The 221,443-nt window shown below is 70.0% G+C and carries 213 protein-coding genes, 4 tRNA genes, 1 other RNA gene and 1 pseudogene (1 of these 219 cut by a window edge); 88 read left to right on the top strand and 131 right to left on the bottom strand.

The genetic code is table 11. The annotated features are described in order from the left end of the window. Positions 1-51 carry the 3' portion of a phasin family protein gene (locus tag HNQ70_RS12015; RefSeq protein WP_183967779.1) on the top strand. Its footprint begins 498 nt before the window's first position, so only the last 51 of its 549 coding nucleotides appear in the window; the start codon falls outside the window, past its left edge; the stop codon is at positions 49-51. Positions 52-181: 130 nt separating this feature from the next. Here HNQ70_RS12015 and HNQ70_RS12010 read toward each other — a convergent pair whose 3' ends face one another. Continuing rightward, on the bottom strand, positions 182-970 hold the full coding sequence (locus HNQ70_RS12010; protein WP_183967777.1) for a competence/damage-inducible protein A: 789 nt from the start codon (positions 968-970) through the stop codon (positions 182-184). Positions 971-973: 3 nt separating this feature from the next. Between HNQ70_RS12010 and HNQ70_RS12005 the strand changes: the two genes are divergently transcribed. After that, a complete protein-coding gene (locus HNQ70_RS12005; RefSeq protein ID WP_246434915.1) occupies positions 974-1,609 on the top strand; it encodes a metallophosphoesterase family protein in 636 nt (211 codons plus the stop codon). 15 nt (positions 1,610-1,624) lie between these two features. Here the strand turns inward: HNQ70_RS12005 and HNQ70_RS12000 are convergent, their stop codons facing one another. The 5 genes from HNQ70_RS12000 to hrpA all read right to left on the bottom strand — a co-directional run bounded on the left by HNQ70_RS12000 (position 1,625) and on the right by hrpA (position 9,300). Further along, positions 1,625-1,954: a GYD domain-containing protein gene (locus HNQ70_RS12000; RefSeq protein WP_183967775.1), complete on the bottom strand. Its 330-nt coding sequence runs from the start codon at positions 1,952-1,954 to the stop codon at positions 1,625-1,627. Positions 1,955-2,131: 177 nt separating this feature from the next. Further along, positions 2,132-3,085, bottom strand: a complete 954-nt coding sequence (locus HNQ70_RS11995; protein ID WP_183967773.1) for a sterol desaturase family protein — start codon at positions 3,083-3,085, stop codon at positions 2,132-2,134. Further along, positions 3,085-3,900: a polysaccharide deacetylase family protein gene (locus HNQ70_RS11990; RefSeq protein ID WP_425504365.1), complete on the bottom strand. Its 816-nt coding sequence runs from the start codon at positions 3,898-3,900 to the stop codon at positions 3,085-3,087. Before HNQ70_RS11990 ends, HNQ70_RS11995 begins: the two co-directional genes overlap by 1 nt. Before the next feature lie 130 nt (positions 3,901-4,030). Further along, entirely contained in the window at positions 4,031-5,086 is a 1,056-nt protein-coding gene (locus tag HNQ70_RS11985) for a YVTN family beta-propeller repeat protein (protein ID WP_183967771.1), read from the bottom strand. 116 nt (positions 5,087-5,202) lie between these two features. After that, positions 5,203-9,300 (bottom strand): ATP-dependent RNA helicase HrpA, encoded by a 4,098-nt coding sequence (hrpA, locus tag HNQ70_RS11980; protein ID WP_183967769.1) that lies wholly within the window; start codon positions 9,298-9,300, stop codon positions 5,203-5,205. 20 nt (positions 9,301-9,320) lie between these two features. Here hrpA and argA point away from each other — a divergent pair, with 20 nt between their 5' ends. Together argA and HNQ70_RS11970 are read left to right on the top strand one after the other, a co-directional pair. Then, positions 9,321-10,652 carry an amino-acid N-acetyltransferase gene (gene argA / locus HNQ70_RS11975; protein ID WP_183967761.1) on the top strand — a complete coding sequence of 444 codons (1,332 nt, stop codon included), beginning with the start codon at positions 9,321-9,323 and terminating at the stop codon, positions 10,650-10,652. A gap of 24 nt (positions 10,653-10,676) precedes the next feature. Further along, positions 10,677-10,949 (top strand): oxidative damage protection protein, encoded by a 273-nt coding sequence (locus HNQ70_RS11970; RefSeq protein WP_183967759.1) that lies wholly within the window; start codon positions 10,677-10,679, stop codon positions 10,947-10,949. 18 nt (positions 10,950-10,967) lie between these two features. Here the strand turns inward: HNQ70_RS11970 and rpiA are convergent, their stop codons facing one another. Next, a complete protein-coding gene (gene rpiA / locus HNQ70_RS11965; RefSeq protein WP_183967756.1) occupies positions 10,968-11,648 on the bottom strand; it encodes a ribose-5-phosphate isomerase RpiA in 681 nt (226 codons plus the stop codon). A gap of 120 nt (positions 11,649-11,768) precedes the next feature. On the opposite strand from rpiA, the gene HNQ70_RS11960 reads away from it, so the two are divergent. Further along, a complete protein-coding gene (locus HNQ70_RS11960; protein WP_183967754.1) occupies positions 11,769-12,068 on the top strand; it encodes a YkvA family protein in 300 nt (99 codons plus the stop codon). A 238-nt stretch (positions 12,069-12,306) separates the two neighbouring features. Continuing rightward, positions 12,307-12,825 (top strand): DUF4124 domain-containing protein, encoded by a 519-nt coding sequence (locus HNQ70_RS11955; protein WP_183967752.1) that lies wholly within the window; start codon positions 12,307-12,309, stop codon positions 12,823-12,825. A gap of 108 nt (positions 12,826-12,933) precedes the next feature. Here HNQ70_RS11955 and HNQ70_RS11950 read toward each other — a convergent pair. From HNQ70_RS11950 to HNQ70_RS11920, 7 genes are all read right to left on the bottom strand, one after another. After that, positions 12,934-13,009, bottom strand: a tRNA-His gene (locus HNQ70_RS11950). Positions 13,010-13,073: 64 nt separating this feature from the next. After that, positions 13,074-13,150, bottom strand: a tRNA-Arg gene (locus HNQ70_RS11945). A gap of 53 nt (positions 13,151-13,203) precedes the next feature. Continuing rightward, positions 13,204-13,280, bottom strand: a tRNA-Pro gene (locus tag HNQ70_RS11940). Between the two features lie 99 nt (positions 13,281-13,379). Beyond that, positions 13,380-14,708 (bottom strand): phosphoglucosamine mutase, encoded by a 1,329-nt coding sequence (gene glmM / locus HNQ70_RS11935; RefSeq protein WP_183967750.1) that lies wholly within the window; start codon positions 14,706-14,708, stop codon positions 13,380-13,382. A gap of 1 nt (position 14,709) precedes the next feature. Continuing rightward, positions 14,710-15,537 carry a dihydropteroate synthase gene (gene folP / locus HNQ70_RS11930; RefSeq protein ID WP_183968024.1) on the bottom strand — a complete coding sequence of 276 codons (828 nt, stop codon included), beginning with the start codon at positions 15,535-15,537 and terminating at the stop codon, positions 14,710-14,712. An 85-nt stretch (positions 15,538-15,622) separates the two neighbouring features. Continuing rightward, the gene (ftsH, locus tag HNQ70_RS11925) at positions 15,623-17,524 is read right to left on the bottom strand and encodes an ATP-dependent zinc metalloprotease FtsH (protein WP_183967748.1); all 1,902 of its coding nucleotides are present in this window, start codon (positions 17,522-17,524) and stop codon (positions 15,623-15,625) included. A 101-nt stretch (positions 17,525-17,625) separates the two neighbouring features. After that, positions 17,626-18,267: an RlmE family RNA methyltransferase gene (locus tag HNQ70_RS11920; RefSeq protein WP_183968022.1), complete on the bottom strand. Its 642-nt coding sequence runs from the start codon at positions 18,265-18,267 to the stop codon at positions 17,626-17,628. 66 nt (positions 18,268-18,333) lie between these two features. On the opposite strand from HNQ70_RS11920, the gene HNQ70_RS11915 reads away from it, so the two are divergent. Next, positions 18,334-18,969: a YhbY family RNA-binding protein gene (locus HNQ70_RS11915; RefSeq protein WP_183967746.1), complete on the top strand. Its 636-nt coding sequence runs from the start codon at positions 18,334-18,336 to the stop codon at positions 18,967-18,969. A 49-nt stretch (positions 18,970-19,018) separates the two neighbouring features. On the opposite strand, the gene greA is transcribed toward HNQ70_RS11915, so the two are convergent. The 7 genes from greA to ffs all read right to left on the bottom strand — a co-directional run bounded on the left by greA (position 19,019) and on the right by ffs (position 27,086). Beyond that, positions 19,019-19,495 (bottom strand): transcription elongation factor GreA, encoded by a 477-nt coding sequence (gene greA, locus HNQ70_RS11910; protein ID WP_183967744.1) that lies wholly within the window; start codon positions 19,493-19,495, stop codon positions 19,019-19,021. Positions 19,496-19,611: 116 nt separating this feature from the next. Next, positions 19,612-22,839 (bottom strand): carbamoyl-phosphate synthase large subunit, encoded by a 3,228-nt coding sequence (gene carB, locus HNQ70_RS11905; RefSeq protein ID WP_183967742.1) that lies wholly within the window; start codon positions 22,837-22,839, stop codon positions 19,612-19,614. Further along, on the bottom strand, positions 22,832-23,986 hold the full coding sequence (gene carA, locus HNQ70_RS11900) for a glutamine-hydrolyzing carbamoyl-phosphate synthase small subunit (RefSeq protein WP_183967733.1): 1,155 nt from the start codon (positions 23,984-23,986) through the stop codon (positions 22,832-22,834). The genes carB and carA overlap by 8 nt, the downstream gene beginning before the upstream one ends. Before the next feature lie 228 nt (positions 23,987-24,214). Then, the gene (gene recR, locus HNQ70_RS11895; protein WP_183967723.1) at positions 24,215-24,817 is read right to left on the bottom strand and encodes a recombination mediator RecR; all 603 of its coding nucleotides are present in this window, start codon (positions 24,815-24,817) and stop codon (positions 24,215-24,217) included. A gap of 25 nt (positions 24,818-24,842) precedes the next feature. After that, positions 24,843-25,169, bottom strand: a complete 327-nt coding sequence (locus HNQ70_RS11890; protein ID WP_183967721.1) for a YbaB/EbfC family nucleoid-associated protein — start codon at positions 25,167-25,169, stop codon at positions 24,843-24,845. 103 nt (positions 25,170-25,272) lie between these two features. Beyond that, complete coding sequence (gene dnaX, locus HNQ70_RS11885; RefSeq protein ID WP_425504358.1) at positions 25,273-26,904, bottom strand: DNA polymerase III subunit gamma/tau; 1,632 nt, start codon at positions 26,902-26,904, stop codon at positions 25,273-25,275. A gap of 83 nt (positions 26,905-26,987) precedes the next feature. Continuing rightward, an RNA gene (ffs, locus tag HNQ70_RS11880) (signal recognition particle sRNA small type) lies at positions 26,988-27,086 on the bottom strand. A gap of 76 nt (positions 27,087-27,162) precedes the next feature. Between ffs and trxA the strand changes: the two genes are divergently transcribed. From trxA to HNQ70_RS11855, 5 genes are all read left to right on the top strand, one after another. Further along, complete coding sequence (gene trxA, locus HNQ70_RS11875) at positions 27,163-27,483, top strand: thioredoxin TrxA (RefSeq protein WP_183967717.1); 321 nt, start codon at positions 27,163-27,165, stop codon at positions 27,481-27,483. Between the two features lie 261 nt (positions 27,484-27,744). Further along, the gene (rho, locus tag HNQ70_RS11870) at positions 27,745-29,007 is read left to right on the top strand and encodes a transcription termination factor Rho (protein ID WP_183967715.1); all 1,263 of its coding nucleotides are present in this window, start codon (positions 27,745-27,747) and stop codon (positions 29,005-29,007) included. A gap of 106 nt (positions 29,008-29,113) precedes the next feature. Further along, positions 29,114-29,371 carry a type B 50S ribosomal protein L31 gene (locus tag HNQ70_RS11865; RefSeq protein WP_183967713.1) on the top strand — a complete coding sequence of 86 codons (258 nt, stop codon included), beginning with the start codon at positions 29,114-29,116 and terminating at the stop codon, positions 29,369-29,371. Between the two features lie 158 nt (positions 29,372-29,529). Then, positions 29,530-31,230: an ArnT family glycosyltransferase gene (locus tag HNQ70_RS11860; protein WP_183967706.1), complete on the top strand. Its 1,701-nt coding sequence runs from the start codon at positions 29,530-29,532 to the stop codon at positions 31,228-31,230. Between the two features lie 22 nt (positions 31,231-31,252). Further along, positions 31,253-32,623, top strand: coding sequence for an MATE family efflux transporter (locus tag HNQ70_RS11855; RefSeq protein ID WP_183967704.1), 1,371 nt, complete (start codon positions 31,253-31,255; stop codon positions 32,621-32,623). A 20-nt stretch (positions 32,624-32,643) separates the two neighbouring features. On the opposite strand, the gene orn is transcribed toward HNQ70_RS11855, so the two are convergent. After that, positions 32,644-33,237: an oligoribonuclease gene (orn, locus tag HNQ70_RS11850; RefSeq protein ID WP_183967701.1), complete on the bottom strand. Its 594-nt coding sequence runs from the start codon at positions 33,235-33,237 to the stop codon at positions 32,644-32,646. Between the two features lie 33 nt (positions 33,238-33,270). On the opposite strand from orn, the gene HNQ70_RS11845 reads away from it, so the two are divergent. Genes HNQ70_RS11845 through rsgA form a run of 3 tightly spaced genes read left to right on the top strand, consistent with a single transcriptional unit; the run spans position 33,271 to position 35,821 of the window. After that, positions 33,271-34,524, top strand: coding sequence for a M48 family metallopeptidase (locus HNQ70_RS11845; RefSeq protein WP_183967699.1), 1,254 nt, complete (start codon positions 33,271-33,273; stop codon positions 34,522-34,524). A 19-nt stretch (positions 34,525-34,543) separates the two neighbouring features. After that, positions 34,544-34,897 (top strand): 4a-hydroxytetrahydrobiopterin dehydratase, encoded by a 354-nt coding sequence (locus HNQ70_RS11840; RefSeq protein WP_343060758.1) that lies wholly within the window; start codon positions 34,544-34,546, stop codon positions 34,895-34,897. Between the two features lie 12 nt (positions 34,898-34,909). Beyond that, on the top strand, positions 34,910-35,821 hold the full coding sequence (gene rsgA / locus HNQ70_RS11835) for a ribosome small subunit-dependent GTPase A (RefSeq protein WP_343060756.1): 912 nt from the start codon (positions 34,910-34,912) through the stop codon (positions 35,819-35,821). Between the two features lie 57 nt (positions 35,822-35,878). Here rsgA and HNQ70_RS11830 read toward each other — a convergent pair whose 3' ends face one another. From HNQ70_RS11830 to HNQ70_RS11795, 8 genes are all read right to left on the bottom strand, one after another. After that, a complete protein-coding gene (locus tag HNQ70_RS11830) occupies positions 35,879-36,817 on the bottom strand; it encodes a CobD/CbiB family protein (RefSeq protein WP_183967695.1) in 939 nt (312 codons plus the stop codon). A 10-nt stretch (positions 36,818-36,827) separates the two neighbouring features. After that, positions 36,828-37,541 (bottom strand): CoA pyrophosphatase, encoded by a 714-nt coding sequence (locus tag HNQ70_RS11825; RefSeq protein WP_343060755.1) that lies wholly within the window; start codon positions 37,539-37,541, stop codon positions 36,828-36,830. 140 nt (positions 37,542-37,681) lie between these two features. After that, the gene (gene rplS, locus HNQ70_RS11820) at positions 37,682-38,053 is read right to left on the bottom strand and encodes a 50S ribosomal protein L19 (RefSeq protein WP_183967694.1); all 372 of its coding nucleotides are present in this window, start codon (positions 38,051-38,053) and stop codon (positions 37,682-37,684) included. 251 nt (positions 38,054-38,304) lie between these two features. Continuing rightward, positions 38,305-39,075 (bottom strand): tRNA (guanosine(37)-N1)-methyltransferase TrmD, encoded by a 771-nt coding sequence (trmD, locus tag HNQ70_RS11815; protein WP_183967692.1) that lies wholly within the window; start codon positions 39,073-39,075, stop codon positions 38,305-38,307. Positions 39,076-39,146: 71 nt separating this feature from the next. After that, complete coding sequence (gene rimM / locus HNQ70_RS11810; RefSeq protein WP_183967690.1) at positions 39,147-39,668, bottom strand: ribosome maturation factor RimM; 522 nt, start codon at positions 39,666-39,668, stop codon at positions 39,147-39,149. 37 nt (positions 39,669-39,705) lie between these two features. Further along, on the bottom strand, positions 39,706-39,966 hold the full coding sequence (gene rpsP / locus HNQ70_RS11805) for a 30S ribosomal protein S16 (protein ID WP_183967688.1): 261 nt from the start codon (positions 39,964-39,966) through the stop codon (positions 39,706-39,708). A gap of 87 nt (positions 39,967-40,053) precedes the next feature. Further along, positions 40,054-40,650 carry a DUF4124 domain-containing protein gene (locus HNQ70_RS11800; RefSeq protein ID WP_183967686.1) on the bottom strand — a complete coding sequence of 199 codons (597 nt, stop codon included), beginning with the start codon at positions 40,648-40,650 and terminating at the stop codon, positions 40,054-40,056. A gap of 2 nt (positions 40,651-40,652) precedes the next feature. Continuing rightward, entirely contained in the window at positions 40,653-41,846 is a 1,194-nt protein-coding gene (locus HNQ70_RS11795) for a PA0069 family radical SAM protein (RefSeq protein WP_183967685.1), read from the bottom strand. Positions 41,847-42,653: 807 nt separating this feature from the next. Between HNQ70_RS11795 and HNQ70_RS11790 the strand changes: the two genes are divergently transcribed. Then, positions 42,654-42,806 (top strand): hypothetical protein, encoded by a 153-nt coding sequence (locus HNQ70_RS11790; RefSeq protein WP_183967683.1) that lies wholly within the window; start codon positions 42,654-42,656, stop codon positions 42,804-42,806. 100 nt (positions 42,807-42,906) lie between these two features. On the opposite strand, the gene HNQ70_RS11785 is transcribed toward HNQ70_RS11790, so the two are convergent. The 4 genes from HNQ70_RS11785 to HNQ70_RS11770 all read right to left on the bottom strand — a co-directional run bounded on the left by HNQ70_RS11785 (position 42,907) and on the right by HNQ70_RS11770 (position 47,138). Beyond that, on the bottom strand, positions 42,907-43,302 hold the full coding sequence (locus tag HNQ70_RS11785) for a hypothetical protein (protein WP_183967681.1): 396 nt from the start codon (positions 43,300-43,302) through the stop codon (positions 42,907-42,909). Between the two features lie 181 nt (positions 43,303-43,483). Next, entirely contained in the window at positions 43,484-45,295 is a 1,812-nt protein-coding gene (locus tag HNQ70_RS11780) for an acyl-CoA dehydrogenase (protein ID WP_183967679.1), read from the bottom strand. A 160-nt stretch (positions 45,296-45,455) separates the two neighbouring features. After that, the gene (locus HNQ70_RS11775; protein ID WP_183967677.1) at positions 45,456-46,388 is read right to left on the bottom strand and encodes an electron transfer flavoprotein subunit alpha/FixB family protein; all 933 of its coding nucleotides are present in this window, start codon (positions 46,386-46,388) and stop codon (positions 45,456-45,458) included. Continuing rightward, positions 46,389-47,138: an electron transfer flavoprotein subunit beta/FixA family protein gene (locus HNQ70_RS11770; protein WP_183967675.1), complete on the bottom strand. Its 750-nt coding sequence runs from the start codon at positions 47,136-47,138 to the stop codon at positions 46,389-46,391. Positions 47,139-47,188: 50 nt separating this feature from the next. Between HNQ70_RS11770 and HNQ70_RS11765 the strand changes: the two genes are divergently transcribed. Continuing rightward, positions 47,189-47,833, top strand: a complete 645-nt coding sequence (locus HNQ70_RS11765) for a MarR family winged helix-turn-helix transcriptional regulator (RefSeq protein ID WP_183967673.1) — start codon at positions 47,189-47,191, stop codon at positions 47,831-47,833. Positions 47,834-47,874: 41 nt separating this feature from the next. Beyond that, on the top strand, positions 47,875-49,095 hold the full coding sequence (locus HNQ70_RS11760) for an alkane 1-monooxygenase (protein ID WP_183967671.1): 1,221 nt from the start codon (positions 47,875-47,877) through the stop codon (positions 49,093-49,095). On the opposite strand, the gene HNQ70_RS11755 is transcribed toward HNQ70_RS11760, so the two are convergent. Then, positions 49,067-49,861 (bottom strand): enoyl-CoA hydratase, encoded by a 795-nt coding sequence (locus HNQ70_RS11755; protein WP_183967669.1) that lies wholly within the window; start codon positions 49,859-49,861, stop codon positions 49,067-49,069. The genes HNQ70_RS11760 and HNQ70_RS11755 overlap by 29 nt on opposite strands. Before the next feature lie 278 nt (positions 49,862-50,139). On the opposite strand from HNQ70_RS11755, the gene HNQ70_RS11750 reads away from it, so the two are divergent. The 5 genes from HNQ70_RS11750 to HNQ70_RS11730 all read left to right on the top strand — a co-directional run bounded on the left by HNQ70_RS11750 (position 50,140) and on the right by HNQ70_RS11730 (position 56,185). Further along, positions 50,140-51,063 (top strand): AAA family ATPase, encoded by a 924-nt coding sequence (locus tag HNQ70_RS11750; RefSeq protein ID WP_183967667.1) that lies wholly within the window; start codon positions 50,140-50,142, stop codon positions 51,061-51,063. Positions 51,064-51,070: 7 nt separating this feature from the next. After that, positions 51,071-52,033, top strand: a complete 963-nt coding sequence (locus HNQ70_RS20530; protein ID WP_221302770.1) for a DUF58 domain-containing protein — start codon at positions 51,071-51,073, stop codon at positions 52,031-52,033. Position 52,034: 1 nt separating this feature from the next. Next, complete coding sequence (locus tag HNQ70_RS11740; RefSeq protein WP_183967665.1) at positions 52,035-54,068, top strand: transglutaminaseTgpA domain-containing protein; 2,034 nt, start codon at positions 52,035-52,037, stop codon at positions 54,066-54,068. Positions 54,069-54,142: 74 nt separating this feature from the next. Next, complete coding sequence (gene mltB, locus HNQ70_RS11735; protein ID WP_183967663.1) at positions 54,143-55,165, top strand: lytic murein transglycosylase B; 1,023 nt, start codon at positions 54,143-54,145, stop codon at positions 55,163-55,165. A 42-nt stretch (positions 55,166-55,207) separates the two neighbouring features. Further along, positions 55,208-56,185 carry a DUF808 domain-containing protein gene (locus HNQ70_RS11730; RefSeq protein WP_183967661.1) on the top strand — a complete coding sequence of 326 codons (978 nt, stop codon included), beginning with the start codon at positions 55,208-55,210 and terminating at the stop codon, positions 56,183-56,185. 49 nt (positions 56,186-56,234) lie between these two features. On the opposite strand, the gene HNQ70_RS11725 is transcribed toward HNQ70_RS11730, so the two are convergent. The 5 genes from HNQ70_RS11725 to HNQ70_RS11705 all read right to left on the bottom strand — a co-directional run bounded on the left by HNQ70_RS11725 (position 56,235) and on the right by HNQ70_RS11705 (position 61,641). Continuing rightward, the gene (locus HNQ70_RS11725; RefSeq protein ID WP_183967659.1) at positions 56,235-57,140 is read right to left on the bottom strand and encodes an EamA family transporter; all 906 of its coding nucleotides are present in this window, start codon (positions 57,138-57,140) and stop codon (positions 56,235-56,237) included. A 34-nt stretch (positions 57,141-57,174) separates the two neighbouring features. After that, on the bottom strand, positions 57,175-58,086 hold the full coding sequence (cysM, locus tag HNQ70_RS11720; protein WP_221302769.1) for a cysteine synthase CysM: 912 nt from the start codon (positions 58,084-58,086) through the stop codon (positions 57,175-57,177). A gap of 6 nt (positions 58,087-58,092) precedes the next feature. Continuing rightward, a complete protein-coding gene (locus HNQ70_RS11715; protein WP_183967657.1) occupies positions 58,093-59,037 on the bottom strand; it encodes a LysR substrate-binding domain-containing protein in 945 nt (314 codons plus the stop codon). Positions 59,038-59,102: 65 nt separating this feature from the next. After that, positions 59,103-61,238: an ATP-dependent DNA helicase RecG gene (gene recG, locus HNQ70_RS11710; protein ID WP_183967655.1), complete on the bottom strand. Its 2,136-nt coding sequence runs from the start codon at positions 61,236-61,238 to the stop codon at positions 59,103-59,105. Positions 61,239-61,257: 19 nt separating this feature from the next. Beyond that, entirely contained in the window at positions 61,258-61,641 is a 384-nt protein-coding gene (locus HNQ70_RS11705; RefSeq protein WP_183967653.1) for a RidA family protein, read from the bottom strand. 186 nt (positions 61,642-61,827) lie between these two features. Between HNQ70_RS11705 and uvrA the strand changes: the two genes are divergently transcribed. Together uvrA and HNQ70_RS11695 are read left to right on the top strand one after the other, a co-directional pair. Beyond that, complete coding sequence (uvrA, locus tag HNQ70_RS11700) at positions 61,828-67,923, top strand: excinuclease ABC subunit UvrA (protein WP_183967651.1); 6,096 nt, start codon at positions 61,828-61,830, stop codon at positions 67,921-67,923. After that, positions 67,920-69,980: an ABC-F family ATP-binding cassette domain-containing protein gene (locus HNQ70_RS11695; RefSeq protein WP_183967649.1), complete on the top strand. Its 2,061-nt coding sequence runs from the start codon at positions 67,920-67,922 to the stop codon at positions 69,978-69,980. Before uvrA ends, HNQ70_RS11695 begins: the two co-directional genes overlap by 4 nt. Positions 69,981-70,029: 49 nt before the next feature. Here the strand turns inward: HNQ70_RS11695 and HNQ70_RS11690 are convergent, their stop codons facing one another. The 3 genes and pseudogenes from HNQ70_RS11690 to dbpA form a co-directional block, all read right to left on the bottom strand. Next, positions 70,030-70,902, bottom strand: coding sequence for an alpha/beta fold hydrolase (locus tag HNQ70_RS11690; RefSeq protein ID WP_183967642.1), 873 nt, complete (start codon positions 70,900-70,902; stop codon positions 70,030-70,032). A gap of 120 nt (positions 70,903-71,022) precedes the next feature. Then, positions 71,023-71,274 (bottom strand): annotated as a pseudogene (locus HNQ70_RS11685) (RNA-binding S4 domain-containing protein); the annotation flags it as partial. 284 nt (positions 71,275-71,558) lie between these two features. Beyond that, positions 71,559-72,965, bottom strand: a complete 1,407-nt coding sequence (dbpA, locus tag HNQ70_RS11680; RefSeq protein ID WP_183967640.1) for an ATP-dependent RNA helicase DbpA — start codon at positions 72,963-72,965, stop codon at positions 71,559-71,561. A 53-nt stretch (positions 72,966-73,018) separates the two neighbouring features. Between dbpA and HNQ70_RS11675 the strand changes: the two genes are divergently transcribed. Beyond that, entirely contained in the window at positions 73,019-73,291 is a 273-nt protein-coding gene (locus tag HNQ70_RS11675; protein ID WP_183967638.1) for a VF530 family protein, read from the top strand. Between the two features lie 113 nt (positions 73,292-73,404). Here the strand turns inward: HNQ70_RS11675 and HNQ70_RS11670 are convergent, their stop codons facing one another. From HNQ70_RS11670 to HNQ70_RS11650, 5 genes are all read right to left on the bottom strand, one after another. Then, positions 73,405-74,064: an Npun_F0296 family exosortase-dependent surface protein gene (locus HNQ70_RS11670; protein WP_183967636.1), complete on the bottom strand. Its 660-nt coding sequence runs from the start codon at positions 74,062-74,064 to the stop codon at positions 73,405-73,407. A 265-nt stretch (positions 74,065-74,329) separates the two neighbouring features. Then, positions 74,330-75,070: a DUF4197 domain-containing protein gene (locus HNQ70_RS11665; RefSeq protein WP_183967634.1), complete on the bottom strand. Its 741-nt coding sequence runs from the start codon at positions 75,068-75,070 to the stop codon at positions 74,330-74,332. Positions 75,071-75,172: 102 nt separating this feature from the next. Beyond that, positions 75,173-77,599 carry a DUF6351 family protein gene (locus HNQ70_RS11660; protein ID WP_183967632.1) on the bottom strand — a complete coding sequence of 809 codons (2,427 nt, stop codon included), beginning with the start codon at positions 77,597-77,599 and terminating at the stop codon, positions 75,173-75,175. A gap of 305 nt (positions 77,600-77,904) precedes the next feature. Then, the gene (locus tag HNQ70_RS11655; protein WP_183967630.1) at positions 77,905-78,984 is read right to left on the bottom strand and encodes a hypothetical protein; all 1,080 of its coding nucleotides are present in this window, start codon (positions 78,982-78,984) and stop codon (positions 77,905-77,907) included. Next, the gene (locus HNQ70_RS11650) at positions 78,981-79,715 is read right to left on the bottom strand and encodes a 2OG-Fe dioxygenase family protein (protein WP_183967629.1); all 735 of its coding nucleotides are present in this window, start codon (positions 79,713-79,715) and stop codon (positions 78,981-78,983) included. The genes HNQ70_RS11655 and HNQ70_RS11650 overlap by 4 nt, the downstream gene beginning before the upstream one ends. 148 nt (positions 79,716-79,863) lie before the next feature. On the opposite strand from HNQ70_RS11650, the gene panB reads away from it, so the two are divergent. The 4 genes from panB to HNQ70_RS11630 all read left to right on the top strand — a co-directional run bounded on the left by panB (position 79,864) and on the right by HNQ70_RS11630 (position 83,860). After that, on the top strand, positions 79,864-80,670 hold the full coding sequence (panB, locus tag HNQ70_RS11645) for a 3-methyl-2-oxobutanoate hydroxymethyltransferase (RefSeq protein WP_183967627.1): 807 nt from the start codon (positions 79,864-79,866) through the stop codon (positions 80,668-80,670). 8 nt (positions 80,671-80,678) lie between these two features. Then, on the top strand, positions 80,679-81,548 hold the full coding sequence (gene panC / locus HNQ70_RS11640) for a pantoate--beta-alanine ligase (protein ID WP_183967625.1): 870 nt from the start codon (positions 80,679-80,681) through the stop codon (positions 81,546-81,548). Between the two features lie 186 nt (positions 81,549-81,734). After that, a complete protein-coding gene (locus HNQ70_RS11635) occupies positions 81,735-83,450 on the top strand; it encodes an N-acyl-D-amino-acid deacylase family protein (RefSeq protein ID WP_183967623.1) in 1,716 nt (571 codons plus the stop codon). Further along, positions 83,447-83,860, top strand: a complete 414-nt coding sequence (locus HNQ70_RS11630) for a Mut7-C RNAse domain-containing protein (RefSeq protein ID WP_183967621.1) — start codon at positions 83,447-83,449, stop codon at positions 83,858-83,860. Before HNQ70_RS11635 ends, HNQ70_RS11630 begins: the two co-directional genes overlap by 4 nt. Positions 83,861-83,938: 78 nt before the next feature. Here HNQ70_RS11630 and HNQ70_RS11625 read toward each other — a convergent pair whose 3' ends face one another. The 4 genes from HNQ70_RS11625 to HNQ70_RS11610 are packed head-to-tail and all read right to left on the bottom strand — an operon-like array spanning position 83,939 to position 87,125. Continuing rightward, positions 83,939-85,522 carry an ABC transporter substrate-binding protein gene (locus HNQ70_RS11625; protein WP_183967619.1) on the bottom strand — a complete coding sequence of 528 codons (1,584 nt, stop codon included), beginning with the start codon at positions 85,520-85,522 and terminating at the stop codon, positions 83,939-83,941. A gap of 31 nt (positions 85,523-85,553) precedes the next feature. After that, entirely contained in the window at positions 85,554-85,967 is a 414-nt protein-coding gene (locus HNQ70_RS11620; protein WP_183967617.1) for a DUF6691 family protein, read from the bottom strand. After that, positions 85,967-86,449 carry a YeeE/YedE family protein gene (locus HNQ70_RS11615; RefSeq protein ID WP_484573261.1) on the bottom strand — a complete coding sequence of 161 codons (483 nt, stop codon included), beginning with the start codon at positions 86,447-86,449 and terminating at the stop codon, positions 85,967-85,969. The genes HNQ70_RS11620 and HNQ70_RS11615 overlap by 1 nt, the downstream gene beginning before the upstream one ends. 1 nt (position 86,450) lies before the next feature. Beyond that, the gene (locus tag HNQ70_RS11610; RefSeq protein ID WP_183967615.1) at positions 86,451-87,125 is read right to left on the bottom strand and encodes a histidine phosphatase family protein; all 675 of its coding nucleotides are present in this window, start codon (positions 87,123-87,125) and stop codon (positions 86,451-86,453) included. Positions 87,126-87,254: 129 nt separating this feature from the next. Here HNQ70_RS11610 and argE point away from each other — a divergent pair, with 129 nt between their 5' ends. The 14 genes from argE (at position 87,255) to HNQ70_RS11535 (ending at position 100,837) form a co-directional block, all read left to right on the top strand. Beyond that, positions 87,255-88,427, top strand: coding sequence for an acetylornithine deacetylase (argE, locus tag HNQ70_RS11605; protein ID WP_183967613.1), 1,173 nt, complete (start codon positions 87,255-87,257; stop codon positions 88,425-88,427). Between the two features lie 15 nt (positions 88,428-88,442). Further along, a complete protein-coding gene (locus HNQ70_RS11600; protein WP_183967611.1) occupies positions 88,443-89,231 on the top strand; it encodes an ABC transporter ATP-binding protein in 789 nt (262 codons plus the stop codon). Then, the gene (locus HNQ70_RS11595; protein ID WP_183967609.1) at positions 89,228-91,588 is read left to right on the top strand and encodes an FtsX-like permease family protein; all 2,361 of its coding nucleotides are present in this window, start codon (positions 89,228-89,230) and stop codon (positions 91,586-91,588) included. The genes HNQ70_RS11600 and HNQ70_RS11595 overlap by 4 nt, the downstream gene beginning before the upstream one ends. Before the next feature lie 7 nt (positions 91,589-91,595). Beyond that, positions 91,596-92,801: an efflux RND transporter periplasmic adaptor subunit gene (locus HNQ70_RS11590; protein WP_183967607.1), complete on the top strand. Its 1,206-nt coding sequence runs from the start codon at positions 91,596-91,598 to the stop codon at positions 92,799-92,801. 58 nt (positions 92,802-92,859) lie between these two features. Continuing rightward, a complete protein-coding gene (ccmI, locus tag HNQ70_RS19965; protein WP_221302768.1) occupies positions 92,860-94,182 on the top strand; it encodes a c-type cytochrome biogenesis protein CcmI in 1,323 nt (440 codons plus the stop codon). Continuing rightward, positions 94,179-94,883, top strand: coding sequence for a heme ABC exporter ATP-binding protein CcmA (ccmA, locus tag HNQ70_RS11575; RefSeq protein ID WP_183967603.1), 705 nt, complete (start codon positions 94,179-94,181; stop codon positions 94,881-94,883). Before ccmI ends, ccmA begins: the two co-directional genes overlap by 4 nt. Continuing rightward, on the top strand, positions 94,880-95,668 hold the full coding sequence (ccmB, locus tag HNQ70_RS11570; protein ID WP_281381614.1) for a heme exporter protein CcmB: 789 nt from the start codon (positions 94,880-94,882) through the stop codon (positions 95,666-95,668). The genes ccmA and ccmB overlap by 4 nt, the downstream gene beginning before the upstream one ends. Further along, positions 95,665-96,414 carry a heme ABC transporter permease CcmC gene (gene ccmC, locus HNQ70_RS11565; RefSeq protein ID WP_183967601.1) on the top strand — a complete coding sequence of 250 codons (750 nt, stop codon included), beginning with the start codon at positions 95,665-95,667 and terminating at the stop codon, positions 96,412-96,414. Before ccmB ends, ccmC begins: the two co-directional genes overlap by 4 nt. Further along, positions 96,411-96,569, top strand: a complete 159-nt coding sequence (gene ccmD, locus HNQ70_RS11560; RefSeq protein WP_183967594.1) for a heme exporter protein CcmD — start codon at positions 96,411-96,413, stop codon at positions 96,567-96,569. Before ccmC ends, ccmD begins: the two co-directional genes overlap by 4 nt. Next, positions 96,566-97,045, top strand: a complete 480-nt coding sequence (ccmE, locus tag HNQ70_RS11555) for a cytochrome c maturation protein CcmE (protein WP_183967592.1) — start codon at positions 96,566-96,568, stop codon at positions 97,043-97,045. Before ccmD ends, ccmE begins: the two co-directional genes overlap by 4 nt. Before the next feature lie 9 nt (positions 97,046-97,054). Further along, positions 97,055-99,031 carry a heme lyase CcmF/NrfE family subunit gene (locus HNQ70_RS11550; RefSeq protein ID WP_183967590.1) on the top strand — a complete coding sequence of 659 codons (1,977 nt, stop codon included), beginning with the start codon at positions 97,055-97,057 and terminating at the stop codon, positions 99,029-99,031. A gap of 69 nt (positions 99,032-99,100) precedes the next feature. Then, complete coding sequence (locus HNQ70_RS11545; RefSeq protein ID WP_183967588.1) at positions 99,101-99,637, top strand: DsbE family thiol:disulfide interchange protein; 537 nt, start codon at positions 99,101-99,103, stop codon at positions 99,635-99,637. Then, positions 99,634-100,230, top strand: a complete 597-nt coding sequence (locus tag HNQ70_RS11540) for a cytochrome c-type biogenesis protein (protein WP_183967586.1) — start codon at positions 99,634-99,636, stop codon at positions 100,228-100,230. The genes HNQ70_RS11545 and HNQ70_RS11540 overlap by 4 nt, the downstream gene beginning before the upstream one ends. 229 nt (positions 100,231-100,459) lie before the next feature. Beyond that, positions 100,460-100,837: a hypothetical protein gene (locus tag HNQ70_RS11535; protein ID WP_183967584.1), complete on the top strand. Its 378-nt coding sequence runs from the start codon at positions 100,460-100,462 to the stop codon at positions 100,835-100,837. 154 nt (positions 100,838-100,991) lie between these two features. On the opposite strand, the gene HNQ70_RS11530 is transcribed toward HNQ70_RS11535, so the two are convergent. Continuing rightward, positions 100,992-101,207 (bottom strand): cold-shock protein, encoded by a 216-nt coding sequence (locus HNQ70_RS11530; protein ID WP_183967583.1) that lies wholly within the window; start codon positions 101,205-101,207, stop codon positions 100,992-100,994. Between the two features lie 272 nt (positions 101,208-101,479). Here HNQ70_RS11530 and fusA point away from each other — a divergent pair, with 272 nt between their 5' ends. From fusA to bfr, 4 genes are all read left to right on the top strand, one after another. After that, positions 101,480-103,534, top strand: a complete 2,055-nt coding sequence (gene fusA / locus HNQ70_RS11525) for an elongation factor G (protein WP_183967580.1) — start codon at positions 101,480-101,482, stop codon at positions 103,532-103,534. Positions 103,535-103,715: 181 nt separating this feature from the next. Continuing rightward, positions 103,716-104,903: a serine hydrolase domain-containing protein gene (locus HNQ70_RS11520; RefSeq protein ID WP_183967578.1), complete on the top strand. Its 1,188-nt coding sequence runs from the start codon at positions 103,716-103,718 to the stop codon at positions 104,901-104,903. Positions 104,904-105,061: 158 nt separating this feature from the next. Next, positions 105,062-105,322 carry a (2Fe-2S)-binding protein gene (locus HNQ70_RS11515; protein ID WP_183967577.1) on the top strand — a complete coding sequence of 87 codons (261 nt, stop codon included), beginning with the start codon at positions 105,062-105,064 and terminating at the stop codon, positions 105,320-105,322. A gap of 117 nt (positions 105,323-105,439) precedes the next feature. Continuing rightward, the gene (gene bfr / locus HNQ70_RS11510) at positions 105,440-105,919 is read left to right on the top strand and encodes a bacterioferritin (protein WP_183967575.1); all 480 of its coding nucleotides are present in this window, start codon (positions 105,440-105,442) and stop codon (positions 105,917-105,919) included. 131 nt (positions 105,920-106,050) lie between these two features. Here the strand turns inward: bfr and ygiD are convergent, their stop codons facing one another. Then, positions 106,051-106,860 (bottom strand): 4,5-DOPA-extradiol-dioxygenase, encoded by an 810-nt coding sequence (ygiD, locus tag HNQ70_RS11505; RefSeq protein ID WP_246434912.1) that lies wholly within the window; start codon positions 106,858-106,860, stop codon positions 106,051-106,053. A 59-nt stretch (positions 106,861-106,919) separates the two neighbouring features. Further along, positions 106,920-107,345, bottom strand: coding sequence for a DoxX family protein (locus HNQ70_RS11500; RefSeq protein ID WP_183967573.1), 426 nt, complete (start codon positions 107,343-107,345; stop codon positions 106,920-106,922). Positions 107,346-107,449: 104 nt separating this feature from the next. On the opposite strand from HNQ70_RS11500, the gene HNQ70_RS11495 reads away from it, so the two are divergent. After that, positions 107,450-108,343, top strand: coding sequence for a LysR family transcriptional regulator (locus HNQ70_RS11495; protein WP_246434911.1), 894 nt, complete (start codon positions 107,450-107,452; stop codon positions 108,341-108,343). A gap of 72 nt (positions 108,344-108,415) precedes the next feature. Here the strand turns inward: HNQ70_RS11495 and HNQ70_RS11490 are convergent, their stop codons facing one another. The 10 genes from HNQ70_RS11490 to arsC form a co-directional block, all read right to left on the bottom strand. Next, complete coding sequence (locus HNQ70_RS11490) at positions 108,416-109,585, bottom strand: ABC transporter substrate-binding protein (RefSeq protein ID WP_183967571.1); 1,170 nt, start codon at positions 109,583-109,585, stop codon at positions 108,416-108,418. A gap of 163 nt (positions 109,586-109,748) precedes the next feature. Next, positions 109,749-110,957 (bottom strand): ABC transporter permease, encoded by a 1,209-nt coding sequence (locus HNQ70_RS11485; protein ID WP_183967569.1) that lies wholly within the window; start codon positions 110,955-110,957, stop codon positions 109,749-109,751. Continuing rightward, positions 110,957-111,709, bottom strand: coding sequence for an ABC transporter ATP-binding protein (locus HNQ70_RS11480; protein ID WP_183967567.1), 753 nt, complete (start codon positions 111,707-111,709; stop codon positions 110,957-110,959). The genes HNQ70_RS11485 and HNQ70_RS11480 overlap by 1 nt, the downstream gene beginning before the upstream one ends. Continuing rightward, the gene (locus HNQ70_RS11475; protein ID WP_183967565.1) at positions 111,706-113,139 is read right to left on the bottom strand and encodes an efflux RND transporter periplasmic adaptor subunit; all 1,434 of its coding nucleotides are present in this window, start codon (positions 113,137-113,139) and stop codon (positions 111,706-111,708) included. The genes HNQ70_RS11480 and HNQ70_RS11475 overlap by 4 nt, the downstream gene beginning before the upstream one ends. 10 nt (positions 113,140-113,149) lie before the next feature. Beyond that, a complete protein-coding gene (locus tag HNQ70_RS11470) occupies positions 113,150-114,562 on the bottom strand; it encodes an efflux transporter outer membrane subunit (protein WP_183967563.1) in 1,413 nt (470 codons plus the stop codon). A gap of 268 nt (positions 114,563-114,830) precedes the next feature. Further along, on the bottom strand, positions 114,831-116,036 hold the full coding sequence (locus HNQ70_RS11465; protein ID WP_183967561.1) for an ABC transporter substrate-binding protein: 1,206 nt from the start codon (positions 116,034-116,036) through the stop codon (positions 114,831-114,833). A gap of 210 nt (positions 116,037-116,246) precedes the next feature. Continuing rightward, positions 116,247-116,900: a GTP cyclohydrolase II gene (gene ribA / locus HNQ70_RS11460; RefSeq protein WP_183967559.1), complete on the bottom strand. Its 654-nt coding sequence runs from the start codon at positions 116,898-116,900 to the stop codon at positions 116,247-116,249. A 141-nt stretch (positions 116,901-117,041) separates the two neighbouring features. Next, entirely contained in the window at positions 117,042-117,443 is a 402-nt protein-coding gene (locus HNQ70_RS11455) for a DUF2784 family protein (protein ID WP_183967557.1), read from the bottom strand. Positions 117,444-117,457: 14 nt separating this feature from the next. Then, entirely contained in the window at positions 117,458-120,799 is a 3,342-nt protein-coding gene (mscK, locus tag HNQ70_RS11450; RefSeq protein WP_183967555.1) for a mechanosensitive channel MscK, read from the bottom strand. Positions 120,800-120,809: 10 nt separating this feature from the next. Further along, on the bottom strand, positions 120,810-121,235 hold the full coding sequence (arsC, locus tag HNQ70_RS11445) for an arsenate reductase (glutaredoxin) (RefSeq protein WP_183967553.1): 426 nt from the start codon (positions 121,233-121,235) through the stop codon (positions 120,810-120,812). 83 nt (positions 121,236-121,318) lie between these two features. On the opposite strand from arsC, the gene HNQ70_RS11440 reads away from it, so the two are divergent. The 11 genes from HNQ70_RS11440 to cobA all read left to right on the top strand — a co-directional run bounded on the left by HNQ70_RS11440 (position 121,319) and on the right by cobA (position 136,458). Continuing rightward, the gene (locus HNQ70_RS11440; RefSeq protein ID WP_183967552.1) at positions 121,319-122,122 is read left to right on the top strand and encodes a DUF3750 domain-containing protein; all 804 of its coding nucleotides are present in this window, start codon (positions 121,319-121,321) and stop codon (positions 122,120-122,122) included. A gap of 101 nt (positions 122,123-122,223) precedes the next feature. Continuing rightward, complete coding sequence (locus HNQ70_RS11435) at positions 122,224-124,098, top strand: pyruvate kinase (RefSeq protein WP_183967550.1); 1,875 nt, start codon at positions 122,224-122,226, stop codon at positions 124,096-124,098. 76 nt (positions 124,099-124,174) lie between these two features. Beyond that, positions 124,175-125,458 (top strand): nitrate- and nitrite sensing domain-containing protein, encoded by a 1,284-nt coding sequence (locus HNQ70_RS11430; RefSeq protein WP_183967548.1) that lies wholly within the window; start codon positions 124,175-124,177, stop codon positions 125,456-125,458. 365 nt (positions 125,459-125,823) lie between these two features. Continuing rightward, on the top strand, positions 125,824-127,128 hold the full coding sequence (locus tag HNQ70_RS11425; RefSeq protein ID WP_183967546.1) for a CmpA/NrtA family ABC transporter substrate-binding protein: 1,305 nt from the start codon (positions 125,824-125,826) through the stop codon (positions 127,126-127,128). 36 nt (positions 127,129-127,164) lie between these two features. Continuing rightward, positions 127,165-128,031, top strand: coding sequence for a nitrate ABC transporter permease (gene ntrB, locus HNQ70_RS11420; protein ID WP_183967544.1), 867 nt, complete (start codon positions 127,165-127,167; stop codon positions 128,029-128,031). 19 nt (positions 128,032-128,050) lie between these two features. After that, positions 128,051-128,896: an ABC transporter ATP-binding protein gene (locus HNQ70_RS11415; RefSeq protein WP_183967543.1), complete on the top strand. Its 846-nt coding sequence runs from the start codon at positions 128,051-128,053 to the stop codon at positions 128,894-128,896. Between the two features lie 77 nt (positions 128,897-128,973). Further along, positions 128,974-131,418, top strand: a complete 2,445-nt coding sequence (gene nirB, locus HNQ70_RS11410; protein WP_183967541.1) for a nitrite reductase large subunit NirB — start codon at positions 128,974-128,976, stop codon at positions 131,416-131,418. Between the two features lie 32 nt (positions 131,419-131,450). Next, positions 131,451-131,837, top strand: a complete 387-nt coding sequence (gene nirD, locus HNQ70_RS11405; protein ID WP_183967539.1) for a nitrite reductase small subunit NirD — start codon at positions 131,451-131,453, stop codon at positions 131,835-131,837. Continuing rightward, entirely contained in the window at positions 131,834-134,635 is a 2,802-nt protein-coding gene (locus HNQ70_RS11400) for a nitrate reductase (RefSeq protein WP_183967537.1), read from the top strand. The genes nirD and HNQ70_RS11400 overlap by 4 nt, the downstream gene beginning before the upstream one ends. A 33-nt stretch (positions 134,636-134,668) precedes the next feature. Further along, on the top strand, positions 134,669-135,637 hold the full coding sequence (gene ybiB, locus HNQ70_RS11395) for a DNA-binding protein YbiB (protein ID WP_183967535.1): 969 nt from the start codon (positions 134,669-134,671) through the stop codon (positions 135,635-135,637). Then, the gene (gene cobA / locus HNQ70_RS11390) at positions 135,634-136,458 is read left to right on the top strand and encodes a uroporphyrinogen-III C-methyltransferase (RefSeq protein ID WP_183967533.1); all 825 of its coding nucleotides are present in this window, start codon (positions 135,634-135,636) and stop codon (positions 136,456-136,458) included. Before ybiB ends, cobA begins: the two co-directional genes overlap by 4 nt. On the opposite strand, the gene paeA is transcribed toward cobA, so the two are convergent. Both paeA and HNQ70_RS11380 read right to left on the bottom strand, forming a co-directional pair. Then, the gene (gene paeA / locus HNQ70_RS11385) at positions 136,389-137,732 is read right to left on the bottom strand and encodes a polyamine export protein PaeA (RefSeq protein ID WP_183967531.1); all 1,344 of its coding nucleotides are present in this window, start codon (positions 137,730-137,732) and stop codon (positions 136,389-136,391) included. The genes cobA and paeA overlap by 70 nt on opposite strands. Before the next feature lie 28 nt (positions 137,733-137,760). Then, positions 137,761-138,867, bottom strand: a complete 1,107-nt coding sequence (locus tag HNQ70_RS11380; RefSeq protein WP_183967529.1) for an SDR family oxidoreductase — start codon at positions 138,865-138,867, stop codon at positions 137,761-137,763. Between the two features lie 111 nt (positions 138,868-138,978). Here HNQ70_RS11380 and HNQ70_RS11375 point away from each other — a divergent pair, with 111 nt between their 5' ends. Continuing rightward, complete coding sequence (locus HNQ70_RS11375) at positions 138,979-139,338, top strand: cupin domain-containing protein (RefSeq protein ID WP_183967527.1); 360 nt, start codon at positions 138,979-138,981, stop codon at positions 139,336-139,338. Between the two features lie 46 nt (positions 139,339-139,384). Here HNQ70_RS11375 and HNQ70_RS11370 read toward each other — a convergent pair whose 3' ends face one another. Next, positions 139,385-139,957 carry an NADPH-dependent FMN reductase gene (locus HNQ70_RS11370; RefSeq protein WP_183967525.1) on the bottom strand — a complete coding sequence of 191 codons (573 nt, stop codon included), beginning with the start codon at positions 139,955-139,957 and terminating at the stop codon, positions 139,385-139,387. A 158-nt stretch (positions 139,958-140,115) separates the two neighbouring features. On the opposite strand from HNQ70_RS11370, the gene HNQ70_RS11365 reads away from it, so the two are divergent. The 4 genes from HNQ70_RS11365 (at position 140,116) to HNQ70_RS11350 (ending at position 143,627) form a co-directional block, all read left to right on the top strand. Next, positions 140,116-140,781 (top strand): response regulator, encoded by a 666-nt coding sequence (locus HNQ70_RS11365; protein ID WP_183967523.1) that lies wholly within the window; start codon positions 140,116-140,118, stop codon positions 140,779-140,781. Beyond that, positions 140,781-142,154, top strand: coding sequence for a sensor histidine kinase (locus HNQ70_RS11360; protein ID WP_183967521.1), 1,374 nt, complete (start codon positions 140,781-140,783; stop codon positions 142,152-142,154). The genes HNQ70_RS11365 and HNQ70_RS11360 overlap by 1 nt, the downstream gene beginning before the upstream one ends. 75 nt (positions 142,155-142,229) lie before the next feature. After that, a complete protein-coding gene (locus HNQ70_RS11355; protein WP_183967519.1) occupies positions 142,230-142,733 on the top strand; it encodes a hypothetical protein in 504 nt (167 codons plus the stop codon). 117 nt (positions 142,734-142,850) lie between these two features. Continuing rightward, a complete protein-coding gene (locus tag HNQ70_RS11350; protein WP_183967517.1) occupies positions 142,851-143,627 on the top strand; it encodes an SDR family NAD(P)-dependent oxidoreductase in 777 nt (258 codons plus the stop codon). Positions 143,628-143,651: 24 nt separating this feature from the next. Here HNQ70_RS11350 and HNQ70_RS11345 read toward each other — a convergent pair whose 3' ends face one another. From HNQ70_RS11345 to HNQ70_RS11270, 16 genes are all read right to left on the bottom strand, one after another. Beyond that, entirely contained in the window at positions 143,652-144,119 is a 468-nt protein-coding gene (locus tag HNQ70_RS11345; RefSeq protein ID WP_183967515.1) for a hypothetical protein, read from the bottom strand. A gap of 34 nt (positions 144,120-144,153) precedes the next feature. Further along, positions 144,154-144,453 carry a hypothetical protein gene (locus HNQ70_RS11340; RefSeq protein WP_221302767.1) on the bottom strand — a complete coding sequence of 100 codons (300 nt, stop codon included), beginning with the start codon at positions 144,451-144,453 and terminating at the stop codon, positions 144,154-144,156. A gap of 76 nt (positions 144,454-144,529) precedes the next feature. Further along, complete coding sequence (locus tag HNQ70_RS11335) at positions 144,530-145,165, bottom strand: TMEM175 family protein (protein WP_183967511.1); 636 nt, start codon at positions 145,163-145,165, stop codon at positions 144,530-144,532. A gap of 181 nt (positions 145,166-145,346) precedes the next feature. Then, positions 145,347-145,787 carry a cupin domain-containing protein gene (locus tag HNQ70_RS11330; RefSeq protein ID WP_183967509.1) on the bottom strand — a complete coding sequence of 147 codons (441 nt, stop codon included), beginning with the start codon at positions 145,785-145,787 and terminating at the stop codon, positions 145,347-145,349. 112 nt (positions 145,788-145,899) lie between these two features. Beyond that, positions 145,900-146,433 carry a flavin reductase family protein gene (locus tag HNQ70_RS11325; RefSeq protein ID WP_183967507.1) on the bottom strand — a complete coding sequence of 178 codons (534 nt, stop codon included), beginning with the start codon at positions 146,431-146,433 and terminating at the stop codon, positions 145,900-145,902. A gap of 164 nt (positions 146,434-146,597) precedes the next feature. Continuing rightward, positions 146,598-146,804 carry a hypothetical protein gene (locus HNQ70_RS11320; protein WP_183967505.1) on the bottom strand — a complete coding sequence of 69 codons (207 nt, stop codon included), beginning with the start codon at positions 146,802-146,804 and terminating at the stop codon, positions 146,598-146,600. Positions 146,805-146,829: 25 nt separating this feature from the next. Continuing rightward, positions 146,830-147,264 (bottom strand): EamA family transporter, encoded by a 435-nt coding sequence (locus HNQ70_RS11315; protein WP_183967503.1) that lies wholly within the window; start codon positions 147,262-147,264, stop codon positions 146,830-146,832. A gap of 27 nt (positions 147,265-147,291) precedes the next feature. Next, a complete protein-coding gene (locus HNQ70_RS11310) occupies positions 147,292-147,729 on the bottom strand; it encodes a cupin domain-containing protein (RefSeq protein WP_183967502.1) in 438 nt (145 codons plus the stop codon). Next, positions 147,716-148,051, bottom strand: a complete 336-nt coding sequence (locus HNQ70_RS11305) for a hypothetical protein (RefSeq protein WP_183967500.1) — start codon at positions 148,049-148,051, stop codon at positions 147,716-147,718. Before HNQ70_RS11305 ends, HNQ70_RS11310 begins: the two co-directional genes overlap by 14 nt. Next, a complete protein-coding gene (locus HNQ70_RS11300; RefSeq protein ID WP_183967498.1) occupies positions 148,051-148,626 on the bottom strand; it encodes a class I SAM-dependent methyltransferase in 576 nt (191 codons plus the stop codon). The genes HNQ70_RS11305 and HNQ70_RS11300 overlap by 1 nt, the downstream gene beginning before the upstream one ends. 244 nt (positions 148,627-148,870) lie before the next feature. Further along, positions 148,871-149,479: a carboxymuconolactone decarboxylase family protein gene (locus HNQ70_RS11295; protein WP_246434910.1), complete on the bottom strand. Its 609-nt coding sequence runs from the start codon at positions 149,477-149,479 to the stop codon at positions 148,871-148,873. Positions 149,480-149,522: 43 nt separating this feature from the next. Continuing rightward, positions 149,523-149,948 (bottom strand): DUF6174 domain-containing protein, encoded by a 426-nt coding sequence (locus HNQ70_RS11290; protein WP_183967496.1) that lies wholly within the window; start codon positions 149,946-149,948, stop codon positions 149,523-149,525. Continuing rightward, positions 149,945-150,454: a DUF6622 family protein gene (locus tag HNQ70_RS11285; protein WP_183967494.1), complete on the bottom strand. Its 510-nt coding sequence runs from the start codon at positions 150,452-150,454 to the stop codon at positions 149,945-149,947. The genes HNQ70_RS11290 and HNQ70_RS11285 overlap by 4 nt, the downstream gene beginning before the upstream one ends. A gap of 93 nt (positions 150,455-150,547) precedes the next feature. After that, the gene (locus HNQ70_RS11280; protein ID WP_246434909.1) at positions 150,548-151,372 is read right to left on the bottom strand and encodes an alpha/beta hydrolase; all 825 of its coding nucleotides are present in this window, start codon (positions 151,370-151,372) and stop codon (positions 150,548-150,550) included. Positions 151,373-151,402: 30 nt separating this feature from the next. Further along, positions 151,403-151,909: a hypothetical protein gene (locus HNQ70_RS11275; RefSeq protein ID WP_183967492.1), complete on the bottom strand. Its 507-nt coding sequence runs from the start codon at positions 151,907-151,909 to the stop codon at positions 151,403-151,405. 132 nt (positions 151,910-152,041) lie between these two features. Next, positions 152,042-153,973 (bottom strand): YhgE/Pip domain-containing protein, encoded by a 1,932-nt coding sequence (locus HNQ70_RS11270; RefSeq protein WP_221302766.1) that lies wholly within the window; start codon positions 153,971-153,973, stop codon positions 152,042-152,044. A gap of 71 nt (positions 153,974-154,044) precedes the next feature. Between HNQ70_RS11270 and HNQ70_RS19960 the strand changes: the two genes are divergently transcribed. Together HNQ70_RS19960 and HNQ70_RS11265 are read left to right on the top strand one after the other, a co-directional pair. Further along, positions 154,045-154,290: a hypothetical protein gene (locus HNQ70_RS19960; protein ID WP_221302765.1), complete on the top strand. Its 246-nt coding sequence runs from the start codon at positions 154,045-154,047 to the stop codon at positions 154,288-154,290. A 270-nt stretch (positions 154,291-154,560) separates the two neighbouring features. Beyond that, entirely contained in the window at positions 154,561-155,553 is a 993-nt protein-coding gene (locus HNQ70_RS11265; protein ID WP_183967488.1) for an NF038122 family metalloprotease, read from the top strand. A 93-nt stretch (positions 155,554-155,646) separates the two neighbouring features. On the opposite strand, the gene HNQ70_RS11260 is transcribed toward HNQ70_RS11265, so the two are convergent. The 3 genes from HNQ70_RS11260 to HNQ70_RS20645 form a co-directional block, all read right to left on the bottom strand. Then, positions 155,647-155,988 carry a type II toxin-antitoxin system RelE/ParE family toxin gene (locus tag HNQ70_RS11260; protein WP_183967486.1) on the bottom strand — a complete coding sequence of 114 codons (342 nt, stop codon included), beginning with the start codon at positions 155,986-155,988 and terminating at the stop codon, positions 155,647-155,649. Next, positions 155,988-156,263, bottom strand: coding sequence for a type II toxin-antitoxin system prevent-host-death family antitoxin (locus HNQ70_RS11255; protein ID WP_183967484.1), 276 nt, complete (start codon positions 156,261-156,263; stop codon positions 155,988-155,990). Before HNQ70_RS11255 ends, HNQ70_RS11260 begins: the two co-directional genes overlap by 1 nt. A 129-nt stretch (positions 156,264-156,392) precedes the next feature. Continuing rightward, on the bottom strand, positions 156,393-156,533 hold the full coding sequence (locus HNQ70_RS20645; protein ID WP_246434908.1) for a type II toxin-antitoxin system RelE/ParE family toxin: 141 nt from the start codon (positions 156,531-156,533) through the stop codon (positions 156,393-156,395). Positions 156,534-156,725: 192 nt separating this feature from the next. Here HNQ70_RS20645 and HNQ70_RS20215 point away from each other — a divergent pair, with 192 nt between their 5' ends. From HNQ70_RS20215 to HNQ70_RS11240, 3 genes are read left to right on the top strand one after another with little or no spacing between them, the layout of a single operon-like run. Next, the gene (locus HNQ70_RS20215; RefSeq protein WP_343060747.1) at positions 156,726-157,619 is read left to right on the top strand and encodes a recombinase family protein; all 894 of its coding nucleotides are present in this window, start codon (positions 156,726-156,728) and stop codon (positions 157,617-157,619) included. Next, complete coding sequence (locus tag HNQ70_RS20210; RefSeq protein ID WP_246434907.1) at positions 157,616-157,927, top strand: hypothetical protein; 312 nt, start codon at positions 157,616-157,618, stop codon at positions 157,925-157,927. Before HNQ70_RS20215 ends, HNQ70_RS20210 begins: the two co-directional genes overlap by 4 nt. Beyond that, positions 157,924-158,376, top strand: a complete 453-nt coding sequence (locus HNQ70_RS11240) for a hypothetical protein (RefSeq protein ID WP_183967481.1) — start codon at positions 157,924-157,926, stop codon at positions 158,374-158,376. Before HNQ70_RS20210 ends, HNQ70_RS11240 begins: the two co-directional genes overlap by 4 nt. A gap of 2 nt (positions 158,377-158,378) precedes the next feature. On the opposite strand, the gene HNQ70_RS11235 is transcribed toward HNQ70_RS11240, so the two are convergent. The 9 genes from HNQ70_RS11235 to HNQ70_RS11195 form a co-directional block, all read right to left on the bottom strand. Next, positions 158,379-158,699, bottom strand: coding sequence for a helix-turn-helix domain-containing transcriptional regulator (locus HNQ70_RS11235; RefSeq protein WP_183967479.1), 321 nt, complete (start codon positions 158,697-158,699; stop codon positions 158,379-158,381). Positions 158,700-158,701: 2 nt separating this feature from the next. After that, positions 158,702-159,040, bottom strand: a complete 339-nt coding sequence (locus HNQ70_RS11230; protein WP_183967477.1) for a type II toxin-antitoxin system RelE/ParE family toxin — start codon at positions 159,038-159,040, stop codon at positions 158,702-158,704. Between the two features lie 409 nt (positions 159,041-159,449). Next, positions 159,450-159,734, bottom strand: coding sequence for a type II toxin-antitoxin system RelE/ParE family toxin (locus HNQ70_RS11225; RefSeq protein ID WP_183967474.1), 285 nt, complete (start codon positions 159,732-159,734; stop codon positions 159,450-159,452). Beyond that, positions 159,731-160,024 (bottom strand): antitoxin of toxin-antitoxin stability system, encoded by a 294-nt coding sequence (locus tag HNQ70_RS11220; RefSeq protein ID WP_183967472.1) that lies wholly within the window; start codon positions 160,022-160,024, stop codon positions 159,731-159,733. The genes HNQ70_RS11225 and HNQ70_RS11220 overlap by 4 nt, the downstream gene beginning before the upstream one ends. 220 nt (positions 160,025-160,244) lie before the next feature. Beyond that, on the bottom strand, positions 160,245-161,438 hold the full coding sequence (locus HNQ70_RS11215) for a DUF3322 domain-containing protein (RefSeq protein WP_183967470.1): 1,194 nt from the start codon (positions 161,436-161,438) through the stop codon (positions 160,245-160,247). After that, a complete protein-coding gene (locus tag HNQ70_RS11210) occupies positions 161,435-164,833 on the bottom strand; it encodes an ATP-binding protein (protein ID WP_183967997.1) in 3,399 nt (1,132 codons plus the stop codon). Before HNQ70_RS11210 ends, HNQ70_RS11215 begins: the two co-directional genes overlap by 4 nt. A gap of 7 nt (positions 164,834-164,840) precedes the next feature. Then, positions 164,841-165,545 (bottom strand): DUF4194 domain-containing protein, encoded by a 705-nt coding sequence (locus tag HNQ70_RS11205; RefSeq protein WP_183967468.1) that lies wholly within the window; start codon positions 165,543-165,545, stop codon positions 164,841-164,843. 39 nt (positions 165,546-165,584) lie between these two features. Beyond that, complete coding sequence (locus HNQ70_RS11200) at positions 165,585-167,066, bottom strand: DUF3375 domain-containing protein (protein ID WP_183967466.1); 1,482 nt, start codon at positions 167,064-167,066, stop codon at positions 165,585-165,587. A 9-nt stretch (positions 167,067-167,075) separates the two neighbouring features. Further along, positions 167,076-167,243, bottom strand: coding sequence for a hypothetical protein (locus HNQ70_RS11195; protein WP_183967465.1), 168 nt, complete (start codon positions 167,241-167,243; stop codon positions 167,076-167,078). Positions 167,244-167,543: 300 nt separating this feature from the next. Between HNQ70_RS11195 and HNQ70_RS11190 the strand changes: the two genes are divergently transcribed. Then, entirely contained in the window at positions 167,544-167,975 is a 432-nt protein-coding gene (locus tag HNQ70_RS11190; RefSeq protein ID WP_183967463.1) for a hypothetical protein, read from the top strand. A 15-nt stretch (positions 167,976-167,990) separates the two neighbouring features. Here HNQ70_RS11190 and HNQ70_RS11185 read toward each other — a convergent pair whose 3' ends face one another. Together HNQ70_RS11185 and HNQ70_RS11180 are read right to left on the bottom strand one after the other, a co-directional pair. Continuing rightward, positions 167,991-168,311, bottom strand: coding sequence for a helix-turn-helix domain-containing transcriptional regulator (locus tag HNQ70_RS11185; protein WP_183967461.1), 321 nt, complete (start codon positions 168,309-168,311; stop codon positions 167,991-167,993). Between the two features lies 1 nt (position 168,312). Next, positions 168,313-168,495, bottom strand: a complete 183-nt coding sequence (locus tag HNQ70_RS11180) for a hypothetical protein (RefSeq protein ID WP_183967459.1) — start codon at positions 168,493-168,495, stop codon at positions 168,313-168,315. A 944-nt stretch (positions 168,496-169,439) separates the two neighbouring features. Here HNQ70_RS11180 and HNQ70_RS11175 point away from each other — a divergent pair. Beyond that, positions 169,440-170,243: a PEP-CTERM sorting domain-containing protein gene (locus HNQ70_RS11175; protein WP_183967457.1), complete on the top strand. Its 804-nt coding sequence runs from the start codon at positions 169,440-169,442 to the stop codon at positions 170,241-170,243. A gap of 11 nt (positions 170,244-170,254) precedes the next feature. On the opposite strand, the gene HNQ70_RS11170 is transcribed toward HNQ70_RS11175, so the two are convergent. The 11 genes from HNQ70_RS11170 to lptF form a co-directional block, all read right to left on the bottom strand. Next, positions 170,255-170,830: a hypothetical protein gene (locus tag HNQ70_RS11170; RefSeq protein ID WP_183967455.1), complete on the bottom strand. Its 576-nt coding sequence runs from the start codon at positions 170,828-170,830 to the stop codon at positions 170,255-170,257. 117 nt (positions 170,831-170,947) lie between these two features. Further along, positions 170,948-171,265, bottom strand: coding sequence for a TubC N-terminal docking domain-related protein (locus tag HNQ70_RS11165; protein ID WP_183967453.1), 318 nt, complete (start codon positions 171,263-171,265; stop codon positions 170,948-170,950). Then, positions 171,265-173,259, bottom strand: a complete 1,995-nt coding sequence (locus HNQ70_RS11160; protein ID WP_183967451.1) for an ATP-binding protein — start codon at positions 173,257-173,259, stop codon at positions 171,265-171,267. The genes HNQ70_RS11165 and HNQ70_RS11160 overlap by 1 nt, the downstream gene beginning before the upstream one ends. 244 nt (positions 173,260-173,503) lie before the next feature. Then, positions 173,504-173,722, bottom strand: coding sequence for a helix-turn-helix transcriptional regulator (locus tag HNQ70_RS11155; RefSeq protein WP_183967449.1), 219 nt, complete (start codon positions 173,720-173,722; stop codon positions 173,504-173,506). A gap of 101 nt (positions 173,723-173,823) precedes the next feature. Then, positions 173,824-174,513 (bottom strand): hypothetical protein, encoded by a 690-nt coding sequence (locus HNQ70_RS11150; protein WP_183967447.1) that lies wholly within the window; start codon positions 174,511-174,513, stop codon positions 173,824-173,826. Positions 174,514-174,630: 117 nt separating this feature from the next. Then, positions 174,631-175,845 carry a tyrosine-type recombinase/integrase gene (locus HNQ70_RS11145; RefSeq protein ID WP_183967445.1) on the bottom strand — a complete coding sequence of 405 codons (1,215 nt, stop codon included), beginning with the start codon at positions 175,843-175,845 and terminating at the stop codon, positions 174,631-174,633. 190 nt (positions 175,846-176,035) lie between these two features. Continuing rightward, positions 176,036-176,111: transfer RNA gene (locus HNQ70_RS11140), tRNA-Ala, on the bottom strand. Between the two features lie 53 nt (positions 176,112-176,164). Next, positions 176,165-177,088: a CysB family HTH-type transcriptional regulator gene (locus HNQ70_RS11135; protein ID WP_183967443.1), complete on the bottom strand. Its 924-nt coding sequence runs from the start codon at positions 177,086-177,088 to the stop codon at positions 176,165-176,167. Continuing rightward, positions 177,085-178,662 carry an ArnT family glycosyltransferase gene (locus HNQ70_RS11130; protein WP_183967441.1) on the bottom strand — a complete coding sequence of 526 codons (1,578 nt, stop codon included), beginning with the start codon at positions 178,660-178,662 and terminating at the stop codon, positions 177,085-177,087. Before HNQ70_RS11130 ends, HNQ70_RS11135 begins: the two co-directional genes overlap by 4 nt. Before the next feature lie 254 nt (positions 178,663-178,916). After that, entirely contained in the window at positions 178,917-180,050 is a 1,134-nt protein-coding gene (lptG, locus tag HNQ70_RS11125; RefSeq protein WP_183967439.1) for an LPS export ABC transporter permease LptG, read from the bottom strand. Continuing rightward, positions 180,047-181,144, bottom strand: coding sequence for an LPS export ABC transporter permease LptF (lptF, locus tag HNQ70_RS11120; protein ID WP_183967437.1), 1,098 nt, complete (start codon positions 181,142-181,144; stop codon positions 180,047-180,049). The genes lptG and lptF overlap by 4 nt, the downstream gene beginning before the upstream one ends. Before the next feature lie 122 nt (positions 181,145-181,266). On the opposite strand from lptF, the gene HNQ70_RS11115 reads away from it, so the two are divergent. The 6 genes from HNQ70_RS11115 to HNQ70_RS11090 all read left to right on the top strand — a co-directional run bounded on the left by HNQ70_RS11115 (position 181,267) and on the right by HNQ70_RS11090 (position 188,800). Then, positions 181,267-182,754: a leucyl aminopeptidase gene (locus tag HNQ70_RS11115; protein ID WP_183967435.1), complete on the top strand. Its 1,488-nt coding sequence runs from the start codon at positions 181,267-181,269 to the stop codon at positions 182,752-182,754. Continuing rightward, complete coding sequence (locus HNQ70_RS11110; protein ID WP_183967433.1) at positions 182,751-183,170, top strand: DNA polymerase III subunit chi; 420 nt, start codon at positions 182,751-182,753, stop codon at positions 183,168-183,170. Before HNQ70_RS11115 ends, HNQ70_RS11110 begins: the two co-directional genes overlap by 4 nt. A gap of 43 nt (positions 183,171-183,213) precedes the next feature. After that, entirely contained in the window at positions 183,214-183,612 is a 399-nt protein-coding gene (locus tag HNQ70_RS11105; protein WP_183967431.1) for a hypothetical protein, read from the top strand. A gap of 37 nt (positions 183,613-183,649) precedes the next feature. Next, complete coding sequence (locus tag HNQ70_RS11100; protein ID WP_183967429.1) at positions 183,650-186,631, top strand: valine--tRNA ligase; 2,982 nt, start codon at positions 183,650-183,652, stop codon at positions 186,629-186,631. A gap of 180 nt (positions 186,632-186,811) precedes the next feature. Further along, a complete protein-coding gene (locus HNQ70_RS11095; RefSeq protein ID WP_183967421.1) occupies positions 186,812-187,315 on the top strand; it encodes a macro domain-containing protein in 504 nt (167 codons plus the stop codon). Between the two features lie 144 nt (positions 187,316-187,459). Further along, positions 187,460-188,800, top strand: coding sequence for an alpha/beta hydrolase family protein (locus HNQ70_RS11090; RefSeq protein WP_183967419.1), 1,341 nt, complete (start codon positions 187,460-187,462; stop codon positions 188,798-188,800). An 84-nt stretch (positions 188,801-188,884) separates the two neighbouring features. Here HNQ70_RS11090 and HNQ70_RS11085 read toward each other — a convergent pair whose 3' ends face one another. The 4 genes from HNQ70_RS11085 to alaS all read right to left on the bottom strand — a co-directional run bounded on the left by HNQ70_RS11085 (position 188,885) and on the right by alaS (position 193,858). Further along, complete coding sequence (locus tag HNQ70_RS11085) at positions 188,885-189,127, bottom strand: sulfurtransferase TusA family protein (RefSeq protein ID WP_183967417.1); 243 nt, start codon at positions 189,125-189,127, stop codon at positions 188,885-188,887. A 170-nt stretch (positions 189,128-189,297) separates the two neighbouring features. Further along, entirely contained in the window at positions 189,298-189,849 is a 552-nt protein-coding gene (locus HNQ70_RS11080) for an NUDIX domain-containing protein (RefSeq protein WP_183967415.1), read from the bottom strand. A 147-nt stretch (positions 189,850-189,996) separates the two neighbouring features. After that, positions 189,997-191,226, bottom strand: coding sequence for an MFS transporter (locus HNQ70_RS11075; protein ID WP_183967413.1), 1,230 nt, complete (start codon positions 191,224-191,226; stop codon positions 189,997-189,999). A 13-nt stretch (positions 191,227-191,239) separates the two neighbouring features. Then, positions 191,240-193,858: an alanine--tRNA ligase gene (alaS, locus tag HNQ70_RS11070; protein ID WP_183967411.1), complete on the bottom strand. Its 2,619-nt coding sequence runs from the start codon at positions 193,856-193,858 to the stop codon at positions 191,240-191,242. A gap of 148 nt (positions 193,859-194,006) precedes the next feature. Here alaS and HNQ70_RS11065 point away from each other — a divergent pair, with 148 nt between their 5' ends. From HNQ70_RS11065 to HNQ70_RS11030, 8 genes are all read left to right on the top strand, one after another. Next, positions 194,007-195,065, top strand: coding sequence for a Bug family tripartite tricarboxylate transporter substrate binding protein (locus HNQ70_RS11065; protein WP_183967409.1), 1,059 nt, complete (start codon positions 194,007-194,009; stop codon positions 195,063-195,065). Positions 195,066-195,154: 89 nt separating this feature from the next. Next, on the top strand, positions 195,155-195,616 hold the full coding sequence (locus HNQ70_RS11060; protein ID WP_183967407.1) for a tripartite tricarboxylate transporter TctB family protein: 462 nt from the start codon (positions 195,155-195,157) through the stop codon (positions 195,614-195,616). A gap of 13 nt (positions 195,617-195,629) precedes the next feature. Continuing rightward, on the top strand, positions 195,630-197,144 hold the full coding sequence (locus HNQ70_RS11055; protein ID WP_183967405.1) for a tripartite tricarboxylate transporter permease: 1,515 nt from the start codon (positions 195,630-195,632) through the stop codon (positions 197,142-197,144). A gap of 112 nt (positions 197,145-197,256) precedes the next feature. Continuing rightward, positions 197,257-197,967, top strand: coding sequence for a haloacid dehalogenase type II (locus HNQ70_RS11050; protein WP_183967403.1), 711 nt, complete (start codon positions 197,257-197,259; stop codon positions 197,965-197,967). A gap of 75 nt (positions 197,968-198,042) precedes the next feature. Beyond that, positions 198,043-198,948: an NAD(P)-dependent oxidoreductase gene (locus HNQ70_RS11045; protein ID WP_183967395.1), complete on the top strand. Its 906-nt coding sequence runs from the start codon at positions 198,043-198,045 to the stop codon at positions 198,946-198,948. Between the two features lie 27 nt (positions 198,949-198,975). Then, positions 198,976-199,479, top strand: a complete 504-nt coding sequence (locus tag HNQ70_RS11040; RefSeq protein WP_343060741.1) for a DUF1499 domain-containing protein — start codon at positions 198,976-198,978, stop codon at positions 199,477-199,479. Next, entirely contained in the window at positions 199,476-199,829 is a 354-nt protein-coding gene (locus tag HNQ70_RS11035; protein ID WP_183967391.1) for an FKBP-type peptidyl-prolyl cis-trans isomerase, read from the top strand. Before HNQ70_RS11040 ends, HNQ70_RS11035 begins: the two co-directional genes overlap by 4 nt. A gap of 58 nt (positions 199,830-199,887) precedes the next feature. Further along, complete coding sequence (locus HNQ70_RS11030) at positions 199,888-201,669, top strand: glutamine--tRNA ligase/YqeY domain fusion protein (protein WP_183967389.1); 1,782 nt, start codon at positions 199,888-199,890, stop codon at positions 201,667-201,669. 71 nt (positions 201,670-201,740) lie between these two features. On the opposite strand, the gene HNQ70_RS11025 is transcribed toward HNQ70_RS11030, so the two are convergent. The 11 genes from HNQ70_RS11025 to HNQ70_RS10975 form a co-directional block, all read right to left on the bottom strand. Next, positions 201,741-202,403: an MBL fold metallo-hydrolase gene (locus HNQ70_RS11025; RefSeq protein WP_183967387.1), complete on the bottom strand. Its 663-nt coding sequence runs from the start codon at positions 202,401-202,403 to the stop codon at positions 201,741-201,743. Positions 202,404-202,409: 6 nt separating this feature from the next. Next, complete coding sequence (locus HNQ70_RS11020) at positions 202,410-203,225, bottom strand: DUF3108 domain-containing protein (RefSeq protein ID WP_183967385.1); 816 nt, start codon at positions 203,223-203,225, stop codon at positions 202,410-202,412. Beyond that, complete coding sequence (locus HNQ70_RS11015) at positions 203,225-203,716, bottom strand: TPM domain-containing protein (RefSeq protein ID WP_183967383.1); 492 nt, start codon at positions 203,714-203,716, stop codon at positions 203,225-203,227. The genes HNQ70_RS11020 and HNQ70_RS11015 overlap by 1 nt, the downstream gene beginning before the upstream one ends. A gap of 11 nt (positions 203,717-203,727) precedes the next feature. After that, positions 203,728-204,732: a TPM domain-containing protein gene (locus HNQ70_RS11010; protein ID WP_343060739.1), complete on the bottom strand. Its 1,005-nt coding sequence runs from the start codon at positions 204,730-204,732 to the stop codon at positions 203,728-203,730. Between the two features lie 85 nt (positions 204,733-204,817). Next, a complete protein-coding gene (locus HNQ70_RS11005) occupies positions 204,818-206,230 on the bottom strand; it encodes a glycosyltransferase family 4 protein (protein WP_183967378.1) in 1,413 nt (470 codons plus the stop codon). Positions 206,231-206,250: 20 nt separating this feature from the next. Further along, a complete protein-coding gene (locus HNQ70_RS11000) occupies positions 206,251-207,873 on the bottom strand; it encodes a hypothetical protein (protein WP_183967376.1) in 1,623 nt (540 codons plus the stop codon). Positions 207,874-207,926: 53 nt separating this feature from the next. Continuing rightward, positions 207,927-209,837, bottom strand: coding sequence for an ATP-binding protein (locus HNQ70_RS10995; RefSeq protein ID WP_183967374.1), 1,911 nt, complete (start codon positions 209,835-209,837; stop codon positions 207,927-207,929). Position 209,838: 1 nt separating this feature from the next. After that, positions 209,839-210,720 carry a DUF1932 domain-containing protein gene (locus tag HNQ70_RS10990; RefSeq protein WP_183967372.1) on the bottom strand — a complete coding sequence of 294 codons (882 nt, stop codon included), beginning with the start codon at positions 210,718-210,720 and terminating at the stop codon, positions 209,839-209,841. Between the two features lie 58 nt (positions 210,721-210,778). Continuing rightward, the gene (locus HNQ70_RS10985) at positions 210,779-211,384 is read right to left on the bottom strand and encodes a LemA family protein (RefSeq protein ID WP_183967370.1); all 606 of its coding nucleotides are present in this window, start codon (positions 211,382-211,384) and stop codon (positions 210,779-210,781) included. A gap of 63 nt (positions 211,385-211,447) precedes the next feature. Further along, positions 211,448-211,999: a peptide-methionine (S)-S-oxide reductase MsrA gene (gene msrA / locus HNQ70_RS10980; RefSeq protein ID WP_183967368.1), complete on the bottom strand. Its 552-nt coding sequence runs from the start codon at positions 211,997-211,999 to the stop codon at positions 211,448-211,450. 52 nt (positions 212,000-212,051) lie between these two features. Continuing rightward, positions 212,052-212,951 (bottom strand): LysR substrate-binding domain-containing protein, encoded by a 900-nt coding sequence (locus HNQ70_RS10975; protein WP_183967366.1) that lies wholly within the window; start codon positions 212,949-212,951, stop codon positions 212,052-212,054. Positions 212,952-213,102: 151 nt separating this feature from the next. Here HNQ70_RS10975 and HNQ70_RS10970 point away from each other — a divergent pair, with 151 nt between their 5' ends. Next, positions 213,103-214,317, top strand: a complete 1,215-nt coding sequence (locus tag HNQ70_RS10970; RefSeq protein WP_183967364.1) for an acyl-CoA dehydrogenase — start codon at positions 213,103-213,105, stop codon at positions 214,315-214,317. A 16-nt stretch (positions 214,318-214,333) separates the two neighbouring features. Here the strand turns inward: HNQ70_RS10970 and HNQ70_RS10965 are convergent, their stop codons facing one another. Then, positions 214,334-214,792 (bottom strand): MaoC family dehydratase, encoded by a 459-nt coding sequence (locus tag HNQ70_RS10965; RefSeq protein ID WP_183967362.1) that lies wholly within the window; start codon positions 214,790-214,792, stop codon positions 214,334-214,336. Positions 214,793-214,820: 28 nt separating this feature from the next. Further along, positions 214,821-215,471, bottom strand: a complete 651-nt coding sequence (gene upp, locus HNQ70_RS10960) for a uracil phosphoribosyltransferase (protein WP_183967995.1) — start codon at positions 215,469-215,471, stop codon at positions 214,821-214,823. A gap of 185 nt (positions 215,472-215,656) precedes the next feature. On the opposite strand from upp, the gene HNQ70_RS10955 reads away from it, so the two are divergent. Continuing rightward, complete coding sequence (locus HNQ70_RS10955) at positions 215,657-216,715, top strand: Bug family tripartite tricarboxylate transporter substrate binding protein (protein ID WP_183967360.1); 1,059 nt, start codon at positions 215,657-215,659, stop codon at positions 216,713-216,715. Positions 216,716-216,730: 15 nt separating this feature from the next. Here the strand turns inward: HNQ70_RS10955 and HNQ70_RS10950 are convergent, their stop codons facing one another. The 5 genes from HNQ70_RS10950 to HNQ70_RS10930 all read right to left on the bottom strand — a co-directional run bounded on the left by HNQ70_RS10950 (position 216,731) and on the right by HNQ70_RS10930 (position 221,432). Continuing rightward, positions 216,731-217,528, bottom strand: a complete 798-nt coding sequence (locus HNQ70_RS10950; RefSeq protein ID WP_183967358.1) for a shikimate kinase — start codon at positions 217,526-217,528, stop codon at positions 216,731-216,733. A 129-nt stretch (positions 217,529-217,657) separates the two neighbouring features. After that, a complete protein-coding gene (locus HNQ70_RS10945) occupies positions 217,658-218,638 on the bottom strand; it encodes an L-threonylcarbamoyladenylate synthase (RefSeq protein WP_183967993.1) in 981 nt (326 codons plus the stop codon). A gap of 94 nt (positions 218,639-218,732) precedes the next feature. Next, positions 218,733-219,908, bottom strand: coding sequence for a 5-(carboxyamino)imidazole ribonucleotide synthase (locus HNQ70_RS10940; protein ID WP_425504364.1), 1,176 nt, complete (start codon positions 219,906-219,908; stop codon positions 218,733-218,735). Between the two features lie 104 nt (positions 219,909-220,012). Then, positions 220,013-220,510 carry a 5-(carboxyamino)imidazole ribonucleotide mutase gene (gene purE / locus HNQ70_RS10935; protein ID WP_183967354.1) on the bottom strand — a complete coding sequence of 166 codons (498 nt, stop codon included), beginning with the start codon at positions 220,508-220,510 and terminating at the stop codon, positions 220,013-220,015. Between the two features lie 13 nt (positions 220,511-220,523). After that, entirely contained in the window at positions 220,524-221,432 is a 909-nt protein-coding gene (locus tag HNQ70_RS10930; RefSeq protein ID WP_183967352.1) for a phosphoribosylaminoimidazolesuccinocarboxamide synthase, read from the bottom strand. Positions 221,433-221,443 lie beyond the last annotated feature (11 nt).

Below are 221,443 nucleotides of genomic sequence, written 5' to 3'. Positions count from 1 at the left end.
ACCAAGTCCGTTTCCGTGGCTCGTCCGGCTGCCCCCAAGAAGGCTGCCTGACCGCCTTCGAGGCTGATCGGGCGCCGCCTGGCGCCTCCTCGTCCTCGATGCGGTGCGCTTGGGCCCGGTTCGCAAGAACCGGGCCTTTTGTCGTCTGGCGCCGCAGCGGCGGCGCGGGATCGCCCCCCGCTCAGATGGGCCGCACTTCCCCGCCGAGCGCACGCGCGCCGGCCTCGAGCCGCGCCCAGGCTCCCTCGAGCAGCGCGAGCGGCCCCTTGACGCCAAGCTCGATGTGCCGCGCCACGCCCTTGCCGCCGACGGTCGGCAGGCTGAACACCCGGATGCCGGGGAACTCCTGCTCCACCGCCTCCATCAGCGGCGTCGCCGACGCCTCCGCCACGCCGAACAGCAGCAGCGAACGCTCGCCGCGCGGCTCCAGGTGGTGCAGGTGCGCGAAACGGCCATCCAGAACCGATTCGATCATCGGCCAGGCCATCACCGGGAAGCCGGGCACGAAGAAGTGGTTCCGGATCGAAAATCCCGGAATCCGGTTGTACGGATTCGGGAGGATCTCGCTGCCGGCCGGGAACTCGCCCATCCGCAGGCGCAGCCGGTTCTCCGGCAGGTCCATGTCCGCGCTCGCACCATTCTCGCGCGCGGTCTGCGCGACCCGCTCCGAGATCAGCCGAGCCGCCTCGGGATGCAGCGCCAGCGGCAGGTCGAGCGCCATCCCCGCCGCCTGGCGGGTGTGGTCGTCGGGCGTGGCGCCGATCCCGCCGCAGCAGAACACGGCGGCGGCGTCGCTGGCGAAGCTGTCCGCGAGGGCGGCGGCGATCCTCGCGCGGTCGTCGCCCAGATAGCGCGCCCAGGCGAGTTGCAGCCCGCGCGCCGACAGCAGCTCGACGACCTTGGGAAAGTGCGCGTCCCTGCGCTTTCCCGAGAGGATCTCGTCGCCTATGATGATCAGCCCGAAGTTCATCGAATGCATCCGTTCGACCGTGACGACGCGAGTTTAGCCGGCGCGGCCCGGACCGTTCCAACCGACATGCGGATCGCGGCGATTAGCGACATCCTCGGAAACCTTCCGGCGCTCGAGGCGGTGCTTGCCGACATCGCAGGCCGCGGCGCAGATCTCATGGTGCAGCTGGGCGACGCCATTTCCGGCCCGCTCTGGCCGCTGACGCTGGAGGCCGCGCCGGGCGTGCTGCTGTTCCACGCCACGCCGGACGACGACGACACCTACCTGCTCGAGGATCCGTCCACCGGCTACGCGCAGCTGCGCGCGCCGCAGGCGATCCTCGCAGCGCTCGACGGCATCGACGCCCGGCTGGTGTTGTGCGGCCATACCCACGTGCGGCGCGTGCTGGCGCTGCCCGACGGGCGCACGGTGGTGAACGCAGGCAGCGTCGGCCTGCCCGCCTACACCGACATGACGGGCGGCTTCCAGCGGCACGAGAACGGCAGCCCGCACGCGCGCTATGCGCTGGTCGACCTGCTGCTCGGCCGGGTAGGTGCCGCGATCGTGGCGGTCGCGTTCGACCTGGACGCGGTGAGTCGGCAGGCCTCGCGCAACGGCCGGGAAGATTGGGCCACGTGGTTGGCGTCGGGCCGGGCGTGACGCCCGGCCCCGGCCTCACTTGCCGGGCGGACGGAACTTCGCCGCGACGGCAGCGCCGGCCTTCATTGCCTCGAACTGCTGCTGCATGCTCAGCAATTCGATCGACTGGACGTCGGTGAACCCGCCGCTGGCGAGCACCACCATCGCGGCAGTGGCGCCGCCCACCGCCTCGCCTTCGCCGATCACGATGATCTCGTAGGTCGTCGCCGAGTACCAGATGTGCTGCAGCTTCATGCCCGACGCCTCGAACAGCGTCCTGGCGATCGCCTCCCGGTTCTCGGGTTTGGCGATCATTCCCCTGTACCCCTCCGGGCTGTAGCGCGCGCGGGTCAGATAGAGAGCCATGCCTTTCCTCCTCTTGCCGGGTTGGGGCGGCCCGGCGGGCGCGAGGGTCGGGCGATGCGATCGCGCGGCAAACGAGCCCGAAGGGCCGTCATCGTCCGGAACGCAAGGTCCGCCCCGGACCGATCAGCATGATCCAGGGCCGCCCGGCGCGCAAGGGGAAACGCGCGCGGGCCGGGGTCAGGCGCGATGCGCGAGGCGCCGCAGCGCAAGCCACTGCTGCGCCCAGAACCCGCGGCCATAGTCCCTGCCCCGGAGCTGGTCGCCGATGCCGGTGGGAACGAAGCCGGGCCGGAAGTCGGCGGTTCGGAAGATCACGTCCCACACCGGGAATAGCACCGCGAAGTTGCAGCCCCGCGCCGGCCCCTCGTGCCCATAGCCGATCGAATGGTGCAGTCGGTGGAAGCTCGGGCTCACCAGCAGCCGTTCCGCCGGTCCGCCCCAACGCCAGCGCAGATTGCCGTGATGCACGCTCTGAATCACGCGCGACGCTACGGTGAGCGCGATGAACTGCCCGGGCGGCACCCCCACCACGACGGCAAGCGCCGCGAGCACTGCGTCGCGCAGCAAGTCGTCGATCAGGTGGTTGCGGTTGTCGGACCAGAAGGTCATCTGCCGCTGGCTGTGATGCACGGCGTGCAGGGCCCACCACCAGGCGAAGCGGTGCTGGCCGCGGTGCATCCAGTAATCGACGAAGTCGAGCAGCACCAGATAGACCATGAAGCTCACCACGGGCAGGTCGGTGACTCCAGGCCACCACTCGTCGACGCTCAGCCGCGAGAAACCGTCCAGGCGCAGCGCCGCCTCCAGCGCGTCGAAGGCCGGCACGAGCAGTGCGAATGCGACCAGCGGAAAGGCGCCCAGGCGGTGCAGCAGCGTGTAGAGCACGTCGGTGCGCACCGCGGCGCGGTCGACGAGCGGCTCGGCGCTCCAGCGCCGTTCGCACCAGCCCAGCACCACCGCCATCACGGCCACCTCCACCGCTCCGATCACCACCCACTCGAGCGCGTCGTAGGCCTGGTCGCCGTAGTTGATCAGGCCGGCCGCGAACAGCAGGGGCTGCACGAGGGTCTCGTACAGCCAGCCCTGCGCAATGCCGACGAAGTCGCCGAACCAGTCGAACCAGCCGGACATCACGGCCTCCCGCGAACCGCGGGCGTCGCCAGCGTAGCGAAGCAAAGGCCCTGCCGCTTCAGCCCCGCGATCAGCGGGTCGAGCATCGGCGCGAAGGGCTCGCGGCGCGACCAGATGCCCAGGTGCGCCATCAGTACGTCACCGTCGCGCACGCGCGAAAGCGCCTGCTCCAGCAGGCGCTCGTTCGGGTGCGTCTCGGAAGGCAGCTCGTCGCCCAGGAAGCCCGCTGGCGCCCAGTGGACATGGGTGAAGCCGCATCCGCGCGCCGCCTGCATCGCGGCCGCCGGCGCCCGCCCGCCCGGCGCCCGCCACAGCGGATCGAGCCCCCGGCCGGCGATCTCGCGAAACCGCGCGTCCACGCGCCGCAGTTCGCTGCAGAGCGCGGCGCCGTCCCAGCGCAGCGTGCGACCGGCATTGGCCCCGAACTGCGGCCGCGCGAGAAAGACCGGCGCGGCGGCGCGACTGGCCGCCGGCGCCTCGCGGAAGTAGACATGGTCGTAGGTATGGCTGCCGAAGGCGTGTCCTTCCGCAGCCCGCGCCCGCCAGTAGGCCGACCAGCCGTCATCGAGGGCGAAATCGCCGCGAGGCGTGCGTTCGTTCGCGAGGAAGAAGGTGGCCTTCACCTGGTGCCTGCGCAGGATGGCGGCGATCGCCTCCGCCTGGCTCATGTTGCCGGTGTCCAGCGTCAGGTGGACCGTCCCCTTGCAGCCTGCGCCCGAATCGGCGGCCGAAGGCGCTCCCTGAGAGGCTGCCGCGGCAGCCTTGACGGTCTCCGCTCCGGCCCCGAGGGTTGCAGCCGGGGACACCAGCGTCAGGGACACCGCGGCCGTGGCAGCGGCGAAGTGTCTTCCGCAGCGCAGGCGCGCTCGCGTCGCACGGCGCGCCGGGGCAGCGCCCTGTCGCGAAGGCCGTCCGGCATGGGCAGGCATCATGCGGCTGCGCGCCCTACAGCAGCGGGGCCCGGTTATGGAAGTAGATGCCGTGCGGCGATCGCCCCACCGGGATCCGCTGCACCACCTTGCGCTGGGCGATGTCGACCACGCAGACCTGCTTGGCGAAGCGCGAGGTGACCCACAGGTGGCGGCCATCGGCGGTGATTTCCATGTCGTCCGGGCCGCCGGGCACCGCGATGGTGTCGACGACCTTCATCGTAGTCATGTCGATGCGCGAGATCGTGTTCTCCACCCGGTTGGACACGAACACGTGCCTGCGGTCGCCCTGGCCCCGAAAATTGTGCGCGCCGCGGCCGGTGCGGATGCATTCGAGCAGCTTCTGCGCGCGCCAGTCCACCACCGCGACGCAGTCCTCGCCCATGATCCCCACCATCAGGAAACGGTCGTCGGGGGTGACGATGATCCCCGCCGGCAGCTTGCCGACGCGCATCTGCCAGACGACCTGCTGGCGCCCCAGGTCGATCGCGGCGATGCTCTCGCTCTCCTGCAGCGTCACGAACGCGAAGCGGCTGTCGGCCGAGAACCAGACGTGACTGGGCGCCTTGGGCAGCGGCAGCCGCGCGGCGACGCTCAGCGCCTTGCCGTCGTAGCGGTAGATGTCGACCCGGTCGAGCCGCAGCGCGTTGACGACGAACCACTTGTTGTCCGGCGAAAACCCGATCTGGTAAGGGTCCTCAATGCCGCGCTGGCGCGACTGCACCTGCCCGGTGACCGGGTCGAGCAAGTGCAGGTCGTCGCTCATCGCATTGGCAATGATCAGCGACTTGCCGTCGGGCGTCGGATAGAGGTGATGCGGCTCCTTGCCCACGTCGACGCGGCCGACCTCGGCGAAGGTCTTCTGGTCGATCAGCGAGACGCTGGCGTCACGCGAGTTCAGCACGACCGCGATCTGCGCCGCCGCCGGCACGCAAGCCGCAGCACAGGCCAGGGCCAGCAGCAGGCGGCCGGCCCGGCGCGCTGCGCCGACGCCCTGCGCGAGCGGCCCTCGGCGGCAGCCGTGGGCGACCTGGTCGGCGCAGACCGGCGCGGCGGACGCGAGGATGGACATGCTTGAACTCCAGACAATCTGCGCGGGCGGACCTGGATGGTACGCGAACGGCGCCAGGCAGCAGCGCCTGCGTTGCGTGAACACCAGCGGCGCCGCAGGCGCGGGTCCGGAACGGATCAACCCTGCGCGACGATCGCCTCCCAGGCCTTGTGGAGGCGCTTGACCGACACCGGCATCGGCGTGCGCAGCTCCTGTGCGAACAGCGACACCCGCAACTCCTCGAGCAGCCAGCGGAACTCCTCCAGCCTGGGGTCGGCCTGGCCCCGGCGATGCGCGAGCATCCGCCGGTGATTCGCCACCAGCGGTGCGAGCTCGACGAGCTTCTGCGCATCGCGGGCGGGATCTGCACGCAGCTTGTCCACCCGCAGCGAGATCGCCTTCAGGTAGCGCGGCAGGTGCGCGAGCCGGTCCGCCGGCGTCGCGGTGATGAAGCGCCTGGGCATCAGCGCCGCGAGCTGCTGCTCGATGTCGGACGCCGCCTGCGCGAAGCCCTTGGCCTGCGCGAGCTTTCGCATCGCCGCCTGATGCTCCTGCAGCACCGACAGCACCAGGCGGGCCAGCTCCTGGCCGATCAGGTTCAGGCGCGGGCGCGCCTCGGCGACGCGCGCCGCGAACTGCTCCGCATCGGACGGCAACGGCGCCATCAGGCAGGCGCGATCGAGCACTGCGGCGACCAGTTCCGCGCGCAGTTCGTCCGAGCCGCCGAAGGTCGCATGGAGCAGCGACAGCTTCTGCGCCTCCGGAAGACTGCGCTCGAAGAAGCGCAGCGGCTCGCGCAGCGCGATCGCGAACAGGCGACGCAGCCCGGCGCGGTGCTCCAGCGCGGCGACCTCGGGCTCGTCGAAGACCTGCAGCTCGGCGGCCTCGCCTGTGTCCACCAGCGCGGGATAGCCGATCAGGCGCTCGCGGCCGCGCGACAGCTCCATGATCTCCGGCAGCGCGCCCAAGGTCCAGGCGGTGAAGCGTTCGCCGGCCTGCCGCGCCAGCCCGGCGCCTGCGTCAGCGGTTCCGCCTGATGGGAACGCGTGGGCATCGCGTCGCGGCCGGCCACCGTCGCCGGCGGGGGTCGCCGCATCGCCCTCACCGCCCTCACCGGCCTTGCCGGCCTTGTTCCTCGCCTGCGGAGCGCCTGCGCCTGCGCCTGCGCCTGCGCCTGCGTCTGCGCCTGCACCGGCCCGCCCCGTCCCGCGCCCAGCCCCACGCCCCGCTGCCGAAGCCGCGCCGGAATGCGCCGGGCCGTCCGGCTGCGCGCCGCCGCCCTCCTGGCCTTCGGGCGCAGCGAGGCTGTCGGCAACACGCCGGAGCGCCTGCTGAAAACTCGTCTGCGCACGCGCGCCGTGCTGGGCGCGCAGCGCGGCCAGGTTGCGCGAGATGCCCATCACCGCGCCATGCTCGTCGACCAGCCGGAAGTTCGCAAACAGATGCGCCGGCACCGTCTCGAGCTTGAAGTCGGACGCCTGGGCGCGCACCTGGAGCGTCTCGCGCAGGTCCTCGAGCAGAGCGTCGACCAGCGGCCGAGCGGTTCCTTCCTCAAGGCGGGGCATCCAGCGGGTGACGAAGCCCTCGGCATGCTCCGGCAGCGGCACCACGTGCCGGCGCAGTTTCTGCGGCAGCGACTTCAGCAGCGCCGCGACCTTGTCCTTCAGCATGCCGGGCACCAGCCATTCGCAGCGCACCGCATCGACCTGGTTCAGCGCGTGGATCGGCACGGTCAGTGTCAGGCCGTCGTCGCCGGCGCCCGGATCGAAGCGGTAGGCCGCATCGAACTGAACCCCGCGCATCGACAGGCGCCGCGGGAAGGCGTCGCTCGACACGCCAGTCGCGTCCTTGCGCAGCAGCTCGTCGCGCGAGAGCTTCAGCAGGCCTGCGTCGGAGCGCACCGCTTCGCGGTACCAGGCCTCGAGCATCGCCCCCGAATACACGTCGGCGGGCACACGCGCATCGAACCAGTCATGCAGCCAGTGCTCGTCGACCAGCAGGTCGGGCCGGCGGATCTGCTGCTCCATCCGGCGGATCTCGGCGACCAGCCTGCGGTTGTGCTGGAAGAAGGGAAGCTGCGATTCCCATTCGCCGGCGACCAGCGCCTCGCGGATCAGCAGTTCGCGCGCGAGCTTCGGGTCGCGGGGCCCGTAGTGCACGCGGCGCTGCGCGTAGACGGTCAGCCCGTAGAGCACGCCGCGCTCCATCGCCACCGCCTGTCCGGCCTTCTTCTCCCAGTGCGGCTCGCTGTACGAAACCTTGATCAGGTGCCTGGCCGCCTTCTCGATCCAGTCGGGTTCGATGCGCGCGACGGTGCGCGCGTAGAGCCTGCCGGTGTCGACCAGTTCGGCGGCCATCAGCCAGCGGGGCGCCTTCCTGGCCAGCGCCGAACCCGGATGGATGTGGAAACGCGTCTGATGCGTGCCCTGGTAGCCGGACTCCTCGCCCGGGTTGAAGCCGAGGTTGCCCAGCATCCCGGTGAGCAGCGCGCCGTGCAGCTGCTCGTGGGTTGCCGGTGTGGCGTTCGGCTTCCAGTGCATTCCGGCCACGGCCTCGGACAGCTGGGAGTGCACGTCCGCCCACTCGCGCAGCTTGCGCGGCGACAGGAACTCGCGCTCGAGCCGCTGCTGCAGCTGGCGGTTGGTCCCCTTGTCGGCCTGCGCCTGCTGCCAGTAGTCCCACAGCTTCACCCAGCCGGTGAAGTCCGAGCGCTCGTCGGCGAAGCGCTTGTGCTGCTGGTCGGCGGCCTGCTGCGCGTCCATCGGGCGCTCGCGCGGATCCTGCACCGACAGGCCGGCGGCGATCACCAGCATCTCGCGCAGGCACTGCCCGTCGCGGGCGGCCAGCAGCATGCGGCCGATGTGCGGGTCGACCGGCAGGCGCGCCAGCTGGCGGCCCACCTCGGTGAGCCGGTTGCGCTCGTCGACCGCGTTGATCTCGTGCAGCAGCGCGTAGCCGTCGGCGATCGCATTGCGCGGCGGCGGGTCCAGGAAGGGGAAGGCTTCGATGTCGGCCAGCCGCAGCGCCTTCATCTGCAGGATCACGCCCGCCAGCGAGGAGCGCAGGATCTCCGGGTCGGTGAACCGGGGCCGGCCGGCGTAGTCCTGCTCCGAATAGAGGCGGATGCAGATGCCGTTCATCACGCGGCCGCAGCGGCCCGCGCGCTGGTTGGCCGCCGCCTGCGAAACCGGCTCGATCTGCAGCTGCTCGACCTTGCTGCGGTACCGATAGCGCTTGACCCGCGCGGTGCCGGTGTCGACCACGTAGCGGATCCCGGGCACCGTCAGCGAGGTCTCGGCGACGTTGGTGGCGAGCACGATGCGCCGCCCGTTCGACTTCGAGAACACCCGCTGCTGGTCGGCCGCCGACAGCCGCGAGAACAGCGGCAGCACCTCGACCGGACCGCGCGCGAGCGACGCCCCGCCCCGCCCCGCCTGCGCGCGGGCATGGGCGCGGCGCAGGTGGTCGGCGACGTCGCGGATCTCGCGCTCGCCCGGCAGGAAGACCAGCGCGTCGCCCGGCTGCTCGCGCCAGAGCTCGTCGATCGCCTCCTCGATGCGCGACGGCAGGTCGGTCTCGTCGTCGTCGTCGCGCTGCTCCTCGTCGAAACTGCGGTAACGCATCTCCACCGGATAGAGCCGTCCGGACACCTCCACCACGGGAGCCGGCTGGCCATCACGGCGGAAATGCGCCGCGAAGCGGTCGGCGTCGATCGTCGCCGAAGTGATCACCAGCTTGAGATCGTCGCGGCGCGGCCCCTCGACGAGCTGCTTCAGGTAGCCGAGCAGGAAGTCGATGTTCAGGCTGCGCTCGTGGGCCTCGTCGACGATGATGCTGTCGTACTGACGCAGTTGCGGGTCGTGCAGGGTCTCGGCGAGCAGGATGCCGTCGGTCATCAGCTTGATCGACGCGCCGGCAGTGAACCTCTCGTTGAAGCGGATCTTGTAGCCGACGTTCACGCCCAGCGGCGTGCCGATCTCCTCGGCGATCCGGCGGGCCACCGAAGTGGCCGCCAGCCGGCGGGGCTGGGTATGGCCGATCAGCCCCGCGACGCCGCGGCCGGCCAGCCCGGCCAGGATCTTCGGCAGCTGGGTGGTCTTGCCCGAACCTGTCTCGCCGCAGACGATGACCACCGGATGCTCGCGCACCGCGCGCGCGATCTCTTCGCGCCGCGCGCTGACCGGGAGCGACTCTGGAAACGACAGCGGGGGCAGGGGTCGCGGTGGATGCGGCACTGCGAAATTATAATGATGCGATGGATACCTTCCCCGCGCTCCCGGCCCCGGAGCAGTTCGTCACCTGGCTGCGCGCGGTCGCGCCCTACATCCACGCCTTCCGGGGCAAGACCTTCGTGGTCGCATTTCCCGGCGAGCTCGTGATGGCGGGCAGACTCAACGCCCTGGTCCAGGACCTTGGCCTGCTGCATGCGATGGGCATGCGCATCGTGGTCGTGCACGGTTCGCGGCCCCAGATCAACGAGCAGCTGCGCCTGCGCGGCGTGCCGGAGCGCTACGAGAACGGCCTGCGCATCACCGACCCGGTGGCGCTCGAGTGCGCGAAGGAAGCGTCCGGCGAGATACGCCTCGACATCGAGGCGGCGTTCTCGCAGGGAATGCCCAACACTCCGATGGCCCACTCCGCGATCCGCGTGGTGTCGGGCAACCTCGTCAGCGCCCGCCCGGTGGGAATCGTCGACGGCGTCGACTACGAGCACACCGGCCTGGTGCGCAAGGTCGACACGCAGACGATCCAGTTCGCGCTCAACGGCGGGGCGATCGCGCTGCTGTCCAACCTTGGCTTCTCCGCCACTGGCGAAACCTTCAACCTCGGCATGGAAGACGTCGCCGCGAGCGCAGCCGTCGCGCTGGACGCGGAGAAGCTGATCTTCGTCACCGAGACCCCGGGGATCCTCGACGAGGACGGCGAGGTCATCAGCGAGGTCTCCGAGGACAGCGCGGAGCACCTGCTGTCCTCGCCCGGACGCCTGCCCACCGACGGCGCTCTCTACCTCCGCGCGGCGCTGCGCGCCTGCCAGGGCGGCGTGGCGCGCGCGCACATCATCCCCTTCGACATGGACGGCAGCGTGCTGCTGGAGCTGTTCCAGCACAGCGGCGTGGGCACCATGGTTGTCGAGGAGACCCTGGAGGAGCTGCGCGAGGCCGGGCCCGACGACGTGGGCGGCATCCTGGCGCTGATCCGGCCGCTCGAGGAGGACGGCACGCTGGTGCGCCGCGACCGCGCGCTGATCGAGCGCGAAGTCGAGAATTTCACGGTGCTCGAGCGCGACGGCGTCCTGTTCGGCTGCGCAGCGCTGTATGCCTACCCCGAGGACGGCATCGGCGAGATGGCCTGCCTCGCGGTGAATCCGCACAGCCAGGGCAAGGGCGACGGCGAACGCGTGCTCACCCGCATCGAGAAGCGCGCCCGTGCCGCGGGCCTCAAGCGGCTGTTCGTGCTAACCACCCGCACGATGCACTGGTTCCTCAAGCGGGGCTTCGTGGTCGCCGACGTCGATGCGCTGCCGCAGGAAAAGCGCAACCTCTACAACTGGCAGCGCCGCTCGGTGGTGCTGCTCAAGAACCTCTGAGAACCCTTCTTCCCTGGAGACCCAATGGCGCGCACCGTGTTTTGCGTGAAGCTGCAGCGCGAGGCCGAAGGCCTCGATTTCCCGCCCTACCCCGGCGACCTGGGCAAGCGGCTGTACGAGAACGCCTCGAAGGAGGCCTGGCAGGGCTGGCTCAAGCACCAGACCATGCTGGTCAACGAGAACCGCCTCAACCTCTCCGACCCGCGCGCGCGCAAGTACCTGGCGGCGCAGATGGAGGGGTACTTCTTCGGCGAGGGCGCCGACCGGGTGGCGGGATACGTTCCGCCCGCCGACTGAGCGGGGGCGGCCGGGCCTTCAGGCGCCCGCGGGAAGGCGCTGCTCCACGCCGCCCGGGGTCGCCACCAGCGCCACGTCGGCGCCCTTGCGGGCGAACAGCCCCACCGTCACCACGCCCGGCCACTGGTTGATCTCCGCCTCCATCGAAGCGGCGTCGGCAATGCGCAGCCCCGCAACGTCGAGAATCAGCTGCCCGTTGTCGGTCACCACCCCGTCGCGAACCTTCGGCTGGCCGCCGAGGGCGCGCAGCCGGGCCGCGACGAGCTCGCGCGCCATCGGAATCACCTCGACCGGCAGCGGATAGCGGCCGAGAACGTCGACGCATTTCGACTCATCGACGATGCAGACGAAGCGGCGGCAGGCCGCCGCAACGATCTTCTCGCGCGTCAGCGCGGCGCCGCCGCCCTTGATCATCTGCAGCGCCGGATTGATTTCATCGGCGCCATCGACGTAGACCGGGATCTCGCGGCCGGACGCGAGGACCTCGTTCAGGTCGAGCACCTCGATGCCCTGCGCCCGCAGTCGCTGACTGCTCGCCTCGGAGCTGGAGACGGCGCCGGCGACCCGGTCGCGCACGCGGCCGAGTTCCTCGATGAAGAGGTTGACGGTGGAACCGCTGCCCACGCCGACGAGGGCCCCGGACGTGAGGTGGTCGATGGCCGCCCGGGCGACGGCGCGTTTGAGTTCGTTCTGGTCCATGGCGGAATTCTAGCGGAGCGCCCGCCCGGGGGTTGACGTGGGCGGGCAGGACCCCAATCTTGGTCATGGGGCAAGCCCGTCCGAACGGGGACGCGCATCCCGTTGCAAAGGACCTGCCCGATGTGGAAACGACTGTCGATGCTGTGGGCGCTGGTCCGTGGCGACGCTCGGACGCTGTGGTTCGCAGTGCGCCATCCTGGCGCGCCGCGCTGGCTGAAAGCGGGGGTGGTGCTGCTGGCGCTGTATCTCGTCTCGCCGATCGACCTCATCCCGGATCTCGCCGTGCCCTTCATCGGCCTGATCGACGACCTGGTGCTGATCCCCCTGGCGATCCGCTGGATGCTGCGCCGCCTGCCGGAACAGGTGCGCAGGGATGCGCAGCAGCGGGCGACCTCTTCCAGGCCGGCGCGGGCGCGCTGACGCGACAAGGCGACAACGCCCGGAGGAATCCCTGGCCGCGGGACGCGCTCCCGATCTGCCTTCTGTCGGGCACGGCTGGCCATATGGGCGTGCTCACCGGAGCGCGCGAGATCGCCCCAGTGCACTATTGCCAGGCGATCGACCATCGCCAGGCGAGTCACAGCCGCCCTCACCAACGGGATCTTCGGCGCAAGCCGCTGGACTGCGGCGCTCGCCTGAACACAGGAGGAGCAACGAGATGTGCATCACCGCTACCGCACGCGCCACCGCGCCGCTCCGGCGCTCCCTTGGCGCCTGCCTGTTCGGGCTCGTCCTGGCCCCGATAGCGAACTCCGCCTGGGCGCAGATCTACCAGTGCACGGAGGACGGCCGGATGCGCTACCAGGATCGCCCGTGCGTCGCAGCCCCGCACGCGGCGCCCCGATACCGTTCGCCCTCCCCTGCATCGCCCGCGAATGCCGAGGCGGTCGCGTCGACCCCGCCCATGGAGCAGGCCGCGCAAGAAGCGGAGGAAGCGCGCGCCAGGCTGCGCGCGCTCGATCGCACCCAGCGGATGCGCGAACAGATCCACGAGATTCAGCGCGAGCGCGCGCAGCGAGATCATGAACTTCGGATGCGGGACCTGCGGGCCGACTTCCGCGAACAGCACGAGCAGCGAATGGCCACGTTGAAGGCCATCGAAGCGCGTGAGCGCGCCCGCGAGGAAGCCGAGGCGGCCCGACCCAGAACGTCGGGGCGGTACTTGCCGCACAAGTGAGACGTGGCAACCCGCGCCGAGCAGGCATGTTGCAGAGATATGCAACACCCAGCTGCACGGAGGTGTGCAGCCAAGACGCAGAACGCGCCGCTGAATGCTTGAATTCTTTGGGGTGGCTGACGGGACTCGAACCCGCGACAACCGGAATCACAATCCGGGACTCTACCAGCTGAGCTACAGCCACCACCGTTCACGCCGCGCGAACGCGACGCGATGAAACTTGACCCCCGGCAACCACGTGCGTAGCGTGGCCTGCCCGACAGGACTCGAACCTGTGACCCTCAGCTTAGAAGGCTGATGCTCTATCCAACTGAGCTACGGGCAGCGATTCAATCGGGCCGGACAACGTTGCGCCCTGGTAGTGCGCTGCCGAAAGACTGGTCGGGGCGAGAGGATTCGAACCTCCGACATCTTGCTCCCAAAGCAAGCACTCTACCAGGCTGAGCTACGCCCCGGAGGACGTGAAGTATATCGCAAGCGCGCCGCAATCCAAAACCGGCAACCCCGGCGATGTTCGGGGACCACACCCGGGCGAAACCCCGCGCCGGGAATGCTCACGAAACGGCCTGGGCGAGACGGTTCGCAACCCGGTGTGCAAGGCCAGCATCGCGCGCCTCGACCATCACCCGCAGCAGCGGTTCGGTGCCGGACGGCCGGATCAGGATGCGGCCGTGTTCGCCGAGCTCTGCCTGCGCAGCGAGCTGCTCGCGCTGCAGTGCGGGATTGCGCTCCCAGTCGAAGCCCTTCGCGATCGTCACGTTCACCAGCGTCTGCGGAAACATCACCAGGTCCTCGGTGAGTTCGGGCAGGCTTCGGCCGCTGCGCCGGATGGCCGACAGCACCTGCAGCGCGCTGATGGTGCCGTCGCCGGTGCTATGGTTGTCCAGGCACAGCAGATGGCCCGAGCTCTCGCCACCATAGAGCCAGCCGCGCGCACGCATGCGCTCCAGCACGTAGCGGTCGCCCACCTTGGCGCGCTCGAAACCGATGCCGAGCCGCGCGAACGCCTGCTCCAGCGCCAGGTTGGACATCAGCGTACCGACCGCCCCCGCCACCGGGCCGCGCGACAGCCGCTCCCGCACGATGACGTAGAGCAGCTGGTCGCCGTTGTACTCGCGACCTTCGGCATCGACCATCATGAGCCGGTCGGCATCGCCGTCGACCGCGATGCCGAGGTCGGCGCGATGCTCGAGCACCGCGGCGCGAAGCGCCTCGAGGTGAGTGGCTCCCACGCCGTCGTTGATGTTCGTCCCGTTCGGGCTGGCGCCGATGGTGACGACCTCGGCGCCGAGCTCATGGAAGACGTGCGGCGCGGTGTGGTAGGCAGCGCCGTGCGCGCAATCGACCACCATCTTCATGCCGCGCAGGTCGAGGGAGGCCGGGAACGAGCTCTTGCAGAACTCGATGTATCGGCCAGCGGCATCGTCGATGCGGCGCGCCTTGCCCAGCAGGTCCGAGCGGACGCAGCCGATCGGCGCCTCCAGCGCCGCCTCGATACGCTCCTCGAGGGCGTCGGGCAGCTTGTTGCCGTCGCCGGAGAAGAACTTGATCCCGTTGTCGTCAAAGGGATTGTGCGACGCGCTGATCACCACGCCGGCGGTGAGCCTCAGCGCCCGGGTCAGGTAGGCGACCCCTGGCGTCGGCAGCGGCCCCGACAGCAGGACATCGACCCCCGCCGCCGAAAAGCCCGCCTCCAGAGCAGCTTCGAGCATGTAGCCCGAGATGCGCGTGTCCTTGCCGATCAGCACGGTCGGCCGGCCGCTCTCGCGCCCCGCCAGCACGCGGCCGGCCGCATAGCCAAGCCTCAGCACGAAGTCCGGCGTGATCGGCGCCTCGCCGACCCTGCCCCGCACACCATCGGTTCCGAAGTATCTGCGTCCCATCTCAACCCTCGATCGCCTGCCAGACCGCAAGCGCGTCCTTCGTTTCAGCAACGTCGTGAACCCTCACGATCGCCGCCCCCCGGTGAACCGACGCCAGCGCCGCAGCCACGCTGCCCGCCATGCGTTCGCCGACTCCCCGCCCTGTGATCTGGCCGACCATTGATTTGCGCGACACGCCCAGCAGCAGCGGAAGACCGAGGCCGGCCAGCCCGGACAGCCCGCGCAGCAGGCTCAGGTTGTGCTCGAGGTTCTTGCCGAAGCCGATTCCCGGATCGAGCACGATCCGCTCCCGGGCGACGCCACAGGCAAGCAGCGCCGACACCCGGTCCCGGAGGAAGGCGGCGACCTCCGCCACGACGTCGCGATAGACGGGCGCCTGCTGCATCGTCGACGGCTCGCCCAGCATGTGCATGACGCACAGCCCGGCAGTGCCGCCCGCGACCGCCTCCAGCGCACCGGGGGCACGGAAACCGGCCACGTCGTTGATCATGTCCGCGCCCGCGCTCAACACCCCGCGCATCACTGCCGCATGGCGCGTGTCCACCGACAGGGGCCGGCCGCAGCCGCGCAGCGCCTCGAGCACCGGCAGAACCCGGCCGAGCTCCTCGGCCTCGGACACCGCAGCCGAGCCTGGCCGGGTCGACTCGCCGCCGATGTCCAGCAGGTCGGCGCCCTCATCCAGCAGACGGCGCGCATGGCGGATCGCAGCATCGGCCGCCAGGTAGCGGCCGCCGTCGGAGAAGGAGTCCGGCGTCGTGTTGACGATGCCCATCACCAGCGGACGCGAGAGCTGGAGCTCGAATCGGCCGCAGCGCAGCGTCTGGGGCATTCCGGCCGGGAGGGTCATGCGAGGGTGGAGGGCAGAACGGCAAGCGGCGGGAAGACCCGCCGCTTGCCGTGGAACGAAGCGCGCCTCAGGCTGCAGGCGCAGCGGGGGCGTTCGGCACCACGCCGGTGGGCGCCGAGGCGCTGCCGCCTCCGCCACCGCCCGCATTGCCGCCCGAGGGTTCCTTGGGCGGACGCGGGTCGCGTCCAGCGCAGATGTCGTCGATCTGGTCGCTGTCGAGGGTCTCCCACTCGAGGAGCGCCTTCGCCATCACCTCGACCTTCTCCCGGTTGCCCTCGAGAATCGTTCGCGCAACGGCGTACTGCTCGTCGATGATGCGCCGAATCTCGCTGTCGACCTTGCGCATGGTTTCTTCGGAGACATGGGTGGTCTTGGTGATCGAACGCCCGAGGAACACCTCGCCTTCGTTCTCGGCGTAGACCATCGGACCCATCACGTCGCTCATGCCGTAGCGCGTGACCATGTCGCGCGCGATGGCGGTGGCCCGCTCGAAATCGTTGGAGGCGCCGGTGGTCATCTGGTTCATGAACACCTCCTCCGCGATGCGGCCGCCGAACAGCACTGCGATGGTGTTCAGCATGCGGTCGCGATCCATGCTGTAGCGGTCCTCGACGGGCAGCTGCATGGTGACGCCAAGCGCCCGCCCGCGCGGGATGACGGTGACCTTGTGGACCGGGTCGGTCTTGGGCAGCATCTTCGCGACGATGACGTGGCCAGACTCGTGGAACGCGGTGTTGCGGCGCTCGTCCTCGGGCATCACGATGGAGCGGCGTTCTGCGCCCATGATGATCTTGTCCTTGGCGCGCTCGAAGTCGACCATCTCGACGAGCCGCGCGGCGCGGCGGGCGGCGAACAGCGCAGCCTCGTTGACGAGGTTGGCCAGGTCGGCACCCGAGAAGCCGGGCGTGCCGCGCGCGATGATCTCGGCGCGCACGTCCGCGCCGATCGGGACCTTGCGCATGTGCACGTTGAGGATCTGCTCGCGGCCACGGATGTCCGGCAGCGGCACCACGACCTGACGGTCGAAGCGCCCCGGGCGCAGCAGCGCGGGGTCGAGGACGTCGGGCCGGTTGGTGGCGGCAATCACGATGACGCCCTGGCCAGTCTCGAAACCGTCCATCTCGACCAGCAGCTGGTTCAGCGTCTGCTCGCGCTCGTCGTTGCCGCCGCCCAGGCCGGCGCCGCGCTGGCGGCCCACCGCGTCGATCTCGTCGATGAACAGGATGCAGGGCGCGTGCTTCTTCGCGTTCTCGAACATGTCGCGGACACGCGCGGCGCCCACGCCGACGAACATCTCGACGAAGTCGGAGCCCGAGATGGAGAAGAAGGGAACCTTGGCCTCGCCGGCGATGGCGCGAGCGAGCAGCGTCTTGCCTGTGCCCGGCGACCCGACCATCAGCACGCCGCGCGGGATGCGCCCGCCCAGCTTCTGGAAGCGCGAGGGATCGCGCAGGAAATCGACGAGCTCCTGCACCTCCTCCTTGGCCTCGTCGCAGCCGGCGACGTCAGCGAAGGTGATGGTGTTGTTGGACTCGTCGAGCAGGCGGGCGCGAGACTTGCCGAAGGAGAACGCGCCGCCGCGCCCTCCCCCCTGCATCTGGCGCATGAAGAACACCCACACCCCGATGAGCAGCAGCATGGGGAACCAGGACACGAAGATGTTGAGCAGCAGCGACTGCTCCTCCTCGGGCTTGGCGTTGACCTGGACGCCGTACTTCATCAGATCGCCGACCATCCAGGGGTCGCTCGGCGAGTAGACGATGTAGGCGCGATTGTCCTTGGCGCGGACCCGCAGCGTTCGACCGTCGATGGTGACGCCTTCGACGCGGCCGTCCCTGGCTTCCGCCATGAACTGGGAATACGGCATGTCGGCGCCGCGCACCTGGCGGGTGTCGAACTGCTTGAAGACGGTGAACAGGACCAGTGCGATGACCAGCCAGACCGCCGCCTTCGAGAAAACGTTGTTCACAGATTCCGCTCCTTTTGCAGCTCTTCGATTCTACGCAGATTGGGGCGCAAGTGCCAGCCGCAAGCCTGACATAAGTCGTTGATCCGTATGGACCTTACAGATCACTTCTCCTTCAGGCCCCGGCCAAGCAGATAGGTTTCGGCCGACTTGTCGCGCGAGGCCTTCGGCTTGCGCGGCGAAACGGTGACGAAATGCCTCTTGAAGAGGGCCACCAACTGACTGTAGCCGCTGCCGTGGAAGCACTTGACCAGCAGGGCCCCGTCCGGCTTCAGGTGATGGACCGCGAAGTCGACCGCGAGCTCGATCAGGTCGGCCATCCGGGCCGAGTCTGCCGCCGCGACTCCGGACAGATTGGGCGCCATGTCCGAAACGACCAGGTCGACGGGGCGGTCGCCGACGAGGCGTTCAAGTGCCTCGAGCACCTCCGCTTCGCGGAAATCGCCCTGGAGAAACTCGACATTGGCGACCGGCTCCATCGGCAGCAGATCCAGCGCCACGATCCGTCCGTCGATGCCGCCACCCGGAACCGCGAGCCGCTCGCGCAGCACCTGGCTCCAGGCTCCCGGCACGGAACCGAGGTCCACGATGGTGTCGCCGCGGCGGATCAGCCGGTCCTGCTCGTCGATCTCGATCAGCTTGAAGGCGGCCCGGGATCGGTAGCCATGCTGCTGTGCCTGCTTCACGTAGGGATCGGTGAGGTGCTGCGCCAGCCACGCCTTGTTCAGCTTCTTCTTCTTGGCCATCGGGTTACCGTGGGAGGAGCAATCGCGGATTATCGCCCGCGGCGGCTCTTGCTGTAGCATGCGCGCATGCAATCGACCGAATCCCCCGAACTCGCGCCCGTCCTCACGCCCACCGAGCGCAAGGAACTCAGGGCCCGCGCCCACCACCTGGACCCGGTGATCCTGATCGGTGAGGCGGGCCTCACCGAGGCGGTGCTCATGGAAGCCCGCCGGGCCATCGAGGTTCACGAGCTGATCAAGATCCGGGTGTTTGGCGACGATCGCGAATTGCGCCAGTCGATAATGACGCAGTTGTGCGAGTCGCTCGCCTGCGCCCCGGTCCAGATGATCGGCAAGCTGCTGGTGGTGTACCGGCCCAAGCCCGCCGAGGCCCAGTCCCGGCCGCGCGGCCCGCACGTCCCCAAGAAGGCGGCCGCCATCGGCAAGACGTCGGCGCCGTCGCGCGGCTCGCGCAGGCCGGCCGCGGTGAAACCCGCCGCCGAAGCCACGCCCCGCGCCAAGGTCTGGGGCATCGAAGCCACCGGCCGGCCCACTACCCACGCCTCTCGCGAGGACCCGCGCGGCAGCCGCGCAGGGCGCCCCTTGGCGAACCGCGGCGGCGGCCTGTCCGCTCCGCGCGGGCCTGCCTCCCGCGGCGGCAGGGGCCCCGGAGCCCAGGGCCCTTCGCGCACGCAGGGCAAGTCGGGCGGACGCAAGCGCTGACCGCAGCGGCGGTGCCCGCCAGCCAGGCACCGCCGCTGCGTCCGGAGTCTCACTCGTAGCGGACGTCGAGCACTTCGTACTCGCGGACACCGCCAGGCGCCTGCACCTCGGCCACATCGCCGCTGTACTTGCCGATCAGTGCACGCGCGATCGGGCTCGACACCGAGATGCGCCCTGCCTTGATGTCCGCCTCGTCCTCGCCGACGATCTGGTAGACCACTTTAGTACCCGCCTCGAGCTCCTCGAGTTCGACCGTCGCGCCGAACACCACGCGGCCGTCGGCCTCGAGGCTGCGCGGATCGATGATCTGGGCATTGGCGAGCTTCGATTCGAGTTCGGCGATCCGTCCTTCGACGAAGCCCTGCCGCTCGCGCGCGGCGTCGTATTCGGCGTTCTCTGACAGGTCGCCCTGGGCGCGCGCCTCGGCGATCGCAGTGATCACCGCGGGGCGCTCGACCGACTTCAGCCGCTGGAGCTCGTCCTTGAGAAGCTGCGCTCCGCGCACCGTGAGAGGGGTGGTGGCCATCGGTTGACTCCGGTTCTCGTGGGTCCGCCCCGTCAGCGCGGGGTTGGACCGGGTTCAAAGAGATCGGCCGCGCCGCCCCTCGCGGGAGCGGCGCGGCCGGCTTGATCGCCCGACGATCAGGCGGTCAGGGCGCCATGCAGTTCCTGCAGGCTGTAGACCTCGAAGCCGCGCAACGCGCGCAGGCCTTCAACCGCGGCCCGGGCGCCCGCCATCGTGGTGTAGTAGGTGACGCGCTGGGCGAGCGCGGTGGTGCGGATCGAGCGCGAATCGGTGATTGCGCCGCGCCGCTCCTCGACGGTGTTGATGACGAGCGCGATCTCGCCGTTCTTGAGCATGTCGACCACGTGGGGCCGGCCTTCCTGGACCTTGTTGACCGCCGAGACCGGGATGCCCTGCGCAGCGATCGCCGCGGCGGTGCCCTTGGTGGCCACCAGCTTGAAGCCGATCTCGTGCAGCGCCCTGGCGAGCGTCACCACGGCCGGCTTGTCGGCGTTCTTCACTGAGATGAAGACAGTGCCGGACTCGGGCAGCCGCACGCCGGCGGCGAGCTGCGACTTCACGAAGGCCTCGCCGAAGGTGTAGCCCACGCCCATCACCTCGCCAGTGGACTTCATCTCGGGCCCGAGGATGGTGTCGACGCCGGGGAACTTCACGAAGGGGAACACCGCCTCCTTCACCGAGAAGTACTTCGGCACGACTTCGGCGCCAATGCCCTGCTGCGCCAGCGTGCGGCCGGCCATGCAGCGCGCCGCGATCTTCGCCAGCTGCAGGCCGGTCGCCTTGGACACGAAGGGCACGGTCCGCGAGGCGCGCGGATTCACCTCCAGGACGTAGACCCGGTCCGCGCCGGATTCGCCGCCCTGCTGGATCGCGAACTGCACGTTCATCAGGCCGACGACCTTCAGCGCACGCGCCATCAGTTCGGTCTGGCGCTCGATTTCCTGGACCAGCGCCGGCGACAGCGAGTAAGGCGGCAGCGAACAGGCCGAGTCGCCGGAGTGCACGCCGGCCTGCTCGATGTGCTCCATGACGCCGCCGATGAACACGCGCTCGCCGTCGCACAGGCAGTCGACGTCCACCTCGATGGCGTCGTTCAGGAAGCGGTCGAGCAGCACCGGGCTGTCGTTGCTCACCTTGACGGCCTCGCGCATGTAGCGCTCCAGGTCCTTCTGCTCGTGCACGATCTCCATCGCGCGCCCGCCCAGCACATAGCTCGGCCGCACCACCAGCGGATAGCCGATCTCCTGGGCCAGCGCGATGGCGTCGGCCTCGGTGCGCGCGGTGCGGTTGGGCGGCTGCAGCAGGCCCAGCTTCACCAGCAGCTTCTGGAAGCGCTCGCGGTCCTCGGCGATGTCGATGCTCTCGGGCGAGGTGCCGATGATCGGCACGCCGTTGGCCTCGAGCGCCTTGGCCAGCTTCAGCGGCGTCTGGCCGCCGTATTGGACGATGACGCCGACCGGCTTCTCCAGGTCGACGATCTCGAGCACGTCCTCGAGCGTGAGCGGCTCGAAGTAGAGGCGGTCGCTGGTGTCGTAGTCGGTGGACACCGTCTCGGGGTTGCAGTTGACCATGATGGTCTCGTAGCCATCCTCGCGCAGGGCGAAGGCGGCGTGGACGCAGCAGTAGTCGAACTCGATGCCCTGGCCGATCCGGTTGGGGCCCCCGCCGAGCACGATGATCTTCTTCCGGTCGCTGGGCGCGGCCTCGCACTCGTCCTCGTAGGTGGAGTACAGGTAGGCCGTGGAGGTGGCGAACTCGGCCGCGCAGGTGTCGACCCGCTTGTAGACGGGGCGCACGCCAAGCTCGCGGCGCAGCTTGCGGACCTCGTTCTCGGTGGTGTCGAGCAGCCAGGCCAGCCGGCGATCGGAGAAGCCCTTGCGCTTGAGGAACAGCAGCGTGTCGCGATCGAGGTCGCCGATCGTGCGCTTCTCGAGCTCCAGCTCGAGCTTGACGATCTCCTCGATCTGCGCGAGGAACCAGGGGTCGATGTGGGTGAGCTCATGCACCTCGTCGATGCTGAAGCCCTGCGCGAACGCGTCACCCACGTACCAGATCCGCTCGGGGCCGGGCTCGCCGAGTTCCTCCTCGATGGTTTCGCGGTCGGTGGTCTTCTCGTTCATGCCGTCGACGCCGACCTCGAGCCCGCGCAGCGCCTTCTGGAAGGACTCCTGGAAGGTGCGCCCGATGGCCATCACCTCGCCCACCGATTTCATCTGCGTGGTGAGGTGCGAATCGGCCTGCGGGAACTTCTCGAACGCAAAGCGCGGGATCTTGGTGACGACGTAGTCGATCGTCGGCTCGAAGGACGCAGGCGTGGCGCCGCCGGTGATGTCGTTGCGCAATTCGTCCAGCGTGTAGCCGACCGCGAGCTTGGCGGCGATCTTCGCGATCGGGAAACCGGTCGCCTTCGAGGCCAGCGCCGAGGAACGGGACACGCGCGGGTTCATCTCGATCACGATCATCCGGCCGTCGGCCGGATTGATCGCGAACTGCACGTTGGAGCCGCCGGTGTCGACGCCGATCTCGCGCAGGATGGCGATCGAGGCGCTGCGCAGCAGCTGGTATTCCTTGTCGGTGAGCGTCTGCGCCGGCGCGACGGTGATCGAGTCGCCGGTGTGGATGCCCATGGGGTCGAGGTTCTCGATCGAGCAGACGATGATGCAGTTGTCCGCGCGGTCGCGGACAACCTCCATCTCGAACTCCTTCCAGCCGATCAGGCTCTCCTCGATCAGCAGCTCGTTGGTCGGCGAGGCCTCGAGCCCGCGCTTGCAGATGGTCTCGAATTCCTCGCCGTTGTAGGCGATTCCGCCACCGGTGCCGCCCAGCGTGAAGCTGGGCCGGATGATGGCCGGGAAACCGAGGGTGCGCTGCACCGCCCAGGCCTCCTCGATCGAGTGGGCGATGCCGGAGCGGGCGGAACCCAGCCCGATCTTCGTCATCGCCTCCTTGAACTTGGAGCGGTCCTCGGCCTTGTCGATCGCCTCGGGCGAGGCGCCGATCAGCTCGACGCCGTACTTCTCGAGCACGCCGTGACGGTGCAGGTCGAGCGCGCAGTTCAGCGCGGTCTGGCCGCCCATCGTCGGCAGGATGGCGTCCGGACGCTCCTTGGCGATGATGGCCTCGACCACCTGCCAGGTGATCGGCTCGACGTAGGTGACGTCGGCCGTCTCCGGGTCGGTCATGATGGTCGCCGGGTTGCTGTTGACCAGCACGACCCGGAAGCCCTCCTCGCGAAGGGCCTTGCAGGCCTGCGCTCCGGAGTAGTCGAACTCGCAGGCCTGGCCGATGACGATCGGGCCGGCGCCGATGATGAGGATGCTCTGGATGTCGGTACGCTTAGGCATTCTTGTGGTTCTCCATCAGCGCGACAAAACGGTCGAACAGATAGCCGATGTCGTGCGGGCCGGGGCTCGCTTCAGGGTGACCCTGGAAGGAGAACGCCGGACGGTCGGTGCGCGCCATTCCCTGGAGCGAACCGTCGAACAGCGAAACGTGGGTGACGCGCATGGTGGACGGCAGCGTCTGGGCGTCCACCGCGAAGCCGTGGTTCTGGCTGGTGATCAGCACCTGCCCGGAGTCCAGGTCCTTGACCGGATGGTTGGCGCCGTGATGGCCGAACTTCATCTTCATGGTCCGGGCGCCGGAGGCCAGGCCGAGGATCTGGTGGCCCAGGCAGATGCCGAAAGTGGGAATGCCGCGCTCGACGAGTTCACGCGTGGCCTCGACAGCGTAGTCGCAGGGCTCGGGATCTCCGGGGCCGTTGGACAGGAAGATTCCGTCCGGATTCAGCGCGAGCGCGTCGGCCGCGCTCGCCTGCGCCGGCAGCACGGTGACCTCGCAGCCGCGGCCCGCAAGCAGGCGCAGGATGTTGCGCTTCACGCCGAAGTCGAAGGCAGCGACCTTGAACCGGGCGGGCGGCATCGTCGGATGACCCTCGCCAAGCCTCCAGGTGCCCTCGGTCCAGGGGTATGCGGCAGCAGTGCTTACCACCTTGGCCAGGTCCAGGCCGGCAAGGCCGGGGAAGCCGCGCGCGGCGGCCACTGCCGCCTGCTCGTCGAGCTGCTGCCCGGGCGCGGCGCCCGCGACAAGACAGCCGCCCTGGGCGCCCTTCTCGCGCAGGATGCGGGTGAGGCGGCGCGTATCGATCCCCGCGATGCCGGGCACGCCCTGGCGCCGCAGGTAATCGGAGAGCGTGCCTTCGCTGCGGAAGTTGGAGACACGCAGCGGCAGGTCGCGGATCACCAGGCCGGCCGCCTGGATGCGCCCTGATTCCTCATCCTCGGCGTTGACGCCGGTGTTGCCGATGTGCGGATAGGTGAGGGTGACGATCTGCCGGCAGTAGCTGGGATCCGTGAGGATCTCCTGGTAGCCGGTCATCGAGGTGTTGAACACCACCTCGCCGACGGACTGCGTGGCGGCGCCGATCGAATGGCCTCGGAAGACGGTGCCGTCGGCGAGCGCCAGCAGTGCGGGGGGCAATTGGGGCAGCAAGGAAAGACTCCTGTTCAGCCTTGCCCGCGCGCTGCCGCCCGCTCGTCGCGGACGAGTCGGCGATGCCACTCAGGGAGAGTCGGGGGGATCGGCGCTGGGCTGGCCGGAAGCGGTTTAACCGACGAATTTTAGCACGGAGCGCCGACCCGCTGCGGCCCGAATGCATGCCGCAGCGCAACGCAATCGCACGGCACGCGCCCTCCATCGCCTGACGGAGGACACGGCTGCTCAGTCGTCGACGATGCGGCGGTCGCGCAGCGCGTGGGCGATGGTGCCGGGATCGACGTACTCGAGCTCGCTGCCCACCGGCACTCCACGGGCCAGCCGCGTCACGCGCAGGCCTCGGGCACGCAGCAGCTCGCCGATGTAGTGGGCGGTCGCCTCGCCTTCCTGGGTGAAGTTGGTCGCCAGGATCACCTCGCGCACCTGACCGTCGGTGGCGCGCGCCAGCAGGCGATCGAGATGGATCTCCTTGGGGCCGACGCCATCGAGCGGGGACAGCCTGCCCATCAGGACGAAGTAGAGCCCGCCGTAGGACAGCGTCTGCTCGACCATCAGCTGGTCGGAAGGGGTCTCGACCACGCACAGCAGCCCTGCGTCGCGGCGCGGCGACGCGCAGGTCTCGCAGACCTCGGCTTCGGAGAAGGTGTTGCAGCGCACGCAATGGCGGATCCGCGCCACCGCGTCGTCCAGGGCGCGGGCGATCAGGCGCGCGCCCTCGCGGTCATGCTGCAGCAGGTAGTAGGCGAAGCGCTGGGCCGACTTCGGCCCGACGCCCGGCAGGCGCTTCAGGGCGGCGGTCAGCTGCTCGAGGGCGGCGGGAGCCTTCAACGCGCGGCCCGTCCCGGCGCCATGATCAGAACGGCATCTTGAAGCCGGGCGGCAACGGCAGCCCGGCGGTGAGGCTGCCCATCTTCTCCTGCGAGGTCTGCTCGGCCTTGCGCAGGGCGTCGTTGGTGGCCGCCACCAGCAGGTCCTCGAGCATGTCCTTGTCGTCCGCCAGCAGGGAGGGATCGATGCTGAAGCGCTTGACCTCGTTGCGGCAGGTCACCACGACCTTGACGAGACCGGCGCCGGCCTGGCCTTCCACTTCCACGTCCGCCAACTGCTCCTGCATGCGGCGCATGTTGTCCTGCATCTGCTGGGCCTGCTTCATCAGGCCGGCGAGTTGTCCCTTCATCATTGCGGGTGCTCCTTGTGGCTCGTTCGATGGGTTGCGATGGGTTGCGATGGGTTGCGATGTTGTGCGACGGGTGGCGCCGGCTGCGAGGGCGGCTGCGCCCGGCTCAGCCTTCGTTGGGGCGCACCGACCCGGGAACGATCCGGCCGCCGAAATCCGTGATCAGCGTCTGCACGAAGGGATCTGACTCCATCGCCTCCTGGGCCTGCTGGAGCCGCTCGCTGCGCTGCTGCGACGCGACTGCCGCCGCGGTCTGTCCGGCCACCGTGCCTACCTCGGCCGACAGCCGCACCGGCGCACCGAAATGCGCAGCGAGCGCATCCCTGACCCTGGCGACGGTGCCGGGTTCGGCGAGCGGCCGGATGGGGACGCGCACCCGGAACGACAGTCCGTCGGCCTCGATCAGCTCGCTCTGCTGCATGAACTGCTGCGTGAAGCCCCCGACCTGCAGCGCAGCCGCGAGCGCCGGCCAGTCGCCATCGAAGGCCCGGGCAGCCGCACGCGGCGCCTGCTCAGTGCTCTGGGACGCCCGCTGCGGGGCGGCGGGCTGCTGCGGGGCGGCGGGCTGCTGCGGGGCGGCGGCTTGCTGCGGCGCTGCCTGCTGCGCGACGCCCGGCTGTGACACTCGGCCAGCCGGCGGACGAAGCGCGGCCTGCCGCGCCGACGGCGGAGTCTCGCCAGGCCGGAACGCCAGCAGCCGCAGCAGCGTCATGGTGAAGCCGGTGTGCTCGTCGGGCGCCAGCGGGAGGTCGCGCGCGCCATGGATCGCAATCTGGTACCAGACCTGCAGGTCTTCGGCAGGGATCTCGCGTGCACGCCGCTGGAGCGCGTCCGGGTCGTCCTCGTCGCCGAGGACGCCGACCTGCGCAAGCGCGATCCGCTGCAGGAGCGCGGCAAGGTCGGCCAGCGTGCGGCCGAAGGGCGCATTGCCCGCCAGCATCGAATCGGCAACCGCGACCAGCCCGGGGCCGTCGCCCGCCACCAGCGCCTCCAGCAGCTGCTCGAGATGCCTGCGATCGACCACACCGAGCATCTCGCGCACGGCCGCCTCGTCGACGTTGCCCGCGGAGAAGGCGATCGCCTGGTCGAGCAGCGACAGCGCATCGCGCATGCTGCCGGCAGCGGCCCGTCCGATCAGGGCCAGGGCGGGGGGCTCGGCCGGAATGCCCTCGGCCTGCAGAACGCGCACAAGATGCCCTGCGATCGCCGCGGGCGGCATGTTCTTCAGGTTGAACTGCAGGCAGCGCGACAGCACCGTCACTGGCACCTTCTGCGGGTCGGTGGTCGCCAGGATGAAGACGACGTGCGGCGGCGGCTCTTCGAGGGTCTTGAGCATCGCATTGAACGCATGCGTGCTCAGCATGTGCACCTCGTCGATCACGTAGACCTTGTAGCGTCCCGAAACCGGCGAGTAGACGGCGTTCTCGAGCAACTGCACCATCTCTTCGACGCCGCGGTTGGAGGCGGCGTCGAGCTCGAGATAGTCGGGGAAGCGCCCCTCGTCGATCTCGGTGCAGGCCCGGCAGCGGCCGCATGGATGCGCGCCCTGCCCTGCCTCGCAGTTCAGCGACTTGGCCAGGATGCGCGCGATCGTCGTCTTGCCGACGCCGCGCGTGCCGGTGAACAGGTAGGCGTGATGCAGGCGGCCTGTTTCCAGCGCGTGCGACAGGGCACGCACGACATGCTCCTGGCCGACCAGCGACTCGAAGTCGCGCGGACGCCACTTGCGTGCCAGCACCTGATGACTCATGAGAACGGCCGGCTGGTGACCGGATCAGAGAGAGAGGGGTGCATGGGAAGGGGCGCGCCTGCGAAAGACGGGTGGGCGAGCCGGAACCCCGGCACTCACGGCGATTGGCTGTGGCTGCTTCCTTCCGGATCTGACCAGGTTCACCATGCCGCAATGCGGGGAGGCCCGCCCGGAAGTGATTCTATCAGCCGCGGGCCCGGCGCCGGCCTGTGGTATTTTTTGGTACGCAGAAAGGGATCGCAGACCATGTCAATCAAACACGTTTCGGACGCCTCCTTCGACCAGGACGTCCTCAAGGCCGAAGCACCTGTGCTCGTCGACTACTGGGCCGAGTGGTGCGGGCCGTGCAAAATGATCGCCCCGATCCTCGAAGAGGTCGCGCGCGACTACGAGGGCCGACTGCAGATCGCCAAGGTCAACGTCGACGAGAATAACGCCACGGCCAGCAAGTACGGAATCCGCGGCATTCCCACGCTGATGCTCTTCAAGAACGGCGCGCAGGTCGCCACCAAGGTCGGCGCTTTGTCGAAATCGCAGCTCACGCTCTTTCTGGACAGTCATCTCTGATTCGTTGTAATCTCGCGGCTCGCGCAAGCGTGCCGCCGCTCGCGGCGCCCAACATCTGCCGGGCGCCGCGTCGTCTCTGTGGGCGATTCCCCGCCCGAAGTCCCACGACCCGCTGACATCCGGCCACACGCCGGCTGGCACGCGCAGCGCCCGCCCGCTTTCCGTCCCGTCGCAGACCGAATTCCAGTCGATCTCCACGATCTTCCACACCCCACGTCCGTTTCCGGATGCTTTCCACTTCCCCGCGGGGAGTCTGAATCGATGCACCTTTCCGAACTGAAGGCGCTGCACGTCTCGCAGCTGATCGAAATGGCAACGGGTCTCGACATCGAGGGCCCGCAGCGGATGCGCAAGCAGGAGCTGATGTTCGCCATCCTGAAGCGCAAGGCCAAGACCGGCGAAACCATCTTCGGCGACGGAGTGCTCGAGGTCCTGCCTGACGGCTTCGGCTTCCTTCGCTCGCCCGAGACCTCGTACCTGGCCAGCACCGACGACATCTACATCTCGCCGTCGCAGATCCGCCGCTTCAACCTGCACACCGGCGACACCATCGAAGGCGAGGTGCGCACGCCGAAGGAAGGCGAGCGCTACTTCGCGCTGGTGAAGGTCGACAAGATCAACGGCGAGCCGCCCGAGGCGAGCAAGAACAAGATCCTGTTCGAGAACCTCACGCCGCTGCACCCCGACCGGGTGATGACCCTCGAGCGCAACATCGAGGCGAAAGAGAACATCACCGGGCGGATCATCGACATGATCGCGCCGATCGGCGCCGGCCAGCGCGGCCTGATCGTTGCGCCGCCGAAGGCCGGCAAGACGGTGCTGATGCAGCACATCGCGCACGCCATCACCACGAACCACCCCGAAGTCACGCTGATCGTGCTGCTGATCGACGAGCGCCCCGAGGAGGTCACCGAGATGAGCCGGTCGGTGCGCGGCGAGGTGGTTGCGTCCACCTTCGACGAGCCCGCCACCCGCCACGTGCAGGTCGCCGAAATGGTCATCGAGAAGGCGAAGCGGCTGGTCGAACACAAGCGCGACGTGGTCATCCTGCTCGACTCGATCACCCGCCTGGCGCGCGCCTACAACACCGTGGTGCCGGCCTCCGGCAAGGTGCTGACCGGGGGCGTCGACGCCAACGCGCTGCAGCGTCCCAAGCGCTTCTTCGGCGCGGCGCGCAACATCGAGGAAGGCGGCTCGCTGACCATCATCGCCACCGCGCTGATCGACACCGGCAGCCGGATGGACGAGGTGATCTACGAGGAGTTCAAGGGCACCGGCAACATGGAGCTGCACCTGGACCGCCGGATGATGGAGAAGCGGGTCTACCCCGCCATCAACATCTCGCGCTCGGGCACGCGCCGCGAGGAGCTGCTGATCAAGCCGGAAGCCCTGCAGAAGATCTGGATCCTGCGCAAGCTGCTGCACGACATGGACGAAATCGCTGCGATGGAGTTCCTGCTCGACAAGATGCGGCAGACGAAGAGCAACCAGGACTTCTTCGACATGATGAAGCGGGGCGGATGATTTCGCCTTATAATCCAAGGCTTGGCTGAGAATTCAGCACCTGACAAACCGTGCCGGATTCGCGCGCCCTGGGGGCGGCGGTCGTCACACACCAGAGGGAACCACGATGAAAGAAGGCATCCACCCGAGCTACCGCGAAGTCGTCTTCCAGGACATGGCCAGCGGTTTCAAGTTCATCACGCGCTCCACCGTGGTCACCCGTGAAAAGATCAAGATGGACGACGGCAACGAGTACCCGCTCATGAAGCTGGACGTGACCTCGGAATCCCATCCGTTCTACACGGGTGCGCAGCAGCGCATCAACGAGACCGGCCGGGTCGAGAAGTTCCGCCAGAAGTTCGCGCGCGCCGGCAAGGCCGGCTGAGCGGCGTGGTGGCCGGCCCTGCCGGCCACCGGGCAGGGGCCCCGGGCCCCGGCGGGGCCTGACGCCCCGCCGACACGACACGAGGCAGCCGCAGGCTGCCTTTGTTTTTTCCGGACACGGGCGACGCAGCCCTGCGGATATTGTTTATCGTCGGCACGATGCGCCCGTTCCTGGTCACCGAACTGCAAGCTGGCAAGCTCCCCAGGTGGGGGCTGCTGCTGCTGTGCGCGCTCTACATCCTGCCGGGCTTCGTCGGGCGGGACCCCTGGCGCCATGCGGACGCCGCGGGCTTCGGGGTGGCGCTGTCGATGGCGCGCGGCTCGGCCGCGGACTGGCTGATCCCGAACATCGCGGGCGAGCCGACGCCGGGCGCGGGTCCGCTTCCCTTCTGGTTTGGCGCCGCCGCAGCCCGCGTGCTGCCGCTGAGCGAGCACGCAGCGACGGTGGTCGCCGCCATGCTCGGGCTGGTGCTGCTGTTCGTGGCCACCTGGTATGCGATCTACGCGCTGGCGCGGCGTCCCGGCGTGCTGCCGGCGGACCCGCTGGGCGCGGCGGCCTCGCGGATCGACTTCGGGCGGGCGATTGCCGACTCGGGGCTGCTGGTGCTGCTGGCCACCATCGGCGTCATCGCGCGCGTCCATGAAACCACCGCCGATGCTGCCCAGCTGGTGCTCTGCGGGCTGTTCATGCTCGGCGCGGCGCGCGCGCTGGAGCGGCCGCTGTCGGGCGGCCTGCTGGCCGGCGCCGCGATCGGCGCATCGGTGATGACGAAAGGACTGCTGCCGGCCGCAGTGCTGCTGCTGACTGCGCTGGCGCTGCCGCTGGCCTCCCGTCCGTACCGGCTCGTGGCGGGCCGGTGGCTCGCCACGGTGCTGCCGGCCGGGATCCTCATCGGCCTGCTCTGGCCGCTCGCGCTGCTCGCGTCCGGCGAGGCGGGGCGACTGCACCTGGCCGCCTGGCTGGCCTGGAACCAGGCGCAGCTGGCCAGCCCTGACATCGACGACGCGCTCTACCTGCTGCGCACCCTGCCCTGGTACTTCTGGCCGAGCTGGCCGGTCGCGCTGTGGGCGGCGCTGCGCTGGCGCGGCCGGCTCGGAGAGCCGGCGATCGCATTGCCGCTGGTCAACCTGGGCGCGATCGCCCTGATGTCGCTGGCCGGATCGGCAGCCCAGGGAAGCCAGCTGCTGCCCGCCGCGCTGCCGCTGGCGATGCTCGCCGCGCTCGGACTGCCGACGTTGCGGCGCAACGTGGTGAGCCTGGTCGACTGGTTCGCGGTGATGACCTACAGCCTGATCGGTCTCGTCGTCTGGGCCTACTGGGTCGCATTCGTGGTCGGCTATCCGCCGCGGATGGCCTACCGCGCCGCGCGGATTGCACCGGGCTTCGAGCCCGACTGGATCCTGCTCGACGTTGCGGCGGGCCTGCTGGCCAGCCTCGCCTGGATCGCCCTGGTGCGCTGGCGGGTGGCGCGTCATCCGCCGATGATCTGGCGCGCAGTGGTGCTTTCTTCCGGCGGCCTGGTGCTCGCCTGGTTCCTGCTGATGACCCTGTGGCTGCCGGCGTTCAACGAGCGCAACACCTACCGGGAGGTGGCCCAGCGCGCAGCGCAGGCGCTGCCCGACGGCTACCGATGTGTTGGCACCCGCGCCCTGGGGTCGGCGCAGCGCGCCACGCTGTTCTACTTCGGCCGGTTGAAGTTCGGTCCGCCGGATGGCGACTGCGACTGGCTGCTGGTGCAGGACACCGGGCCGCTGGCGCGGACCACGCCGGAGCCCGTGCCGGGATGGACGCTGCACTGGGAGGGCGGCCGCCTGCGCGACCGCGACGAGCGGCTGCGCCTCTACCGCCGCGCCGACTGAGCATCCTGTGCCGCGGAGCCCCATGCGCAAGGACATCCTGCGGCTTGCCTGGCCGGTGTTCATCGGCCAGCTCGCGGTGATGCTGAATGGCGTCATCGACACCGTGATGGTCGGACGGCTGTCGGCAAACGACATGGCGGCGATCGGGGTGGGCGTCAGCATCTACATCACGGTCTACATCGGCCTGATGGGAACCCTGCTCGGGCTCTCCCCGATCGTTGCCCAGCACTACGGGGCGGGCCGGCACGGCGAGATCGGCGCCTCCTTCCAGCAGGCGCTCTGGCTGGCGGTGGCGCTGTCGCTGCTGGGCTGCGTGGCGCTCGCCTGGACCGACCCCTGGCTGGCGCTCGCCGCGCCGCCGCCCGAGGTGGCGGAACTGGTGCGCGGCTATCTGCTGGCCGTGGCGGCGGGACTGCCGCCAGCGCTCTTCTTCCGCGCCTTCTATGCGCTGAACACAGCGATCTCCCGACCGCAGGTGGTGATGTACATCAACCTGGTCGGGGTTGCGCTGAAGATCCCGCTCAACGCGCTCTTCATGTACGGCTGGGAGGACGCCGGGCTCCCGGCGATGGGCGGCGCAGGATGCGGCGTGGCCACCGCCGTCATCGCCTGGCTTTCGGCGGTCCTGGCCGGCCTGTGGCTGGCGCTGGACCAGGCCTACGCGCGCTTCGCGCTGCTGCAGCGCAGCCGGCCCGACCGCCGCCGCATGGGCGAGCTGCTGCGGCTGGGGGTGCCGATCGGCGCGGCGTACACGGTGGAGATCACCTCATTCACCTTCATGGCGCTGTTCCTGGCCCGCCTGGGCGCCACCACTTCAGCGAGCCACCAGGTGGCGGCCAACCTGACCGGGATCTGCTACATGGGCGGCCTTGGCCTGGCAAGCGCCACCAGCACCCTGGTCGCCCAGTCGATCGGAGCGGGCGACCCGGAGCGCGCCAGGCGCTACGCGCTGACCGGGCTGCGTCTTGCGGTGTGGCTTGCGCTGGTGACCGCGGCGGTGCTGCTCGCAGGGCGGCTGCCGATCGCGCATGCCTACACCAGCGACCTTGAGGTGGTGCGCGCCAGCCTGCCGCTGATCGCCGCGGTGGCTGTCTTCCACTTCTTCGACAGCATGCAGACCCAGTTCGGCTTCATCCTGCGGGCCTACAAGATCGCCACGCTGCCGATGGTGGTGTACGTGCTCGCGATGTGGGCCGTCGGACTGGGCGGCGGCTGGTGGCTGACCTTTGGGACCCAGCCTGGCGATCTGGCGGGCGCCCTGAACGGCGAACGCACCGGCGCCCTGGGCTTCTGGGTGGCCGGCACGGTGGGGCTCGCGGCCGCCACCGTGGGCCTGGGCCTGCTGACGGCGCGCCGCTGGCGGCACGAGGCCGGTGCGCCGCTGGCCGCGTGAGGCTGGTGCGCCGGCCGGCCTCAGCCTGCCGGCGAAGGCGGCGCAGCCTGGCCGATGAAGTGCTCGCGGTAGTGGCGCAACTCGTCGATCGACTCACGAATGTCCGCCAGCGCAGTGTGTGCGCTGCGCTTGGCGAAGGCGCGCGCCACTTCCGGCCGCCAGCGCTTGCACAGCTCCTTCAGCGTGCTGACGTCGAGGTTGCGGTAGTGGAAATAGGCCTCGAGCTGCGGCATGTAGCGCACCATGAAGCGACGATCCTGGCAGATCGAGTTCCCGCACATCGGCGACTTGCCCGGCGGCACCAGCGGGCGCAGGAAATCGATGATCGCGGCCTGCGCGTCGGCCTCGTTCAGCAGCGAGGCGCGCACCCGCTCGGTGAGGCCGGACTTGCCGTGGGTCGAGCGGTTCCACTGGTCCATGCCGTCGAGGACCGCGTCCGGCTGGTGCACCGCGAACGCCTCACTCTCGGCGATCAGGTTCAGTTCGCCGTCGGTGACCGCGACCGCGACCTCGATGATGCGATCGGTCTCGGGGTTGAGACCGCTCATTTCCATGTCGACCCAGATCAGCCAGGTCTCGTTGGGGCCCTGTGGGGGCATTGATGGCTGTGACATAATTTTTCTCCGACCCGGATTCTGGCACAGCAGTTGACTCCCCTTTCCTTCAGTACCCTGTTCGTGGCCGCACTGGCCGTCTCGCTCGCACTCAGGTACTGGCTGGCCGGTCGCCAGGTGCGCCACGTGGCGCGCCACCGCGGCGCGGTGCCCGAAGCCTTCGCGCAGCGCGTGCCGCTGCATGCGCACCAGCGGGCCGCCGACTACACGGTGGCGCGGGTGCGCCTCGGCCTGCTCGAGGCCGCCTTCGGCAGCGCGGTGCTGGTCGGGTTCACGCTGCTCGGCGGCCTGCAATGGCTGCAGAACGCATGGCTCGCACTGCTCCCGGACGCTCCGCTGCTGCGCCAGGTGCTGCTGGTGGGCTCGGTGGTGCTGGTCGGCGGGCTGTTCGATCTGCCGATGGACTGGTACCGCCAGTTCCGGCTGGAGCAGCGCTTCGGCTTCAACCGGATGAGCCTGCGGCTCTGGACCGCCGATCTGCTGCGCGGCGCCGCGATCGGCGCAGCCCTCGGACTGCCGCTTGCCGCGGCTGCGCTGTGGCTGATGCGCAGCGCCGGCCAGTCCTGGTGGCTCTGGGTCTGGGCGCTCTGGATCGCTTTCAGCCTCCTGGTGATGTGGCTGTACCCGTCGGTGATCGCGCCGCTGTTCAACCGCTTCGAGCCGCTTCCGCCCGGGCCTGTGCGCACCCGGGTCGAAGCCCTGCTCACGCGTTGCGGCTTCGCGCCGCGCGGCCTGTTCGTGATGGACGGCAGCCGCCGCTCGGCGCATGGCAACGCGTACTTCACGGGCTTCGGCCGCGCGCGGCGCATCGTCTTCTTCGACACCCTGCTTTCACGGCTCGACGAGGACGAGATCGAGGCGGTGCTGGCGCACGAGCTCGGCCACTTCCGCCTGAAGCACATCCGCAAGCGCATCCTGCTGGGCATGGCAACCAGCCTGGCCGGACTCTGGCTGCTGGGCCTGCTCGCCCGCCAGCCCTGGTTCTACCAGGGCCTGGGCGTGGGCGCGCCGGTCGACTTCGAGGCCCTTGCCCTGCTGCTCTTCTTCCTCGCGCTGCCGGTCTTCGCCTTCCCGCTGCAGCCGCTGTTCAGCCTGCTCTCGCGCCGGCACGAGTTCGAAGCCGACGCCTTCGCAGCCCGCAACGCCCGTGCCACTGCGCTCGCCAGCGCCCTGGTGAAGCTCTACGAGGACAATGCGGCCACGCTGACGCCCGACCCGCTGCATTCGGCCTTCCATGACTCGCACCCGCCGGCCGCTCAGCGGATCGGCCGGCTGCTCGCCGCATGAACGCACCGAGGCTGGGTCGGTGAGCGACGCCGCACCCCTGACCCACGCGCAACTGCTGGCCTGGCGCTGCCGCCCGCTGGGCAGCGCATCGGCGCTCGCCCCGGCGCAGGCAGCCGCGCTGCTCGCGCAGCTGCCAGGCTGGCGGCTGGAGTCCGGCAAGCTGGCGTGCGAGTACCGCTTCACCTCCTACCGGGCAGCCATCGACTTCGTCAACGCGGTCGCCGCGCTCGCCGAAGCGCAGGACCATCACCCCGAGCTCCTGGTCGGCCATGATCGCTGCGTGGTGCGCTGGAGCACGCACTCTGCGAACGGGCTGACCATGAACGATTTCGCCTGCGCCGCGATGACCGACGCCGCCTTTTCCAGAACCTAGGACTGAATCCCCGTGCCCAACGCAACCATCGTCGCGAGCTACGGCCGTCACTTCGCGGTTCGCACCGACGAGGACGGCACCACCCTCAGCGCGGTCACCCGCGGCAAACGCGGCAGCCTCGCCACCGGCGACCGGGTGCGCATCGGCCTGCTGGGCTCCGGCCAGGCGGTGATCGACTCGGCCGCGCCGCGCCGCAACGAATTCAAGCGCAGCGACGCCTTCCGCACCAAGCTGATCGCGGCCAACGTCGACCAGGCCGGCATTGTGATCGCGGCCGATCCGCCCTTTTCGGAGGAACTGCTGCTGCGCGTGCTGCTCGCCGCGGAGGCCGGGGACGTGCCGATCGCGCTGCTGGTCAACAAGCGCGACCTCGTGGCCGCGCGCGCCGCGATCGAACCGCGGATCGCAGCGTATCGAGCGCTCGGCTACACCGTGCTCGACTGCGCCGCCGGCAGCGCACCCGACGAGACGCGAGCCACGCTGCTGCCCTGGCTGCGGGGACGTACCACGCTGCTGCTGGGCGAGTCCGGCATGGGCAAGTCGACGCTGGTGAACTGCCTGGTGCCCGATGCGCAGCTGCGCACGCAGGCGATTTCGCAGGCGCTCGCAGCCGGGCGCCACACGACGACCTTCACCCGACTCTTCAGGCTGCCCGGCGACGAAGGCTGCATCATCGACTCGCCTGGCTTCCAGAACTTCGGCCTGGACCACCTGTCGGAATCGCAGCGGGTGCATGCCATGCCTGAATTCAGACCGCTGCTGGGCAGGTGCCGCTTCCACAACTGCAGTCATGGCGACGAGCCGGGCTGTGCGATCCGGGGCGCGGTCGAGGCCGGCGAGATCGACGTCATCCGCTACCGGCTGTTCCTGCGCGTCGCCGCCGAAAGCCGCGCGCAGGCACGCCGGCTGCCCGGCAGAGGCTGATCGCGCAGTTTGGCGCGCGACCCGGCGCCCGACCTGACGCACCGCTCAGCGCACCGCTCAGCGCCCGAGCCAGCTCGCCAGTGTCAGCATCGCGAACAGCGCGATCCATAAGACCACCGAGCGCCAGACCATGCCGACCGCGCTGCGCAGCCCGTCGCTGCCCGGTTCCGCGCCCTGAAGCTCGAAGCCCTGCTCGCCCTCGGATGCCCAGCGCGCCTCCACCCCTGGATCGGCCAGGCGCAGGCCGAGCGCACCGCCGCCGGCAGCCAGCAGGAGCGAACGGCCGTCGTCCGCGCCGCCAGTGGCGACCGCACCGCGCCATGCGTACACCGCGTCCTCGAAATTGCCGACGATCGCGAAGCCGGTGGCCGAGAAGCGCAGCGGCAGCCAGTCGATCACTCGGAACGCGCCCTGCGCGAATTCCCCGTAGCGCTCGCCGGGCCGATGCCACCTGCGGGCGAGCAGCTCGGCCAGGCGGAACAGCACCGGACCGATGGCGCCGGGCAACACGATGTACCAGAACAGCGGACCGAACACATGCCGGTGCGCCGCGATCAGCGCGTTGGAGATCGCCAGCCTGCAGATCTCGGAAACCGGTGCATCGCCGACCTCGAACCCGGGGTCCTCGCGACGCAACCAGTCCTGCAGCGTTGTACGGGCGGCCGGAATGTCGCCCGAGGCCAGCGCCAGCTGGATCTCGCTGAACGGATGGCTGAACTGGCGGAAACCGACGGTCAGGTAGAGCACCGCGACGTGCAGGCAGAAGAGCGCGAGCGGATGGATGCCGCCGAGCAGGTGCTCCACGCCCCAGAGCACTGCGACCGCGCCCCCGACGACGAGCAGCCATCCGGCAGCGCCATGACGCCGCTCGCCCGCGTTCGTGCCGCCCATCACGGAATCTGCGAGCCATACGAAGCCACGGTGCACGGCATTGCCTGCCGGCAGCGGCCTGCCCTGCTCGATCAGCAGGGCGAAGATGAGTGCGAGGAAACCCATTCGGCCCCCGTCAGGCGCTCAGCAGGCGATAGAGGTTGCGAAGCATCGCGGCAGTGGCCCCCCAGATGAAGAAATCACGGTCCCGGCGGGGATCATGCCACGGCATTGAATAGAAGGACCGGTCGACGACGCCCTGCAGCACGATGCGGCGCTGCTCGTGATGGCGCGGATCCATCAGGTATCCGATTGGCACTTCGAAGGCCTCGGCCACCTCGAAGCTGTCGAGCTGCAGCTCGAAGCCCGGCTCGACGATCCCGACGACCGGCGTCACCCGGTAGCCAGAGCCGGTCAGGTAGTCGGGCAGGCGGGCCACGATCTCCACCCGCTCGCGCGGCAGGCCGACTTCCTCGCGAGCCTCGCGCAGCGCGGTGTCCACCGCGTCGAAGTCCTCGGGGTCGCAGCCGCCGCCGGGGAACGCCACCTGCCCGGCGTGGCCACGGAGGTGCGCAGAGCGCTCGGTCAGCAGGATGGTGGCGCCGCCGGGATGCGCGACGATCGGCACCAGCACAGCAGCGGGCCGCGGCACAGCGAAGGCGCGCCATGGCGGATCGCCGGAGAACTCCGGGGTCCAGGCGGGCGGGTTGGTCAGGCGCTCGCGTAGCGCCTGGACGAGAAGTCGCTCCGCGGCTACTGCGGGCAGGTCATGGTCGCGACGCACCAGCGGCGAGCGCCGCGGATCGAAGTCGGGGATGAGATTGGCAAGACTGCCTGGCGAAGCGCTCACGGCACCTCCGCTGGCCTAGCGCGCGCCTGGCGCGCCTGGCGTTGGTTCGCAAGCGCGAACTGCCGCGAACCCGCGGGGCGGGCAGCGCCCTGCCCCGCGTCCTGCAATGCCCGGCCGTGGCCGGGCACGACCGCCTGCGGTCACGCAGCCGTCTTGCGCGCCGGCAGCTTTTCCTTGATGCGCGCGGACTTGCCCGAGCGGTCGCGGAGGTAGTAGAGCTTGGCGCGACGGACGTCGCCACGACGCTTGACCTCGATCGAGTCGATCAGCGGCGAATAGGTCTGGAAGGTGCGCTCGACGCCCTCGCCCGAGGAGATCTTGCGAACGATGAAGTTGGAGTTCAGCCCGCGGTTGCGCTTGGCGATGACCACGCCCTCGTAGGCCTGCAGACGCTTGCGCGTGCCTTCGACGACCCGGACGCTGACGATCACGGTGTCGCCCGGCGCGAAACTGGGGATGGTCTTGCCCAGGCGGACAATTTCTTCCTGCTCGAGTTGCTCGATGAGATTCATTGATTGCTCCTTGCCATCGTGCACCGGGCTTCGTAGCCGGACAGGCCGCGCAAGGCGAGGGAACTCGCCAGGCGAACGCAGCCGCCGAATCGATCTGGTGAGGCGCGCATGCCACCGCGTCCCGCCTTGCGTGCGCCCCTGCCGCCCGGACTGCGCCCGGTTGCCGCGTGAGGCACCTGTTGTTCCCCGGTCAGAGGATGGGATCTGCCGGTCCACGGCGAATGCCGCGGCACTTCGGACAGCCTTCGATTCTAACGCAGATCGCGAATTTCCGCATCCGCCTCCAGGGCGGCGAGGAAGCGCTCGTCTACGGCGTCCAGCCCTCCCGCCAGGCGCAGGGACGCGAGGAGCTCCGGGCGCCGCGCGCGGGTGACCGCCAGCGCCTGTTCGCGCCGCCAGCGCGCGATCCGCGCGTGGTGCCCGGACAGCAGCACCTCGGGCACCGGGCGTCCCTCGAAGAGTTCGGGGCGCGTGTAATGCGGGCAGTCCAGCAACCCGGTCGCGAAGGAATCTTCCTGTGCGGAACGCGCATCGTTGAGCGCGCCCGGCAGCAGCCTCACGACCGCATCCATCAGCATCATCGCGGGCAGTTCGCCGCCGGAAACGACGAAGTCCCCCACCGCAATCTCCTCGTCGACGTGCAGGTCGATGAAGCGCTGGTCCACCGCCTCGTAGCGGCTCGCGAGCAGGGTGACCGCGGGCAGCGCAGCAAGCTCCGTCACCCTCGCGTGGGTGAGCGGCCTGCCGCGCGGCGACAGATGCAGCACCGGGCCTCGTGTGCGATCGCCGCGGTCTGCCTCGATCGCCCCCAGCGCGGCTGCGAGCGGATCTCCCATCATCACCATGCCCGGCCCGCCACCGTAGGGACGGTCGTCAATGGTGCGGTAGGCATCCCGGGCGAAATCTCTCGGGTTCCAGCAGCGCAGCGACCAGAGGCCCCGCTGGAGCGCACGCGAAGTGATGCCCTGCGCGGTCAGGGCGTCGAACATCGCGGGGAACAGGGAGATGACGTCGAAGCGCATCGGTGGGAGTGACTGCGGGGAACGTCGGGCGCGAACGGAGCTCCCGCGCGCCCAGGGCCCATCGCAACTGCTCAGTAGTCAGGCTGCCAGTCGACGACGATGCGCCGGCCGGCCAGATCCACCTCGTCGACATAGAGGTCGACGAAGGGAATCATGCGCTGCTCGCCGCCCTCGGCCGCGAGCACCAGAATGGGATGGGCGCCGTGATCGACGACCGCCTCCACCTGCCCTAGGTCGACACCCTCACGGTTAAGCACCCTGCAGCCGATCAGGTCGACCCAGTAGACCTCGTCCGCGCCGGCAGACGGGAAATCTGCGCGGCTCGCGCGGATCTCCAGTCCCTTGAGCGCCAGGGCCTGATCCCGATCGGAGCAGTCGGTCGGCTTGCACGCCAGCACCGCGCCATGCTGGCGCGCGCTCTGGATGGCCACGCTGCGACCATCCGGCAGCCACCAGCGACGGCACGCATGCAGGACAGATTCCTGCGGAGCGTTGTACGACTCGACCTTGACCCAGCCCCGGGTTCCATACGCATCGACCACGCGGCCGACAGCGATCAGGTCGTCGGGGGCGGTTTCGTCCGGCTCGGGCATCGGCGATTCGCCTTGGGCGAGCCTTGCGGCTCGAGCCTCAGGCGGCAGTGGCCTGAGCCTTGGCGAAATCGCGAACCAGACGCTCGACGGTCGGAGACAGGCTGGCGCCGTTCTCTTTCCAGTAGTTCACGCGGTCGAGCTTGATGTTGACGCCGACGTCCTTGCCCGAGGCAACCGGGTTGTAGAAGCCGATGCGCTCGATGAAGCGACCGTCGCGACGGTCCTGCTTGTTGGCGGCAACGATGTTGTAGAAGGGGCGCTTCTTTGCGCCACCGCGGGTAAGACGGATCACGACCATGTTGACCTCGGTGTTGGTTCGAATTCGAAAAACCCGTAATTATAGCCCGCCGCAGGCAATGGAACAAACGCCTCGCTGCGGGCGGGGTCAGCGCCCGGTGGCGAAGCCGCTTCCGATGAACGCAGCGGGCACCTGCGCGGCGGCGCCGGGCGAGGACGGATACGTCGCGGGGAAGCCACCGGCCGGCATGTGGACCGGCACGGCCCAGTCCGGCGCCCGGAGATTGCGAGGCACGATGAGGACAATCGGGGCTGAACCGGCTGCAGCCTGAGCCTCGCTGCGGGCACGCGACTCCGCCAGTTCGCGATCCTTCTGGCGCGCGGAGAAGGCTTCGGCCTGGGCACGCCAGTAGGCCTGCCGGCGTCGCGCGGTCTCGATCGCCTGCGGGTCCGACGAGGGAGCGAAGCTGCGGGCCAGGACGCTCTTCGCCCCGGGCTCCGGCTGGTCGCCGAACACGACACGTCCGTCCGGACCGACCGAGCGGTACACGCGGGACGCCGAAACCTGGACGGCAAGCCCCCGTCCGTCCGGGGCAAGGGCTCCCGGCGCCGGCTGGGAGGCGCGAAGCGCCGGCGTACTTTCGGACCCGGCGCGAGCCGGCACGGCAATCGCGAGCACGGCCGTGGCCGCAAGAAGTACGAAGGTCGGCGACAGGCGCGGAGCCTGGAAGGCGATTCGGGTCATGGTCACTCCCCGGGAGCGGCGCGGTCCGGCGGCGACATGCCTGCCGGATCGGAAGGGAACAGGGCGAACTGTCCATCTGCGCGAGGCGCGACGAACAGGTCGGTGCGCAACTGCAATCTATCACGGCTGAAACCGAGCTTGCGGGCGGCGAGCTGGAAGCGCAGGCCGAGGAGATCCGCCCAGTGGCCCTCCCCCTTCATGCGCTTGTGGAAGCGGGCGTCGTTGAGCCGCGCCCGTCCGGACGGGTCGCGCATGTCGGCAAGACGGCCGAGGATGCGCTGCGCGCGCTCAGGGTAGACCGCCCGAAGCCAATCCGTGAACACCTGCCTGACCTCGCCCGGGAGGCGGAGCACCGTGTAGAACGCGTGGCTTGCGCCCGCCTCCCGGGCTGCGCCGAGGATGCGCTCGAGCTCGGGCTCGTTGAGAAAAGGGACGACGGGCGATACGGAGACCCCTACCGGAACGCCCGCCTCGGACAGCCGTCGGATGGTTTCCAGCCGGCGCCACGGCGCCGCTGCGCGTGGCTCCCAACGGCGGGCCAGCACGGGATCCAGAGTGGTGACGGACACGTAGACCGCCGCGAGCCCCCTGCGCGCCATCGGGGCGAGCAGGTCGAGATCGCGCTCCACCAGCGAGGACTTGGTGACCAGGGCGACGGGATGGGCGCACTCGGCGAGCACCTCGAGCACTGCGCGGGTGATGCGCCATTCCCGCTCGATGGGCTGGTAGGCATCGGTGGCCGTGCCCAGGTTCAGGGCCTCGCACCGGTACGACGGGGCAGCGAGCTCGGCACGCAGGCATTGCGCCGCGTTGACCTTTGCGACCAGGCGGGTTTCGAAGTCGAGCCCCGGCGACAGGCCGAGATGCGCGTGGTTTGGACGTGCATAGCAGTACACGCAGCCATGCTCGCAGCCCCGGTAGGGGTTCAGCGACAGCGTGAAGGGTATGTCCGGAGAGGTGTTGCGCGAGATCACGCTGCGGGCCTGCTCGGTATCGACGCGGGTGTCGCGCGCAGGAGGGTCGCCCTCCGGGCCGAACCAGCCGTCGTCGGTGGCCTCGCGGACGTAGCGATCGAAGCGCGCCTGCGGATTGCCGACCGCGCCGCGCCCCCTGACCGGCGCTGCGGGACGGCGCGGGGCGCCCGCCTCGCCTTCCTCGGCCGGAGGCGGGGTGAAGGGGTCTCGATCTGTATGCATGAACAGTATTCTGATCCGCCTGCGCGGATGCCGCAATCGGCCCGGCGCATCGGCCTGCCGGCCTATCCGACCCGCTTCGCAATGGCCCGCCGCGCGCCCTGCCGGGCGTAGGCCGGTGCGGTCACCATCCGGTCACCGTCCGGCCCCGGCCGACGGTACCATCGGCGCATGCAGAAAAACGCCGCAGGTGCCCCGGGCAAGAGTCGGGTCCGCAGGCTCCTCCTCACCGCACTCGCCGCAGTGGCGGTGGCGATCGCCGGCGCAGCCGCCATCTACGCCATCCATCGCACGATGCCCGTCACCGGTTACGGCGAAACGGTCGCCTCCGGCACGCCGAACCGCGCCGACAGCAGCGCGTCGTCCCTACCGTCGCAGCCGGCGCAGCCGTCGCAGCCGTCGCAGCCGGCCCAGCCGCCCGCTGCGGCGCGCAGCAGCGCGTCCGCAGAACGCGCCGCGAGTCCCGACCAACCCGCTCCCGCCCCGGTCACCGCGGAGGCGGCAAAGGCCGCGTCGGGGCGGCCCGCTGAGCCGCCGGTGTCGCTGCGCCCGCCGTCCGTTCAGCAGGCGCCGGAAGCGCCGGCCGGGGGGCCGGCCACCGAGCCGGCAGTGACACCGCGCAGCTCCGCCAAGCGGCCCGCCGATGCGCCGGCTTCAGCGGGCGCAGCTCCGACTCGTCCTGCGCCAGCGGCGCGAGCGCCGGATGCACGGACCCAGGGCGGGCGGGCGGGCGCGGAGGTATCTTCCCGGAACGGCGAGCGGGCAGCGCCCCAGGACACACCCGGCGTCGCCCCACCCCGGGCCAGGCCGATGCGCCTGGCCGAGACGCAGCAGGCCGGCTGCTCGGACGAAGGCGCGATCTCCCGGCTCATCTGCAACGAGCGGGTGAGACTGCGCTTCTGCAGGGAGCGCTGGAACGCCCACCCGGATTGCATGGTCGAGTCCCCGCGCAACGATCCCTGAGACCGGCGAAGGGCAGTCCGAGGCGTCAGTGAGACCGGCGAAGGGCAGTCCGAGGCGTCAGTGAGACCGGCTCGGGCCGGCAGGGCTCCCGCGACCGCCTTCAGCGGGCTGCGACCCGGGCCGCAGCGATGCCGATTTCGAGGGTCCGGCCGCTGCTGCGCTGGGCGATCTGCAGTATGGCGCCAGGGTGATCGCCGGTCAGTTCGGCCAGCGGCGCGCTTGCGACGCCCAGCGCGTCGGTGCGCAACGTGCTGCGCAGGCGCACCGCACCGTCCGGATCGAGCGACTGCACGCTGATCGCTTCGTCGGCCTGCGCCTTGACGACGAGGCGCGCGCCGCTCGCCGCGGGAGCGGCCAGCGTGCCGCCGGCACGGGCGAGCACCGAACTGGAGCCGCCGTCGTAGATCACCGCTTTGAAGACGCCTTCGGCGCTGGCGACGGGAAGCTGGAACGCCAGCGCGGCAGCGGAAGCGAGCACGAGGGAGCGGATCTTCATCGGTGTCATCCTGGCGGACTGGCTGCCCGACCTTCGGGCAGCGCTGATCCGGCATCAGACCGCATCCCGCCGCGGCGGCCCATCAAATACCCAAAGCCGCATAAACAAATCGGGGCCCGAAGGCCCCGATCGGAACGAGCCAGGGCCCGAAGACCCCGATCTCGAGCACGGCGAAGCGGCGTCAGAACTGGTCCTGTTCCAGCGCCAGCACGCCGGCCGCGCCGGCGCAGATGCTGTGCGCGATGCCCGGCGCGCCGCTCAGGATGTGGTCCCCGAAGAAACGCGCGGTGGCGAGCTTGGCCTTCAGAAAGGCGGCGTCGCCCTCGCCGGCCGCGAGCATCCGCTGCGCCGCGAGCGCGGCGCGCGCCATCTGCCAGCCGGAGAGCACGATGCCGGCCAGCTTCAGGTAGGGCACGCTGCCGGCGTAGACCGCGCGCACGTCCGCCTTGGCGTTCGACGCGATGAACTCCACGGCCCGCTCGAGCGCGTCCGCACCCTGGGCGAGCGTCGCGCGGATCGCGGCCAGGTCGGCCGAGCCGGTTCCGGCCGCCGCCAGGGCCTGCACGGTCTCGCGCACGCTGGCCACCACGGACTTCGCGAACGCGCCGCCGTCGCGCGTGGTCTTGCGGCCGACCAGGTCGTTCGCCTGGATGGCCGTGGTGCCTTCGTAGATCGGCAGGATGCGCGCGTCGCGGTAGTGCTGCGCGGCGCCGGTCTCCTCGATGAAGCCCATGCCGCCATGCACCTGCACGCCCAGCGAGGCCACCTCCACCGACATCTCGGTGGACCAGCCCTTCACGATCGGCACCAGGAATTCGTAGAAGGCCATGTTCTGCCTGCGCACTTCCGCATCCGCATGGTGATGTCCCGCGTCGCTCGCAGCCGCTCCCACGTAGGCGAGCGCACGCGCGCCCTCGGTCAGTGCGCGCATCGTCATCAGCATGCGCCGAACGTCCGGGTGATGGATGATGGTGACGGGTCCCTTCGAGCCTGCGACGTCCCGGCTCTGGACGCGTTCCTTGGCGAAGGCCGCCGCCCGCTGGTAGGCGCGCTCGGCGACCGCGACCCCCTGCATGCCCACCGCGAAGCGCGCGGAGTTCATCATCACGAACATATACTCGAGGCCGCGATTCTCTTCGCCGACCAGGTAGCCGATCGCGCCTTCGCCCACCTCGCCCTTGCCGTCGCCGAAGATGAGCACCGCGGTGGGGCTCGCCTTGATGCCCAGCTTGTGCTCGATCGAGGAGCACCAGACGTCGTTGCGCTTGCCCAGGCTGCCGTCCTCGTTCACCAGGAACTTCGGCACGATGAACAGCGAGATCCCCTTGACGCCCTCGGGCGCTTCGGGCGTGCGGGCCAGCACCAGATGGACGATGTTCTCGGCCATGTCGTGCTCGCCATAGGTGATGAAGATCTTCTGGCCGGAGATCCGGTAGGAGCCGTCGCCCTGGGGCACGGCCTTGGCGCGCACCAGCGCCAGATCCGAGCCTGCCTGCGGCTCGGTCAGGTTCATCGTGCCGGTCCACTTGCCCGACACCATGTTCGGGATGTAGCGCGTGCACTGGTCCTGGGAGCCCGCGGTGAGCAGCGCCTCGATGGCGCCGTCCGTCAGCAGCGGACAGAGCGCGAAGGACATGTTCGCTGAGTTCAGCATCTCGATGCAGGGCGTCGCCACCAGCTTGGGCAGCCCCTGGCCGCCGAACTCCACCGGGTGCTTCACGCCCTGCCAGCCGCCGGCGCCGAACGCGTGGAAGGCCTCCTTGAAGCCCCTGGTGGTGGTGACCACCCCATTGGCGAGGCTCGACGGGGCGACGTCGCCATCCCAGTTGAGCGGCGCGAGCACGTCCTGGACGAAGCTGGCGTTCTCCTGGAGCACCGCCTCGACGGTTTCGTCGGTTGCCTCCTCGCAGCCGGGCAGCCTCGAGACATCCTCGAGGCCGGCCAGTTCCCTGACCACGAACATCATGTCCTTCACCGGTGCGACGTAGCTCATCTGGGTGCTCCTGCGCGTGCTGCTCGTTGTTCGATGCGTAGTTTCGATGCAAAGACGCGCGACGGGTTTCCCCGCCGCGCGCCAGTACTGCCCTGCCGTCAGCCCGGCACGGCGCCCTTGGGGGCGCCGCAGTCCGGAGTGAGCAGTCGATCTTGCCGGATCAGCCCAGCGCGCTCACCAGCTCGGGCACCGCCTGGAACAGGTCGGCGACCAGGCCGTAGTCGGCCACGCCGAAGATCGGCGCTTCCGCGTCCTTGTTGATCGCGACGATGACCTTGCTGTCCTTCATGCCGGCCAGGTGCTGGATGGCGCCCGAGATGCCGACCGCCACGTACAGTTGCGGCGCGACGATCTTGCCGGTCTGGCCGACCTGCCAGTCGTTGGGCGCGTAGCCCGCGTCCACGGCGGCGCGCGAGGCGCCCAGCGCGGCGCCGAGCTTGTCGGCGAGGGGGTCGAGGATCTTGAAGTTCTCGGCGCTGCCCATGCCGCGGCCGCCGGAGACGACAATCTTGGCGCCGGCGAGCTCGGGGCGGTCGCTCTTGGCGACTTCGCGGCTGACGAACTGCGACTTGCCGGAGTCGGCGACCGCAGCGACGTTCTCGATCGTGGCCGAGCCGCCGGTGGCCGCGGCGGCGTCGAAGCCCGTGGTGCGCACCGTGATCACCTTGACCGCATCGGTGCTCTGCACCGTCGCCATCGCATTGCCCGCGTAGATGGGCCGCACGAAGGTATCGGCGCTCTCGACGCTGGTGATCTCGGAGATCTGCGCAACGTCCAGGCGGGCAGCGACGCGCGGCGCCACGTTCTTGCCGAACGCGGTGGCCGGCGCGACGATGTGCGAGAAGCCCTGCGCGACCGCCAGCACCTGCTCGGCGACGTTCTCGGCCAGATGATCGCCCAGGTGGGCGGCATCGGCGACCAGGACCTTGGTGACGCCCGCAACAGCGGCGGCAGCCTGGGCGGCGCCGGCGCAATTGTGGCCGGCCACCAGCACGGTGACCTCGCCGCCGGCTTTCGCCGCGGCGGCGACCGTGTTCAGCGTGCTTCCCCGCAGGGATGCATTGTCGTGTTCAGCAATGACCAGTGCTGCCATTTAGATCACCTTCGCTTCGTTCTTGAGCTTGTCGACGAGGGCCGCGACGTCGGCGACCTTGATGCCTGCCTTGCGCCCTGCGGGCTCGACCACCTTCAGCGTCTTCAGGCGCGGGGCGACGTCGACGCCCAGGTCGGCCGGCTTGACGGTCTCGAGCGGCTTCTTCTTGGCCTTCATGATGTTGGGCAGCGTGACATAACGCGGCTCGTTCAGGCGCAGGTCGGTGGTGACCACCGCCGGCAGCGACAGAACGATGGTCTCGAGACCGCCGTCCACCTCGCGGGTGACCGTCGCCTTGCCGTCGGCCACTTCCACCTTCGAGGCGAAGGTGGCCTGGCCGGTACCTGCCAGCGCCGCCAGCATCTGGCCGGTCTGGTTGGCGTCGTCATCGATCGCCTGCTTGCCGAGGATGGCGAGGCCGGGCTGCTCCTTGTCCATCAGGGCCTTGAGCAGCTTGGCGACCGCCAGCGGCTGCAGTTCGGCGTCGGTCTCGACGAGGATGGCGCGGTCCGCGCCGATCGCCAGCGCGGTGCGCAGGGTTTCCTGGCACGCGGCCACGCCGCAGCTCACCGCCACGACCTCGGTTGCCACGCCCTTCTCTCTCAGGCGCACGGCCTCCTCGACTGCGATCTCGTCGAAGGGGTTCATCGACATCTTCACGTTCGCGATGTCCACGCCACTGCCGTCGCTCTTGACGCGCACCTTGACGTTGTAGTCCACCACGCGCTTCACGGGTACAAGAATCTTCATCGCCGCTCTCGCCGCCTTCGTTGGAGGAAAAACCTCGATTATAGGGATGGATGGCGCCCGAACCGAATTGTGACGCTCCAGCCGGCGGAACGATCCGCGCTGCCGAGGGCTTCGTCGGCCCGGCGCGGAACGCCCATTGTCGTCAACCCCAGTTGACGTCGGCAGAATACGCCGCCACAATCCGCGTGTCAACCTTTGTTGACGAGACGGATGAAATGAACCCCGCGCGATCCCACGACTACGAAGCAGGTCCGGCCAGGCCGGACGAAGAACGAGGTCCGGCCACGGCGAACCTCAAGCAGCTGCTGCTCGCACGCAACGACTGGTTCGCGCGCGAGATCATGAACAGTGTTCGCCTCAGCAGCGACTTCGCGTTCCTCACGCCTGCGCAGAGCCGGCTGCTGGCGCTGATGGCCGGCAAGCCGATGAGCATGGCCGAACTGGCGCGCCGCCTGGCCATCTCGCGGCAGGCGGTGCACAAGACCGTGGCCGAGCTCGCCCGCCGCGGCATCCTCGAACTGCGCGACGACCCCGAACGGGGCAACTCGAAGCTGGTGTTCTACACGGAGGCCGGACGCGAGCTCAACCGCGCGGGGGCGCGCATGATCGAGCGGGTGGAGGAACGGATCGCCGGGCAGATCGGCAGGAAAGGGCTCGCACAGCTCAAGCAGCTGCTATCTTCCGACTGGGACTGAGGCCAGCTCCGACGGGCCCTCCCTCACGCAGCGAGGCCGCCATGCCCGCCACCTATTTCCGCGACGATCCCGCCCTCGGCCGCATCGAGTACCGCGACCGGCGCCGCTGGCTCTGGCTGGGCTCGGTGGTCAACCCGGTGATCGGCTTCACGGGCATCGGTCTGCACCTGGCCACCGGGAACGAAGCCTTCCTGCTGACGCCGCTGGCGATCGCCTACCTGCTGGGGCCCTTGCTCGACTGGTGGCTCGGCGAGGACGAGAACAACCCGCCCGAAGCGATCGTGCCCCAGCTGGAGGCGGACCCCTATTACCGGGTGCTGACCTGGCTTGCGGTGCCGCTGCACTACGTGGCGCTGGTCGGCGCCGCCTGGTGGGTGGGCACGCAGGCGCTGTCCTGGTGGGCTTACCTGGCCGTGGCGTACGCCGCAGGGCTGGGCTCCGGGCTGGGCATCAATACTGGGCACGAGCTGGGACACAAGAACACGCGGCTCGAACAGTGGCTGGCGAAGCTGGTACTGGCGGTGCCCGCGTACGGCCACTTCTGCGTCGAACACAACCGCGGGCACCACCGGCACGTCGCCACGCCCGAAGACCCAGCCAGCGCGCGCATGGGCGAGAGCATCTACCGCTTCGCGCTGCGCGAAGTGCCCGGCGCGATGCGCCGCGCATGGGCGCTGGAGCGCGCGCGGCTGGCGCGCGCCGGCCGGTCCGTCTGGCACGCGGACAACGCGATCCTGCAGTCGGGGGCGATCACCGGCGCGCTGCAGGGCGGCCTGCTGGCCGCCTTCGGCTGGAAGCTGCTGCCCTTCCTGGTCATCCACAACCTGGTGGCCTGGTGGCAGCTGACCAGCGCCAACTACGTCGAGCACTACGGACTGCTGCGCCGCCGGCTGCCCGACGGCAGGTACGAGCGCCCGCAGCCGCATCACTCGTGGAACGCCAACCACACCTACACCAACCTGATGCTGTTCCAGCTCGAGCGCCACTCCGACCACCACGCGAACCCGTCGCGCCGCTACCAGTGCCTGCGCAACTTCCCCGACCTGCCCCGGCTGCCCAGCGGCTACCAGGGCATGTTCCCGATCGCCTACCTGCCGTGGCTCTGGTATCGGGTGATGGACCCGCGGCTGATGGCCCTCGAGCAGGTGGCGGGGGACCTGGAGCGGGTGAACGTCGACCCGCGCCGGCGCGAGGCGCTGTACCGCCGGTACGGGCGCCCGCCCCGGCCGCCGGCTACCAGTTCGGCTTGCGCTTCTCGATGAAGGCCTGCACGCCCTCGAGCGTCGGCTCTTCCATCATGTTGCACGCCATCGTCTGCCCCGCGAGCTGATAGGCGGCCTCGACGCCCATCTCCAGCTGGCGGTAGAACAGGTCCTTGCCGGCTGCGATCGCCACCGGCGGCTTGGCCGCGATCAGCTGCGCCAGCCGCGCGATCTCCGCGTCCAGCTCGGCGGCCGGAACTGCGCGATTGACCAGTCCCTTCTCGGCAGCGGTGCGCGCATCGATGAACTCGCCGGTGACCAGCATCTCGAAGGCGGTCTTGCGGGGCACGTTGCGCGACAGCGGCACCGACGGGGTCGAGCAGAACAGGCCAAGGTTCACGCCGGAGACCGCGAATTTCGCCTCGTCGGCAGCCACGGCCAGGTCGCACATCGCGACGAGCTGGCAGCCTGCCGCGGTGGCGATGCCATGGACCCGGGCGATCACCGGCTGCGGCATCCGCTGGATCGTCAGCATCATCTTCGCGCACTGCGCGAACAGCGTCTGGTAGTACTCCTGCGAGGGGTCGGCGCGCATCTCGCGCAGGTCGTGACCCGCGCAGAAGGCCTTGCCAGCCGCGGCGAGGATCACCACGCGGGCCGAATCGTCAGCGGCCACCTGGTCGAGCTCCGCCTGGAGCGCGGCCATCAGCCCCTCCGAAAGTGCGTTGAACTGGGCGGGACGGTTGAGGGTCAGCGTGACGACCGGGCCCTCGCGGCTGACCTGGACGAGCGGTGCGTCGGCGGCGGTGTTCGGAACGGCGGACATGTCGGCCTCCTGGAGAAGGTTCGGACGGACCGGGGCAGGCCCCGGCGGCGGGCCCGGTCGATCGTAGCAGTTTCGGGAGGGCCGGCGGCGCGTCGATGCGCTGCGCCGGCGCGCACCTCGCACCGGTGACCTTGAGCCGCGGTCTGCGCGCCAGCCGTCCCCTTTCGCCACGCGCTGAGCGCCGGCCGTCGGCCCCGCCGCTGCCAGGGAGCGCCGTCCGCGGGGCCTCGCGTACACTCGGCGCGACCCCGCAGCTACCTGCCTCTGGCCCTGCCCGAATGCTCGAGAACATCCAGTCGGTCGCCGCCCAGGTCGGCCAGATCGTCGTCGGCAAGCAGCCGCAGATACGCCTCTCGCTCGCCTGCCTGCTCGCCCGCGGACACCTGCTGATCGAGGACCTGCCCGGCGTCGGCAAGACCACGCTGGCGCACGCGCTGTCGATTTCCCTCGGTCTACAGTTCAAGCGGGTGCAGTTCACCAACGACCTGCTGCCGGCCGACATCGTCGGCGTCAGCGTCTTCGACCGGGACAACGCGAAGTTCGTGTTCCACCCCGGCCCGGTCTTCACCCAGGTCCTACTCTCCGACGAGATCAACCGCGCCTCCCCAAAGACCCAGAGCGCGCTGCTCGAGGCGATGGAGGAGCGGCAGGTGTCGATCGACGGCACGCCCCACCCGCTGCCCGATCCGTTCTTCGTCATCGCCACCCAGAACCCGCAGGACCAGATCGGCACCTTTCCCCTGCCCGAGTCGCAGCTGGACCGCTTCCTGATGTGCATCGAACTGGGCTACCCGGACCCCAAGTCCGAGCGCGCGCTGCTCGAGGGAAAGGACCGCAGGGCGCTGCTCGACGCGCTCAAGCCGCGGATGGACATCGACGAGCTGCGCCACCTCCAGCGGCAGGTCCGGGAGGTGCGCTGCGCGCCGGCGCTGCTGGATTACGTGCAGAACCTGCTCACCTTCAGCCGCCGCTCGCCCGCGCTGGCCGAGGGCCTGTCGCCGCGCGCAGGCCTCGGCCTGTTGCAGGCGGCGCGCGCCTGGGCGATGCTCGACGGCCGCAACCACGTGCTGCCAGACGACGTGCAGGCGGTGCTGCAGGCCGTGGCCGGGCACCGGCTGCGTCCTGCGAAGGGCGGCGCCGTCTCCCATCGCGGGCGCGCGGAGCTGGTCTCCGGCGTGCTCAGGTCGGTGGCGGTGCCCTGAGGCGGCCGTGGGCGCCCTCCCCTTCGAGCGCCTTGCCCGCTGGATCGAGGCACGCAGGCGCCCCGCTCAGGGCGAGCTGACGCTCGCGCGGCGCAACGTTTACGTGCTGCCGAGCCGGGCCGGAATGCTCTATGCGCTGGTCCTGCTCACGATGCTGGTCGCCTCGATCAATTACGCGCTGCAGCTGGGCTTCATGCTCACCTTCCTGCTCGCCGCGGTCGCCATCGTGGCCCTGCTGCATGCCTACGCCAACCTGACGGCGCTGGTGCTGCGGCCCGGCCGCGCCGAACCGGTGTTCGCCGGACAGCCGGCCGAGTTCAGCCTGCAGCTGTCGAACCCGGGCCGCGGCGACCGCCAGGCGATCCGGCTGCGGGTGCCCGGCATGGCCGGCCATGAGGTGGCCGACGTCGGGCCTGGGTCCGAGCAGACGGTGCGCATCGCGCTGCCGACCGAGCGCCGGGGCTGGCTGGCAGTGCCGAAGATCACGGTGTGGACCACCTATCCGCTGGGCCTCTGGCGTGCCTGGGCATGGTGGCAGCCGGCAATGCGCGCGCTGGTCTACCCGACGCCTGAAACGCCTGCCGCGCCCTTGCCGGAGGCCTTCGAGCTGGCCGGCGACGCCCAGGGCGTCGGCGGCGCCGAGGACGACGTCGCTGCGGTGCGCCCCTACCGGCCCGGCGATTCCCCGCGCCGGATCGCCTGGAAAGCGATGGCGCGCACCGCGTCCGACGAGTTGCTGACCAAGGAGTTCGACGGCGGGGAGCGCGGCGACCTGGTGCTCGACTGGCACCGCCTGCCGGCGCACCTCGACGTGGAGGCGCGCGTGTCGCGGCTGACCCGCTGGGTGATGGACGCCGACGCCGCCGGTGCGCGCTGGGCACTGCTGCTGCCGGGCGCGCGGCTGGACTCCGATGCCGGCCCCGAGCATCGCGAGCGCTGCCTAGAGGCGCTCGCCACGCTGGAGGCCTGAGGTGCGAGCGACGACCGGCGGCGGATTGAAGCTCTCGCTGCGCGCACTGGGCGGCATGCTGGGCGAACAATGGGAACGGGACCGCCGCGAAACGCTGTTCCTGATGGGCGCGATCCTGCTGGCGGTGCTGCCGCAGCTACCGCACCTGCCGTGGTGGACCTCGGCCGGCTTCGGCATCCTGTTCCTGTGGCGCTTCGGCCTGGTGATGTCCGGGCGCTGGCTGCCGCGCGACTCGGTCCGCTGGGTGGCCTCGATCGCCTGCGGGGCCGCGGTGTTCGCCCACTACGGCACGCTGCTGGGGCGCGAACCCGGAGTGGCGCTGCTGGTGCTGTTCCTGGGCCTGAAGCTGATGGAGATGCGCGCGCGCCGCGACCTGTTCGTGGTGATCTTCCTCTGCTTCTTCCTGCTGCTGACCTCGTTCTTCCATTCGCAGTCGATGCTGACCGCAGCGCTGGCCGGCGTGGCGGTGCTGGCGCTGCTCACCGCGATGCTGACGATGCAGTTCGGAACTCGCGAGCAGCCGGTGGCGCGCCGCTTCCGGACCGCGGGCACGATCCTGCTGCAGGCGGCGCCGATCGCGATCCTCTTCTTCGTGCTGTTCCCGCGGGTGCAGGGACCGTTGTGGGGGCTGCCGGACGACGCACACACCGGCGGCACCGGGCTGTCCGAGTCGATGAGTCCCGGCCAGATCTCCAGCCTCAGCCGCTCGGACGCGCTGGCCTTCCGGGTGCTGTTCGACGGCGACGCCCCGGCGCCCGCGCAGATGTACTGGCGCGGCCCGGTGTTCGGCGAGTTCGATGGCCGGACCTGGAAGCCGCTGGCGCGGCCGTCGGCGCCGATGCCGCTGGCCAGCGTGCAGGGGGATCCGGTCTCGACGCTGCGCTACACGGTGACGCAGGAAGCGAGCAACCGGCCCTGGCTGTTCGCGCTGGAGGCGCCGGTGCGCGTGGAAGGACTGCCCAGCGGCGACGCGCTGCTGATGCCGGACATGCTGCTGATGGCGCGCTCGCCGGTCACGCAGCGCCTGCGCTATCGGCTCGAAAGCCAGACCGACTACCGGTTCGGGCTGAACGAAACGCCCGAGAGCCTGGCCAGCTGGCTGCGCCTGCCCGAGAGGTCAAACCCCAGGACGACTGAGCTCGCGCAGCGCTGGCTGGCCGAGACGCCGGAAGGCACGGGCCGAGCCCAGGCGCTGGTCCAGCGGGTACTGGCGATGTTTGGCGCAGCGCCCTTCCGATACACGCTGCAGCCGCCGCTGCTGGAGCGCGACCCGGTCGACGGTTTCCTGTTCGGCACGCAGGCCGGTTTCTGCGAACACTATGCAAGCGCGTTCGTCGTCCTGATGCGCGCGATGCAGGTGCCGGCCCGCGTGGTCACCGGCTACCAGGGCGGCGAGCGCAATCCGGTCGACGGCTACTGGATCGTTCGCCAGGCGGATGCTCATGCCTGGACCGAGGTCTGGCTCGAAGGCCGCGGCTGGGTCCGGGTCGATCCCACTGCGGCGATCGCCCCGGACCGGATCGAGCTCGGCAGCCGCGCGCTGCGCCCGGCCGGCGAACTCGCCGGGCTGGACCTGCCGCTGCTCGACAGCCTGAGGTTCAACTTCGAAGCGCTGGGCAACGCCTGGAGCCAGTGGGTGCTTTCCTACGACCGGGCGCGCCAGCAGCGCCTGCTGGCCAGCCTCGGGCTCGGGCTCGACTGGCAGTCGCTGATCGGCCTGCTCGCCGCGGGCCTCGCGGTGCTGATCGGCGGAGTTGCGCTGCTCACCCTGCACCCGCGCGCGGCCCGCGATCCGGTCGAACGGGCCTACGCCGAGTTCTGCCAGCGGCTGGCCGCGGCTGGCATCCTGCGCGAGCCCCACGAAACCTCGCACCGGCTGCTCGAGCGCGCCGAGGATGTGCTGGAGCCAGGGGAGGCAGAGCGGGCCCGCTCGATCGTCGACCTCTACAACCTGCTGCGCTACGGGGCCGAGGCGCCAGCACGGGGCGAACGCGTGCGACACTTGCGCACCCTCGTGCATGCGTTCAAGCCTTGACTCTCCCGCTCCCGACTCCCGCTTCCCGTCCTTCCCTTCCACGCCGGCCGTCCGCGGACCGCCGGCGCAGCTGGATGCCGCTGCTGCTCGCCGTGCTGCTCGTGATCGCCACGGTCCCCGCCGAAGCGAAGCGCCCGCCGGCTGAACCCGCAAGACCTCCCGCCGCCGAGGCTCCACATTACGGCGACCGGCCGGAGGCCGCCGAGTTCGTCGACGCCATGGTGGAGCGCCATGGCTTCGAGCGCCCGGCGCTGGAGCGCGTGTTCCGCGACGCTCGCCGCAACGCGACGGTGCTGCGCCTGATCGCGCCCGCGCCCAGCGGCTTCAAGCGCTCCTGGAAGGCCTACCGCGCGCGCTTCCTCGACCCGCTGCGGGTGCGCGAAGGCGTCGCCTTCTGGCGCACCCACGAGGCCGCGCTCGAGCGGGCCCGGGCCACCTGGCAGGTTCCGCCCGAGATCGTGGTCGCGATCATCGGCGTCGAGACCATCTACGGCCGCGTGACCGGCGACTTCCGGGTGCTCGACGCGCTGTCCACGCTGGCCTTCGACTACCCGCGCCGCGCCGATTACTTCCGCAGCGAGCTCGAACAGTTCCTGCTCCATGCGCGCGAGGACGGCGCCGACGTCACCTCGGTGCGCGGCTCCTTCGCCGGTGCGATCGGCCTGCCGCAGTTCATGCCCGGCAGCATCCGGCGCTATGCCACCGACTTCGACGGCGACGGCAAGATCGACCTGCGCGCCAGCCCGGTCGACGCGATCGGCAGCGTCGCCCGCTTCCTGGCCGAACACGGCTGGCGCGGCGGCGAGCCGACCCACTACCCGGCGCGCTTCGCGCCCGGGACCGACCCGGCGCCGCTGATCGAAGCCGGCATCGAGCCGCGCTTCACCGCGGCCGAACTCGCCGAGCGCGGCGTGGGAAGCCCTGCGGAGATTCCTGCCGACGCGCTGCTGGCGCTGATCGACCTCCCCAACGCGGACGCCGACCCCGACTACCACCTCGGCGCGCGCAACTTCTACGTGATCACCCGCTACAACCGCTCGAGCTTCTATGCGATGGCGGTGATCGAGCTCGCCGAGGTCCTCGCCAGCGCCCGCTGAGGCCGCAGCGGCGCAGGCAGGCACACCAAGGGACGCACCGAAATGGCCGGAAGCAGCCTGCTGCTCCTCATCGACGACATCGCCGCGCTGCTCGACGACGTCGCGATCATGACCAAGATCTCCGCGAAGCAGGCGGCCGGCGCGCTCGACGACGTCGCTGCCCTGACCAAGGTCGCGACGAGGAAGACCGCGGGCGTGCTGGGCGACGACCTCGCGCTCAACGCGCAGCAGGTCTCCGGCGTGAAGGCCGACCGGGAGCTCCCGGTCGTCGGGGCGGTCTTCAAGGGATCGATGCGCAACAAGCTGATCCTGGTGCCGGCGGCGCTGGCGATCAGCGCCTTCGCGCCCTGGGCGGTGACGCCGCTGCTGATGGCGGGCGGCCTGTTCCTCTGCTACGAGGGCTTCGAGAAGATCTGGCACCACATCGGCCCCGCGCCGGATGCGGCCGAGGAACACGGCCGCCGCATCAAGGCGGTGCTCGACCCCGACGTGGACCTGGTCGCCTTCGAGAAGGAGAAGATCGGCGGCGCGGTGCGCACCGACTTCATCCTGTCGGCCGAGATCATCGCGATCACACTGGGCGCGGTCGCCGGCGCCGATTTCGGCACCCGGGTCGCGGTGCTGTCGGGCATTGCGCTGATCATGACCATCGGCGTCTATGGTCTGGTGGCCGGCATCGTCAAGCTCGACGACGCCGGGCTCCACCTCAGCCAGCGCCCCGGAACCGGCGCCTGGGCCCGCTTCCAGCGCAGCCTCGGGCACGGCATCCTCGCGGCCGCGCCCTGGCTGATGAAGGGGCTGTCGATCGCCGGCACTGCTGCGATGTTCCTGGTGGGCGGCGGCATCCTGGTGCACGGCATCCCCTGGCTGCACCACTGGGTCGAAGGCCTGGCCGGTCTCGGCGGAGTGGTCGGCACCCTGGCCCAGACCGGCGTGAACGCCGCGGTCGGCATCGTGGCCGGCGGGCTCACGGTGGCGGTGGTGAGCCTGGTGCGCCGGCTGTCCGGGCGCAGTCACTGAGCCCGCCCGGCCGCAGGCGCGGCCCTGCGGAGACCGCGGCCCGCTGTGATCAGTCCTCGACCGGATCCACCGCCCGCCGGCTGCGCACCAGCATCACGATTCCGCTCGCGACGATCAGCCCGATGCCGGCGAGCGCGATCCCGTCCGGAAAGGTGCCGAAGACCAGCAGGCCAAGGAACAGCGACACCACCAGGTGCAGGTAGCTGAACGGCGCCAGCAGCGTGGCCGGCGCCGACTCCAGCGCCCGCACCAGCGTGAAGTGGCCCAGCGCACCGATCGCGCCGGTGGCCACCAGCAGCCCCAGGTCGATCAGGTTGCGCGGCGTGGCCCAGTGGAAGGGCACCATCAGGCTCAGCGCCCCGGTCGCCACCAGCGCGCCCAGCAGCAGCGTCGCATTGCCGTCATCGACCCCGGCCAGGCGCCGCGTCAGCAGCTGGTAGCCGGCGTAGCAGAACGCGCTCGCCAGCGGCCACAGCGCGCTCCAGGCGAACACCGAACTGCCCGGCCGCACGATCAGCAGCACGCCGCAGAAGCTCGCGGCCAGCGCCCATGCGGTGCCGGCCGGCGCCTTCTCGCCCAGCAGCAGCACTGCGAATACCGTCACCAGGATCGGGCCGATCGACGAAATGGCAGTGGCCTCGGCCAGCGGGATGCCCGCCAGCCCGGTGAAGAAGGTCAGTGACGCAACTCCGAGCAGCGCGCCGCGCAGCACCTGCATCCCGGGGCGCCGGGTGACCAGGATCCGCGGACCCATCCGCGGCCAGAACACCACGAGCATCAGCAGCACCTGCACCAGGTAACGCGCCCAGGTGATCATCGGCACCGGATAGGACTGCGACAGCCATTTGACGATCGCCTCCATGGTCGCGAACGAGCACACCGTGGCGACCATCAGCAGGATGCCGCGCGCCGGATGCGCGGCGGGCGCGGCCACGGCGGCCGGCAGCGCGCTCACCCGGGCCCCGGACGCGAGCCGTCGGCGGCGGGGCTCACCCGGGAAAGACGCCGGTGGACAGGTAGCGGTCGCCGCGGTCGCAGACCACGAAGACGATCGTTGCGTTCTCCACCTCGCGCGCGATGCGCAGCGCGATGCAGCAGGCGCCAGCGGCCGAGATGCCGCCGAAGATTCCCTCCTCGGCGGCGAGCCGGCGGGCCATCTCCTCCGCATCCGATTGAGTGACCTCCTCGATGCGGTCGACCAGCGCATGGCTGTAGATCTTCGGCATGTAGGCCTCGGGCCACTTGCGGATGCCGGGGATCGACGACCCGTCGGTGGGCTGCGCGCCCACGATGACCACGCCGGGATTGCGCTCCTTCAGGTAACGCGACACCCCGGTGATGGTGCCTGTGGTGCCCATCGCCGAGACGAAATGCGTGACCCGGCCGCCGGTGTCGTCCCAGATCTCCGGACCAGTGGATTCGTAGTGCGCCGCCCAGTTGTCGTCGTTGGCGAACTGGTCGAGCACCCTGCCCCTGCCTTCGGCCTGCATGCGGTCGGCGAGGTCGCGCGCGCCCTCCATGCCCTCGGCCTTCGAGACCAGGATCAGCTCGGCGCCATAGGCCTTCATCGACTGCCGGCGTTCCACCGAGAGGTTGTCCGGCATGATCAGCACCATCCGGTAGCCGCGGATGGCGGCGGCCATCGCCAGCGCGATTCCGGTGTTGCCGGAAGTGGCTTCGATCAGCGTGTCGCCCGGACGGATGTCGCCGCGCGCCTCGGCGCGCGCGATCATCGCCAGCGCGGGCCGGTCCTTGACCGAACCCGCCGGGTTGTTGCCCTCGAGCTTGGCGAGCAGGACGTTGCCCCGGCGCGCGTTGTCCTGCTCTTCGATGCGCTGCAGCCGCACCAGCGGCGTGCGGCCGATCGTCTGGTCGACGGTCATGTACTGGATCGGGTTCATTCGTGCTCAGTGTGATTGAGGCTTCGCGTCCCGCAGCAGCGTCACGCCGTGCAGGCCCGCGGACAGGATGCCGTGGCGCAGGGCTTCGATCGCCGGCAGCCGCGGAAAGCTCTTGCGCCAGACCAGCGAGACGCGACGCTGGGGCGCGGGCGGCTCGAAGGGAACGTAGGACAGCAGGCCCTCGTCGACATGCTCCGGCCGGGCCATCATCGGCATCACCGTGACGCCGATGCCCGAAGCCACCATGTGACGGATGGTCTCGAGCGACGAGCCCTCGAAGGTCTTCTGGATGCCGCCGCTGGCCTGCGAAAACCGCGACAGCTCGGGACAGACCTCCAGCACCTGGTCGCGGAAACAGTGTCCAGTGCCGAGCAGCAGCATGGTCTCCGACTTCAGCTCGGTGGCGCCGATCGCCTCCCGCCTGGCCCAGGGATGCCCGCGCGGCACCGCGATCACGAAGCTCTCGTCGTAGACGGCCTGCGTCATCAGGCCCTGGTCGGGGAAGGGGTCGGCGAGGATGGCCACGTCGAGGTCGCCCTGGCGCAGCGACTCCAGCAGCTTGATCGTGAAGCTCTCCTGCAGGATCAGCGGCATCCCGGACGCGTCCGCGATCATCTGCCTGACCAGGTTGGGCAGCAGGTAGGGACCGATCGTGTAGATGACGCCGACCCGCAGCGGGCCGGACAGCGGGTCCTTTCCCTGGCGCGCGATCTCGCGGATGGTGTTGGTCTGCTCCAGGACCCGCTGGGCCTGCTCGACGATCTGCTGCCCGGTGGGGGTGACCGAGACCTCGGTGCTGCCGCGCTCGAAGAGCTGCACGCCGAGCTCCTCCTCGAGCTTCCTGATCGCAACCGACAGCGTGGGCTGGCTGACGAAGCAGGCCTCGGCCGCCCGCCCGAAATGGCGCTCGCGCGCCACCGCCACGATGTACTTCAGTTCGGTCAGGGTCATGGCGAGCGATGATAGCAAGCCGGGTCCGGGCCTTCAGGCCTTCGGGCGTCGGAGCGTCCAGACCTTCAGGCTTTCAGGAACTCCTCCCGGCCGCCCAGCCAGCGGTCGAGATGCGCATCCACCGTCGCCTGGTCTCCTTCGAGCATGCGCGCGGCGCATTCGCGCGCAGCCGCCGCCAGGTCGGCATCCCGCTCCAGGTCGGCGAAGCGCAGCAGCGCCACTCCCGACTGCCGCGCGCCAAGGAACTCGCCGGGCCCGCGCAGTTCGAGGTCGCGCCTGGCGATCTCGAAGCCGTCGCTGGTCTCGTGCATGGTCTTCAGGCGCGCGCGCGCGGTGGGCGACAGCGGCCCCCGGTACATCAGCACGCAGACGCTGTCGGCAGTGCCCCGGCCCACGCGGCCGCGCAGCTGGTGCAGTTGCGCCAGGCCGAAGCGCTCGGCGTGCTCGACCACCATCAGCGAGGCGTTCGGCACGTCGACGCCGACCTCGATCACCGTGGTGGCGACCAGCACCTGCAGCTCGCCGCGCGAGAATCCGTCCATCACCGCCTGCTTCTCGGCGGCCGCGAGCCGGCCATGCACCAGCCCGACGGGAATCGGCGCGAGCGCCTCCTGCAGCAGCGCATGCGTGTCGATCGCGGTCTGCAGCTCGAGCGCCTCGCGCTGCTTCAGCGCGGACGCCGCCCTCCTTCGGCCGTTGCCGGAGGCGGCAGCTGCCGCCTCGCGCGCTTTGCCAGCTTCGTCCCCGGCAGCGGTGCCGCGCGTGGCCACGGACTCGTCCTCCGCGGCCTCCTCAATCAGCGGGCAGACCCAGTAGACCTGCCGGCCCGCGGCCGCCGCGGCCCGCACCCGCTCGATGAGCTCGTCACGGCGCGCGTCGGATACCAGCCGGGTGAGCACCGGCCGCCGGCCCGGCGGCAGTTCGTCGATCACCGACACGTCGAGATCCGCGTAATAGGTCATCGCCAATGTGCGCGGGATCGGCGTCGCGCTCATCATCAGCTGATGCGGAAGCGCCTCGCCCTTGCCGCGCAGCGCGAGCCGCTGCGCGACGCCGAAACGATGCTGCTCGTCGACGATCGCCAGGCCCAGCCGCGGGAACACGACCGAATCCTCGATCAGCGCGTGGGTCCCCACCAGCAGGTCGACCTCGCCGGCCGCAACCCGCTCGCGCACCTCGCGCTTGCGCGACTCCTTGAGCGACCCGGACAGCCAGGCGATGCGCGCGCCGATCGCTGCCATCCATGGCCCGAGCTTGCGGAAATGCTGCTCGGCGAGGATCTCGGTCGGCGCCATCAGCGCCGCCTGGCAGCCGCTGCCGATCGCCTGCGCCGCCGCCAGCGCGGCGATCACGGTCTTGCCGCTGCCCACGTCGCCCTGGACCAGGCGGTTCATCGGCTGGACCGCGGACAGGTCGGCCGCCACCTCGCGCCAGGCGCGCGCCTGCGCGCCGGTGAGTCGGAAGGGCAGCGCGGCGAGCAGCCGCCCAACCAGGCCGGCATCGCGCAGCGGCTCGGCGCGCCGGTCGGCGCGCGCCGCACGGGCGCGCCGCAGCGAGAGCTGCTGCGCGAGCAGCTCGTCGAAGACGATGCGCCGCCAGGCCGGCGCGCTGCGGTCCTCCAGCGCGCCCAGGTCGGCGGCCGCCGGCGGCTCGTGCAGGAAACGCAGCGCCGCCATCGGCGCCGGCAGGTGCAGCGCTTCCAGGCAGGCGCTCGGCACGGTCTCGGCCCAATGGTGGATGCGCAGCGCCTGCAGCACCGCCCTGCGCAGCGACGCCTGCCCGATGCCCGCGGCGCTCGGATAGACCGGTGTGAGCCGCGTGGGCAGCGGCGCGCCCTCCTCGACCAGCCGATAGCGCGGGTGCACCATCTCCAGTCCCAGCAGTCCGCCGCGCACCTCGCCGCTGGCGCGCACCCTGCGGCCCCGCGCCAGCTGCGCCACCTGCGAGCCGTAGAAGTTCAGGAAACGCAGCCCGATGGCGCCGCTGTCGTCGCGCAGTTCCACCTGCAGCGAGCGCCGCCCGCGCCCGACCACCTCGCTGCGGCTGATCACCCCCTCCACCTGAGCCGACTGGCCCGGCAGCAGCGACGCGATCGGCACCAGCCGCGTCTCGTCCTCGTAGCGCAGCGGCAGGTGCAGCAGCAGGTCCTGCTCGCGACGGATCCCGAGGCGCGCCAGTCGGGACAGGAAATCGGCGGCCACGCCGGATCCGCGCCGAAGCTCAGCCCTTCACCAGCACTGCCTCGACCTCGAACTGCGCGTCGCGCGGCAGGCTGGACACGCCCACGGTGGAGCGGGCCGGGAAGGGCCTGGCGAAGTACTCCTGCATGATCTCGTTGACCCGGGGGAAGTTCGCCAGGTCGGTGAGGAACAGCGTCAGCTTCACGCAGTCGTCGAGCGAAGCGCCGGCCGCCTCGGCCACCGCGCGCAGGTTGCGCAGCGCCCGGTGCACCTGCGCGTCGAAGCCGCCCTCCACCAGCTGGCCAGTGCCCGGGTCGAGGCCGATCTGGCCGGACAGGTAGACCGTGCCGCCGGCGTCGATCGCCTGCGAATAGGGACCGATCGCCGCGGGTGCGGACGGGCTGGAAACCACTTGCTTGGCCATCGGGAAGGTCCTCGGTGAATGTGGCGGCCAATGTTAGCGGATCGCTGCCGGCGCGCCCGGACCGGCGCCCCGGCAGGCCCCGCGCCGCGGCCGGCCGCGCAGCCCTTCCAGGCGCGTGGCCGCCCCTCGGCGCAATCCCCCCGCCTGCTAGACTCCCGCCTCCCCCCTCGTCGCGACACGCCCCCCATGCCGGCCCAGGATCCCGACGCCCGCCGCCCCGCGATCCGCATCCGGGGCGCGCGCCAGAACAACCTGCAGAAACTCGACCTCGACCTCCCGACCAACGAACTGATCGTGGTCACCGGGGTATCGGGCTCCGGCAAGTCCTCGCTGGTCTTCGACACCCTGTACGCCGAGGGCCAGCGCCGCTACGTCGAGACCTTCTCCGCCTACGCCAGGCAGTTCCTGGACCGGATGGACAAGCCGCAGGTGGACCGCATCGAGGGCGTGCCGCCGGCCATCGCGATCGACCAGACCAACCCGGTGCGCACCTCGCGCTCGACGGTCGGCACGATGACCGAGCTCAACGACCACCTGAAGCTTCTGTTCGCGCGCGCCGCCACGCTGCACTGCCGCTGCTGCGCGCGCCCGGTGCGCCGCGACACGGTGGCCGGCGTGCGCGCGGCGATCGCCGCCCGGGCCGCGGCGGCCGGCGATCCGCGACTGGTGCTGAGCTTCCCGGTGCCGGTGCCCGTCAACTTCGGCGAGCAGGAGGTGCGCGCGCACCTCGAGGCCCAGGGCTACACGAAGGTGCAGGCGGTCGAGTCGCCGGGGCCGGTGGCCGACTCGGCCCCGGCCGCGAAGACCGGCCGATCCAGTGCGAAGGCGAAGGCCGGCAAGGAGGCCGGGACGAAGCTGCTCCACGTCGTCCAGGACCGCTTCCGGGTGACGTCGGTCGAGGACGGCCGGATCTCCGAGGCGGTGGAGCATGCGCTGGCACGGGGCCATGGCCGCATGTCGGTGCACGTCCTCGACGACGAGGGCGAGGAAGCCGCCCGCTGGCGCTTCAGCACGGAGCTGCATTGCGCCGACTGCGACATCGCCTACTCCGACCCGCTGCCCAGCCTGTTCTCGTTCAACTCGCCGCTGGGCGCCTGCGAAACCTGCCGCGGCTTTGGCCGGGTGATCGGCATCGACCTCGGCCTGGTGATTCCGGACCAGGCGCGCACCCTGGCGGACGGCGCGGTCAAGCCCTGGCAGACCGAAAGCTTCAAGGACTGCCAGCGCGAGATGACGAAGTACGCGCCGGCCGTCGGCGTCCCACTGGGCGTTCCGTGGCGTGCGCTGAGCGACGCGCAGCGGCGCTGGGTGATCGAGGGCGGCGACGACTGGACCGGCAAGTGGCAGACCCAGTGGTACGGCATCCGCCGCTTCTTCGACTGGCTGGAGTCGAAGGCCTACAAGATGCACATCCGGGTGCTGCTCTCCAAGTACCGCTCGTACACGCCCTGCACCGCCTGCCAGGGCGCGCGGCTCAAGCCGGACGCGCTGCTCTGGCGGGTCGGCTCGCGCGCGGAAGCCGATGCAGCGCTGGCGGCGTCGGCACAGGGCGAGGGGCACTACAAGCGCTACATGCCGGCCGGCGTCACCTGGAGCGAGCCGCAGCTGCAGGACACCGCGGGCCTGTCGATCCACGACCTGATGCTGCTGCCGATCGACCGGGTGGCGGCCTTCTTCGAGTCGCTGCGCCTGCCGCCTCCGCTCGACGAAGCCACCGACCTGCTGCTCACCGAGGCGCGCGCGCGGCTGCGCTACCTGCAGCAGGTGGGACTGGGCTACCTGACGCTCGACCGCCAGTCGCGCACGCTGTCCGGCGGCGAAGTCCAGCGCATCAATCTCACCACCGCGCTGGGGACCTCGCTGGTCAACACCCTGTTCGTGCTCGACGAACCCTCGATCGGCCTGCATCCGCGTGACATGAACCGCGTCATCGAGGTGATGCGACGGCTGCGCGACGCCGGCAACTCGCTGGTCGTCGTCGAGCACGACCCGCAGGTGATGTTCGCCGCGGACCGGATGATCGACATCGGCCCCGGCCCCGGCGAACGCGGCGGCCGCATCGTCTACAACGGCGACCCCCGCGGGCTGCGCGATTCCGACACCCTCACCGGCGAGTACCTGTCGGGCCGGCGCAAGGTGGACACCGAGCATCCGCAGCCAGTGGGTCCGTCGACGAAGAAGCTGGTGCTGGAGGGCGCGCGCGAACACAACCTGCGCGACGTCGACGTCGAGATCCCGCTCGAGCGGCTGGTGTGCCTGACCGGGGTGTCCGGCAGCGGCAAGTCGACGCTGATGCAGAACGTGCTGCTGCCCGCGCTGCTCAAGGCGCGCGGCAAGGCGTCCGAGTCGCCCGGCGCGCACGACCGGCTGCTCGGCGACGACTGGATCGGCGAGGTGGTCTTCGTCGACCAGACGCCGATCGGCAAGACCGCGCGCAGCAACCCGGCGAGCTACGTCGGCGCCTTCGACGCGATCCGCAAGCGCTTCGCCGCCGCCGAGCTGTCGAAGGAGCGCGGCTACACCGCCGGCACCTTCAGCTTCAACGCGGGCGACGGCCGCTGCCCCACCTGCGGCGGCAACGGCTTCGAGCACGTCGAGATGCAGTTCCTGTCGGACGTCTACCTGCGCTGCGCCGACTGTGACGGCAAGCGCTTCCGCGCCGAGGTGCTGGAGGTGACGATCGACGGACGCGACGGGCGCGCCCGCTCGGTGGCCGACGTGCTCGAGCTCACCGTGCACGAGGCGCTCTCGGTGTTCGCCGGCGAGCGCGAGCTGCGCGCCAAGCTGCAGCCGCTGGCCGACGTCGGCCTGGACTACCTGCGCCTGGGCCAGCCGGTGCCGACGCTCTCCGGCGGCGAGGCGCAGCGGCTCAAGCTCGCAGGCTTCCTGGGCGAAGCCGCCAGCCAGGGCCTGACCGCGACCGGGTCGCCGGGCCATGCCTTCGCGAAGGCGGGCCGGCGCGGCACGCTGTTCATGTTCGACGAGCCGACCACCGGCCTGCACTTCGACGACGTCGCCAGGCTGCTGCGGGCCTTCCGCAAGCTGCTGGCGGCCGGTCACTCGCTGCTGGTGATCGAGCACAACCTCGACGTGATCCGGGCCAGCGACTGGCTGATCGACCTGGGCCCGGAAGGCGGCGACGGCGGCGGCCGGGTGGTCGCCACTGGCACCCCGAAGCAGCTGGCCGAGGCGGCGGACACGCACACCGGCCGCGCGCTGGCCGACTATGCGCTGGCGCTGGCCGGCGGCGGCGAGGCTGCGGCGCCCCGCGCGGATGTCACCACGCTGCACGCCGCCGAACCGCCGGGCCGGCCGCTGCAGAACGTGCTGCGCGAGCGCGCGCGCGACGCGATCTTCGTGCACCACGCCCGCGAGCACAACCTGAAGAACGTCGACGTCGAGATCCCGCGCGACCGGTTCACGGTGATCACCGGGGTGTCGGGCTCGGGCAAGTCGACCCTCGCCTTCGACGTGGTGTTCGGCGAGGGCCAGCGCCGCTACCTGGAATCGCTGAACGCGTATGCGCGGCAGTTCGTCCAGCCCTCGTCGCGGCCGGACGTCGACGGAGTGTTCGGCATCCCGCCGACGGTGGCGATCGAGCAGCGAACCAGCCGCGGCGGGCGCAAGAGCACGGTGGCCACGCTCACCGAGATCTACCACTTCCTGCGCCTGCTCTACGTGAAGCTCGGCAGGCAGCATTGCCCGGACTGCGGCGTGCCGATCGAGCCGCAGAGCTTCGATGCGATCGCGGCGCGCATCCTGCGCGACTACCGCGGCCGGCACATCGGCCTGCTCGCGCCGCTGGTGGTGGCCCGCAAGGGCGTCTATACCGACCTCGCCAAATGGGCCGCGGCGAAGGGCCACGGCCACCTGCGGGTCGACGGCAGCTTCCTGCCGACCGCGGGCTTTCCCCGGCTGGACCGCTATGCCGAGCATGACATCGAGCTGCCGGTGACTGACCTCATCGTCGACCCCGCCAACGAGGCCGGCCTGCGCGAGGCGCTGCGCCGGGCGCTGGAGCTCGGCAAGGGAATCGTGATGATCGCCTCGCCGCTCGACGGGCTGCGCGTGGCGAGCGACGCCGCCGACCACTCCGCCTACGTGGCCGCGGCCGAAGCGCTGGAGACGCGGCTCTTCTCGACGAAGCGCGCCTGCTCCTCCTGCGGCACGAGCTTTCCCGAGCCCGATCCGCGGATGTTCTCCTTCAACTCGAAGATGGGCTGGTGCGCGCATTGCCTGGGCACCGGGGTGAAGCTGCCCTACCTGCCGGAGATCGACCCGCGGCGGCGCCCCGACGAGGACTCCAGCGCCGAGGCGATCGGCGCGATGGCGGAGAAGCTCGCCGACCAGCAGGCAGCGCAGGCCGCGAGCGCCGCAGCCGACGACGGCGAGGCCGCCGCGCCCGCCCAGGAGCCCTGCCCCGGGTGCGCCGGCCAGCGCCTGAACCGCACTGCCCTGGCGGTGAAGCTGCTGGACCTGTCGATCGCCGAGCTGACCGCGATGCCGGTGGGCGACTGCGGCCGCTGGCTGGCGCAGGTCGGCTTCGCCGGACGCGAGCAGGAAATCGCGCGCGACGTGCTCGCCGAGATCCGCGGCCGGCTGTCCTTCCTGTCCGATGTCGGCCTGGGCTACCTCGCGCTCGACCGCGCCGCACCGACGCTGTCGGGCGGCGAGGCGCAGCGCATCCGCCTGGCCGCGCAGCTCGGCTCCAACCTGCAGGGAGTCTGTTACGTGCTCGACGAGCCGACCATCGGCCTGCACCCGCACGACAACAACATCCTGCTCGACACGCTGGAGGCGCTGCGCGACAAGGGCAACACGCTGCTGGTGGTGGAGCATGACGAGGACACCATCCGCCGCGCGGACCATGTGATCGACATGGGCCCGGGCGCCGGCAGGCTCGGCGGATGGGTGATCGCGACCGGCCGGCACGACGAACTCGCCGCGCACCCGGAGAGCGTCACCGGGCGCTTCCTCGCCAACCCGCTGGCGCACCCGCTGTCGCCGCCGCGGCCGATGGCGCCGGATCGCACCGGCCCGGACGATGCCGGCCTGCCCGCGGGCACCGGCACCGAGCCCGCGACCTCGCCCGGCCAGGACGCGAACTGGCTGCGGCTGCGCGCCGCCCACCTGCACAACCTGCGCCACGTCGACGCCCGCATTCCGCTCAAGCGGCTCACCGTCGTCACCGGCGTGTCCGGTTCCGGCAAGTCGACGCTGGCGCGCGACGTGCTGCTCGCCAACGTCTCGGCGCTGGTGCAGGCGCGCAACCGGCGCGGCCCCCAGCCCCGCCTGTCGGGCGTCGAGGGCATCGAGGGCTGGCAGGGGATCACCCGCGTGCTCGAGGTCGACCAGACGCCGATCGGCAAGACGCCGCGCTCCTGCCCCGCCACCTACGTCGGCTTCTGGGATCCGATCCGACGGCTGTTCGCCGACACCGGCGAGGCCCGCATCCGCGGTTGGGGCCCCGGCAGGTTCAGCTTCAACACGGCCGGCGGCCGCTGCGAGGCCTGCGACGGCCAGGGGCAGCAGACAATCGAGATGAGCTTCCTGCCGGACGTGAAGGTGCTCTGCGAGGTCTGCGGCGGCCGGCGCTTCAACCGGGAGACCCTCGACGTTCAGCTGCGCGGCCGCAGCATCGGCGACGTGCTCGCGATGGACATCGACGAGGCGCTGGAGTTCTTCGCGGCGCACCCGTCGATCGAGCATCCGCTGAAGCTGCTGCAGGACGTGGGCCTCGGCTACCTGACGCTGGGCCAGCCGAGCCCGACGCTGTCCGGCGGCGAGGCGCAGCGGATCAAGCTGGTCACCGAACTCGCCAAGGTGCGGATGCGCGGCGAGGGAGGCGAGGACGATCCGCGCCTGGCCCGCGCCCGCGCCAAGGCGGTCGCCGCCGGCAGGACGCTGCCGCCGGGCCCGCACACGCTGTACGTGCTGGACGAGCCCACCGTCGGGCTGCACATGGCCGACGTCGAGAAGCTGATCCGCGTGTTCCACCGCCTGGTCGACGCCGGCAACACCCTGGTCGTGGTCGAGCACAGCCTGGACATCTGGGCCGAAGCCGACTGGATCGTCGACCTGGGTCCCGAAGGCGGCGCAGGCGGCGGACGCATCGTCGCTGCGGCGCCGCCGCTGGCCCTGGCTGCGCGCGGCGACACCCACACCGCGCGGGCCCTGGCCGGCTTCCTCGGCCGTGTTCCCGCCCAGCCCCTCCACGCCCAGCCCCTCCACGCCCAACCTTTCCCCGCGGCGCCTGGCGCCCGCACCCTCACTTCCCGATGATCCAGCTCAAGAACCTCACCCTGCGCCGCGGCGCCAAAGTCGTGCTCGATGGCGCCTCCGCCACCGTCAACCCCGGCGAGAAAGTCGGACTGGTCGGCCGCAACGGCGCCGGCAAGTCCAGCCTGTTCGCGCTGCTCGCCGGAACCCTTCACGAGGATGGCGGCGACTTCTCCATCCCGCCGACCTGGCGGATGGCCCAGGTGGCCCAGGAGATGCCGGAGACCGACCAGGGCGCCACCGCCTTCGTGCTGGACGGCGACGTCACGCTGGCAGCCGCCCGCCGCGAGGTGGAAGCGGCGGAAGACTCCAACGATGGCGAACGCATGGCCCATGCCTACATGGCAATGCAGGACGCAGGCGCCAACGACGCGCCGGCGCGCGCTCAGGCGCTGCTGCTGGGCCTGGGCTTCGCAGTCGACGAGCTCGACCGGCCGGTGGACAGCTTCTCCGGCGGCTGGCGGATGCGCCTGCAGCTTGCGCGCGCCCTGATGTGCCCGAGCGAGCTGCTGCTGCTCGACGAGCCCACCAACCACCTTGACCTCGACGCGCTGGTCTGGCTGGAGAGCTGGCTCAAGCGCTACGAAGGCACGATGCTGGTGATCAGCCACGACCGCGAGTTCCTCGACGCGATCACCGGTGTCACCCTGCACATCGAGCGCGGCAAGCTCACCCGCTACGGCGGCAACTACAGCCGCTTCGAGGAGATGCGCGCCGAGCAGATGGCGCTGCAGGATGCGAGCTACTCGCGCCAGCAGGAGAAGATCGCCCACCTGCAGAAGTTCATCGACCGCTTCAAGGCCAAGGCGAGCAAGGCGAAGCAGGCGCAGAGCCGGGTCAAGGCGCTCGAGCGCATGGAGAAGATCGGCCCGGTGCTGGCCGAGGCGGATTTCACCTTCGAGTTCATCGAGCCGGCAAATCTCCCCAATCCCATGCTGTCGCTGACCGGCGTCGCGGTCGGCTACCCGGGCGCCGACGGCGCGGAGCCCACCGTGATCGTGCGCGGCATCGACCGCTCGGTGCTCGCCGGCCAGCGCATCGGCATCCTCGGCGCCAACGGCCAGGGCAAGTCCACCCTGGTCAAGACCATCGCCCGCGAGCTCGCAGCGATCGAAGGCACGATCACCGAGGGCAAGGGCCTGAACATCGGCTACTTCGCCCAGCAGGAGCTGGACGTGCTGCGGCCGCAGGACACGCCGCTGGAGCACATGATCCGGCTCGCAAGGGAGATCGCGCCGCAGGCCAGGGAACAGGAGCTGCGCACCTTCCTGGGCAGCTTCAACTTCACCGGCGACATGGTGCGACAGACCGTGGGCAGCATGAGCGGCGGCGAGAAGGCCCGGCTGGTGCTGTGCATGATCGTCTGGCAGCGCCCCAACCTGCTGCTGCTGGACGAGCCCACCAACCACCTGGACCTGGCCACGCGCGAGGCCCTGTCGGTGGCGCTCAACGAATTCGAAGGCACGGTGATGCTGGTCAGCCACGACCGCGCGCTGCTGCGCACCGTCTGCGACGAGTTCTGGCTGGTTTCGCGCGGCGGCGTCGAGCCCTTCGACGGCGATCTGGACGACTACCAGCGCTACCTGCTCGAGGAGGCCAAGCGTGTGCGCGAGGCGGCGCAGTCGGGGCGTGGCTCGCAGTCGGCGCGTGCCCAGCAGTCGGCGCGTGGCCCGCAGGAAGAACCGCCCCCAAGTGCGGGGCAAGCTGCGGAGAAAACTGCGGGACAAGCCGGGGGGCAAGCCGCAGGGCAAGCTCCAGGGAAAGCCGTCGCGCAGGCCCCGGCGCTCAGCGCAGCGGAACAGCGCCGCCTGGACGCCCGCAACCGCCAGGAGCAGGCTGCCAGGATGCGCCCGATCAAGCGCGAGATCGACACGCTGGACAAGTGGATGAGCGAACTTCAGGCCGGCATCGCCGCGCTGGCCGCCCAGCTGGCCGGGTCGATGCCGCCGTCGGAGATCGCCGAGGCCGGCCGGCGCCTGAAGGCGCTGGAGGCGGAGCTGGCCGACGCGGAGAACCGCTGGCTGACGCTCAACGAGAAGCTCGAGGCACTGCAGGCCTGAGCGCACGCGGCTGCGGCGCCCCTGGCCACCGCCGGAGCGCGCCGCGGCTTCAGCGGCCGCGCATGAAGGCCTCGATCACCGCGGCCAGCCGCTCGGGCTGGTCGTGGTGGATGTTGTGTCCGGAATCGTCGACGTGCTCGACCTGAAGATCGGCGTAGGCGCTGGCGCGATCCTGGAATTCCTGCGGGTTCGACGCCAGCCGCGCCCACAGCCCGGACTGCGCGCCGTCGACCCAGAGCACCGAGGCCTGGGTCTGGCGCCAGCAGTCGAGCACGTCCGGCTGGGAGAGGGGCAGCGGATTGATGCGCTTGAGCGCGGGATCAGCTCGGCGCACCACGGTGCCGTCCTCGGCCTCCTTGCCCCAGTGCCGCACCAGGAAGCGCGCCCGCTCGTCGGTGAGCCGCGGATTCTCCGACTGCATCCGCAGCGCGAACTCGTCGTAGCTCTCGTAGGGCCGCTGCGAGGTGTCGTCGTCGAGCTGCGCCAGCCACTTCGCCAGCCGCCGCGGCGCGGGGTCCTGGCGGCCTCCCGGCGGGCCGAAGCCATCGACGTTGACGAAGCGGCCGACGCCGTCCGGGCGCACGCCCGCATACAGCGCAGCGATGTGCGCCCCCATGCTGTGGCCGACCACGCGCGCCGGCTGCTCCGGCGAGAAATGCTGGAGCAGCGCATGCAGGTCGCCGACATAGTCGGGGAACCAGTAGGAGTCGGCGCCGGTCCAGCCCGACAGGCCGTTGCCCCGCCAGTCGGGCGCGACCACCTCCCAGTCGTGCTCGAAGGAATCGACGGTGAACTGCCAGGACGCGGACACGTCCTGCGAGCCGTGCAGCAGGAACAGCCGCGGCGCGCCGGCGGGCCCCCAGATGCGGCAGTGGTAGTCGACGCCGCGGATGGGCAGGAAGACGGAACGGCTTTCTTTCACGGGGCGACCTCGGCTGAAGGGGTGCGCCGAGGATAGCAACGGCACCGGGCAGCTGTCGCGCCGGCGTTTCACCCTGCGGACCGGCCCGTCCGGGGGCGGTCCGCCTGCCCAGGCCCGGCGTCAGGCCGCCTGGCCGGGGGCCGTGCCGCCCTTGGGGTGACCGCCCGGCGCGCCGATCCGGATCCACGTGCCGTCCGCCTCCACCACCTGCCCCGCCCTCAGCTTGCAGCCGCGGCGCAGTTCCACCGCGCCGTCGACCCGCACCGTGCCGCTTATGATCGCCTGCTTGGCGGCGCCGCCGCTTTCGGCCAGCCCGGTGGCCTTGAGCAGCGCGTCGAGCGCGATGTGCTCGCCGCGAAGCTCGAACTCGACCCGCGCCGGCGCGCCCTGCGCCGCATCCTTGAACCGGCTGGCAGGCGCTGCTCCCCTGGGCCCGTCCTTCGCTCGGCGCGCGGGAGCGACGCCCGGCGCCCCCGCCTTCGCCCCGCTCTCGGGCGCCGCGCCCTTGGCGGCACCCTGCGATCGGCTCGCAGGCACTGCGCCCGTCGTCCGATCCCTCGATCCGCTCGCAGGTGCCGCACCCGCCGGCCGCTGCTTCGCCCGGCTCGCCGGCGCCGCGCCCTTCACGCCCTGCCTCGCTCCATCCCTCGGCCGGTTCACAGGCGCCTCGCTTTCACGGTCTTCCCCTTGACCTTCGCCGCGTTCAGGCCGTTCGCGGCCTCGCGGGCGATCTCACGATCGACGGCGACGTAGGTGGAGAATTCGTTGACGTCGATCCTGCCGACCTGGTCGCCGCGCAGCCCGACGTCCTTGGTCAGTGCGCCGAGCACGTCGCCGCGGCGGATCTTGTCCTTGCGCCCGCCCAGAATCTGCACGGTGGCCATCGGCGGCCGCAGCGGCTCGGGGTCGTCCGACGAGGTCAGCTCGGACAGCGGACTCCACTCGAACTCTTCGCCCAGCATCTTCTCGATGCGGCCGACGCGGTCCATCTCGTTCAGGCTGGCGAGGCTGAAGGCCAAGCCGGCCTCATCAGCGCGGCCGGTGCGGCCGACGCGGTGCACGTGCAGCTCGGGCTCCGGGGTCACGTCGACGTTGATGACGGCCTCCAGGCCGGTGATGTCCAGGCCGCGGGCGGCCACGTCGGTGGCGACCAGCACGCTGCAGCTGCGGTTGGCGAACTGCACCAGCACCTGGTCGCGGTCGCGCTGCTCGAGCTCGCCGTGCAGCTCCAGCGCGACGAGGCCCTTGGCCTGCAGCAGCGCCGCCAGCTCCCGGCAACGCTGCTTGGTGTTGCAGAAGGCCAGCGTGCTCACCGGCCGGAAGTGCTCGAGCAGCCGCGCCACCGCCTCCAGGCGCTCGTCCTCGCCGACCTCGTAGAAGCGTTGGCGGATCTTGCCGGCGGAATGCCGCTCGGCCAGCTTCACCTCCTGCGCATCGCGCATGAAGCGCCTGGCCATCTTCGTCACGCCGTCCGGATAGGTGGCGGAGAAGAGCAGCGTCTGGCGCTCGGCAGGGCAGCGCTTGACCACGGCGGCGATGTCGTCGGCGAAGCCCATGTCGAGCATGCGATCGGCTTCGTCCAGCACCAGGGTGTTCAAGCCGTCCAGCACCAGCGTTTCGCGCGACAGGTGATCCAGGATGCGGCCGGGCGTGCCAACCACCACGTGCGCGCCGTGGGCCAGGCTGGCCGCCTGCGGGCGCAGCGTGGTGCCGCCGCACAGCGTGAGCACCTTCACGTTGTCTTCGGCGCGCGCCAGGCGGCGGATCTCCTGGGCCACCTGCTCGGCGAGCTCGCGCGTGGGGCAGAGCACCAGCGCCTGCACCGCGAAACTGCGGGGGTCGAGCTTGGCGAGCAGCGGCAGCGCGAAGGCGGCGGTCTTGCCGCTGCCTGTCTTGGCCTGCGCGATGAGGTCCCGGCCGGCCAGCGCCAGCGGCAGGCTGGCCGCCTGGATGGGCGTCATGCGCTCGTAACCCAGGCGCTGGAGGTTGGCCAGGACGGCGGGTGCGAGGGGCAGGCCGGAAAACTCGGGGCCTGCGGCGACGGGGGTCTGGGATTCGGTCATCCCGGATTGTCTCAGACCCGGGCGATCGCTGCCGAGCGCCTTAGAATTCGAGAATGACCGACCTCCCTACCCCGGCCGGGCAGGCGCGCAACCCGCTGCACGGCATCACCCTCGCAGCCCTGCTCGATCAGCTCGTCGCGCGCCATGGCTGGGCCGGCCTGGCCGAGCGCATTCCGATCCGCTGCTTCACGCACGAACCGAGCTTCGCGTCGAGCCTGAAGTTCCTGCGCAGAACCCCGTGGGCGCGGGAGAAGGTCGAGAGCCTTTACCTGTTCATGCTGCGCGAAGACCGCCGCAACGGGCCGGACAGCCCGCCCCAGGGCTGACCCTGGAGGCGCGGTGGAAGCGGCCGCGAAGACGCACAAACGCAAGGGGCGCCCGGAGGGCGCCCCGCAAGGCCCTCGCATCGCCGGAGGGCGATGCGCGGCAATGACGATGCTCAGGCGATGCGACGGCGGCGCATTGCGCCGAGACCTGCCATGCCCAAGCCAAGCAGTGCGACCGTGCCCGGCAGCGGAACCTGGCCGGGCGGCGTGGCGATCGCGAACGAGTGATTGTCGGTTTCAAACGCGTTCGAGCTGCTGGAGAACACGACCCGATTGAACTGCACGGCGTCGGTCGTGTAGTAGTTGATGTAGGCGGCCTGAGCCTGGTTGCCGGTGGTTCCGGTGCCAGGGAACGCAACCGCATTGATGGCCGTTCCGGTGAACGAATCGACCTCGTTGTCGTTCAGGAAGAAAGACACCGTGTTGTAGGTGTCGAGCGAGCCGGCGTAGAAGCCGAAATAGTTGGCCTGAGCGTTGAGCGCCACCTGCACGTTGTTTCCGGCCGACGGACCGACGGTCAGGTAGTAAGAGGTATCGCCGGCCGGCGTGGCATATTGCCCAGCCACCGAGCTCTGGACGATGCTGCCCGCCGCGAGCGTGTAGGTGGCGCCGCACGAGTTGGCTGCGGTGCCGTCGTTGAAATCGATGGTGCAGTTGCCGACCGACGACGTAAATCCGTTGGTGGGGGTTCCATCGTTTCCGCCAACCGTGATGACGCCGGCCTGGGCCCCTGCGGACGCAACGAACAGCGCTGCGATCAAAGTTTTTTTCATTTTCTCTCCGGATCTGGTGAATTGCAGAGCTCGAACTCGGAGCAACCGAAAGCACGTTTCATGCCATAATTCCAACCAACTGATTTATAAGCTATTTTTTTATTGTGATTTCAGTATCGTAAGAACCACCGACATCGAATCGCTCATCTGAGGTCCGAGCAAGGCCGGAATCCGCCCGCGGACGGCGCGACCATCACCCTGAAGCGGCCAAAGACCACTCCGGTCGACCAGGGCGGAGGATGGACCCCGGCGCGCGGCCGGAGCCTTACCTGCCGAACACGCTCTTCAGCAGCTCCGTGCTGCGCGCCAGCGGGTTGGTACGGATCTTCTTCTCCTCCTCGCCCACCATCAGGAACAGGCCATCGAGCGCCTTCTCGGTCACGTAGTGGTCGAGATCGAGCGACTGGCTGCCCGCCAGCGGCACCTTCTCGTAGCGCGAGATCATGTCCTTGTAGGCGCGGGTGGCGCCGACCTCGTCGACCTTCGTCGAGACCACCGGCCTGAAGGCTGCGTACAGCTTGTCGTGGGTCTTGCGGCGGAAGAACTCGGTGGCGGCGGTGTCGCCTCCGGCCAGGATGCCGCGCACGTCCTCGAGCGTCATGTCGCGGATCGCGTCGCCGAAGAAGCGCGCGGCCTGCGGCGCCGCGGCCTCGGCGGCCCGGTTCATGCTCAGCACGAAGGCATCGACCTGCTTCTGGTAGCCGGCCATGCGCGCCAGCTCGGCGACCTTCTGGATACCCGAAGGCATCAGGATCTTCACCGCCTGGTTTGCGAAGTAGCCGTCAGTCCTGGACAGGCCCTGCACCGCGCGCTCGGTGCCCACCGCGAGGGCCTCCTTGATTCCCGAGGCATCGGTGCGGGCGTCGCCGCTGCCGACGGCGGCGCCGGATGCCGAAGGTCTGGGCAGGGACTCGACCCGCTTGAGCACGTCATCGAGCTTGGGCAGCTGGGCGGCCGCAGCCCCGGCGATCAGGATTCCGACGGAAAAGGCGGTCAGGCGTTTCATGGCGGGCTGCGCTCCGGTAGGGGTTCGGCTGAAAGCCTAGCACCGACGAGAGGCAGCCGCGCCCGGCGGGCCGGGCACTGGCGTCCGGCCCGCCGCGAAGCGCTACGGCCGTGCCCGGTCAGGCTGCCGATAGTCGCAGACACCCTCGGGGAAGATCTGCTTCAGCTGCGCGACTTCCGCTGCGCCGGGCACCCACGGGGCGTAGGTGCCGTCTGCCAGGGCATCGTCCACCGGCTTCTTCGTGCAGTCGTAGATCGAGCCCTCGATCGGCGCGCCGGCCACGATTCGCGAGGTGGTGTACAGCGGGAAGGCCTGCGTGCAGGCGCCCGGCGCGCCAGCGTCGAGGATGCCGCTCCAGACACCGGGGCCAGACTGCATCAGCTGCCCGAAGCGGTCGTAGCAGGCGTCAACCGCCCTGGGCGGCTTGTTGGCCGCGATTCCCGCCTTCGGATTGGCGCGGATGTTGGCGAGCCACTGATCCATCACCGCCAGCGCCTCGAGCGACTGGCTCGCCTTCGGCGTGTTGGGAATGGTGTCGGTGAACCAGATCACGAGGTTGTCGCTGTTGCCGGCGCGATTGAGGACGCGCTTGCGCACCGCGAAGCTCTGGTGGCTGTTGTGCATGTCCAGCTCGCGCTCCATGTACTGGCGGTGGTCGATTGCCGGCACGTCGAGCTTCCCGTCGAAGACATGGCCGCTGGCATAGGCGGCGCGCATCGCGATCGGATCGCCCTTGGTGCGCGGCATCGGCATCCCCGCCCCGGCGCTGGCGTTCATGTTCTTGCTGCTCCAGGGGTCGAAGTAACCGGGGATGGTCTGCGCCTTCTGGATCTCGGCGGCTCCGGTGCCGAAGAACGGGAAGGTCTCCTGCGCCATCTGGCTGGGGTGCTTCCAGCCGCCGATCGTCCAGTTCAGGCGCAGGAACTCCGCGGGCGTGATGCTGCCCGCCTTCAGCGACGCGAGGCCGTACTGCACCCCGACGTTGTCCCAGGTGGGCCGCGCCGCGCCGGTGGCGTCGACGCCGTAGACGTTGCGCAGGTCGTCGTAGTGGGTCCAGCGGATCGCGGCGATGTCGGAGAGCGGCTCGTAGTTCTGCTGGTTGGGCGCCTGGCCATACCAGGGATTCATCGCCAGCGGGGTCAGGCCGCGCCAGGCCGGAATGCACTCGGTGGTGCCAGGGGCGGTGCTGTAGCCGAGCGCGGTCTTGAGCGGCGCCAGCGCGTCATTGACCTTCGCGAAGCCCTCCTCGGCGTTCATGCCCACCAGCAGCGAGCGGTTCTTGGTGGTCCGCCACTTCGGGTTTGCGCGGTCGGTGGCGTCCATGTAGTACTCGAGCAGTTCGCAGTCGCCGACGTGGATGGTCTGGGTGACCATGTCGGGATAGCTCTGCACCGGCAGCAGTCCGTCGAGCACGCCGGGGTTGTTCTGCGCGATCAGGTACTGCTGGATCGCGCCGCCCGAGCCGCCGAGACCGATTGTGTAGAGCGGCGCGCCGTAGCGTTCGACGAAACGCTCCTTGGTCATCATCGCCGTCTCGCCGGCGAGGTTCATGTTGTAGTGGGTGCCGGTGTTGTTGCCGCTGCTGTGGACGATCGCGTAGCCCTGCTTGAGGATGTCCGGGTTCATCGATCCGCCATGCACCGTGCCCTGGCTGTGACCGACCGCCACGCCGCCCTGGAACCAGTAGAGCAGCTTGCGGTTCCACAGACCGAGGTCGGGCGCCGCCGGGTTCTCGCCCGCGGGCGCCAGCATCGCGAAGCTGTAGAGGAAGCGGTTGATCGAGCCCACCTCGCGCCGCACGATGAAGTCCACCGTGCGCCCGTCGGCGAGCGTGACGGTGCTCATGTCGGCCGGGCGCGGGCCCTCCGGCAGGGCCTTCCAGGCGTTGCCGGTGCTGCGGTACTGGTAGCTGACGACGGTTTCGACCGAGCAGTCCCGGCTGTAGCCGAGCAGCTTGCCGTCGGCATCGGTGACCCGGTAGCCGGGCTGGCTGACGCTGTCGACCAGCAGCCGCAGGGCGGGGGCCGGCGCCAGGTTCTGCACGGCGGTGCACACGAAGGGATGCTGCTGCGGACCGCTGAACATCGGCCCGGTGATCGGCCAGTTGGTCAGCACCAGCGTGTCGCGCTCGCCGCTGGAGCGGTGCCGCACCTCGAGCCGGTTCTCGCCAACGGCCAGGCCGCTGATCACGCCTTCGAGACGATCGTCCTTCGACTGCAGAACGGTCTGCACCCTGGCGCCGTTCAGCCAGAGCTCGAGCTTGTCGTGCAGCCCCTTTGCCGCGCGCACCTCGATCCGCGCATCGCCGCCGGAAACCCATTGCGGCGCACTGGAGAGCACGCTCAGCTTCACCGTCCGAGCGGGACCGCTCAGCCCCGGGGTGTCGGCAGCCGCGCGCCGCTGCTGCGCAGCGCTCGCAGCGGCCTGGTCGGCGCCGTCGCCGCTTCCTCCGCAGGCCGCCAGCGCCATGCTGCCCAGCACCACGGTCCATCCCGCGGCGCGTCCGAATCGATTCACGATCGTGCCCATCCCTTGGTCTCCCCCCGGCCTGACGGCCTTCTTATTCGTATGGGATCGACGCTGCGAATGCGGTCCGCGCACCTGCGCAACCGCAGAGGCTTCGTCGAGCGTCGGCATCTCGCGCAGGTCGCAGGCTCGGAAGAGCCGGCTCGTCGCGGGCCGAACGCCGGGAGCAGCAAGGGACATGCCTGCGGAAAATGTTCCTTGAATTTCAAGCAGTTGCGGATCCGTCGATGCCAACGACGAGGCGAAGTGGAAACTATTCCGACAGCGGCATGACGGCAGCGGGCGCGCGGTGCGCCCGCCCCCGGCGCTCAGAACGTCTGTTTGCGCCTGGGCCGGATGCGCCAGACGAAGGCCGGATCGCCGTGGTCCATCCGCTCCAGCACCTCCAGGCACAGGAAACGGTCATGCACCATCAGCGCGCCCTGCCAGAGCCCGTTCCAGGCGTCGAAGACCGAGGGATGCAGGGGCGCCAGCCCGCGCATCAGCCGCCAGCCGGCCTGCCTGACCAGCACCGCATCGCCTTCACGGGACCAGCCGCAGGCGTCGCCCTGCCCGGCCGCCATGCCCGACATGTAGCGCGCGAACCCTTCGGCGCCCCCGGGCTGGACGCCGAGCAGCGCCGCGGTCTCCTGGTAGTACTGCATCGCCACCAGCTGGCCGGCGACGCCGCCCAGGTGGGCGCTGTCGGCAGGGCCGAACAGCTCGACCATTCGCGGCAGCGTGGAGCGCACGTAGTCCATCGCGTAGTTGCGGCTGGCCTTCGCGAGGCGCTCCGGCGTCCACTCGGAGGCGTCCAGCGCGGGCGCGGCGGCGGGATCGAAGGGCGGCGGCTCCTCGCCGGGCGCGAAGCGCAGGCGCTCCTCGGGTTCGAGGGCGCGCTCATGCTCGAGGAAGTAACCGGCCAGCCCGTACTGGCCATCGGTGGTCTGCGCGGTGCAGACGAAGCCCAGCCGCGAGTTGCCCAGGCTCGGACCGTTGTGCGCATACCAGCCGCGCAACATGCCGCGCGACACCTCGGTGGGCACGCCGGCGATCGCGGTGCCTTCGTAGACCCAGCGCGGCGGAACGAAGCGCACCCAGGCCTTGCGGTCGGACTCGCGCATGAACTCCACCTGCACGCCGCCGACGCGGTTGGCCAGGTAGTGATAGCCGGCCGCGGCCACCGCGTCCGGCAGCCCTGCCAGGCCGAGCTTGCGCAGGCCGGGCAGGAACTTCTCATGATGCTGGTGGCGGAACACGCGGTAGATCAGTTCGCCGGCGTCCTGCCGGCCGCGGCGCGTCGCCACCGTGAGGATCAGGCCTGTGAAGTAGCGGTGGTAGAGCGCGGCGGCCGCGCGCAACGCGGCGGAGTCCGAGGCATCCGATGCACGTTCGGCAGCGGCATTCATGGCGACAGGAACCCCGCTCGCCGGTAGGTGAGCACCAGCGTGTCGCGCCGCGGGTCGGCGCCGTCCGGCTGGATCGGCGTGGTTTCGTGGATCACCTTCAGGTCGTCGAGCAGCACCGCGCTCCAGGGCTCGTCCATCACGAAGCGGATGCCGCGCGGGCTGTCGGCCTCGAACACGCGGGTTTCGCCGCCGCGCACCGCGTGCCGCTCGACAAGAATCACCACGACGAAGTCGACGCCATCGCGATGCGCGCCCTCCGGGGTGGGCCGGCCCACCCCGTCGGTGGTGTCGATGCGAAACTGATGCGCCTCGATGAACCAGCGGCCGGCGGGCGCGACCGTCTCGAACAGTTCGCCGAGTTTGCGCAGCAGCCGGGCCCACGCCGGATCGGCGCACAGTTGCGGCTCGATCGGCTCGAACATCCGCTCGATTCCGCCGTGCAGCGCGTTGTAGTCGACCGGTTGCCAGTGCGCACGATGCGGCGCCTGCTCGACGCGCGCCGTTGCCACCTCGTGCACGAAGCAGCCGTGCCGGCGGCTGCGGTAGCGGCCACCGTCGCGCAGCCAGGCATCCGGCGGCAGCCGGTCCCACGACGGACGCCAGCGCTCCACGTCGGCAAGCTGGAGGCCGCCGAGCGACAGCAGTTGCGCCGCCTCCAGCCGCACGAAACCCTGCAGGCCGAGGCTGCGGGCGGGGGCCTCCCCGGTGAGGGTCCAGGCGGGATCGTTCATCAGTTCGAGGGATTGCGGCGACGCCCGAGGGCAATCCGCAATTCTAGGCGCGCGCCGCCGCGCCAGGCGCCCGCCGCTGCCGTGACGCGCTCGAGGAAACGCGGAACGGAATGGGTACAATCGACCAACTCCATTTGTGCGGCGCGCCATGACCGAACGTAAACCCGTGACCCTGCACCGCCTGCGCGAAATGCATGCGCGCGGCGAGAAGATCGCGATGCTCACCGCGTACGACGCATCCTTCGGGCGGCTGTGCGACGAGGCCGGCGTCGACACCATCCTGGTGGGCGATTCGCTCGGCAACGTGATCCAGGGGCAGCCGGGAACCATGCCCGTGTCCCTCGAGGACATGGCCTATCACGTGGCTGCGGTGGCGCGCGGCAACCGCAACTGCTGGCTCATCGGCGACCTGCCCTTCGGCAGTTATCACGAGTCGCGCGAGCAGGCGCTGCGCAGCTCGGTGAAGCTGGTGCAGGCGGGCGCGCAGATGATCAAGCTCGAGGGCGGCGGCTGGACCGCCGACACCGTGCGCTTCATCGTCGAGCGCGGCATCGCGGTGTGCGCGCACATCGGCTTCACGCCCCAGACCGTGCATGCGCTCGGCGGCTACCGGGTGCAGGGCCGCGAGGAGGACGCCGCGCAGACCATGCTTCGGCACGCCACCGAGCTCGCCGAGGCCGGCGCGGCGATGCTGGTGATGGAGATGGTGCCCACGGCGGTGGCCACGCGCATCACCCAGGCGCTGCCGATCCCCACGATCGGCATCGGCGCGGGTCCGGGCACCTCCGGCCAGGTGCTGGTGCTGCACGACATGCTCGGCATCACCCGGGGCCGGCTGCCGAAGTTCGTGCGCGACTTCATGGACGGCGCCCCGTCGGTCGGCGCTGCGCTGCGCGCCTACGTCGACGAAGTGAAGGGGGGGACCTTCCCCGATCCCGCGACCCACGGATACTGAGCAGCGCGATGCGGATCGAGGACAGCCTGGAGGGCCTGCGCGGCGCGCTCGCCGGCGCGGGCAGCGTCGGCTTCGTGCCCACGATGGGCAACCTGCACGCGGGTCATCTCGCGCTGGTGCGCGAAGCCCGGCGCCTGGTGGGCCCTGAAGGCACGGTGGTGGCGAGCGTCTTCGTCAACCGCCTGCAGTTCGGCCCCAACGAGGATTTCGACAAGTACCCGCGCACCTTCGAGCGCGATGCGGCGCTGCTGCGCGAGACCGGCTGCGACCTGCTGTTCGCCCCGGACGAAACGGTGATGTACCCGGAGCCGCAGGCCTTCCACGTGGTGCCCGATCCGGCGCTGGCCTCCACGCTCGAAGGGGCCGTGCGCCCAGGCCACTTCGACGGCGTGTGCACCGTGGTGATGAAGCTGTTCGCGATGGTGCAGCCCGAGATCGGGGTATTCGGGCGCAAGGACTACCAGCAGCTGATGCTTATCCGCGGCATGGCCCGCCAGTTCGCGCTGCCGGTGCGCATCGTCGGCCACGACACCGTGCGCGAGGCCGACGGGCTGGCGCTCTCCTCGCGCAACGGCTACCTGACGGCCAGCGAGCGCAGCGAGGCGCCGAGCCTGAACCGCGTGCTGCGCGGGACGGTCGATGCAGTGCGCGCAGCGCGCGCCGATGGCTCGCTCACCCACGAAGCGCTGGAGCGCATCGAGGCAGCCGCCTGCAACGAGCTCGCCGCGCGCGGCTGGAAGCCCGACTACATCACGCTGCGCCGCCAGCGTGACCTGCACGTACCCACCAACGCCGAACTCCTCGGCGACGAGCCGCTGGTCGTGCTGGGTGCAGCCCGGCTGGGCACCCCCCGGCTGCTGGACAACGTCGAGGTCTGACCACCCTTGCAGGCATCGATCGCGCCGCTGCGATCGATGCCGGACCGGGCTCCTCGCCCTGCCGTTCCAATCGGCGCGCCCTGCACGGCGCGCGTCTTGCCCCTGCCTGTTGCCGCGGCCTACCATGGCCGCTTCCGCCGACCGACGCCGACCAGAGCGCCGCGGCCAGCACCAGGAGCAACGTACATGCATGATCTCGTGATCCGTGGCGGCACCGTCATCGACGGCACCGGCGCACCCCGCCGCCAGGCAGACGTCGCGATCGACAGCGGCAGGATCGCCGCGGTGGGCGATGTTCCCGCACGCGGACGCAGGGAGATCGACGCGCGCGGCCTGCTGGTCACGCCGGGCTTCGTCGACATCCACACCCACTACGACGGACAGGCCACCTGGGACCAGGACCTCACTCCCTCGTGCTGGCATGGCGTCACCACCGCCATCTTCGGCAACTGCGGCGTCGGCTTCGCGCCGGTCAAGGCCGGCACCACCGACTTCCTGATCAACCTGATGGAAGGGGTCGAGGACATCCCGGGCACCGTGCTCGACGAGGGCGTGAGCTTCGACTGGGAGTCCTTCCCCGACTACCTCGACACGCTGGCGCGCCAGCCGCGCACGATGGATGTCGGCGCCCAGGTCCCGCATTCCGCGCTGCGCTTCTACGTGATGGGCGAGCGCGGCGCCTCGCACACGGAGACCCCCACCGCCCAGGAGATGGAGCGGATGGGCGAACTGCTGGAGGAGGCGCTGCGCGCGGGCGCGTTCGGCTTCACCACTTCGCGCACCACCAAGCACCGCGCGCGCGACGGCCGCCTGGTGCCCACGCTGACCGCCGACGAGCCCGAGCTCTTCGCGCTGGCCCAGGCGATGCGGCGCGCGGGATCCGGCGTGCTCGAGGTGAACTCCGACTGGGGCCCGGGCGAGTTCGAGATCCTGCGCGCAGCCGCCGAAGTGGCGGGCCGGCCGCTGTCCTGCCTGCTGCTCGAGTACAGCAGCGATCCGGACCGGTGGCGGCAGGTGATGGCCGGCATCCATGCCGCGCGTGCCGCCGGCGTCGACGCATCGGCGCAGGTCGCCGGCCGGCCGGTCGGCGTGATCATGAGCCTGGAGACCTCGATCAATCCCTTCGGCGCGCACCCCTCGTGGAGCGAGCTCGAGCCGCTTTCGCCGGCGCAGCGGGTGCGCCGGCTGCGCGAGGACGCGGCCCTGCGCGCCCGGCTGCTGGCCGAGGAGTCCGGCAATCGCCGGATGCAGGGAATGCTGGAGAAGTCCTACCTGATCGGCGACCGCCCCGACTACGAACCCGATCCGCGGCACTGCCTGGCCGAGCTCGCGCGCGCCGACGGCGTGAGCCTCTGGGAGATGGCGATGGAGCTGCTGCTGGCCGACGATGGCCGCGGGCTGCTGATGCATCCCTTCGAGAACTATGCGCACGGCAACCTGGAGGCGGTGCGCGAGATGCTCGCCGACGAGGCGAGCGTGATCAGCGGCAGCGACGCCGGCGCCCACGTCAGCACCATCTGCGACGCCAGCGCCCCGACCACGCTGCTCACGATCTGGGGACGCGACCGCAGCCGTGGAGCACAGTTGCCGCTGGAGTTCCTGGTGCGCAAGCAGACCCTGGGAAATGCGCTCTCCTACGGCCTGACCGACCGTGGCGCACTGGCGCCCGGAATGCGCGCCGACATCAACGTGATCGACTTCGAGAAGCTGCGGGTGCGCAAGCCTGAAATCGTCTATGACCTGCCGGCCGGCGGGCGCCGGCTGATCCAGCGCGCCGACGGTTACCGGCACACCTTCGTCGCCGGCGTGGAGACGCTGCGCGACGACGAGCTGACCGGCGAGCGCCCCGGCCGCCTGCTGCGGGCGGGTCGCCTGACGGAGGCCGTGCCGGCCGGCGGGTGAGCAGAGCGACCTTCCGCTTCCACGGCGAGCTGGACGCCCTGCTCGCCGCCTGGCGCAGGGGGCAGCCGCAAGGGGCCGCCTGCGCCGAACACGCCAGCCTGAAACATGCGATCGAGTCGCTCGGCGTGCCGCACACGGAGATCGGCCGCGTGCGGGTCGACGGCCGCGAGGCCACGCTCGACGACGCGGTGACAGACGGCAGCATCGTCGACGTGCTGCCGGCCGCGCCCGGAGCGGACGGTCCGCTGCGCTTCCTCGCCGACGCGCACCTCGGGGCGCTCGCCCGCCGGCTGCGGCTGCTGGGCCAGCAGGAGTTCAGGCGCTGCGCCGGCTGCGGCCGCGTCTACTGGCCGGGTTCCCATTGGCGGCGCCTGTCGGCCCTTGTTGCGGCCTTCCGCGCCGGCGCCTGACCGCGGCCGAAGCCCCCGGGACGGGCTGCGCGCCTGCAAGGGGTCAGCGGCGAATCAGCTGTGCACCATGCCGGTTGCTCAGCGCTTGCTCACCCACTGCCACTCGAACCAGTTGTCCGGACGGTGCACCACCTCGACCCCCTTGCGCGCCGCCCAGGGAATGACCTGGCGGTGCAGCGGGATGTGATGGACGCGCGCGTTGTGCTCGCGCACCGCCGCGCGGATCAGCTGCTCGCGCTTCGCCGGATCCGGCTCGCGGCTGGAGGCGGCGGCGAGCCGGTCGAGCTCGTCGTTGGCGACCTGGCCCCAGTTGTAGTCGCCCACTCCGCCCGCGCCGCGCTTGCGGTAGATCGGAGTCAGCGTGGTCTCCGCGTCGGTGATCGATCCGCCCCATCCGAGCATGTACATCGAGGTGTCGAGCTTCTCCATCTTCGCGAAGTACTGGGCGCGCGGCATCGCATTGACCCGGACCTTCAGGTTCAGCCGGGCCCACATCCCGGCCAGCGCCTGGCAGATCTCCTCGTCGTTGATGTAGCGGTTGTTGGGGCAGTCCAGCGTCACCTCGAAGCCCTGCGCCCAGCCGGCCGCGGCCAGCAGACGCTTCGCTTCGGGCAGGTCGAAGGGCAGGCGGCGCTCCAGCTCCGGATCCTCGAAGACGCCCAGCGGCGAGGGCATCACCGCCCCGGTGGGCAGGGACTGGCCGCGCATCAGCTTCGCACGCATCGCCTCGATGTCCACCGCCTGGTACAGCGCGCGCCGAACCCGCTCGTCCTTGAAGGGATTGCGGCCCTTCACGTTCGAGTAGAGCAGTTCATCGCGGCCCTGGTCCATGCCGATGAAGACGATCCGGTTCTCCTGCCCGTCGATCACCTTCACCTCCGGATGGCGGCGCAGGCGCGGCAGGTCCTGCGGCGCGGGATCCTGGACGAAATCGACCTCGCCGGAGATCAGCGCCGCGGTGCGCGTGGCGTCGGAGCGGATCGGCGTGTAGATCACCTCCTGGAGGTTGCCCTCGAAGCGTCCCCACCAGTTGGGATTGCGCCGGTAGGCGGTGCGAACGTCCGGCTCGCGCGCGACCAGCTGCCAGGGGCCGGTGCCATTGGCGTGGCGCGCGGTGTGGCGTTCCTCGCGGTTGGCGAAGTCCAGCGGGCGCGTCGCGTCATGCTTCTCGCACCAGGCGCGGCTCATGATCTGCAGCGTGCCCAGGTGCTCGAGGAAGATCGGGTTGACTGCCGGCAGATCGAACTCCACCGTGTGCGCATCCACCTTGCGCGGCGTGCCGACCGCGTTCGCGTAGACACGGATCGTCGAGGTGGGCGCCTTGGCCCGCTGCACCGAGAAGACCACGTCGTCCGCGGTGAAGACAGTGCCGTCGTGGAAGCGCACGCCATGGCGCAGCTTCACCCGCCAGCGGGTCGGCGACACGCGCTCCCAGGCGGTGGCCAGGCCCGCCACCAGGCGCAGCTTGCGATCACGCTGCACCAGGGTCTCGTAGACCTGGCCGTTCATCGCATTGGTGAGCAGCTCGTTCTGCGAGTGGGGGTCCATGGTCTGCGGATCGCCCTGCGAGGCCCAGCGCAGGGTCTGCGCGCAGGCCAGCGCGGGCAGCGCCAGCGCGGCGACCAGCGCCGCCGCGCGCAGCCAACGGTCGAGAATCGGCATCACCTGTCTCCTTGCGGCGCGAGGGCCGGCTTCAACGGCGGCTCTGCAGCCAGCCATGCGCCCAGGCGCCGGCGAACATGCCCGCGAGGGCGATCAGCAGCGGCCAGTTGCCCGCGCCCAGGCCGGCGATCGCCGGGCCCGGACAGACGCCCGACAGCCCCCAGCCGATGCCGAAGATCGCCGCACCGCCCAGCGTGCTGGCGTCGAGGGCGGAGGCGTGCTTCCCGAAGGCCGGCTCGAACAGCGGCCTGCGCATCAGCCGCGGCGCAAGCTGGTAGGCGAGCGCGGTGACGACCACCGCGCTGCCGAGCACCAGCAGCAGGCCGAAGTCCTGGAAGCGCAGGAAGGACAGCACCACCTCGGGACGGATCATCGTCGACCAGGTGAGTCCGAATCCGAAGACGATTCCGCCCACGAGGACCGCAAGCAGCGAGGCGGGCTTCATCACGCGCCTCCCAGGGCGGACACCAGGTTGGCGGTGATCATCGCGGTGGCCAGGAAGATCAGCACCGCCAGCAGCGAGGGCAGCTGCAGCGAGCCCATTCCGCAGATGCCGTGCCCGGAGGTGCAGCCGTTGGCCAGGCGCGCGCCGAAGCCGCCGATGAAGCCGCCCAGCGCGAGCTGCCACCAGGACACCCCGGTGACCACCGGCACGCCGCCGCCGACGGTGAGCATCGCGAGCAGCGCGCCCAGCACCAGGCCCACCGCCATCACGAGCCGCCATTGCCGGCTGCCGGTGAAGCGCTCCTGCGCGAAGAACGGAAGCCGCGAGAACCAGGACCAGCTGGAGCTGAAGACGGTGCTCATGCCGGCGACCAGGCCGGTGGCGACGAAGATGCCGGCCACCGCAACGCCCAGCAGCAGGCCGCCGCCGAGGTAGTGCGCAGAGCCGTTGGGGAAGAGCTGCTCGATCATGGAGGCCTCCACGTCAGGCGTAGGTGATCGCGTGCCGGCGGTCCGGGAACTCCAGGTGCGGCACGTTGTTGAAGCTTGCCACCCGCAGCGAATCGCCCACCGACACCAGCTCGCAGAAACCGGTGTTGCGGAACTGCAGGTTGAACTCGATGGCGGTGCTCGACGGCGCGCCCGTGATCTCGCCCAGCAGCCGCCCGATGGCGCCGCCCGAGCTCACCACCAGCGCCACGTCGTTGCGCTCGAGGCCGCTGGCGGCCGCACCGAGGGCGCTGCGCATCCGCCCGCCGAACTGGTCCCAGGTCTCCGGCATGTCCGGCAGCCTGCCCTCCGCCCAGGCCTGCATCGCGGCCCGGAAGATGCGCCAGTAGCCCTTGAAGTCGGAGCGCTGCTGCGCGACCGGATCGGCGCCGCCGGTGTAGGCGGCATACAGCGCCTCGCCGCGGTACTCGTTCAGGCCGTCGTGGGTGACCAGCCCGGACGCATCATGGCCCATGGTCGACAGCAGCTCGCGCGCGGTGTCCTGCTGGCGCACCAGCGATCCGGCGTAGATGTTGCGGAACTGCAGCCCGCGCGCCTTGAAGTATTCGCCGAGCCAGCGCGACTGCTGGCGGCCGAGGTCGGAGAGGCGGTCGTAGTCGTCGGTGCCGAAGGAGGCCTGCGCGTGGCGCACGAGAAGGATCAGGGGCATGGCGGGAGTCGGGGTCCTGCTGGATGGAAACGCCGCGGGAACGCCGTGCCGGCGCGCGCCGGCGGGGCCGGTTTTCGAGGACACCGAACATACCAGACGGTGCGCCGGACCATCGGCTAAACTGGAATGATGCGCCTGCCCGATACCATCGAGACGCTGCGCCGGCTGGTCGCCTTCGACACGGTCAGCAGCAACAGCAACGTCGAACTCATCGACTGGGTCGCCAATCGGCTCGATGACCTGGGCGTCCGCGTCTTCGTCCAGCATGGCCCTGAACCTGGCAAGGCGAACCTGTTCGCCACCGTCGGCCCGGCCGACCTCCCCGGCCTGATGCTCTCCGGACATTCCGACGTGGTGCCGGTGACGGGACAGGACTGGAGCTCCGATCCCTTCGTGCTCACCGAGCGTGACGGCAGGCTGCACGGCCGCGGCAGCGCGGACATGAAGGGCTTCATCGCCTGCTGCCTGGAGACGCTGCCGCGGCTGGCCGCCGCCGGCCTGCGCACTCCGGTTCACCTCGCGCTTTCCTACGACGAGGAGACCGACATGGGCGGGATGCGCCAGCTGGCCGCCCATCTCGCCGCAGCGCCGGTCCGGCCGGCCGCCTGCATCATCGGCGAGCCGACGATGATGCAGGTGGTGGTCGCCAACAAGGGCGCCGCCATCTACCGCTGCCGGATCCGCGGCTTCTCGGTGCACTCCTCTCTGCGCGACCGCGGCGTGTCTGCGGTTGAGATCGGCGCCGAGGTGGTGGCGTTCATCAGCGCCCTGCAGCGCCGGCTGTCCGCCGGCCTGCGCCACGACGGCTTCGAGTTCCCGCACACCAGCGTGCACGCGGGAATGATCCGCGGCGGCACGGCGCACAACATCACCGCCAGGGACTGCGAGGTCCTCTTCGAGGTGCGCGCCCTGCCCGGGGTGTCCGCCGGCTCGGTCGTCGACCAGATCCGGGAGCACTGCGAACGGGTGCTGCTGCCGGCGATGCGCGCGGTGTCCCCCGAATGCGGCATCGCGATCGACGAGGTGGTCGACGCCCCGGCGCTCGACGAGCGCGGCAACATGCACCTCGCGCGCTCGATCATGCCGCTGTGCGGCTGCACGGCGCCGCACCGGGTGAGCTTCGGCACCGAGGCGGGCATCCTGCAGGGAGTGGGCGTGCAGACCGTGGTCTGCGGTCCCGGCGACATCCAGGTCGCCCATCAGCCCGACGAATACGTCGAGATCGCGCAGCTCGGGCACTGCCTCGATTTCCTCGACCGCCTCGCGGGCAGGCTGCAGCGCGGCGACCTTTCCCTGGGCTGAGCCGCCGCCCCGCGCATGACGGCCGACGGGCCGCTCAGCGGCGGCAACACGGAGCACGAGCCCGGCGGCGCAGCGGCGCCGGCCCCCGCCGAAGCGCCCCGCGAGATCGTCTTCCGGGCCCGCGGCCTGCGCAAGGTCTACCGCACCGGGCAGGTCGAGATCGAGGCGCTGCGCGGCGTCGACCTGGAAGTCTCCTCCGGCGAATTCGTGGTGCTGCTCGGCGCCTCGGGCAGCGGCAAATCGACGCTGCTGAACATCCTCGGCGGGCTCGACGTCCCCACTTCGGGCGAGCTGAACTGGCGCGACCACGACCTGGCGCGCGCCGACGAGCGCGAGCTCACGCGCTTCCGGCGCGAGCACGTCGGCTTTGTCTTCCAGTTCTACAACCTGATCGCCAGCCTGACCGCGCGCGAGAACGTGGCGCTGGTCACCGACCTGGCGCAGGCGCCGATGCGCCCCGAGGTGGCGCTCGAGCTGGTCGGGCTCGGGGCGCGCATGGATCACTTCCCTGCCCAGCTCTCGGGCGGCGAGCAGCAGCGGGTCGCGATCGCCCGCGCGATCGCCAAGCGCCCCGACGTGCTGCTGTGCGACGAGCCGACCGGGGCGCTCGACTACCCCACCGGCAAGGTGGTGCTCGATGTGATCGCCCGCATCAACCTTGAGCTGGGCACCACGGCGATCGTGATCACCCACAACGCTGCGATCGCCGGCATGGCGGACCGGGTGCTGCGGCTCGCCGACGGCCGGCTGGTGTCCGACGAGCGCAATGCCAGCAGGCTGAACGCGTCGGAACTCTCCTGGTGAAGGCGCTGCACCGCAAGCTGCTGCGCGACCTGTGGGCGCTGCGCATGCAGGCGCTGACCATCGCGCTGGTGGTGGCCTCCGGGATCGCCGGCTTCGTCGGCTCGCTGTCCACCCACGATTCTCTGCTCGAAGCGCGTGACCGCTACTACGCGTCCGCGCGCTTCGCGGACGTGTTCTCCCAGGCCCGCCGCGCACCGGACGCGCTCGCGCTTCGGCTCGCCGAGCTCCCCGGCGCGGCCGAGGTGCAGACCCGGCTGGTGTTCGACACCCAGATCGCGCTGGAGGGCGTGCGCCAGCCGCTGGCTGCCCGGATCGTCGGCGCCGACCCGTTCGCCCTCGAGGAAGGGATCAACCGCGTCACCCTGCGCTCCGGGCGCTGGCCGGCCCGCGGTTCCAGCGAAGTGCTGGTCAACCAGGCCTTCGCCAGCGCGCGCAAGCTGGGCCCGGGCAGCACGGTGCGCGCGCTGCTCAACGGCCGGATGCAGACGCTGCAGGTGGTGGGCGTGGGGCTGTCGCCCGAGTACATCTACGCGACCACCGACGCGCTGCTCTCGGACGACCGTTCCTTCGGGATCTTCTGGATGGACCGCGAGCGCCTGGCGGCGGCCTTCGACATGGACGGCGCCTTCAACAGCGTGGCCATCAAGCTGCGGCCCGGAGCATCCGCCGGCGCCGCCATCGAGGACCTAGACCGGCTGCTCGCGCCCTACGGTTCGCGCGGCGCCTATCCTCGCCGCGAGCAGGCCTCCGACAAGGTGCTGGCCGGCGAGATCGCGCAGCAGCGCGCCTTCGGCGTGTTCCTGCCGACGGTCTTCCTGGCGGTGGCGGTGTTCATCCTCAACGTGGTGCTGGGCCGGCAGGTGGCCACCCAGCGCGACCAGATCGCGGCGCTCAAGGCGCTGGGCTACGAGGACCGCAGCATCGTCGCCCACTACCTGTCGATCTCGGCGGCGATCGTCGGCGCCGGCATCGCGGCCGGCGTGGCGCTGGGCGACTGGCTGGGCCGCTACATGACCGGCATGTACACCGGGTTCTTCCACTTCCCAGAGTTCTACTACCAGCGCGCCGGGTGGATCGTCCTGCTGGCGGCGGCCGCCTGCCTGGCCGCTGCCGCTGCCGGCTCCTGGCACGCGGTACGCGGCGTGATCTCGCTGCGCGCGGCCGAGGCGATGCGCCCACCCTCGCCGCCGGCGTTCCGCCCGCTGCTGCTCGAGCGCATGGGCCTGGGCAGGCTCACAAGTCCGGCTGGGCGGATGATCCTGCGCTCGGTCGAGCGGCGCCCCTTCCGCGCGCTGCTCACCGTGCTCGGCATCGCCAGCGCCGTGGCCATCCTGATCGCCGGCACCTGGTGGAAGGACGCGATCGACCACCTGCTCGAGGTGCAGTTCAGTGCGGCGCAGCCCGGCGACGTCTACCTCGGCTTCACCGAGCTTCGAGGGCCGGGCGCAGGCCATGAGCTCGCGCGGCTGCCAGGTGTGCTGCGCGCCGAGGCGAGCCGCAGCATCCCGGTGCGCCTGCACGCGGGTCATCGCAGCTACCGCACCGCGGTGCAGGGGCTTGCGCCCGACGCGCAGCTGCGCCGGCTGGTCGACGAGCACCTGCGGGTGGCGCCGCTCGCCGCCGGCGGCGCACTGCTCACCGAGCGGCTGGCCGGGGTGCTCGAGCTGCGCCCGGGCGACACGGTGCGCGTCGAGTTCCTCGACGGCGAACGCCGCGAGCGCGAGCTGACGGTGACCGGCGTGGTGGGCGAGCTGATGGGAATGGGCGTCTACATGGACCTCGAGACGCTGGCCGCGCTGGCAGGCGACGGCCCGCTGGTGAACTCCGGCGCGCTGCGCACCGACGGCGGCGACCTGGGACCGCTCTACGACCGGCTCAAGGAAATGCCGGGGATCGCCGGCGTGTTCGTGAAGTCGGCGCTGATCCGCTACACGCGCGAGACCAGCGCGGCGAACATCCTGTTCTTCACCGGAGTGCTCACGGTGTTCGCCGCGGCGATCGCGGTCGGGGTGGTCTACAACAGCGCGCGGATCGCGCTGGCCGAGCGCGCATGGGAGCTCGCCACGCTGCGGGTGCTCGGGTTCACGCAGCGCGAGGTGGCGGTGCTGCTGCTGGCCGAGCTGGGAATCGAGCTGCTGCTCGGCATCCCCCTGGGCTTCGTCGGCGGCTACCATCTGTCGATGGCGCTGGTCTCGGCCACCAGCGCCGAGCACTTCACGATCCCGCTGGTGATCCTGCCATCGACCTATGCCTACGCGGGCCTGACGACGCTCGCCGCCGGCGCGGTCAGTGCCTGGATCGTGCAGCGCCGGCTGTCCCGGCTCGACCTGGTCGGCGTGCTCAAGACAAGGGAATGAGACACAGATGAAACGCAGCACCGTCGTGCTGGCCGTCGGCGCCCTTGCGGTCGCCGCGCTCGCTGCCTGGTCCTTCAGGCCGCGTCCAGTCCCGGTGGAGACCAGGGTGGTGGGACTCGCGCACTTCGAGGCCACCGTGGACGAGGAGGGCCGCACCCGTGTGCGCGACCGCTTCACCGTCTCGGCGCCGGCCGCCGGCCGGCTCGAGCGCATCGTGCTGCAGGCCGGGGACGCCGTGGAGGCCGGCGAACTGCTCGCAGTGATCCGGCCTGCCCCGCCGGCGCTGCAGGACTCGCGCGCCCTGGCCCAGTTGCGCGAGCGGGTGGGCGCGGCGCAGGCGCTGGTCCTGCGCGCCGAGGCCAACGCAGCGCGCGCGCAGGCGGCGCTGGCCCAGGCGCGCGTCGACGCCGGCCGCGCCGGCGAGCTCGCGCAGCGCGGCTTCGCCTCGCCCAGCACTGCCGAGGCGGCCCGGCTGGCCCTGGCGCAGCGCGAGCAGGAGCTGAGCGCGGCCCGCTTCGAGCAGCGCGCTGCCGGGCACGAGCTGGCCGTGGCGCAGGCGGCGCTCGCGCAGATCGAAGGGCCCGGCCAGGGCAGGCGCTCCTCGGCGATCGAGATCCGGGCCCCGGTTGCAGGAAGGATCCTGAAGGTGGCCCAGGAGAGCGAGGCAGTGGTCGCGGTCGGTACGCCGCTGCTCGACCTCGGCGATCCGGCCTCGCTGGAGGCCGTGGTGGAGGTGCTGTCGCAGGACGCGACCCGGATCGCGCCCGGAATGCCGGTGCGCATGCAGGCGGCGGCAGGCGGCGCCGAACTCGCCGGACGCGTGCGCCTGATCGAACCGAGCGCGCGCACCAAGGTGTCGGCGCTCGGCGTGGAGGAGCAGCGGGTCGATGTCGTCGTCGACCTGGATCGCGTCCCGGCGTCCGTTGGCGACGGCTACCGGGTGGACGCGCGCATCGTCGTGCTGGCCGAGGATTCGGTGCCGGTGGTTCCGGTCGGCGCGCTGTACCGCGACGGCGAAGGCTGGTCGGTGTTCCTGCTCGACGGTGACAGGGCGCAGCGGCGCGAGGTGCGGATCGCCGCACGCAACCAGCGGGTGGCCCGGGTGACGGAGGGGCTTGCTCCCGGCGACACGGTGATCGTCTATCCGCCTGACTCGGTGCGCGACGGCGTGCGCGCGCGCGCGGGACTGAGGCGGCCGGGGCGTCCGTTGTGAGACAATCCGGCCCGTTTCATCCCTCCGCGGCCCCTGAGCCCTCCTCCGGCACTTTCCGATGCTGTCATTCTGGGTCCTGCTCGGCGTGCTCACCTGCGCCGCCACCGCCCTCGTCGTCTGGCCCCTGCTGAAACGCCGTCCTGCCGCCCCGGCCCAGGACGAGGACACGCGACGCCTGGAGGTCTACCGCGACCGGCGCCGCGAGCTCGAGCGCGACCGTGACGCAGGCCGGCTGAGCGCCGATGAAGCCAGGAACGCCATCGACGAACTGATCGCGGAGGCGGCCGCACAGTTCCCGGAGGCCGGTGCCGATCTGCGCGCCGGCCCGGCGCGCCGGCGCGGCCCGGTGCTGCCCTGGGCAGTGCTCTCGGCGATCGCGGTGCCGCTGGTGGCCGTGCTGGTCTACGCGACGGTCGGTTCGCCGGCAATCGTCGGCGTCGACCCGGAGTCCTTGCGCGGCGAACTGACGCCGGCTGCGATCGCCAAGGCGGTCGCCGAAATCGAGGAGCAGGTTCGGCGCAACCCCCAGGACGGCGAGGCCTGGGCCATGCTCGCCGAGGCGCGGCGCCTGCAGGACAAGCCCGCAGAAGCGGCCGAGGCCTACGCCCGGGCCATCGAGAACAATCCCCCGCATGCGCGGCTGCTCGCCGACTATGCCGAGACGCTGGTGCTGCTCGCCAATGGCGACTTCTCCGGCCGGCCGGTCGAGCTGCTGGCACAGGCGCTGCGCATCGATCCCAACGACGGCAAGGCGGTGGCGCTGATGGGCGCCGCCCAGTATCGGCTGGGCAACCTCGCCGGGGCGCTCGACCACCTGCGCCGGCTCGAGCGCAGCATGGAGCCGGGCAGCGACGAGGCGGCACGGCTGTCCGAAGCCATCGTGCGCATCGAGGCCGAGCTCGCCACCCGCGGACCGGCCGCGCCAGCGCCGGCGCCGCAGGCCGCTGCCCCCGCTGCCCCCGCTGCCCCCGCTGCCCCCGCTGCCCCCGCTGCCCCCGCTACAGGCGGCGGCACGCCGGGGCGTGCTGCGGCAGCCGGCCAGGGCATCGCCGGCACCGTCACGATCGACGACGCGCTGCGCGCATCGATTCCCGCAGGCGCGGTGCTGTTCATCGTCGCCAGGGACCCGGACGGTCCGCGCACGCCGCTGGCGGTGGTGCGCGCGCCTGCGAGCGGCTGGCCGGTCCGCTTCAGCCTCGGCGATGGCGACGCGATGGACCCGTCCCGGCCGCTTTCGGCGGCCGCGAAACTGGTCATCGAAGCACGCATCAGCGCCTCGGGCAACGCGATGCGCGCCAGCGGCGACCCGATCGGCGCCAGCGCGCCGGTGTCGGCTGGCGCCGGTGAGGTCACGGTCCGGATCGACCGCCGGGTGCCATGACGCAGACTGCGCTCGAGGCGATCGACCTCGGCTGCACGCTGGGCAACCGCCGGCTCTTCGCCGGACTGGATTTCTCGCTGGACGCCGGCCGCTGGCTGATGCTCACCGGCGCGAACGGCTCGGGCAAATCGACCCTGCTGCGCATCGTCGCGGGGCTGGCAATGCCCTCGCAAGGCAAGGTCCGATGGCAGGGCCGCACTCGGCGCGCCGGCGACCCCGGCTGGAACGCCGCCTTCGTCTACCAGGGGCACGCGCCCGGCTGGAAGGACCAGCTCACCGCCCGCGAAAACCTCGAGACGCAGGCCTGGCTGGACCTGGCCGTCCGGCGCGACGCGCCGAACGCCGTCGACGCGGCGATCGCGGAGGTGGGACTGCAGCGGCAGCGCAACCTGCCCTTCGCGCGGCTCTCGGCGGGCCAGCGGCGCCGGCTCGGCCTGGCGCGGCTGGCGCTCGCCCCGCGGCCGCTGTGGCTGCTCGACGAACCCACCACCGCGCTGGACACCGAGGGCCAGGCACTGTTCGCCGGCCTGCTCGACCGTCATCTCGCCCGCGGCGGCTGCGCCGTCGTGGCCACCCATCTCGACTTCCCGACCTCGTCGCCGTCGGCGCCGCTGCGCCTCGGGGAGGCCGCGCCGGCACGCCAAGCCGGTGAGTCTGGCGTGACCGCGGCAGTGACCGGACAGGCGGGAGGCGCGCGATGAGCGCCACGAGCCGCCCCCGGGGAGGTGCTGCGCCGGCCGACGCGGCGCAGGTCGGCGCCATGGACGCCGGCTCCGCGCCGGCCGGCGCTGCCCCCGTTACCCGCGACCCCGTCGATGCCCTTTCGGCGATCGCCTGGGCCTGCCGCCGCGACCTGGTACTCGCAATGCGCTCCCGTTCGGAGCTGGCGCTGGTACTGGTCTTCTTCGTGCTGGTGATCTCGCTCTTTCCGCTCGGCGTGAGCCCGGATCCGACGCTGCTCGCGCGCATCGCCCCGGGCATCGCCTGGGTCGCCGCGCTGCTCGCCTCGCTGCTATCGCTGTCGCGGCTGTTCGCGGCGGACCACGCCGACGGCAGCCTGGAGCAGCTGGTGCTCGCGCCGGCCGCGCTGCCGGCGCTGGTGGCCGGAAAGGTTCTCGCCCACTGGCTGACCAACGGCCTGCCGCTGGTGCTGCTCGCGCCGCTGGCCGGAATCCAGTTCGGCATGCAGCCGGAGGCGATCGTCGCGCTCACGGCCGGCCTGGCACTGGGCACGCCGACGCTCTCCTGGCTCGGCGCGATCGGCGCCGCGCTCACCCTGGGCACCCGCGCGGGCAGCGCGCTGCTGGCGCTGCTGGTGCTGCCGCTGGCCGTGCCCATCCTCATTTTCGGCTCCGGCGCTGCCGAGTCGGTCAACTCGGGGCTGGGCGCCGGCGCGCACCTGTCCCTGCTGGGCGCCGGCCTGCTCGCCTCCTCGGTGCTGGGCCCGTTTGCCACTGCGGTGGCGGTTAGAATCGCTTACGAATGACCATGGCAGGAATTTCCTGGTTCAAGTACTCCTCACCGGCCAGCTTCTATCCGCTGGCCGGTCGCCTCATCCCCTGGTTCGGGGCGGCCGCGGCCATCCTGGCGGCGATCGGCCTGTACATCGGCTTCTTCGTCGCGCCCACCGACTACCAGCAGGGCGAGGCCTATCGGATCATCTTCATCCACGTGCCCTCGGCGTGGATTGCGATGTTCGCCTACCTCGTGATGGCGGGCTGGTGCGCCGCCTCGCTGATCTGGAACACGCGGATGTCGGCGATGATGGCGCAGGCGATCGCGCCCACCGGCGCGATGTTCGCGTTCATCTCGCTCTGGACCGGCGCCTTCTGGGGCCGGCCCACCTGGGGCGCCTACTGGGTCTGGGACGCGCGGCTGACCTCCACGCTGATCCTGCTGTTCCTTTACCTGGGCTACATGGCGCTGCGCGCCTCGATCGACGACGAGCGCCGGGCCGATCGCGCAAGCGCGCTGCTGGCGCTGGTCGGGGTGGTGAACGTGCCGATCATCTACTTCTCGGTGCGCTGGTGGAACACCCTGCACCAGGGCGCGACGGTGTCGATGTCCGCGGCCCCGAAGATGGCGCAGACCATGCTGGCCGCGATGCTGATCATGTCCTTCGCCGCCTGGTTCTATACGATCGCGGTCGCGCTGCACCGCGCGCGCAGCATCGTGCTCGAGCGCGAGGCACACACCGACTGGGTGCGCGCGTTGATGGAGGGGCGGCGATGAGCGAATGGCTCGCCATGGGCGGGTACGGCTTCTACGTCTGGAGCTCCTACGGCGCGCTCGCTCTGGCGATCGCCGTCGAGCTCTGGCTGCTGCGCCGCCGGCGCGCGCAGGCGCGCGCGCTGGTGCGCCAATCGATCGAGGAGGAATCCGCTTGAAACCGCGTCATCGACGACTGATCTGGATCCTGGCCGGGCTCGCCGCGCTCGGCCTGGCCGTGGCGCTGGTGCTCAACGCCTTCCAGAGCAACCTGGTGTTCTTCTTCACCCCCACGCAGATCGCCAACGGCGAGGCGCCGCAGGGCCGCTCCTTCCGGATCGGCGGGCTGGTCGAGGAGGGCAGCGTGCGCCGCGAAGGCGACGGCACCACGGTGGCCTTCCGGGTCACCGACAACGCCAGGACGGTGGACGTGACCTACCGCGGCATCCTGCCGGACCTCTTCAAGGAGGGCCGCGGCATCGTCGCGCAGGGCACGGTGCAGGCCGACGGCAGCTTCAAGGCGAGCGAGGTGCTGGCCAAGCACGACGAGAACTACATGCCCCCCGAGGCGGCCGAGGCGCTCAAGCGTGCCGGCCATCCGGTGGGCGCCCCCGCGCAGTTCGTGGACAAGGCGTCGAAGTCGCTGGCGCAGTGAGGTGATCGCATGACCGTCGAACTTGGCCATTTCGCGCTGGTGCTGGCGCTGCCGCTGTCGCTGCTGCTGGGGGTGCTGCCGCTGATCGGCGCCTGGCGCCGCGATGCGCGGCTGATGGCGGTCGCGCCGACCGCGTCGATCGGCATCTTCGCGCTGGTGCTGCTGTCGTTCGGCTGCCTGATCGCCGCCTTCGTCCAGAACGACTTCACGGTCGAGCTGGTCGCCAAGCACTCCAACCTCGCCCTGCCCTTCTGGTACCGGGTGGCGGCGAGCTGGGGCTCGCACGAGGGCTCGATCCTGCTGTGGGTGCTGACACTGTCCGGCTGGACCGCAGCCGTGGCGATGTTCTCCTCGCAGCTGCCCGACTCGCTGCGCGCGCGCGTGCTCGGAGTCATGGGCCTGGTCGGCTTCGGCTTCCTGCTGTTCGTGCTGTTCACCTCCAACCCCTTTGTGCGCCTGGTGCCCGCGGCGGGCGACGGCCGCGACCTGAACCCACTGCTCCAGGATCCGGGCATGGTGTTCCACCCGCCGCTGCTCTACATGGGTTACGTGGGCTTCGCAGTCGCCTTCGCCTTCGCGGTGGCCGGCCTGCTCGAGGGCCGCTTCGACGCGGCCTGGGCGCGCTGGGCGCGGCCCTGGACCACTGCGGCCTGGGCCTTCCTCACGCTGGGCATCGCGCTGGGCTCCTTCTGGGCCTACTACGAGCTCGGCTGGGGCGGCTGGTGGTTCTGGGACCCCGTCGAGAACGCTTCCTTCATGCCCTGGCTCGCCGGCACTGCGCTGATCCACTCGCTGGCCGTCACCGAGAAACGCGGCGCCTTCCGCAGCTGGACCGTGCTGCTGGCCATCCTGGTCTTCAGCCTGAGCCTGCTCGGCACCTTCCTCGTGCGCTCCGGCGTGCTCACCTCGGTGCATGCCTTCGCCACCGATCCGACGCGCGGCGTGTTCATCCTGGCCTTCCTCGCGGTGGTGGTCGGCGGCTCGCTCACGCTCTTCGCCTGGCGCGCGCCGCGCATCGGCATCGGTCCGGGCTTCGGCGCGGTCTCGCGCGAGTCGGCACTGCTCGCCAACAACGTGCTGTTGATCGTTGCCACCGCTGCCGTCCTGCTGGGCACCCTGTATCCGCTGGTGCTCGACACCCTGGAACTGGGCAAGATCTCGGTCGGCCCGCCCTATTTCGAGGCGGTATTCGTGCCGCTGATGGCGCCGGCGCTGTTCCTGATGGGAATCGCTCCGATCGCCCGCTGGCGCCAGGCCGAGCTTCCGCCGATGCTCGACCGGATGAAATGGGCCTTCGCGCTGTCGGTGATCGCCGCGCTGCTCGCGCCACTCACCGTCGACGGCTTCCGTCCGATGACCAGCCTCGGCCTGCTTTTCTCCTTCTGGATCATGTCCAGCGCCACCGTCATGGTGCTCCACGCCCTGCGCGGCGCCGACGGGCGGGTCTCGCTGTCGCGCGCCAGGCTGCTGCCGCGCAGCGTCTGGGGGATGCACCTGGCGCACGTCGGCGTGGCCGCCTTCGTGCTGGGCGTCACCCTGGTCAACAGCTACGAGACCGAGCTCGACGTCCGGGTCGAGGTCGGCCAGACCGTGGAGCTCGGCGACTACAAGGTTCGCTTCGATTCGCTCGACGAGATCACGGGCCCCAACTACGACTCGATCCGCGGCCACTTCTCGATCACCCGCGACGGCAGGGCGATCGCGCTGCTGCATCCCGAGAAGCGGGTCTACCGGGCCACGCGGATGCCGATGACCGAGGCGGCGATCGACCGCAGCCTCACCCGCGACCTCTACCTGTCGATGGGCGAGGCGCTGTCGCCGACCGCCTGGGCGGTCAGGATCCATCTCAAGCCCTTCGTCAACTGGATCTGGATCGGCTGCCTGATGATGGGCGGCGGCGGCGCACTGGCAGCCACCGACCGCCGCTACCGGCGCGCCCGGCGCAGTGAGGCCGCCGAAGCGGCCCGCAGCGCCGCCTCCGCCTGACCCGCCAGTGCTCCGCGGCCGTCCCCCCTCCCCACTGCTGCGCGGCCCTGCCTGCCGCGCCGAGCCTTCATGCGCGCACTCAAGTTCCTGATCCCCCTGCTGGTCTTCCTGGGCATCGGCTGGTTCCTGCTGCGCGGCCTGGATCGCGACCCGCGCGAGATCCCCTCGCCGCTGGTCGGCAAGCCGGTGCCCCAGGTCTCGCTGCCGGTGCTCGGCAACGGCGCCGCCGGGCCCTGGACGCCGGGTGCGATGAAGGGCCAGGTCTGGCTGCTGAACGTCTGGGGCTCCTGGTGCGCCGGATGCCGGGTGGAGCACCCGCTGCTCAACGACATCGCCTCGCGCAAGCTGGTGCCGATCGTCGGCATGGCCTGGAAGGACCGCCCGCAGGACTCGAAGGACTGGCTGGCGCGCCTCGGCGATCCCTACGTCCTGACGGTGATGGACCGCGACGGCAAGGCTGCGATCGACTGGGGTGTCTACGGCGCTCCGGAAACCTTCGTGATCGACAAGGAGGGGATCGTGCGCGACAAGTTCATCGGCGCGCTGACGCCAGAGGCGCTGTCGACACGGATCCTGCCGCTGGTCGAGCGGCTGCAGGCGCAATGAGCGCGCGCACAGCCTTCGCTGCCGCCCTGTTTGGCGGCGCGCTGCTCGGCGCCGGATTGCTGGCCGGCGCAGCGGCGCGCGCGCAGTCGCCTGCCGCGCCTGCCTCCGCCTCAGCGACTGTGTCCACCCCCGCGCCCGCTGCGCAGACGCCAGGGGCGCCTGCCGCAGCCGCCGCTGCGCAGTCGACCGGCACGCCCGCCTCGATCCGCGAGCAGCTCTCCCGCGAGGAGGAGCTGCGGCTGCGCAAGCTCGAAGGCGAGCTGCGCTGCCTGGTCTGCCAGAACCAGACCCTTGCAGACTCCGATGCGGACCTGGCCGTGGACCTACGCCGGCAGGTCGAGTCGCTGGTCGCCGAGGGCCGCTCCGACCAGCAGATCAAGGACTACCTGGTCGAGCGCTACGGGGATTTCGTCCTCTACCGGCCGCCGGTGCAGCGCAACACTCTGGCCTTGTGGATCGGGCCCTTCGCGCTGCTGGGGGTGGGCTTCGCCGCCTGGGTCCTGGTGCAGCGGCGCAGCCGCCGCAATGCGCCGAAGGCGCCGGCTGCCGCCGGCGCGGAACACGAGCGCGCGCGCAGGCTGCTCGACGACTGAACATCCCGATGGTGTCCGCGCGCGCCCGGGCTGCCGCGCCCGGCCTGCGGCCGCCGGCGGCCGGCATGCGTCCCTGGCGATGAGGTAACAGCGGTAACGCTTTGTAAGCCAGCGGGCGCTTCGGGCCCGACCCCGGCTAGCATCGAAGCATGAGGTCGTGGATCCAGGGCGCAGCGCTCCTCCGGGGTGCCGCGCTGGTTTCGCGACCGGAACCATGCGGAGGTGTCGAATGAAAAAGATCCTGGCTTCGGCCGTCCTGGCCGGCGCAAGCCTGCTCGCCAGCGGTGCCGCCTCGGCCCGCGATGTGGCCTGGTCGGTCACCATGGGCTCACACGGCGGCGGCGCAGTCGCGATCGGCGTGCCGATGGTCGTCATGCCGCCCGCGGTCATGTATGCGCCCCCGCCCGCGGTCATGTACGCCCCGCCGCCCGCGGTCGTCTACGCGCCCCCGCCCAGGATGCATTACCACGCGCCCAGGGTGGTCGCCCACCCGGTGGCGCTCCCCTATTACGGCCAGCCCTGGCATGCGGTGGCGCCGGTCCAGCGCCACAGGCCCAAGGGCCACTGGAAGCACCGCGGCCACCGCGAGCACCACTACCACCGGTGAGACTGATCGGGCGCTGATCGGGCGCCGATCAGGCGATAGTGCGCCCGTGCCGCGCGCACAAATAAAAACCGCAGCCTCTCGGCTGCGGTTCTTTCGGCTTGCCTCGCTTGCGCGGGCTAGCGCCGGGCCGCCAGTGGCGGCCCTCCGTCCCGTATTACAGGGGGCGGATGGCAGCGGCCTGCAGGCCCTTCGGGCCACGCTTGACCTCGAACTGCACGCGCTGCGCTTCGGCCAGGGTCTTGAAGCCCGAGCCCTGGATTTCCGAGAAGTGCGCGAAAAGATCCTCGCCACCGCCGTCCGGGCTGATGAAGCCGAAGCCCTTGGACTCGTTGAACCATTTGACGATGCCGGTTTGGGTAGTGCCGCTCATTGCTACGTTTCCTGAAATTAATTGATTGATGGGATCGAATCCTGTATTGGGAATCGAACCCGGGGGTGCAAACGGACAAGAAACGTAGCTGGGGAACAACCTAGGCGCGCCTCGAAAAGGACGGCGCTTGGGAACCGCTAGATACACTGCTTGAATCGACTGCAAAACGGAGTATACGCCCATTTCTCGGCGCGCGGCAAGTTTTCTTCTGCGGCTGACAAGGGCGCCGTGCGGGTGTCCAATGACGGCGTGGTCACCGGGGAGACGAAACCATGTCCGAAGCCTCGCCAAGCGCAATCCGCAACCTCGTCCTGGTGGGGCAAGCCGGGGCCGGGAAGACCTCGCTGGCGGAGGCGCTCCTCGCCGCGGCCGGCGCGCTGCCGGCCCCGGGAAGCGTAGAGAAGGGCAACACGGTCTGCGACCACGACCCGCTCGAGCGCGAGCTCGGCCATTCGGTGCAGACCGCCCTGGTCAATTTCGAATGGGCGGGTCATCGGCTGTACCTGGCCGACACCCCTGGCCTGCCGGATTTTGCGGGGCAGTCGATCGCCGCCCTGGCGGCGGCCGACACCGCGCTGGTGGTGATCGACGCGCGCACCGGGGTGCGTGCGATGACCGAACGCATGATGCGCGCGGCGGGCGAGCGCGGCATGTGCCGGATGATCGTGGTCAACGGCATCGACGCAGAGCGCGCCGACCTCGCCGGCGTGGTGGGGGAGATACGGGAACGCTTCGGCAGCCAATGCATGTTCCTCGACCTGCCAGCGCACCACGGACGCGACGTGGTGGAACTCCTGTCGCACGAGGACGGCGAGTCCGACCTGGACTCCGTCGCCGGCGCGCACCGTGCGCTGATCGACCGCCTGGTCGAGGACGACGAGACCCTGCTGGCGCGCTACCTGGACGAGGGAGCCGATCCAACTGAAGAGGAGCTGCACGCACCGTTCGAGAAGGCGCTGCGCGACGGCCGCCTGATCCCGGTCATGTTCACTTCGGCCCGCACCGGCGCGGGCGTTGCCGAACTGCTGCACATCGTCACGACGCTCGCCCCCTCGCCGCTGGAAGCCAATCCGCCGCAGTTCTTCCGGGGCGACCCCGGCGCGCCGGACGCGCAGTCTTTCGCCGCCCGTCCCGATCCGGGCGCGCATGCGGTCGCGCACGTGTTCCGGGTCTCGATCGATCCGTACATGGGCCGGGTCGGCGCCTTCCGCGTGTTCCAGGGCACGGTGCGCAAGGACATGCAGCTGTTCGTCGGCGACGCCCGCCGGCCGATCCGGGTAGCGCATCTGTACCGGGTCCACGGCAAGGAACTGATCGAAGCGCCCAGCCTGCAGCCCGGCGAGATCGGCGCGATCGCCCGCGTCGACGAACTCCACTTCGACGCCGTGCTGCACGACTCGCACGACGAAGACCACATCCACCTGAAGGCCAGCGTGCTGCCGGCGCCGATGCACGGGCTGGCGCTGTCGCCACGGCGGCAGGGGGACGAGCAGAAGCTCTCGGAAGCGCTGGCCAGGCTGGCCGCCGAGGATCCCTCGATGAGCCTGGAGCGCGACGACCGCAGCCATGCCTGGGTGATCCGCGGCGTGGGCGAGGTTCACCTGCAGGCCAAGCTCGACCGGCTGGCGCGCGGCTACCGGCTGGAGGTGGACACCCGCCCGCCGCGCGTGCCCTACCGCGAAACCATCACCGCTCAGGCCGAGGGGCATCACCGCCATCGCAAGCAGTCGGGCGGCGCCGGACAGTTCGGCGAAGTGATGCTGAGGGTGGAGCCGCTCGAGCGCGGCGCGGGCTTCGAGTTCGTCGACCAGGTCAAGGGCGGCGCAATCCCGGGCGTGTTCATGCCCGCGGTGGAGAAGGGAGTGCGGCAGGCGCTCGCCGAGGGAGTGATCGCAGGCTCCCCGGTGATCGACCTGCGGGTCGTCGTGCACGACGGCAAGACTCATCCGGTCGACGGCAAGGAGGTCGCCTTCATCACTGCCGGCCGCAAGGCGGCGATCGACGCGATCCGCCTGGCCGCGCCGGTGGTGCTCGAGCCGATCGTCGCGGTGGAGGTCGTGGCGCCGGAGGCTTCGATCGGCGAGATCACGGGCGACATCTCGGCGCGGCGCGGCCACGTCACCGGCACGTCGATGCGGGCGGACGGCACCGCGACGGTGTCCGCGCTGGTACCGCTCGGCGAGCTCGCCGACTACGCTTCGCGGCTCAAGGCGATGACCGGCGGGGCCGGCGCCTACGACCATGTCTTCGCGCACTACGCCCCGGCGCCGCCGGCGCTGCAGCGGCGGCTGGTCGAGGCGCACGGGACGAGCCCGGACGACGACTGAACGGCGGGCCGCACGCGCTCGCCCTGACGATCGCCGCGCTGCTGCGCGCGCGCTCGGCCGGGAGACGACCGGACGCCGGCCGGTCCGCGCTCGCCGCCGTTCCGATCCCTGCGGCCCTGCTCCCTCCCGGCGGCGGGGCAGCCGATATGCTGGCGGACCGAATTCCACCCTGGATCACACCATGCCCGCCTCCCCGTCGCTGCCCGTCGCCGACCCCTACGAACTGGGCCTGGCGCCTGCCCAGCTCACGCGCCTGTCGGACGCCTTCCGGGCGGAAATCGAACTCGGGCGGCTGCCCGGCGCAGTGATGCTCGTCGGCCGGCGCGGCCGGATCGGATGGTTCGAGGCCCTGGGCATGGCAGACCCCGTCCGCGGCATCCCGATGGCGCACGACGCCCTCTTCCGGATCTACTCGATGACCAAGCCGATCGTCTCGCTGGCAGTGATGATGCTGGTCGAGGAGGGCCGGCTGCTGCTCGACGACCCGGTCAGCCGGCACCTGCCGGAGTACGCGGCACAGAAGGTTGCGGTGCAGCGCGACGGCGGCATGGAACTGGTTCCGGTGGCACGCGACGCCACTGTCCAGGACCTGCTCCGGCACACCTCCGGGCTGGCCTACGAGTTCACCGGCGACTCGCCGGTGCAGCGCCGCTACGCCGAGCTCAGGGTGGGCTCGCTGTCGAAGACCAACGCGGAGTTCAGCGAGCAGCTGGCGTCGCTGCCGCTGATGCACCAGCCGGGCGCCCGCTGGGAGTACAGCCGCTCCACCGACACCCTAGGGCGCCTGGTGGAGGTCGTCTCGGGCAAGACCCTGGGCGAGTTCCTGGCCGAGCGGATCCTTGAGCCGCTCGGCATGGTGGACACCGGTTTCCACGTCCCGCAGGAAAAGCAGCATCGCCTTGCCGACGCCTTCCCCGTCGACCCGGACAGCGGCGCGCCGGTCCGCCTGGTGAAGGTGACCGAGCCGCCGCGCTTCGAATCCGGCGGCGGCGGACTGGTGTCGACCGCGATCGACTACGCGCGCTTCCTGCAGATGCTGCAGAACGGCGGCAGCCTTGACGGCGTGCGCCTGATCGGGCGCAAGACGCTCGAGTGGATGACCGCCGACCACCTCGGCGCGATCCCGAGCCAGTCGACCCTGCTGCCGCCCGGTCATGGCTTCGGCCTGGGCTTCGCGGTGCGCCTGCAGGCGGGCATCGACGCCACCCCGGGCAGCGTCGGGCAGTACTTCTGGAGCGGGCTGGCAGGCACCACCTTCTGGGTGGACCCGCGCGAGGAACTCTACGCGCTGCTGCTGGTGCAGGCGCCGAACCAGCGCGAGTACTGCCGCACGCTGTTCCGCAGCCTGGTGTACGCGGCACTGGCGTGACTGCGGCGGCACTGGCGTGACTGCGGCGGCACTGGCGTGACTGCGGCGGCTCTGGCGCGACACAGCTCGGCCGGGGCGCTTCCGACCGGCCGGGGCACGGCTGACCGGCCGGCGCGAACCGCGGAAGGCCACGCGCACGACAGGGCCGATATATGCGAATGCGAACGCTTCGCGTTTATAATTCGCGCCATCCCACCCGACATGGCCCGACGATGATCATCTGCATGTGCAAGGCGCTCAACGAGCGTCAGCTCCGCGAAACCATCGAGTCCGGAGCGACCTGCTTCGACACCCTGCAGATGGAGACCGGCGTGTCGACCTGCTGCGGCGCCTGCACCGATTCGGTCCACGCGCTGCTGGCCGGCCACGCTGGCGGCGCAGGCCTGGCAGCCACCGAGCTGCGCCGGGTCGGCGCCTGAGCACGCGGTCGGCGGCCCGGGCCGCGCCCGCATCGCCCCGGCAATACCCCTGCGCGACGGGGCCCGCGTCCCCTGCAGTGCTAACCTCGGCCCTTGGTCACCGAAGGAGCGCACACCATGAAGGGTGACGCAGAAGTCATTGCCTGCCTGAACGCACAGCTGAAGAACGAGCTGAGCGCGATCAACCAGTACTTCCTGCATTCGCGGATGTACGGCCACTGGGGCCTGCACCGGCTGGCGAAGAAGGAGTACGAAGAGTCGATCGGCGAGATGAAGCACGCCGACCGCCTGGTCGACCGCATCCTGATGCTCGACGGGCTGCCGAACCTGCAGGATCTGCACAAGCTGCTGATCGGCGAGGACACCGCCGAGATCCTGTCCTGCGACCTGAAGCTGGAACAGGTCTCGCGTGAAACGGTCCGTGACGGCATCGCCAGGTGCGAGGCGCTGCGCGACTACGTGTCGCGGGCGCTGCTGCAGGACATCCTGGACGACACCGAGGAGCACATCGACTGGCTCGAAACCCAGCTCGAGCTGATCGGGCGCGTGGGCCTGCAGAACTATCAGCAGTCGATGATGGGCGACGGCGAGGCGTGAAGCCGCGCGACGGCGAGGCCTCACGCCTCGCCGGGACCTGACGCCGCACCACGGCACCGAGGGGCCTGCCGGCGCATCGACCGGCGCATCGACCGGCGCACGCCGGCCCCTGCGCCGGCCGCCCTGGCGCGTCAGCCGATGCGCACACCCAGCATCGAAATGGCGCCGTGCTGATCCCCCTCGGCAGGGAAGGAAACCGGCTCGCCGGTCAGACGCTGCGCCGCGACGTAGAGCAGCGGCAGGTAGTGCTCCGGCGTAGGCACCGACATCAGCGCGTCGCGCCCCTGCGCGGCGTAATCCGCCAGCGCATCGGCGTCCCCCGCCCGCAGCCGGGCGCGGACCCACTCCTCGAAGCGCGCGGCCCAGTCGAAGGGCGGACGGTCCGGATCGCTCCAGTCCATCGCGCGCAGGTTGTGCACCACGTTGCCGCTGCCGGCGATCAGCACGCCCTCGTCGCGCAGCGGCGCCAGCCTGCGCGCCAGCTCCAGGTGCCAGCCGGCGGGCCGCTCCAGGTCCAGCGACAGCTGCACCACCGGCACGTCCGCCTGCGGCCAGGCGTGGCGCAGCACCGACCAGGCGCCATGATCCAGCCCCCATTCCAGGTCCGCCGCCACCGGCTGCGGCGCGAGCAGTTCGCCCACCCGCTGTGCGAGCCAGGGCGCGCCCGGCGCCGGGTAGCCGATCGCATGGAGTTCCGGCGGAAAGCCGCCGAAATCATGGATGGTGCGCGGCTGCGTCATTGCGGTCACTGCGGTGCCGCGGGTGGTCCAGTGGGCGGACACCATCAGCACCGCACGCGGCCGGCCGGCGCCAGCGTCGATGGACTCGCCGATCGCACGCCACGCGCGGGTCCAGGCGTTGTCGCCCACGGTCACCATCGGGCTGCCGTGGCCGAAGAAGATCGCCGGCATGCGGCCGGCGCGCTCGGATGCGTTGGTCATCGTGTTCTCCTGTTTCGCGGCACGGTCGCTGCCGCGAACCGCGCCGCGCGGCGACCGGGTCAGTTCCAGCGGCCGTTCGCGCCGCCCAGCGAATGGCGCCCCGCCCCGAGCAGCGCAATCGCCAGTGCGCCGAACAGGAACAGAGCCTGCGTCTCCAGCGCCCATGCGCCCGTCTTGGTAATGGCGCCGAGTTCGTGCATGTGCACCAGGCCGATGGCGAACAGCATGTTCACCATCACGACCAGCGCCGCGGCGCGCGTCCACAGGCCCACGACCAGCAGCGCCGGCGCCAGCAGCTCGCCCACATAGACGCCGTAGGCCAGCACCGCGGGCAGGCCGGCCTTGCCCAGCATCCCCTCGATCCAGCCAAGGTCTCCGCCCAGCTTCGCGATGCCGTGCATGGCGATCAGCACGCCGATCGACAGCCGCAGCACCAGTCTGCCCAGATCTCCGCTCGAGCCGACGGCGCTCTTTCCATTGCTCATCACATCCCCCAGTTTTGTGTAGTTGACGACAGTAATTCTGATCGAGTCTCATGATCGAATAAAGACAGACAATCGAACAGGACTATTTCCTCTCAGGAAACAATATGGACCGATTGACCGGAATGAAGGTGTTCTGCGCGGTGGTGGAGGCCGAGAGCTTCACCGGCGCAGCCGCCCGCCTCGAAATGGCCCGCTCCATGGTGACCAAGCATGTCGGGGCGCTGGAGGAGCACCTGGGCGCGCGCCTGCTCAACCGCACCACCCGGCGCGTCAGCCGCACCGAAGCCGGCCACGCCTACTACGAGCGCTGCCGGGAGCTGCTCGCCGAGCTCGAAGAGATGGACGCAGCGGTCCATCGGCTGGACGAGCGCCCGCGCGGGCTGCTGAAGGTGAGCGCGCCGGTGTCCTTCGGTGTGCGGCACCTCGCCCCGGCAGTGGCCGGCTTCATGGCGCTGCACCCGGAGCTTCGCATCGACCTGCAGGTCAACGATCGGGTGGTCGATCTGCTGGAGGAGGGCTTCGACCTGGCGATCCGCATCGGCCGGCTCGCGGATTCCAGCCTGGTGGCCAGGCCGCTGGCCACGACGCGCATGCTGCTGTGCGCGAGCCCGGCCTACCTGGAGCGGCACGGCGCTCCTGCGGCGCCGGCCGACCTGGCGCAGCACCGATGCCTGGCCTACAGCCTGCAGAGCACGCGGCACGAGTGGCAGCTCACCGCGCCCGACGGCAGCACGACCGAAGTTCGCGTCCCCTGGACGCTGCGCGCCAACAACGGCGACGTGCTGCGCGAGGCGGCGCTGCAGGACCAGGGAATCATCCTGCAGCCGCACTTCCTGCTCGGCGATGCCCTGCTGGCGGGCAGCCTCGTCGAGGTGCTGCCCGGCTGGCAGCTCGGCACGCTGACGGTCAGCGCCGTCTACCCGCACCGGCGCCACCTGAGCGCCAAGGTGCGCGGCTTCGTCGAGCACCTGGCGGCCTGCCTGCCGCAGACACTATGAAAAAAAGCCGGCTGTCGCCAGCCGGCTTTCCTGCTGCGCGGACGACCGGAGCCGTCCGCCGTGGCCGAGGGCTTACTCGCCGACCGGCTCACCCACCAGGGCCCAGCTCTTGCCGTCGAAGCGCATCAGCTGGATCTTGCGGAACAGGTTGTAGTTGTCTTTCGACATGTTCATCGTGATGCCGGGCAGCAGCATCGGCGCCTTGAAGTCCTTCAGGCTGGTCATCTGCTTCAGGATGTTCTCGCGGCTCATGTCGGTGCCGGCAGCCTTGAGCACGTGGGCCAGCGCCGAGGCGCTCGCGTAGACCGACGCGTTGCTCGAGTTGTTGATGTCACCGTCCGGGTAGTACTTCTTCATCCAGGCCAGCCACTCCTTGTAGTCGGCATCGTTGTGCCAGCGGCTGTCGGAGGGATCCTTGATGATGCTGGCGGTGAGCACGCCGACCACCTTGTCCAGGCCCACGATCGACAGCGTCGGATGCACCTGCGCCGAGACGTGGCTCAGATAGACCAGCGGCTTCCAGCCGATCTCGTCCATCTTGCGCAGCGACTGGCTGACCTGCTTGGAGTAGGCCGCGAGCAGCACCACATCGACGCCGGCGCCCTTGAGCGCGAGGATCTGCGAATCGACCGTCGGGTCGGTCTGCTCGTAGGTGATCTCGGAGACGACGGCCTTGCCGGCGGTGGCCTTCAGCCCGCGCAGGTAGTCCTTGCCGTAGTCGTCGTTCTGGTAAAGGATGCCGATCTTCGCTTTCGGGTTGGCGGCCAGGATCTGCTTGCCGTAGACCTTCGCCTCGAACTCGTAGTTCATCAGCGCGGAGGTGCTGTACGGGAACTCCTTCGGCTGCTGGAAGTTGTTCGAACCGGACTGCACGAACAGCTGGGGCACCTTCTTCGTGTTCAGGTACTTGCGCACCGACGAAGCGGTGGCGGTGCCGACCTGGTTGACGATCGCATGCACCTCGTCCTGCTCGACCATCCGGCGCACCTGCTCGACGGTCTTGGGCGGCGCCAGCGAGTCGTCGAGGCTGATGACCTTGACCTTGCGGCCGTTGATGCCGCCCTCGTCGTTGACCTTGGCAAAGTAGGCCGCCGTGCCCTTGCCGACCATGCCGTAGAAGGAGGCCGGGCCGCTGTAGGGCACCGTGTTGCCGATGCGGATTTCTTCCGCGGCCGAAGCCAGGGTCGCCGCCGAGGCGACTGCCACTGCCAGGGCGATGCGGGTGAACTGGGCGAACTTCATCGTGAGGAGACTCCTGATGCTTTGTTATGAGGCACAGCGGGGCGGCGCAGGGCCATCCGGCCGCAGGGACAGAAGGTTACCTGCGAAGTGAGAAATCGGCGCCGCGCCCGGTCCGGAAACCGGGCACAGGCCCGCGGGCCGCCCCGGCGGGCGGCGCCCGCGGTCACTCGTGCCGCAGCGCCTCGATCGGGTCGAGCCGGGCGGCCCGGCGCGCCGGAAAGTAGCCGAACACCACGCCGATCACCGCCGAGAAGACGAAGGACAGCAGGTTGATCGACGGGTCGAACAGGAAGGGCACCTGCATCAGGTTCGCCAGCGAGACCGTTGCCACCGTGGCCAGCAGGATGCCCGCCAGCCCGCCGAAGGCCGCCAGCACCACCGCCTCGATCAGGAACTGCAGCAGCACTTCCCGCTCGAGCGCGCCGATCGCCAGACGGATGCCCACCTCGCGGGTGCGCTCGGTGACGCTCACCAGCATGATGTTCATGATGCCGATGCCGCCGACCAGCAGGCTCACCGCGGCCACCGCGCCCAGCAGCATCGTCATCACCTGCGTGGTGCCGGACATCGCGTCGGCGATCTGGCGGGTGTCGAGCACGTTGAAGTTGTCGTCCTCGTTGCTGCCCAGCTTGCGCCGCTCGCGCAGCAGCAGCCGCAGGCTCTCCTTGACGCCCTCCACGTTCGTGCCCTCGTTCATCGACACCAGCAAGGTGTTGATCCGAGTGCTGCCGGTGACGCGGCGCTGGACGGTGCGCAGCGGCAGGATCACCAGGTCGTCCTGGTCGCCGCCCATCGCCGCCTGGCCCTTGGAGGCCAGCAGCCCAACCACCCGGCAGGAAAACTGCTTGACGCGCACCTGCTCGCCCAATGGGTCGGCCGTGCCGAACAGTTCTCGGCGCACGGTGGCGCCGATCACGCAGACCGCGCTGCCGGCGCGTTCCTCCGCCTCCTCGAAGCCGCGGCCGGCGGCGAAGCGCCAGTTGTTGGTCTCGAAGTACGCGTTGGAGGTGCCGGTGACGACCGTGGTCCAGTTGCGCGCGCCGCGCACCACGGTGACGCCGCTGCGCACCTCGGGCGCCACCGCGCGCACGCCGCCGATCTGGGTTGCGATCGCGTCGACATCGGATTCGAGGAAGCTCGGTGCACCGGTGCCGCCGCTGCCCGGCCCCAGCCGCTGGCCGGGCCGAACCTGCAGCAGGTTGCTGCCCAGGCTCGAGATCTGGTCCCGCACCGCCTGCGTCGCCCCGTTGCCCAGCGTCACCATGGTGATCACCGCGCTCACGCCGATCACGATGCCCAGGATGGTGAGGAAGGAGCGCAGCAGGTTGCGGCGGATCTCGCGCAACGCGAGCAGAAGCGAATTCCAGAACATCAGGCGGCCTCCCCTGCCGAAGCGCCGGCCGGCGCATCGTTGCGGACGTCGCTGGCGATGCGCCCGTCGACGAAGCGCACGATGCGCTTGGCGTACGCCGCCATTTCGGCCTCGTGGGTCACCATCAGCACCGTGAGGCCGCGCTCGCGGTTGAGCCCCTGGATCAGCTCCATGATCTCGCGGCTGCGGTGGGTGTCCAGGTTGCCGGTGGGCTCGTCGGCCAGCAGCACCTGGGGATTGGTGACGATGGCGCGCGCGATCGCCACCCGCTGCTGCTGGCCGCCGGACAGCTCGGCCGGCGTGTGATGCTCGCGCCCGCCCAGCCCGACCGACTCCAGCGTGGCGCTGGCCGCCGCATGGCGCGCCTGGACGCTCTCGCCGCGGTAGAGCAGCGGCAGCTCCACGTTCTCCTGGGCCGAGGTGCGCGCCAGCAGGTTGAAGCCCTGGAACACGAAGCCCAGGTAGAGCCTGCGCAGCAGCGCACGCTGGTCGCGGCTCAGCTTCTCGACCGCGACGCCGCGGAACAGGTACTGGCCGGCGCTCGGCGTGTCCAGGCAGCCGATCACGTTCATCACCGTGGACTTGCCCGAGCCGCTGGGGCCCATGATCGCGACGAACTCGCCGGCCTCGACGTCGAGGTCGACGCCGTCGAGGGCGCGCACCTGCGCCTGCCCCTCGCCGTATACCCGCGTGATGCCGCGCAGGCGGATCAGCGGCGTCGCGGCATCCTGCGCGGCCCGTGCTTCGCTCATCCCGCGCGCCCCACGGTCTGCTCGGTGATCACGCGATCGCCTTCGGAGAGCCCGCCGGCACTCACCTCGGTGAAGCGGCCGTCGGTGACGCCCGGCGAAATCGGCACCGCCACCGGCGCGCCGTCGCGCAGCACCCAGACCTGCCGGGCTGCCGTGACCGCGGCGCCGCCGCGACGCGCGGTGCGGCGGGGAAACTGCGGTACCAGCTTGTTCACGAAGCTGCCCGAGCCGCCCTGGGCGCTCGCGCCGCCGCCGGCTGGCGCGCCGCTGGCGGCCGGCGACCCGCCGCCCGATGCGCCGCCCGATGCGCCGCCCGGTGCGCCGCCGGACCCGTTGGCGGCGCTCGGCGCGGTCTCGCCAGCGTTCTCCATTCCGGCCGGCGTGAAGCGCAGCGCCGCATTCGGCACCAGCAGCACCCCGGTGCGGCGGGTGGACACGATGCTCGCGGTGGCGGTCATGCCGGGTCGCAGCGACAGGTCGTCGTTGCCCACCTCGAGGTCGGCAACGTAGGAGACCACGTTGTCCTTGATGGTCGAGCCGAAGCCCACGCGGACGATCCTGGCCGGATAGTTCCGGCCGGGCCAGGCGCTGACCGTGAATTCGGCGGACTGCCCTTCCTTCACCTGCCCGACGTCGGCCTCGTCGACGTTGACCTGCAGCTTCATCTTGGTGAGGTCCTCGGCGATGTTGAACAGCGTCACCGCCTGCAGCGACGCTGCGACCGCGTTGCCGGGGTCCACCGTGCGGGTCAGGATCACACCGTCGATCGGCGAGCGGATCGAGGCCTTGCGCAGGTTGGTCTCGTCGACGCTCAGCGCGGCCTTAGCGTCCGACACCGAGGCAGCGGCGACCCGCGCATCGGCAAGGGCACGCTCCTGCACGGCCCGTGCCGCATCCAGCTCCGCCTTCGAGGGCACCTTGCCTCCCGACAGCCGGGCCACCTCCTCCATCCTCGCGAGGCTCGCACGTGCCTCCTTGACCGTCGCCGCGGCCTGGGCGACGCGCGCCTCGGCCGACAGCACCGAGGCCCGCGACCGGCGGATCTGGTCGGAGAGCTTCGCAGTGTCCAGTTCCGCCAGCACCTGCCCCTTGGTGACCCGGTCGTTGATGTCGACGTGGACCCGCGCGACCGTGCCGGACATCTCGCTGCCGACGTTGACCGCGCGGGTCGGCGCCAGCGTGCCGTTGGCGACGACCGTCACCGTCAGATCGCCGCGCGCCGCCGGCTGGCTCACGTAGACCGGCCGGCCTGCCTCCGCCCGGCGGCCCTGCCAGTACTGCCAGCCGAAGATCGCGGCGACCAGCAGCGCCAGGCCGATCCAGAGTGCCGGACTGCGCCACCAGGAGCGCACCGACCCTGCGCCCAGCAGCTTCTCGACGTTGCCGACAGACTGCCCCGCGGGCGACGCCCCTTCGTTCGCTTTCGTCATTGCCTCGTTCTCACTGTTGCGCGGCGGTCCAGCCGCCGCCAAGCGCCTTGTACAGGCGCACCATCGAGGTCGCCGCCTCGGCTTCGCCGGAGACCAGGCTGTCCTCCGCGGACAGCACGGTGCGCGCGGAATCCAGCACCGCCTGGAAGTCGATCAGCCCGGATGCATAGCGCTGGCGGGCCAGCAGCGCAGCGTTGCGCGCTGCCTCGGCCGCCGCGGCCAGCGCTGTCTGCCGCTCGCGGGCGCTGCGCACCGCCAGCAGCGCGTTCTCCACCTCCTCGAGCGCGGCCAGCACAGTGGCTTCGTAGGACGCCAGCGCCTGCGCCTGCACGGCGCTGCGGATCTCCACCTGCCTGCGCAGGCGGCCGCCGTCGAAGACGGTCGCCGCCAGGCTGGCCGCGATCGAACGCACCGTGGCGCCGCCCGCGGTGAGCCCGCCGAGCGTCAGCGCCTCCAGCCCGATCGAACCGCCCAGGCTCAGGCCCGGGTAGCGGGCGGCCTCCGCCTGCCCGACCCGTGCCGTCTCGGCCGCCAGCGCCCGCTCGGCCGCATGAACGTCCGGACGCTGCGCCAGCACCTCGGCCGGGATCGACAGCGCCGCAGCGACCGGCGCCGCCGGGATCGGCGCCACGGCGGAGAGCCGATCGTCGAGCGCGGCCGGCTGCTGGCCGGTGAGCACCGAAAGCCGGTGCCTCGCCTGCCCGAGAGCGGAGCGCAGCGCCGGCAGCTGGGCGCGGACCTGCTCGACGCCGGCCCGCGCCTGCTCGACGTCCAGCGAGCCGACCAGGCCTGCCTGCGCCCGCCAGTCGGTGAGTTGCAGGGTTTCCTCCTGGCTGGCGAGGTTGCGCGCGGCCACGTCCAGGCGGGCCTGCAGCAGCCGCACCTCGAGGTAGGCGAGCGCAGCCTCGGCCGCCAGCGACACCTGCACCGAGCCCAGGCTGGCGGCGCTGGCCTGCAGGTCCGCGTCGGCGGCCTCCAGCGCCCGTCGCAAGCCGCCGAAGAGGTCGATCTCCCAGCTCGCATCCACGCCAAGCGAGTAGCTGGCGGTCGAGTCGCCGCCGCGCGCCGCGGACTCGCGCGTGCCGGCACGGGCCGATGCCGAAGGCAGGAAGCCCGCCTGCGCGATGCCGCGCTGCGCGCGGGCCTGCTCGAGGCGCGCGGCCGCGACGCGCAGGTCGGGACTGCGGGCCAGCGTCTCGTCCACCAGCGCATCGAGCAGGGGATCGCGGAACAGGCTCCACCAGGCGCGCAGGCCGGAGGGGTGGACGGCGGCGGCAGCCGCGACTCCCGCGCCGCCTGCCACAGCGGACGCCCCCGGCACTGCGGGCGAGACTGCCCCGCCCTGCGCCCAGGCGGCCGGCAGTTCTGGCCGGGGCGGCACGTAGTTCGGGCCGACTGCCGCGCAGCCTGCCATCAGCATCATCAGGACGGGTGCGAATCCCCGCAGCCTGCGCAGGCCATCGGGCGCCGGAGCGCGCAGGAGGAAGAGGGGCCGCCCCGCGGCGCCGCGATCGGCGCGAAAAGCGGCGGGTCTGGAAGTGATCTGGTGCATCCCCCGAGTATCGCCGATCGACAATGACGAACCGGGGGGCGCCGTGTAAAACCCCGGCGCAATGAGTAAGCGGACGTAAACGCCGCGGGAGCGGTCGCCGCCGGCGGCCCGCAGCCGTCGGCGACCTGTTATCAGGAACTCATTTGGCGGTGATCGGCTCGCCGAAGGGCACCCACTTCGTGCCGTCGAAGCGCGCCATCTGCAGCATCGACAGCGGCCCGTGGTTGGTCGGGCTGGTGTTGATCGTCAGCCCGGGCAGCAGGCCAGGGACGCGGAGGTCCTTCAGGTTGCCCGCGATCTTCATCACGTTCTCCCGGGTCAGGTTGTCGCCAGCCTGCCTGAGCACGTGCGCCATCGCATGACCGGAAGCGAAGCACAGCAGGTTCAGCTGGTCGTTGACGTCCCCCTCCGGGTAGTACTTCTTCATGAACTCCTTGTAGGCAATCATCTCCGGATCCTTGTCCCACTGGCTGTCGCCCGGATCCTTCTGAAACTGCGTGGTCAGCAATCCGGTCGAATGATCGAGCCCCGCTGGCCTGAGGACCGTACCGACCGTGGCCGACACGTTGGTCAGGTAGTGCACCGGCTTCCAGCCGATCTCGCCGACCCGCTTGATCGCCTGCGCGGCGAACTTCGGCGAGGCGGCGTTCACGAACACGTCTGCACCCGAGGAGCGGAGCGTCAGGATCTGCGAGTCGACGGTCGGGTCGGTGACCTCGAACGAGGCCTCGGCGACGATCATGCTCTTCGCCTTGTCCCCGAGCCCGGCCTTCACTCCGATCAGGTAGTCCTTACCGAAGTCGTCGTTCTGGTAGAGGATCGCGATCTTCGCGTTGGGCTTTGTCGCCAGGATGTGCGCAGCGAACACCTTCCCTTCGGCCGGGTAGTTCGGCTGGAACCCCATGGTCCAGGGGAAGTTCTTCGGGTCGTTCCACTTGCCCGCGCCGGTCGAGACGAACAGGTGCGGCACCTTCTTCTGATTCACGTACTTGTGGATCGCCGAATTGGTCGGCGTGCCCAGCGTTCCGAACAGCCCCAGCACTTCCTCGCTCTCGACCAGCCGGCGCACCGCCTCGATGGTCTTGGGCGGGCTGTAGCCGTCATCCAGGCTGATCAGGTTGACCTTGCGCCCGTTGATGCCGCCCTGGTCGTTGATCATCTTGAAGAAGGCCACGTGGCTGCGGCCGAGCGTGCCGTAGGCCGACGCCGGCCCGCTGTACGGGATGGTCTGGCCGAGCTTGATCTCGGTATCGGTCACGCCGGGACCATAGTTCTTCTGCGCCACGGCGGCGCCCGCGTGGATCAGGCTCGCGGTGGCGGCGAGCGCAAGCAACAGCTTTCTCATGTCCAGTCTCCCCTTGTAGTTGGATCGCCCATGCAGCGGCGCGAGGCGCCGCCGCCGCGATGGGTCGACCGGACCCACCGTGTCTGACGATTCCGCACAGTGCATCACAGAACGGGGAAAACAGGAACGGGCACGCGCCGCCCCGCCGTCGGGGGCATGCCGATCAGGACAACGGGAAACCGGCGCGCCCGCGGGCGGCGCGCCCGCGGCTCAGGGCGCGGATTCGTCCAGCGAGCCCGCCGCCGTGAGCAGGTGGCCGAGCCGGGTGGCCTTGGTGCGCAGGTAGCCGGCGTTGTGCGGGTTCGGCTGGATCTGCAGCGGCATGCGCTCGGCGATCTCGATGCCGCGCTCTTCGAGCGCGCGGATCTTGCGGGGGTTGTTGGTCATCAGCCGCAAGCGGCTCACCCCGAGCAGCGCGAACATCTCGGCCGCCGCCTCGTAGGTGCGCAGGTCGGCCGCCAGGCCGAGCTGGTGGTTGGCCTCGACCGTGTCGGCGCCGGCATCCTGCAGCCGGTAGGCGCGGATCTTGTTCAGCAGGCCGATGCCCCTGCCCTCCTGGCGCAGGTAGAGCAGCACGCCGCGCCCTTCGGCGGCGATCGCCGCCAGCGCTGCCTCGAGCTGGGCGCCGCAGTCGCAGCGCAGGCTGTACAGCGCATCGCCGGTCAGGCACTCGGAGTGCATCCGGGCGAGCACCGGGGCGCCGTCGGACACCTCGCCCAGGGTCAGCGCCACATGCTCCCGGCCGCTGGCGATCTCCTCGAATCCATGCAGCTCGAACACTGCCCACGGCGTGGGGAGGCGGCAGGAAGCCACCAGACGGACCGCAGGCTGGCCTTCATCGACAGGGGAAGTGTTGGTCGGCATCTATGCAGGCGCGCCGCCGGCTCGGACAGGGTCCGCGCGCGGCGTCGGGCGGGAGCGCTAAAACGACGATGATAGCGCGCGCGGCCTCCGCGGGCCTTCCGGCGCTTCCATTCCCTCCGGATCGGCGCCCGGCCAGCGGCCTCAGCGCCGGCGCAGCCAGCGGTTCAGCAGCCGCCCGTAGACCGCGGCGTTGACCAGCAGCACGCCCGCGCCGAGCGCAATCTGCATCCCCCGCGTCAGCCCGGGCGGGTACAGCAGCAGCTGCAGCCAGTGGCCGAGGAAGTCACCGGCATAGCCCGCCTCGCCGGCCGCCGCGCGCAGCCGGTTCTCCAGCGGCGTGAGCGGACAGATCCAGCCGCCGAACTCGATCGCCACGCCCCAGGCGGCAGCCGGCAGGTGCAGCCAGGCCAGTCGCGGCCGCCGCAGCACCAGCAGTCCGCCGGCGACCACGAAGACCACGAAGGCAGCGTGCAAGCCGAGCACCAGGTCGGCCAGCAGGGCGGCCCCGTCCGCGCCCGCGAGGGAATCGAACGAAGCCTTCACGTCAGCCCTTCACGTCAGCCCTGCGGCTCGGCTTTCGACTCGCCGACGGCCGGCAGCTTCGCGAGCAGGGCCTCCGGCCCGGCGAAGCTGCGGATGTGCACGTCCACCTGGCCGAAGGCGATCTCGATGCCCTGCTCGCGGAAGACCTGGTCGATGCGCCGGTTGATTTCGTCGACCGCCGCCGAGCGGTCCGCCAGCTCGCGCACGTGGACCCGCAGCTCGTGGTCCAGCGTGCTGGCGCCGAAGGACTGGAAGATCAGCATCGGCGCGGGGTCCGCCAGGACCCGCGGGTTCTCGCGCACGATCTGCAGCAGCAGCCGACGCACCAGCTCCAGGTCGGATCCGTAGGCCACGCCCAGCGCGATCGTGACCCGCGTGACCGTGTCGCTGAGCGTCCAGTTGACGATCTGGTCGGTCACGAAGGTCTTGTTCGGGACGATGATCTCCTTGTGGTCGAAGTCGGTGATGGTCGTCGCGCGAATCTGGATCCGGCTCACCGTGCCCGACAGGTTGCCGATCGTCACCACGTCGCCGATCCGCACCGGCCGCTCGAAGAGGATGATCAGCCCGGAGATGAAGTTGGCGAAGATCTCCTGCAGACCGAAGCCCAGGCCCACCGACAGCGCAGCGACCAGCCACTGCAGCTTGTCCCAGCTCACGCCCAGCGTCGACAGCGTCGCCACCAGGCCCACGCCCGCGATCACGTAGGACACCAGGGTGGTGATCGCATAGGCGCTGCCCTGGGCAAGCCGCAGCCGCGACAGCACCAGCACTTCGAGCAGGCCGGGCAGGTTGCGGGCGAGCATGAACGCGCCGGCCACGATCGCCACCGCCATCAGCAGGTCGCGCAGGCTGATCGGCATCAGCACCGCCTTGTCGCCGCTGCCGCTGCTGTACTCGTAGAGCGTCACGTTCTCGAGGTAGGAGAACAGCGAGATCAGGTCCGCCCAGACCAGCCACAGCACGAAGGCCAGCGCGCCGAGCAGCGCCACGCGCACCAGCCGCAGCGACTGCTGGTTGACCTGAGCGATGTCGCGCACCGGCGCCTCGTCCGGCAGGGCCGCGTCCGGCTCCTCGCCCGCCGCCACCGCCGCCAACCGGCGCCGATTCTCGCGCTGCGCTGCGAGCCGGCGGGCCGCCACCGCCAGGCTGCGCACCGCGACTGCCTGCAGCAGCCGCCATGCGAACAGCACGTAAAGCGTGTCGACCATGCGGCCGGCCAGCTTGAGCGCAGTGAAGTAGTAGCCGGCGACGATCGCCGCGGCCAGCGCCAGCGGCATCAGTCCGAGCAGGATGTTGCCGATCGCGCGCCAGGGCGAGTTGCCCGCCTGCGGCTCGCCGACCAGCAGGTGCCCGAGCAGCCAGGCCATCGCGCCCAGGCAGGCGAGCACCACCAGGATTCCCGCCGCGTCCTCGGCCAGCGCCGCCGGCCGGTGCTCGGCGAAAGTGGCCACCGCGGCCAGCGCCACCACCACCCAGCCGAGGGTGCGCATGCGCGGCCGCATCACCGCGAGCGCCGGCGGCGACCAGTGGAAATGGACTTCCGCGACGCCACCCGTCGCGAGGATCCTGCCGGCGGTGGCGAACACCAGCCAGGCCGTCGCCGCCGCCAGCAGCGCCGCGCCCAGGTCCGCGTTCAAGCCGCGCCCATCGGACTGGATCGCCAGTCCGGCGATCGCCAGCAGCGCCGGCCCCGTCGCGGCCTGCAGCAGGTTCAGCAAGAGCGCCGCAGGCGTGTGCCACTGGCTGTCGTCCCGGGCGAAGGCCACCTCGGCGTGCAGCGAGGCCAGCCGGCGCCCGATGGCCCCCCTGCGCACCATGGCCACCGCGAGCACCGCCAGCGCCAGCAACCCCGCCCAGGGCCGCGCCGCGAGCCCGTCCACAAGCTCGCGGCCCGTTGCGGCCCAAGGTACCGACGCGGCCTGGTGCTGCAGCCGGGCAGGAAGGGCGCCGAGCCAGGCCAGGTCGAGTGGCCGGTTGCTCGGCACCCAGAACATCTGCTCGTCGAGCGTGGCGCGCAGCGTGTCGGCGGTGAGCTGCAGCTGCCGCTGGTTGAGCTGCAGGCCATAGGATTCGTTCACCAGCGAGCCCAGCTCCCGATTGAGCCGCTCGAGCAGGGCCGCCCGAGTCTCGAGCAGCGCCAGCAGCTCCCTGCGCTGGCCGTCGCCGACCGACCCCGCCTCCTCCTGCGACACAAGGCGCTCGGCATATGCGGCCGGATCGGCAAGCTGCTCGCGGTGGCGGTTGATCTCGAACTGGTAGAGGCGCAGGTCGGCGATCTGGTCGGCGAGCCGCGGGTCGATGTCCAGCCTCGGCAGCCCCTGCTTCTGTTCGTAGAGGATGCGGGTCAGCAGCAGGCTTCCCTGGAGCACGCTGATCTGCTCCTCCAGCGTCTTCTCGGCCTGGCTGAGCATGTCCAGCTGCTGGCGGGCCCTCAAGTTGCGCTGGGTCAGGTCGTTGAGCCGGTCGGTGGCGCGCAGCAGGAACTCGGACAGCTGCCGGTTGATCGCCGTCTCGCGCGCCAGCAGGCCGCCCTTGCCGGGCGCGGTCAGGCCGCGGCGCAGGTCGTCGGAGAGCTCGGCCACGGCCTGCTCCGAGCTCTCGCGGCGCAGTGCATTGATCTCGGCGCGCAGCGCCTGCAAGGCGCCTTCCTGCCGCGAGATCTGCTGGAGCAGAAGATCACGGCGCGCCTGCCCCAGCTGCTGGAGCTGATCGTTGCCCGCGAGCTGCTGGCGGCGCAGCTCGACGGAAAGCTCCAGCGCACGAGACTCGGCGGCGAGCAGCTCGCGCCGCTCGGCCGACAGCGGCCTGCCTGCCTCGCGCCCGCTGCGCAGAGCCTCGGCGATCGCCGCCATCCGCGCCTGGCCCGCCTGGATCTCCCCTTGCGCTCGGTCGGGCCGGGTCTGCGCGCCGATGATCAGGCTGTTGGCCTCGCTCAGCGCGCGCTGCAATTCCTCCAGCCGCGCATCCCGCTCCTCGAAAGCCTTCTCGAGCGCGGGCAGCTCCTGGCCAGGCGCCACTGCCGGGACCGCCGCGGGCGCGGCCTCCAGCCGCTTGAGCTCGCTGCGCGCCTGCGCGATCTGCGCCGGCGCGGACTCCAGCGTCTTCCTGAGCTCCTGAAGCTGGCGCTCCGATTCCTCGGCCGCCGCCAGTTGCTCCAGCGCCTGCTCCAGCGTTTGCCTGGCCGAGGCCTGGTCGGCCTCGGGCAGCTTGCTGCCCGCCAGCGCTTCGAGCCGGCCCTTCAGGGTCGCTGCGGTGGGCGCCGCGGCGGGGGCCGCGGGCACCTGCGCAAGGGCAGGCCCCTGCGCCAGGGCCCAGACAAGGAGCAGGCTGAACAGGCTGAGCGGCAGCCTCATCGGCAGGCGCTCAAGCGACGCGCCGCCCCTGGGCGTCCACCACCTGCTCGCCATCCTCCTTGGCGAAGGCGCCCAGTTGCGGCCGAGGCAGCAGGTCGAGCACCGTCTCGGACGGCCGGCACAGACGCGCGCCAAGCGGCGTGACCACGACCGGACGGTTGATCAGGATGGGATGGGCGAGCATCGCGTCGATCAGCCGATCCTCGCTGAGCGATGCGTCGCCAAGCCCGAGCTCGGCGTAGGGCGTGCCCTTCTCGCGCAGCAGCGCGCGCGCCGGCTGGCCGGTGGCCGCGACCAGGGCGAGCAGTTCATCCCGGTTCGGAGGCGTTTCCAGGTAGAGCACGATGCGCGGCTCGATGCCCGCATTGCGGATCAGCGCCAGGACGTTGCGGGACGTCCCGCAGCGCGGGTTGTGGTAGATCGTGACTTCGGACATGGAGCATCCTGGCCGCGGACGGCCGCAGGGTGGATGGCCTGTGCTGTCAGCATGGCCGATCGGATGTCGGCGGAGAGTATCAAATGTCGCAAACGCAGGACACACGCAGACCCCGTCGCTCGTGGGGCGCGCTGATCGGCCGGGGCGCGCTGTACACGCTGCTGGCGATCGCGCTGATGCTGCTGGGTCCGCTCGGCGTGCTCGCGCTGGGCAAGCTCGACCTGGACACCCACTGGAGCGCCGCCAGCCGCGAGAGCAGCGGCCAGGCGCCCCGGCCCGAGACCACGCCGGAGGCGGTGCTCCAGGTGTATGGCGCGCGCACCTACAGCTGGCGTGGCGCGTTCGGCATCCACACCTGGATCGCCGCCAAGCGGAAGGACGCAGCGGAGTACTCGACTTATCACGTGCTCGGCTGGAACCTGCGCCGTGGGCGCCCGGTGGTCAGCGTGAGCCGGGGCGGGCCGGCCGACGCGTTCTGGTTCAACGCCCGCCCGGTGCTGCTCGCCAGCCGCAGCGGCCCGGAAGTCGAGGACCTGATCGACCGCGTCGAGGAGGCGGTGGCCGCCTACCCCTGGCCCGACCGCTACCGCGCCTGGCCGGGGCCCAACAGCAACACCTTCACCGCCTTCGTCGCCAGACGAGTCCCCGAGCTGGGCCTGGACCTGCCGCCCACCGCGATCGGCAAGGACTGGCTGCCGGCGGGCAGTTTCGTCGAGCGCACGCCCAGCGGCAGCGGCTGGCAGCTGTCGGTCTACGGGCTGCTGGGCATCGCGGCCGGCCGGGTGGAGGGCCTGGAAATCAACCTGCTGGGCCTCAATGCCGGGCTCGACTTCGACGACCCGGCGCTGCGGCTGCCCGGCATCGGCAAGCTCGGCCCCGGAGGCTGACCGCCACGAGGGTGTCATCGACGGCGCCTAGGCTGGGCGCTGGACGGCCCCCTGCTGCACTGCGCGGCAGGATCGTCCGGCGACCCCCTGGAAGAAGAGCGATGAAACTGCCTGCCGCTGCGAGCACGGAGCCTGCGATCACCCTCGAGCTGATCGGCGCGCTGGAGACCCTGCGCGCGCGCATGCTTGCCCGAGAGGACGAATGCGCTTCGCGGCTGGCCGAGGTGGCGCCGGGACGCCGCGCCGACGCGCGCAACCTGGCGCATTACCTGGCGCTGCGCGAGCACGATCTGCGCGGTCTGCAGGAACGGCTGTCGGCGCTCGGCGCCTCCTCGCTGGGCCGTTCCGAGCCGCAGGTGCTTGCCAGCGTGGACCGAGTGCTCGGCCTGCTGCGGCGGGCCGCGGGGGTCGCGCCGGCCGGTCGCCGGACGGCGGGCGAAACTTCCCCGGAGGAACGCGTCACCTCGCTGCAGCGCAACGCGGACGAGCTGCTCGGGCCGGCGCCCGCGCACCGCTCGGTGCGCATCATGGTCACCCTGCCCTCGGAGGCGGCCGGGGATGCGGCGCTCGTACATGCCCTCGTGGAGGCCGGGATGGACATCGCCAGGATCAACTGCGCCCACGACGACGCGCCCCGCTGGCAGGCGATGGCCGACCACGTGCGCAGCGCAGCGCGGTCGCTCGGCCGACCGGTGCGCATCCTGACCGACCTCGCGGGCCCCAAGCTGCGCACCGGCAGGATCGCCCCGGGGCCCGTGGTGCTCAAGCTGCGGCCCTTGCGCGACGACTTCGGCCGCGTGCTGGCGCCCGCCCGGGTGGGGCTGCTGCCGCAGGGCTCGGCCCAGCGGATCCGGGGCGCACTGGCCCACCTGGGCGTGTCCCCCGACTGGCTGCTGACGCTGGAGGCCGGCGAGCGGATCGAACTTATCGACGCCCGCGGCGCGCGCCGCAGCCTGCGCGTGGCCCGCCGCGACGAGGACGGCGTGCTTGCCGAGGCCGACCGCACGCTCTACCTGGTGCCGCAGACCGAGCTGCTGCGCCGGGAGCGCTGCCGCGGGCCCCGTTCCACTCAGGTCTTCGACCTGCCCGGCCGGCCCGGCAGCGTCTTCCTGCGCCGCGGCGACCGGCTGCGGCTGGAACGGCCTGCCGCCACGCCCTCCTCCGAATCCCGACCCGCCCCGGCCGCGCGCGGCATCCCGGCGGCGAATGACGGGCCGCCCGCAATCGCCTGCACGCTGCCGGAGGTCTTCGCCCAGGTGCGCGCGGGCGAGCGCGTGTGGTTCGACGACGGACGAATCGGCGGCACGATCCGCTGCGCGGATGCCGACGGGATCGAGGTCGAGATCGACCGGGCGCGTCCCGAGGGCGAGACGCTGCGCGGGGACAAGGGAATCAACCTGCCGGACAGCAGCCTCGAGCTGCCCGCGCTGACCGGGAAGGATCTCGAGGACCTCGCAGTGGTCGCGGGTTTCGCCGACCTGGTCGGCCTGTCCTTCGTCCAGCACGCCGAGGACGTCCATGCGCTGCGCGCGCGCCTGGACGCCGCGGGCGCGACGCGCACCGGGATCCTGCTGAAGATCGAGACCCGCCGCGCCTTCGAACGCCTGCCCGAGCTGATGTTCGCGGCGATGGCAGGTCCTGCGTCTGGCGTGATGATCGCCCGCGGCGACCTTGCAGTGGAGTGCGGATACGAACGCCTGGCCGAGGTGCAGGAGGAGATCCTTTGGGCGGCCGAAGCCGCGCACATGCCGGTGGTCTGGGCCACCCAGGTGCTCGAGACGCTGGCCAAGACCGGCCGCCCCTCCCGGGCCGAGATCACCGACGCCGCGATGGGCGAGCGGGCCGAGTGCGTGATGCTCAACAAGGGACCGCACATCGTCGACGCGATGCGCACGCTGGACGACATCCTGTGCAGGATGCAGGGCCACCAGGCAAAGAAGCGGCCGCTGCTGCGGGCGCTGGGGGCGTGGCGCTGACCTGAGGCCGAGGCAGCAGGCCCGCTTCTTGCCTCTTTCTCCGGGTCCTCCTCTGGCGCACCATGCGCCCAACCCGGTGAAATCGACCATCGACTTCCTGATCGCCGCCAAGCGCTGCGAGATCGCCGAACTCGGGCGGCTCGCCAAGACCAGTGCCCTGGTCGATGCGACCGCAAGCCTGGTGCACGAGCTGCAGCGCGAGCGCGGGCTGTCCAACCTCTACCTCGGCTCCGGCGGCGTCCGCGCCGACGGTCCGATGCGCGAGCAGCGCCAGGCAAGCGACAGCAGCGAGGCCGCCCTGCGCGCCTGCCTGGACCGCCTGGACATCGATCCGGCCAGGGCCGGCAACGGCGCACGCCTGTTCGCCCGCGTGGCACAGCTGCTGTGCGCGCTGGACGCGCTGCCCGGACTGCGCGCGGAGATCGACCAGCTCACGCCCTCGACCGACCGCGCCACGGCGGCCTACGTGCGACTGGTGGCAGGACTGCTGGCGGTCGTTTTCGAGGCAGCCGACAGCGCCGCCGACCCGGGGATCTCCCGCCAGCTGGTGGCCTTATTCAATTTCATGCAGGGCAAGGAGTTCGCCGGCCAGGAGCGCGCCGCTGGCACGGCGATGCTTGCCGGCGAGCGTGCGCGGACGGCAGCCCAGCAGCGGCTGCTGCACCTGATCGACGCCCAGGAGCGCTGCCTTGCCGTGTTCGCCGACTTCGCCGGGCCCGCGCACCAGGACGCCTGGCAGGCGCATCAGGCGCCGCCCGTGCTCGCCGGACTGGAACGACTGCGTCGCATCCTGTGCACCGCCCCTGCGGACGGGTCGCTCGACAATTCGCTCGGCCCTGAGTGGTTCGAGGCCTGCTCGCAACGCATCGATCGGATGCGGGCGGTCGAGAAACGGCTTGCCGACGCGCTGGTCCAGTCCTGCCACGACCGCAGCGCCGCGGCGCAGACCGACCTCCTGGCTCTGGATGCGGGCCGCCACCGGGAACCCGCCTGGACCGGCGCTGCAGGAGCCCCGGCCGGCGTCATCTGCGCCGAACAAGCTTTCCCCCTCGACGACTCGGACGCGCTGGACGCCGGGGTGTTCGGGCCGCAGCTCGTTCGATCGATCCTCGATCTGGCGCATGAACAGGCGCGGCGTCTGCGCACGCTCGGCGCGGAGCTGGACACCGCCCGCAGCAGCCTCGAGGATCGCAAGCTGATCGAACGGGCCAAGGGGCTGCTGATGGCTCATCGCCAGCTCACCGAGGAGGAGGCGCACCGGACGCTGCGGCGGATGGCGATGGAGCGGAATCGCCGGCTGGCGGAGGTCGCGGAGGCGGTGCTGGCGATGGCCGAGCTGCTCCCGGTACGCCCGCGCTGAGTGCAGCGCTGCTGCTGCAGCGCACAAAAACAGTGCCTTCAGGCGCACGATCGCGGGCCGTGACGCACCAGCGCCGGGGACCGGGCCTGCCGCTGGAGGCCTCGACAGACAAGGCTCAGCGGTCGCCTGGCGGGCCGGTCTCCCTTGGCAGGACCCGGATCGGGCCGCACTCGCAGCAGGCTTGCGGCGCGTTCGTCAATGCCCTGGCACGCAAACTGCTTGATATGGCCCGTGGTGCCCGCCAACGGCGGCGGGTTCCACGGGTCCTCAGGGACCGAACCGACAACGGCGTCGTTCGCCCGCCTGCCCCGCGCAGGCGTCGCGAAGGCGCCGTTTTTCGTTCCTCACTGCCACGGGAGTCGTCGATGAAAGAACCCTCAGCCATTGCAGACCGGTCGCGCCGCTCCCTGCTGCTCGGAGCGGCTGCAGCGGGCGGCGCCGCGCTCGCCGCCGGCACCTTGCCCCGCGCGGCGCGCGCAGCCGCGGGCAAGCCCGAAACCCAGACTGCGAAGCTCGGCTTCATCGCGCTGACCGATGCCGCCCCGCTGTTCGTCGCCGACGAGAAGGGCTTCTTCGCCAGGCACGGAATGAGCGACGTGCAGGTCATGAAGCAGTCGTCGTGGGGCACCACACGCGACAACCTGGTGCTCGGCTCGGCGAGGAACGGCATCGACGGCGCCCACATCCTGACCCCGATGCCGTATCTGATCGGCAGCGGTGCGATGACGGCCAACAACGTCCAGGTGCCGATGTACATCCTGGCGCGCCTGAACCTGGGCGGGCAGTGCATCTCGGTGGGCAACGAGTACCGCGACCTGAAGGTCGGCACCGACGCGAAGGCCTTCGGCAAGGCGCTTGCCGCCAAGGCGAAATCCGGCAAGACCGTCAGCGCGGCGATGACCTTTCCCGGCGGCACCCACGACATGTGGATGCGCTACTGGCTGGCGGCCGGCGGCATCGACCCGGTGCGCGACATCTCCACCATCGTGGTGCCGCCCGCGCAGATGGTCGCCAACATGAAGGTCGGCAGCATGGACACCTTCTGCGTCTGCGAGCCCTGGAACCGGCAGCTGATCAACCAGAAGATCGGCTACACCGCCAACACCACCGGCGAGCTCTGGCACAACCACCCGGAGAAGGCCTTCGCGATGCGGGCCGACTGGGTCGACGCCAACCCGAACGCCGCGCGTGCCCTGCTCAAAGCGGTGATGGAAGCGCAGATGTGGTGCGAGGACCGGAAGAACCGCGAGGAGGTCGCCCGGATCTGCGCGAAGCGGCGCTGGATCAACGCACCCTTCGAGGACATCGTCGACCGGCTGCGCGGCGACTTCGACTACGGCACCGGCCGCGTGGTGGAGAACAGCCCTGCGCAGATGCGCTACTGGAAGGACCACGCGTCCTACCCGTTCCAAAGCCACGATCTCTGGTTCCTCACCGAGAACGTCCGCTGGGGCTACCTGCCGCAGGGCTTCGACGGCAAGGGCTGGATCGCGAAGGTCAACCGCGAGGATCTCTGGCGCGCGGCCGCGCGCGAGCTCGGCGTGGCCGCGAGCGACACCCCCGCAACGACCTCGCGGGGCGTGGAAAAGTTCTTCGACGGCAAGGTCTTCGATCCGGCACGGCCGCAGGCCTACCTGGACAGCCTGTCGATCAAGCATCTGCGCGCCTGACCCGATGCGGCAACGAGCAATTCCCCGGAGCCCGAGATGAAACAGACCGACACCCTGGCGGCCGTCCGCCTGCCGGCCACGCCCGGCGCCCCGCCGGCCCGGCACACACGCATGGTCCCCGCGCTGCGCAGCCTGGCCGCCCATGTCCTGCCGCCCCTGGCGATCCTGGCCCTGCTGGTGGGCATCTGGGAGATCCTCGGCTCCAGCCCGGGCGCCGCGCTGCCCAGCGCCAGCCGCGTCATCGAGGACAGCTGGGAACTGATCGCCAACCCCTTCTTCGACAACGGCGGCAACGACGTGGGCCTGGCCTGGCAGATCCTCGCCAGCCTGGAGCGGGTGGCCTACGGCTACTCGCTCGCGGTGGTGGCGGGCGTGGCGCTGGGAGTGCTGGTCGGCCAGTCGGCCTGGGCGCTGCGCGGGCTCGACCCGCTGTTCCAGGTGCTGCGCACCGTGCCGCCGCTGGCCTGGCTGCCGATCTCGCTGGCCGGCTTCCAGGACAGCAATCCGTCGGCGATCTTCGTCATCTTCATCACGTCGATCTGGCCGATCATCATCAACACCTCGGTGGGCATCCGCAACATCCCGGACGACTACCGCAACGTGGCCCGCGTGATCCGGCTCAACGGCCTCGAGTACTTCTGGAAGGTGATGCTGCCCGCCGCGGCGCCCTACATCTTCTCCGGCCTGCGCATCGGGGTCGGTCTGTCCTGGCTGGCGATCATCGCGGCCGAAATGCTGATCGGCGGCGTGGGCATCGGCTTCTTCATCTGGGACGCGTGGAACTCGTCGCTGATCAGCGACATCATCCTCGCCCTCGTCTACGTGGGCGTCGTCGGATTCCTGCTCGACCGGCTGGTCGCCGCAGTCGGCAATTGGGTCACGCGCGGCACGTCCGCCGGCTGACCGCAACGCGGAGCACACCATGAGCAATGCATACCTGAGCATCTCCCGCGTGGGAATGAGCTTCACGCGCGGCGGAACCACCAGCGAGGTGCTGCGCGGCATCGACCTGGACGTCCAGCGCGGCGAGTTCGTTTCGCTGATCGGCCACTCCGGCTGCGGCAAGTCGACCGTGCTCAACATCGTCGCCGGCCTGCTGCAGCCCTCGATCGGCGGCGTCATCGTCGACGGCCGCGAGGTCGGCGCCCCCGGACCGGACCGCGCGCTGGTCTTCCAGAACCATTCGCTGCTGCCCTGGCTGACCGTCTACCAGAACGTCGCGCTGGCGGTCGACAAGGTGTTCCGAGGCAAGCTCGGCGCCGGCGAGCGCCGCGACTGGGTGCTCCAGAACCTCGAGATGGTCAACATGCGCCACGCGCTGCAGCGGCTCCCGTCGGAGATCTCCGGAGGGATGAAGCAACGCGTGGGGATTGCCCGGGCGCTGGCGATGAAGCCCAAGGTGCTGCTGCTCGACGAGCCCTTCGGCGCGCTGGACGCGCTGACCCGCGCTCACCTGCAGGACGAGGTGATGCGCATCCAGGCCGAGCGGCGCAACACGGTGATGATGATCACCCATGACGTCGACGAGGCGGTGCTGCTGTCGGATCGCATCGTGATGATGACCAACGGGCCGGCGGCTACCATCGGCCAGGTGCTCGACGTGCAGCTGCCGCGCCCGCGCGAACGCATCGCGCTGGCCGGCAACGCCGACTACAACCGCTGCCGTCAGGAGGTGCTGAGCTTCCTGTACGAGAAGCAGCGCAAGGTCGAGCCGCTGCGCGGCGCGCCGGCCGATCTCGCGCAGCGCAGCGCCGCGCTGCGCGCCTGAGCACCCACCGTACCGAAACAGAACAGAACGCCGACCCCGGGCTCATCCAGAGAGCCCGCCGGCCAGGGAGAGACACCATGCAAAGACCCCGCCTCGTGATGATCGGCAACGGGATGGCCGGCGTGCGCACGCTCGAGGAGCTGATCCGCATCGCTCCGGACAGCCATGACATCACCGTCTTCGGCGCCGAGCCGCATCCGAACTACAACCGCATCCTGCTGTCTCCGGTACTGGCCGGTGAGCAGACTCTCGACGAGATCGTCCTCAACGACTGGTCCTGGTACCGCGACCACGGAATCGTGCTGCACGCCGGCTGGACCGTGACCGAGGTCGACCGGACCCGGCGGATCGTCCGCGCCCGCAATCCGGACGGCGAGGCGATCGAGGCCGGCTACGACCGCCTGCTGATGGCGACCGGCTCCAGGCCCTTCATCCTGCCGGTGCCGGGCAGCGGGCTGGGCGGCGTGCTGGCCTACCGGGACATCGCCGACACCCAGGCGATGATCGAGGCTGCCGCCACCCGCCGGCACGCGGTGGTGATCGGCGGCGGGCTGCTGGGCCTGGAGGCGGCCAACGGCCTGCTCAAGCGCGGCATGGACGTGAGCGTGGTGCACGTTGCGCCGACGCTGATGGAGCGCCAGCTCGACGAAGTGGCCGGCAGGATGCTGCAGGAATCGCTGGAGGCGCGCGGCCTGCGCTTCCTGGTCGGCGCGCAGACCGAGGAGCTGCTCGGCGGCGAGGACGGCCGGGTGCGCGCGGTGCGATTCCGGGACGGACGCGAGAGTCCCGCCGAGCTGGTGGTGATGGCGGTCGGAATCCGCCCTGAGACCGCGCTCGCCGAGCGGATGCGCCTGCACGTCGACCGCGGCATCGTGGTGAGCGACACCCTGCAGACGGTGACCGACCCCCGCGTCTACGCGGTGGGCGAATGCGCGGCGCACCGCGGCGTCGCATACGGACTGGTGGCGCCGCTGTTCGAGCAGGCGAAGGTCGCGGCCAATCACCTCGCCGAGTTCGGAATCGGCCGCTACACCGGCTCGCTCACCTCGACCAAGCTCAAGGTGACCGGGATCGACCTTTTCTCCGCCGGCGATTTCAAGGGCGACGAGGACAGCGAGTCGATCGTGCTGAGCGACCCGTCGGCCGGGGTCTACAAGAAGCTGGTGCTCAAGGACGACCGGCTGGTGGGCGCCTGCCTGTATGGCGACACGGTCGACGGCAGCTGGTACTTCGGGCTGCTGCGCGATGGCCGCAGCGTGGCCGACATCCGCGACCGGCTGATGTTCGGCGAATCCGGCATCGGCGACGGCGGCCACGAAGGACACAGCAAGGCGGCAGCGATGGTGGACACCGACGAGGTCTGCGGCTGCAACGGCGTCACCAAGGGCGCGATCTGCAAGGCGATCAAGGAGCAGGGCCTGTTCACGCTGGAGGAGGTGCGCAAGCACACCAAGGCCAGCGCCAGCTGCGGCTCCTGCACCGGGCTGGTCGAGCAGATCCTGATGTCCACCGCCGGCGGCGACTACTCGGCCACGCCGAAGACCCGGCCGATCTGCGGCTGCACCGAGCATGGCCACCAGGCGGTTCGCGACGCAATCCGGACGCACCGGCTGCTGAGCGTCCCCGAGGTGTTCCGCTTCATGGAATGGCGCAGCCCGGATGGCTGCTCGGCCTGCCGCCCGGCGGTCAACTACTACCTGATCAGCACCTGGCCGAAGCAGGCGAAGGACGACCCGCAGAGCCGCTTCGTCAACGAGCGCAGCCACGCCAACATCCAGAAGGACGGCAGCTACAGCGTGGTGCCGCGGATGTGGGGCGGGGAAACCAGCGCCGCGGAGCTGCGCCGCATCGCAGACGTCGTCGACCGCTACGCGATTCCCACGGTCAAGGTGACCGGTGGCCAGCGCATCGACCTGCTGGGGGTGCGCAAGGAGGACCTGCCCGCCGTCTGGCGCGACCTCGGCATGCCCAGCGGGCATGCCTACGCGAAGGCGCTGCGCACCGTGAAGACCTGCGTGGGCAGCGAATGGTGCCGGATGGGAACGCAGGACAGCACCCGCCTGGGCAAGGACCTGGAGCGCGCGATGTGGCGGATGTATGCGCCGCACAAGGTCAAGTTCGCTGTGTCCGGATGCCCGCGCAACTGCGCCGAGTCCGGGATCAAGGACGTCGGCATCGTCGGCGTCGAGAGCGGCTGGGAGATGTACATCGCCGGCAACGGCGGCATCAAGACCGAGGTGGGCCACTTCCTGGTCAAGCTCGGCAGCTCCGAGGAGGTGCTCGAGCATACCGGCGCCTTCATGCAGCTCTACCGCGAGGAGGGCTGGTACCTGGAACGCACGGTGCACTACGTGAATCGCGTCGGCCTGGACCACGTCCGCCGCTGCGTCGTCGAGGACGCCGAAGGCCGCCGCGCGCTCTGGGCGCGGCTGCAGGCGGCGCTCGAGGGCGAGCCGGATCCGTGGTTCGAGTTCGCCGCCGCCGGTGTCGACGCCCGGCAGTTCGAGCCCGTCCCGGCGTGAGCGCACCACGAACCGATCCCGAGGAGCACACGATGAACGACTGGAAAGCGATCTGCCGGGTGGACGACATCCCGGTCCTGGGGGCACGCCGCGTCGCCCGAAAGCAGGGCCTGGACGTGGCCCTGTTCCGCACCGCCGCCGACGAGGTGTTCGCGCTGCTGGACCGCTGCCCGCACCGCGGCGGCCCGCTGTCGCAGGGCATCGTGTTCGGGCGCAGCGTCGCCTGCCCGCTGCACAACTGGACCATCGGGCTCGCCGACGGCCGCGCACAGGCGCCCGACGAGGGCTGCACCGCGTCTTTCTCGGTGCGCGTCGAGGGCGGCGTGGTCCATCTCGACGCCGGGGAACTGGCCGGGCGGGCCACCGACCTCGGCCGGCCGGCGGCCGGCCCCGCGGGGCGGGCAGCGAGTTGCGCATGAGCACGCACGAAACCCGCTCCACCTGCCCCTACTGCGGCGTGGGCTGCGGCGTGCTGGTGGAGTCCGACGGGCAGCGGATCACCGGGGTGCGCGGCGATCCGGAGCACCCGGCCAACTTCGGCCGGCTCTGCACCAAGGGTTCGACGCTGCACCTCACCGCCTCGCCCCGGGTTGCGACCCAGGCCCGGCTGCTCGTGCCGATGCGGCGCGAGCATCGCGGCGCGGCCCCGGCGCCGCTGGGCTGGGACGACGCGCTGGATCTCGCCGCGGACACGATGCACCGCGTGGTGGGCGACCACGGCCCGGATGCGGTCGGCTTCTACGTGTCCGGGCAGCTGCTCACCGAGGACTACTACGTCTTCAACAAGCTGGCCAAGGGGCTGCTCGGCACCAACAACGTCGACACCAATTCCCGCCTGTGCATGAGCAGCGCGGTGGCCGGCTACAAGCGAACGCTGGGGGCCGACGCCCCGCCTGCCTGCTACGAGGACATCGACCACGCGGACTGCCTGTTCATCGCTGGCGCCAACCCGGCGTGGGCCCACCCGGTGCTGTACAGGCGCATCGAGGACGCGAGGGCGCGCAGGCCAGGGCTGCGCATCGTCTGCTGCGACCCGCGCCGCACCGAGACCGCCGCGGCCGCCGACCTCCACCTGCAGTTGCAGCCCGGCACCGATGTCATGCTGTTCCACGGCATGCTGCACCTGATGATCCGCGAATGCTGGACCCGGCCCGGCTTCATCGCCGGGCACACCGTGGGCTTCGAGGCGCTGGCGCGCACCGTTGCCGACTGCACGCCGGAGCGCGTGTCCCGCACCTGCGGAATCCCTGTCGAGGACCTGCATGCCGCGGCCCGCCTGTTCGCCACCTCGCAGGCGACGCTGAGCCTCTGGTGCCAGGGACTGAATCAGTCGAGCAGTGGCACCGCGAAGAATGCCGCGCTGATCGGCCTGCACCTGGCCACCGGTCAGATCGGCCGGCCGGGCGCAGGGCCCTTCTCGCTCACCGGACAACCCAATGCGATGGGCGGGCGCGAGGTCGGCGGCCTGGCCAACCTGCTGCCAGCCCATCGCGATCTCGCCAACCCCGCGCACCGCGCTGAGGTGGCCGCACTGTGGGGCGTGCCTTCGGTGCCGGAGCGTCCCGGGCGCACCGCAGTGGAGATGTTCCAGGCGGCGGCCGACGGCGAGATCCGGATGCTCTGGATCGCCTGCACGAACCCGGCGCAGTCGATGCCGGACCAGGCCACGGTGCGCCGGGCGCTGGAGCGCGCCGAGTTCGTCGTGCTGCAGGAGGCCTTCGCCGGCACCGCCACCGGCCGCTACGCGGACCTGCTGCTGCCGGCGAGCGCCTGGGGCGAGAAGGACGGCACCGTCACCAACAGCGAGCGACGCATCAGCCGGGTGCGCGCCGCGGTTCCCCCGCCCGGCCAGGCGCGGCACGACTGGGCGATCGTGGTGGGACTGGCGCGCCGCCTCGGCGGGCGGCTGGGCCGCCCCGGCCTGTTTCCCTTTGAGGACCCTGAGTCGATCTGGAACGAGCATCGCGAGACCACCCGCGGCAGGGACCTCGATATCACCGGCCTGGACTGGGCGATGATCGATCGCGCCGGACCGCAACAGTGGCCGCTGCCGGAGGGCGCGACGGCCGGCACCGCCCGGCTCTACCAGGACTTGGTGTTCGCCACCGGCGACGGCAGGGCCCGCTTCGACGATACGGCCTGGCGCCCGCCCGCAGAAGCGCCAGACGCCGCACGACCCTTCGCGCTGAACACCGGACGACTGCGCGACCAGTGGCACGGCATGTCGCGCACCGGCGCCGTGGCGCGGCTCTTCGACCACGCCGGCGAGCCCGCGGTCCAGCTGCATCCCCAGGACATGGAGCGCCTGGGCATCGGCGACGGCACCCTCGTGCGCGTGGCCTCCGCGCGCGGCGCGCTGGTGCTGCCGGCACGGCCGGCGCCGGAGTTGGGCGCCTCGCAGGCCTTCATTCCGATGCACTGGGGCGATGAGTTCCTGGGCGGCCGCGACGCTGACGGCACACCGCTGGCCGGCGTCAACGCCCTGAGCAGCCCGGCGTTCTGCCCCGACTCGAAACAGCCCGAACTCAAGCATTCGGCCGTCTCGATCGAACGCTGCGAGCTGCCCTGGGGGCTGGTCGCGCTCGCCTGGCTGCCTGAAGAACGGGCGCTCACGATCCGGCAGGCGCTGCGCGAGACCTTCGACGACTTCGGCTTCGCGTCCTGCGTGCCCTTCTCCGGCGGCGCCGGCGAGCGCATCGACGTGCTGCTGCGCGCCGCGGCAGCCGAACCCGCGGACCAGGCAGTGCTCGGACGCATCGAGCAGCTGCTCGAGCTGGACGGCCCGGCGGCGCTGCGCTACGCCGACCCGCGCCGCGGCCAGCGGCGCGCGCTCAGGCTCGACGGCGCAGGCGAGACGGCGCGGCTCGAGGCCTTCCTGCTGGCCGGCGACACCCGCGCCTCGGGCTGGATGGGCTCGATGCTTCGCGAGCGGCTGGCGGTCGGCGGCCACGCCCGCTCGCTGCTGGCCGCGCACGCCGAGCCGCCGGTGCCGGTCCAGGATCGCGGCCGCACCGTCTGCACCTGCCATGACGTCAGCGACCGGGCGATTCGGGCTCACCTGGACGGCCACCCGGGCGGCACCGAGGAACGGCTGCGCTCGCTGCAGCAAGGATTGCGCTGCGGCACCGGATGTGGCGCCTGCGTGCCGGAGCTCAAGCGCCTGGCGAGCGGCGCAGACGGAGTGCCCGAGTCCGCGCGGGCGCAGGCCTGCGCCTGACCGGCCAGCACCACGACGAGGAGACCCGCAGCGATGGCCATCGATCACTATCTCAGGCAGGTCGGACGCGGCCGCGACGGCGCCCGCGCGCTGGAGCGCACGCAGGCCGGGGACCTGTTCGGCCAGGTGCTCGACGGCATCGCCAGCGACCTGGAGGTCGGGGCCTTCTGCATGGCGATGCGCTTCAAGGGCGAAACGCCCATCGAGATGGCCGGTTTCCTCGACGCGACCCGACAGCGCACCCATCTGGTGGCTGGCGACGAGGCGCCGGTGGTGCTGCCCTGCTACAACGGCGCCCGCAAGCTGCCGGGGCTCACGCCCCTGCTCGCGCTGCTGCTGGCCCGCCACGGCGCTCCGGTGCTGCTGCACGGCGCCGCCACCGAATCCGCGCGCGTCACCGCCGCGATGGTGATGGCCGAGCTCGGGATGCCGGCCCGCAGCTCCGCCGGCCCGGTCGCGCCCGGCGAGGCCGCCTTCCTGCCAACTGGCGTGCTCTGCCCCGGGCTGGAGCGCCTGTTGCAGGTGCGCCGGGCCATCGGGGTGCGCAACCCGGCACATTCGCTGGTCAAGCTGATGAATCCTTGCGCCGGCCGCGCACTGGTGGTCGGTTGCCACACCCATCTCGAGTACCAGGCTTCGATGAGCGCCACCTTCGAGCTCATGCACGCCGACGCGCTGCTGCTGCGTGGCACCGAAGGCGAGCCGGTGGCCGACCCGCGCCGCACGCCCGGGATGACGGGCTACGTCGGCGGCGTGCCACGCACGCTCCAGGATCAACAGGCCGGCGGGCTGCGCCCGGTGCCGGAACTGCCCTCGACCGATGCCGGTGACACGGCCCGATACATCGAGGCCGTGCTCGCCGGCCGGCTGCCCTTGCCCGAACCGATCGCGGTCCAGGTGGAGCATCTGCTCGAACTGCGCCGCCTCGTCCTTGCCGACAGCGCCCGCCACGGCACGGATCGCCATGGCACGGATCGCCCTCAACCGGAGCCCCCGCGATGAACCCCGACGCCCTGTACGCCCCACCCACCGTCACCCTGGTCGGCGCCGGCCCAGGCGACCCCGATCTGCTGACGATCGCAGCCGCCCGGGCCATCGCCTCGGCGACCCTGCTGCTGGTCGACGACCTGGTCGACGAGGCGGTGCTGGAGCATGCTCGCCCCGACGCGCGCATCATCCGCGTGGGCAAGCGCGGCGGCTGTCGCAGCACGCCGCAGGCCTTCATCTGCAGGCTGATGGTGATGGGCGCACGCGCCGGCGAGACGGTGGTCCGCCTCAAGGGTGGAGACCCCTTCGTGTTCGGGCGCGGCGGCGAGGAAGTGGAGCACCTGCGCGACGCGGGCCTGCGCGTCGAGACCATCAACGGCATCACCTCGGGACTGGCGGCAGCGACCTCGATTGGCGTGCCGCTGACCCATCGCGAGCACGCGCACGGCGTCGCCTTCGTCACCGGGCACCAGCGCCCCGGGGACGAGGCGCCGGACTGGGGAGCGCTCGCCGCCAGCGCTAGGCTGGCCCGCCTGACGCTGGTGATCTACATGGGGGTGGGCAGCGCCGAAGCGATCCAGGACGGCCTGCTGCAGGGCCTGCCCTCGGCCACCCCTGTCGCGGTGGTCCAGAACGCCAGCCGCCCCGACCAGCGGCATGCGCTGTGCACGCTCGGCCGGCTCGCCGCAACCCTGCGCCTGGAACGGCTGGGCAGTCCGTCGATCATCGTGGTGGGCGACGTGGTGCGCGGCGCGGCCGCACTGGATCAGCCCTCGGCAGCCGGCTCCGCCACCTTCTCCGCCGCGTCGCCGTCGGTCTGCGTCACCATGACCTGATCGATCTTGTAGCCGTCGACGTCCATCACCTCGAAGCGGTAGCTGCCCCAGGACACCGCGTCGGTACGCCGCGGGATCCGGCGCAGCATCACCATCAGGAAGCCGGCCAGCGTGTCGTACTGGCCGCGCTGCGGCAGCAGCGCCGGGTCGGCGTGGATCGCGCGGGTCACGTCGCCGATCGGCGTGAGGCCGTCCATCAGCCAGGAGCCGTCCGCGCGCCGCACGATCTGCTCCTCGTCGCCCGGCGCCACCAGGCTGCCCATCACCGTGCTCATCACGTCGTTCAGGGTGATGATGCCGACCACCAGGCTGTACTCGTTGACGATCACCGCGAAGTCCTCGTGCGCCTGCCGGAACTGCTCGAGCACCTCGGACAGCGTCAGCCGGTCCGGCACGATCAGCACCTTGCGCAGCAGCCCGCCGGCGGGCTGTTCCTTCAGCGAGATCGATTCGTTCTGCAGCACCCGCTGGAACAGGTCGGGCGCATCCACGTAGCCCGCCACCTGGTCGATGTTCTGGTCGCAGACCAGGTAGGTGGAGTGCGGCTGCGCGGCGACCCGGCTGCGGATCTGCTCGTCGCTGTCGTCCAGAAGCAGGTAGACGATGCGCTCGCGCGTCGTCATCGCGCTCTCGACGGTGCGCGTCTCGAGCTCGAACACGTTCTCGATCATCTGCTGCTCGCCCAGCGCCATCAGTCCCGCCTGCGCGCTGGCCTCGGCCATAGCGCGGATGTCGGCCGAAGTGACCCGGTCGTCGCGCTCGGCGGGCAGCCGGAACAGGCGGATCAGCAGGTTGGCCAGGCTGTCGAAGATCCAGACCGCAGGGCGCAGCAGCCACATCCACAGCCGCATCGGCCCGACCACCCGCAGCACCAGCGCCTCGGGGCTGACCATCGCCAGCCGCTTGGGCAGCAGGTCGGAGAACAGCACGAACAGCGAGGTCACGGTCACGAAGGACGCGATGAACCCGATCGTCGCCGCGGCCTTGGCGCTGGCCACGTGCTCCAGCGCGGACACGAAGTACGGCGTCAGCGCGCCTTCGCCCACGATGCCGCCCAGGATGGCGACCATGTTCTGGCCGATCTGCACCACCGTGAAGTAGTTGCCGGGCCGCTCCTGGATCTCGAGCGCCCCCAGCGCGCGCGCGTCCCCGGCGTCCGCGAGCTGCCGCAGCTTCAGCCTGCGCGCGGCCGCCATCGAGATCTCCGAGAGCGACAGGAAGGCGCTGACCAGGATCAGCAGTGCGATCAGCAGAAAAGTTACAGGCGGCTCCATGAACGGATTCCGGATCGAAGGGTTCGGCTCAGGACGAAGTATGCGGCACCCTTGGAGGCAGCCAGCCGAGCTCCTGGTAGCGGCGGATCAGCCGCACGAACATGTCCTCGGTGTCCACGCAGTCGTGGAAGCCCGCCTGCCGGGCCTTCACGGTGCTGACCAGGGTGGGCGCAGGCGCCTGCAGGTTGCCGTGGCCGAAGTTGCGGTCCACGTACTGGAAGGACAGGCCCACGAAGTCCGCTAGCAGCTCCGGCGAGCGCAGCCGGTGCCTGCGATGGATCGCGCTCCACTGCGCCTGTCGCCGCGGCATCTCCTGCGCCAGCGACATCGGTGCGGGCTCGCCTACCCGCATGCCGAAAGCGTCGGCGATCGCCGGCCACACCGCGGCCCACTCGAAGGCCTCGCCATTGTTGATGTTGAAGGTCTCGTTGCGGCACGCCGGCGAGGTGGCAGCCCAGGCGCAGGCGCGCGCCAGCAGGTCTGCGTCCACGGCCTGCACCACGCGCGCCGTGCCGCCGGGAAACGACAGCGGCAGGCCCTCCTCCTTCAGCAGCGCCGCATACGCGCCGATCGCCGGAATCGGGTTCATCGCGCCGCCCAGCGCCTCGCCGAAGATGACCTGCGGCCGCAGGATGGTGAAGCTCCAGCGGCTGCCCGCCTGGCGCGCGCGCAGGTAGTCCTCCTGCAGCCAGTAGAAGTTGTCGTGCGGATGGCGCGGCCAGCGCTCGCGCGCCGGCACTGGCACCGGCCCAAGATGCGCGCCGTAGGCCTTGGTCCCCTGCATCAGCGTGACGTGTTCCAGCCCGCCCGACGCCGCGAGCAGCGGCTCCAGCAGGTTGCGCAGCATCGCGTCGTTGACCCGCATCTGCTCCGGGTCGCGCCAGCCGGCGACGAGATCCTCCTTCTCGTACAGCGCTGCATAGACGACGTGGGTGACGCTGCGCAGCGCCCCGATGGCCTCGGCGCAGCGCGCAGCATCGGTGAGGTCCACCGACAGGATCGGCACCTCGTCCATTCCCGGCGGGCGGCGCCGGGACACGCCCACCACCTGCCAGCCGGGCAGCGTTCGGAAATGCCGCAGCACTGCCGAGCCGACCAGGCCGGACGCGCCGGCCACCAGAAGCCTGTTGCCCATGTGGGACTCTCCACCCGCGTGAAAGCCCCGATGTTCCGCGACAAGCCCACCTGCGGACAGACCTATACTGCTGCGTCGAACGCTCGGCCCTCTGCAGACGGGCCTGCACGCATGAATCCGGAACCCCCCGCCCCGTCACCGCCCCTCGAAGGCAGCCTGTTCGCCGACCTGCCCGCCGCCCCCCAGCACGACGAACGCTTCGACACGCTGCTGGCGCGCGCCGGCGCGCGCATCGAACGGATCGTCTCGACCGGCCAGCGCAGCCCGCCCGGCTTCTGGTACTGCCAGGACAGCATCGAATGGGTGGCGCTGCTGCAGGGCCAGGCCGAACTTCGCTTCGAGGACGAGCCCGCGCCGCGCCGGCTCGCGCCGGGCGACTGGGTGCTGATCGAGGCCGGCCGCAGGCACCGGGTGGAAACAACCAGCATGGAGCCGCCAGCGGTGTGGCTGGCGGTGTTCCTGCCTGAGTGAGCCAGCCGTCTGGCTGGCGTTCAGCCTGCCAGAGCGCGCGCGGCCTTCAGCCCGCCCGCGGCAGCACCGTCAGCACCCGCTCGACGAAGACGCGGAACTCGCTCATGTAGTTGCGCAGGAACTCGGCAGTCTTCTCGTCGGGCACCGAGAAATCCTCGGCGATCATTCCCGGGCGGTACTGGATGTAGGCCTCCACCGTGTTCATCAGCGGCGCGTTGCAGAAGCACAGCACGCCGCGCAGGTGGCTCTGGGCCACCGCGGTGCCGATCGAGCCGGGCGAGGTGCCGATGATTCCCGAGGGCTTGCGGGCGAAGGAGTTTTCGCCCCAGGGGCGGCTGGCCCAGTCGATCGCGTTCTTGAGTGCCCCCGGGATCGACCGGTTGTACTCGGGAGTGACGAACAGCACTGCGTCCGAATCGGCGATCGACTTCTTGAAGGTCCGCGCCACCGCCGGAAAGTCGGCGTCGTAGTCGTAGCTGTAGAGCGGCAGGTCCCGGATCGGGATCTCCTTCAGCTCCAGCTCCGGCGGCGCAAGACGCGCCAGCGCGCTGGCCAGCTGACGGTTGATCGAGCCCTTGGCGAGGCTGCCAACGAGATAACCCACCTTGTACCTGGCCATGACGGTCTCCTGCGTGTTGCGCGCTGGGCGCGGGAAGTTCGCCGCGGCCGCCGCAAGCGACGCACGCGGAAGTGCCCATGGTGCCACTGTCCGATGCCGGGCGCATGACTGCGGTGCGCAGAGCCCGCCCTGGCCCTGCCATGGCTTAGGATCGCGCCATGCGCATCCTGCTCGTGGAGGACGACAAGCTGCTGGGCGACGGCATCAGGGCCGGACTGGTCCAGGGCGGCTTCGCGGTCGACTGGGTGGAGGACGGTCACGATGCCCGGCTGGCGCTGGCGGGGAACCACTACGACGCGCTGGTCCTCGACCTCGCGCTGCCGCGGGTCGATGGGATGGAAGTGCTGCGCGGCCTGCGCGCCGGACGAGCGGACACACCGGTGCTGATCCTCACTGCCCGCGATACCGTTGCCGACCGGATCGCCGGCCTTGACGCAGGCGCCGACGACTACCTCACCAAGCCCTTCGACCTCGCTGAACTCCAGGCACGCCTGCGCGCGCTGCTTCGGCGCGCTGCCGGCAAGTCCGCGCCGCTGCTGTGCCACGGCCCGCTGATCCTGGACCCGGCCGCGCACACGGTGAGCCACCGTGGCCACCCCGTGGACCTTTCTCCGCGCGAGTTCGCCGTGCTGCACGAACTCCTGCGCAACGCCGGCCGCGTGCTGTCCAGGTCCCAGCTCGAGTCGAGCGTCTACGGCTGGGGCGAGGAGGTGGAGAGCAACGCCATCGAGGTGTTCGTCCACCACCTGCGACGCAAGCTGGCTGCGAACCTGGTGCGGACCATCCGCGGCGTCGGCTACATGATTCCGGAGGAGCCGCCGTGATGCGCTCGCTGCGCGCGCGCCTGCTCACGCTGCTGGCCGGAACGCTGCTGGCGGCATGGACCGCCACTGCGCTGTTCACCTACTTCGATGCGCGCCGCGAGATCGACGCGATGCTCGACGCGCACCTGGCGCAGTCGGCCTCGATGCTGGTGGGGCGGGGCGGACGCGAGGCTCCTGCCGGCCTGGTGGCACGGGCCGGCCCCGACGTCCAGCGCGACCGCGAACCGCAGACTCCCGCCCCGCCGGCGCCGGACACCCTTTCCACCGCCAAGCGCACGGTCGCCTTCCAGGTCTGGGAAGGCCAGGCACTGCGCCTGCGCTCCGCGGACGCGCCGGCGACGCCGCTCAGCGACACCGCCGAGGGCTTCAGCGATTCGCTCATCGGAGGCAATCGCTGGCGCGTGTTCGGCCGCCGCGATGCGCAGGACCGCCTGGTGCAGGTGGGTGAGCGCCATGCGCTGCGCGAAGAGCTTGCGCGCAGCGTTGCCAGGCATCTGCTGCATCCGCTCGCAGTGGCGCTGCCCGCGCTGGCCCTGCTGATCTGGCTGGCGATCGGCTGGGGACTGCGCCCGCTGCACCGGATCGCGCGCGAGGTGGCCGGACAGGCGCCGGACAAGCTCGCGCCGCTCGATGCGTCGGCCGCGCCGCGCGAGGCCGCCCCGCTGCTGCACAGCCTCAACACCCTGCTTGCGCGCGTGTCGGCGTCGATGGACAAGGAGCGGCGCTTCACCGCCGATGCAGCCCATGAGCTCCGCACTCCCCTCGCGGCGGTGAAGACGCAGCTGCAGGTTGCAATGGGCGCGCGCGACCCGGAGCAGCGCGAGCGGGCGCTGTCCCAGGCGCTGGCCGGCATCGACCGCAGCACGCGCCTCGTCGAGCAATTGCTGGCGCTGGCGCGGCTCGAGCCCGGCGCCGGCGTGCTGCATCGCCGGCAGGTTCGGCTGGACGAGGCCGCTGCCGCCTGCCTGGCGGATCTCGCTCCCAAGGCTGCGGCCCGGCGCATCGACCTCGCGCTGGACGGATCCGCCGTCACGATCGCCGCCGACCCGGTCCTGCTCGAGGCCCTGCTGCGCAACCTGCTCGACAACGCGGTGCGCTACTCGCCCGATGGCGGGGCCGTGAGCGTCCATACGCAAAGCCGCGACGCCGGCGCCGAGCTGGTCGTCGAGGACACCGGCCCGGGAATTCCGCCAGAGGCGCTCCAGCGTGCCACCGAGCGCTTCTACCGGGGGCCCGGCAGCACGGGCGCGGGAAGCGGGCTGGGGCTGTCGATCGTCGAGCGCATCGTGCAGCTGCACGACGGCGCCCTGCGGCTGGGTCCGGGCGCCGGAGGGCGCGGGCTGCGCGTCGAGGTGACGTTCCCGCCACCTTAAGGAGTCTTTAAGATGCATCGTCGACACTTCTTTCCAGGTGCCCAACGCACTGCAACCCACGGAAAGGAGATCTGGATGTCCACGCGTACCTTCTTCGTTGCCCTGCTCGCCTCGGCGGCCCTGTCGATCGGATCGCTGGCGAGCGCCGCGCCCCAGGGCGCCACGCCCGGCCCTGCCGCCGAAAGCCACGGACATGAGCACGGCCACGGCGCGGCGAAGCTCTCGCTCGATCACGGCAAACGGTGGGCAACCGATGCCCCGTTGCGCAAGGGGATGTCCGGCATCCGCTCGGAGATGCTCCGATCCGCCAAGGCAATCCAATCGGGCCAGCTCGCGCCCGCCGGCTACGAAGCGCTTGCCGCCCGCATCGAGACGCAGATCGCGCAGATCGTGGCCGACTGCAAGCTCGCTCCGGCTGCCGACGAGCAGCTGCACCTGGTGATCGCACACCTTGGCGAAGGCGTCGACACCATGAAGAACGGCGAGCATCGGGACAAGGGCGCCGAGACGGTCATTGCGGCGCTGAACGACTACGGCCGCCACTTCGAGCATCCCGGCTGGAAAGCGATCCGGCACTGAGTGCCTGCCCCCGCCGGGGGCCCGCAGGCATGTGAGAATCGCCGCGCGCGGACGGACGGGCAATCCCGCCGTTCGCGCTGGTCCCGTTCAATTCACCCTGCCCATGGAGCTCATCCGATGACTGCCTTCTCTCTGCCCAACGCCTCGCACGACCTCAACGGACGGGTCGCCCTCGTCACCGGCGCCTCCTCCGGCCTGGGCCGCCGCTTCGCGAAGGTGCTGGCGGCGCAGGGCGCGAAGGTGGCGATCGCCGCACGGCGGCTCGAGCGGCTCGAGGAGCTGGCCGCCGAGATTCGCGCGGCGGGCGGCCAGGCGCACCCGCTGCAGCTCGACGTCACCGACGCCGACCAGCTGCTGGCGGTGGTGGGCCGCGCCGAGGCGGCGCTCGGCACCGTGACCATCCTGGTCAACAACGCCGGAATCCCGGACGCGCAGCGGGCGCACAAGATGCAGGTGGACTTCATCGACCGGGTGATCGGCGTGAACCTGCGCGCGCCGTGGATCCTGTCCTGCGAGTTCGCGCGCCGGCTGATGGAGGCGAAGCAGCCCGGACGGATCGTCAACGTCGCGTCGATGGCCGCCTTCCAGTACTCCGGCCAGGGCGCGGCGCTCTACGCGACCACCAAGATGGCAGTGGTGCGGATGACCGAGGCGCTGGCGGTGGAGTGGGCGCGCCAGGGCATCAACGTCAACGCGATCGCGCCGGGCGCCTTCTCGTCGGAGATGATGGACGGAATGCTCGAGCGCATGGGCGACATCACCAAGGCCTTCCCGCGGCCGCGCCTTGGCGACCCCGCCCAGCTCGACAGCACCCTGCTCTACCTGGTCTCGCCGGCCTCGGACTTCGTCACCGGCACCTGCATCCGCGTCGACGACGCGCAGGGAGGGCGCTGAGGGCCGCGCCTCCGGTCGCGGCGATCAGGAGGGCGCCGGAGCGACGCGTTCGAACCCGAGGTGATGCATGCACTCGCGCAGGATCAGCAGCGCGGCGGCCACGTCCCGGCCGTGCGGCAGATCAGTGCCGACGACGGGCATGCCATGCGCCCGGGAGGCGAGCCTCCCGAACAGCGCTTCCACGTCGTCGCGGGCAAGCCCCGCTCCGGGCCGGTCCAGACCGGGCAGCGAGAGCAGCAACGGATCCGCGGTCACCAGCTCGCCGCCGTCGACCCGTGCGACGCGCGCCGCGCTCAAGGCGTCCTCGATGTCGTCGATCGCGCGTTCCAGCTCCAGCGATGTGGGCGGGTCATGGCGCAGCACCGTCTCTGCCAGGCCCTGCGCCCCGACCGGCAGCGCCACCGTCCTGCCCTCGTCGAACAGGAGCACTGTGGCCTGCGCCTGCAGCTCGAGCTGGGCGCGCGGCGGGCTCATGCGTGACGTGTTGCCCATCGAAGCCTCCAGGGCTCAGGTGAACGCGAATGCGTCAATCAGCTTCGTCCCAGTGGAAGGTGTGCAGCACCCGGTGGATGACCGGCGTGAGCACTATGGCCAGCACGATCAGGAACACCAGCCCGGCATACAGGGCGAAGAGGCCGGCAAAGATCTTCCCGCCATCCGATTGCGGGGAATTCACCGGACCCATCCCGCCCAGCAGCATTGCCGAGTTGATGAACGCATCGCGCCACGCGAGATCCTCGAAATGCTCGTAGCCAGCCATGCCGGCGAGCAGCGATGCGGCAACCACTGCCATCGCCACAAGGAAGTGGCCGAAGATGCGCCGCACGAAATGCGCTCTGGGGATCGGAGGGTCGCGCCTGGATTCGTACATGGGTCTTCGCCGACGCCGCGCACACCCGCCATCAGGCCGCTGCGCCCGGCCCGGGGCCGCTTCGGATCAGCCTGCGCGTGAGCGGCAGCAGCGCGATCGGCAGCAGCGCGAGCATGTTGTAGCCGGGCACCATGAAAGCCAGCCCCAACGCGACGAGGGCACAGGCAAACGTGGTGATGACCGCGAGGCGGGAATCCGCGGAAATCGGGTCGGGTCGAGGCGACGAGGCCGCGCTACCGGGCCGCTCGACGAGAAGCAGCCTCAGCAGCGGCATCAGCGCCAGGCCGAGGATGTGCAGCGCGTAGAGAGCGCTTGGAGTAACGAGGTCTCCGTGCTCCCCCATCAGCGCAGTCGAGAAAGGCGGCAGGCTCACCAGGGCCAGCCTGCCAAGGCCCAGGCGCAGCGTGACCCTGTCGACCGTCGAAAGCGAGCGATGCGCGCGCACGTCGCTGACCCAGAACATCGCGAGCACCCAGAACGAGAGCAGCCACGTGAGGACCTTGGGCCAGAGTTCGACCAGGGCGGCCCACAGCGCTGCGTTGCCGATGTGTTCGGGCAGACCCGGCAACTTCAGTTCGAGCACCAGCAGGGTCAAGGCAATGCTGTAGACGCTGTCCTGCAGCCCGGCGAGGCGATGCTTCTCGAATCCCTGATCTGCGTAGTCCATGCCAGCCCCTGCCAGAGGTCCTGCCTCATGTGCTCGTGTACTGTGCTCCGGCAATGACGAATGGCAACACCAGCTCTGGAACGAGGTAGCCCACCCAGACCGCGGTGGGTTCTGGCAGGCCGGCCTGCGCGATGTACTGGCTGAGACTCAGAGCAGCGTCAACTGGCATGAACGCCCCTTTTCAGATGCCTGACCCTATGATTCTGCTCCCGGGGACGCGAGTTGGCGAGTCACCGCCGTCGACCGACGAAACCTCTCGGGTCGTGAAGTTTCCGGGCAGCACGATCTCCAGCATCTCGACGTCCTCGCTGTGTCCGAGTTCGCGGTGCCGGATGCCGGGCGGCTGGTGGACGCAGGAACCGGCCTCGAGGCGCACGACGCCCTGCCCTTCGTACTCGAACTCGATCCAGCCCTTGAGCACGTAGACCAGCTGGAACTCGGTCTCGTGCATGTGCGGCTGGCTCGAGAACGCCTGGCCTGCGGCTGAACGGATGACGTGCGCAGCCACCCTGCCCTGCGTGGCGTCCTTGATCCCGAGGTCGCGGTACTCGAAGAACGAGCGCAAGCCTCGTTCGAAGTGCGCGTCCCTCGCATGTGATGCGACAAAGCCATCGGTGGTCATCTGGATCTCCTTCTGACGAGAGGGTGCTTGACGCACCATGAGTCTGGTCTTCCTGAGTCCGACTGATGGACGGCGCAGCGGCCGCACAGGATGTCGGCATCCCCGGTGATGGCTAGACCCCAGCCGGCAGCTTCGACGCCATCTGCCGGCGGCGGTCCAGTCTCTCCCCATCCACGATGAATGTCCCGTCACCGACGGCGTGAAGCATGCGCTGTTCATTCCGCGCTGGCGCAAGATGCACGGCAACGGCGTCCAGCACGACGATATCGTGCTTTCTCACGATGTCGACGACCCTGCACTCGATGTTGGCCAGGCACTCCGCGATCAGGGGCGCCGCCACCTTCTCGGCCGGCACCGCCGTGAGCCCGAAGCGGGCGAACTTGTCCGCGTCCGCACCCGAGCAGGTGCCGATGCCGACCACCTTGTCGAGCATGTCCACCGTGGGAATGGCGATCACGCACTCCCTGGTCTTCCTGAGCGCCTTGTAGGAGTGGTTCCACGCACCGGTGGTGATGGCGAATCGCGGCGTGAAGTCCATGACCATCGTCCAGGAGATCGTCATGACGTTGTGCCTGCCGCCATCGCTCGTGGTCACCAGCACCACGGGCCCCGGCTCCAGCAGCGTGAAGGCAGTGCCGAGCTTCATGGGAAGGATCCTCGCGATCGCCGGCCGCCTTGGAGCCCACGCCGTCACGCGCCGATGCCGGACAGGCCGATGGCGGCAGACTGCTGCACGATGAAGTTCGCCTTCCTGGCTCTCCGCAACTCATTGGTGGGCTGGCCTGCAGTGATGCCGGTGACCCTCACCGATTACGCGTCGGTTCCCTCTGCCGTCAGCCCACTCTGGGTCTTCGAATGGATGCCCTGGATCCGGCACTCGGACGAGAAGGTGTAGACGTTCCCCGTGACCGTGACCGTGACCGGCGACAGCGTACACCCCTGCCGGGAGAGCATTTCGTTCATGCGCTTCATGTTCGCCGACGGAGCGATGCCAGCGGGCAGGGGAAAGCTGTCCACGTGATTTGCATGGTTTCGCCGTTGGTCAGCGCTTCATGGCCAGGGTGAGCACACCGGCCGCGACCAGGCCGATGCCGGTCCAGTCACGCAAGGACGGGCGCTCTCCCAGGAACGCGAAGGCGAAGATCGCGACCAGCACCACGCTGAACTTGTCCACCGGTGCGACCTGAGATGCATTGCCGATCTGCAGGGCGCGGAAATAGCACACCCACGAGGCGCCCGTTGCCAGGGCGGACAAGGCAAGGAACAGCCACGTCCTGCCCTGCAGCACGAACGGGTTGCTCCACTTGCCTGCATACCAGACGAACGCACCCAGCACGAAGACGATGATGACGGTGCGTACCAGGGTAGCCAGATCTGAGTCCACACCCTGTATCCCGATCTTCGCGAAGATCGCCGTGAGGGCAGCGAAGACGGCCGAAAGCGCCGCCCAGAAGAACCAGCCGGAAGAGGAAGTCATTTGCGTTCGCTCGAAGCGGGCGACCTGCTACGCGGTCGGACCGCCTGTCGCGGCCGGGACGAGCCCGTATCTGGTCATCACGGCCAGCAGGGCCGACCTGTCCGGCGGGCCGCCGGCATCGACCACGGCGGCGATGTCCCTGAAGTACTGGGCTCCGATGTCCGGAGACTGGACGATCAGGGCGCGCGCGGTCTCGGTGAACGGATTCGAGAACGCGTGAACGACGCCCTTCGGAGTGCTCATGCACTGGCCCGGCCTCAGGTCGCGCGTCTCGGCGCCCACGGTGTAGCGAAGCGTTCCCGCCAGGACGTATACGCACTCCTCGTTGTTGGAGTGACTGTGCGGCGGAGGAACGTTCGACGCGGGCGGCACGGTGAGCTCGAACACGCCGAGGCTGGCAGTGCGCGAGCCATCGAGGACGTAGTTGATTCCGAGCTGGCCAACCTTGATTTCAGCAACATCCATGGGCTCCTCCGCTCATCGAGGTGTTTGCCTGATCGCTTCCTCTTCGAAGCGATTGCCAAGATAGGGACATTTGCCCTGCAGCCAGGTCCTCGTGGCTCTGACCGACAATGACATGACCGAACGTGATGCCAGCGAACCTGAACCGCGCCGCCCAATCTGGAACCAGCGCATGACTGTGCGCGAGCGCGAACTCGATCGTGTGATCGGCGCGCCCGAGACTGCCACCCAGGAAGACCACGAGCAGCCCGAGCAGCGCTCCGACGGCGCTGCAGGGCAGTGCCCAGAGCAGTCGGAGGACGAGGCGCGTCTGGCGCTGGATCATCACTTCGTGGCCGCCCGGACCAGGCACTCACCCGGCACCTCGAACCCGGCCAGCGTTTCGAAGCTACGCATCGCGCCTTCGACTTCGTTCCACACGGACTCTCGTTCGTCATCGGACAGGTGCGCCATCATGGCATCGAAGGCGCCGAAGGCTTCCCGCGCGAGCCGAACGTACTCGGCAGCGCGGGTCATCTGCAGTGGCACCGGCACGGCGCGAATCTCGGGGCTCGCAAACCCGGCCTGGCGGAAGACGGCTTCGAGCACCCCGGGACCGCCGAGGCTGAACGGCCCGAGTTGACCCGGAACGGGCGGAGGGAGCTGCCGACAAAGCACCGCATCGAAGAAAGCGTCCGGGAGATCCAGTTCCTCGCCATCCATCGCGCGGGTCTCGGCCTGGTCGAGACCACGTCCACGGGCGACCTGGCGTGCGAGCTCGACGATCCCTTCCGAGATGTCCGTCGCCAGCACGTAGCCGCTGGGGCCGGCCCGTTCGGCGGCACTGACGGCCGGCTCACCCGCGCCGGCGGCGACGTCCAGGATGCGCTGGCCTGGCCGAAGCCCGGCCAGGTCGAGCATCTGGCGGGTGGCCTCGCCATACCAGCGAGTCCTCCCTTCAGTTGGGGCCTAGCTGTCGCCTCGGTGTGGCGGCGCCGGACCGCCAGCTCGCGCTCGCAGCTCTTCCAATTCCCTGCCGTCAAGCGTACGCCGGACGCCACCTGGTGGGCAGAAGATCCGGGTTGCCATTTGGGCCCACGTTCGGCCGGCGTGCTGCAGCCGCTGGGCTCCAGCAGCCCGCTATCGCGGAGCGAAGTGTCGGGTGTCACCGCGGAGCCCCGTCATCGGGGGCTGCCTGCGGCGGCCGTCCGTAGGCGACTGCGGAACGCACCTCGGCCGGGGCCGTGTCGGCCAGCTGCCAGTCCGGATTCGCGCCCAGGGCGTCATTGACCGTCGAGAAGGCCAGCCTGAACGCGGCGAAAACCGTAGCTTCGAAGATCGCGCGATCGTCGAGCCCGGCGGCGCGCAGCGCTTCGACATCGGACGGTGTCGTGCCGTTCGGATCCTCGACGAGCTTCCGGGCCCAGGCCGCGAGCGCGCGATCCCGGCCCGTGAGAGTGGCGTCCTCACGATCGGTGAGCACCGCTGCGGCCGTTGCGGCGCCGGCCTCTGCGGCGAGTGCCTTGCCCCAGGCCAGGGAGCAATACGAATCCTGCAACTGCGAGGCAGTCGCGCACACGAGCACGGCCTGGTCGCGCTTGGACAGGCTCGAACCCGAAGCGAGCTGGCTTCGAAGGGCGGCGAAGGACTCGAAGACATCGGGTCGCCACGCCCACGCCGAAGCCAGGTTCATGACGAACCCCTGCGCGGCCTGGTTCGACTCGTACATGCGCGCCACTGCGTCAGTGGTCTCCGGTTGCGACAGGAACATCATCAGCTCCTTCGGTGGTGAAACTGACAACCATGTATCCGATCTCTTATCCGATCTCTTCGTCCGCCATTCTCCGCTCGTAATCGATGTACAGATACCGGAGGTAACCGAGCGCTGCATCGCTCGTGAAGCGGACTGGCGCCGCCTGCCTCGCGTAAGCCGAGTCTGCGATCTCAGACAGCCCACTCTTCGTCGGTATGCGAGAAAGCCTGGAAGCGCCGACCGGCTTGCCAGTGTCCACGTAGGTCCCGCCCTGCACCGCGCCGTTCAGAACGACGACGGCGATCGGACCTTCGGGGACGCAGAAGCAGACGGTGCTGATCGTGAACCGATAGCTGCTGATGCCTGTGCTCGACCAGCGCTCCTTTGCATCCGCGTACGCGCGCGGCACCGGCGAGCCGTCGACGTGGTCGTTGCCGCCGGCGCAACCGGAAATGGAGAGGGCGACGACCAGCAGCAGGAGCAATTTCATATGGTGGTCGAAGAAGCGGGGCCGGTCGCCAGCCTGATCAGGTTGACCGCCCTCGACGAGAAGTAGCCGCTGAGCAGGCCATAGACAGCGGACACTGCGCCCGCGAACATCGGCGTGGACACGAGCTCTGCATTCATGGCATTCATGACCGCGTAAGCGTACTTTGCAGCGAATATGGCCATCATCACCACGAGCGGAAGCCAGCTGCCGGGAATGAGGAATCTTCCTTCCGTCGCCTGGTAGCGAATCCTCTTGTCCCTGAAGAAGACGTAGCCGACGAGGGTTGCAGCGGTCGTGGCAACACCCCAGGCGGCCAGCGGAATCGCCTTGAAACCGAAGCTCGAGTTTATTCCGGCCAGCGAGAGGACGATCATTCCGGCGGGGAGCAGCAACGCGGGGATCCTGCCTACCGTTCGCGTGCGCGCCTGCATGAGGCCGAACCCGACGAGCACGAGGAGCAGTGCGTAAACCCAGATGGGTGTGTGAGAGAGTATCTGGACAATCATTTTCGTCTCCTCGCTCCATCCCCGCCTGAGGATCGACAGGAGAGGCTCGACCCCGCTTGCCCGCGCAAGGCCGCTCGATGGAAGGGCAGGCCCTCACCGTGCCGATTGCGCCAGGGTTCTCTGGAAAAATCCCGTGATGGCCATGTTGATGCGCGGGACTTGCGTTACGCGATCGAACTCGGGCGGATCCTGTATGAGATCGGAGACCCCGCCGCCCGGTGGGAGCGGACCCAGCAGCGCGCCGTGTCCGCCGGTCTCCAGGGCCAGAAGCTGCTCGCAGGTACGACACGCGGCGGCAATGGCGTCGCCATGGAACCTCGGGATCAGCCAGCGATCCTTCCGCGCGCCGATGAGTGCGAGCGCGACCCTGGGCTGCCGCAGCGAATCGGGATCGAAATCGGCGGCGAATGGCACACCCACCACTACGACGATGATCCGGCCATCCACGTGCTCGTACCAGGACGAGTCGTCGAACTTTCGGTCGTTGACGGCGCTGACGATCAGCTTCTTGACACCATCCAGCAGGCCTCCGGTCAACGCCAGGGACGGACCGGCACAGCCGTGGAAATCCTCGGCGATGTTCAGCCGGCAGTGCTCGCGCAGCCTGGAAGGCGACCAGCGCCCGCCGGCCAGGGTGAGCGCAGTGTGGCCACCCTCGGACATGCCGAACATCCCGACGAGGGCGAAGTCCGGGCTCCGCGCGAACGCCGGTTCCCGCGCCAGCCGGTCGATCGCGACATCCAGCCGGAAGTCGCCCCTGCGCACGGTACCGGGGTCGGCCTGCGACGGATAGAAGACGGTGACGAGGCCCGAGACCGCGTTCGGCGGCAGCTCCGCCATGCCCACGCCGGCGTGCGCCGCCGCCGCCGCCGCCGTCAGAACGGCGGCAAGGAACCTCGGCATGTTCAGGTAGCGCATATGGGTCCTGGTGACGGCTGACGACTCCGTTCAGACCTCTCGCTGCAGGAACAGCTCGATGGTTCGAACGAAGATGAACCCGAAGATGCAGAGAGCCCAGGTCAGGACAACGGCATACAGGCCGGCATCCGATCGGAAGGGCATTCCTGCGACGTTGAGCCAGAGGCTGACAACCGCGGCCGTCGAGACGACGTAGACGACGACGACCCATGGGGGAAATCGGCCCGGCTCGACCGCACGGCGACGGCGAAACTGGACCAGGAGCACAAGGGTGAAGATCGATGCGGCGGCCGCGCTGGACAGCGGCCAGGTGACGGTGCCGGGGACATGAAGCAGGTTCAGGAGCGTGGGCACCAGAGCCAGAGCGGTGACCAGAAGGCCGCCTTCGATGTAGAGGCGCACCAGACGGAGGTGCCGGTCGGAAAGCTCGCCTCCCAGCGCACGCTGCAGCGTGACGACCACCGCCGAGAAGCCGACGAATGACAACGAGAGGCTTGCGAGGCGCATGAGGTAGTCGGATTCGGCCGATGTCACCATTGCATGCTCACAATCATGTGACCCACGTTTGAGCTGCCCGCCTCCGCGGTGCCGTGCCGCGATGCATAGCTTAGAACCAAGCGGGCCAGGGCGCTACGGGCCCGCCCCAGGACCGGCAGCGGGCCCTGACGATCAGACGTCCATTGCCGGCCGGTGCTCGTCGCCGCTGACGAATTTCCAGCGCCCCGCGAGCAGCGCCACCGCGCAGGCGCCGATCCCGAAGACGCCAAGCACCACGACCGCGGTACCCCAGTCGCTCGCGAACGCACCGAAAGCGCTCGCCCGCACTGCCTTCACCGACCAGGTGAAGGGCAGCCACGGGCTGATCCCGCGATAGAACTCGTTGGTGAGCTCGATCGGCACGATGCCTCCGGCCGAGGACAGCTGCAGGATCAGGAGCAGCAGCGCGACCCCCTTGCCCGCATCGCCGAACATGCGCACCAGCGCCACGATGATCAGCATGAAGGTCAGCGAGGACACGACCATCGTGATCGCCAGGCCGCCCGCGTGGACCGCGTGCATCTCCAGCAGGAAGGCGCACATCAGGAACACGCACAGCGCCTGCACCAGGTTGATCGAGCCGAGCACGGTCATCTTGCCCAGCAGCAGCGCGCCGCGCGAGGCGTCCTGCGCCTGCACCGGGAGCTGCCGCAGGTGGAAGATGAAGGCGGTCATCACCGCGCCGAGCCACAGCGCCACGGGAATGAAGTTCGGCGCGAAGCCCAGTCCGTTGTTGGCGACCGGCGCGTCGATCTCGACCAGCGGCTCCACCGAACTGGCCAGTCCCCGCGAGGTGCCCGGCAGCGCGGGCAGGTCGGCCGGCAGCGCGGAGGACAGCGCGGCCAGGCCGGTGAGGAGCTGGCGCGAGCCGCCCTCGAGCTGGCCGATCCCTGCGCTCAGCTGACCGGCCGACGACGACAGCGTCCGGGAGCCCGCCGCGAGCTCATCGAGCCGGTCGTCCGGCGGGAATTTCGACGCGAGCGTCGACGCCCCGGCCGCGTACGCACCGAAACCGTCCGCCAGCTGGCCGACCCCCTTCGACAGCGACTGCGCGCCGCCCGCCAGCTTTACTTGCGCCTGCGCGGCGGTCTCGATGCCGGCCTGCATCTGGCGGGCGCCGTCGGCGAGCTGCCCCGCCGCGTCGGAAACCTTGTCCGCCCCGAACGGCAACCGCGCGGACTCCTCGCGCAGCTGCCCCGCGCCCGCGGCCAGCCTGCCTGCGCCCTCCGCCAGCTTCGGCACGCCGGCCGCGAGCTCCGCCTGTCCGCGCGCCAGCTCGTCCGCCCCCGCCTTCAGCCCCTGCAGGTCCGACGCGGAGGGCTTCTTCGCCTCCAGCTCACGCGCGCCGGCGCCGAGCTGCTTCACCCCGGTGGACAGCGCCCCGACGCCTTCCGCCAGGGTCCCCGCACCCTCGGCCAGCTTGCGAGAGCCCGCGCTCGCCTGGTGCGTGCCGGCAGCCAGCTGCCCGGCCCCATCGTGCAGCTTCGCAACGCCCTCGCGCAGGCGCTGCAGGCTGTCGCGCGAGGACGCCGAAGCGCCGAGCACGGCGGCCCAGCGCTGCTCGTTGAGGGTCTCGTTGACCTGATGGCCGAGCGCCTCCGCGAAGCGCCGGGCGAAACCCGCGCCCGCGTAGTTGTTCCCTTCCGAAGCGTAGATCACGAGCCGGCCGGAACCGGGCGCCGACGCCGCCATCGCGGCCTCGCTGAAGTCCGGCGGCACGATCAGCGCGAACAGTGCCCTGCCCTCGCGGACCGCGCGCCGGGCGGCCTCTGCGTCGGCGCTCTCCGAAAAACCGAAGGTCCGCCGCGCCTGCAGCGACTTCAGCAGGTCGGCGCCGATCGACACCCGCTGCCCGTTCACCTCGGCGCCGCGGTCCTGGTTCACCACCAGCGCCGGCAGCTCCGCGGTGCGCCCCGCAGGATCCCACACCGACTGCAGGTAGATGAACGCGTACAGCGCCGGGATGACCGCGATGCCGATCACCGACAGGCGCAGCTTCGGGAATCGTCGGAACAGGTCCGCCTCGAGGCGGGCGACCCTGAGGGCATCGGCGAGCAGGCGCATGGCGGCGTTCCGGGGATCGTGGGGCAAGGCGGGGGCGAGGGTTCTCATCTTCCCACGCAGCGGTGCTCCAGGTGCTCCAGGTGCTCCAGGTGCTCCAGGTGCTCCAGGTGCTCCAGGTGCTCCGGGTGCTCCGGGTGCTCCGGGTGCTCCGGGTGCTCCGGGTGCTCCGGGTGCTCCAGGTGCTCCGGGTGCTCCGGGCGCAGGGTGCTGGCCCGCCGATCGACTTCCGTCGGAGGCCTTTACACCTCGCCTCGGACAGGTCGCGGCGGCTGATGCCGCTGCTCGAGGATTGCCTTTGCAAACATCGAGTTGCCTGAGGTCGATGCGTCCAGGCTCGATTCGTGCGTAGGACACCCCGCGCGCCCGAGTTCCCGACTGCGAAGTGAAAACGGTCCTGGGCTGTTGGTGGGCAGCCCGCAGTGACGCGTCTTCGGATCACTGCATGGCGACCGCCCTTTCGAAGTCATCCAGCCAGGAACTCGATCATGAAAAGCTCCAGAAGACCGGCCCTGTGCCGGCTTGCGTGCGGTCTCGCGGTCGCGGCCGCCTTGGGCGCCGCGTCACCAGCACACGCCCTTGTGATCAACATGAGTTCCACCGGCAACGCGGACGCGGACGCGGGCTTCCAGCGGGCTGCGAACTTCTGGCAGAACATCTTCATCGACCCGATCACGGTCAACGTCACGGCCGACTTCAGGCAGCTTTCTCCGAACGTCCTCGGCAGCGCCGGTTCTCAATCCATCTCCACAACGTATTCGGCGATGCGAGCGGCGCTCGCTGCGGACGCGACCAGCGCGGACGACGCGACCATGGTCGCCGGGCTGGCGAGCGGGTCGACCTACAGCAAGCTCATCAACGGCACCACCGATTCCGGTGGCGCGGCGCACCTGCAGACGGGCATCTCGACCTTGATCATGACGACGGCAAATGCGAAGGCCCTCGGGCTCGTCGCCGGCGACGCCGCAGGCCAGGACGCGGAGATCACCTTCAGCAGCGCGATCGACTTCGACTTCGACCAGAGCGACGGGATCGGCGCCGGGCTGTGGGACTTCGTCGGCATCGCGATCCATGAACTGGGCCATGCCATGGGCTTCATCAGCGGCGTCGATGTTCTCGACTACAACAGCGGCGGCCCCCTTGCGGGCTGGTTCAGCGACGCCGACTTCTCGCCGGATGCGACCACGCTCGATTTCACCCGTTGCTCGCAGGCCAGCAGGACGGCCGGCGCCGTCATGGACTGGACCATCGGCAGAGCCGCGAAGGACTTCGCCATCGACGGCAATTGCACCGCCCTGGTCAGCGACGCCTGGTCCACGGGGCAAACCCATGGCGACGGCCGTCAGGCGAGCCACTGGAAGGACACCAACCCCAGCGGCTTCGGCGTCGGCATTGGCATCATGGATCCCACGGGAGTGTGGGATGGCCACATGAACGTGGTCACTGCGCGCGACGTCCAGGCTTTCGACGTGATCGGCTGGTCCCTCAGGGTCAACGCCGTGCCGGAGCCGACGAGCCTGCTGCTGGTCGGCTCCGCCTTCCTGGGCATGGGCGCGGTGCGCCGGCGCGCAAGGCCCGCCTGAGTGGTGCCCGCAAGGCGCCAGAACAGACGAAGCCATGCCCGGAACCCGCGCCAACACCGGGGAGGACATCGGGCCGGTTCGGGATGCTGACGATCAAGCCCCCAGGAGCCGACGTGCCAGCACGGACTGCATGTCCCGGCGGCCATCGACGATCAGGTAGATGACGACCTGCCTGCCCAGGACGCGATAGATCACCCGGTAGGGCTTGAATGCCGTCTGGCGAAAATCCTTGATGCCCAGTGTGACGAGTTCCCTGGGATGGCTGCCGCGCTCGGGGAACTGGGCGAGCCCCTCCACGACATCCATCAAGCGGTCGAGAACGCGATTGGCATTGGCCACACTGTCGAACTCGGAGATGTAGTCGAGGAGCGCCTCCAGATCCCGCTCTGCGCCCTCGGTCAGCAGAACCTCGTAACGCGTCGGCCTGCCAGCCATCAGGCCGTGGCCCGCTTCGCGCGCAGGCGCGCCACCACGTCAGCAACCGGCTTGACCCGGCCCGCCTCCACGTCCTGCTGCCCGAGCGCCAGGATCTTCAGCAGGGCCAAGGTCTCCTGCGTTTCCTCGAAGGACGCAAGGTCCTGCAGAACGGCCTTCGCTTCCCCGTTCTGCGTGATGACCAGGGGCTGGCGAGTTTCGGCAAGTTGGGTCAACACCTCGGCGGCATTGGCCTTGAGGTAGCTGATGGGCTTGACTTGGGATGAGTAGCGCACGGCCCTGCTCCTGCGATTGGATAGGACCGAATATAGTCTTTTCTCGGTCTCTTCACACCCTGCTGCGAGGCCGAGCGCCCACCTGGCTCACAGCGGCGGCGCGGACCTCCCGTTCCCGGGGCACCGCGATCACGCCCCGGCCTGCACCTCGTGGACCAGCCGGTAGCTCTCGTGCGGGATCAATTCGCGGGTGCCCTGGATCTGTCCGGGCCGCCCCAGCAAGGGGTGCTCGGCAAGTCGGCCGACCGCTGCCCCGAAGAGCTCATCCATCCGGATGGCTGCGAGCGGGTTGTCCTGGGCGATGTAATCGACGATGTCGGCGCGGCCCCGGCCTCGACCCGATACCCTATCGCCCGGTAGCCACGCTGGCGCTTGTCCCACATCCGCAGCAAGGCCGGATGGCCGTTGTCGACGATGTGGATGATCCGAATGCCACCTGCGCGTCGATCGAGAGAAGGGAGCGTGACATTGCCGTTTACACCGTTCCACATGGGCGCCGGGCTCGTCGTCAAGCCGGGAATGGACCGCAACTTCAGCGTGATCACCTTCGGCATTGCCCAAATCGCGATGGACGTCGAGCCGGGCATCGGCATGCTGACCGGCGCCGCCGTGCTGCACGGCCCTTCGCACACCGTGCTTGGCTCGTTGGTCATTGCCTGCATCGTCATGCTGGTTTCGCCGTGGGCCTGCTGCCTGCTTCTGAAGAGGTGGAATAAGGAGGTCACCCACTACGGGTTGGCCCGGTGGGTGCAGCAAGAAACCCCGCCGAAGAAAGCCGTTGTCCTTGGCGCGTTCTTCGGCACCCTGAGCCACGTCGCGCTCGACGGTCTGATCCATCACGACATCCAGCCTCTGCTACCGTTCTCGGGGTCAAACCCCCTGGCAGGACTGGTCGCGCACGACGCGGTTTACCAGGCGTGCGTGGTGGCGGGCGTTCTGGGTGCAGCGGCATGGTGCGCGGAAGGCGTGGTCACCAAGGGCGGCAAGCCCTTTACCAAGCAGACCATCTACAAGATGCTGCACAACCGGATGTACCTGGGCGAGATCGTGCACAAAGGGCAAAGTTTCCCCGGCCAGCATCAGGCCATCGTGACGCACGCGCAGTGGGACGCGGTGCACGCACTGATCGCCACCGATGGCATTGAGCGGCGGCGCGAGACCAACGACCGCCAGCGTGAGCCGGTGTTGTTGCGCGGCCTGTGCTGTTCACGCCCGATGGCGAACGGCTGGTGCCCAGCTACACCGTCAAGAAGGGCAAGACCTACCGCTACTACACCCCGATCAGACACCGGCGCTTTGGCGCGTGGGCCAGCCAGCACGGGCCACAACCGGCAGCGCCTATTGAGGAATTGGTGACCCAGCAGATCGTGGCGGCGCTGTCAGCGCCGCACATCGTCCAGTCTGTGTGGGATCGGATTCGGACAATCCGCCCAGACATGTCAGAGCCCGAAGTGGTCTTGCCGATGCGGAATCTGGCTGGCCTGTGGCAACAGTTGTTCCCCGCCGAACAGTGTCGACTGGCGCAGTTGCTGATCGAGCGCGTGGTGATTGCCGACAGCGGGCTGGAAATCATCTGGCGCGATCAGGGCTGGCAGGAACTGGCCGGGGAACTGATGCCCGGCACCATCGGCGCGGAACTGCAGGAGATGGAGGAAACCGTATGAAACCCAAAGTGCAGCCACTGGGCGCAGCGATCGCCCGCGAACGCCGGGATGGCGGGCAGGTGAAGCTGTCCACCTTCATCCCGCTGAAGATCAGGAAGCGAGGCGGCAGCAAGGTGGTGGTGCGACCGGATGGCCAAGTCGAGTCGCCGGGCAAGGTCGCAAGCCAGATTGACCAGCCCTTGCTGGTGGCGCTGACGCGGGCATTCTACTGGCAGCAACTGCTCGACGATGGGGTGGTGGGCAGTGGCAGTGAGATCGCCCAGCGCGAAGCTCTGCACCATTCCACGGTCAACGAACTGTTGCGCCTGACGCTGCTGGAGCCCGCCATCATCCAGAGCATCCTGGCCGGGCAGCAGCCCCGGTGTATGAGCCTGCTGTGGTTCCAGAGGAATCCGCTTCCGACCGACTGGGTGGCGCAGCGGGAAGTGGTGACCAGGTTTGATGCCTGAAATCAGGCCGCCACGATCTGGGTGTGCACCTCGACCTTGAGCGCACGCTTGATGGCGGCAAAGACTGCCGAGATATTGCTCATGGTCGGGTTGCCAGATTGCGACAACATCCGGTGCAGGCTCTTGGCGGGCTTGTGAATTTCCTCGGCCAGCGCCTCGAAGCCGACCGTGGCGTTGACGAGGTCACGCAGGATCAGCTTGGCTGATTCCGGCTCGCCACTGACGAACAGGGTGATGGCCTCGTCCAGAAGCGCCTGCGCAAAGGCGGGATCGTTCTGCACACGCGCGGCCACGGTTTCTTTGAAATCACGGGTCAGTGCCATGTTCACTTTCCTTTCTGGGTTGATGCCTTGCGGCGCTTGTATTCTTCCCACAGAGCCACCGCTTGGTCGATGTCCTGCTGCTGACGCTTCTTGGTGCCGCCACCGATCAGGATGATGATCTTCAGACCGTCCTTGGCCAGATAGATGCGCAGCCCCGGACCCCAGTCGATCTTGTACTCGCCGATCCCACGGAACCACTCGACGTTGGACAGGTTGCCCTGCTCCATCCGGCTCACGGCCACGCGCACCTTTGCGGCAGCAACGGCCTCCAGCGACCCGAACCACTCCGCGAAGGGGCTGTCGCCATCGTCCAGCAGAAGTTCTTTGATCTGGTAGCTCATGGAGCCAATGGTAACGTATAAGTTCCCATTGTGCGAGCAAGCCGGAGCAGGTGACTTGTTGGAGGCCTGACCGGCGGGCAAGGTTGACAGCGAACCGCCGCGCGTAAGTTATTGATTCGTATAGACCGCCATCTGCGCCTACCCGCAGGCCAAACGGAGAACAGAGATGGCTGTGGCCGAGAAAGTGGCCGATTCCGGTCGTTTCGGCAGCTGGCCACCCGCAGCACAAGAGGCCGGAACCCCGCGTGGCGCGGAGATCGCAGGCGAAAAAAAGGGCCCGGAGATCATCCGAGCCCTTGTGTATGGTGGCGGACGGTTGCCTGGTGAAAAAACCGCCCGTTGAGCTTACGAGCAATGCCGCGGGCATCTGCGGGCTGGCGGGTAGAGCGCCTTCGACTGCCGTCCCCGATCACGACCGGGCGGGCGGCCACAGGCGTGCGGCGTGCACCAGCGCCAAGATCCACACGGTGTCGGCCTGCACCTCGTAAACCAGCCGGTAGCTCTCGTGCGGGATCAGCTCGCGGGTGCCCGCGATCTCCCCGGTCCGTCCCATCAGGGGGTGCTCGGCCAGTCGGCCGACGGCTGCCTCGAAAACCTCATCCATTCGGATGGCAGCGCGTGGGTTGTCCAGGGCGATGAAGTCGACGATGTCGGCGCGGTCCTGCTCGGCGGCGAGGGTCCACAGGACCCTCATGCGTCAGCGCCGCCCGCCTTGGCGCGCAGCGCGGCGCGACGGGCAGCAAAGCGCGCCTCGACGTCAGCGCTGCTTGCGACCTGGCCGGAGGCGATCTGCGCGCGCGCTGTGTCGACCTTGCCGCGCAGGAACGCGTCGCACTCGCGTGCCTGCCGTTGACGCTCGACAAACTCGCGCATCAGCTCCCGCACGACCTGCGACGCCGGGCGGTGGCTGGCCTCGGCCTCGGCCATGAACGCGTCGCGTAGCTCAGGCTCCAGCTTCATGGTGAACACGGCTTCTTTGGACATGTCGGCTCCGGGAAGAACGGTATGAAGAAAGTATATGCAACATCAATACCTGTCGCCATGCCGCCCTGAATGATGGGGGCCAGACCGCTCGCTCCAATTCAAGCCCGCCTGAATCTGCATCAGCACATCAAAGCAGGCTTTCATACGGCACAGCGTCTGCTTGTACCCACACACCGTCGCCGGGTAGCTCCACTGGCACCGAACCGTATGGGCACGACCTCTATGGCGTGCAACGCTCAGCAAGCCCGCGCAGCCGCTCGTTCACCCATCCAAACGCCACGCGCTCCTGCTCCAGCCGTAGCCTGGGCTGGAGCCGATCGAATCTGAGGTCGTCATAGACGGCCGTCTCCTCGGTCGTGAGACGCGGCAAGTCGTGGCGCGCCGGCTCGGGCTCCTCGCCCCAGTGCGAGCGATGGGCAAGCAGAGTATCCCGGTCCATGAGGAAAGACGCCGCGTGCGGAAAGTAACCACGCAGCTGATCGAGGATGGCGAAGCCGTGGGTGTCGATGTCGCCCCAGTAGTGCAGTCGGCATCGATGCAGCCACGCGGCGCGCGCCAGCGCCTCCCAACCGTAACCAGCGCCAAAGACGACGATGGCTCGCGCCACCTCCGGGAAGGCGAGGAAGTTGGTCTCGTTCTCGGTGATGAAGACTCGCTCCACGGGCAGCGCCAGCGCCGCAAAGTTCGCCGCGTCCAGCGTAATGTCAGGCAGCCGTTCGCAGCCAGGCAAGCTTGGTAGCGCGCGGTCGAGCAGGCGAAACCGAATCCGCACCGGCTTGTCCAGGAAGCCGAACCGGCGGGCGAACTGCGCCGTCCCGCTCGCGCGGGTGTCGACGGCCTCGGGCGGCAAGGCCGCGTCCAGCATCTCCGTGAGCACGCCTCGGTGGGCCTCGATGAACTTGCTGTCCACCCCCGGCGCGTCCACCTGGCGCAGGTACACGCCTGGGCGCGGGTGGGCCTGCAGCCACGCGACGACGGCCAGGAGGCGTTCCAAGCGGTCGGCCAAGTCCAGGGCCTGGAGTGGACGCCTGGACATCCACGCCAGCAGTGCCGGCTGCGCGGACGCTGTCTGCTGCCACAGCACCTCGAAACGCTGGGCCTGGCGTGCCTTGCCGATGAAGGCCAAGGCCTCGTGAACGGAGTCGATCCAGACGGCCACAGGAAGCCGTTGCATCCCTTGGACGCGGTGGTTCCACTCCCGCCAATCGATCCGAACCTGCGGGGTGTCGGCGACGGCGCGCACCCAGCCACGCACGGCCTCGAAGCGATCTGACAGGTCCGCAGCGCTGGGTGCCTTCAGATTCAGGCGCAGGGGCCACGAAACGGCGTCCGTTACCGCCGCGCGCAGCAAATCGCCGCGATCCCACAAGCGTTGGACCTGGGCGCGTAGATCTGCCGGCGTAGTCCAGGTCATGGTGCTGCGCCGTCTCCGGCTGCCCCAGCTTCGGCCATGCCTTCCGCCTTCTGAGCCCGGTACTCCTCGATTGACAGGCAGCGCAGCCGCGAGTCGCGCCCGCCCTCGTTGTGCACGAAGCCGACGCTGGCCACGAAGGGCTCGATGATGTGGATCTTCTGCAGCGGCGTGACGATCAACAGCTGCAGGTTGAGCTGCTGGAACAGGCGCAACCCGTACTGCGCCGACTCGTCCGACCCACGCCCGAAGGCCTCGTCGATGACGACGAAGCGGAATGACCGCGAACGCACAGCGCCCCACTCCAGCCCGAACTGGTAGGCCAGGCTCGCAGCCAGCACGGTGTACGCCAGCTTCTCCTTCTGACCGCCCGACTTGCCGCCCGAGTCCGAGTAGTGCTCATGCTCGGCACCGTCGGCGCGCCAGCGCTCGCTGGCCGAGAAGAGGAACCAGTTGCGCACGTCGGTGACCTTGGCGGTCCAGCGCCGGTCGGCGTCCGACAGTCCTTCACGGCCCCGGAAGCGGTCGATGATGGCCTTGACCTGCAGGAACTTGGCTTCCGAATACTGTTCGTCGGCCGAGCCCGTCATCGCGCCCTCGGTGCACGCCCGCAGATCCTGCTGGAAGTCGCGAATCTCCGCATCCGGGCTGGGCAGCGCCACCAGCTTGATGTAGCGGCCAGGGTTGTAGTCGATGACCTGAAGCGACTGGTTGATGAAGTCGACGCGCTCCTTGATCGTCTCCCGCTCGCGGGCGAGCTGGGCGTTGAAGTTGGCGATCTCGTTGATCGTGTTGACGTTCAGCAGTTCCTTGAAGCGCGCCTCGAATCGCGGCAGGTCGTCGCCCTTCAAGCCGGTGAGCATCCGCTCGTACTCCGGCAGCGCCGCCAGGCTCACGTCCATCTCGACGGTATCGGCCTTGAACTCCTCCTTGAAGCCGCGCATGGCATTGACGATGCGCTCGGTGAGACGGGCCAGGCGCTTGTCCTCCGCGTCGATGCGCTCCTGCAGCCACTTGCGCACGTCCTGCTCGCGGTTGTCGCAGGACTCGACCGACAGCTGATGGTCGCCCAGCGCCTGCGAGCGCCAGTCATCCAGGCGCTCGATCTGTGCGTCGGTCAGCGGCAAGTCGTTCCACACGCTGCCGGCCTGATCCCGCATCGCCTGCGCCGTCTCTCGTTTGCTCTTGACCTCGCCCCGCTTGCCCAACGCGTCGGACCGCTTGACCTCCAGCTCGCCAAACCGAACCTGCGCGGCCTTGAGCTGGCGCCCCAACTCCTGCAGGGTGTCGGATGCGGCTTCCAGCCGCGCGCGCTCCTCGGTGAGTGCAGCAATCTGGCGGGCCAGGCTCATCCAGTCGATGTCCGCAAAGCGCGTGAACTCTTCCAGCTTGCTCAGTGCATCGAGCCGGCCCCGCAGTTCATTGCGCGCCTGCTGGATCTCGCCGATGCGCTGTCCAAGCAGGGCCAGCTTCGCCTCCAGACGCTCCCGCTGGTCCCGCAGGGCCCGCAGCTTGTCGGCATTGCTCCAGCCGAGCACGTAGCGGCCGCGGTCGTCGATGCGGCTGCGATCGTCCTTCTCGTGGCGCCCGCTCGGGTCCTTGATCTGACCGGAGCGCGTAATGGCGCGCGCCTCGCGGCGGAACTGCTCCCCGGTTTCGCAGCAGGCGACGTCGAAGCGCTGGCGAAGCTCCTGTTCCAGCCACTCGTAGTGTGGCGAATCCGGCTTGATGACAAGCTTGCGCACCAGCGACTGCGGATGCAGAGCGGCGCCTTGCGCTGCCTTCCTCTGCCGCACATGGAAGTACACCAACCGGGCGCCCAGATGCTGGCGGTCCACCCAGTCCGCCACGGCCTTGTAGTGCGCGTCTGGAACCAGCAGCGCGAGGCCGAAGCCACGCAGCAGCCGCTCGGCGGCGCCTTCCCAATCGCGCTCGTCGTCACGCACCTGGATGAGCTCGCCCGCGAAAGGCAGTTCGTCCTCACCAATCGCCAGGGCCGAACACAGCGCATCGCGGATGCGAATCTGGGCAGTGTCGATGTTGCTCTTGCGCCGCTGGAGACTGTCGATCTCGTCGGACAGGGCGGCGTGCTCTTCTCGGCCCTTGCGAAAAGTGAAGTCCTCTTCGCGCTCCCTGTTGTCCAGGTCGGCAACGCGCTCGCGCAAGCCTTCGGCACGCTGGGTGATGCTCTGCTGCTGAGCGAGAAAACCTGCTTCATCCCCTGGCGCCGTCTCATCGATGCGGGCCAGCAGCTCTCCGAAGCGCTCAGACTTCTTCTGGCGTTGAACCTTCTCCCCCTCCAGACGACGAATCTCTGCCGCCAGCTCCTCCAGGCGGTCGCCGCCGTTGTCTCGCAGGGCACGCTCCAGGCGTCCGACTTCACGGCGCTCGGCTTCACGCTCCGCGTCCAGGCGCTCGATCTGTGCATCGAGCCGGGCCGCATCGTCCGCCAGCAAGCCGAGTCGGCGGTCCAGCAGTTCGCCCTTGAGCCGGGCGAAATAGGGTCGAAGCTGGTCGCGCGCATCCCGCCAGCCCTGGATCTCGGCCACCAGCGCCTGGTGGCGCGCGCCGTCGTCGACCAGGGGCGTCAGCAAGTCCACCTGCCGCTTGGCCTTGAGCACCGCCTGATGCGCCCGGTCCAAGTCGTCGAAGTGGCGGATCAACGCCTCGATGCGGCTGCCCACATCGAAGGGCTCCAGCATGTGGCTGCGCACAAAGTCAGTGAGATTGCCCACCGACTTCATCGAGACGGTCTGGTGGAACAGTTCCAGGGCCTGTTCATGCTCGATGCCGAAGCGCCGGCGGAACCAGGCCCCATACGGAGGGAAGCTGTCGAACAGCTCGCAGCCGGTGCCGCGCAGCTTCTTGCGCAGGGCGGTGATGTCGCTGCCGAAGCCGCTGAAGTCGTCGGTAATGGTGAGGGCTCGCTCGGTGGCCACGAACAGGCGAGCAGGCTGGCCATGGGGGTCCTTCAGCCAGAAGACCTGGGCCAGCGTCACGGCCTGGTCGTAGCCCTCGTTGCGGAAGACGCCGAGGATGACCGAGTAGCTCGACGCATCGCGCAGCGCCACGGGCCTGGCGCTGCCCGTGACCTCATTGCGCTCGCTCTTGTAGTGGCCCAGCACATAGGAGCGCAAGGAGCGCTCGCGGGAGTCCGCCCCAGCCGCCTTGTTGTAGGCCACGCGATGCGCCGGCACGAGCAAGGTCGTGATGGCATCGACCAGCGTGGACTTGCCCGAACCGATGTCGCCCGTGAGCAGGCCATTGCGCCCGTCGAGCTCGTAGCGCCAGACACGCTTGTCGAAGGTGCCCCAGTTCAGAACTTCCAGCCGCTGCAGCCGAAAGCCCACCCGGGTGTCGTCGGCCACGAAGTCCAGCCCCAACGTCGTGGCGTTCATCGGCGCTTCAAGCATCGGCCACTCCTTTGCTGGCCGCCGCCTTGTCAGTCGCTTCGGCAGGCGCTGCGGACAGCGCCGTGCGGTAGACCTCCAGCCGCGCATCAAACTCCGCCAGCCACTGTGCGTCGACGAATGCCTTCAGGATGCGCCGCACCTCATAGTGCCCTCGGTCCTGCGCACTGCCGCCAGCAGGTTTGAGCCGGCGCAGAAACCCCAGATCGACCACCTTGGTGATCGTCGCGTCCACCTGGTCGATCAGCCGGGCCTCGTTCGTTCCATCAGGCAGGAACACGCGCATCAGCTCGGCAACGTCGTCACGCGAGAGCACCAGCCGGGTGTCGCCACCGCCGGCGTCGAACTCGGCCATGCGCTTGCGCAGCAGCGCCAGCATCAGGCTGACCGGGTAGGAAAGCGGCCGGCGTGCGACGAGCCGTGGCAGGCGCGGCGCGCCCTCGGCCTGGTCCGGGTCCGGGCGGCTCTTCAGAAAGGCGTGGCCTTCGGCCTCGTCCAACACCAGGTCGAGCAGCAGCACGGCGGCCTGCTCCCTCACCCGCGCCTGCAGGCGCAGCAGGCTGGCCCACAGCCGCTCGTCGTCGTCGCGGTAGAGCACGCCCTTGAGCAGGTGCACCATCAGCTGCGACAACTCGGGCACCGCCGGTAGCACGCTGGACGGCGTCTCCACCGAATCGTCCTCGTGCAGTGCGTCGTTCATGTTCTTCTCCCCCTGGCCGCTTGACGCCCGTTATCGCCGTCAACGTGTGAAGATCACGCGCGGCAAGCGCGCCTCGCGCGTCACGGCTTCGCCGTCGGCGTTGCTGCCCTGCCAACGGATCGGCTCTTCCACGGCCTCGTCGACCAAGGCGCGCAGGCCGCCCAAAGCGTCCAGCGCGTCGCTGCCGTCCCCGGCGTGGGCCAACTCCAGATAGGCCACCAGTTCGGCAAGGCCCTGGTGCAGGGGCTCGGCATCCAGCAGCTCGCGCAGCGTAATCTGTGGCTGGCGGCGCAGTGCGCGTTGGACGGCCGACCGCAGGCGCGCCTTGTCCACCACGATCTGGTCGAACAAGCGCGCGGTGTCGATGTCGTCCTCGCCAGCCACGAGCGCCAGATCGGCCAGGCGCGGTGTCACGCTCGGCGTGAACAAGGGCCGCTCCAGCGGCAGTTCAACGTCCGCGCCCATGGCGTCGATGTGCATGACCATGCCGGAGAGCGTCGCCCCGCGCAGAGCCAGCGCCTTGATCTCGATGCCGTGCAGCAAGTCCAGGATGCGGCGGTTCTCCAGAAAGGCCCTGTCGTCCAGGAAGCGGCGCAATTGCTGCGACAGCTGGGCCACCGTGCGCTGCGTGTGTTCGCCCGCCTCCAGCCAGTCGTGGTGCACGCGGCGGGTACGCGGCTCGGGCTTCAGCGCCGCCACGGCGGGCAGCGCCAGCACCTGATCCAGCCGCTCGGAGAGCTCCTCCTGACGCCGGGTGGACATGAGGAAGTCCCAGAAGGCGCGGAAGCTGCGGCCCTGGTCGGAGTCGCCAATGGCGTCGCGCTCGCCCATGATCTCGTCGAGCAGCGCACCCTTGGCGCCTTCCCACAGCGCAATCTTTTCGCGCACCTTGCGGTCGAGCAGGCGGAAGTTGTGTTCCACCTCGCGGAAGTCGGCCAGCAGCTCGCGAGCCAGTTGCTGGAACTGCTGGAAGCGGTCCTTGACCGCCGTGTCGTCCAGCAGGGGCACGTCACCCGCCAGGACGCGGGCGATCTCGGCGTCCAGTTCGTCGCGCTTCTTGCGCAGATCGGCTACGCGCTTGATCGGATCGGCCTCGGTGCCGGCGCTGATCTGCTCCAGCAGCGCGAACAGCGTGAGCAGGCGCGATTCGGTGCCGACGAATGGGCGCTCGGTCAGCGTCAGCAGCCAGGCAATGGCCTTCTCGGTGGCGGGTGTCAGGTCGAACTGCGCCTCGTCCGTGCCCGGCTTGTAGAACTTGCGCAGCCAGCCCTTGTCGGGCGCCGCCCAGTCGTTCAGGTAGTCCTGCGCGCCCTTGGGGTACGCCTCCGGTCCCAACTGCTCGCGCAGGGCATACAGCTCGTCCTCCAGCGCCTCCGCAAGATCGGCCTCGCTCATCACGCGCACGTTCGGCGCCACGAACACCCGGTGCAGGAAACTCGCCACCAGCGGTGCGTGCGGAGAGGCCAGCAGCCGCCAGGCGGGGTGACGGTCGCGCAAGGCGCTGAGGGTGGCGTGGTCCATGGCCCAGGCTTACGCGGCCGCGTCGGACGGGTTGGCGGCGGCCAGATGCGCAAGTGCCAAGGCATCCGAGTCCTCGATGGCGATCTCGACCGAGCGCTTGGCGGCGTCGAGGAGGCGGGTGGCACGCTGGCGCCGCGTCACCAGCCGACGCACCGCCGTCTCGCAGTTGACTGTCATGTCGGTCTTCCTGAACGTTCGTAGTTCTCTTCGTCCGCGCCCCGGCGCGCACCCAGTCGTCCACTTATGACAGCCCGAACTTCCACGGTCGGCCGACGCGGTGCGCAGGCAGCCCGCGGTGCTCGCTGGAAACCCACGATTCAGTGGTCATGGCGTCCGCGCTTGCCAACTGGAAGCGCCTCAAGTGGATTGAACCGGATGAGAGTCTATCCGTGGAAGGCTGCGCTCCCGAGCCTGGCTTCGCGGCGAAACAGCGCGTGAATCAGCGCATCGCGAGCAACCCGGAGACCCGAATGCGCGATGCCGTCCACTGGAGCCACGTCGGCGACCTGGGGCGGGTGGAACAGGCTGTCCCCGTTCATCCCGTTGAAGTTCCGCAGGCGCGGCGCCAGCAAGGTCATGGTGCGGCCCGATGGCCAGGTCGAGGCTGCTGGCGAGGTCAGCACGCAGCTCGACCAGCCCCTGCTGGTGGCGTTGACGCGGGCGTTCTACTGCCAGCACCTTCTCGAGGAGGGCGTGGTGGACCGGGGCAGCGAGGTCGCCCGGCGCAAAGGTCTGCACCACTCCACGGTGAGCGAGCTGCTGCGGCTCACGCTGCTTGAGCCGGCGATCATCCAAGCGATCCTGGCGGGTAAGCAGCCCCGCTGCATGAGCCTGCTGTGGTTCCAGAGGAATCCGCTGCCGACCGACTGGGCGGCGCAGCGGCAGATCCTCGCGCGGTTCGACGAGTGATGCCCTGAACTCGGCTCAGGCCATCACGACCTGGGCGCGTACCTCGACCTTCAGCGCGCGCTTGATGGCGGCGAAGATCGCGGACGCGTTGGTCATCGTCGGGTTGCCCGACTTCGACAACATCCGGTGCAGGCTCTTGGCCGGCTTGTGGATCTCGTCGGCCAGCGCCTCGAAGCCCACGGTGGCGTTGACGAGATCGCGCAGGATCAGCTTGGCGGACTCCGGCTCGCCGTTGACGAACAGGGTGATGGCTTCGTCCAGCAGGGCTTGCGCGAAGGCCGGATCGCTCTGCACGCGCGCGGCCACGGTCTCTTTGAAGTTACGGGTCAGTGCCATGTCACTTCGCTCCTTTCTGGGCGCCGATGCCACGGAACCACTCGACGTTGGACAGGTTGCCCTGCTCCATGCGGCTCACGGCCACTCGCACCTTGGCAGCGGCCACAGCTTCCAGCGAGCCGAACCACTCACCGAAAGGGCTGTCGCCATTGGCCAGCAGCAGTTCCCTGATCTGGTAGGTCACGGGCCAAATGGTGACGTAAATGTTTCCATTACGCCAGTACGTGCCCGCTGCTGGGACTGTTCGATCCTCGATCGGTCGCCGTGGTTGACGGTGAACCGCCGTGCGTAAGTCGAGGATCCTGTCGAGCCCGCACCCGCAGCACAGACGGCCGGAACCCCACGTGGCGCGGAGATCGCAGGCGAAAAAAAGGGCCCGGAGATCATCCGAGCCCTTGTGTATGGTGGGCGGAGGTCTACCAAACAGTCCTCCGCAAGCCGCGCCAATGCTTGTTCTTCGCTTCCTTGATTCGCCGGGTTACCCCGAAAGTTACCCCTCCCGCTGGCCGGCTGCCCCGCGTCACGCCGTCGCGTTGAAGCAACGTCCTGTCAACCTCGGCGTCAAGAAACCCGCAGAGCTGCCATTGCCGCGCAGCCAGGGTGCCAATTGCCCTCCCCGGAATGTTCGGGAAGAACCTACGCCCCAGCTCGAACATTCGCCGAACATTCGCGGCGGCTGCGCCCGTCATCGTGGCGGCTTGTCGGTGTTCGCGATGGTCCGAACCTCGGCGAGCCGCTCGCGCTCCCGCCGAAGTAGGGCGTTCACCGCGCGCGATAGTTCGCGCAGCTTGCGCCACTGCCCGCCCTTGTCCGCGTTGCGGCTGGATCGAACCTTGCCGGCCTCGCTGCGGGGACCGGTGGATTGCTCCCACGGCTTCCGTCGTCGGATCGCTGCCGCCTGCCGTGCCCGCCGTTCTGGTGTCCAGCCGTTCACCATGCTTCTACCCCGAAGGTGCCGCACAAAACTGTCGGGGCAATTTACACATTCCGCCTGTCGTCGGCGTAACTACCTGATCTGTAGGCATGGCATAGATCATGCTTTGGACTTCAACGAATGAAAGGTCGCTTTTCATCTGAAGGAATCGCGGTTGTCTCTCCATGGTGTCAAGGATTCTAAGGGCATAAATTATGGTTGCGTTTCTGCTTCGTCGCGCTCGTGTCGCCCTGGGATATGCGACCTTCGGTGCCGTCGTTCTACTTCTGTCAAGCACCCCAGCGCACGCCGCATATGTGAGAGCGCAGATTATCTTCCACATTGATGCGGTTGATTACGAGGGGCTTCCTCAGGCGGTTACGGATCTGCCTGGTGTTGCTCGAGTGGGGGACAAATACTACGGAAGCATGCTTGTCGATGACGCGGTCTTTGAGCGACAGGAAACGCGTGCTGGGGCACCCGGTAAGGTCAAAGACGTTTACATTCGTTTGGGCGATGCTGTCTGGGATCAGAACAGCCCTCAAGAGCTTGGAAGTGGATACGAGGAAGAGACGAATACGTGGAATCCGAACGTGTTCGGAGGAATTCGAAGTGGCTGCTATTTTGCTTACGATCGTGTAGGCGAGAATGGGTGTAATGAAGAAGAACTCTTGCAGTTCGATGGGACGTACTCGGATATATGGGGGTTTGATTTCGCAGGGAACAGTAAAAAGGTAAATGGGCTATACGGTGGCGTGATGGATCTTAGCGACAGCCTTCCTGTTGATATCTACGGTGATCGTTTTGGGGCGATAGTCTTCGCGATTGGCCCGCTCGATCTTGTTGTTGATTCTTCTGAGTGCCCGGGTGCGTGGCACTGTGGAATGAATTACCCTGCCGCGTACGGATACGGGGTTGGCGGACGCATTCAAGTAAGAATTCCAGAGCCAAGTACTGTCGCTCTGTTTGGGCTTGCTTTATTCGGATTGGGATTGTCTTTACGGGCTAGGGCGCAATAATTCTCGGTGTCTTAATCCTCTCCATCGGTCACTTCCATTAGTTCGTTTTTCAGTGGCTCGGAGTTTCCCGCGCGCGCGTCCGCGCGCACTGTGCTCGAAACCCCATTGTTCACTTGCTGCGGCCCGTGGGCGATGTTCGCTTGCCGCGCGATGACTACCGGCCCGGCCTGGATCGTCGCCAGCGTTTCCAGTGTCGCCCGGCACTGCGCCTGCGCCTTCAGCGCGAGCCGAAGATAGGTCTCGGTCGCGCTCAGGTATTCGCCCATGTTCGCCGCTGCCCGGCGGGCCATCTCGGCGAAGATCGCATTCAAGCTCGACGCTTGCGCCACCAGCATTGCTTCGGCCCCGCTCAGGTCACCCTTGCTCACCGCATCGGCGCGCTCGCGCAGGGCGTGGACTGCCTCGGTGATGCCGATTTCGCCCATCGTGCCCTTGCCGAATGCCTGCACCGTCGCGGCGTTTTCGAGCATCCCCGCTGCCGCGACCTTCGCAATCAGTTGCTGGCGGGTTTCTCCAGGCTTGGCGACATGGTGCAGGGTGCGCGATGCGGTCGGCTCAGCCTGCGGCGGCGTCTTGCGCTTGGTCATTTTGATTTCCTTCCGTGGGACGAAAAATTCTCTGCGTGGGTTGGAACGCGGTTTCGACTCGACAGGGCACACGAGACTTCGACCCCCCTCCCCCTGGCGCACCGCAGGCGGGCAGGGTCATGCCTTCGCCTCCCGCCGCGCCTGCGTACAGAGGTCTAGGAGGAAATCCCAGTCGGCCGGGAACGCGTAGTACCTGGCCCGCACGAGCTGCGCGTCATCAACGTCGATTGCGCCGGCAGCGACCATCTGAACTAGGCGCCGCTCCACCCCCTGCGGCAGCGCGATCAAGTCGAGGATGGCGGTCTTGTGCTGTCGGATCAGCGCGCGCAACTCGTCGGTCAGTGCCCACGATGGCGACGCCACCAGCGCCCCGGCCTCTGCAATCACGGTGACGCCGGCAGTGCGAAGCCGGTCAAGAACCTGGTGAGCGTTCACTAGAACACCTCCGCGCTGGTGCAGTCGGCTCCATTCGTGCCCTCGCCTTCCATTCGTGCCCCGGTTTCCGAGTTTGAAAACGAGGGCATGAATGGGCTGTCAGGGCACGAATGGGCGTCAGGCAGCGCCCACAGTGACTTCATGTCCTTGCCGAATCCGTCGCGGCGGATCGTCACGCCGAGTTGCTCGCGGGCCAGCCGAACAACTTTTTCGGTGAACCCGGCGGCCTTCATGGTGGTGATGACATCGCGCCCGACCGTCTCGCCGGGAGTCAGTACCTCGCGCAATGCCTCCGTCGCCTCATGCGTTGCGGTCGGCTCCGGCGCCTCGCCCTGCGTCGGCTCGGCCTCCGCGTCGGCCAGCACCTCGCGGGCGTTACCCTGGACCATCGCGCCCCAAACGATCCGGCTGGCGAACACGCCAGGCAGCCCCGGAACCTCCACCTGCTCGACGTCGTACTCGAAGCCGCCTTCGTCGGTGGTGATGTTGGCCTTCGACTTCATGAACACGCGGCCACCCTCGCGGGTCTTGCTGGCGACGAACACGATGCGGGCCAGCGCACCAAACGCCAGCGAGCCGGTGACGCGTTCGGTGGGGTCGCGGCCCTGAGTGCCCTTCGAGAAGTGGGTGATGCCCAGGACGGCGATCCCGTGCAGGCGTGCCATATCCACCAGCGGCTGTAGTCCGCGCCGCACCTCGGCGTTCTTGTGACTGTCGCCGGCCACCGCCGACACGATGGGATCAACGATCAGCAGTGCAGGCGGCGCGTCGGCGATGCTGCTCGCCAGTGCGTCCAGGTGCCGCGCTGGATCGAAGGCCACCCGACGCTTGATGCCGTTCACGATCTCGCTGGCACCGTCCACGAACGCGATACGCGAGAGGTCGGCGCCCATCGCCATCAGGCGCGGAACGAGCGTGTCTCCCGGATCATCCTCACCAGACCACAGCAGCACGTTGCCGACACTGGCGCGCGTGCCATCGGGCCACCGGCCGCCGGTCGTCTTGACCGCTGCCAGCGCCAGGGCAATCGTCGTCTTGCCGCCCCCAGGTGCGCCCGCAGCGATATGCAGCTTCCCGCCCGCAAGGTAGCCGTCCCACTGCCAAGCGATAGGCTCCACCTTCACCTGGTCGGCGCGGAGAAGATCCACCTCGCCGTCGAACTGAGGTTCCTGCGCGGTCCCGTAGCCCTTGCGGCGCGCCCCCTGGATCAGCCGCGTCAGCTCCGATCCGAGTAGCGCCTGCGCCCGTGCCGTGCCGCGCATCTCACCGACGCGTTCGGACAGCACCGTCATCGTCGCGCGGATCGTCGCGTCATCCATCCCGGACGCGACCATGCGCCCGACTACCCGCGCTGCGTTGCCGTGTACGTCATCGCCGGCAAGGAGTTGCGTCAGCCAATCGGCCGCGCTGCCAGTCGGCTGCTGTTGCCTCACCGGCTCGCCGTCATGCACCTCGGATAGAACCGCGTCCACCGGCATCAGCTCGCCGTCGAACTGCCAGGTCATCGCGCCTGCGCGGGCCGTGTAGAGCGGCTGCTCGGGCTTCGAACAGGCATCGTCGATCTCGACCGGCGCATCGGCCAGCGCCTGCAATCGCGCAGCGATGCCACGGCACAGGCGCCGGTACTCGTCGCGGCTCACCTCACGGTCGAGCGCGAAGAACAGCCGCATCTTGTAGATGCCGGCCTCGGGCTTGTGTGACGCCGTGGTGTAGCCGAAGCCTTGCCATGCCTCCGAAGCCTCGACAATCCGGCCCATGTCGATCTCGTCGCGGACCCGATCCAGGTCGAGTGCAGCGAAGGCGACCGGCAGGACCGCCTCGGCGTTGCGCCGGCCATCGCGCAGCGGGCCACAGACGAACGGACCGTCCTTCGCGGTCAGGGTCGCCGCGCTGGTCAGGACGTGCCGCGCGAACTCCGGAAACGGCAGCCGCACCACGTTGAGTCCGTGGGCGTGTTCCTTGTTGCGGCCAGCGGAGAAGATGATCTCGGTCATCGCGTGGCTCTCCGTCGCGCGGCCTTCGCGGATGCGCTGCGCTTCGCTATGCATCGCCGCCCCCGATCCGACGGACGAGCCGCCGCGCCAGGGTGACAGGGACGAAGCCCCAAACGGCCGCGCGCTCGATTGCCGCTCGCGTGCGCTGCGCGATACGACGCCGAAAGTTCGGAAGTGCCTTCGGGGTCGCGCGGTCGCCACCGCTGCGGCCCTTGTCTTTTGCGGGGGTCGCCATGTCGCCCCCTTACTGCCCGGCCTGGTCGATCAGCGCGCGGATGTCCTCGACGCGCCAGGCGGTGACGCGCGGCCCCAGCTTGATCGGCTTGGGGAAGCGGCCGGACTTCACGCCCGCCCACCAGGTCGATTTGCGAACAGGGATCAGCGCCGGGATTGGCGGGGTCGCCTTGTCGTCGCCGATGATCGACGGCAGGCGCAGGAAGCCGGTGACGGGTAGTTGGTGCATCGCGGAGTGTCCTCGTCCGAGTTAGTCTCGTTCGGGCAATCCTCGTTTCTCCATTGAGTTGACGCACCGCAGTTGCGGCGGCCTGCACCGCAGTTGCGGCGCTAGGTTCCGGTCAAGCTGCGCTTGGCGGCTGCGAATTTCTGTTCCAGGCTTCTCTCCGACATTCCGGGCTTGCCCTCATGGTGCGCCAGCAGGGCGGCAATGATCGCGGCTTGACTGTCGTATACGGACAGCGGCTGCCCACCGGGGGACTTCCCAAGCATCAGACCTATTAGTCCTCCGATGATGTTCAAGTACGTTGTCTCTGCGCGGCGAGATGGTTGCCCTGTGTCGCCGGTACGGGAGCCGCTCTCTATGCTCTTGAACCAATCCTCAATAGTGGTCGGGAGCCTTGCCTCTAGGGCGTTCGCTCTCTGCACCCACTCCAGCGGTGAGATGTACCTTTGCCCTCGGTACTCCCAATGACGTCGGAAGTTCATGAGAACGCCTCTGTAACCCCCAAGCTTGAGTACGTTGTTAATCTCGACCCAGACGAGGAAGTCGTCGGGGTTCATCTCCGCTCGGATTGCGTCACCGTTCTCCGCAAGCTTTTGCAGGTACGCTGGATCGTGGTGCTCTTTGACGGCTACCGGATGAAACCCCAAGACGAGGGCCGCAGCTTCTTCGGGAGTCCAGTAGTCGAGTTGAAGGTACGCCTTGGCATTCATTGGATGCAGCCTGTACTGGGCCACGATCCAATCGGGCAATTCCCGTTCCCGCTTGGCGAGTTCGTCGTACTGGATGAATTCCATTCGCGCGCCCTTTCGCGCCCCTTGATCGGATGCCGCGCCAGCCGGGCAAGGGAACCCGGTTTTCGCCCTCGGGGATCAGCCTCGGGCTAGGCGCGGCAAAGCTCTGGTTCTCTCAGGTCACGCGACGTTGCCCCGCATCGGGATCACTTCCGCGCCGGCCCGTTGCCGGTCCAGCCAGTCGGCCCATTGCTGCATCATTTCCCGCCGCTGCGGCAAGTGCGCCGTGCGGTTGTACGCGCGCCCGTTCGGGTCTTTGACGGCATGGGCAAGCTGATGCTCGATCAGGTCCGGCCGCACGCCCAGAACTTCATCAAGGATCGTTCGCGCCGTCGCTCGCCACCCATGAACCGACATGACTTCCTTCGGCACCCCGAGACGTTGCATCGCCGCCCGGATCGCCGCGTCGCTCATCGGATTCTCATGGTCCCGTGCACCGGGGAAAACGTAGCGTCCTCGCCCGGTCAGCGGGTGAAGGTCGCGCAGGACTGCCACTGCCTGAGACGCCAGCGGGACGATATGCTGGGTGCGAGTCTTGGTCACGGTGTAGCGCCATTCGGCCCCGTCCAGGTCGATGTCGGCCCACTCGGCGGTGCGCAGTTCGCCGGGACGAACAAACAGCAGCGGCGCAAGCCGGATTGCGCTTTGGACGACGAGCGTTCCGGCGTGCCCGTCGAGTTTCCGCAGTAGCGGCCCGATGGCCTTCGCGTCCGTCACCGCTGCGAAGTGCTCATGTTTCATCGGCGCGAGCGCCCCGCGCAGGTCGCCCGACGGATCGCGCTCGGCGCGGCCGGTGGCGATGGCGTAGCGGAACACTTGCCCGCAGTTCTGCAACGCTCGGTGCGCCGTCTCGACGGTCCCCCGCCCCTCGATTCGCCGCAGGACCGTCAGCAGTTCCGGGGCGGTCACTTCGGCCACGGGACGCGCGCCGATCCACGGGAAGAGGTCGCGTTCAAGTCGCCGAATCACCTTGTCCCCGTGCGAAGCCGCCCACCTCGGAGACATCTTCGCGTACCACTCGCGGGCCACCACCTCGAAGCTGTTCGCCGCGCGCTCGGTCCCGGCGGCTCTCGCGGCCTTGCGATGCTGGCTCGGGTCGATCCCGTCGGCCAGCAGCTTGCGGGCCTCGTCGCGCCGCTCGCGGGCCTTCGCCAGTCCGACATCCGGGTAAGTGCCCATCGAGAGCAGCTTTTCCTTACCCGCGAACAGGTAGCGGAAGCGCCACCATTTGCCGCCGCTCGGGGCGACTTCCAGGTACAGCCCGCGCTCGTCGCGCAGCCGGATCGGCTTCGGGCCGGGCTTGGCGTTGCGGATTGCAGTGTCGGTGAGCGGCATGGGTAACCCCCGTCCGGGTAACTCGGAATCGGGTAACTCTGCGCCGGGTAGGTGAGCTACCCGGATAGTTACCCCGGTCCGCGACTGGATGTCGCTGGACGATGTTACCCGTGCACGGACGAAAAACCCAAAAGAAAACCGGCACTTAGGCCGGTTTCGGGATTCCGTTGGACATCAACGGATGATGTAATGGTGGAGCGGAGGAGGATCGAACTCCCGACCTTCGCATTGCGAACGCGACGCTCTCCCAGCTGAGCTACCGCCCCAACAGAAGCGGGATTATAGCGAAAAATCCCGCATATGCACGCCAGTGCCGCGGCTAGTCGTCTTTGCGCATCAGCCGCTCGAGCAGCTTGCGGTCCACCGCGGGGGCGAAGAGCTCGATGAAGGTCAGCGCGAAGCCGCGCAGGAAGGCGTCGCGGCGCACCGCCAGCCGGGTGTGATTGACGCCGAACAGGCTGCCGGCGGGCAGCGCGGTCAGGCTGCGGTCGCGACCGGCGTCGTAGGCGAGGTCGGCCATGATGCCCACGCCCAGGCCCAGCGCCACGTAGGTCTTGATGACGTCGGAGTCGATCGCGGCCAGCACGATGTCCGGCTCAAGACCGGCGTCTGCGAAGGCCTTGTCGATGCGGCGCCGGCCGGTGAACTCCTCGACGTAGGTGATGATCGGGTAGCGCACCAGGGTCTGCAGCGTGAGCGGCTTCTCGAGCAGCGGGTGCTTGTTGGGCACCACCACCACGTGCTCCCACTCGAAGGCGGGGATGGTCAGGATCTCGGGCAGCTCGTCCGACACTTCGGTGGCGATCGCGAAGTCAACCTCCCGGCCCAGCAGCGACTGGGTGATCTGGCGCGGATTGCCCTGCACCAGCGTCAGGCGCACCGCCGGATAGCGCTTGCGGAATTCGCGGATCACCGAGGGCAGCACGTAGCGCGCCTGGGTGTGCGTCGTGGCGATGCGCAGTTCTCCGGCGTCGCGTGCACGGAAGTCGGCGGTCACCCGCTCGATTCCCTGCACCTCGGCGAGCACCCGCTGGGCGCGGGCGAGGATGGCCTTGCCCGGCTCGGTGAGCCCCAGCATGCGCTTGCCGTGGCGCACGAAGATGTCCACCCCCAGCTCGGCCTCGAGCTCGAGGATGCCGCGCGAGAGCGCGGGCTGCGAGGTGCCGATGGCCTGCGCCGCATGCGTCAGGTTGAAGTTGTGCCGCGCCGTCTCCTGGACGAAGCGCAGTTGCTGCAGGTTCATCGGTGGCAGGACCGCTCAGGGAAGTAGCGGTCGCAAAAATAGCACGGGCCGCGCGGCAGCCAGCTGGGCACCGCGTACCAGCGCGCGCGGATCTCCTCGAGCACCGCATCCCGGTAGGCGGCGTAGCGGAAGCCGTAGCCCTCGATGAAGTGGAAGGTGGCGCCGAGCACCTGCTCCTGGCGATAGACCACGCGCTTGAAGTAGGGCTCGTACTCGGCCCGGTCCGGGACTTCCTTGCTCACCACCAGCAGGTCGCGGCCGTCCAGCGCCCGGAAGTCGGTCAGGATGTCGTCATGTCGGGCATGGCTGGAGCCCGAGCCGAACACCGGCACGTGCCGCCCCAGGTTGAAGCCCAGCGTGACCGCGGGCGAGTAGCCGCGCGCGGTGACGACGAAGCGGTCCGCCAGCGGCTCGATGCGCTCGTTGAGCGCCTGCGGGCGCAGCGTCATCACGATGCCCTGGTAACGCTTCGAATCCGCGAACCATTCGATCGGCGCGGCCGCCAGGCCGGCGATGATGACGTAGTGCACCACCGCAAGGCCGGCGGCGAAGCGCACTGCCCGGCGCAGCCCGCCCCCCACCGCCGCGTCAGCGTACCCGCCCTGCCCCGCTGCACCCCCCTGCCCCGCCGCGCCCGCCGGGCCCAGCGCGAACAGCATCACCGCGGGCGCCACGAAGCTGGCCAGCCAGTGCAGGCCGATCGTCTTGACCGCCGACAGCAATGCGAACACCGCGAACGGAATCGCGGCCAGCCAGGCCAGCGCGGTGCGCTCGCGCGATGCGCCATGCACGCCCGCCGAGCCCAGGCGGCCGGTGCCTCGCGCCAGCGCCCACAGCACGGGCGGCGTGAGCACGTAGGCCAGCGATACCAGGTACAGCAGCGGCGTCGTCAGCGACCAGCCCGCGTTGTCGTGGCGGTTGACCACGTTGAACATCACGTTCGGCCAGCAGTTCTGCCAGTTCCACACCACCTGCAGCAGCGCCGCCGGCAGGCTGGCAAGCACGATCAGCGAGATCCCGAACACCCGCTGCCGCCCGGGTCGGGTGACCGCGTGCAAGAAGATCGCCAGCGCCAGCAGCGCGGCGAAGTACTTGGAGAGCAGCGCGCCGCCCAGCATCAGCCCGGCCAGCAGAAAGTCCAGCCCGCGGCCGGTGCGCAGCGCGCGCAGGTAGGCGGCCACCGCGCCGGCGCTGAAGATCATCAGCGGGATGTCGGTGGTGATCGCCACGTTCCAGGCGTTCAGCGGCACCAGCAGCACCAGCGTCGCGGCGCTCCAGGCCAGCGCCGCGCCGTGGCGCGCCAGCGTCGCGGCGACGATCAGCCCGACCAGCGGCGGCGCGAGCAGCGCCGGCAGGCGCAGCACGAAGGGATGGTCTGAGATCGCGGACATCGCCGCCAGCCACCAGCCCACCATCGGCGGGTGGTCGTAGAAGCCCCAGTCCGGGTTCTTGCCCCAGGCGTGGAAATAGGCCTCGTCGCCGGTGATCGGCAACCAGGCCGCCAGCGCGCCGCGCAGCAGCAGGGTGATCGCGGCTAGCGCGAAGAAGGTTCTGGTTTCGGGAGTGCTGTTCATGCCAGTCGAACGAGGCAGGCCCACCCAGGGCCCGCCGCAGGCGCGCCCTGCAGGGGAGCGAAAAATGGAGCGGGAAATAAAAGGGGCGCACATCGCTGTGCGCCCGAAAAAAGCAGCATCGCTGCCTCTCCTCCTCCTCGATGCCCTGCGCGCCCCGTGACGGTGCACAGCGCGCAAGACGGACCGATGCTAGCCAAAGGGAGGGCCTTCGTCTACGGGTTTCGGCTAAAGGACAACCCTGAGCGGGTTCGTTCTCAGCGCGCCCGGTCGACCCAGGCGAGCATGCCGATCGCAAGCACCAGCGCGATCATGCTCGGAACGCCCGCCGCCAGCCACGCGGGCCAGGTGTTGAGCAGGCCAAGATGCGAGAACAGCCCGTTCAGGAAATGGAACGCCACGCCAAGCATGATGCCCGCGAACACCTTGTAGCCGATGCCGCCGCTGCGCGACTGCAGGTAGGCGAAGGGCAGCGCCAGCGCCATCATCACCACCACCGCGATCGGATAGAACACCTTCTTCCACAGTGCGATTTCGTAGCGGTCGGCGCGCTGCAGGTTCTCGCGCAGGTGCTGCACGTAGCGCACCAGCGACCACGCGGACATCCGCTCCGGATCCAGGGTCAGCACGCCCAGGATCTCGGGGGTCAGCTCCGACGCCCAGTCGTGGCGCTCGAGTTGCGTGCGCACCGCGCTCAGCGCCACGGTGCTGTCGGCCACCTTCACCGGCTCGAAGAGCGTGCGCTGCACCTTCATCAGCCGCCAGCCCGAAGGCGGCGTGAAGCTGCCCGATGCGGCCCGCACGATCTCCAGCAGCCGGAAGTCGGTGTCGAACTCGAAGGAGCGCAGGTCGCGAAGCGTCGTGTCCGGCATTACTTCGGCCACGTTGACGAAGCGCAGCCGCTGCACCCTGCCCTCCGAGTCCTTCAGCGTGTCCTTGATCCACAGGCCGGAGCGGAACTGCACGCCCACGGTCCCGCCGATCGCCCCCAGGCGCACCTGCTGCGCCAGCCGCTCGGCAGGCGGCGTGAGCAGTTCCCCGAAGAGCACGGTGACCAGGGCGATCACCGCGCCCACCGAGGTGATCGCCGCGAGCGCCCTCCGCCGACCGAGCCCGGCGGCGCGCATCGCGGTGTACTCGGAGTGCGAGGCGAACTGCGCCAGCGCGAAGATCGAGCCGATCAGGGCCGCGATCGGCATCAGCTCGTAGACGTGCCCCGGAATGTTCAGCACGACGAAGGCCAGCGCATGCTGGACGCGATAGCCGCCACGTCCGATGTCCTCGAGCTCGCTGATGAAGTCGAAGAAGGTGAACAGCGCCAGGAAAGCCGCGAGCACGAAGGCGACCGCGGCGAAGACCTCGCGGGCCAGGTAGCGACCGATGAGCGTCAAGCCGCGGCCCTCCACGGCAGCAGCGAGCGGCGCCGCAGCGGCAGCGTCATCCGTCTCCAGAACAGCAGCCCCGCGACCGCGAGCAGCGCCGCGTGGATCACCCACACCGCCAGCCCGAACTGCGCCTTTCCCTGAGAAACCCAGGCCTGGCTCAGCGAGAGCAGGTTGCTGTAGGTGACGTAGACCAGCAGCGCCACGATCAGGTTCACAGAGCGCCCGCCGCGCGGGTTGAACGAGGACAGCGGGATGGCCAGCAGCGCCAGCACCACCGCCGACACCGGCAGACCGATCCGCCAGAGCAGCTCGCCCTGGTTGCGCGGCGTGGGATCGGCGATCAGCACCATCGTCCCCTTCACCTTGGAGGACTGGTCGCGCGCCGCCAGCGCCCGCGGCTCGAGCCGCAGCCCGTAGCGCTCGAACTCCATCAGGCGAAACGCGGGGGCGTCCGCCTCGCCGTCGTAGCGCCGCCCCTTCTCCAGCACCAGGAAGCGCTCGCCGGTCTCCTCGCCCTGGATGCCGCCTGCCGCCGCCACCACGATGCTCACCCGCCCCGCCTCCTGCTGGGTGACGAACACGTTGCGCACCTCGCGCTGGTCGTCGCTGATCGACTCCACGAAGAACACCCGCGACGAGGACGCAGACTCCCGGAACTGCCCTGCCGCCACCTGGGAGACGTCCTCGCGCTGCTCGAAGCGGCTGCGGTACTCGTCGGACTGCCGGCTCGCCCAGGGGCCCGCGACGAAGGCGACCAGGGCAACGATCAGCATGAAGGGCAGCGCGAAGCCCAGCACCGGCCGGATCCAGTCGAGCAGGCTGCGCCCGCTCGCGAACCAGACCACCATCTCGGAGTCCCGGTAGGCCCGCGTGATGGCGAGCAGCACCGAAACGTAGAGCGTCAGCACCAGCAGCACCGGCAGCGCGTTGATCGCGCTAAAGGCGACCAGCGGCACGAGGCTGGCAGTGTCCACCTTGCCGCCGGCTGCCCGCCCAAGCAGCCGGATCAGCGTGGTGGTGACCAGCACCGTGAAGAGGGTGGCGAAGACCACCCCCGCCAGGTTGGCGAGATCACGGCGCAGGGCTTTGGTGAAGAGCATGGGCGGGAGCGGGTCGTTGCGCGCAGCACTGCCCTGCGGCGAAGGCATGCGGGCGGATCGCCGCGCCCGGCGCGTGAGGGACCGGACCGTATAATCGGCCGGTCGCCCAAAGGGATGCTGCAATGCAATTCAGTATAAAGACTTCCGCCGCCGAATCGCTGAAAACGGCCTGCGCCGTCATCCCCGTGCTGCCGGGGCGCAAGCTCGGTGCGGCCGGCGCCGCGCTCGACGCCGCGCTGGGCGGATCGCTTGCCGCGGCCATCGCGCACGGCGACCTGCAGCCGAAGGCGGGCTCCACGCTGATGATCTACGGCGACCCCAAGCGGGTGGCCCGGGTGCTGCTGGTGTCCATGGGCGAGGAGGCCCAGGTCAGCGAGAAGTCGTATACCGAAGCCGTGCGCGGCGCGCTGCGCCATCTCGCCACGCTGTCGGGGTCGGAAGCTGTGTCGGCCCTGCACGAAGCCGAGGTCGCGGGGCGCTCGTCCGACTGGCGGCTGCGCACCCAGGTGACGCTCGGTCGCGAGGCGTCCTATCGTTTCGACAGGATGAAGTCCAAGAAGGAGCCGCAGCCGCCCCGGCCCGAGCGTCTCGCTTTGCTGGTCGAGCGAGCCGCCAGCGCCGCCGCCGAGCGCGAGATCGCGCACGCGGTGGCCCTTGCCAACGGCGTCGACCTCGCCAAGGACCTCGGCAACCTGCCAGGCAACGTCTGCACCCCGGCCTACCTCGCCGACGCCGCGACCAGGCTCGGGAACGAATTCAAGATCAAGGTGCAGGTGCTCGAGCGCCGGCAGATGCAGGCGCTCAGGATGGGCGCGCTGCTGGCGGTGGCCCAGGGCTCCGAGCAGACGCCCAGGCTGATCGTGCTCCAGTACCAGGGCGGGCCCGCGAAGCAGGCGCCGGTGGCGCTGGTCGGCAAGGGCATCACCTTCGACACCGGCGGCATCTCGCTCAAGCCCGCGGCCGAGATGGACGAAATGAAGTACGACATGTGCGGCGCGGCCTCGGTGCTGGGCACCTTCCGCGCCGTGGCCGAGATGAAGCTGCCGATCAACCTGGTCGGCGTGATCCCGGCCGCCGAGAACATGCCCGGCGGCGGCGCCACCCGTCCGGGCGACGTGGTCACCAGCATGTCGGGCCAGACCATCGAGATCCTGAACACCGACGCCGAGGGCCGGCTGGTGCTGTGCGACGCCCTCACCTACGTCGAGCGCTTCAAGCCGGCGGCAGTGATCGACGTCGCCACCCTCACCGGCGCCTGCGTGATCGCGCTCGGCCACCACAACACCGGCCTGTTCAGCGCGAGCGACGCGCTGGCCGACGAGCTGGTGGCGGCGGGCCGCGAGTCCGGCGACCGCTGCTGGCGGATGCCGCTGGAGGACGAATACCAGGACCAGCTGAAGTCCCCGTTCGCGGACGTCGCCAACATCGGCGGCCGGGCCGGGGGCTCGATCACTGCGGCCTGCTTCCTGTCGCGCTTCACCAAGGCCTACGACTGGGCGCACCTGGACATCGCCGGCACCGCCTGGCGCTCCGGCGCGGCCAAGGGCTCGAGCGGCAGGCCCGTACCGCTGCTCGCCGGCTTCCTCGCGGCACGCGCCGGGAGCCGATGACACGGGTCGACTTCCACTTCAACGCGGCGGACAAGCTCCAGTACGCCTGCCGGCTGGTGCGCAAGATCCGCCGCGCCGGCCAGCAGGTGGTGGTGTTCGGCGACCCGCTGACGCTGGCCGAGTTCGACCGCCTGCTGTGGACCTTCTCGAAGCTGGACTTCATCCCGCACGTGTTCGCCGGCGACGCGCTCGCCGACCGAACCCCGGTGATCCTGTGCAGCGAGTCGGCCGACACGCCGCACTCCGACAACCTTGTCAACCTGTCCCACGCCACTCCGTCCTTCTTCAGCCGCTTCGAGCGCCTGTTCGAGGTGGTATCGAGCGAAGAGCGCGACCGGGCCCAGGCTCGCGAGCGCTGGCGCTTCTACCGGGACCGCGGCTATCCGCTTGCCGGCCACCAGCTGGCAGCGGACTGAATCCCACCCGCCCCCACGACGCGCGCCGCGCAGGAGCCCAAGCATGAATCCTCCGCTCGACCCCACCGGTCCCGGCGGCCCGGGCCTGCCCGGCAGCGACGACGCGATCCCCCTGCTCACCGAGGTGGTCGAGGCGCCGCGCTACCGCGCGCCCGACCTGCCGGCCGCGCTTTCCGACGTCGACTGGTCTGCGCTCTCCCGCCAGGTGCAGGACAACGTGCTGGAGCAGCTGATGCGCCGCTCGGAGGCACTCTTCGAGCAGTCGCTGCGCAGCACGCTGGACGCGGTGATCGAGCGTGCCACTGCCCAGCTGCAGCTCGAGCTCCAGGGCGCGGTCTCGCAGCTCACCCGCGACGTCGTCGCGCGCGCGGTCGCCGAGGAGCTCGCCCGGGTGCAGGCCGAGATCGAGCACGGCGGGGCGGGGGACCGCGCGCCGATATAATCCGCCGTCCGATCAGGCACTTGCACGGCTCCCCCAGATGAACTCCCCTTCCGCCACCGGCGAACAGAACGCGCTCGCCAAGAGCTTCGAGCCACGCGACATCGAAGCGCTCTGGTATCCCACCTGGGAGGAGCGCGGCTACTTCGGCGCAGGCGAGCAGGCCGGCGCGCCCGCCTTCAGCATCCAGCTGCCGCCGCCCAACGTCACCGGCACGCTGCACATGGGGCATGCGTTCAACCAGACGATCATGGACGCGCTCACCCGGTACTACCGGATGAAGGGAGCGAACACGCTCTGGCTGCCGGGCACCGACCATGCGGGCATCGCCACCCAGATCGTCGTCGAACGCCAGCTCGACGCGCAGGGAGTCTCCCGCCACGACCTGGGCCGCGCGAAGTTCGTCGAGCGGGTCTGGGACTGGAAGCACGAGTCCGGCTCCACGATCACCCGGCAGATGCGCCGGATGGGCGCCTCCACCGACTGGTCGCTCGAATACTTCACGATGGACCCGACGCTGTCGGAAACCGTCAAGGAAGTGTTCGTCGGCCTGTACGAGCAGGGGCTGATCTACCGCGGCAAGCGCCTGGTGAACTGGGACCCGAAGCTGCTCACCGCGGTCTCCGACCTCGAGGTGGTCAGCGAGGAGGAGGACGGCAAGCTCTGGCAGATCAGCTACCCGCTGGCCGACGGCAGCGGCCAGCTCACCGTGGCCACCACCCGCCCCGAGACCATGCTGGGCGACACCGCGCTGATGGTGCATCCCGAGGACGAGCGCTACGCGCACCTGATCGGCCGCACGGTCCGCCTGCCGCTGACCGGCGCCGACCCGATGGATGCCGCGTGCTGGCGCGAGATCCCGATCATCGCCGATGCCTACGTCGAGCGCGAGTTCGGCACCGGTGTGGTCAAGGTGACGCCGGCGCACGACTTCAACGACTACGCGGTGGGCCAGCGCCACGGCCTGCCGACGATCGGCATCCTGACGCTCGACGCCCGCATCAACGACGAGGCGCCCGCGCGCTACCGCGGCATGGACCGCTACGACGCGCGCGAGAAGATCGTCGCCGACCTCGAGACGCTGGGCCTGCTCGAATCGGTCAAGCCGCACCGGCTGATGGTGCCGCGCGGCGACCGCACCAACGCGGTCATCGAGCCGATGCTCACCGACCAGTGGTTCGTCGCGATGAGCAAGCCCGCGCCCGAGGGCACGCTGTTCCCTGGCAAGAGCATCGCGCAGAAGTCGCTAGAGGTCGTGGCCGACGGCTCGATCCGCTTCGTGCCCGAGAACTGGACCTCCACCTACAACCACTGGCTCGAGAACATCCAGGACTGGTGCATCTCGCGCCAGCTCTGGTGGGGCCACCAGATCCCCGCCTGGTACAAGGCGGACGCCGAGGGCCGCGCGGTGCACGACGGCACGGTGTTCGTCGCGCGCAGCGAGGACGATGCGCTCGCGCACGCGCGCGCCGCCGGCTGGCAGGGCGGCCTGGCACGCGACGAGGACGTGCTCGACACCTGGTTCTCGTCGGCGCTGGTGCCCTTCTCCACGCTGGCCGACCCGCAGCGCCCCTTCGTCGACGGCCGCCCCAACATTCGGCCGGAGCTCGAGCAATTCCTGCCCTCCTCGGTGCTGGTCACCGGCTTCGACATCATCTTCTTCTGGGTCGCCCGGATGGTGATGATGACGGTGCATTTCACCGGCAAGGTGCCCTTCCGCGACGTCTACGTGCATGCGCTGGTGCGCGATGCAGAAGGCCAGAAGATGTCGAAGAGCAAGGGCAACACGCTCGACCCGATCGACCTGATCGACGGCATCGACACCGGCACCCTGGTGGGCAAGCGCACCACCGGCCTGATGAACCCGAAGCAGGCCGAATCGATCGCGAAGCGCACCCGCAAGGAATTCCCCGACGGCATCCCGGCCTTTGGCGCGGACGCACTGCGCTTCACCTTCGCGTCGCTGGCCAGCCCGGGCCGCAACATCAATTTCGACCTGAATCGCTGCGAGGGCTACCGCAACTTCTGCAACAAGCTGTGGAACGCCACCCGCTTCGTGCTGATGAACTGCGAGGGCCAGGACTGCGGCCTGGCGCCGCACGATGCCGCGCAGTGCGCGCCCGGCGGCTACCTGGAGTTCAGCCAGGCCGACCGCTGGATCGTCTCGCAGCTGCAGCGCGTCGAGACGGAGGTGGAGAAGCACTTCGCCGACTACCGCTTCGACCTCGCCGCGCGCGCGATGTACGAGTTCGTCTGGAACGAGTACTGCGACTGGTACCTGGAACTGGCCAAGGTGCAGCTGCAGGGCGGCAGCGACGCGCAGAAGCGCGCCGGCCGCCGCACGCTGATCCGCGTGCTGGAGGCGGTGCTGCGGCTGGCGCATCCGGTGATCCCGTTCATCACCGAGGCGCTGTGGCAGAAGGTGGCGCCGCTTGCCGGCCGCTATGGCGAGCGCGGCGAGCAGACGCTGGCCGGCGAGGCGCTCGCCGCAGCGGTGGCCGAACGCCGCTTCTCGATCATGACCCAGCGCTACCCGCAGGCCGAGCCGGCGAAGATCGACGAGGCCGCCGAGGCCTGGGTGGCCGAGCTCAAGGCAATGGTCGACGCCTGCCGCGCGCTGCGCGGCGAGATGAGCATCTCGCCCGCGCAGAAGCTGCCGCTGGTGGCAGCCGGCGACCGGACAAGGCTGGCCGGGCAGGCGCCCTACCTGCAGGCGCTCGCCAAGCTCTCCGAGGTGGAGATCGCAGGCGAGCTTCCCGCGGGCTCGATCGCGCCGGTGCAGATCGTCGGCGCCACCCGCCTGATGCTGAAGGTGGAGATCGACGTGGCCGCCGAACGCGAGCGCCTGGGCAAGGAGATCGCCCGCATCGAGGGCGAGATCCGCAAGGCCCAGGGCAAGCTCGGCAACGCCAGCTTCGTCGAACGCGCGCCCGCGGCGGTGGTCGCGCAGGAGCGCGAACGGCTCGAAGCCTTCGGCGCCACGGTTCAGCGACTGCAGGAGCAGCTGGCACGGCTGGGCTGAGCGCAGCCCCGGCACGCGCCGCACCGCCGGCGCCGCAGCCGGAGGCGCTCACGCCCCCGATCGCCGCTGCATGTTGACTTTCCTCATTGGCGCAGCTCGATCGCGGCGTCATCATCTCCTGTTTCGAATCGGCTCCGCGGCCTGCGCGGGCCACCCACTCCTCCAATAAGGAAGCTACAAGTGATCCGTGAAGTCGAAGGCGACATCCTCCTGAGCCGCGCGCAGGTCATCGCGCACGGCATTGCCCCCCACGACCATTTCGACACCGGCCTCGCGCTGGCGCTGCGCGAGCGCTGGCCGTCGATGGTGCGCGACTACCGCCACGCCATCCACGGCAAGCCGCTGGACTCCGGCGAGATCTGGATGTGGCGCGGCGTCGACGCCGACGGCAGCACCCGCGGCATCGTCAACCTGCTCACGCAGGGCATGCTGCATGACGGCCCCAGCGCCAAGCCCGGCAAGGCGAGCACCGAGAACGTCAGCCGCGCGCTGAAGGCGCTGGCCAAGCTGGTCGCCGACGAAGGCCTCACCAGCATCGCGCTGCCGCGCCTGGCCACTGGCGTGGGCGGCCTCGAGTGGAGCGAAGTCAAGCCGCTGGTCGAGCGCCACCTGGGCGAGCTGAAGATTCCTGTGCTGGTCTACGAGACCTACCGCAAGGACCAGCAGGCCGACGAAGGCCTCTGATCCCGTCCCGACGGCAGGCCCGCGCCTGCCGCGCGCCCGGGCAAACCCGGGGCCGTCGCGAGTTCCCCCCTGACGTAGGATGCCGTTCAACGGTGCGCAGTCGTGCACCGTTGCATCGATACGAATAACGACAGGGAGACAGCGATGACTGGATTCGGAAAACCGGCGCCGTTCGCCGGCGGCAAGGGCGTGCGCCGGACAGGCCCGGAACCCTGGCGCCTGCTGCGCGCAGGCACGCTGGCTGCGCTTGCCGCAGCGCTGGCCGCCTGCGGCGGCGGCAGCGACGGCGACAACCGCGGCAGCGTCGACTCGGTGACGCAGACGGCCGCGCTCTCGAGAGCGGCGGTCGATGCCTCGGTGGCCGCCAATCCCGGCCTCGTGCAGCTGATCGGCGCGGCGTCGCAATGCGACGTCACCCAGCACAAGCTGGTCTACGACTCGGTCGATCCGCACGGCGACGGCGCGCGTGCCAGCGCCGGCCTGTACATCCCGTCCGGCTGCCCCGGCCCCTACCCGGTGCTGGTCTATCACCACGGCACCACGGTGGACAAGGCGTTCACGATGTCGAGCCCGCAGAACGGCGAGGCCGGGCTGCAGCTCGCGATGTTCGCCGCCCAGGGCTACGTGGTGGTGATGCCCGACTACCTCGGCTACGGCGACTCCACCCTCGGCTGGCACCCCTACCTGCACGCAGAGAACACCGCCCAGGTGAGCATCGATGCGCTGCGCGCCGCGCGCACCGTGCTCTCGCGCAACGGCGTCGCCACCAGCGGCAGGCTGTTCCTCGCCGGCTACTCCCAGGGCGGGCACGCCGCGATGGCCACCCACCGCGCGATGGAGCGCGACCATGCCGGCGAGTTCACCGTGACCGCCGCGGTGCCGATGTCGGGCCCGTACGCGCTGGAAGAGACCTTCATCGCCGGCATCCCCAACCCCGGCCAGGGCGCGACGGTGTTCACCGCGATGACCTTCACCGGCTACCAGAAGGCCTACGGCGACATCTACTCGAAGCCCGAGGACATGTTCCGCGCGCCCTGGGTCACCGGCATCGAGGATCTGCTGCCGGGAACGCTGAGCTTCACCCAGCTCTACACCACCGGCAAGGTGCCGCTGGGCACCACCGGGCCCGGCGGGCTGCTGACCGAGGCCTTCGTGAGCGCCTTCGCCGCCGACCCGGCTTTCCCGGCGCGCAAGCGCCTTCGCGAGAACACGCTGCTCGACTGGAAGCCCGCTGCGCCGGTGGCGTTGTGCGCAGGCGCGCGCGACCCGACGGTGACGTTCGACAACGTCATCACCGCCGCCGGGTACTTCGGCAGCCAGGGCGTGCAGGTGACCCCGGTGGACGTCGAGCAGGTGCCGGCCTTCCAGCCGACGATCGCAGCGCAGGTGGCGGCTGCACCCGACCTCAGCACCTACCACGGCGGCATCGTGCCGCCGCTGTGCGTGTCCTTCGCGAAGAACCAGTTCTTCGACCCGAGAAAGTGATCTGCCGGGGCGCCGGGGCCGCGAACGCGGTTCAGGCCCCCCGCCCCACGGGCGGTCCTGCGCGGCCGCCCGCCCTCAGCGCCCTCAGCGCCGCTTCAGGTAGAACACCCACTCCTTGTCCTTCGCCTCGCTGGCCACCAGCTCGTTGCCGGTCTGGCGGGCAAAGGCCTGGAAGTCGCGCTGCGAGCCGGGATCGGTGGCGACCACGCGGAGCACCTGGCCGCTCTCGAGGTCGGTGAGCGCCTTCTTGGCGCGCAGGATGGGCAGCGGGCAGTTCAGCCCCCGGGCATCGACTTCGCGGTCGAAGGGGGTGGCGGTGTCGGTCATGTTCGTCTCTCTTGCAGGGGGCGTCGGCCTCGGCGGGCGCCGCAGACCGGGGATCGTAACAGCCCGGCGCGACCGGGCTGGACCGTCCGCCGGAAGCATTCGCACGGGCCGGGCCGGCGGGAGCGTCGGGACGCGACCTCTGGCGCCGCTGCCGCGTCCGCGGCGCCGGGTCAGCCTTCGTTGTCCTCGGGCCGCGGCGGGCGCGGACGCGCGCCGGGCAGGTCGACGAACTCGAAGGGCAGGCCGCGCGCGCTCATCCAGTCGGCCACCGCCATGCCGGTGCCGGCCCGCCAGGGCTTGAGCCTGGCCGGCTCAACCATCCGGTACTCGACCAGTTCCTCGGAGAGCCGCACCTCGCCCGACGCCACCACGTGGTAGGCGATGATCAGCTCGTTCTTGCGCTTGAAGTCGTAGACGCCGATCAGCTCGGAGCGGTCCACGTCCAGGTTGGTCTCCTCCTTGATCTCGCGCACCAGCCCTTCCTCGGCGGATTCGCCGGCCTCGAGGAAGCCGGTGATCAGCGCGAAGGTGCGCGGCGGCCAGGCGGCGTTGCGCGCCAGCATGATCAGGTCGCCGACCTGGATCAGCGCGGCCACCACCGGGGCCGGGTTGTTCCAGTGCACGAAGCCGCAGGCCGGGCAGGTGGCGCGGTCGCGCTCGCCGGCGTGGCGCACCACCAGCTCGGTGGCGCAGCGGGGACAGAATCGGTAGTCGGGATGCATCGTCTCTCGCTCCGGGCCGGGCATCGCCCGGCGGGTGGTTGCGCCGGGCGATGCCCGGCGGTGTCTGCCTGGCCGGGCAATCCCCGGCCGTGTCGTCCCGGCCGGGCATTGCCCGGCCGCTCAGGATTCCGGGCCCGGCCCGGCCGTTCAACTGCTGGGGCCTGCCCCGGCTCCCGGGGCCGCAGCCGGCCGGCGGCGCAGCGCCGACCAGCCGCCCAGGCCGAGCATCAGCGCCACGCCCCAGAACAGCGGCGCGAAGGTCATCGACCCCGAAAGGAAGGTCGACAACACGCTGCCCGCGCTGCCGAACAGCAGCGGCAGAAAGGTCTGCGAACCGTTGGCGACCATCATCCTCAGCCCGACCGCCTCGCCGGTGCGCCCCGCAGGCGTCGCGGTCTGCACCATCGCCATCACCGCCGGATGGCCCAGGCCCATGCCCAGCCCCAGCACGAAGGACAGCGTCATCAGCCCGTAGTGGCTGTCGAACAACGGGAAGGCGAAGTAGACCAGCGCGGCGATCGTCAGCGCGCCGCCCACCATCTGCCACTCGGTGAGCAGCCGCGCGAACACCGGCATCGCCAGCCGGACCGCAAAGGTGGCCGCCGAGAAGGCGCCGAGCACCATGCCGATCTGGCTGGCCGACAGGCCGATCCGCGAGCCCTGGATCGGCACGAGGAACATCAGCACGTCCCAGGCGGCGGCCAGCAGGATCACCGACACGAAGATGCGGCGCATCACCGGCGTGGCCAGCAGTTCGAAGGCGCTCGCCCGCACCGGCGGCGGCGCCACCGACACCGTGCGGCCGTCGAAGCGCCAGCGCCACTTGAGCAGCGCGAGCGCCGCCGCCACCATCACCGAGGCCACCGCGAACGCCGCCGCGAAGGACGCGCCTTCGCCCGCGTGGTCGATGATGAAGCCGGCGACGATCGGCCCCAGGAAACCGGACACCGACAGCGCGACCGCAAGCAGACCGAAGTTGCGCACCCGCGCAGGCCCGTCGGCCAGCTCGCCGGTGAGCTTCTGCACGCACATGTGGAAGGGGATGAAGCCCAGGCCGACCAGCACGCTGTTGGCGCACAGCACCGGCACCGACAGCGAGAGCGCGGGCAGCAGCAAGCCGAGCCCCATGGTGGCTGCGCCGAGCAGCATCGGGACGCGGGTGCCGGTCCGGTCGATCCAGCGGCCCATCGACACCGACAGCAGCATCGGCGCCACCGAGTACAGCGACAGCAGCACCCCGACCACCAGCGTGGGCGCATCGAGCCGGATCGCGGCCAGCGAGCCGGTGAGCCGGCTCGCGGTGAAGGCCGCGTGGCCGAGCATGTTGAGCGTGGCGAGCGCGAACAGCGTCGGCGCGTGCCGCCCGGCGCCGTTCATCGGACGCCGGCGCTCAGAGCCGCTCCGCCACCCAGCCCTGCACGCCGGCCAGCGCCTGCGGCAGCTTCGAGGGATCGGTGCCGCCGGCCTGCGCCATGTCGGGCCGCCCGCCGCCCTTGCCGCCCACCTGCTGGGCGACGAAGTTCACCAGCTCGCCCGCCTTGACCCTGGCGGTGGCATCCGCCGTGACGCCTGCGATCAGGCTCACCTTGGCACCGTCGACGGCCGCCAGCACGATGGCCGCGGTCTTGAGCTTGTCCTTGAGCTTGTCCATGGTCTCGCGCAGCGTCTTGACGTCGGCACCCTCCAGCGAGGCCGCCAGCACCTTGATGCCGGCCACGTCGACCGCCTGCGCGGCCAGGTCGTCGCCCTGCGAGGACGCCAGCTTCGACTTCAGCCGCGCCAGCTCCTTCTCGAGCGACTTCACGTTGTCGAGCACCTGCTCGATGCGCTGCGTGAGCTCGGAAGCCGGCGCCTTCACTGCGGCGGCCGCCTCGGCCAGGCTGGCCGAGAGCCGCTGCACGAAGGCCAGCGCGTTCTCGCCAGTGACCGCTTCGACGCGCCGGATGCCCGCGGCCACGCCGCCCTCGGCGACGATCTTGAACAGGCCGATGTCGCCGGTGCGCTCGACGTGGGTGCCGCCGCACAGCTCGCGCGAGGAGCCGATGTCGAGCACCCGCACCGTCTCGCCGTACTTCTCGCCGAACAGCGCCACCGCGCCGCCCTTGACGGCGTCGTCGAAGGCCATCAGCTGGGCCTGCGTGGCGGCGTTGGCGAGGACCTCGCGGTTGACGATCTCCTCGACGCGGCGGATCTGCTCCGCGCTCAGCGGCGCATCGTGGCTGAAGTCGAAGCGGGTCTTGTCGGCGTCGACCAGCGAGCCCTTCTGCTGGACGTGGGCGCCGAGCACCTCGCGCAGCGCCTTGTGCATCAGGTGGGTGGCCGAGTGGTTGCGCACGGTGCGGGCGCGGCGCGCGCCGTCGACGCGGGCATGCACCTTGTCGCCGATGCGCAGCTCGCCCGCCACCAGCGTGCCGTGGTGGCCGAACACGTCGGCCTGGATCTTCTGGGTGTCGGAGACTCGGAACAGCGTGGTGCAGGTCTCGCCCGCGCTGATCTCGCCGCTGTCGCCGGCCTGGCCGCCGGACTCGGCGTAGAAGGGCGTGGTGTCGAGCACCACGACGGCCTCCTGGCCGGCCGGCACGCTGTCGACCCGGCTGCCGCCGACGTAGAGCGCGGCGACCCGCGCGTCGCCCGACAGCGCGTCGTAGCCGATGAACTCGGTGCGCACGCCCTCGTAGGCCAGCGTGCCGCCCGCCTTGAACTTGCCGGCGGCGCGCGCCTGCTCGCGCTGGCGCTGCATCGCCGCCTCGAAGCCGGCGTCGTCGACGCTCACGCCGCGCTCGCGGCAGACGTCGGCGGTGAGGTCGAGCGGGAAGCCGAAGGTGTCGTAGAGCTTGAACGCGGTTTCGCCGTCCAGCGTGCGGATGCCGCTGGCCAGGTCCGCCTCCAGGATGGCCATGCCGTGCTCGAGCGTCTCGCCGAAGCGCTCTTCCTCGTGCGCCAGCACGTCGGCGACGCGGGCCCTGACCGCGCGCAGCTCCGGATAGGCGTCGCCCATCGTGGCGTCGAGGTCGGCCACCAGACGGTGGAAGAAGGGCTTCTTCTGGCCGAGCTTGTAGCCGTGGCGCAGCGCGCGCCGGATGATGCGCCGGAGCACGTAGCCGCGGCCCTCGTTGCCGGGAATGACGCCGTCGACCACCAGGAAGGCGCAGGCGCGGATGTGGTCGGCGATCACCCGCAGCGAGGGGCTGGCGAGGTCGGCGCAGCCGGTCTCGCGCGCCGCCGCGCGGATCAGGTCCTGGAAGAGGTCGATCTCGTAGTTGCTGTGCACGTGCTGCAGCACCGCCGCGAGCCGCTCCATGCCCATGCCGGTGTCGACGCATGGATGCGGCAGCGGCGTGAGCACGCCCGCCTCGTCGCGGTCGAACTGCATGAACACCAGGTTCCAGATCTCGATGTAGCGGTCGCCATCCTCGTCCGGGCTGCCAGGGGGGCCGCCGGCCACGGCGGGGCCGTGGTCGTAGAAGATCTCGGAGCAGGGGCCGCAGGGGCCGGTGTCGGCCATCTGCCAGAAGTTGTCCGACGCGTAGCGGGCGCCCTTGTTGTCGCCGATGCGCACGATGCGCTCGGGCGGCACGCCGATCTCGTCGGCCCAGATCCGGTACGCCTCGTCGTCTTCCTGGTAGACGGTGACCCAGAGCTTCTCCGGCGGCAGCGCGTAGACCCGGGTGAGCAGCTCCCAGGCGTAGGCGATGGCCTCGCGCTTGAAGTAGTCGCCGAAGGAGAAGTTGCCCAGCATCTCGAAGAACGTGTGGTGCCTGGCGGTGTAGCCGACGTTCTCGAGGTCGTTGTGCTTGCCGCCGGCGCGCACGCTGCGCTGCGCGCTGGTGGCCCTGCGATAGGGGCGCTGCTCCTTGCCCAGGAACACGTCCTTGAACTGGACCATGCCGCTGTTGGTGAAGAGCAGGGTGGGGTCGTTCGCGGGCACCAGCGGGCTGGAGGCGACGATCGTATGGCCCTTCGATTCGAAGAACCTCAGGAACTTCTCGCGGATCTCGGCCGACTTCATCGTTCGTCGCGCTTCAAGGAAAGTGTTGATTTTTCGGGGTAATCCGTGATTTTACCCAAAGCCGGAGCCGCCGGGACCGTCTGCGACACGCCCCCGCATCGCCCGTTTGTTAACATCCGCCCGCCCCGAACCCCAGAGAGCCTGACAGATGCGAGCGATCCGAGACTCCCGCGCGGCCGGCCCGCACGGCGCCGCGTCCCCGCGCCGACGCCGCCCCGCGCTGCTGGCCGGCCTTGCCGCCGCGGCCTTCGCCGCGCTCTGCGGCCTCGCGCCGGCCACCGCCGCAGCCCAGGCCGCCTGGCCGTCCAGGCCGGTGCGCTTCGTCGTCCCCTACCCGCCCGGCGGCCCGCTCGACCAGGTCGCGCGCGCCCTCGCGGAGAAGCTGCGCGAGCCGCTGGGCCAGCCGGTGCTGGTGGAGAACCGCGCTGGCGCCGGCGGCAACATCGGCGCCGACCACGTCGCCAAGTCCGCCCCCGACGGTCACACCATCGTGATGGGCGCGGTGGCCACGCACGCGATCAACCCGTCGCTGTTCGCGAAGATGCCCTACGACGCCAACCGCGACTTCGCCCCGGTGACGCGGGTGGCGGTGGTGCCCAACGTGCTGGTGATGAATCCGGACACCGCGGCCAGGCTGGGCGTGTCCGACGTGCGCAGCCTGATCGCCTATGCGCGCCGCAACCCCGGCAAGCTCAACTACGCCTCCGGCGGCAACGGCAGCGCCGGTCACCTGTCCGGGGAGCTCTTCAAATCGATGGCCGGCATCAGCATGGTGCACATTCCCTACGGCGGTGCGGCCCCGGCGCAACTGGGCCTGCTGGGCGGGCAGACCGACCTGATGTTCGACAACCTCGCCTCGGCGGCGCCGCAGATCCGCGCCGGCCAGCTCAAGGCCTTCGCAGTGACGACGCCGCGGCGCAGCGGCTTCTTCCCGGAGCTGCCCACCGTGGCCGACTCGGGCCTGGCCGGCTTCGACATCAGCACCTGGTTCGGCGTGTTCGCGCCCGCAGGCACGCCGGCGCAGATCGTCGACCGGCTGCATGCGGAGGTCGAGCGCGCGCTGGCCCACCCGGACCTGCGCGAGCGGCTCGCGCGTCTCGGAGCAGAACCGGCCCCGCAGCCGCCCGCGGAGTTTGCCGCGTTCGTGCGCCAAGAGCAGCAGAAGTACGCGCGGATCGTCAAGGCGTCGGGAGCGCGCGTCGACTGAAAGACGTCCATCGCCGCCGCGTGCGCATATCCGCTATGGCGCGCAATGGGGCCGCATCGCATAATTGATCGACTGGGGAGATTCAACAGATGCAGATACGTAATCACCGAGACCTCTGGGCCGGTCTCATGTTCTTCGCCTTCGGCATGATCTTCGTGGTGCTGTCGCAGCAGTACCACGTCGGCAGCGCGGCGAAGATGGGTCCGGGCTATTTCCCGCTGGTGCTCGGCGGCCTGCTCGCCCTGCTCGGCGCAATCATCGCCCTGGGCTCCATCTCGGCGGCCAACGATGAACTGAAGGTGGAAAAGGTCGGCTGGCGCGAGCTGGGGCTGATCCTCGGGTCGGTGGCGCTGTTCGGTGCGCTGCTGCCCTCCTTCGGCATCGTCGTCGCGCTGGTGGTGCTGATCGGCATCTCGGCCCTGGCCAGCCACGACTTCAGCCTGCGCGACACGCTGATCGCGATCGTCGTGCTGGCGGTCTTCTCCTACTTCGTGTTCGTCAAGGGCCTGGAACTGCAGTTCCCGCTCTGGCCGAAGTTCATGACCAACTGATACGGCTACGGACATGGAACAGCTCTTCAGCAACCTGGCGATCGGCTTCGCCGCGGCAGCCACCCTCGACAACCTGATGTACTGCTTCATCGGCGTGCTGCTCGGCACGCTGATCGGAGTGCTCCCCGGCATCGGCCCGCTCGCCACCATCGCGATGCTGCTGCCGATCACCTACAAGATGACCGACCCCGGCTCCGCGCTGATCATGCTGGCCGGCATCTACTACGGCGCCCAGTACGGGGGCTCGACGACGGCCATCCTCGTCAACCTTCCAGGCGAGGCGTCCTCGGTGGTGACGGCACTGGACGGCTACCAGATGGCCCGCAACGGCCGCCCCGGGCCGGCGCTCGCGATCGCGGCGATCGGCTCCTTCTTCGCGGGCTCGGTGGCCACCTTCCTGATCGCAGCCTTCGCGCCGCCGCTGTCGGAAGTCGCCTTCAAGTTCGGACCAGCCGAGTACTTCTCGCTGATGGTGCTGGGCCTGATCGCGGCCGTCGTGCTGGCCCACGGCTCCATCCTGAAGGCGCTGGCGATGGTGATCTTCGGCCTGCTGATCGGCATGGTCGGCACCGACGTCAACTCCGGCGTCGCCCGCTTCAACTTCGAGATCCCGGAGCTTTCCGACGGCATCGAGTTCGTGGTCATCGCGATGGGCCTGTTCGGCTTCGGCGAGATCATCGCCAATCTCGAACAGCGCGAACATCGCGAGGTCTTCGTCAAGAAGGTCGGGAAACTCATGCCGAGCCGGCAGGAGATGAAGCAGTCCGCGATGCCGATACTGCGCGGCACCGCGCTCGGCTCGATGCTCGGCATCCTGCCCGGCGGCGGCGCGGTGCTGGCGTCCTTCTCCTCGTATGCGCTCGAGAAGAAGCTCTCCAAGACGCCGGAGCGCTTCGGCAAGGGCGCCATCGAGGGCGTGGCCGGCCCCGAGTCCGCCAACAACGCGGGCGCGCAGACCTCCTTCATCCCGATGCTCACACTGGGCATTCCCACCACGCCGGTGATGGCGCTGATGGTCGCGGCGATGATGATCCACAACATCCAGCCCGGTCCGCAGGTGATGACCGGCAACCCCTCGCTGTTCTGGGGGCTGATCGCGTCGATGTGGATCGGCAACCTGATGCTGGTGATCCTGAACCTGCCGCTGGTGGGCCTGTGGATCAAGCTGCTGTCGGTGCCCTACCGCGTGCTGTACCCGGCCATCCTGCTGTTCTGCGTGATCGGCGCGTACTCGGTCAACAACAACGTCTTCGACGTGTTCATGACGGTCCCGTTCGCCATCCTGGGCTACGTGTTCAAGAAGCTGGACTGCGAGCCTGCGCCGCTGCTGCTTGGCGTGGTGCTGGGCAAGCTGATGGAGGAGTACCTGCGCCGCACGATGACCATCTCGCGCGGTGACGCGACGGTGTTCTTCACCCGGCCGCTGTCGCTGACTCTGCTCATCATCGCCGCCGTGCTGCTGCTGGCCGTGCTGCTGCCCGCCATCCGCAAGAAGCGCGCAGAGGCCTTCGCGGGCGAGGACGACTGACCGCGCGGTCCGCGCGCTTTGGTGCCCAGTAGCTGCGTTTGGCGCCCTTTGGAATACCCGCCGCATGGCGGGTATTCTTTTTTCTCGGCCGATATCGACTCAGGAGCCCCGGATGACATCTCCCCTGGCGGAACGCGTGAAGGTGATCGGATTCGACGTGTTCGGCACCGTCGTCGACTGGCATACGTCGATCTCGCGGGAGATCGAGGCGATCGCTCCCGAGGTCGACGGCGGGGCCTTCGCGCTGGCCTGGCGCGCCGGCTACTGGCCCGCTTTCGCGCGCGTGCGCCGCGGCGAGACCGGCTGGGTCAAGCTCGACGCCCTGCACCGGATCATCCTCGACGAGCTCCTGCCGCGCTTCGGGCTGCAGCGGCTCGATGAAGCCGCGCGCGAGCACCTGAACCGCGCCTGGCACCGGCTCGACCCCTGGCCGGACGCCGTGGCCGGACTGACGCGCCTGAAGCGCCGCTACGTCATCTGCCCGCTGTCCAACGGCAACATCGGCCTGCTGACGAACATGGCCAAGCGCGCCGGGCTGCCCTGGGACCTGATCCTGTCGGCGGAGGTGTTCCGGCACTACAAGCCCGACCCCGAGGCCTACCTGGGTCTGCCCGGCGTCTTCGACCTGCAGCCGGGCGAGGCGATGCTGGTGGCCACGCACCAGAAGGACCTCGCCGGCGCCCAGGCCTGCGGGCTTGCCACCGCCTTCGTCGAGCGCCCGCTGGAGATGGGTCCCGGCGCAGCCAAGGACGACGCGCGCGACCCGCGCTTCGACATGCATGCGACCGATTTCCTGGACCTGGCGGATCAGCTCGGCTGCTGAAGCCGCGACCGCCGCACCTCGCGCCTCCCTGAGTCGGCAGGACGCTACAATCGTCCGCCACCCCGGAGACCGCCGATGAGCTCGAGGACCTACGACCCCGTCGCCCCCCACACCGTCGCCTTCATCGGCCTGGGCGTGATGGGCTATCCGATGGCCGGCCACCTGAAGCGCGCCGGCCACCGCGTCACCGTCTACAACCGCACCGCCGCCAAGTCCGACCAGTGGGCCGCCGAGCACGGCGGCGCATCGGCGCCCACGCCGCGCCAGGCCGCGCACGAGGCGGACATCGTGTTCTGCTGCGTGGGCAACGACGACGATCTGCGTTCGGTCGTCCTCGGCGAGCACGGCGCCTTCGCCGGAATGAAGCCGGGGGCGGTGCTCGTCGATCACACCACCGCGTCCGCGAACGTGGCGCGCGAGCTCCACGCGACCGCGCTGCACCACGGCCTGCACTTCGTCGACGCGCCGGTGTCGGGCGGCCAGGCGGGCGCGGTCAACGGACAGCTCACGGTGATGTGCGGCGGCGGCGAGGACGCGTTCGGCCGCGCGAGGCCGGTGGGCATGGCCTTCGCGCGCGCCTTCACGCTGATCGGCCCGCCGGGCGCGGGGCAGCTCGCCAAGATGGTCAACCAGATCTGCATCGCCGGCCTGCTGCAGGGGCTGGCCGAGGGCGTGAACTTCGGCGTCCAGGCCGGGCTCGACATGAAGCTCGTGCTCGAGGTGATCGGCAAGGGCGCGGCGCAGTCCTGGCAGATGGACAACCGCGGCGGCACGATGGTCGACGGAAAGTTCGACTTCGGCTTCGCGGTCGACTGGATGCGCAAGGACCTCGGCCTGTGCCTGGACGAGGCCAGGCGCAATGGCGCCGCGCTGCCGGTCACCGCGCTGGTCGACCAGTTCTACGGCGACCTGCAGGCCCTGGGCGGCGGCCGCGACGACACCTCGAGCCTGCTCCGCAGGCTGGCGCGGGACCGTCGCTGAGCGCCGATGAACCGGGATCGCAGCCGCGTGAGCCGCAGGCTCCTCGCACGCGCCGCCGCGCTGCTCGGGACCGGCCTGCTCGGGCTGCTCGCCGCGGCCTGTGCAGGAGCCTTCTCGGGCAGTCCGCCGGGCGAGGCCATCGGCGTCGCCGACGGACGGCTCAAGCCGGTGCGCTCCCAGTACTGGAACGCCGTGTCCAGCTTCGCCGACACCGATTACCACCGGATCGCCCCGCTGGACGCCGGCGCCGACCCGCGGGCCTCGTTCGCCGAGCTGCGCCGCCTGGTCGCGGACTGGCCGGGCGCCCGGATCGCCGGCGAGACGCCCGGCTACCTCCATGCCGAGTTCCGCACCCCGCTGATGCGCTTCGTCGACGACGTCGAGTTCCTGCTCGACGCCCCGGCCGGCGTGATCCATGTACGCTCCGCGTCGCGGCTGGGCCGGCGCGACTTCGGCGCCAACCGCAAGCGGGTCGAGGCGATCCGCGCACAGCTCACTTCCTCCCAAACCTCCGCTGGAGAATCGAAATGACCTACCAGACCCAGCCCTCCGGGCTGCAGATCGAAGACGTGACCGCGGGCTCCGGCCCCGAGGCGAACAAGGGCAGCCAGGTGGTCGTCCACTACACCGGCTGGCTTTACACCAACGGCGCCGCCGGCTCGAAGTTCGACTCCAGCAAGGACCGCGGCGAGCCCTTCTCCTTCCCGCTGGGCGCCGGCTACGTGATCCGCGGCTGGGACGAGGGCGTTGCCGGAATGAAGGTCGGCGGCACCCGCCGCCTGATCATTCCGCCGGAGCTTGGCTATGGCGCGCGCGGCGCGGGCGGCGCGATCCCCGGCAACGCAACCCTGCTGTTCGAGGTGGAGCTGCTCGGGGTCTGAGGCTGCGGCCTGCGGCGGGGGGATAGAATCCAGGGTTTGACCGACGCCGTCACCTGCGATGCCCCCGCCCGCCGAACACAACGAAGCCCTTCCCTCCAACTTCCTGCGCACGCACGTCGAGGATGACCTCGCGCGCGGTGCCTACGCGCAGCGCAGGTGGGCCGGTGCGCCCGGCTTCGCCGCGAACCACCGGCAGGCCGCCCTGGATCCCGCCCGGGTGCGCACCCGCTTTCCGCCCGAGCCCAACGGCTATCTGCACATCGGGCACGCCAAGTCCGTCTGCCTGAACTTCGGGCTTGCGCGCGACTATGGCGGGCGCTGCCACATGCGCTTCGACGACACCAATCCCACGAAGGAGGAGCAGGAGTACGTCGACTCCATCCTCGACGCGGTGGGCTGGCTGGGCTTCGAGTGGAAGGACGCGCAGGAGGACAACCTCTACTTCGCCAGCGACTACTTCGGCGCCTTCTACGAGATCGCCGAATACCTGGTGCAGGCGGGCCATGCCTACGTCGACCGGCAGACGGCCGACGAGATGCGCGCCAGCCGCGGCACGCTCACCGAGCCGGGCCGCGACTCTCCGTACCGCGACCGCCCCCCCGCCGAGAGCCTGGCGCTGCTGCGCGAGATGCGCGACGGCCAGCACCCCGAGGGCTCGATGGTGCTGCGCGCGAAGATCGACATGCGCTCGCCGAACATGAACCTGCGCGACCCGGCCATCTACCGGATCCGCTTCGCCGAGCACCACCGCACCGGCAAGGACTGGTGCATCTACCCGATGTACGACTACGCCCATCCGCTGGAGGACGGGCTCGAGAACATCACCCACTCGATCTGCACGCTGGAGTTCGAGGATCACCGCCCCTTCTACGACTGGGTGCTGGAGCGCGCCGCCGAAGGCGGGTTCTTCGACCGGCCGCTGCCGCGACAGATCGAGTTCGCGCGGCTGAACCTCACCTACACGGTGACCAGCAAGCGCAAGCTGCAGGAACTGGTCCAATCGAAGCTGGTCGACGGCTGGGACGACCCGCGGATGCCCACGCTGGTGGGGCTGCGCCGCCGCGGCTACACGCCGGAGTCGATCCGCCTGTTCTGCGACCGCATCGGCGTGTCCAAGGCCGATTCCTGGGTCGACATGGGAACGCTGGAGCAGGCGCTGCGCGACGACCTCGAGCCGCGCGCGCCGCGCGCGGTGGCGGTGCTCGACCCGCTGAAGCTGGTGATCGACAACTTTCCCGAAGGGCAGTCTGAGGACTGCAGCGCGCCTGCGCATCCGCACCGGCCCGAACTCGGCCAGCGCAGCTTCCCGATCTCGCGCGAGCTGTGGATCGAGCGCGAGGATTTCGCCGAGGAGCCGCCCAAGGGCTTCTTCCGGCTGTTCCCCGGCAACCGCGTGCGCCTGCGCTACGGCTACGTCGTCCAGTGCACCGGCTTCGAGAAGGACGCCGACGGCAGGGTGGTCGCGGTGCATGCCGAGTACTTCCCCGACTCGAAGTCGGGCACGCCCGGCGCCGACACCTACAAGGTCAAGGGCAACATCCACTGGGTCTCGGCGCCGCACGCGCTGGAAGCCGAGGTGCGGCTGTTCGACCGGCTGTTCACCGAGGCCCACCCGGATGCGGGCGGACGCGACTATCGGGCGACGATCAACCCGGCGGCAAAGACGATGGTGCGCGCGCAACTCGAGCGCACGCTCGCGTCGGCGAAGCCGGACGATCGCTACCAGTTCGAGCGGCACGGCTACTTCGTCGCCGACCGTACCGACAGCGCCGAAGGCCGGCCGGTGTTCAACCGTGCGGTGTCGCTGAAGGACTCCTGGGGCAGCGGCAAGGGCCGCTGATCCTGCTGCGCGGCGGGCGGCTGCAACGGCCGCCTGGCGCGCCGCACCGGGCGGCCGCCGTTAGCGGTTTCTCACCCGCGGTGCCACTGCCCTTCGAGGACGTCGTCCGCGACGAAAGCGTTGTGCTGGCGTTCCTCGCCGAAGGTCGACATCGGCCCGTGCCCGGGTACGAACGCGATGTCGTTGCCCAGCGGCCAGAGCTTCTTCGTGATCGACTCGATCAGCTCGGCGTGATTGCCGCGCGGAAAATCCGTGCGGCCGATCGATCCCTGGAAGAGCACGTCGCCGACGATCGCGAGCCGACTCGGCACATGGACGAACACCACGTGACCCGGGGTATGGCCGGGCGTGTGGATCACCTGCAGGGTCTGCGCGCCGAAACGCACCGTGTCGCCATCCTCCAGCCAGCGGTCGGGCTCGAAGGCCTCCAGCCGCGCGAAGCCGAACCGCTTGCCCTGCTCGGGCAGCTGCTGGATCCAGAACCGGTCCTCCTCCTGAGGTCCCTCGAGCGGAACGCCGTGGCGCTTCGCATACTCGCCGGCCTGGCCGCAGTGGTCGATGTGGCCGTGGGTGAGGAACACCTTCTCGAGCGTTGCGCCGGTCTCGGCGAGCGCCTGGTCGATCAGGTCGAGGTCGCCGCCGGGATCGAAGACGGCGGCACGGTTGGTCTCCTCGCAGATCAGCAGCGAACAGTTCTGGGCGAAGGGAGTGACGGGGATGATCGCGAGTTTCATCGGGGTTCAGGGGAAGCGCAGCAGTTGGTCGAGCACCCGGCCGTCGGGATCGGTGAAGCGCAGGCGGACGGGCAGCATGTCCAGATCGTACCCGAGCCAGACGTCCACCCTGGCGTCGTCGGCGTCACGCGGGGCGATCCGTTCAAGATGCAGCGTGCGCCTGCTCCCCGAGGGCGTGGCCAGCATCGCCTGGCCGCGACTCGCGTAGCGCGCATCCTCGATGCGCCGCGAACCGAGCTCCGGCAGCGCGACCACCCGCCCGGCGGCAAAGCGCTCAGGTTGCGCCCGCGCCAGCAGCCCGAGCTGGACCAGCACCGACAGCCGGTCCTGGACCCCATCCACCAGCGGTGCCGGCGGATGCGAGGAGAAGCGCACTTCGTGTGCACGGCGGTCAAGCTGCGCCCAGCGCTCCGGGCGCTTGCCGCGCTGCTCCCTGTAGCGCATCGGCTCCAGGCCGCGCGATGTCAGCCGTCCCTCGCTCTCCTGGGTGAGCACCCCCGAGTAGACAAGGGCGGCGAGGCCCTCGGCACGCCCCTTGCTGTCGATCCGGTAGCGGCCGCCATCGTGCGCTATTTCGTAGTCGAGCACCGCCACCTTCAGGCCGCGCTCGTATCCGCCGTAGTGAACGCTGAACTGCCAGTGGCCGGCGGGCGGCAGCGGCAGCGCCGATTGCTGCTGCGCCTGCGCCTGCTGCGACTGCTGCGCCTGCGCCTGTTGCGCCAACGACTCGGCGGCCGCACCTGCGGCCAGCGGCAGGCCCGCCGCTCCGCCGGCCAGCGCCAGCAGCAGCCTGCGTCGCGCCGTCATCCTGTCTGCGGACATCAGAGCATCACCGGCCGGTTCAGCAGCTCGTCCGGGTTGTCAGCTCCGGGAGGGAAGGCCTGCTCCAGCAGGGCGTCCAGGCGCGCGACCGCGGCCAGCGTGCCCTCGACGAAATCGCCCGCAAGATAGGCGCGGGCCAGTTCCTCGGCAACGGCGCGCCACTCGTGGTCCGGGATCGCGCGGGACGCCGCCCGGTCGGCGACGATCTCCACCGAATGGTCGGCGTACAGGACGTAGAGCAGCACGCCGTTGTTGTTCTCGGTGTCCCATACCCGCAGGTTCCCGAATACCTCGAGCGCGCGCTCGCGCGCGGTATCGCCCGCAAGGATGCGCCCGAGCGGCAGCGAAGCCTCGATCGCGAGGCGCAGCTCCGCCGAGTGGCGCGTTTCGCCCGCGACGACGCCGTGCTCGATCCGCTCCAGCGCCTGGGGCGGAAAGGCGCGGGCCAGGTCGCTGCGGTCGATCCACAGATGACGAAGGAATCGCTGCATTTTTCCCGGCATCACCAGCCCCCCGACGCGCCGCCGCCACCGAAGCCGCCGCCACCGCCCCCGAAACCGCCGCCGCCTCCCCTGCCTCCGCCGCCCCAGCCACCCCCACCGGTCCAGATCACCGGACCGCCGCGCGGCCCTGCCCGGCGACCGGGGCGCATGCCTCCCGTGCCGCTGGCGGCAAAGACCAGGAACAGCAGAAAGACCACGAAGCCCACGCCGCCGGCCATCAGTAGAGGGGCCCCCTTGAGCGCTGCGAAGACCCCGGCTCCGGCGCCGCCGGCCATGGAGCCGAGCAGCCGACCCAGCACCGCGGTGGCGATCATGCCGCCGACGAACACCACCAGCAGGCCGGAGAGCCAGTCCCCCTCGCCCGCAGACTGGGGCGCGCCCCGGGCAGGCGCAGGGAGATCCTCGCCGTCGATCAGCCGGCCCAGCGACTGGACGGCTGCCTGCAGTCCGCCGTTGAAGTCGCCCTGGGCGAAGCGCGGCGTGATCGCTTCGGCGATGATGCGCCGCGCGTAAGCGTCGGGGATCGCACCCTCGAGGCCGTAGCCGACCTCGATGCGCACCTTGCGGTCGTCCTTGGCGACCAGCAGGATCACCCCGTCGTCGACCTGCTTGCCGTCGACGCGGCCGCGGCCGATCTTCCAGGCCTCGGCGACGCGGATGCTGTAGTCCTCGATGGTCTCGGGCTGGGTGCTCCGCACCATCAGCACCACCACCTGGGCGCCCTTGCGCTGTTCGATCGCGGCCAGCCGGGCCTCGAGGTCCCGGCGCTGGCCTTCATCGAGCGTGCCGGTGAGGTCGGTGACCCTGGCGCTCAGCTGCGGGACCGCCTGCAGCGGCTGAGCCCCGGCAGTGGCATGCAGAAGCAGCAGCGCGAGCAGCGGCAGCAGGGACAGGATCCAGCGGCGCGCAAGCCCGCCGAGCCGGCCCGCCTGGGCGGCAGCGAGGTTCGCCGCAGGGACCCGCGCCCGCACATGCGCGAAGGCGACGGTTCCCGATCTGGTCAATGCAGGCATCTGCGGGAATCGCAATGGTGAAACGGAAGCTCCATCGTACCCGACCGCGACGCGGGCCCCGCGCACCGCGCGCGGATCAGGCCTGCAGGCGGAAGCTGGGGTAGAAGCCCGCCACGTGGCACAGCTCGATGTCGATGCCGCCGACGTCGGTGAAGTCCGCACTGGTCCCGAGGGTCTTGCGGACGAAGCGCGAGGTGCGCTCCGGATGTTGCGACATCTCGGAAAGGCGCGCGATCAGCCCCTCGCGCTCCGGCGTTCCCTGCCGCTGCAGCGACACGAACCAGCGCGCCAGCCGGGCGAGCAGCGCATCCGCCGCCCTGGCCTCGAGCGGCGCCGGCAGGTCCACCGCGAGGGCGCCGATGAAGGCCCGCTGCGCGGGCGCGAGTTCGAGCGGCTCCGGCTCCGGGCGCCCGCCCGCGGCGCAGGCGCGCAGGATGCGCATGAACTTGTCCGGGTGGGTCAGGTACTCGAGGTGGCAGGTCGAGCGCTCGAGAATTGCGCCGGCCAGCACCCGCTGCATGTCATCGAGGCTCACGCGCCCGAGCGAATGGTCGAAGTGCGCGCTGTAGTCGCGGCGTTGCGCGTAGTGCACCCGGCACAGGGCGCCCGCCGGCACCAGTTCCGGCGCGGCCGCATGCTCGCCGCAGACGATGGGCACGCCGGCGTGGCTGGCCTCGACAAGCACCCGGCCCAGGGTCTCCAGGTTGGAGGTGCTCGGAAAGACCAGCACGTCGAAGCGGTCGTAGAGCTCCCACACGCCGCTGTTGGGCCGCGCGGGCAGGTACTCGAACCAGTCGCCGTCGCCCAGTTCGGCGGCGATGCGCTGCCGCACGAGCGCGGGGTCGCAGCTCGGCGAATGGACGTCGCCACAGGCGCGCAACCGATAGCCGCCGGGGTCCGCCCGGTTCAGGCGGATCAGCAGTTCGACGAGATCCGGGAAATTCTTGTCTTCGGAGAGCCGGCCGATGTAACCGATGACCCTCGGCCGGGCGCCCGCGCGCGCGTCGCGCGCGCGGAAACCCTCGGCGGCGGGGAAGCCCACGGACAGCGGATAGCAGCGAACCGTCGGCAGACCCGCCAGGTGCGGGAAGATCCGCTCGTACACGCCGCGCGTGTAGTGGCTGGCCACCAGCAGCACGTCGTCCGGGCGCAGCCATGCCCGGCACAGGTGTTCCTGCAGAAGGTAGCTGCTCCAGATGGCCGTCCGGACGTCGCGCAGGATGCGGAAGTCCAGCCGGAGCCGCTGCCTGAGCCAGAAGTAGTAGTGCGCATGCGGCCCGACGTTGCTGACCACGCAGTCGACCTCGGCCAGCACCCGCCTTGCGTAGTCTTCGTCGACGAGCAGGCGCGTGAAGTCGTGGAAGCTGACGTCCAGGCCGGAATCCCCGCTCTCCTTCAGCAGCGCGGCGATGTTCTCGTGGGCGAGGTTGACCCCGTCCTTCTGCGGCAGCGAGGGGTCGGTCGCGTAGTCGTGCAGCGTGACGCGCATGGGATGCCTGGCCGGCCCGGTCACGCCGGCCGGCCGACCGCTGCCGCGCCTGCGCCTGCGCCCGTTGCCGCGCCTGCGCCAGACGGTTCGCCGGGCTCGAACAGACTGCGGCCGGTCATTCCCGGCCCGCGCGGCGCCCCTGCCAGCGCCCGCAGCGTGGCCGGCAGGTCCTCGAGCACGCCGGCGCGAAGCGTGCCGCCCGCCTCGATGCCGGGGCCGCAGGCCAGCAGCAGGTTCTCGACCGGCGTGCCGTGCGCCACGTGCCCGCCCGAGCGGAAGAAGGGCACGGGTCCCACGCGCCCGAAGCCGAGGCAGTCGAGCGTGTCGGCGGGCCGCGCGTCGTCCCAGCACACGATCAGGTCGGGCGGCATGCGGGGCTCGTCGGCGGGCGCCTGCCGGGTGCGCAGAACGCGCGCGGCCAGGGGCCTGCCGGTGCGCGGATCGGTGGCCGAGCGCAGCAGCGCGGCGAGCTCGTCCAGCACGCGATCGAAGTCCGCGGGCTCGACGATGCCGCCCGCCTCGCGGCCGCGCACGTTCAGGCGCACGTGGCCGTCGGACACGCTGGGCAGCGCGAAGGCCTTCATGCCGCGCCACAGCGGCCGGTACCAGTTCGCGGGATGCCAGCTCAACGGATCGCCGCGCGCCTCCTGGCTCGCGGGCGACTCCAGCTCGGCCGCCCCGGTCGCGGTGACCAGGCTCCAGATCTCGTGCTTCCAGTGCCGTCGGTAGTCGGTGCGCATCGGCGGCACCGGCCCGTCGGCCTCGGCGGGGGCGAGCGCGCGCGCGCCAGGATGACTCCAGCGGTACAGCAGCTCCGGGAGCAGCACCAGGCTGGGCACGTCCATCGTGTTCGCCAGCGTGTGGTCGATCGTCCAGACGACGAGGCTCCCGTCAGCGGGCGCGCGGCGCCGGATCCGGCCGATGCCCCGGTCGATCGCCTGGCAGACCTCGAGCAGCGCATGGCCGTGCGGGGCGCCCTCGGGCGCCACCGGGAAGGGCTCGCCGAGATGCCACAGCACGTGATTGGCGCTGTGGCTCTCGGTGTAGAGCGCGAGGAACAGGTTCCACTCGCCGCGCGACATCAGGTCCTCGCAGATCGCGGTGCGCCGCTCGATCGCCAGCAGCAGGTCGCCCCTGAACCGGCACAGTCCCTCGGCGTCGTAGAGACTGGGCAGCCGGAACGAGCGCTCCTGGCGGCCCGAGGCCTGGTCGAGCACCGCCATCGAACGCTCGAACTTCGGGTCGCCGCCGTGCTTTGCGGTCAGCTCGCCGAGCAGCCCGGGCGGCATCGACATCGGCACCGAGCTGTTCAGCTCGCTGCCCCAGCCGGCCACCTGCAGGCCCCTGACCTGCGGCGACAGCGGTGCCGGCAGGTCGAAGGCGCAGACCTCGAAGCCCTCGCCCAGCGCATGGAAAGGCGCCTGCGGCCGCTCGTCCTGCAGCGACTCGTTGCGGAAGGCGTAGTGCTCGGGGTCGAACACCGCGCCGCAGCCCTGCGAAGGCCGGCCGTCGAGGAATGTCTCCCAGCAGCGCTCGTTCCTGAAGGCCTTGTGATGGGTGTAATGGCCGGTCGCCCCGTCCCTGGCGATGGCGGCGAGGTTCGGCAGCCTGCCGTCGGAGATCCATGCCTTCAGCAGCGGCATGTTGGGCCCATCGATGCCGATGGAGGTGACCCTGCTTCCTGGCGATGCGCTCGTCATCCGGTCACGGGCGCGACGCCCGCCTCTCTGTCGCTGCCGCCGGCGCGTTCCGTGCCCGCCCGCGGCGGTCCGGACACGCGGATCGTGTCGCACTGGCCGCGCAGCATCGCGGCCAGGATCGCGCGGCGCGGCGCGGGCAGCCGGTCCACAGCCTCGCGCGCAAGCGTTGCGCTGACGAAGCGGCGCGCGGGCAGTCCGCAGCGGACGATCTCGTCCATGGTCATCGCGACGACCGCCGCTTCCACCCGCGCATCGAGCAGCATCGCCTGCGCCGCCGCAAAAGCGTCGGCCGGCCGCCAAACGCTGCGCCGCTCGTCGACCCAGACCCCTTGCGCGCAGGAGACCGCATTGCAGCCGAGCCGCCCGGAGAGGGTGCGCAAGGCGTCGGACGCGCCGTCCGACGATTCGGCCAGCACCATCAGGTGGAGCGGGATCGTGCCGCCCTCGGGCAGCAGCCGCTGCAGGATGCCGGCATAGACCTCGGGGGTGTCACGCAGCCCAATCTGCGGCTTCGCGTTGACCTCGCAGATCACTGCAAAGGTCTCGTGCCAGGGCCGGCGCACATCGTCGATGATGAGGTCGACGCCGGCGATGTCGAGGCCGATCGCCCGCGCCGCACACAGAGCCAGCTCGATGTTGTCGGGATGGACGGCAGCGGGCGCGACCACCCAGTGCTCGCCCCCGGCGGAGATGTTGGCCTTCCTCCTCAGGCGCACGAAGCGCCCGGGCGCTGGCACGCTGGCCGCGTCCAGCCCCTGCTCGTCCAGCAGCTCCAGCGCATCCCGGTCGAGCGACAGCCGCAACTTGCCCTCGCGCCGCAGCGCCCGCTGGTGCGGCTCGGTGGCCTGCACCCGCGCCAGCAGCGCCGCCACGTCGGCCTGTCCGTCGCCGGTCACCCCGCCCGCGCGGCGCTGCATGATCTTCACCACCTCGCCACCGGCCACCGTGAAGCGGAAATCATCGCCCTCGACGTGTCGCTCGACCAGGATCCGACGCGACATCCGGGACGCCTCTCGCCAGGCGCTGCGCACCACCGCCTCGCTTTGCAGCCCGGCGAACACGCCGCGCCCGCCGTCCAGGTCCGCCGGCTTGACGACCACCGGATAGCCAAGCGACGCCGCCACCGCGACGGCATCCTCCTCGGAAACGACCAGCCGGTGAGCGGGCGCCGGCAGGCCGTGCAGGGCCAGCACCTTCGCGGTGTTCGCCTTGTCCTGCGCGATCCCGGCAGCGATCAGCCGGGTTTCGTCGGTGACCGAGCTGTTCAGCCGACGGCTGCGGCGCCCCACGCCGATCGCGTGGATGCCGGGCGCGAGTTCGCCCACCTGCATCCCGAGGCGGTGCGCTGCGGCGAGGAAGTGAATCGAGTTGACCCCGCGCACCGCCGCAGGCTTCAGCGCCGTCCTGAGCCGCGACAGAGATGCCTGCAAAGACCCCTGCACAGATGCCGCCGAGCCGCCAGGCGCCAGCAGCGTGTTGACCGCGCCGATCACCCAGTCGAGGGCGCCCGCCGTGGCGCGCTGGTCCGCGCAGGGCAGCGCCAGCAGCATCCGCGAGCGCCCCGGCGATCCGCCGGACGCGAGCTCGGCGACATGGCAGGGGCCGAACACCGGCACGTCCGCCTCCCGCTGCACCGCAGCCTGCCAGTGATGCACCCGCGCCAGCAGCGCCCTGGGCCCGGCCGCGGCCAGGCCCGCGTCGGCGGCCACGTCCAGCGGCGTGACGACCAGCGCGAGCATCGCGCGGTCCAGCGCCTCGAAAGAACCGGCAAGGTCCGCCGCCACCGATACAAGGACAGGAAGCGCGGGCTGCCAGAGGCCCCAGGCCATGCCCCGCAGCGCCCCCAGCCGGCGCTCCAGCGTCAGCACTGTCTGTATCACGTCGACGGGCGATTCGACCTGCGTCATCTCAGCGGCCCCGCTCACCGAGCAGCGAATCGAGCACCGCCGCGAGCTCGACTTCGGAAGCCGCGCCGCGCAGGCCGGCGAGCCGGCGGTAGATCTCCGCCGCAGCGGCGTGGAAGCCCCGCGGGAGCCCGAACTCGCCCAGGGCGTCCGCCACCTCGTCCATCTCGCCGGCAAAGCGCCAGGACTTCGAGGCGCGGCGCACGCTCCCATCGAGGCCGTCGAGGTAGGCGGCGGTCGCGGGCCGGCTCGCGAAGAGCCGCTCAAGCTCAGCGCGCACGCCGGCGCCTTCCGCCGCCGCCAGCGTGGCGAACAGCAGCGCAAGCGACCCCTTGTGCATCGACGAATGGAAGGACTTGATCGCCGAGGCCCTGCCGGGCTCCGCGCCGACCAGTTCGAGGATCAGCCGGTCCGCCGGGAAGCATGCGGCCACCGCAGCGGCGGATGGCCCGGACAGGTAGAGGCGCGTATCCCTCCCGCGCAGCGGCGGGGGACCGACGACGGCTGCGTCGACGAACTCGGCTCCTGCGGCAGCGACGATGCCGGCGATCTCCCGCGCATGCCGGGGAGAGATCGCATTCGCATCGACGTAGATGCCGCGATAGCCCTCGGCGGCGACCGCGCGCGCGAGCTCGAGCGCGGCGTGCGGCGGGCAGATGGAGACCAGGATCCCGGACTGCGCGCAGAGCGCCGGCAGGGTGCCGCAGTCGGCCAGGCCGGCGGCGCGCGCCCGGACCCCGGTCCCCGCGCTGCGCCCCGCCGAGGCCCAGAGCGCCCGGTGCCCGTTCGCTCGCGTGAGCGCCGCGAGGGCGGCGCCCATCTCGCCGGGGTGGAGGAAGCCCACGGCGGGCGCGGCAGCGCTTGCCATGCCGGAGTTCTCGGGCATCTGGGGAAGTCGAGGGAAGGCGGGCGCGCCAGCGCGCCCGCGGTTCATCCGTGGCGCTTTACTTTGACTCCGCCGGCCGGCCGAAGTCGACCTTGGGCGCGGTGGAGATCTCGCGTTCGTTCTCGACCGAGAACTGCGGCTTGGGGCCGTAGCCGAAGACCATCGCCGTGAGGTTCACGGGGAACTGGCGGACCAGCACGTTGTAGCCCTGCACCGACTCGATGTAGCGCTTGCGGGCCACCGCGATGCGGTTCTCGGTGCCCTCGAGCTGCGCCTGGAGGTCGCGGAAGTTCGCGTCCGACTTGAGCTGGGGGTAGTTCTCCGCCACCACCAGCAGCCTGGAGAGTGCGCTGCCGACCTCCTGCTGCGCCTGCTCGAACTTCTTCAGGGATTCGGGGTCGCCGGGGTTGACCTGGATCTGCCCGACCCGCGAGCGCGCCTCGGTGACCCGCGTGAACACCTCCTTCTCCTGCTCGGCGAAGCCCTTCACCGTGTTGACCAGGTTCGGGATCAGGTCGGCGCGGCGCTGGTACTGGTTGAGGACCTCGGACCAGGCGGACTTGGTGCCCTCGTCGGAGGACTGGATGTCGTTGTAGCCGCAGCCGGACAGCCCGACCGCGAACAGGGCAGCCAGGAGGATGCGATTGAGCCAGCGAATGGACATGCGTGAGTGCTCCATGAAGATTCGATCCGGCGCGGCGCCCGGCGGGGGCCCGGCGCGCTGCGTTCAGCCGGCGGTTCCCGCCGCCTTCAGGCGGCCCGCGAACTGCTTGCGGAACTTCGCCACCTTGGGGCCGACCACGACCATGCAATAGCCCTGGTGCGGATTTCGCTCATAGTATCGCCGATGGTAGTCCTCGGCCGCATGCCAGGCCGACAGCGGCACCACCTCGGTGACGATCGGACTGCCGAAGACGTTCTCCTGGCCGAGCGCGGCGATGAAAGCCTCGGCCTCCTCCCGCTGGGCATCGTCCAGGGTCATCACGGTCGACCGGTACTGCGTGCCGACGTCGGCGCCCTGACGGTTCAGGGTGGTGGGATCGTGGATCGAGAAGAACACCTGCAGCAGGTCGCGATAAGAGATGCGGTCGGCATCGTATTCGATGCGCACCACCTCCGCGTGCCCGGTCTCGCCGCCGCACACCTGCTCGTAGGTCGGGGACGCAACGTGTCCGCCCGCGTAGCCGGGCTCGACTGCAAGCACGCCGTCGAGATCCAGGTACACCGCCTCCGTGCACCAGAAGCACCCGCCGCCCAGCACTGCCGTCCTTCGATCCATCGGTGTCTCCCTTGCCGCGGGCCGTCCCGGGGCGGGGCGGCGCGCACAGCGATTATCGCCCGGCTTCGGCGAGCAGCCAGTCGCGAAAGCGCTCGAGCGCCGGGTTGCCCGCCTTGCGTTCGGGCAATACCAGGTGGTACGCGCGCCCCTCGTCGAGCGGCCGATCGCAGGGCACCACCAGCTCGCCGCGCGCCAGTTCCGCCTCGACCAGCATCCTCGGCACCAGCGCGACCCCCATGCCGCGCGCCGCGGCCACCGCCAGCATCGAGAACAGGTCGAAGCGCGGCCCGTCAAGGTCGCGCACCCCTTCGACCCCTTGGGCCTCGAACCACCGACGCCAGGCGTAGGGGCGGGTCGACTGCTGCAGCAGCGGCAAGGCTCCGATGCGTGCCGGGGAGAGCCTGCGCCGCGGCCCTGCCAACGCCGGCGAGCAGACCGGGACGGCGCGTTCGGGGAGCAGGGAAATTGCGATCGTCCCCGGCCAGTTGGCGATGTCGGCGGGCGTGCCTGCGTACAGCGCCGCGTCGAAGTCGGAATCGGCGAACAGAAAGGGCCTTGTGCTGGTCTCGAGGTTGACCACGATCTCCGGATGCGCAGCGCGGAAGTCGGCGAGCCGCGGCACGAGCCAGCGGGCAGCGAAGGTGGGCACCACCGCGAGCTCGATCGACCCGGACGCCCCGCCGCGCCCGATCACCGCGAGCGTGTCGCGCTCGATCGCATCCAGCCTGCGCGCGACCAGACGGCCGTAGCCGAGCCCGGCGTCGGTCAGCGAGATGCCATGGCGCGAGCGCCGGAACAGCTTCACGCCGAGGAAGCGCTCGAGCCCGGTGACCTGGCGATGGACCGCGCTCTGCGTGAGCGAGAGCTCCACGGCGGCCCTGGTGAAGCTCTCGTGCCGCATCGCGGCCTCGAAGCAGGCCAGCGCCTGCGTGCTGGGAAGTTTCCTGCGCACGGACTTTCCTCCGGCGCATCGATGCGGTCTTCGACCCCGGATCTCGCGCCTCCAGCCTTGAGTTTATTGCATGACTGGGTTCCCAATCGTCGTTTGTCCCGGCGCCTGCCCCGGCGTTACCATCAACCGCAACACGAACCAGGAGAGCACGATGACCGCCAAAGCCACACACGCCCCCGCCAAGGCCTCGTTCAACTGGGAGGATCCCCTGCTGCTCGACGCGCAGCTCACCGAGGACGAGCGGATGGTGCGCGAGGCGGCTGCCGCCTACTGCCAGGGCCGCCTGGCGCCGCGCGTCATCGAGGCCTTCCGCCACGAGAAGACCGACCCGGAGATCTTCCGCGAGATGGGCGAACTCGGTCTGCTCGGGCCGACCATCCCCGCCGAGTACGGGGGCCCGGGGCTGAACTACGTCAGCTACGGCCTCATCGCGCGCGAGGTCGAGCGCATCGACTCCGGCTACCGTTCGATGATGAGCGTGCAGAGCTCGCTGGTGATGGTGCCGATCTTCGAGTTCGGCACCGAGGACCAGAAACGCAAGTACCTGCCGAAACTGGCCACCGGGGAGTGGATCGGCTGCTTCGGCCTGACCGAGCCGAACCACGGCTCCGACCCGGGCTCGATGGAGACCCGGGCGAAGAAGGTATCCGGCGGCTACGAGCTCAGCGGCAGCAAGATGTGGATCAGCAACTCGCCGATCGCAACGGTCTTCGTGGTGTGGGCCAAGTGCGCCGGCGGCGACCATGACGGCCGCATCAAGGGCTTCATCCTCGAGAAGGGAATGAAGGGCCTTTCGGCCCCGGCGATCCACGGCAAGGTGGGCCTGCGCGCATCGATCACCGGCGAGGTGGTCATGGACCAGGTGTTCGTTTCCGACGAGCAGCTGATGCCCGGCGTCGAGGGCCTGAAGGGCCCGTTCACCTGCCTGAACTCGGCGCGCTACGGCATCGCCTGGGGTGCGCTCGGCGCCGCCGAGGACTGCTGGCACCGGGCCCGCCAGTACGTGCTCGACCGCAAGCAGTTCGGGCGCCCGCTGGCCGCCAACCAGCTGATCCAGAAGAAGCTGGCCGACATGCAGACCGAGATCACGCTCGGCCTGCAGGGCTGCCTGCGGCTAGGCAGGATGAAGGACGAAGGCACGGCGGCGGTGGAGATCACCTCGATCATGAAGCGCAATTCCTGCGGCAAGTCGCTGGACATCGCCCGCATGGCGCGCGACATGATGGGCGGCAACGGCATCTCGGACGAGTTCGGAGTTGCGCGCCACCTGGTCAACCTCGAGGTGGTCAACACCTACGAGGGCACCCACGACATCCACGCGCTGATCCTTGGACGCGCGCAGACGGGCATCCAGGCCTTCTCCTGATCGGCCCGCGACCGGTTCAGGCGTAGCGGCGCGAGATCGACTCCGCCACGCACACCGGCCGGTCGCTGCCGTTGCGCTCCACCGTGTACTGCCACACCATCTGCGCCCCGTTGTCGGGAAGTTCCTCGACCGCGAGCAGGCGGATGCGGGCGCGCAGTTCGCTGTCGACCGGCACAGGCGCGGTGAAGCGCACCCGGTTCAGGCCGTAGTTCACGCCCATCCGCACGTTCTTCAGCTCGATGCTGCGCTCCATGAACATCGGCAGCATCGACAGCGTTAGATAGCCGTGCGCGATCGTGGTCCCGAAGGGGCCGAGCGCAGCGCGCTCCGGGTCGCAGTGGATCCACTGGAAGTCGCCGGTGGCCTCGGCGAAGCGGTCGATCCGCTCCTGGGTGACCCGCTCCCAGTCGCTGACGGCCACTTCCTCGCCGACCAGCGACTTGAGCTCGGCCAGCGATTCGAAGGTCTTCTTCATGCTTCCTCCTTGGAACCCCTGCAGGTTCTCAGTTCTTGGTACCGAAGATGCGGTCCCCGGCGTCGCCGAGGCCGGGAACGATGTACGAGTCCGCGTCGAGGTGGCTGTCGAGCGCCGCGACGTAGACCCGCACCGCGGGATGCTCGCGCTGGAAGACCTCCATCCCCTCGGGAGCGGCCACCAGTGCCAGGTAGCGGATGTGTGCGGGGGGCACGCCGCGCTCGACCAGCGCCCGTACCGCGTGCGCCGCGGAGTAGCCGGTGGCGAGCATGGGATCGCAGACGATGAACATGCGCCCCTCCACGTCGGGCAGGCGGACGTAGTACTCGACCGGGCGGGCATCGTCGCCCCGGTACAGGCCGATGTGCCCCTGCCGCGCCGAAGGAATCAGGTCCATCAGCCCCTCGGCCATGCCGAGCCCGGCGCGCAGCACCGGCACCACGGCCACCTTCTTGCCGGCGATCACCGGCGCGTCCATCGCAGTCAGCGGCGACTCGATTCGCTCGGTGGTCAGCGGCAGGTCGCGGGTGATCTCGTAGCCCATCAGCAGCGTGAGCTCGCGCAGCAGGTCGCGGAAGGTGCGCGTCGAGGTGCGCCGGTCGCGCATGTGCGTGAGCTTGTGCTGGATCATCGGGTGATCCAGGATGAACAGGTTGGGGAAGCGGGGATCCTGGCGCATGGCGTGGGCGGGCATGGGGCCGCTCGCGCGACCGGGGGACAATCGCGCTAGTGTAGCGGCAGGTGCGCATGCGGTCGCCCTGCGGCGCACCTCCGTGCCCGTCCGGGGCAGCGCCTGCGGCGCGCTCCCGGCGGGGTCCTCCCTCGACGAACTCCCTCTCCGCTGCCACGCGCGGCGCTTCCGACATGAACGACAGAACGAGCTTCCCCACCCGCCGGCACGACGCATCCTCGCGCCGCGCCACTCCTGCCGCGAACGGGGCGGTGCGCCGGCGCGCTGCCCTCGGCGGACTGCTCGCCGCGGCCGCGCTGGCCCTGGCCGCCCCCGGCGCAGCAACGGCGCAGGAATGGCCGCAGCGGCCGGTGAAGATCGTCATCCCCTACGGCGCAGGCTCGTCGCCGGACGTGTTCGCGCGCCTGCTCGCCGAGCGGCTCACGCCGCGCCTGGGACAGCCGGTGCTGGTCGAGAACCGCGCCGGCGCGGGCGGCAACCTCGGCACCGGGGCGGTCGCCCGGGCCGCGCCCGACGGGCACACCTTCCTGGTCAGCACCAACGGCCCGCTGGTCAACAACGTCGCGCTCAATCCGAAGCTCGGCTACGACCCCTTCCGGCAGTTGGCGCCGGTCGTGATGGGCGGCTCGCAGGCCAGTGTCTGCGCGGTCCGCGCCGACTCCGGCATCCGCTCGATGCGCGAACTGGTGGCGGCGATGCGCCGCGAGCCCGGCAGGTTCAACTTCTCGTCGGTGGGCGTGGGCAGCCTGTCCCATCTCGGCGTCGAGCTGCTCAAGGCGCGCACCGGCACTTTCGCGGTCCACATCCCCTACCCGTCGTCGCCAGCGGCGATCACCTCGATCCTGCAGGGCGACGTCCACTTCGCCTGCGTGCCCGCGGTGGCGGTGATGCCGCAGGTGAAGGCTGGCCGGCTCAATGCGCTGGCGGTTTCGACTCCGAAACGCAGCCCGCTGATGCCCGAAGTGCCGACGATGCGGGAGTCCGGGATTCCGGATGCGGAGAACGAGGCATGGATGGCGGTGATGGCGCCGGCCGGCACGCCGGGCGAGATCGTCGAGCGCATGAACCGGGAGATCAATGAAATCCTGCGCCAGCCCGATATCCGGGAACGGCTCGCAGGCTTCTACATGGAGCCGGGCGGCGGCACCGCGGAGGAACTGCGGCGTTTCCTCGCCCGCGAGCTCGAGATCTGGACCCCGATCGTCAAGCGCAGCGGCGCAACGGTCGACTGACCCCTTCGCCTGCGCTCAGCCGGGCGGCCCCGGTTCCGACGGCGGGGCGGCGATGCCCGCCTCCCGGACCGCCTCGAGCAGCAGCGTCAGGCAGGTCGCCTCGTCGTTGGCACTGGTGTCGATCGTGAAGTCGGCCAGCGCGTAGAGGCGTTCGCGCTGGGCGAGCAGCATGCGCAGCTCCGCAGGTGCGTTCTCCCTGCCCTGCAGCGGGCGCAGGTCGCGCTGCGCGATCAGCCGCGCGATGTGGTCCTCGGGCGTCGCCTTCAGCCACACGGTGAAGCAGCGGCTGCGCAGCAGCTGGTAGGCCTGCGGCTCCAGGACCAGGGAGCCCCCCGCGGCGATCACGCAGCGCTCGTGGGCGTCCACCACGCGCGACAGCGCCCGGCGCTCCGCCTCGCGGTAGGCGTGCTGGCCCTCCTGCGCGATGAAGGACTCCAGCGGCGCGCCCAGGTCGCGCGCGATCTCATGGGTCAGCTCGATGAAGGGCATGCCGAGCCGGTCGGCAAGCCGCGCGCCGAGCGTCGATTTGCCGGCGCCGCGCACGCCGACCAGGGCGATCCGGCCGTGCCGGGAGACGTCGACCGGCTGACCGATCAGCTCGGTGAGTTCGACGGCCAGCGCCGCCGCCACCCGCCGGATCAGCAGGATCGAGCCGTTGCCGTCGCCTGCCTCCAGCTGCGCGAGATAGCGCTCGGACACACCCGACAGCGCCGCCAGCCGGCGGCGGGTCAGGCCAGTCCTGGCGCGTGCGCGCCGCACCCGCATGCCAAGCTGCGCGAGGAAGGCGGTTTCATCGGGAGTCTTGGCGGTCATGGTCTCCAGCGCACGATACTGCCGTGGCGGTGACGGCCGCAAGATGGCCACAGGACGGCCACAGGACGGCCACAAGATGGCCGCGGGCCACGGGCCGCCGGGACGGCGCCGGCAAGCGGCCCGGGGCCCTCAGGCGCTGCCGGCGAAGGTCGCCGCGGCGCGCTCCAGGCGGTCTCTCACCGCATCCCAGGCCGCGCCGGCCGGAAGGCGCTCGACCAGGATGCGGTCCAGCCCCAGCGCGTCCAGCCTGCGCAGCCCGTCGTAGAGGTCGCGCGCGAACAGCGCCGGGTCGTCCTCGGCCTGCTCCCAGTGCGCCGATCCGGGCGCGTCGGGGCGATGCCGGCACCAGGCCGCTGCCCGCCGGCCCTGGCCGGCGAGCTCGGCGAGGCGCGCAGCCAGCGCATCGCCGTCGACCAGCTCCACCGGGGTGCGGGGCGCATAGTGCGCGGCCAGGGTTCCGGATGCGCGCGGTGCCTGCGCATCGCGCGGCAGCAGCGGGCAGCCGAGCACGCGTTCGATCCGGTCGGCCGCGACGCCGCCCGGGCGCATCAGCACCGGCGCGCCTCGTGACAGGTCGACGATGGTGGACTCGAGACCGACCTCGCAGGGACCGCCGTCGAGCACCAGCCCGAGCGCGCCCGCCGCATGCGCTGCCAGATCGGCGGCGACGTGCGCGGCCCGCGTCGGGCTGACCCGGCCGAAGCGGTTCGCCGAGGGCGCTGCCACGCCGTGACCGCCCAGCCGAGCGAACGCGCGCAGCAGCGCGAGCGCCACCGGATGCGCCGGGCAGCGCAGCCCCACCGTGGGCTCGCCACCGCAGGCGAAGCCGGGGGCCTGCGCGCTGCGCCGCACGATCAGCGTGAGCGGTCCGGGCCAGAAGGCCTGCGCCAGCGCGAGCCCCTGCGCGCCGAGCTCGCCCCACCACTGCGCCTGCGCGGCGTCGGCGACGTGTACGATCAGCGGGTGATCCGCAGGGCGGCCCTTGACCCGGTAGATCGCCGCCACTGCCGGGCCGGAAGAAGCGTCCGCTCCGAGGCCGTAGACGGTCTCGGTCGGGAACGCGACGAGTTCGCCGCGCGCGAGCCGGGCCGCGGCCTCCTCGATCGCCATCGGGTCCGCAGGCCGGACGCTCAGCACGCCGGGCAGTCCTGTCGCGCAGACGTCCCGCGGCTGCGCCGCCGCCTGCCGGACCGGGCCGCAGCCGTCATCCGGTGATGCCGAGCTGGCGCTCGATCTGGATCGCGACGCTCATCGCCTCATCCAGCGAGTCGCCGAGCACGGTCACGTGGCCCATCTTGCGGCCGCGCCGGGCCTCGGTCTTGCCGTACAGGTGCAGCTTGGCCTGCGGGTGGCGCAGCACCGCCGCCCAGTCCGGCTCGCGCGGGGTGCGCGCCTGCGCGTCCTCGAACCAGATGTCGCCGAGCAGGTTGATCATCACCGCCGGGGCGAGCTGGCGCACCGACCCCAGCGGCAGTCCGGCCATCACCCGCGCCTGCTGCTCGAACTGGCTGCTGACGCAGGCGTCGATCGAGTAGTGGCCGGAGTTGTGCGGCCTGGGCGCCATCTCGTTGACCACCAGCGAGCCGTCGGACAGCACGAAGAACTCGACGCAGAGCACGCCGACGTAGTCCATCGCCTGCGCGATCTTCAGCGCGGCGTCGGTCGCCCGCCAGGCGACGTCCTGCGAAACCCGCGCCGGCACCGTCGAGAGGGCCAGGATGCCGTCGCGATGGACGTTCTCGGACACCGGGTAGGCGAGTTGCAGCCCGTCGAAGCCGCGGGCGACGACGACCGAAACCTCCATCGCGAGATCGAGCCTGCGCTCCAGCACGCAGGGAACGCCGCCGAAGCGATCGAAGGCGGCGAGCGCCTCGTGGACGTCGGCGACGCGGGCCTGCCCCTTGCCGTCGTAGCCGAGCCGCGCCGCCTTGAGGATTCCGGGGAACAGACCGGGGTCCGCTGCGCGCAGATCGGCCGCGCTGCGGATCTCGGCGTACGGGGCCACCGGGGTGCCGCAGTCGCGCACGAAGGCCTTCTCGACGATGCGGTCCTGGGCAACCGCCACGCTCGCGCCGGCAGGGCTCACGACCATGCCTGCAGCCAGCAGGTCGAGCGCGCTCGCGGGCACGTTCTCGAACTCGGTGGTGACCGCCCGGCACAGCCGACCGAGTTCGGCCAGCGCCTGCGGATCCTCGTAGCCGGCGCACAGGTGGCGGTCCGCGACCGCGCCCGCCGGACTGTCGGCGCCCGGGTCGAGAACACAGACCCTGAAGCCGAGGCTCTGCGCCGCCATGCAGAACATGCGGCCGAGCTGGCCGCCTCCGAGCAGGCCGAGCCAGTCCCCGGGCTGCAGGGGCGGAAGCGGCAGGTGTCTTGCAATCGGCGACTCGAACATGCGCCAGGACTCCGTGGATGCGAACCGTGAGAGGAAGGAGATGCCGTCGGCGGACGGAAACCGCGGGGAACCGCGGGCGCCGCGCGGCTTCAGCCGCGCGGCAGCGTCATGCCGCGCGCGGCCTCGGTCTGGCGGGAACGGAAGGCCAGCAGGCGGGCGGCGAGTGCCTCGTCGGTGGTGGCCAGCATGGCGACCGCGTGCAGCGCGGCATTCGCCGCGCCAGCCTCGCCGATCGCGAAGGTGGCCACCGGCACGCCGCGCGGCATCTGCACGATGGACGCAAGCGAATCCTCGCCGCGCAGGTACTTCGAAGGCACGGGAACGCCGAACACCGGGACGATGGTCTTGGCGGCGAGCATCCCGGGGAGGTGGGCGGCGCCGCCGGCGCCGGCGACGATCGCCCTCAGCCCGCGCCCGCGCGCCTCTTCGGCGTAGCGGAACATGTCGTCGGGCATGCGGTGCGCGGAGACCACCAGGGCCTCGTGCGGAACCTCGAACTCCTCGAGGATGGCGACCGCGTTCCGCATCACTTCCCAGTCGCTGCTGCTGCCCATCAGCACGCCGACCAGCGGCGAGGCCTCGCTCATCGTTGCTCTCCGGTCAGTCGAGTTCGCGGCCGGTCAGCCGGCGCAGTGCCTCGCGGTATTTCTCGGCCGTCGCCGCCACCACCTCGGGCGGCAGGGTCGGCGCAGGAGCCTTCTTGTTCCAGCCCGGCACCGTCTCCAGGTAGTCGCGCACGAACTGCTTGTCGAACGATGGCGGCGAGATGCCCGGCCGGTAGGCGTCGGCCGGCCAGAAACGAGAGGAATCGGCGGTGAGCGCCTCGTCCATCAGGTGCAGCACGCCCTCGTCGTCAAGGCCGAACTCGAACTTGGTGTCGGCGATGATGATGCCGCGCCGGGCGGCATGCTCGCGCGCCCGCAGGTAGAGCTCGATGCTGATCTCGCGAATGCGCTCGGCAAGCAGCCGGCCCACGCGCGACGCCATGTCGTCGAAGGAGATGTTCTCGTCGTGCTCGCCCACCGCCGCCTTGGCAGCGGGGGTGAAGATCGGCTCGGGCAGCTCGGCCGCCTGCAGCAGCCCGGGCGGCAGTGCAATGCCGCAGATCGCACCCGTGGCCTGGTAGTCCTTCCAGCCGGAACCGATCACGTAGCCGCGCACCACCGCCTCGACCATGATCGGCTGCAGGCGCTTCACCACCATCGAGCGGCCCCGCACCTGGTCGACCTCGTCGGCGGCCACCACCGACTCCGGGGCGATGCCGGTCAGGTGGTTGGGCACCAGGTCGGCGAGCTTCTCGAACCAGTAGAGCGCCATCTGGTTGAGCACCCGTCCCTTGTCCGGGATCGGTTCGCCCATCACCACGTCGAAGGCGGACAGCCGATCGGTGGTGACGATCAGCAGCTTGTCTTCGCCGACGGCGTAGTTGTCGCGCACCTTGCCGCGGCCGACCAGGGGCAGCGAGCGGAGGCTGGATTCGTAGAGAGCTGGACGTGCGGTCGCCGGCATCGGGCGGGCTC

The sequence above is a fragment of the Quisquiliibacterium transsilvanicum genome (genome assembly GCF_014202215.1).
Taxonomy (GTDB): domain Bacteria; phylum Pseudomonadota; class Gammaproteobacteria; order Burkholderiales; family Burkholderiaceae_E; genus Quisquiliibacterium; species Quisquiliibacterium transsilvanicum.
Note: the sequence above shows the minus strand (reverse complement) of the source record. Positions and strands in the feature narration are given on the sequence as shown.

Excerpts from the sequence above, each read along its gene's own strand:
- HNQ70_RS11485 (WP_183967569.1), bottom strand. The coding sequence starts at position 110,957 with ATGTTCTGGAATTCGCTTCTGCTCGCGTTGCGCGAGATCCGCCGCAAC.
- HNQ70_RS11770 (WP_183967675.1), bottom strand. The coding sequence starts at position 47,138 with ATGAAGATTCTTGTACCCGTGAAGCGCGTGGTGGACTACAACGTCAAG.
- HNQ70_RS11650 (WP_183967629.1), bottom strand. The coding sequence starts at position 79,715 with ATGAACGATCCCGCCTGGACCCTCACCGGGGAGGCCCCCGCCCGCAGC.
- HNQ70_RS11025 (WP_183967387.1), bottom strand. The coding sequence starts at position 202,403 with ATGAAACTCGCGATCATCCCCGTCACTCCCTTCGCCCAGAACTGTTCG.
- HNQ70_RS11035 (WP_183967391.1), top strand. The coding sequence starts at position 199,476 with ATGACCTACCAGACCCAGCCCTCCGGGCTGCAGATCGAAGACGTGACC.
- HNQ70_RS11100 (WP_183967429.1), top strand. The coding sequence starts at position 183,650 with ATGAACTCCCCTTCCGCCACCGGCGAACAGAACGCGCTCGCCAAGAGC.
- HNQ70_RS11415 (WP_183967543.1), top strand. The coding sequence starts at position 128,051 with ATGAGCAATGCATACCTGAGCATCTCCCGCGTGGGAATGAGCTTCACG.
- dbpA (WP_183967640.1), bottom strand. The coding sequence starts at position 72,965 with ATGACCGAATCCCAGACCCCCGTCGCCGCAGGCCCCGAGTTTTCCGGC.
- HNQ70_RS12005 (WP_246434915.1), top strand. The coding sequence starts at position 974 with ATGCATCCGTTCGACCGTGACGACGCGAGTTTAGCCGGCGCGGCCCGG.
- HNQ70_RS11085 (WP_183967417.1), bottom strand. The coding sequence starts at position 189,127 with ATGACCGACACCGCCACCCCCTTCGACCGCGAAGTCGATGCCCGGGGG.
- HNQ70_RS11175 (WP_183967457.1), top strand. The coding sequence starts at position 169,440 with ATGGTTGCGTTTCTGCTTCGTCGCGCTCGTGTCGCCCTGGGATATGCG.
- ygiD (WP_246434912.1), bottom strand. The coding sequence starts at position 106,860 with ATGACCAACGCATCCGAGCGCGCCGGCCGCATGCCGGCGATCTTCTTC.
- HNQ70_RS11535 (WP_183967584.1), top strand. The coding sequence starts at position 100,460 with ATGAAAAAGATCCTGGCTTCGGCCGTCCTGGCCGGCGCAAGCCTGCTC.
- HNQ70_RS11285 (WP_183967494.1), bottom strand. The coding sequence starts at position 150,454 with ATGATTGTCCAGATACTCTCTCACACACCCATCTGGGTTTACGCACTG.
- HNQ70_RS11110 (WP_183967433.1), top strand. The coding sequence starts at position 182,751 with ATGACACGGGTCGACTTCCACTTCAACGCGGCGGACAAGCTCCAGTAC.
- HNQ70_RS11020 (WP_183967385.1), bottom strand. The coding sequence starts at position 203,225 with ATGTCCGCAGACAGGATGACGGCGCGACGCAGGCTGCTGCTGGCGCTG.
- arsC (WP_183967553.1), bottom strand. The coding sequence starts at position 121,235 with ATGTCCGAAGTCACGATCTACCACAACCCGCGCTGCGGGACGTCCCGC.
- HNQ70_RS11730 (WP_183967661.1), top strand. The coding sequence starts at position 55,208 with ATGGCCGGAAGCAGCCTGCTGCTCCTCATCGACGACATCGCCGCGCTG.
- HNQ70_RS11335 (WP_183967511.1), bottom strand. The coding sequence starts at position 145,165 with ATGGACTACGCAGATCAGGGATTCGAGAAGCATCGCCTCGCCGGGCTG.
- HNQ70_RS11855 (WP_183967704.1), top strand. The coding sequence starts at position 31,253 with ATGCGCAAGGACATCCTGCGGCTTGCCTGGCCGGTGTTCATCGGCCAG.
- HNQ70_RS11520 (WP_183967578.1), top strand. The coding sequence starts at position 103,716 with ATGCCCGCCTCCCCGTCGCTGCCCGTCGCCGACCCCTACGAACTGGGC.
- HNQ70_RS11360 (WP_183967521.1), top strand. The coding sequence starts at position 140,781 with ATGCGCTCGCTGCGCGCGCGCCTGCTCACGCTGCTGGCCGGAACGCTG.
- HNQ70_RS20645 (WP_246434908.1), bottom strand. The coding sequence starts at position 156,533 with ATGGATGAGCTCTTCGGGGCAGCGGTCGGCCGACTTGCCGAGCACCCC.
- ybiB (WP_183967535.1), top strand. The coding sequence starts at position 134,669 with ATGGCCATCGATCACTATCTCAGGCAGGTCGGACGCGGCCGCGACGGC.
- HNQ70_RS10930 (WP_183967352.1), bottom strand. The coding sequence starts at position 221,432 with ATGCCGGCGACCGCACGTCCAGCTCTCTACGAATCCAGCCTCCGCTCG.
- greA (WP_183967744.1), bottom strand. The coding sequence starts at position 19,495 with ATGGCCACCACCCCTCTCACGGTGCGCGGAGCGCAGCTTCTCAAGGAC.
- rimM (WP_183967690.1), bottom strand. The coding sequence starts at position 39,668 with ATGCCCGAGCCGGACGAAACCGCCCCCGACGACCTGATCGCTGTCGGC.
- HNQ70_RS11150 (WP_183967447.1), bottom strand. The coding sequence starts at position 174,513 with ATGGAATTCATCCAGTACGACGAACTCGCCAAGCGGGAACGGGAATTG.
- HNQ70_RS11540 (WP_183967586.1), top strand. The coding sequence starts at position 99,634 with ATGAGCGCGCGCACAGCCTTCGCTGCCGCCCTGTTTGGCGGCGCGCTG.
- ccmD (WP_183967594.1), top strand. The coding sequence starts at position 96,411 with ATGAGCGAATGGCTCGCCATGGGCGGGTACGGCTTCTACGTCTGGAGC.
- HNQ70_RS11060 (WP_183967407.1), top strand. The coding sequence starts at position 195,155 with ATGCAGATACGTAATCACCGAGACCTCTGGGCCGGTCTCATGTTCTTC.
- bfr (WP_183967575.1), top strand. The coding sequence starts at position 105,440 with ATGAAGGGTGACGCAGAAGTCATTGCCTGCCTGAACGCACAGCTGAAG.
- argA (WP_183967761.1), top strand. The coding sequence starts at position 9,321 with ATGGATACCTTCCCCGCGCTCCCGGCCCCGGAGCAGTTCGTCACCTGG.
- HNQ70_RS11310 (WP_183967502.1), bottom strand. The coding sequence starts at position 147,729 with ATGGATGTTGCTGAAATCAAGGTTGGCCAGCTCGGAATCAACTACGTC.
- HNQ70_RS11155 (WP_183967449.1), bottom strand. The coding sequence starts at position 173,722 with ATGCACCAACTACCCGTCACCGGCTTCCTGCGCCTGCCGTCGATCATC.
- HNQ70_RS11765 (WP_183967673.1), top strand. The coding sequence starts at position 47,189 with ATGGCGCCCGAACCGAATTGTGACGCTCCAGCCGGCGGAACGATCCGC.
- HNQ70_RS11005 (WP_183967378.1), bottom strand. The coding sequence starts at position 206,230 with ATGCGCGTCACGCTGCACGACTACGCGACCGACCCCTCGCTGCCGCAG.
- HNQ70_RS11550 (WP_183967590.1), top strand. The coding sequence starts at position 97,055 with ATGACCGTCGAACTTGGCCATTTCGCGCTGGTGCTGGCGCTGCCGCTG.
- cobA (WP_183967533.1), top strand. The coding sequence starts at position 135,634 with ATGAACCCCGACGCCCTGTACGCCCCACCCACCGTCACCCTGGTCGGC.
- ccmI (WP_221302768.1), top strand. The coding sequence starts at position 92,860 with ATGCTGTCATTCTGGGTCCTGCTCGGCGTGCTCACCTGCGCCGCCACC.
- HNQ70_RS11215 (WP_183967470.1), bottom strand. The coding sequence starts at position 161,438 with ATGACCTGGACTACGCCGGCAGATCTACGCGCCCAGGTCCAACGCTTG.
- HNQ70_RS11170 (WP_183967455.1), bottom strand. The coding sequence starts at position 170,830 with ATGACCAAGCGCAAGACGCCGCCGCAGGCTGAGCCGACCGCATCGCGC.
- argE (WP_183967613.1), top strand. The coding sequence starts at position 87,255 with ATGCGCCTGCCCGATACCATCGAGACGCTGCGCCGGCTGGTCGCCTTC.
- HNQ70_RS11675 (WP_183967638.1), top strand. The coding sequence starts at position 73,019 with ATGACCGACCTCCCTACCCCGGCCGGGCAGGCGCGCAACCCGCTGCAC.
- HNQ70_RS11465 (WP_183967561.1), bottom strand. The coding sequence starts at position 116,036 with ATGAGAAAGCTGTTGCTTGCGCTCGCCGCCACCGCGAGCCTGATCCAC.
- uvrA (WP_183967651.1), top strand. The coding sequence starts at position 61,828 with ATGCCGGCCCAGGATCCCGACGCCCGCCGCCCCGCGATCCGCATCCGG.
- HNQ70_RS11185 (WP_183967461.1), bottom strand. The coding sequence starts at position 168,311 with ATGGCACTGACCCGTAACTTCAAAGAGACCGTGGCCGCGCGCGTGCAG.
- HNQ70_RS11610 (WP_183967615.1), bottom strand. The coding sequence starts at position 87,125 with ATGCCCCTGATCCTTCTCGTGCGCCACGCGCAGGCCTCCTTCGGCACC.
- HNQ70_RS11985 (WP_183967771.1), bottom strand. The coding sequence starts at position 5,086 with ATGTCCATCCTCGCGTCCGCCGCGCCGGTCTGCGCCGACCAGGTCGCC.
- paeA (WP_183967531.1), bottom strand. The coding sequence starts at position 137,732 with ATGGAGCCGCCTGTAACTTTTCTGCTGATCGCACTGCTGATCCTGGTC.
- HNQ70_RS11655 (WP_183967630.1), bottom strand. The coding sequence starts at position 78,984 with ATGAATGCCGCTGCCGAACGTGCATCGGATGCCTCGGACTCCGCCGCG.
- ntrB (WP_183967544.1), top strand. The coding sequence starts at position 127,165 with ATGAAACAGACCGACACCCTGGCGGCCGTCCGCCTGCCGGCCACGCCC.
- HNQ70_RS11265 (WP_183967488.1), top strand. The coding sequence starts at position 154,561 with ATGAGTTCCACCGGCAACGCGGACGCGGACGCGGGCTTCCAGCGGGCT.
- HNQ70_RS11500 (WP_183967573.1), bottom strand. The coding sequence starts at position 107,345 with ATGAGCAATGGAAAGAGCGCCGTCGGCTCGAGCGGAGATCTGGGCAGA.
- HNQ70_RS11475 (WP_183967565.1), bottom strand. The coding sequence starts at position 113,139 with ATGACGAAAGCGAACGAAGGGGCGTCGCCCGCGGGGCAGTCTGTCGGC.
- HNQ70_RS10985 (WP_183967370.1), bottom strand. The coding sequence starts at position 211,384 with ATGTCCATTCGCTGGCTCAATCGCATCCTCCTGGCTGCCCTGTTCGCG.
- ccmC (WP_183967601.1), top strand. The coding sequence starts at position 95,665 with ATGACCATGGCAGGAATTTCCTGGTTCAAGTACTCCTCACCGGCCAGC.
- HNQ70_RS11715 (WP_183967657.1), bottom strand. The coding sequence starts at position 59,037 with ATGACCCTGACCGAACTGAAGTACATCGTGGCGGTGGCGCGCGAGCGC.
- HNQ70_RS11130 (WP_183967441.1), bottom strand. The coding sequence starts at position 178,662 with ATGAACAGCACTCCCGAAACCAGAACCTTCTTCGCGCTAGCCGCGATC.
- glmM (WP_183967750.1), bottom strand. The coding sequence starts at position 14,708 with ATGGGACGCAGATACTTCGGAACCGATGGTGTGCGGGGCAGGGTCGGC.
- HNQ70_RS11235 (WP_183967479.1), bottom strand. The coding sequence starts at position 158,699 with ATGGCACTGACCCGTGATTTCAAAGAAACCGTGGCCGCGCGTGTGCAG.
- HNQ70_RS11075 (WP_183967413.1), bottom strand. The coding sequence starts at position 191,226 with ATGAACGGCGCCGGGCGGCACGCGCCGACGCTGTTCGCGCTCGCCACG.
- HNQ70_RS12010 (WP_183967777.1), bottom strand. The coding sequence starts at position 970 with ATGAACTTCGGGCTGATCATCATAGGCGACGAGATCCTCTCGGGAAAG.
- ribA (WP_183967559.1), bottom strand. The coding sequence starts at position 116,900 with ATGCCGACCAACACTTCCCCTGTCGATGAAGGCCAGCCTGCGGTCCGT.
- HNQ70_RS11760 (WP_183967671.1), top strand. The coding sequence starts at position 47,875 with ATGCCCGCCACCTATTTCCGCGACGATCCCGCCCTCGGCCGCATCGAG.
- HNQ70_RS11055 (WP_183967405.1), top strand. The coding sequence starts at position 195,630 with ATGGAACAGCTCTTCAGCAACCTGGCGATCGGCTTCGCCGCGGCAGCC.
- HNQ70_RS11330 (WP_183967509.1), bottom strand. The coding sequence starts at position 145,787 with ATGACCACCGATGGCTTTGTCGCATCACATGCGAGGGACGCGCACTTC.
- HNQ70_RS11000 (WP_183967376.1), bottom strand. The coding sequence starts at position 207,873 with ATGCCGCTGCTGAAGGCATGGATCTCCGACGGCAGGCTGCCGAACCTC.
- HNQ70_RS11695 (WP_183967649.1), top strand. The coding sequence starts at position 67,920 with ATGATCCAGCTCAAGAACCTCACCCTGCGCCGCGGCGCCAAAGTCGTG.
- HNQ70_RS11305 (WP_183967500.1), bottom strand. The coding sequence starts at position 148,051 with ATGATCCAGCGCCAGACGCGCCTCGTCCTCCGACTGCTCTGGGCACTG.
- HNQ70_RS11205 (WP_183967468.1), bottom strand. The coding sequence starts at position 165,545 with ATGAACGACGCACTGCACGAGGACGATTCGGTGGAGACGCCGTCCAGC.
- HNQ70_RS11315 (WP_183967503.1), bottom strand. The coding sequence starts at position 147,264 with ATGACTTCCTCTTCCGGCTGGTTCTTCTGGGCGGCGCTTTCGGCCGTC.
- trxA (WP_183967717.1), top strand. The coding sequence starts at position 27,163 with ATGTCAATCAAACACGTTTCGGACGCCTCCTTCGACCAGGACGTCCTC.
- mltB (WP_183967663.1), top strand. The coding sequence starts at position 54,143 with ATGCCGCTGCTGCTCGCCGTGCTGCTCGTGATCGCCACGGTCCCCGCC.
- msrA (WP_183967368.1), bottom strand. The coding sequence starts at position 211,999 with ATGGATCGAAGGACGGCAGTGCTGGGCGGCGGGTGCTTCTGGTGCACG.
- HNQ70_RS11670 (WP_183967636.1), bottom strand. The coding sequence starts at position 74,064 with ATGAAAAAAACTTTGATCGCAGCGCTGTTCGTTGCGTCCGCAGGGGCC.
- HNQ70_RS11440 (WP_183967552.1), top strand. The coding sequence starts at position 121,319 with ATGTCGCAAACGCAGGACACACGCAGACCCCGTCGCTCGTGGGGCGCG.
- trmD (WP_183967692.1), bottom strand. The coding sequence starts at position 39,075 with ATGCGCTTCGACGTCATCTCCCTGTTCCCCGCGATGTTCGACGCCCTG.
- panB (WP_183967627.1), top strand. The coding sequence starts at position 79,864 with ATGACCGAACGTAAACCCGTGACCCTGCACCGCCTGCGCGAAATGCAT.
- rpiA (WP_183967756.1), bottom strand. The coding sequence starts at position 11,648 with ATGGACCAGAACGAACTCAAACGCGCCGTCGCCCGGGCGGCCATCGAC.
- purE (WP_183967354.1), bottom strand. The coding sequence starts at position 220,510 with ATGAGCGAGGCCTCGCCGCTGGTCGGCGTGCTGATGGGCAGCAGCAGC.
- carB (WP_183967742.1), bottom strand. The coding sequence starts at position 22,839 with ATGCCTAAGCGTACCGACATCCAGAGCATCCTCATCATCGGCGCCGGC.
- HNQ70_RS11260 (WP_183967486.1), bottom strand. The coding sequence starts at position 155,988 with ATGGCTGGCAGGCCGACGCGTTACGAGGTTCTGCTGACCGAGGGCGCA.
- orn (WP_183967701.1), bottom strand. The coding sequence starts at position 33,237 with ATGTCACAGCCATCAATGCCCCCACAGGGCCCCAACGAGACCTGGCTG.
- HNQ70_RS11225 (WP_183967474.1), bottom strand. The coding sequence starts at position 159,734 with ATGAGGGTCCTGTGGACCCTCGCCGCCGAGCAGGACCGCGCCGACATC.
- ccmB (WP_281381614.1), top strand. The coding sequence starts at position 94,880 with ATGAGCGCCACGAGCCGCCCCCGGGGAGGTGCTGCGCCGGCCGACGCG.
- HNQ70_RS11080 (WP_183967415.1), bottom strand. The coding sequence starts at position 189,849 with ATGCATCCCGACTACCGATTCTGTCCCCGCTGCGCCACCGAGCTGGTG.
- HNQ70_RS11780 (WP_183967679.1), bottom strand. The coding sequence starts at position 45,295 with ATGAGCTACGTCGCACCGGTGAAGGACATGATGTTCGTGGTCAGGGAA.
- HNQ70_RS11325 (WP_183967507.1), bottom strand. The coding sequence starts at position 146,433 with ATGAAGCTCGGCACTGCCTTCACGCTGCTGGAGCCGGGGCCCGTGGTG.
- HNQ70_RS11665 (WP_183967634.1), bottom strand. The coding sequence starts at position 75,070 with ATGAAACGCCTGACCGCCTTTTCCGTCGGAATCCTGATCGCCGGGGCT.
- HNQ70_RS10990 (WP_183967372.1), bottom strand. The coding sequence starts at position 210,720 with ATGCCCGAGAACTCCGGCATGGCAAGCGCTGCCGCGCCCGCCGTGGGC.
- HNQ70_RS11345 (WP_183967515.1), bottom strand. The coding sequence starts at position 144,119 with ATGGGCAACACGTCACGCATGAGCCCGCCGCGCGCCCAGCTCGAGCTG.
- HNQ70_RS11705 (WP_183967653.1), bottom strand. The coding sequence starts at position 61,641 with ATGGCCAAGCAAGTGGTTTCCAGCCCGTCCGCACCCGCGGCGATCGGT.
- HNQ70_RS10970 (WP_183967364.1), top strand. The coding sequence starts at position 213,103 with ATGACCGCCAAAGCCACACACGCCCCCGCCAAGGCCTCGTTCAACTGG.
- HNQ70_RS11865 (WP_183967713.1), top strand. The coding sequence starts at position 29,114 with ATGAAAGAAGGCATCCACCCGAGCTACCGCGAAGTCGTCTTCCAGGAC.
- HNQ70_RS11590 (WP_183967607.1), top strand. The coding sequence starts at position 91,596 with ATGAAACGCAGCACCGTCGTGCTGGCCGTCGGCGCCCTTGCGGTCGCC.
- HNQ70_RS11425 (WP_183967546.1), top strand. The coding sequence starts at position 125,824 with ATGAAAGAACCCTCAGCCATTGCAGACCGGTCGCGCCGCTCCCTGCTG.
- mscK (WP_183967555.1), bottom strand. The coding sequence starts at position 120,799 with ATGAGGCTGCCGCTCAGCCTGTTCAGCCTGCTCCTTGTCTGGGCCCTG.
- HNQ70_RS11785 (WP_183967681.1), bottom strand. The coding sequence starts at position 43,302 with ATGAAGATCCGCTCCCTCGTGCTCGCTTCCGCTGCCGCGCTGGCGTTC.
- HNQ70_RS11375 (WP_183967527.1), top strand. The coding sequence starts at position 138,979 with ATGAATCCGGAACCCCCCGCCCCGTCACCGCCCCTCGAAGGCAGCCTG.
- HNQ70_RS11135 (WP_183967443.1), bottom strand. The coding sequence starts at position 177,088 with ATGAACCTGCAGCAACTGCGCTTCGTCCAGGAGACGGCGCGGCACAAC.
- HNQ70_RS11240 (WP_183967481.1), top strand. The coding sequence starts at position 157,924 with ATGAAACCCAAAGTGCAGCCACTGGGCGCAGCGATCGCCCGCGAACGC.
- upp (WP_183967995.1), bottom strand. The coding sequence starts at position 215,471 with ATGCGCCAGGATCCCCGCTTCCCCAACCTGTTCATCCTGGATCACCCG.
- HNQ70_RS11290 (WP_183967496.1), bottom strand. The coding sequence starts at position 149,948 with ATGAAATTGCTCCTGCTGCTGGTCGTCGCCCTCTCCATTTCCGGTTGC.
- HNQ70_RS11830 (WP_183967695.1), bottom strand. The coding sequence starts at position 36,817 with ATGGGTTTCCTCGCACTCATCTTCGCCCTGCTGATCGAGCAGGGCAGG.
- HNQ70_RS11115 (WP_183967435.1), top strand. The coding sequence starts at position 181,267 with ATGCAATTCAGTATAAAGACTTCCGCCGCCGAATCGCTGAAAACGGCC.
- HNQ70_RS11200 (WP_183967466.1), bottom strand. The coding sequence starts at position 167,066 with ATGGACCACGCCACCCTCAGCGCCTTGCGCGACCGTCACCCCGCCTGG.
- HNQ70_RS11220 (WP_183967472.1), bottom strand. The coding sequence starts at position 160,024 with ATGTCCAAAGAAGCCGTGTTCACCATGAAGCTGGAGCCTGAGCTACGC.
- HNQ70_RS10945 (WP_183967993.1), bottom strand. The coding sequence starts at position 218,638 with ATGGCGATCGAGGAGGCCGCGGCCCGGCTCGCGCGCGGCGAACTCGTC.
- HNQ70_RS11530 (WP_183967583.1), bottom strand. The coding sequence starts at position 101,207 with ATGAGCGGCACTACCCAAACCGGCATCGTCAAATGGTTCAACGAGTCC.
- HNQ70_RS11030 (WP_183967389.1), top strand. The coding sequence starts at position 199,888 with ATGCCCCCGCCCGCCGAACACAACGAAGCCCTTCCCTCCAACTTCCTG.
- HNQ70_RS11160 (WP_183967451.1), bottom strand. The coding sequence starts at position 173,259 with ATGACCGAGATCATCTTCTCCGCTGGCCGCAACAAGGAACACGCCCAC.
- HNQ70_RS10950 (WP_183967358.1), bottom strand. The coding sequence starts at position 217,528 with ATGACCGCCAAGACTCCCGATGAAACCGCCTTCCTCGCGCAGCTTGGC.
- HNQ70_RS11480 (WP_183967567.1), bottom strand. The coding sequence starts at position 111,709 with ATGAGCGAAGCACGGGCCGCGCAGGATGCCGCGACGCCGCTGATCCGC.
- fusA (WP_183967580.1), top strand. The coding sequence starts at position 101,480 with ATGTCCGAAGCCTCGCCAAGCGCAATCCGCAACCTCGTCCTGGTGGGG.
- HNQ70_RS11210 (WP_183967997.1), bottom strand. The coding sequence starts at position 164,833 with ATGAACGCCACGACGTTGGGGCTGGACTTCGTGGCCGACGACACCCGG.
- HNQ70_RS11795 (WP_183967685.1), bottom strand. The coding sequence starts at position 41,846 with ATGCATACAGATCGAGACCCCTTCACCCCGCCTCCGGCCGAGGAAGGC.
- ccmA (WP_183967603.1), top strand. The coding sequence starts at position 94,179 with ATGACGCAGACTGCGCTCGAGGCGATCGACCTCGGCTGCACGCTGGGC.
- HNQ70_RS11190 (WP_183967463.1), top strand. The coding sequence starts at position 167,544 with ATGCCGTCCACTGGAGCCACGTCGGCGACCTGGGGCGGGTGGAACAGG.
- HNQ70_RS11380 (WP_183967529.1), bottom strand. The coding sequence starts at position 138,867 with ATGGGCAACAGGCTTCTGGTGGCCGGCGCGTCCGGCCTGGTCGGCTCG.
- HNQ70_RS11625 (WP_183967619.1), bottom strand. The coding sequence starts at position 85,522 with ATGCCGATTCTCGACCGTTGGCTGCGCGCGGCGGCGCTGGTCGCCGCG.
- HNQ70_RS10995 (WP_183967374.1), bottom strand. The coding sequence starts at position 209,837 with ATGACGCAGGTCGAATCGCCCGTCGACGTGATACAGACAGTGCTGACG.
- HNQ70_RS10965 (WP_183967362.1), bottom strand. The coding sequence starts at position 214,792 with ATGAAGAAGACCTTCGAATCGCTGGCCGAGCTCAAGTCGCTGGTCGGC.
- HNQ70_RS11280 (WP_246434909.1), bottom strand. The coding sequence starts at position 151,372 with ATGCGCTACCTGAACATGCCGAGGTTCCTTGCCGCCGTTCTGACGGCG.
- HNQ70_RS11600 (WP_183967611.1), top strand. The coding sequence starts at position 88,443 with ATGACGGCCGACGGGCCGCTCAGCGGCGGCAACACGGAGCACGAGCCC.
- HNQ70_RS11365 (WP_183967523.1), top strand. The coding sequence starts at position 140,116 with ATGCGCATCCTGCTCGTGGAGGACGACAAGCTGCTGGGCGACGGCATC.
- lptF (WP_183967437.1), bottom strand. The coding sequence starts at position 181,144 with ATGCTCTTCACCAAAGCCCTGCGCCGTGATCTCGCCAACCTGGCGGGG.
- HNQ70_RS11915 (WP_183967746.1), top strand. The coding sequence starts at position 18,334 with ATGCAATCGACCGAATCCCCCGAACTCGCGCCCGTCCTCACGCCCACC.
- HNQ70_RS11370 (WP_183967525.1), bottom strand. The coding sequence starts at position 139,957 with ATGGCCAGGTACAAGGTGGGTTATCTCGTTGGCAGCCTCGCCAAGGGC.
- HNQ70_RS11050 (WP_183967403.1), top strand. The coding sequence starts at position 197,257 with ATGACATCTCCCCTGGCGGAACGCGTGAAGGTGATCGGATTCGACGTG.
- HNQ70_RS11090 (WP_183967419.1), top strand. The coding sequence starts at position 187,460 with ATGACTGGATTCGGAAAACCGGCGCCGTTCGCCGGCGGCAAGGGCGTG.
- rho (WP_183967715.1), top strand. The coding sequence starts at position 27,745 with ATGCACCTTTCCGAACTGAAGGCGCTGCACGTCTCGCAGCTGATCGAA.
- HNQ70_RS11300 (WP_183967498.1), bottom strand. The coding sequence starts at position 148,626 with ATGCTCGACCTGGCCGGGCTTCGGCCAGGCCAGCGCATCCTGGACGTC.
- HNQ70_RS11105 (WP_183967431.1), top strand. The coding sequence starts at position 183,214 with ATGAATCCTCCGCTCGACCCCACCGGTCCCGGCGGCCCGGGCCTGCCC.
- HNQ70_RS11970 (WP_183967759.1), top strand. The coding sequence starts at position 10,677 with ATGGCGCGCACCGTGTTTTGCGTGAAGCTGCAGCGCGAGGCCGAAGGC.
- HNQ70_RS11790 (WP_183967683.1), top strand. The coding sequence starts at position 42,654 with ATGCGCCTGGCCGAGACGCAGCAGGCCGGCTGCTCGGACGAAGGCGCG.
- nirD (WP_183967539.1), top strand. The coding sequence starts at position 131,451 with ATGAACGACTGGAAAGCGATCTGCCGGGTGGACGACATCCCGGTCCTG.
- HNQ70_RS11045 (WP_183967395.1), top strand. The coding sequence starts at position 198,043 with ATGAGCTCGAGGACCTACGACCCCGTCGCCCCCCACACCGTCGCCTTC.
- HNQ70_RS11800 (WP_183967686.1), bottom strand. The coding sequence starts at position 40,650 with ATGACCCGAATCGCCTTCCAGGCTCCGCGCCTGTCGCCGACCTTCGTA.
- HNQ70_RS11955 (WP_183967752.1), top strand. The coding sequence starts at position 12,307 with ATGTGCATCACCGCTACCGCACGCGCCACCGCGCCGCTCCGGCGCTCC.
- HNQ70_RS11270 (WP_221302766.1), bottom strand. The coding sequence starts at position 153,973 with ATGCGCCTGCTCGCCGATGCCCTCAGGGTCGCCCGCCTCGAGGCGGAC.
- HNQ70_RS11890 (WP_183967721.1), bottom strand. The coding sequence starts at position 25,169 with ATGATGAAGGGACAACTCGCCGGCCTGATGAAGCAGGCCCAGCAGATG.
- HNQ70_RS11355 (WP_183967519.1), top strand. The coding sequence starts at position 142,230 with ATGTCCACGCGTACCTTCTTCGTTGCCCTGCTCGCCTCGGCGGCCCTG.
- HNQ70_RS10955 (WP_183967360.1), top strand. The coding sequence starts at position 215,657 with ATGAACGACAGAACGAGCTTCCCCACCCGCCGGCACGACGCATCCTCG.
- folP (WP_183968024.1), bottom strand. The coding sequence starts at position 15,537 with ATGCCCCAGACGCTGCGCTGCGGCCGATTCGAGCTCCAGCTCTCGCGT.
- HNQ70_RS11920 (WP_183968022.1), bottom strand. The coding sequence starts at position 18,267 with ATGGCCAAGAAGAAGAAGCTGAACAAGGCGTGGCTGGCGCAGCACCTC.
- cysM (WP_221302769.1), bottom strand. The coding sequence starts at position 58,086 with ATGAACCCGATCCAGTACATGACCGTCGACCAGACGATCGGCCGCACG.
- HNQ70_RS11295 (WP_246434910.1), bottom strand. The coding sequence starts at position 149,479 with ATGATGTTCCTGTCGCAACCGGAGACCACTGACGCAGTGGCGCGCATG.
- HNQ70_RS11350 (WP_183967517.1), top strand. The coding sequence starts at position 142,851 with ATGACTGCCTTCTCTCTGCCCAACGCCTCGCACGACCTCAACGGACGG.
- HNQ70_RS11275 (WP_183967492.1), bottom strand. The coding sequence starts at position 151,909 with ATGGTGACATCGGCCGAATCCGACTACCTCATGCGCCTCGCAAGCCTC.
- HNQ70_RS11750 (WP_183967667.1), top strand. The coding sequence starts at position 50,140 with ATGCTCGAGAACATCCAGTCGGTCGCCGCCCAGGTCGGCCAGATCGTC.
- HNQ70_RS11435 (WP_183967550.1), top strand. The coding sequence starts at position 122,224 with ATGAAACTGCCTGCCGCTGCGAGCACGGAGCCTGCGATCACCCTCGAG.
- HNQ70_RS11145 (WP_183967445.1), bottom strand. The coding sequence starts at position 175,845 with ATGCCGCTCACCGACACTGCAATCCGCAACGCCAAGCCCGGCCCGAAG.
- HNQ70_RS11490 (WP_183967571.1), bottom strand. The coding sequence starts at position 109,585 with ATGAAGTTCGCCCAGTTCACCCGCATCGCCCTGGCAGTGGCAGTCGCC.
- rpsP (WP_183967688.1), bottom strand. The coding sequence starts at position 39,966 with ATGGTCGTGATCCGTCTTACCCGCGGTGGCGCAAAGAAGCGCCCCTTC.
- panC (WP_183967625.1), top strand. The coding sequence starts at position 80,679 with ATGCGGATCGAGGACAGCCTGGAGGGCCTGCGCGGCGCGCTCGCCGGC.
- HNQ70_RS11015 (WP_183967383.1), bottom strand. The coding sequence starts at position 203,716 with ATGCAGCGATTCCTTCGTCATCTGTGGATCGACCGCAGCGACCTGGCC.
- HNQ70_RS11755 (WP_183967669.1), bottom strand. The coding sequence starts at position 49,861 with ATGTCCGCCGTTCCGAACACCGCCGCCGACGCACCGCTCGTCCAGGTC.
- HNQ70_RS11860 (WP_183967706.1), top strand. The coding sequence starts at position 29,530 with ATGCGCCCGTTCCTGGTCACCGAACTGCAAGCTGGCAAGCTCCCCAGG.
- HNQ70_RS11495 (WP_246434911.1), top strand. The coding sequence starts at position 107,450 with ATGGACCGATTGACCGGAATGAAGGTGTTCTGCGCGGTGGTGGAGGCC.
- HNQ70_RS11515 (WP_183967577.1), top strand. The coding sequence starts at position 105,062 with ATGCGAACGCTTCGCGTTTATAATTCGCGCCATCCCACCCGACATGGC.
- HNQ70_RS11470 (WP_183967563.1), bottom strand. The coding sequence starts at position 114,562 with ATGATGCTGATGGCAGGCTGCGCGGCAGTCGGCCCGAACTACGTGCCG.
- HNQ70_RS11230 (WP_183967477.1), bottom strand. The coding sequence starts at position 159,040 with ATGAGCTACCAGATCAAAGAACTTCTGCTGGACGATGGCGACAGCCCC.
- alaS (WP_183967411.1), bottom strand. The coding sequence starts at position 193,858 with ATGAAGTCGGCCGAGATCCGCGAGAAGTTCCTGAGGTTCTTCGAATCG.
- HNQ70_RS11995 (WP_183967773.1), bottom strand. The coding sequence starts at position 3,085 with ATGTCCGGCTGGTTCGACTGGTTCGGCGACTTCGTCGGCATTGCGCAG.
- HNQ70_RS11635 (WP_183967623.1), top strand. The coding sequence starts at position 81,735 with ATGCATGATCTCGTGATCCGTGGCGGCACCGTCATCGACGGCACCGGC.
- rplS (WP_183967694.1), bottom strand. The coding sequence starts at position 38,053 with ATGAATCTCATCGAGCAACTCGAGCAGGAAGAAATTGTCCGCCTGGGC.
- HNQ70_RS12000 (WP_183967775.1), bottom strand. The coding sequence starts at position 1,954 with ATGGCTCTCTATCTGACCCGCGCGCGCTACAGCCCGGAGGGGTACAGG.
- HNQ70_RS11195 (WP_183967465.1), bottom strand. The coding sequence starts at position 167,243 with ATGACAGTCAACTGCGAGACGGCGGTGCGTCGGCTGGTGACGCGGCGC.
- nirB (WP_183967541.1), top strand. The coding sequence starts at position 128,974 with ATGCAAAGACCCCGCCTCGTGATGATCGGCAACGGGATGGCCGGCGTG.
- HNQ70_RS11620 (WP_183967617.1), bottom strand. The coding sequence starts at position 85,967 with ATGAAGCCCGCCTCGCTGCTTGCGGTCCTCGTGGGCGGAATCGTCTTC.
- HNQ70_RS11400 (WP_183967537.1), top strand. The coding sequence starts at position 131,834 with ATGAGCACGCACGAAACCCGCTCCACCTGCCCCTACTGCGGCGTGGGC.
- HNQ70_RS11775 (WP_183967677.1), bottom strand. The coding sequence starts at position 46,388 with ATGGCAGCACTGGTCATTGCTGAACACGACAATGCATCCCTGCGGGGA.
- HNQ70_RS11960 (WP_183967754.1), top strand. The coding sequence starts at position 11,769 with ATGTGGAAACGACTGTCGATGCTGTGGGCGCTGGTCCGTGGCGACGCT.
- HNQ70_RS11660 (WP_183967632.1), bottom strand. The coding sequence starts at position 77,599 with ATGGGCACGATCGTGAATCGATTCGGACGCGCCGCGGGATGGACCGTG.
- HNQ70_RS11545 (WP_183967588.1), top strand. The coding sequence starts at position 99,101 with ATGCGCGCACTCAAGTTCCTGATCCCCCTGCTGGTCTTCCTGGGCATC.
- HNQ70_RS11065 (WP_183967409.1), top strand. The coding sequence starts at position 194,007 with ATGCGAGCGATCCGAGACTCCCGCGCGGCCGGCCCGCACGGCGCCGCG.